Source organism: Rhodococcus sp. OS5 (genome assembly GCF_056837585.1).
On record NZ_CM166368.1, the window covers coordinates 615001 to 845686 of the forward strand.

The following is a 230686-nucleotide window of genomic DNA, read 5'->3' on the forward strand; positions in this document are numbered from 1 at the left end:
ACACAGGTGGTCAGGTAGAGAATACTAAGGCGATCGAGATAACTATGGTTAAGGAACTCGGCAAAATGCCCCCGTAACTTCGGGAGAAGGGGGGCCCTGTCTGGTGACGACATTTACTGTCTGAGCTGGGTGGGGCCGCAGAGACCAGTGAGAAGCGACTGTTTACTAAAAACACAGGTCCGTGCGAAGTCGTAAGACGATGTATACGGACTGACGCCTGCCCGGTGCTGGAAGGTTAAGAGGACCGGTTAGTTCTTCGGAGCGAAGCTGAGAATTTAAGCCCCAGTAAACGGCGGTGGTAACTATAACCATCCTAAGGTAGCGAAATTCCTTGTCGGGTAAGTTCCGACCTGCACGAATGGCGTAACGACTTCTCAGCTGTCTCAACCGTAGACTCGGCGAAATTGCATTACGAGTAAAGATGCTCGTTACGCGCGGCAGGACGAAAAGACCCCGGGACCTTCACTACAGCTTGGTATTGGTGTTCGGTTCGGTTTGTGTAGGATAGGTGGGAGACTGTGAAGCGGTGACGCCAGTTATCGTGGAGTCGTTGTTGAAATACCACTCTGATCGAATTGGACCTCTAACCTCGGACCATGATCTGGTTCAGGGACAGTGCCTGGTGGGTAGTTTAACTGGGGCGGTTGCCTCCCAAAATGTAACGGAGGCGCCCAAAGGTTCCCTCAGCCTGGTTGGCAATCAGGTGTCGAGTGCAAGTGCACAAGGGAGCTTGACTGTGAGACTGACAGGTCGAGCAGGGACGAAAGTCGGGACTAGTGATCCGGCACCGGCAAGTGGAAGCGGTGTCGCTCAACGGATAAAAGGTACCCCGGGGATAACAGGCTGATCTTCCCCAAGAGTCCATATCGACGGGATGGTTTGGCACCTCGATGTCGGCTCGTCGCATCCTGGGGCTGGAGTAGGTCCCAAGGGTTGGGCTGTTCGCCCATTAAAGCGGCACGCGAGCTGGGTTTAGAACGTCGTGAGACAGTTCGGTCTCTATCCGCCGCGCGCGTTAGAAACTTGAGGAAGGCTGTCCCTAGTACGAGAGGACCGGGACGGACGAACCTCTGGTGTGCCAGTTGTTCCGCCAGGAGCACCGCTGGTTAGCTACGTTCGGAAGGGATAACCGCTGAAAGCATCTAAGCGGGAAGCCTGTTCCAAGATGAGGTTTCTCACCCCCTCGAGGGGGTAAGGCCCCCGGCAGACCACCGGGTTGATAGGCCAGAACTGGAAGTGCAGTAATGCATGTAGGTGACTGGTACTAATAGGCCGAGGACTTACCACAAAGAAGCTACGCGTCCACTGTGCGGTATCTGAAACAACACACAGATACTGATGAGAAACCCTGTTTTCTCCATCCCCCAACACCAGAAACTGGTGTTGACGGGTGGTGAAACCAGGTGATCAGAAGAAGGTTACTGTGACAGTTTCATAGAGTTACGGCGGTCATAGCGAAGGGGAAACGCCCGGTCCCATTCCGAACCCGGAAGCTAAGCCCTTCAGCGCCGATGGTACTGCACTCGACAGGGTGTGGGAGAGTAGGACACCGCCGAACACACATTAGAGAAGCCCCCCAACCAGTACTGGTTGGGGGGCTTTCTCGTACCCAAAACACCCCACCCCGCCAACACCCGAAAGCACCCCCGCCGGCACCCCCGACTTCGAGCGAACGGCACTTTCGTCGCCTCAGATCGACCCAACGTACCGTTCACACCATCAAGGGCGGGCACGCCGCCGGCACCCCGGCATGGAGTGAACGACACGCTCACCCTCTTAGACGAGGGGAACGGTACGTTCACTCCATCAGGGCAGGGCAGGGCAGGGCAGGGCAGGGCAGGGCAGGTGAGCGGATGCGCAGGGCCGGCAGGCGTTATCGCAGAGCCGCCTGCAGCACCTCGCAGAGCACGTCCAGCGTCTTCGAGTACTGCGACTGCGTCGGCGTGCTGTAGCCGACGACGATGCCGTCACCGCCGACTGACGACACGTCGGGATGTCGGAAGACCGACAGCCCTTCGAGCCCGAGATCGCGCGCCCGGGCCGCTGCAAGAACAGATTGTTCGGTGCCGGAGGGCAGACGGATCACAGCGTGAAGTCCCGCGGAGATCCCCTCGACCCTGACCTGGGGTACTTGCTGCGCAAGTGTCGCGACCAGTTGATCGCGTCGTCGTCGGTACGAGGTGCGCATCTTTCGAATATGGCTGTCGAATCTTCCGGATTCGATGAAGTCCGCCAAGGTCAATTGATCCGTTGAACTTACCCAGCGTTCGTAGGGTCCCTTTGTTGCGAGGACAGGTTCGATCAGCCTGTCCGGCAACACCATCCATCCGATGCGAATTGCCGGCGACAGTGTCTTGCTGACAGTGCCCAGGTACGCAACGTGCTGCGGTGCGATTCCTTGGAGTGCACCGACAGGTTTTCTGTCGTAACGGAATTCGCCGTCGTAGTCGTCCTCGATGATGACGCCGCCCGTAGTCGTGGCCCATTCGAGAGCGGTCGCGCGCCTCGCCGGTGTGAGGGGACCGCCGAGAGGGAACTGATGGGTCGGCGTCAGCAGAACACTCTCAGCAGAAGTAGACGCCAATTCGTCTGTGCAAGTGCCTGATTGGTCAACCGATATGGGAACTGTCAGCAGCCCTTCGTCGGCGAGCAACTGCCGGTGCAGGTGAAGGCAGAAAGCGTCGACCGCAATCGTTCCTCCGAGTGCGCGGGCAAGGAGGGAGATCCCGTGACCCGAGCTGGCACTGATCACAATGCAGTTCGGATCGACGCGAACGCCTCTGGTGCGGCTCAGGTATGTGGTGAGGGCGTTTCGGAGTTCGACTCGGCCTCTGGGATCAGTAGTCGCGAACGCGTCGGTCGGCGCGGTGGTCAAAGCACGTCTGGCGGACGAAATCCATGCAGTGCGGGGAAACGCCGACGCGTCGGGCGATCCAGGGAGAAGGCTGTAGGTCCAGCGTCGTCGAGTCGGTGATGGCTCGACCTCGCGGGTGTGTGTGCTGGCGAGCGTGGCGACCAGGGTCCCGGAACCAGGCCGTGTGACAAGCCACCCAGCTGCGGCGAGCTCGGCATAGCAGTCCGCAACGGTGTTTCGGGCAACTCCGAGGTCGAGCGCGAGGGTGCGGGAAGGTGGGAGTCTGGTGCCGGGCTTCAGCAGTCCACTGTCGATCGCGTCGCGAAGGGTCTGAAGCAGTGCAGCGCGAACCCCGATTCCCTGTGGCAGCTCGATATGTAGATCGAACCCAAGATTGGCCCACGAATTCACCACCGGATTGAACCATGTTTCCGGGTCTTTCCGGGATTACCGTTTGAGTTATGACTACAGCAACAGGACAAAGACTGGATATCGCAAAGCTGGCGCCCGAGGTCTACAAGGCGATGATTGCGTTGGATGCCGCTGCACGCAAGGGGCTGGAGCCGACGCTCGTCGAGCTGGTCCTCACGCGTGCGTCGCAGCTGAATCATTGCGCATGGTGCCTGGACATGCACACTCGCGACGCACGAAAGGTCGGCGTGACGGAGCAGAAGCTCTACCTACTGAACGCGTGGGAAGAAGCGCGAGGGATGTACTCCGATCGTGAACGTGCCGCGCTCGCCTTGACCGAGGCCGTGACAGTCCTCACCGACGGTTTCGTTCCGGACGAGGTGTACAGCGAGGCTGCCGGCGAATTCTCGGACGTGGAACTGGCTCAGCTCATCAGCGTCATTTTGACGATCAATGCGTGGAATCGCATTGCGGTTACCACGAGGAAGGCGCCTCCGGTCCGAGACTGATCCGAGGCTCGTGCTCCGCTCTCCGGCAGGGCAGGGTTCCGCCGTCGGAGATCTGGGTAATCGGCGCAAAGAGGACCAAAAGATTGGTTCAGGGTGTGAACAAAACCAACAGATTCTTTGAATGTGAGGCAAATCACATAATGTGAGTGGAGATTGTTCTGGGTCATCTACAAGTTGCCCGAATCCCGACAAAGCAGTCTCGGTCGGAAGTTTCCGGCGAAGGGGTCCGCATAGCGGGCCCCTTCTTTTGCGCGCGAGCTGAAAACGCCCCTTCCTGTGAGTTTCCCCAGAATGTCCAAGTTACCGACTGGCTAGCGTTGGCGAAATGTCGGGAACGTCGCGGTTGGATGAGCAGATTTTGGGGGGATCGCGATTGTTGTGCGGTTGGACAAAGGTTCAGTCACCTTCATGGCTAACTCGTCATCCGAATGTCCAAGCTGCGCCCTGGGTGCTCGACGATTGGGTGATCTTTCTTGAAACATGCACTACATTGCCATTCAGTAACTGGCTGATTGCCAAAAGTGATCGGCTGATCCTCTCGGAAGTGAGCGCTGGGTGGCGTGGTATTGGGAATCCAGGCAACCGTCTCGCTACCGAAATGTCTTGAAAGGGAAGCTTTGATGACTGTGTCTGGTTCACGGCGTAGGCCGCTTGTTCTCCGGCTCTCGCTAACTGCAGCTATTGCCGTAACGGTCGCCGGTAGTAGCGTTGCTTTTGCTTCGCCAGCTGTGTCCGCGCCGATGCCGGTGCGAACCGCGGCCGCTCCGGCGTTCACCGCCGGGTTGTGTGAGGGCACCGAGTACACGCCCTCGGAGCAGATGCTCGACATCTCCGGCATTCGGCTGGATCACTACAACGACGGCAACATCGTGCCGATGTACGGCACCACCGATCGGGGTACCTCGGCCGCGGTGGATGCTCCGGTCTGCGGTGTCCGCGATGTCGACGGAATTGCGAAGTCGGAATGGATGTACTGCACGGACTTCGATCTCGATCCGTGTGCCGGTGTCGACGAGAACGGTTTGCCGGTTGACAAGCACAACGACGAGATGGGTGCGACGGTGCCGTCTTCGGGCAATCCCGATCTGTCAGCCGACGATCTCGCTGTCATCAGTTGGTTGCTGCAGAATCCCGCCAAACTCGACGGTGTCGTTTCGGGAAATGGCAGCGAGGATGCACGTTCGGCGCGGCAGACGCTTGTGTGGTGTGTCTCGGACTACGACAATCCGCTGATGGCCGATTTCAAAAGCCTGTGCGACAGGAACATCGGCGACGACGAGCGAGCTCGCATCGTCGAGATCATGAACGTCACGCAGACGCTCGACCTCGTTCGCAAGACACCCGCGACGGGGACTCTGAAGGCCGGCGAGACTGCCGTTTTCACCCTGAATACGAATATGTACCGGAAGCCGATCACTGTTCAGTCCTCGGCGGGCACCGAACTGACCGTCTGTGGTGACAACGCCAAGGCGACGTTGTCTGCAAATCAACTGACGGTCGACGGCCGCGGCGACGCACCGACTGCTGTTGATCTTTGCCTCACCGCTGCGGCCGGCGGGGACTACTCGGTGACTGCAAGCGTCATTCCGGATTCGGTCGAGAACCTGCACTGGAACACGGCAGGCGCACAGTGCCAGATCTTCGCGTCGTTCGACACCGTTCGGCCGGCTTCGATGAATGCATCTGCCAGCGTCGGATATGCAGCAGCACCCACGACGACACCGGCAACGAGCACGCCGGCAACGACCACACCGGCAACGACCACACCGGCCACCACGACGCCTGCAACCCCGGTCGTTCCGATCGTGCCGATTGTTCCGATCGTGCCCATCGTGCCGATTGTGCCGATTGTGCCGATCGTGCCTGTAGTTCCGGGTGCACCTGTTCCGTCGCAGCCGGTTGCAACTCCCGCAACTCCGGCGCCGTCGGCTCCGAAGCCGGCCACTGGCCCCCGCCCGGTTGCCATCGACGGTGGTGCTGCTGAACAGAATTCAGGCCGCAACGTCGCCGTCGCAGTGACGGGCCTCGGGCTTGTCGGAATGGCTGCTGCCGGAGCAGTTGCTCTCCGCCGCAAGCGATCCTGACACCAGGCACGTGTAGTAGACGTCGGCACCGATCACGCTTCGTGTGATCGGTGCCGACATTGATCAGACGCAGGGGGCGTCAATTCGCACGAGGTGCCGGGGGCGCCTCATCCCGCAGGAGACAGTTCGATGACCATGTACGAGTCGGATCCCAATCCATCCAATCCATACGACGATCCCAACCACGATCAGCCCGCGAGTCCAGGCAAAGGGCGTCGTGTCGCGTTCATTCTGGCTCTCATCGCGGTGTTGGTCGCCGGTGCTTCCATGGCCTTCGTCGGCCTGCGATCCTCCGATGACGATGCTGCGATCCCGCCGAGTCCGGGAGTTGTCATGTCGCACTCCGCGAATCCGGCAACGCCTACGGATGCGTTGATGACTCCCAACACCCTTTCGCTCGACCCGGTCGGTGTTCAGGCGCCGATCGTGGACGCCACCGTGCCGGAAGGAGTTCTCACTCCGCCGGAGAACGTCAAGAACGTCGGAATCTGGCTCGACGGTGCATCTCTCGATTCCGCCACCGGCACGACCTTGATTGCCGGACACGTCAATCTGACCGGCCAGGGTAACGGCGCGCTGTTCGACCTGGGCACGATCGAGCCGGGTGAAGTGATCCGTACATCCGACGCGACGGGTAAGAGCACGTCGTGGAAGGTGACTGCGGTGACGACGCGCCCGAAGGCCGATGGTGTGGAGGAAAGCGTGCTGGCCGGCCCGGAGGGCCCTCGTAAGTTGGCAGTCGTAACCTGCGGCGGCGAACTGCAATTCGCGGACGGTGTGGGCAACTACGCCGACAACGTCTACCTGTACGCGGATCTGATGCTCTGAGACACAGGAATGATTCCGACGGTCCCCGATCCCTCTTCGTAGCGATCGGGGATCGCCTGTTGGATAGTGTCGCAGGTATGGATCTTCACTTGTCTGGAAAGCGTGCGATCGTTGCCGGTGGTAGCAAGGGGATCGGTCTGGCAATCGCCAGAGGTCTGGCCGCTGAAGGGGTCGACATCGCGATACTCGCGCGCACTGAGCGAACCGTCGTAAGCGTTGCACGAGATTTGGTTTCGGAGTTCGGAATTCGTGCGATCGGAGTCGTGACGGATACGCGAGACGACGACGCGGTTCAGGCGTCGGTGCGGCAAGTGGTAGAGGAGTTCGGCGGTGTCGACATTCTTGTCAATTCGGCAGCGACGCCGTTCAGCGCCGGAAAGCCGACGGATTTCGAGGCGACCACCGACGACGTCGTGCGAGACGAAGTCGAAGTGAAAGTGCTGGGGTACCTGCGAACTGCGCGCGCTGTAGCGCCGTATCTGATCGATCAGGGTTGGGGTCGGATCATCAACATCAGCGGTTTGGGTGCCAGACAGGCAACTTCGATCGCCCACACGATCCGCAACGTCAGTGTGTCTGCACTGACCAAGAATCTTGCAGACGAGCTGGGCCCCAAGGGAATCAACGTCACCGTCGTCCATCCGGGCGTGACGAGGACCGAGAGGTTGACCGCACGGATTACCCGCGAGTCGGAAGAATCCGGCCGCTCGCAGGCAGAGGTGGAGCGTGGTATCGCGACGAACTCGATACATCGGATCATCGATGCCGAAGAAGTAGCCGACGTCGTGACCTTCCTGGCATCGCCGCGAAGCATCGCGATCACCGGTGACGCAGTGGCAGCGGGTGGAGGAGTGCCAGGGCCGGTCTACTACTGAAATTGTGCGTACTGCTACCTGCCGGCGGTGGTGACGATCGTGTGAACGCGTCCGCCGCCGAGTCTCTTGCTTTCGTACATCGCCGAATCGGCGACTTTCTGCATGTCCGTGAACGCTGCTGCGCGGTCTTCTCCGGCGACGAATTTGTGGGTACGCACGGCGATTCCGATGCTCGAAGTCGACGGTATCTCGTCGGTATTCGAGTGCATTGCCGGTCCGATCGAGTTGAGCATCGGTCCGATGGCTGGCACGGAAAGTCTTTGGACGAGGATGAATTCGTCGCCACCGACCCGCGCGACGACAGCATCGGCGTGTGCCCAGGCGGATAACCGCTGCGATACCCGGAGAATGATGCGATCGCCGACGTCGTGGCCGTGCACGTCGTTGATCGTCTTGAACCGGTCGATGTCGATCGCGATCACGAGTAGTGCCGCAGATTCTTGACGCTGGAACCCCTCGAGTACCTTCTCGACGTGGCGGTCGAGGCCACGACGGTTCAAGAGGCCGGTGAGAGGATCGAGGTCGGAACTGGAAGCATCCATGCTGAGCATCGTCAGCACGATCTGCGAGATGAATGCGCAGACCACCAACGCGGTGATGACGACCAGTACTTTCGAAACACCAAGGGCTGGATCGCGATCCGGCCCGAACAGAATTGGCTGCGCAGCCACCGCGATCACAAGAAGCGAAAAAGCTATGTGCGCGATCTGCAACTTCGGGTTGTGGAAGTAGGCGATGTAGATGCCGACCAGAGCAAAAATGACACAGGTGAGCAATCGTGCGAGCTGGGAGGAATCTCCAACGACGGAGATCGTGACCGCGATGTCGCAGAAGACCACGAAACCGAACGAGCGACGCTTTGTGGGGCCGAAGACCCACCATGAGACTCCGACTACGAAGCACGAGATCACGACAACAGTATTGAAGAACAGCGCAATCGTGCTTGTCGGACCGGCAGGGCTGAATCTGTTCAGTAGTGCGCACACTCCCAGTCCGATGACAATGATGCCAAGTAATAGCCGGGTGGCGGTCGTGAGGCCGTTGTCGCGGAGATAGCGAGTGAAGCGGTCGTATTGATCGGGAAGAATCAACCACTCGCGGGTCAGCGTCCTCATCGACTTCATCTGCGATGTCATGAGTGCATCAGTCTTCGAAGGCTGGAGCGTGCGCCATTCATCGCGAACTGATTCCTCTTCTGTCTGGCACCTTGCAATGCTAACTGGATCGATGCCGCATCGGACCGAGATGTTCGGATCGGTGACCCGGATGTCTGCGTTGCGCCAGCGTGGAGTATAAATACATCTTGTGTCTATGTTGTATTCCGCTTCCGAAACCGTCTTCCGCGAAGTCAAGGAGCTGATCCTTTCCGGCGAGCTCGCCGGCGGGGAGCTGATCAGTGAGGGTGACATCGCTGCACGGACCAATGTGAGCCGAACGCCGGTGCGTGAGGCGTTTCTGCGTCTCGAATCGGAAGGTTGGATGCGCCTCTATCCGAAGAAGGGGGCGCTGATCGTCCCGGTCGCGGATGGGGAAGCGGAACACGTAGTCAGTGCCAGACAGCTCGTCGAGACTCAGAGCGTTCGAGTGGTGTCGGTCCGACCGCACGCACGGGAAGCGCTTGTCGCAGCGTTGCGCGCGAATCTGATCGAGCAACGTGAGATTGCTGATCGCGGGGACGTGGCCGCGTTCAGCGCAATCGATGCAGACTTCCACAAGATGATCGTTGCCGCCGGTGGGAACCCTTTGCTCGACTCGTTCTACGCGAGTCTGCGCGACAGGCAACGACGGATGACAGCCCGGTCGATCTCACGCGACCCTGGCCAACTCTCGCGCATCCTTGCCGATCACACCGCGCTTACCGACCTCGTCGACACAGGCGATGCCGACGGATACAACACTGCCGTCCTCACACACATGCGCCAGGTCCACGGCCTCGGCTTCGAAGGAACTCTGTGATGAGCACCCAAACGATCGGCGCTGGGACCGCGGCCGAAACTCGTCTCGAGGGTGAACGCCTCTCCGGCGGAAAGTGGCTGTGGCTGACCGTTGCCGCCAGTATGTTCGCCGCTGCCTGGGGCGGAAACGAATTCACCCCACTGCTGGTGATGTACCGACTCGACCACGGCTATTCGCCGGTGATGGTCGATTTCTTCCTCTTCGCCTACGTCGTCGGAATTGTGCCGGCCCTGCTGCTCGGCGGCCCGCTGTCCGATCGATTGGGTCGACGCCCGATCATGCTCCCCGCGCCGATCATCGCGATCGCCGGTTCGACGCTGCTCGCTTTCGGGGCGGACTCCGCCGCTGCTCTCATCCTGGGAAGAATCCTCTGTGGCATCGCCTTGGGGATCGGTATGGCCGTCGGCGGCTCCTGGGTCAAGGAGTTGTCCACGCAACCTTGGGACCCGACGGCGTCGGAAGGCGCAGGTGCTCGGCGAGCAGCGATGAGTCTGACCGCGGGCTTCGCCTTGGGAGCGGGTGCTGCGGGAATCTTGGCGCAGTGGGCGCCCATGCCGAGTGTGTTGGCGTACGTGCTGCACATCGCGATCACCGTCCTCGCCGCCATGGCGCTGTGGCGTGCGCCCGAAACACGACCGGCACAGGCGAAATCCGACCGTCGCAGGTTGATCGACGACCTCAAGATCCCCTTGGCAGGTCACCGCAGATTCCTCTACGTCGTCGTTCCGTTGGCGCCGTGGGTGTTCGGTGCCGCCAGTGTCGCGTATGCAGTTATTCCGGCGCTCATGACCGGGCACAGTGGCGATGCGCCCGTGGCCTTTTCGGCTCTGCTGTGCATGGTCGCGCTGACATGCGGATTCGCGATTCAGTCGTTGGGGCGCAAGATCGACACCGACCGCAGTGCTCGTGGCGCCGTTGTGGCTCTGGTGTTTCTGGTGGTCGGCATGGCCGGTGCTGCTCTGGTTGCGTCGACGCTGACCGTGGCGATCGCGATCGTGGCTGCAGCGATCCTCGGTTGCGGGTACGGCATGGCACTGGTGTCCGGGTTGCTGGAGATCCAGCGAATCGCGGGGCCGGACGATCTGGCAGGATTGACCGCGGTGTTCTACTCGATCACCTACATCGGGTTCGCGGTGCCTGCGTTGCTGGCGATGCTGTCGGAAAGCATTCCGGCACTGAGCTACACGGTGACTCTGCTGTTCGGATCAGCCGCCGCCGCTGCCTGCTTGATTCTGATTCTCTTCAAGTCGCGTTCACATCTTCCGAGCGCGTGAAGCCGGCCCGCCGACTCCTGCGAGAGTCGGCGGACCGGGGCGAAATCACGCGTCTACGGTTGCGGAACCGTTTTCCGAATTGTGGACCGAATTGTGTACCGAACCAGCCGGAACCGATGCGGTCTTGTTCAGGCCGTTGAGCAAACCGGTGATATCGACGCCTGAGCTTTCGAGAGTTTCGATGACACCGGCAATCACCTGGGGACTGATGCCCAGGATCGAGCCGATCGAACCCTGCGCCCCGTCGCTTCCGCCGACGATGGAGATCCGATCGATGTCGCCGACCGGCTTCGCTGCTGCTGCGGTGGCGTCGACCAGTGCTGCCAGAACGTCAGGCAGAGTGAGCAACTGCGCGGCCTGCGGGGTGTAGGAATTGAGCGCCTCGGCGATCTGACGCTTACCGGCAGCCTCGGCTTCGAGCTTGGCGCGCAAACCATCCGCTTCGGCCTGCTGTTCGGCGCGAACGGCGTCGGCCGCTACCTTGCGGCCGTCAGCTTCGGCTTCCAGACGTGCTCGAAGGCCGTCGGCATCAGCCTGCTGCTCGGAGCGAACAGCGTCGGCGACGAGCTTTCGTGCATCGGCCTGAGCCCCGCCGGCCTGCCTTGCTGACTCGGCCTGTGCCTGGGCGCGGAGGATCGCGGCCTGTCGCTCACCCTCTGCGCGTGCGATGGAGGCTTGGCGTTCGGCCTCGGCCGGTGCAATGACATCTGCCTGCAATGCCGCTTCCGATTGCTGGGCGCGACGACGCTCGACCTCGGTGCGAGCTTCGACGCGGGCCGCCTCGGCCTGCTCACGTGCGATGCCGACGGCCTTCTCGGCCGTTGCCTGCGCGAGTGGTCCGGCCTGGTCGGCTTCGGCGTTCTCGGCTTCGGTCTGTGCTCGAAGGCGAGCGAGTTCGACGTCGCGCTTCTGATTTGCACTCGCGATCGCAGTGTCGGCCTCGGCCTGTGCGACGGAGCCTGCCTGTCGCGCCTTTGCCGACTGGATCTGCGAATCACGCTCTGCTTCAGCAGTTCCGATCGCGGCATCACGTTTGACTTCGGCGATGCGGCGCTGACCGAGCGATTCGAGGTAGCCGTTGAAGTCGGAGATTCCCGCGATCTTGATGACATCGACTTCCATGCCGATGCGTGCGAGGTCGCCACCTGCCTCCTCGACCACGCTGCGTGCGAGCGAATCGCGGTTGGAGTTCAGATCCTCGACCGTCATGGTCGCGGTGATTCCGCGCAGACTGCCGGCGAGGATTTCGTTGATCTGCTGCTGGAGTTCGTCCAGGTCGGAGGTCAGGAATCGTTGCACCGCTGTCTGAACCGCTTCGTCGGCGGAACCGATTCGTACCAGGCCGACTGCCTCGACGTTGACCGGAACACCGTCGTTGGAGAGTGCATTCTTGAGATTGATGCTGACGTTGAACGGCTCGAGCGACATGATGTCGACGCGTTCGATTCCCGGAATCTTGAACCGGGCTCCGCCGCGGACGACTTTCGGCTTGCCTCGTCCGGTGAAAACCGCCACTTCGTTCGGCGGGACCTTCACGTAGTTCTTCACGTAGATCGCGGGGAGAACGATGAAGATGATTACTGCGACTACAACCGCAATGATGATGATTGGCAGCATGTATCGAGTCCTTAGATCGCGTCGTCAACCGTGACGACGTGAAGGTATTGATCGTCTACATCGGCGATGTAGACGGTGGTGCCGGTGGTGAGCGCCATCGGCTGTGCACTGACGGCCTTGGCCTGCACGCGATTGCCTTCGGCGTCGACGAACGAGACTTCTCCCCAACCTTCGGCTGCAATGGTGAGGGTGACCGTGCCCAATAGCCCGGAGTACGAAGCTCGTCCGATGTGCGAATTATCTTGTTGCTTAATGAGATAGGGGAGAAGTAGGCCGCGCGTGACGACAACGAGAACGGCGGCGAGTGCGAGTGCTGCAATCGCCGCTACCAATGTCGGAGCGTCCGCGAGAGTGGCAGCTACGCCGCCGGCGCCGAAGCCGAAAAGTGCTGTGGCCAAGGTTGTCAGGCTCAGAAATGGCAGCCCGTCTGCGTGGCCGCCGCCCAGATCTGCAACCTCGCCGACGGCAAAGGCTCCGACCAGGGCCACGACCCCGATCACGAAACATATTGTGAATACAACGAACATCGATCCCCCGATCTACCTGTCGAGGAAGCGTGCCCTGAGAATTGTGTTGTCGGGGTCGTCCCTCGGCCCACCTCTATAGTAAAGGTAAGACAAAAATAATCGGCGCATTCGGAATGTTTCGGCGTGGTGATATCGCGGTGAGAGAGCGTCAGAGACGAGGCAGGGAGCGCTGATTCAGCCATGCATCCCACAGTGGGCGCAATGGAGTGTCGGTGAAACGTGAAGCGAGATCGGTGAATTGCTCGGTACTGACCGTGCTGTGTCGATGCTTCGTGGTCCACTGACGGATCAGTTCGAAGAACTTCTCGTCTCCGAGAACGCCGCGCAGGGCGTGCAGAGTCAATGCGCCCCGCTTGTAGATTCGATCGTCGAACATCAGGGCAGGACCGGGATTGGCGACGATCAAGTCCTGAGATTTACGCCCGAGCCCTTGATAGGCGTTGGTCGCGAGTTGGTTCGAGGACGGGCCACCGGAATTCTCGGACCAGATCCACTCCGCGTAACAGGCAAAGCCTTCGTGCAGCCAGATGTCGCACCACTGCCCGAGAGTGAGGCTGTTGCCGAACCATTGATGGGCAAGCTCGTGTGCGACAAGACGTTCGGAACCGCGCCTGCCCGTGCAATGGTTGGCTCCGAAGATCGAGAGTCCCTGCGCTTCGATGGGGATTTCGAGTTCGTCGTCGGTGACCACAGCGGTGTAGTCGGCAAAGGGATACGGTCCGAACAGCTTTCCGAAGACCTCCAACATCTGGGGTTGGCGCCCGAAGTCGACGTCGAACGCTGCTCGCAGCCGAGGTGGGTGAACGGCGAAGACCGGTACCGGCCCGGCGCTCACTTGTCGGTGCTCGTACTGACCGATCTGAATGGTTGCCAGGTAGGTTGCCATCGGTTCGGTCTGCTCGTAGACCCACGTCGTCTGACTCGCACGGGTCTGCTTGCGGATCAGCTTGCCGTTGGCGAGGGCATAGAACGGGGAATCGGTGGTGATCGAGATGCGGTACGACGCTTTGGAAATCGGATGGTCGTCGCACGGGAACCAGGACGCCGCGCCGTTGGGCTGACTTGCGACCAAAGTTCCTTCGTCGAGTTCCTCCCATCCGACTTCGCCCCACAGGCTCTTGATCGGCTCGGGGTTGCCGCTGTACGCGATGGTGACCGACAGGGCACCGCCCGCGGGGATCTTGGTAGACGGCGTGAGGATCAGCTTGTTGTTCAAGTGCGCGTACTTGGTGCCGCGGGCACCGTTGACGGACACCTTGGACACCTGCAGGTTCTGCGCGAGGTCGAAGCTGAACTTGGATCGACTCTCGGTGGTGACAGCGGTGATGACAGCTTTGCCGGCGAGACGGTTGCTGAAGACCTTGTACGTCAGTTCCAGTTCGTACCGGGACACGCGGTACCCGCGGTTGCCGTTGAGCGGCAGGTACGGATCGATCGGCTCCTCGAGCATTCGGTTCGGCTTCACGACGCCACCCACGGTGCAATCGGGTTGCCCTGCCAGCGGGTGGAGGGCGGAACGGTGTCACCTCGCATCACCAGAGATGCAGGCCCTACCGTCGCTCCCGCGCCGATGCCGGCTGCGGGTAGCGCGACACAGTGCGGTCCCAGCGTTGCTCCTGCTCCCAAAGTGACGGTGTCCATGGACATGATCCGATCATGGAAGAGATGAGTTTGCACGACGCACCCCCGTTCCACTGTCGCTCCGTCGCCCAAAGTCACAAGATCTGCCTCGGGTAGCCAGTACGACTCACACCAAACGCCCTTACCGATCTTGGCCCCGAGTCCACGCAAGAAGATGTTCAGTACGGCCGTACCAGTCGCTGCGCGAGCGAACCACGGCGCCGCGACGGTTTCGACGAACGCGTCGGCTACCTCGTTGCGCCAGACGAACGAACTCCACAGCGGATGCTCGACCTTGGCGATGCGCCCGACGACGATCCACTTGGCGGCGATGGTGATCGCGCCCGCCACTGCTCCGGCGACGAGCAGAATTACGCCGCTCAACAGAGCCGCGAACCAGAATCCGACGGCGCCGACCAGTGCTTCGAGTGCAAACAGAACACCGAGACCGATGCCGAACGTGACCATCACGGGGATCAGTCGGCAGGTTTCGACCACTCCGCGGGCGATCTTGAGTCGCATCGGCGGATTGAACGTGCGGGCGGCGTCGGTGTCCCCGGCAGCCCTTCTCAGACGTACCGGTGGACTACCCAGCCACGATGATCCGGACTTGGCCTTGGACGGGGTAGCCGACAGAACCGCCACGAGACCGTTCTTGGGGACGCGTCGACCGGGGGCGGTCATACCGGAGTTGCCGAGGAACGCACGCTTGCCGATCTTGGCCTGTTCGATGTGCATCCAGCCGCCGCCGAGGCCGTAGCTCGCAACCATGGTGTCGTCGGCGAGGAATGCGCCGTCGGCGACCGTCGTGAACTTGGGAAGGAGGAGCACGGTGGATGCTTCGACGTTCTTGCCGATCTTGGCGCCGAGGAGGCGGAGCCATCCCGGCGTCAGCAGGCTCGCGTAGAGCGGGAAGAGGAAGGTTCTGGCCGAGTCGAGCAGGCGTTCGGTCGCCCACACCTGCCAGCCGATGCGGCTGCGGACAGGGTGGTAACCGGGGGTCAGCCCGATCGAGAGAAGACGAACGGCCACCAGTGTGACGACTGCGAAGACGAGCAAACTCAGGATGGTCGCGACGGGAAGCATGATCAGCGATTGGAGCACTGCACTCGCGAGCGTGTCGGTGTCGCGGATCCACCAACCGATCAAGGCGATTCCGGCCATCAGCGCGAAGATCGGCATACCGGCCAGGAAGACCGAGGTGACGCCGTATACCGGCACCCAGCCGGGTGCGCGCTTCGGATGTTCGGCCGGCCAAGGATGATTCGCTTTCCCGACCTTGGTGGCGGGGGAGCCGGCCCACTGCTGGTTTGCCTTCACTCGGCCGAACACCGCAGATCCGGGTTCGACGACGGCGTCCCGACCGATACGCGCGCCGGGCAGAAGCGTCGAGCGTGAACCGACGGAGGCGCCGTCGCCGATCTTGATCTCACCGATGTGGATGACGTCGCCGTCGATCCAGTGGCCCGAGAGGTCGACTTCGGGTTCGACGGAGCAGCCGTTACCGAGTTCGAGCATGCCGGTGATGGGAGGAAGGGTGTGGAGATCGACGCCGCTGCCGATGTCGGCGCCGAGGGCGCGGGCGTAGTAGAGCATCCACGGTGCGCCCGAAAGGTTGGCTGCGCCACTGGCTTCGGTGAGTCGCAGCGCTATCCACAGACGCAGGTGTTCACTACCGCCTCGGGGATACGTGCCCGGTTCCAGCTTGCGCAGGAGCAGGCGCGCTCCGACGACAGCGATGGTCATGCGCCCGATCGGCGTGATGAACACGATGAATGCCAACAGGATCCACCACCACGAGACCGTGGGCGCCCAGCTGACGTCGACGAACCAGCCGAGGACGTTGTTCGCGATCGCCAGCCACGTCACCCACTGCAGTCCGGTGAGCGTCGTGAGGGGAACGGTGACTGCGATCTGCGCGAGCTGAGTTTTCAAGGGTGTCGGAGCGACGATGCGCGGCTCCACAGTTTCGGTGGGTGCCAATTCGTCGAGATATTCGGCGAGCGATCCCAACCGTGGATGGTCGTAGAGCTGTGCGACGGTCACTTCGGGGAACCGCTCGCGCAGGGCGGTCACCAACTGAGCCGCAGAGAGGGATCCGCCGCCCACTTCGAAGAAGTCGTCGTCGAGTCCGGTGATCTGCGCGCCCAGGATCGAACCCCACAGGCCGGCAACCCAGGCAGCGGTGCCGTCGAGGCCCAACGCGGCCCCCGCATCTTCACCGGCGCCGGGCAACGGCCACGGCAGCGCATTGCGGTCGACCTTGCCTGACGTACGCGTCGGAAGTTCGTCCATCAACGCCAGACGCGGCACGAGGGCTGCTGGGAGCTGTTCGCTGAGCAGTGCATGAGCGGCCTTGAGATCGAAGTCGGGATCCGTGCTGGCGATGTATCCGACGAGGAGTTGATTGCCGGCTGCAGTCTTCTTCACGGCTGCGGCAGCGCCGCTCACGCCCGGCAGGTTCTGCAAGGCGTTGTCGACCTCACCGAGTTCGATGCGCCTGCCGCCGAGCTTGACCTGATCGTCCGCGCGGCCCTGGAACATCAGGCCGGTGGTCTCGAGCCGGACCAGGTCGCCGCTTCGGTAGGCGCGTTCCCACCCGAGCGAGGGCATCGACGCGTACTTCTCGGCGTCCTTCGCGGGATCGAGGTAGCGGGCGAGGCCGACGCCGCCGATCACCAGCTCGCCCACCTCACCGACCGCGACGGGATTGCTCTGGGCGTCCACGACGGCGAGGTCCCAGCCGTCGAGGGGGAGGCCGATGCTGACGGGGCTCTTGCCGTCCATCAGTGCGCCGCAGGCGACGACGGTTGCCTCGGTGGGGCCGTAAGTGTTCCAGACCTCGCGGCCCTCGACGGCCAGGCGTTCGGCCAGTTCGGGTGGGCAGGCTTCGCCGCCGAAGATCAGCAGTCGAACGGCTTCGAGGGCCTCGGCCGGCCACAGAGACGCAAGCGTCGGCACAGTGGAGACGATGCTGACGTCACGCGAGACCAGCCACGGGCCGAGGTCCATGCCGCTGCGAACCAGTGAACGAGGCGCCGGGACGAGGCAGGCGCCGTGACGCCACGCGAGCCACATCTCCTCGCAGGACGCGTCGAATGCCACGGACAGCCCCGCGAGGACGCGGTCACCAGGCCCGATGGGCTCGTCCTGGAGGAACATGCGCGCCTCGGCGTCGACGAACGCCGCGGCATTGAGGTGAGTGACCGCGACGCCTTTGGGGGTGCCGGTGGATCCTGAGGTGAAGATGATCCAGGCGTCGTCCTCGGGTTCGGGTTCGCGAACCGGTGGATGTTCGAGCCGCTTCGGCGCCGTCCCCGGCTGGATTCCGTCGCCGGTGATGATTGCCGCTACCTGCGCCTCGCCGAACACCAACTCGGCGCGCTCTTCCGGATCGTCGGCGTCGACGGGAACGTAGGCGGCGCCCGCCGCGAGGATCGACAGGATCGCCACGTACAGCGAACGCGAACCTGACGGCATCCTGATTCCGACGCGGTCACCTGCGCCGACGCCGGCATCACCGAGCCAGCGCGCACCGAGCTCGATCTCGTCGAGCAACTCCGAGTACGACAGTGTGGTGTCGCCGTCGTCGATGGCAGGTGCTTCCGGGTTGGCCTCGGCTGAGGCCCGCACGATGTCGATGAGCGTGCGCGGCGCAGGTGCATGCGCCGACCGTAGGAATACGGACGGAATCCCGAAAGATTGTTCCGTCTCCGACTGCGACTGGAGTGGCAAACCCGTTGGTCCTGTTCTACTCACGAAACTTAGAGTCCTGCGAACTGTCGAGTTGAAAGTCTCATGACAAGTTTGCGAGTTGGTGAACAGATATGCCTAATGCAACATGCCGAACGTGCCGGTCAGTCCGTACTGGCAGCTTGCGCGTGGCCTTCTGCCGAGTCGGCGAACTCGGGTGTGTCGAACACCTCTCCGCCCAGCGGATCGACGACCTTCGATTCCTCGGAGAAGTCGACGGCGCCGGTATCCGGGTCGATGTTGACCGCATGGGCGGGAACTTCGTGGACCGCGACGAGCATGTGGGCGTCGGAGGGATCCGTCATGATTCCGCTTTGTGACGGGGTCAGCCCGGCGAAGGTCGACGAGATCTTCAGATCGCGGAGCCGCTTTTCGGTGGGTTGCGGAACGTCGGTCGATGCCGAGGCATTTGTAGAAACCCGCAGGTAGCGTGGTGCCGACGCGACCTCGTATCGGAATGCCTTCAGCATCGACAGACATGCCAGCACCATGATGACCGAGAACGGTACCGCCGTGGCGATGGCAACGGTTTGCAGCGCCGTGAGCGATCCACTGCCACCCACGATGAGGAGAACTGCGGCCGCGGCACCGGAGAGGAACGTCCAGTAGACACGCGTGATCTTGGAGGTCTCCAAGCTGCCACCGGTCGCGAGGATGTCGATGACGATCGAGCCGGAGTCCGCGGACGTGACGAAGAAGAACACGATCACGACGATCGCGAGAACACTCGAAATCGTTCCGAGCGGAAGTCCGTCGAGAAGCGTGAACAACGACGTGTTGGTGTCCACTGCGCCGGATGCGTCGAGCATCGTGCCCTCGTTGCGCTGACGCAGAATGCCGGAGTTACCGAAGATCGTGAACCACAACGAACCGACCAGCGTCGGGGCCAGCAGCACACCGAAGACGAATTCGCGGATGGTGCGGCCGCGTGAGATGCGCGCGATGAACATGCCGACGAACGGTGCCCAGCTCATCCACCAACCCCAGTAGAAGATGGTCCATGCGCCCTGCCAGCCGTCTTCGGCGAACGGGGACGTACGCAGCATCAGTTCGGGCAAGGCCTGGACGTATCCGCCGAGGTTCTGCACCCACGACTGCATGAGGAACAGCGTCGGTCCCAGAATCAGGACGAACAGTGCCAGCGCGGCAGCGAGCATCATGTTGATGTTGGAGAGCCACTTGAGGCCCTTCGTGACACCGGAGACGACCGAGAAGGTCGCCATGCCCGTCACGATGACGATGATGGTGATGACCAACCAGTTGTCGGTCTCCACCCAGCCGAGGTAGTCGAGGCCGGCCGAGATCTGCTGGACACCGAAGCCCAGCGACGTCGCGACACCGAACAGCGTGCCGACGATGGCGACGACGTCGATGGCGTGGCCGATCTTTCCTTCGATGCGAGCCCGTCCGAGGAGCGGCTCGAGCAACCAACGGATCGAGAGCGGACGACCCTTGCGGTAGGTCATGTACGCCAGACCGAGGCCGACGACGACGTAGATCGCCCATGCATGAAGGCCCCAGTGGAACAGCGTCAGTTCCATTGCTTGATTGGCTGCGGCGTCCGTGGATCCGGCGATCTGCCCGGCGACGGGTGGGGTCACGTAGTGCGAAAGTGGTTCGGCTACTCCGTAGAACACGAGCCCGATGCCCATGCCGGCGCTGAAGAGCATCGCGAACCACGAGAGCATCCCGAACTCGGGCTGCTCGTCGTCACGTCCCAATCGGATGTTGCCGATGCGGCTGATTCCGCAGTACAGCGCAAAGATCACGAAACCGGTGGCCGAGAGGATGTACCACCAGCCGACGCCGTCGCTGATCACGTTGTTGAGTGTTTCGAAAGCGTCCGCGGCTGTTCCCGCATAGATCACGGCAAAGGCGATCAGGGCAAAGATCACTATCGACGCGGGGATGAACACGGGTTTCCGTAGTTCACGCCACGCAGTTTTGGCCGCAGTCATTCCACTCCTCGAACGTTCAGGCATTCACAGCGCCCATACGGGCAGCCACGTGTCACGCGTAGGTGGGCGTTGCGCTCACACCATCGCAGGTCAAGACCGGGCTATTGCTTTGAAATTCAACGTAACGTCAAGTTTCGGTCAACTCAACTGGACGAAAGATGCTGCACTGTCGCGAAAGTTCTCACTGGATACCGTAGTTCCGGTTGTAAATCGTTGGGTAATAGTGGCATTGGGCCATGAGTGGAATGCTGAACGGCGAATTCGATTGGTACGGTGAGTTGAATCGGTCGAGTCGACGCTCACCGATTGACCACATTTGTCAAACTCGGCGAAACAGCCTGTCTGTCAGGTGGTTAACTCCTGGTGTGCTTGCCCGATCGTGGCGGTCAGGTGTCGATACCTAACTGTGATTGTGATGGTCGCAACTATCAGTGATGCGGGCCCTGTTCGCCCCGCTGAGCGTCGATCAGATCCATCGCATCCTTCAGACCCAAGCCCGGATGCAGTTCGCGTAGTGCCTTGATTGCCGGAATGCGGTCGTCTGTCGACGCGAGTGCGCTACGGACGTCGTCGGCGGGTATTTCGGTGGGGGCAGTCGTCCCTTCCCACCACACCGACTGAGGTTTGTTCCTGTTTCGCCAGGCTTGGACGGTGCCGTAGGCAAATCCGGCCGTCGCGAAAAGCCAGATTGCCAGGCGAACCCAATTACCGGTTGTCGGTTCCGTGGTCACTGTATGGATGGTGCTCGGACCGATTACGACTACGAGCAGGACGAGGCCAATCGTCTGCCACCATCGCTCGACGCGCCTGCTCGGATTCCACCACTCGGCCATCGATCGATACTCGCACAGGGCTGCTGTTTCGGTGCGACGATGGAGATCATGGAGATTCGTGATGCGGTGGAGCGACTTCGGGCGGATTCCGGGACCTCGATGATCTTCGGAGAACCGCACCAGACCAGCGACGGATCGACGATCATCACGGTTTCGCGTCTACACCGGCGGTGGCGCCGCGACCCGATACCGGTGCCAGTGGGAGTGTTCTCGATCCACGAGGGTGAGCCGTCGTGGTCACCGGCCGTCGATCACACCAGGGCGGCTTTGATGGGGGAGTTCATCGGGTTGGCGGCCGCAGTGATCGCAACTCTGGCCGTTCTACGTCGTCCGCCCTGGCCTGATGTGACGATTCAGAAGGGGTGACCCAGAATTACGCCGATCAGTTGGAACGGCATCGCGAGGAACATCGATCCGACGTAGAGCGGATAGCGAATCGGATCGCCGGCGAGGTAACCCTCGGCGAGCCAGGCCATGACGTCTGCTGATCCCATAGTCGTTACTTCCCTTCGCTGTTGTGGTTCACCGACGTTTTCGGTCGTGGGAGTTGTTTTGTTACAAGCGAACTCGAAGGAGGAGTACAGGTGAAGGCAGTTTCGACGCAGCAAACGTCGTCAAGCGAGATCCCCGGGGGCGGTGTCCTCTAACAGCTAAGTCTCGATACTTGGCACTGTGCCGTATTGAAATCTGTGCATTCTGCACATGTCGGGACAATTCGGTGAGCCCTACAGTCGCTGCATGACAACGACACCTTCTCCTCTCTCAGGCAAGACCGTCGTACTGATCGGCGGCGGAACTGGCATCGGGCTGCGAGTGGCGCAGCTCGCCGTCGACGCCGGCGCGCAGGTAGTTCTCGGTGGCCGAACCGCATCCAAGCTCGAAGCAGCGGCCGCGCAGCTGGGTGAGGCTGCGCACTGGTTCACCGTCGACACCTCCGACGACGACTCGGTGAATGAGTTCTTCACCAACATCCCCAGCGTCGATGCTCTCTTCACCACGGCTGCCGATTACCAGGTCGGCTCGTTCCGTGACCAGAGCGTCGAGGAAGCGGCGTCGCCGTTCACCTCCAAGTTCTGGGGGCAGTACCGCGTCGTGCACGCTGCGCTCGACAAGCTGACACCCACCGCATCGGTGGTCCTCATGTCCGGCGCTGCCAGTGTGCGGCCACCCGCAGCTGCCGCGGCATACGTTGCAGCCAACGCGGCAATCGAGGGGCTCGGGCGGGGGCTGGCGGTCGAACTGTCGCCGATCCGCGTCAACACTGTCGCTCCCGGAACCATCGACGGGCATCTGTGGGAGCGCCCGGCGGAGGTTCGGGAGGCCGCGTTCACCTGGAGTGCCGAGAACAACGTGCTCGGCCGCGTCGGGAACGAAGACGAGATTGCACAAGCGGTGTTCTATCTCTTCACCAACACGTACACAACGGGTTCCACGCTGTACCCCGACGGCGGATACGCGTTGCGTTAGACCCGTGCCATTTGGCGACTGTGTGAAATGACGCCTGTGCGAAATGCATTGTCGTAACACGAAGAAACGCCAATTCGCCCATAGGCGTGACCCTGGCCACATTCGTACCGTCTTCTCCGAGAACACTTCCCAACTATTCGAGGAGTCCGTCATGAAAAACAGTTCAACGACCGCCGCCGGCGGTGAAGTGTCCGACGGTGACGACTACGCGCTCACCCGCGTTCCCGACGAAGCACGATATTCGTGGTTCTCGGTGGCAGTACAGCGATTCGGTCAGGTATCGGCACTCGCACAGTTCTTGCTCGGTGCGACGCTCGGCTACGGTATGACGTTCTGGAATGCCTTCTGGGCATTGACAGTCGGGGCGGTGATTCTCGAGGTCGTCTGTATTTTCATCGGCATCATCGGGGTTCGTGAAGGGCTCAACACATCGGTGGTCGCACGCTGGTGTGGATTCGGGCACGCAGGTTCCGCGGTGATCGGTTTGGTGATCGGGGTCAGCCTGATCGGTTGGTTCGGCATTCAATCTGCTGTCTCTGCATCAGGTTTGCACGGAATCATGCCGTTTCTGCCGCAGTGGGCGTGGGCTTTGGCCTTCGGTCTCCTGATCACCGCGATAGTCCTTCGCGGGTTCGGATCCATGCAACTGATCGCCAATATCACCGTTCCGCTGTTCCTGATCCTGGTCGGTTGGGCCGTCATCGCCGAACTGCGTAATCACTCGCTGTCAGATCTGATGACATCTGCTCCAGCCGGGCCGGAGCTCAGCTTCCTCGCCGGAACTACCATCGTCGCAGGCGGTTTCATTGCCGGAGCAGTGATCACACCTGACATGACGCGCTTCAACCGCACGGCAGGCGATGTCGTGAAGCAGACGCTCGTCGGAATAACGTTGGGCGAATACGTGATCGGGCTGACCGGTGTTCTCCTTGCCCATGCCGTTCGCAGTTCCGACATCGCCACGATCATTCTCTCGTCGGTCGGTTGGGTCGGCGTTCTGATCATCGTTCTCGGCACCTTCAAGATCAACGACTGGAACCTGTACAGCTCGGGGCTCGGCGTCGTGAACTTCATCGACGTCGTGTTCGGTCGACGGATCAATCGCGCAGTTGTCACAGCAGTTGTCGGCATCACCGGTTCGGTCCTCGCGGCTGCCGGAATCCTGAACTCGTTCACCGACTTCCTGATCCTGTTGGGCGTCGGATTCCCGCCGATCGCCGGGATCATGGTGGCGGAATACTTCATCGTCAAGACATGGCGCAAGGATCTGGAGGAGAGTCGAGCTGCGGGTACCCTCCCGAACTCGGCACCCACTTGGGTACCGGCCACGCTGGTGATCTGGATCGTCTCGGCGCTGATCGGTCATTACAGCACCTTCGGCCTGCCGTCGATCAACGCGGTGGCCTCGGCCTTCGTTCTCTACGTCGTCGCGGGTCGACTCGGCCTGATTCGCGGAGTCGGACGCACCGCAACCGAAGCGCCGCAAGAGACTTCGGGAAAATCTGCGCTCACGCACTAGCACGGCACACACTGTAGAAGGGAGTTCGCGATGCGAATCGGAATCGACGTCGGTGGTACGAACACCGATGCGGTCCTGATGGACGGGACCACCGTCATCGGGCATGTCAAACACTCGACCAGCAAGGACATCACCGGCGGAATCGGCGGAGCTCTGGCGGCGCTGCAGCAGCAGTACTCGTTCTCTCCCAGCGCTGTTCAAGCAGTGATGATCGGCACGACGCACTTTCTCAACGCTCTCATCGAGCAACGCGGACTTGCACCGACAGCGGCTCTGCGATTGGGGCTTCCGGCGACCGCCGCGCTTCCGCCGATGGTGGGGTGGCCGCGAGACCTGGTCTCCGCTGTGCAAGGAAGGCACTACCTCGCTCACGGTGGGCACGAGTTCGACGGTCGTCGTATCTCGCCGCTGGACCCCGACGAGATTCGCCGCCATGCCGCCGATATGGCTCGCAGCGGTACTCGTTCGGTCGCAATATCTTCGGTGTTCTCTCCGGTCAATCTCGAATGCGAAGCGGCCGCCGCGGAGATCGTGCGTGAGGAACTCGGCCCGGACGTCGCAATTTCGCTCTCGCACGAGATCGGTCGAGTGGGTCTACTCCAGCGGGAGAACGCGACCATCATCAATGCTGCGCTGCGCGAGCTCGCCGATCACATCGTCGACGGTCTTGCCCGATCTTTGGTCGAGCACGGCATTGTCGCGCCGCTGTACCTGAGCCAGAACGACGGAACCTTGATGGACATCGAGTACGCGAGGCGTTATCCGGTGGCGACTTTCGCTTCGGGGCCGACCAACTCCATGCGAGGCGCCGCTGTTCTGTCCGGTCTGGCCAGCTGTGCGGTGATCGACATCGGGGGCACCACTACCGACGTGGGCGTATTGACCAACGGTTTCCCCAGAGAAGCCACCACGGAGGTGACGGTCGCGGGGGTACGGACCAATTTCCGTATGCCGGACGTCTTCTCGATCGGTATCGGTGGTGGTTCGGTGGTGGATGCAGACGGACTCACAGTCGGACCCGAATCTGTGGGATACGAATTGGGTTTACGGGCACTCGTATTCGGCGGTGACACGTTGACGGCCACCGACATAGCCGTCGCGGCAGGCTTGGTCGACGTCGGAGATCGCAGTGCGGTGGCGCACCTCGACCGCGGCCTGGTGTCGACGGCACTCGACCGGATCTCGCGCCGAGTCGCCGACGCCGTGGAACAGATGCGGACCACGTCGGATCCACTTCCCGTTGTGGCGGTTGGCGGGGGATCGGTACTGCTGGAGCGTGAACTCCCGGGCCTGGGAACGGTGATTCGTCCTGAGCGCTTCGATGTTGCCAATGCGATCGGCGCTGCGATCGCGCAGGTCAGTGGTGAGGTAGATCGAGTCGAAGCGGTGCGGGACGGGCACCGGCAGGTTTTTGCCGACGATGCTCGCCAGGAGGCGATCGATCGGGCAGTCGCCGCAGGCGCACGGCCCGAGTCGGTGCAGATCGTGGAGTTCGACGAGGTCCCGATTCCGTATCTGCCGGGCAACGCAACACGTATTCGAGTGAAGGCAGTCGGTGACTTGGCACTGCACAGTGGTTTGGTCTCCACCGGTCAGGAGGGCTCACGATGAGTTGGACACTACGAACGGCGGATCTCGACGACCTCGCCAGGGGCGCAGCCTTGTTGGGCACCGGCGGCGGGGGAGATCCGTTCGTCGGCAAGATGTTGGTCACGCAGGCGCTCGGTGAGGCCGGTGAAATCACAATTCTCGATCCGGAGGAGCTTGACGACGACGCGTGGGTGATTCCCGTCGCGCAGATGGGTGCCCCGACCGTCGTGGTCGAAAAGATGCCGCGCGGAACCGAACCCGAGCTGGCGCTGATCACGTTGGAGAAGCACACGGGTCGAACTGCAGATGCCACGATGCCGATGGAGTGCGGCGGAATCAATTCGATGATTCCGTTGCTGGTGGCCGCACGGCGCGGCCTGCCGGTTGTCGACGCCGACGGGATGGGACGAGCCTTTCCTCAGCTCGAGATGGAAACCTTCTCGGTGTACGGGATTTCGGCGAGTCCGCTCGCCATGGCGAACGAGCACGACGAGGTGGCGATCTTCGACACCGGAAGTGACAACAGCAGATTGGAGGGCCTCGCCCGCGGGGTGACGTCGAGGTTCGGTGGGATGGCGCACATCGCGCAGTACTCGATGACGGGTGCAGATGTGAAGCGGACGGCGATCCCACGGACTCTGTCGTTGGCCATGACCATCGGCCGGTCCATCAGACTTTCACGTGAGCAGCGGGTGGACCCGGTGCAGGCGCTTGTCGACAGTCTCGCCGACACGCTCTACGGATACGGGCGAGTTCTCTTTCACGGCAAGGTGATCGATGTCGACCGGCGAACCGATGAGGGGTTCGCTCGGGGTTCGGTGCGGATCGCCGGCGTCGGAGACGAAGAGCTGGAAGTTCAGTTCCAGAACGAAAATCTGATCGCCGTCCAATCCGGAGTGATGGTGGCGATCGTGCCAGACCTGATCTGCATCGTCGAGGCCGATACCGCCGAACCCGTCACCACCGAGGGCTTGCGGTACGGGCAGCGCGTTGCGGTCATCGGGATCGCGACCCCACCCATCATGAGAACCCCGGAGGCACTGGCGGTCTTCGGCCCGGCTAGCTTCGGGCTCGATCGCCCGTTCCTGCCGGTGGAGACACTCGAGCAACCTGTACTGGCAGAATAGCGAGCCGTGAGCAGGCTGCACGCGGTCCGGGAGGCCGACCTCGACGCGATCGCAGCGGGGGCGGTGGTCCTGGGCTGCGGCGGGGGCGGCGATCCACGCTTGTTCGTGGAATTGCTGCGTCCACTGATGACGTCTACTTCGGTGGAGGTCATCGCGCCGGACCAGTTGCCGGAGGAGGCATTGGTGATGCCGGTGGGAATCGTCGGATCGGCCCTGGCCTTGGAGGAGCAATTGCCCTCCGGGCGTGAGTTTGCAGATACTGCAGCAGCTTTGACGCGCTGGACCGGGAAGCGTCCGACCGCGGTGATGACTTTCGAAGGCGGTGGACTCAACGCTCTCTCCGGCATTGCTGCGGCGTTGGCGTTGGGAATTCCCGTGGTCGACGCGGACCTGCTGGGTCGAGCGATGCCGCGGCTCGATCACTTCTCTCTCGCCGCAGCCGGGTTGGAATTGTGCCCGGTCACACTCGCCCAGCCCGGCGGCCTCATTACCGTCGTCGACGGAGTGGATGTGCTCGGCGCCGAGGTAGCAGTGCGGTCGTTGATCGGGAGAACCAGCGGTTGGGGTGCTCTGGCGATCGCGTCGATCGATGCGCGGACGGTGCAGGAGGCGTGCATTCCGGGAACTCTGTCTCGGGCGCACGAACTGGGTCAGCACATCGGGGCACTGGGCAGTTGGCGGCAGATCGCGGAAAGCTCCGGGGCTCGAGTACTGGGGGCAGGCCGGGTGCGTGCGGTGCGTCGTAGTCGTCCGGACACCGGAGATCGTCGGGGCAGCGTGATTCTCGAGCACGGTTCTGCGGTGATACGAGTCGAATTCGAGAGTGAGTTCCTGACCGTCGCGTTGGACGGCGAGATGATTGCAACGTGCCCGGACATCGTGACGTTGCTCGACGTGCGGACCGGCGCCTTCGTCTCGTGTGAATCCGTGCACCAGGGGCACGATGTGGCCGTGTTGGTTCTTCCCGGTCCACAGTGGTGGGCGGAAGAAGTGGGCAGATTGAAAGTTGTCGGCCCGCGGGCATTCGGGATCGACCACGACGCAGTGCTGATGGAGGCGCGATGAGCGCGAGTGTTTCGGCGTTGCTGAACAACCCGGCCTTTGTCGGGCTGTATCGACTGGCCGGGGAGGGTGATCCCGTCGTGACGACAGTGGGAGCACTCACCGGGGAATCGGCACAGTCGGCCGAGGCCGTGTCGGATGCGGCGAGTTCAGGATCAGTTCTGGTGATTCTCGATCGAATCGACATCGGGGAGTGGAGATTCGACGCTCTCCTTCGGCGCACAGCGGCGACCGGCTGCCAGGTGGTCGCTGTGCACAGCACTGCGGCGGAGGATGCGAATCTCTCGTTGCTTGCCGATCGGCTCGGACTGGTGGTGCTCGGAGTATCCGACCCGTGGCAGTTCAGCGTGGATCTTCGTGATCTTCTCTCGAATTCGCGGGCGGTGATGGCCGACGCAGTACTGCGGGCGACACACGCGGGCCAACGAGCCGGAGGAAGCGTCGAGAATCTTCTGTCGGTGCTACTGAACACCTTTCAGCGTTCATTCTTTCTCCTGGACACGTCCGGACGTCCGATGACCGGCGCCGACCTGTTGTCAGACGCTGATCGAGCAGCTGCCGGTATGTTGTCGGGTCGCGGGGCGCCCACCACGGTCGAATTGGGCTCCGGCGGGGTCCTGATTGCGTGCCCGGTGATGTCCGGCGCAGCCCGAGAGCCCTGGCTGGCGGTGCTGCTCCCGGTGCGTCAAAGCGTCGAAGAGGCTTCTCTCTCAGTGGTTCTCGACGTGGCCTCGTTGGCTGCCGGGCACCGACTGGCCGTTGCGCGCATGGTCGACGAGCGTGAAGCGCGCCGGCGTAGCGCGTTGCTCGGTGAACTGATCGACACGTCAGCAGACGCCACACCCGGACTGCTCCGGCGCGCACTCGACGCGGGTTGGATGCTGGACGGATGGCACATCGGCATCAAAGTCCTGGCGGTCGGTGAGGTCGACCTGGTGGCAAGACGCAGCGAGGTTGCAGATGCTCTCGCTGCCGAGGGAATCGACGCCAATGTCGTGGAACAGGCTGACGGCTGGGCGGCGTGGACGACTCTGCCAGGTGAGCCGCGACCGGAGGCGATCACCAGGATCGCCGAGTGCATCCGTGCAGCTCAGGCCAGGTTGGAACCCACGATGGAGACCTGGGTAGGTGTGGGACGCGCACACGACGGTCCGGCCGGAATCGGTTCGTCCCTGTCGGAGGCCGGGGATGCCGCTCGGCTCGCCGGTGCCCGATCTCAAACAGGTCGATTCCTGCACGTGGACCGCCTCGGGCTGGCGCAGTTGCTGCTGGCGTGGACGCGAACCGACACCTTCCAGCCTGCGGCCGCAGCATTGCTCGCACCGCTACGCGATTCCAATGGAGAGTTGCTCGAGACTCTGTCGACGTACCTCGACGAAGAATCGTCTCTGGCTCACACCGCAACCCGAATGGGGTTGCACCGCAACACCGTATCGAGTCGGATCGATAGAATTCAGCGCCTTCTCTCGGTGGATCTCGCAGATCCGGAAACGAGACTCGCGCTCCACCTTGCTTGCCGGACCATCGCGCCCTGACGGAGATCTTCGCGGCTTCGTCTTGACAAGCACGGGAGGTTCCTGCCATCCTCGTTGCCAGGTCACGAGTACCAGTGTTCAGCCCCGGCTTGCTGGTCGGCAACCCTCCTCCGCGGTGGGGTGCTCCGGGTGACGACCCGGCTGCGTTCGAAAACGAATGCGGCAAGCGCGGACTCTTCCGGGGCCATCTCCCGACGAACGAGTCCTTGAACGTGAGGATTGTCTTCGATGACTGCTGTATTGAGTGCCGACACCTGCTGCACCACCGCGATTGCCAAGGTTTCGGGTGCCGACCTGCAGGTTCCATTGGTTCAGGGTGGCGAATGCTCCTACGCCAACTTCGACTACGCCGCGAGTGCGCCGGCATTGGCCCAGGTCACCGACCGTATCGCCGAGTTGCTGCCGACATACGCCAGCGTCCACCGCGGTGCCGGCTACGCGTCCCGGATCTCCACGCTCACCTACGAGAACGCTCGTGAATCCGTTGCTCGTTTCGTGAACTGTGCCGACGATCAGGTTGTCGTCTTCACCCGGAACACCACCGATTCGCTGAACCTGCTTGCGCAGTGCGTCCCCGGCAGCACCGTCGTCCTCGACGTCGAGCATCACGCAAACCTGTTGCCGTGGAACGACGCTCGTATCGTCACCGCCGCAGACACCATCGAAGAAACGATCGAGCGTCTGATCGGTGAACTGTGCACCAAGCCTGCCGCGCTGCTCGCAATCACCGGGGCCTCCAACGTGACCGGTGAGATCCTGCCGATTGCACGTTTGGCTGACATCGCTCACCGTTGCGGCGCACGTATCCTCGTCGACGCTGCTCAGTTGGCTCCCCACCGTCGCATCGACCTGCAGGAATGCGGCGTCGACTACGTAGCGTTCTCGGGCCACAAGCTGTACGCGCCCTTCGGCGCCGGCGTTCTCGTCGGCCGCCGTGACTGGCTCGACGAAGCTCAGCCGTACCTCGCCGGCGGCGGCGCCGTGCGTGAGGTGACCATCGAATCCACCGAGTGGGCTTGCGCGCCCGCACGCCACGAGGCGGGTTCCCCCAACGTGCTCGGTGCGGCTGCCATCGCGACCGCCTGCGAAACCCTGCACGCCCTGGACTTCGACGTGATCGCCGAGCATGAGAAGGCGCTCACCGCCCAGCTCACTGACGGCTTGTCCGCCATCGAGGGCGTCTCACTCGTGCGACTGTGGAACGACGCTCCTGACGCCGTCGGAATCGTCACCTTCACCGTTGACGGATTCGAAGCGGGCGAGATCGCCGCATTCCTCTCCGCCGAGCACGGCATCGGAGTTCGCGACGGTCGCTTCTGCGCACATCCGGTTCTCGCGCGCCTCGGCCTCTCCGGCGGTGCAGTTCGCGCCAGCCTCGGCCTCGGTAGCAGCTCGGACGACGTGACGCGGTTGGTCGACGCCGTGAACATCCTGGTTTCGAATCAGCGTGATTGGAAGTACGCGAAGACGGCAGGTGCGTGGAACCCTGTGCCCGAGACCCGCCCCTTCCTCGGAGCCGCAGACGACAATGCCGGCGCAGCCGAGTGCGTCTGAGCTGAGCTCGGTCCCCGAAAACTCGAACGGACAACTAGCATGGCAGCCATGGCACCAGCGGATTTTCCCGCCACCCCTTCGAGAGTGAGCATCACTCTCGGTCAGTGGTGCCGTCGCCATGTCGATCTGTGCCGCACCTCTTCAGGAATGTGTTCGAGCTGACGATTCGTCTCGCTCATCCCATACTTTTCTGATTTTCGGAGGTCTCACATGTCTTCACTCGCTTCGCATTCTCTGCACGTAGCGGTCGAGTTGACCGGATTCGGTCACCATCCGGCCGCTGAGGGCGCACCCGGCAACCTGCCCATCATCGGCGGCGACTACTGGGTGGACCTCACCGAGGGTGAAAAGGCTCTCGATTTGGCTTCATTCCCTACCAATGTGGTTCGGATTCGCGCTGCGGATCTGCGTGAGGCACAGCTCGAACGCGCACGTATACGCGCTGCCGTCGCCGAAGAAGGACGCGATCCCGACAGCGTCGCAGTGCTGGTCGATCTCGAGATTCTGATCGCGCCGGAGGCTCGCTCCGCTCGTAAGGAGCTTGCGCAGTTGGACAGCGCGTTGACCTCGCCGCGGGTTCCCGTTTCGCTTCATTACGTCGGAACGCCTTCCGGTCTCGGCAGTTTGATCGCCGATATCCGAGCTGCGGAGGTCGCCGACGGCGTTACGTTGCTGCCTCTCGCATTGCCTCGAACGCTCGAGCATCTGGTGGACAGCACCATTCCGTGGCTTCAGGATCGCGGACTTGTCACACCGTCCACCGCAGTCGACGAGGTTCTCGGGCGTTTCGGACTGCCGCCCCGTCAGCGCACGCTTGCATCCTGATCGTCACCGATTGCATCTGCGTACAGGTGGAACAGCGACGGTAATTCGTCGGCACCGTCCACCTGTGCCAGAAGCGTCCAGCACTGTGCAGTGATCGACCGAGCCCTCGTGCCGATCCAGTTGGTGGGCAGTAGTTCCGGCGGCAACAGCGGATCCGGTTCCATGGCTCGCGTGAATTCCGCCGCGAGTTCGATGGTCATCGTGACAGCATCGGTACCCGGACTGTTCTGCAGTTTGTGCAGGCGTGCGGTCGCTACGTCGAGTAGCCGTTCGTATCCGTCAGCGATCTGGTCCAGTGGCCACAACTGCGCGGCAATCTTCACGGGGTCTTCGAGAGTGCCCACTTTCAGATCTCGAGTGGTGAGAGAAGACAGGTGCTGTTCGACGTCGAGTTCGGCGGCCGCATCGCGAATATACGGTTCCCAGGCGTGCGGCGAGACGTACAGACCGCCCTGGACGAGCGCGCCGCCGAGATAAACGACCCTGGTGCGCAGCGCATCTCGCGCTTTCCGTGACGACTCCGGAATTGCGAATCCGGCCAGGTGCCAATACCCGTCCCACGGCGTCACAGTGTCGCGGTCTTGTCGATAGGCCAGCCGAACGAATTCGACGTCGGGTTCCATCTCGCGCAGGGCTTTCGGCGTTGCTCGTAGCGTGGCCTGCCGCCCGCGACCTTCCTGAGTGAACTTCCCCTCGGTGACCAACCGCTTGATGCACAGCCGAACCTGTTGATCAGTTTTGCCGAGGGCGTCGGCGGTGGCATAAAGGGTGCGTCCGTCGACAGTTCCGTCCGTGCGCAGTAGTCCCTCGATCAAGATCCTCGTGGGTACATCGACGTCCCTGTCGGTCATCGCCATGTCCTTTCCTCACTTCTCGACATCTTCGCCCACAACTGTACTATCGAATGCAATACGATCGTTTCAAATTCGTACGTTAGGGCGGGAAGATGGCAGCGGAATCGATGAGCGAGGGCAAGAGTAAGCCTCGTTTACGCAGGTGGATGGTTACTTCCCTGGCGGTGGTCGTTGTTCTGATCGCGACTCTGGTGGGTTGGACGCTGTACCAGAACACCTATGACATCCGTGAGGAAAAAGTGACGATCACCGGGGGATCGGTGCCGCTCCAGGGAGTCCTTGCACTGCCCGAACACGGTGACGGTCCCTTCGGGCTCGTGGTTTTCGTCCACGGAGACGGCCCGGTCGATGCAACACATGAGACGTTCTATCGACCGGTGTGGGAGGCGTTCGCAAAGGCGGGGTACGCGTCACTCTCCTGGGACAAGCCGGGGGTGAATGGGGCACCGGGCAATTGGCTCGATCAGAGCATGGACGATCGCGCGGCAGAAACGGAAGCGGCAATCGAGTGGGCGCGGGGACGTTCGGATATCGATCCGTCTCGGATCGGTCTGTGGGGTGCAAGCCAGGCAGGGTGGGTGATGCCCAAGGTGGTGAACCTCGACCCGGACGTAGCGTTCGTCATTGCCGTGGGTCCGGCGATCAACTGGCTCCAACAAGGTGAATTCAATACCCTAGCCGAACTTTCCGAGAGAAATGCGTCGGCCGACGAGTTCGAGAAAGCGCGGGTCGATCGTGCGAAGAACTTGGATCAGTTGGCCCGTGATGCATCGTTCGACGATCTCGTGGCCTCCGGCGAGGCCGACGGTCTCACCGAAGACCGGTGGAACTTCATCCGAAAGAACTACCTCTCGGATGCGCGAGCCGATCTCGAAACCGTGAAGGTTCCGGTGCTCTTGATCATCGGCGGACAAGACGTCAACGTCGACGTGGCTGATACCGAAAGGGTGTACCGCGAATTACTCGACTCGCCAGGGCAACTGGTGGTCAAGAAGTACCCCGACGCCACTCACTCGATTGTGGAGAAGGACCTCGAACACTCGGAATTGATGTCGGCTCTGGTGGCCGTTCTTGCTCCCCGTTCGATCTTCGCTCCCGGCTATCTAGCGGATCAGACTGCATTTTTGGAGGGAATTCATGGCTGACGGAATCACGGTTGTCGCACTGGGCGGTGCCGGCGCCATGGGCTCGGCAGCAGTTCGTCTGGCCGCAACATTGCCGGGAATCGGCAAGGTAGTAGTCGCGGATCGCGATATCGATGCTGCGAAGCGTCTTTCAGTTGAACTGGCGCAGGCGTCAGCGGAAGTCGAGGCGCGCCGCATCGACGTCACGGACGGTCGCACGCTACGTGAATTGCTTGACGGCGCAGACGTGGTCGTCAATACGGTCGGACCGTTCTTCCGTTTCGGCGTCGGCATTCTCCAGGCAGCGATCGAGACCGGGACTCACTATCTCGACATCTGCGACGACTGGGAGCCGGCCGTCGACATGCTGGAATTGGACTGTGCCGCGAGGGGAGCCGGAATCTGTGCGGTAGTCGGCATGGGCGCAAGTCCCGGGATGAGTAACCTCCTGGCCGCGATGGCAGTCTCGCGATTGGACGTGGTCGACGATCTGTATACAGCCTGGCCGGTTGATGTCGAGGGCGAGGACGAGTCGGTGGACACATTGAGTGCAGCCGCCGTTCACTGGATACAACAGATCAGCGGCCAGGTTCCGGTGGTTCGTGCGGGGCGAATCGTCAACGAAGAACCGTTGCGTTCCATCGCACTCGAACTGCCCGGCGGACGTCGGGGGAACGCTTACGTGGTCGGGCATCCGGAGCCGGTGATGTTTCATCGGACCATCAATCCTGCGGGGCATTCGGCAAATCTGATGGTCATCACACCGGAAACCGTGGCGTTTCTCGACGTTCTCCGCGCCGACATCGACAAGGGGAGAATCGATCTCGACTCGGCCGCCGAAGAATTGGGCAAGCCTTCGCTCGGACGGATGATCCGTGCTGCGCCTCGAATGCTCACGCGCGCCGGCCACGGATCCTTGCCGTTGTTCTTCGCCTCGGCGACAGGGGCGCTCGAAGGTCGAGAGATGCGCGTCGTGGCCCGGATTGCAGACGATTCACCGGTGTCGGAGTTGCTGTCGGACATGGCCGGTGCAACCGGAATCCCCTTGGCGCTCGGCCTTGCTCAGGTGGTGTCCCGGCTCGCCGACGGAACGATTTCGGATCGGATCGGTGTGCACTCACCCGAGAGCGTCGTCGATCCGGAAGTTCTGTTCACAGCGCTGGCGCGGTTGTTCGATCGAACCGATTGGAGGGAGATCGTTACCGTCGAATCCGAGTTCCGCTAGTCAGTCCGCGGCGTGCGATCCGATGCGACTGCGGATTTCGGCGTCGACTCGGTCTGCGTCTTTGGGACTGAACGAAGGCGATCCGTGGCCGGCGAGAGTGAGTACCACCGCGGTCTCCTTCCGCGGGCGTGAAAGATCCAGGCTGTACCACGAGCTGAAATCTGTTGTTCCCCAGATTCGTAGGCGTCCGCTCAGCCATGACATGACTCCGAGGTCGACGGATTCGATCTGCGAGTACGGGACGAACTTGCTGACAAACGGAAAGTAGTAGTGGCGGATCGTGACGCCCTGATCGTCGATCCGGACGGTCCTGTCCTCGTAGATCGTTGATGTCCCTGTACTCACAGTGAAAACCCGGTCCCTGCTGTTCGACGCTCTCGGCAGATGCCGAAAACCAACCATACAGTCTCTACTGGGGCGGGTGGCCCGCCCGAGTGTCAGGCGCTGGTAGTCCTCGCGACGACGAGATCGCTCACCGCGATCTGAGCGTTGCCGATTGCCGCCTGAACCGGTTCGCAACTACTCGATGCTCTGGCGAGCGCAAGAACTGCGGTGAGTAGGGCGGCGTCGGGCTCTCCTTCGAACGGTCCGCTCTCGACATCGAACTTTCCAGCTCGCAACTGCTTTCGGGCGTTGATTCCCAGTTGTGAAATGACCTCGTCCATCGCGGTCAGGCATTGGGCGAGCGCTCCGATCGACCAGTAGAGATCGGCTGCAACGACGGGTGTCCCCGACGCCACGGTGCCGGCGCGGCGTAATCGGTTGTGGGTGTCGAGGAGTATCTCGGGCAGTCCGTGGTCTGCGCAGTGTTCCATCCCGCCGCCTCCGTAAGGTGTAAAGTTAGGTTATTCAATTACGGTAAAGCAGGGAGGTAAGGGATGCAAGTAGTTTTAGACGATTACGTATCCGGTGCGTCGTTTGCGACGGACCTGGTCAACACCTCACCCCGAGTGTGGGTGGAGGCTGGTGACGCGTTGCCAGACTCCCAGACGCTTCAGGATCTACTGAGTGAACACGGACTCTCGCCGGACGCACTCCGCAACGGACGCGGGCCGACCAGCGGTGAACTTGCGGACGTTCAGGGGCTCAGAGAGGAAATTCGTTCGGTTCTCGATGCTCCGACTGCCGGCGAACTAGTCGATCGCACTCATCAACTTCTCCAGGCCGTCCCGCATCACGTTCGACTTACGCCAGATTCCCAGAACGGCTATCGGTGGAATGCAGTACCGGACAACACAATCGATCTCGCGGGTGAACTCACGTTGTTGATCGGATACTCGTTGCTGGGGACTCTGCGCACATTGGGGTACGAACGATTCCGTCCATGCGCATCGCCGACGTGCAACGGGGTGTTCGTCGATACGAGCAGGGGAGGGCGACGCCGCTACTGCATGCCGGCGTTGTGCGGCAACCGAATCAACGTCGCGAATCACCGTCAACGGCAGCGTCGTACTTAGCGTCTGCGCTTGCCCGGTCGATAGTGACAATCGAACAGAGTACGGCCGACTGTATGGGGAACTTCAACGAGATACAGACCACGTCAGTCCCGCACGATTGTCGCCATGGCAACTCCTAGTAGATGGCGGCTCGTATGAAAGCCCGTTCTGTCTCCGCGACAGCAGCTATCAGCGTTGGCGTTTTCACCCTGGCCGGGTGTGGCGGCGCATCCAGTCCCGAAGGTTCGGTCGGTGAGTATGCAAAGGACGGCAGTTTCACGACTGTCATCAACGCCGATCCCGGAAATCTGCACCCTCTGATCACCAACCTCACGTCGACTCAGATCGTGAACGCGTACTCGTACGATTCGTTGATCGACATCGACGCGCAAACACGCACTGTGCGTCCCTATCTGGCGGAGAGCTGGAGTGAAGAAGGGAACACGCTGAAGTTCGTGCTCAAGAAGGGCATCACTTGTGCCGACGGCACTTCCTTCACCGCACAGACCGCGGCCGATGACATCAACTGGGTCATGGATCCTGAAAACGCTTCACCGCTACGCGGATCCACTGTGCCGATGTCGACTTCGGCCTCAGCGGACGGTGACGAACTGATGGTGACTACCGCCGAGCCAGCGCCCTTCCTGCTCTCTCGAATCGGCGCGTTGCGGCTTCCGTGCGCTGCGACGCTCGAAGACCCGGCCAGCATCCGTTCGAGTAGCAACGGAACGGGTCTGTTCAAGGTCACCGAAGTTGTTCCGAACGATCACATCACGATGGAACGACGCGACGGTTACACCTGGAGTCCGAACGGCGAGACCACTTCCGACACTCTCGGAGTGCCGAAGACAGTGACGATCAAGATTGTCACCGATCCCAGTACGACGGCGAATCTTGTTCTCACCGGCGGAGTGAATGCCGCAGCGGTCACCGGTTCGGACGAGGAACGAGTCTTGGCCGCGGGTCTGGATTCGAAGACCTACACCACGTTGTCCGGCGAGTTCATCTTCAATCATTTCGCGGCCCTACCCACGGCAGACCGTGCTGTACGGCAGGCCCTCGTGCAGGCAGTAGACCTGGACGACTACACCGAGATCACCACCGGCGGTATAGGAACCCGCGCACGCGCCCTCGCGGTTTCGGAACCCCTTGCCTGCGACTACAACAGTGTCGAAGGGACGATCCCCGATTTCGACGTCGATGCAGCAAAGAAAACGCTGTCCGACGCAGGTTGGAAGGCGGGGTCCGACGGCATCCTGACGAAGGACGGTCGACCGCTTGCCCTCAACGTGATTTTCAACAACTCACGCGATACGAACTCTGCCGCCGCGGAATACGTGGCAACACAGTGGGAAGGACTGGGCGCGAAGGTGAAACTGACCGGCGGCGACTACAGTTTTGTCATCGCCAACACATTCAGCACCACCGACCTGTCGTCGTGGGACGTTTCCATCGGTTTGACGCTGGGGAGTGATACGCCGAGCATCTTTGCCAAGTACTTCACCGGCCCGCCCAAACCTGAAGGAGTGAACTTCGCTTCCCTCGACAACAAGAAGTACATCGAATTGTCCACTGAGGCTTCGCTTCTTCCCGGTGACGAGTCCTGCAAGGTCTGGGAGGAAAGTGAGCGGGCATTGTTCAAGGACGTCGACCTGCTGCCGGTATCCACGACTCCCGCTCACATGTTCTTCAACGGGGCAACGTCGATCTATCCGCCATCGAGCGGAATCCTTCCGGGCTCGGCGATCCGTGTCCTGAAGTAGGACCCTCGGCAAACGCTCACTTTCGGGTATTGATCATCCGAAGAGCAAACCGAAATACCACTGCAGCACCCGCACCTGCAGCCAGGCCGGCGACGACATCGGCAAGAAGGACACCGACGCCTATGCCCAGGACGGCAGCGGCGGCGACAGCAAGGGCTACGTCAGCACGAGGAGCGGCGATCGCGGCATCCTTTCCCCGAGTATCGAACGAGCACCCATCTCAACGGAGCATGTCACGAAACTGTCGTCCGCAGGTGTATCAACAGCAAAATGTGTGAAACGCGTCGGCCCCGACGGAGTTGGACTCCGCCGGGGCCGGGCTGTGTGTACAGCGCAGTGTGTATTGCGCGCTGGCTCAGTGTGTCGGAACGGATTCCTTCGACGTGGTCGGGGACGTATCGGTGTGCTGGCTACCAATCTCCTTGCGGGAGTTGGAGCTGTTGAACCGAGGGAGGAAACCGGCCAGGACGAGTGCGACGACGGCGGATCCGGCAGCGAGGGCCATGACGACGCGGAAAGCGTTCTCCGACGGCAGCGTTGCCCCACCGATGGACATGGTCATCTGGGCGATGACGACACCCGCGATGGCGCTGGCGAATGATGTACCGAGGGAGCGCATCAGGGTGTTGAAGCTGTTGGCTGCACCGGTCTCGGACGGAGGAACAGCCCCCATGATGAGAGCGGGCATCGCGCCGTAAGCCATACCGGTACCGGCGCCGATGATCACTGCGATCACGATCAGTTCCCAAATCGAGTGCATGGCGAAAATGCCGATGCCGTAACCGATTGCGACGACAACGGCGCCGAGCATGAGCGTCACCTTGGGGCCGTGCGAATTGGTGATGCGTGAGGACAGCGGAGAGATCAGCATCATGATGATGCCGGAGGGAGCCATGACCAGACCTGCGGTGAGCATCGAACCGCCTAGGCCGTAACCAGTGACTTCAGGCAACTGGACTACCTGGGGAAAGACCATGCTGGCGGCGAACATCGCGAATCCGAACACGATCGATGCGAGGTTGGTGAAGAGCACCTGGCGGCGGATGGATACGCGTAGATCCACCAGCGGCTTGGGGGTGCGTAGTTCCCACCAAGCCCAGAATCCGAATATCAGGATCGCGGCGCCGAACAAGGAAAGCGTGAGCGTGCTCGTCCAACCCCAGTCGCCACCCTTGGAAATGGCCAGTAGTAGAGCGATGAGGGCGGCTGAGAGCGAGATTGCCCCACCGAAGTCGAACGTGCCACCTGTGCGAACCGCCGATTCGGGGACCAGGACGACAACAAGAACGGCCGCAAGAGCGCCGAGCACGGCTGACGCCCAGAACAGGACGTGCCAGTCGGCGTACTCGGCGATCAAAGCCGCGATCGGAAGCCCCAGAGCGCCACCGACTCCCAGCGAAGCGCTCATCATCGCAACAGCGCCGGCGAGCTTCTTGGGCGGAAGTACATCGCGCATCACACTGATACCCAGCGGAATGACGCCGGCAGCAAGGCCTTGCAGGATTCGGCCGGCAACGAGGGGGATAACGCTCGAACTGAGGGCTCCGACCACCGAACCGGTGACCAACAGCGCCATGCTGATCAGGAGTAGACGCCGTTTGCCGAACATGTCGCCCAAGCGGCCCATGGTCGGGACGGCGACGGCGGCGGCGAGCAGCGTGGCGGTCACAGCCCACGCGGTATCGGACGCCGGCGCGTTCAGGTACTCGGGCAGATGCGGGATGATCGGGATGACCAGCGTCTGCATGAGCGAGACGACGATGCCGGAAAACGCCAGAACAGCCACCACTGCGGTGGTGGCTGGCGACTTCGTTGTCTGTGGCGGCGTTGTCGGTGGTGGAGAAGTGGTTGACGACATTGCGGTAACTCCATCGGAGGAAGAACGAATAATGGTTTAAGTCAGTTGATTGAACTAAAGTTAAATCAAGCGACTGACTTAACGGAAGGGTGCGCCTCCGATCGTGACGAATATCTCCGGTGCCGAGCAGCTTCGGATGGTCGAGGATGATGGTGCCCATGACTACGAGGACTGAGGACGCGTCGGCCGACGTCGGCGGCGCCGCAAATTCCGCGCGCTCTGCTGCAACCCGAGACCGCATTCTCGCCGTCGCCGAGCAGTTGTTCGCCGAGCACGGTGTCTTCGCGGTTTCGAACCGCCAGGTGAGTGAAGCGGCGGGTCAGGGCAACAATGCAGCCGTCGGATACCACTTCGGGACCAAGACCGATCTGGTCCGCGCGATCGTGAACAAGCATTCCCAGCAGGTCGAGAAGAAGCGTGGCGAACTGCTGTGTGAGATCGAAGGGTCCACAAACGTTCGTGACTGGATTTCGTGTCTGGTTCGGGCGTCGACCGATCACTACGCCGAAATGGGTGGCCCGACTTGGTACGCGCGGTTCAGTGCACAGATTCTCACCGACCCGGTCCTGCGGAAAATCGTCTACGACGAGGTACTGGCCTCGCCCACCCTGCAGGAGACGCTTCGGGGACTCTCTGACTGTCTGGCCGACATGCCGATGAGTGTTCGACGCGCCCGCGCGGACATCGGACGCAATGCGATCGTGCACATTTTCGCCGAACGTGAGCGCACGCTTGCCGAAGAGGGGCCGGACGCGGTCACGTCATGGGAGGACTTCACGACCGACCTCGTCGACGCGCTGGTCGGACTTTGGACGGCTCCGATCAGCCGCTGACCGGCCGTTTGTCCGCGCTAGCCGCCCGCCCCGGGGCAACCCTGCGCAATGGATCTCGCGTCGGCGGAAGATCCAGGAGCAAGCCGACTCCGGCAAGAATGATGACAAGACCGCCAACGAGCGCGAAGGTAACAGGCTCGTTCAACCACAGCACTCCGATGGCTGATGCCGAAATCGGAACGAGAAGAGTGACGGCCGATGCCGCGACTGGACCCGCCTGACGAATTATCCAGAAGTAGACCAGGTAGCCACCGGCGGTAGCCCCCAGCCCCAGGGCTACCACGGCGATGAGTGGGCCGACGGTTATGGGCCCCGGAGGGGGAGCGACGGCGGACACCGGCACCAAGAGGGCGACCGCGGCAAGTTGTTGGCCGAGGGCCAGCGTCAGGGGTGGAGTGTCCTGGAACGACTTTCGTGCGTAGACACCTCCGACTGCGTACAGCAGCGCCGCGGTCAAAGATGCGCCAATGGCCAGCATTGCGCGACTGTCGATCGCTGACGGAATTCCGCCGACAAGCACCGAGACGCCGACGATGCCGATCGCGACCCCCGAGAGTTTTCGCCAGGTGATCTTTTGTCGAAGCCAGAAAGCGGCGACGAATACGGTGAACATCGGAGTCGTGGCGTTCAGGATCGACGCCGTCGACGAGTTGAGGCCGACGATCGCAGTTGCGACAAGTGTCAGGGGCCCAGCGACGTTGAGGGCAGCCAGCAGTAGGAATGCAGGAAACCGATGACCGACCGCGCGCCAGGTCGATCTGCTGGAAGCAGTTATCAGCGCGAGAACCAACGCTGCAACAATGAAGCGGCCGTGCGTCGTGCCGACGGCGCCGAGAGTTGGTGCTGCCACAGCAACCAGGGGGAACGAGCTTCCCCAGAGCATGCCGACCAACAGCAAAGCTCCAACTACGGCGAATCGGCTGCTGCCGATTGCTTTCCAGTTCTTCATTGCTCCTCTTCGTCGACGACCTCGCGGACATGGCTGGTTGATGCCAGACCTACCCTATACCCCCAGTAGGTATAAGGTTGACTGTGTCGTGATGCTGCAGGTGATCCGAGACTGGTGACGCATTATTCTTTCTCCCGCAATGGTTTATACGGCGAGATGTCAACTGAACGCACCCTTAGGCTCAGTCAAAGATACCTATAGGGGGTATATTGGCGGTTGTATCGGGCTCGCTTTGCGGGCCGCATCCGTCCCGCAAAAGAACAGGAATCCCAATGAGCAGTTGTGGCTGTGGCAACACCCCGAAGTCTGACGCCAAAGGCGATGTCGGCGCTGTCGGTTCGGCGATGCCGACCGGTGTGAAAGACCTACTCACCGCTGGCAGTAGTGAACTTGTCGAATGTCGGGTCATGCCCGGCAGCGTGATCGAGAAGGTGCGTGCCGAAGCGGAAGGCCTGTTCCGTGACTTCGAAGGTAATCGGTACTGGTTCTGCTGCAAGGGATGTGGTCCTCGATTCGACGCAAATCCGAGGAAGTACGCCGACGTGAGTTGAGCCAAGAGTGGTGGTGCAGGCGATGGCTGCACCACCACTTTCGTTGTAGCGCTGTCGGGGTTCAGTCGGACCGTCGACGTCAGACGGTGCGAGCGCACGCGCACTGGGCAGCCGCCAAGGTGCATTCGCCTCGGGTGGTTTCGTACGTCGCCTGTCCGGGCAATTCAACAACCGTCTCCCGAGGCCAAAGTGCAAATCCTGCAACGGCTCCCACTGCGGCAAGCGCTGCAAGGATGCTCCAGGTGACCGCAAATCCCGCGCTCGAACCAACCCATCCGGCGATCGGATAGGTGACAAGCCAGGCAAGGTGCGACAGGGAGAACTGGGCTGCGAACACCTCCGGTATACCTGCGGGTTCGACGGAGCGCCGAAGTACTTTTCCGGTCGGAGTGACGATCATGGCCATGCCGGCGCCGACGAGCGCCCACACTGCGGCAGTGAGCATCCACGTCAATACACCGGCCACGGCGAGGGCTGCTGCCGCGCCGGCGCTGACGACCAGGACAACGGAACCTGCTGTCATCACAGTTCGTTCAGCGGTTCTGTCGAGAACGCGTGGAAGAAGAAGCGCGGTCACCAACGTGCCGGTGCCTGACGCGGCAAGCATCCACGCCACGTCGGATTGGGTTCCACCGAGCTCGTCGCGGACGTAGTTGACGGTGTTGACCACCACGATCGATCCGGCTGCTGCCACCACGAGATTGAGTGCCATGATGCCGCGCAGTCGCGGCGTGGTCACGAAGATCCGCACCCCCGACGCGATCCGATCCCACGCTTTGCGGTGAGTACTTCGGCGAGCGTTGGGGATTCGGGTGGCCAGCACGAGCAGTGCCGAGACCGCAAAGCCCACGGAGGTGGCGACGAACAACAGGTTGAATGTCATGAAGGACAGTGCGACTGCGGCAAGAACAGGGCTGAGCAGGCTTTCCATCGTGTAAGCGACCTGCGATGCCGACAGTGCGCGGGTGAAATCGGCCTCGTCGGTCACGATGTCAGGGATGACCGCTTGGAACGTGGGAGTGAACGCTGCCGACGCAGCTTGGAGAACGCCCACCAGCACGTAGATGTGCCAGATCTCGCTGACGAAGGGCAATGCGATCACGACTGCTGCACGAATGGCGTCGAGGGCAACGAGGAAAGCCCGTCTCGGCAACCGGTCTACGTACGCCGCCGCGAGTGGAGCGATCACGACGTACAGGGACATCTTGATCGTCAGCGCGGTGGCCAGCACGGCTCCGGCGCTCGGTCCGGCGAGTTCGTAGGCGAGTAGACCCAGCGCAACCGTCGCCAACCCGGTGCCGAACAGCGCGATGATCTGGGCGCTGAAGAGCAGGCGATAGTCGCGAATCAAGAACAGACGCAGGATGTTCCGTTCCGGTGCGGACTTAGCGATCCGGTTCATTTGGTTTCACTCCCGCGACAAGATTGAAAGCTCCGGTCAGGACATTGAGGGCGACGATTCCGACTACGTCGGCGATCTCGCGATCACCGTAGCCGTGCGCTCGAAGGCCCGTGATGTGTTCGTCTGAAATCGAGGCAGGCTCCCGATAGACGCGAAGCCCGAGGTCGATCATTGCCGCGATGGCGGGATCGGCCGAGGTGCCCGCGCGGGCACGCTCGATCTCGTCCGCCTCGACGCCGTTGGCGTGCGCGGCGGCCACGTGGGCTTCGAGGCAAACAGCGCAACCTTGCTGGACCTGCACAGCGATAGAGATTCGCTCGGTGATCTTGCGGCTCAGTTTCGCTCGCTTCATTGCTCGGCTGAGTTGCAGATAGCCGCCCAGCACAGCGGGCGAATGAGCCATCGCCGCGACCATGTCACCGACCTGTCCGTGACGGTTGACGAGTTCGGCGAGAAGGTCTTTCGATGCACCGACAGCGGTGGTGGGCGTGAGAGAAGCAAGGCGCGACATAACGAGTCCTAAGTGGTTCCGCCGGTGGTGGGTTCGGCTGGTGACAGCCGGCCGAACCCACCACCGGAGTTGGTCAAGAATTGACGGTGGATTGAACGGTTCGAGGATCGTCGACCTTGGTCGACCGCATCACGATCGCGGTGATTGCTGCGCCAACCACTGCGATGGCGGCTGCTCCGAGGAACACGGCGGAGAAACCGTTCGTCAACTCCGTCAGGCCGCCGAGTTGATCAGCGCCGAACACTGCTGCGATCGCGGTCATCACCGCGAGGCCGACAGCCGAGCCGACCTGGTAGCTGACGTTGACGATGCCGGAAGCCAATCCGCCCTCTTCCGGGCGTGCAGCCGAAATCGCCGTACCGAGTGAGGGAATGAACGCCAGCGTCATACCTGCCGCAGCCACGAGCGACGCCGGCAGTACGTCGACCCAGAAGTTGCCGGTGGGCCGGATCAACGACATCCAACCCAAACCGATTCCCAGTATAAGCAATCCGGTCACGATCATTGCTTTTGCGCCGAAGCGCGCCATGGCCCGTGGTGCCACGACGACCATGCCGAGCATGACGAAGATCGTCATCGGCAGCAGCGCCGCACCGGCCGGGAAGGCGCTGTATCCGAGCACTTGCTGCAGGTACAGGTTCAGGAAGAACCACATCGGTATCCAGGCGGCGCCGAGCACGAGCTGAGCGATGTTCGCGGCACCGAGGTTGGGCGCCTTGAAGATTCCCAGACGCACCAGAGGTTCCCGACGCTTGGACTGGATCAACACGAATGCACCCAACAGAGCGGCCGAAACGGCGAGCGCCAGCCACGTCTGCCCGGATCCCCATCCGACATCAGGTGCTCTGACGATGCCGAAGACTCCGACAGCAAGACCTGCGGTGACAGCGAGTGCGCCGAGGAAGTCGATCGACCCGGTACGTGCCGGTGCGTTCGGCATCAGGAGGGGAGTAGCGATCAGCGCGATGACAGCGATGGGAATGTTGAGGTAAAACACCCAAGGCCAGCTGGTGTATTCGGTGATGACGCCGCCGAGGAACACGCCGGCCGTACCGCCGGCCGGAGCGGCAGCGCCGTAGATGGACAGCGCCTTGGTCATTTCCTTTTGTGTGCTGCCGAACAGCATCATCAGCAAGGTGAGCGCGGAGGGCGCGATGAGTGCGGCGCCTGCGCCCTGGACTGCACGGCCCGCAAGTTCGACGGCGACGTTACCGGCGGCACCGGCGACAACGGAACCGATCAGCAGGATCAGCCAACCAGCGGAGAACACTCTGCGGGCGCCGAACAGGTCGGACAGGCGGCCGCCGAGGAGAAGTAGCCCGCCGAACGCGATGACGTACGCATTGAAGACCCAGGTCAGGCCTTCTTGGGAAAAGCCGAGATCGCTCTGCATCTGGGGGAGAGCGACGCCGATGATGGAGGTGTCCATGATGACCATGAACTGAGCGGCGGCGATCAACGCCAACGCCCACCACTTACGGGTGGATTTCGGTTGTGTGGACATTCTGAGTTCCTTACCTGTACGGGGTATAGGTGATGCTTGTGTGGTCAAGGGGTGTCGTAAGCGGGCCTGGGTGACATCGGCGCAGCGCTTCGTTGGGGTGCACGGGGAAATGCTGGTCTTGGAACTCATTCGGCCGGCGCTCTGCGTAGATGCGCATCGGATCTCCTTCGAGTGAATTCAGGGTGTTCGAGTAGTTCGTTGCATACCCTAGGGGGGTATGGTACAAATTGCAACAGGTTCGATGTCAAGGAGTGCAGAACCTGACGCAGACGGCAACGAAAGTGCTGCCGACCCAAACTTTGGAGGGCAAGATGTTCAGCGACAACGGCTACACACTGGAATTGGCAACGTCGGAGGCGGCCGTCGGCAGCCATGTCCCCTTGCAGTTCCGGATCCTGGATCCGGTTGGAACTCCGTTGACCCGGTACACGGACACCCACGACAAGCAGTTGCATCTGATCGTGGTCGGTCTGGACCTGACCGGATTCCAGCACGTGCATCCCGAATTGGACGAGAACGGAAACTGGCATGTGTCAGTCGATTTCGATCATGCGGGAGACTATCGAGTATTCGCTGATTTCACTCCGGACGGCGGTGACGGAATCACGCTCAGTGCGGATGTGCGCGTCGCCGGATCCTATGATCCTCGGCCGTTGCCCGCCGCTACTGCCGCCACGACGGTCGACGGCTACGCAGTCTCTCTCGAAGGCGCGGCCCACGCAGGGCAGACATCGAAGCTCACACTCTCGGTCAGTCGTGACGGAATCCCGGTCACAGACTTGCAGCCCTACCTTGCCGCATACGGGCATCTGGTCGCGTTGCGTGCCTCCGACCTCGCCTATCTCCATGTCCATCCGGACGGCTACCCCGGTGACGGTCTCACGCCGGCCGGACCGGCAATCACCTTCTACGCCAACATGCCGAGCGCCGAGGATTACCGGTTGTTTTTGGACTTCAAGCACGGCGGAGTGGTGCGTACGGCGGAATTCACGCTGACGGCCGACAATGCGACCACGCCTGGGGCCGAACACTCGAGCCACGCGCACCACGGGCACTGAAACCGAATGCGTTTCGCAGCAACGGGAAAACGGGCATGGGCAATCGCCATGCATCCATCTGTTCGTGCAGTAGCGAAATGCGTGGCGATGTGCGCAGTGATTGCTCTGCAAGACAACGGAAGTCGAAGAGTCGCCGCACATCGCCCCGGTAACGAGAATTGTTGCGAAGTCACGCGTTGACGAACAGGAGGACATCGAATGTCGGAAGCGACAGAAGTGGGCAACGCTCCAAGCAGTGCCCCAAACAGTGTCCAGGGCAATGATACGACCGGCGATGTGTGCTGCACGGGAGATTCGCACGGCTACATCACCGCCAAGGGCGACTACCTGGCGCGTCTGCGTCGCATTGAAGGTCAAGCTCGCGGCCTGCAGCGCATGGTCGACGAGGACAAGTACTGTATCGACATCCTGACGCAGGTGTCGGCGATGACCAAGGGCCTCCAGGCGGTGGCCATGGGCCTGCTCGAGGACCACATCGGCCACTGCGTCGTCAAAGCCGCTGTTGCCGGTGGGCCCGAGGCGGACGCGAAGATCAAAGAAGCGAACGACGCGATTGCGCGATTGGTCCGCTCATAGAATTGTGATGAACATTGATACCTTTGTGCGCATGTTCAGTATCGAGATCCGTCGTACATTCGCTGTGAGGCAAGGGCTTCCGGCACCGGTGCGGGACGCGAAGAACTTGCCGCCGCTGATGCCCGCCGAGGGATTTCGCGTGACGATGCGAGTGGCGTTCTCGTTCGAGGACGACCAACTCGGAGAACGTGGATGGTTTGTCGACACGGACGCTCTGGACGAGTCCGTCATTCGAGAATGTCGCGAAGTGGGCTTTCAGTGAACTTGCGTCCAGCATTCCTCAGCTGACCTACGTCGAACTCGACAACGAGACGATCGGTGTGGCAACAAGATACGTCAGATCACAATGATCTGACGTATCTCGTTGACGCACCGCGTTCGGTCGACCGGCCTACTGGTAGAGGCGCAACGCAGAACCGATGAAGGTCTTACCGAATGCGAGTCCGGCCTTGTTGAAGTAGAAGCTCAAGACCGTATCTGCAAACGGGACTGCGGACACCGTTTTGGTGATCTGTGACTCGGCGTCTGCCCACTCCGCGCACGCTGCTTCGCCGGTCAAGCCGGATGCCTTGGCAACGGCTGCTTCGTAGGCGGGGTTGTTGATCGAAGAGAAGTTCTTACCTGCTGCCGGAGCAGGACCGGAGAAGAACGGGACGAACCCGCTGGGTACCGAATTGTTGATCTGGATCCACGCGATGTCCCACTGGTTGTTGTCCTTGCCACTGAGCATGACGTCGACAACCTTGGTCTGGTCGGCTCCTGTCACCTCGACGGTCGCACCGAGGTCGGACCATGCCGACTGGGTGAGCTCGGCTGCCGCGCTGCGCGCATCTTCGCCAGCAGCGTAGAAGAGGCGGAGGGTCAGCGGCTTTCCGTCCTTGCTTCGTTTGCCGTCGGAGCCGGCGGTCCAACCTGCAGCGTCCAGTGTTGCCTTTGCTGCGCTGAGGTCGAAGTCCGGAATGTTGCCTGTGACAGAGTCGTACACACAGGCTCGGGGCTCGACGGAGACAAGACTTGTTGCACGGGTGCCCTGGCCGCCCGTGATGACTTCAGCGAGATCGTCGAGATTGACAGCCTGGACGAGAGCTTTTCGAACGGCGGGATCGCTGGTCGGATTGTCCGCAATCTGATTGAAGTACATCTGACCGGCGGGAAGTGGGCGCTGGACCGAGTCGAAATTGGCGGCATCGATGCGATCCTTGTCCGGACCGGCGATCGGAGATGCGCTCAGTTCGCCTGAGAGAAGCTGGTTTGCTGCGGTGCTGACATTGGGTGCCATGACAGCAATGACTGTCTTGGGGACACCCGGTGTGTCGGAGGTGGTGTCGTCGGGCCCCCAGCTGTAACCGTCACGACGCTCGAACGTGTAGTGGTCATTGGCCGAGACTTCGGTGACTTTGAACATGCCGGAGCCCAGCGACTTGTTGTTCGAGGCGGTCGGATCTTCGAGACCGGCATCGCACATGATCGGGAGGCGACTGATGGTGAGGAGGAGGAACGGGGTCGGCGCCGGAGTGGTTACCGTGATGGTGCGGGTGGCGAGATCGGCAGTGGCCGAAGCGCCGATGGGAACTGTGGTGCCGCGTTGTTGTGAACCCTTGGCTGGATCGGCTACGAAGTTGATGTTGTTCGCGACGGTCTGCGCAGTCAGCGTCGACCCGTCGGTACAGGTCACGCCTTCACGAATGGTGAAGGACGCGGAGGTCGGCGTTTCTTCCCACTTCTCGGCCAACCATGGTTTGAATTCACTGGTTTCAGGATCCTGGTAGACCAAGGAGTCGTACGCCAGCTTCGAAATTTCCGCGGTTGCCGCAGAGCCGGACATGATCGGGTTGAGTGCACCCGGATCGCCTTGCAATGCGTACCGGAAGGTTCCGTCAGTCAGAGGCTCACCGCCGCCGGAGCCCGAGGACGTGCCTCCCGAGCTGCAAGCCGACAATACGAGCGCGAGCCCCGCGGTCGCGGCAAGCGTCGAATAGGAGCGGTGTTTCATTGTGCCTCCGTGAAGGAGCCGGGGCCCGGGAGTGAATCGTGAGGGCGCAGTCGAGTGTGACCGCTAAATCTTGGCGTAGGACGTGACGGGCATCTCGGTCGATCCTCACGAAAATCGGGCGGATTTTTGTTCGATTTCACGAAGGTTGGAGTTCTGGTTCAGTTCACGGGGAGTCGAGGTCACTTCGGCGTGGCCACCCGGTCTCCGTGAGCACGGTTGCTGGAACTGACCTCAACGGGGAGGTGGGGCCGGGACCGTGGAGGTCTGCGTCGTCGTCGATTTCGGACCAGAATTCGTCCGCCGAAACATCAAGGCCGAGAACGATCCACGGCGGTCCGGCTTCTTGGAACGCGTATGAGACGGTTCCGGTACGCGGAACTGTCGTATCGAACAGTCGGTCTCCGACGGGATAGCCCTGCTGCTCGCCGACCAAAGTCAAGGTAGTCGGTTCGAAGGATGCATCGCGCAGAATCTTCTCGACTGCGCGGTCGAAGCTCTGCCGGACGCTGAACTCTTCGTCCGAGTTCGAACCGGTGAACTCGGGGAAATGCGCACAACACAAAACGTATGGGCCTGCTGAGTTGCAGTAGAGACGAAACACGGGAAATCCACCGGCCACGACGTGACGTTAGCAGGGCGTCGAAATGGAGAAGTTGCTGTTTCAGCAAAGATGGTTGCGTGAGTTGTGGAAGGTCGTTCATCCTGGGTGCATGAGCCACGAACACCACAATCACCACGAAAACTCCGATACCACCGAGAATCCGTACGCCAAGGCGGACGCACAGTTCTGGAACTCGCTGTACGAGGAACGCCCCGCGCGCTGGAGCGGAAATCCCAACCCACAGTTGATTGCCGAAGCCTCCGACCTGGAACCGGGCACGGCACTCGACGTCGGTTGCGGCGAAGGTGCCGACGCTTTGTGGTTGGCGCGTCGCGGGTGGAAGGTCACCGGCACCGACATCTCGTCGGTTGCGCTCGGCCGCGCCCAGGCTCATGTCGAGGGCGAGGGCGTCGACATCGAATGGCTGGAAGCCGACCTGACGAAGTGGGATCCGCAGGGGCGCTCGTTCGATCTGGTGTCCGCGCAGTACTTCCACATGCTCGAACCCGCGCGCGGGGAATTGTTCCGTGCTCTCGGAGATCTGGTCGCGCCCGGCGGGCATTTGCTGATCGTGGGCCACTCACCTCACGAGTCGCCGACCGAGCACCATCGGGCCATGCTCCATACACCCGAATACGTGGAGTCGCTGTTCACCGATGGTTGGAAGGTGTTGGTCTCGGAGTCGCGGGAACGTGATCTTCCCGCGAACCCCGAGATGCATCACACGACGGATACCGTTGTGCTGCTTCAGCGATTGAGTGCGAGTACCGACAGCAACTCGTAAGCGACGTGAGCCGCTGCGATACCGGTGATCTCGGCGTGGTCGTACGCCGGCGCTACCTCGACGATGTCGGCGCCGACCACGTTGAGTCCCACCAACCCACGCAGTGTGTTCAACAATTCGCGAGAGGTCATGCCGCCCGCTTCGGGTGTTCCGGTGCCCGGAGCGTGGGCGGGATCGAGTACGTCGATGTCGACGGAGACGTACACCGGGCCACCGTCGAGGCGCTTACGCATGCGCTCGACGATGCTGGCGACGCCGTCGACCTCGTAGTCGTCACTGCGGATTACCTGGAAACCGAGGACGCGGTCGTCTTCGAGGTCTTTCTCGCTGTAGAGCGGTCCACGGATGCCGATGTGCTGCGAGCGCTCCATGTCGATCAGGCCCTCTTCGCTGGCGCGGCGGAAGGGGGTGCCGTGGGTGAAAGGCTGACCGAAGTAGGTGTCCCAGGTGTCGAGATGAGCGTCGAAGTGCAGGACGGCGATCGGGCCGTGATCGCGGGCCAGTGAGCGCAGGATCGGCAGTGCGATGGTGTGGTCGCCGCCGAGCGTGAGCACGGAGGAACCGTCGGCGCGCAGGTCGGTAAGGGCGGACTGAACCGTCGTGAGAGCTTCCTGGATGTCGAAGGGGTTGACGCCGATGTCGCCGAAATCGGCTACCTGCTGGTTGGCGAAGGGCGAGACCTTCAGCGCTGGGTTGTACGGACGCAGCAGCTTCGACGCAGCGCGGATGTGGCCCGGACCGAACCGGGCACCGGGGCGGTAGCTGACACCCGAATCGAAGGGGATGCCGAGGATCGTCACGTCGGCGCGCGAGACCTCGTCCAGGCGCGGGAGACGCGCAAAGGTGGTCGGCTCGGCGTAGCGGGGGACGCGCGTGGCGTCGACGGGTCCGATGAACGATCCGGGGTTGTTGGTAGCCATGTGCAGAGGTCCCTGCTCTCGATTCGGCGCACACCGGGCGCCCTTCAGTGATGTAGCTCTCTGAGCAAGTATGGTTTCTTCAAGAGGCTCGGTTGTCAACCCCTGTTTCCTGAAAGGGACACGGCGGTCGTGAAGGAGTGGGTTCAGTGGCCAAGGCGAAGGAAGCGGTCGAGCCGGTCGGACCGCGCATCGGGGCGAGGCTCAAGGCGGCACGTCAATCGAAGCGGTTGACCCTCGACGACCTGGCCGAGGCCTGTGGTGTGACCAAGGGGTATCTCTCGAAACTCGAGCGCGATCACGTCAACGCGTCGGTGGCGACCCTGATAAAGGTGTGCGCGGTGCTCGAGATCCCCGTCGGATCCCTGTTCGAGAATGCGTCCGCCGGTGAAGTAGTCCGCGCCGACGCCATGCCGCAAATCAGCTTCGGTGGCGAAAAGATGACGGAGTACCTGCTCACGCCTACCAACGAGCGTCGAATTCAGGTGCTGCTCGGCGAGCTGGAACCAGGCGGCGGAAGTGGTCGGGAGTTCTACAGTCTGCCGATCGACGTGAACTTCGTACACGTGCTCGAGGGCGGCTTGCGGGTTTCGTTCGAGGGTGGTCGGACGGATCCGAACGGTGAGGCCGTCGATGCCGAGGACGTCGTGCTTGCGGCGGGCGATTCCTTCACGTTCACGCCGACGCACAACCATAGTTTTCAGGCCGAAGGCTCGGTTCCGGCGAAGGTTCTGTGGGTCTTGAATCCGGCATTGCCGGAAGGGCCCCGCGCGTCGCCTTCGTGAGACTCGAATCCGTGAATGTTGATTCTTAGGAAACAAGAGTTGACATGATTGGCGGCACCCGTCACGCTGGTAGTTGTCCCCGTCACACACATCGTCGAAAATTGGCGTCACGGAACTCCTGAAGGAGCGCACCATGCATGTCGATTCAGTTCGAGTTGGCCTGTTCCAAGGTCCGCTCACCACCCCGGACACCTTTGCGTCGGTGGAGTTCAACCTCGCTGCAATCGACACTGCTGCCCGCGAGGCTGCAGCATCCGGTGCGAAGATCCTGCTGACGCCGGAGATGTCCGCAACCGGCTACGACATCGGCGAACTGGTGTCGCTACGCGCGGAACCGGCCGACGGCCCGATCTTCGATTCCGTCGCCGCGATTGCTCGAAGTGCAGGCATCGCAGTCGTCTACGGCTACCCCGAACTCGACGGGGGAGATGTCTACAACAGTGTGCAGGTGGTGGACCGCGACGGCACTTCGCTTGCGCACTACCGCAAGACGCACCTGTTCGGCACGCTCGACCGCGAACATTTCCGGCCAGGTGAGACCCTGGTGGTCGGGTTCGATTTCGAGGGCATCCGCTGCGGGTTGTTGATCTGCTACGACGTGGAATTTCCCGAAGCGGTTCGGGCCCATGCCGACGCCGGTACCGAATGGCTCATCGTGCCGACAGGGTTGATGACTCCGTACGAACACATTGCGCAGCAAGTGGTTCCGGCCCGCGCATACGAGAGTCAGATGTTCGTCACCTACGTCAATCGCTGCGGCGCCGAAACCGAGCTGACCTACTGCGGTCTCTCGTGCGCCATCGCGCCCGACGGTGCCGAGTTGGCGAGGGCCGGGGTCGGCCAGGAATTGCTCCTCGCCGATATCGCCGCCGCCACCGTCTCGCAATCGCGCACCCTCAACACGCATCTCGACGATCGACGCCTCGATCTGTATCCAGACCTTTCTGTCACGACTGTCTCCAAGGAGAACCGTAGATGACCATCCCAGTAGCTCCGGACAGTTCCTCGGAACCCGGCAAGCAGCCGCCCCTCACGATGTTCGGGCCGGATTTTCCGTTCCCGTACGACGACTACGTTTCCAGTCCGGCGGGACTCGGCTCGGTGCCCGATCTGGCACTGGGTACAGAAGTTGCCGTGATCGGTGGCGGACTCTCCGGCATGATCGCGGCCTACGAGTTGCTCAAGGTCGGTCTCAAACCGATTGTCTACGAAGCTGATCAGATCGGTGGCCGGATGCGGTCGGTCGAGTTCGACGGGCACCCCGGGGTGGTCGCCGAGATGGGCGCAATGCGTTTCCCACCGTCGTCGACGACGTTGTTCCACTACCTGAACGAACTGGGTCTGCAGACCGAAGAGTTCCCCAATCCCCTTGCCGAGGTCACGCCGAGCACCGTCATCGATCTCAAGGGCGAGAGCCACTACGCGCACACTCTCGAGGATCTGCCGCCGATCTACACCGAGGTGGCGCAGGCCTGGCAGCGCACTCTCGAAGAGCATGCCGATCTGATTCCGTTGCAGCAGGCCATTCGTGACCGCGACACCGCAGAAATCAAGCGGATCTGGAACGACCTCGTGGTGCGCTACGACGACCAGACGTTCTACGGATTCCTCGCCGCGTCGAAGCACTTCAAGTCCTTCCACATGCGGGAAGTGTTCGGACAGGTCGGATTCGGTACGGGCGGTTGGGATACCGACTACCCCAATTCGATCCTCGAAATCCTTCGTGTGGTCATCACGGCCGCCGACGACGACCACCGCGGCATCGTCGGTGGATCGCAGCAGCTGCCGATGCGGTTGTGGAACCGCGCCCCGGCGCACATGGCGCATTGGCCTGCCGGTACTACGGTCGCTTCGCTCAACGACGGTGAGACGCGTCCCCGCGTCACCGAACTCCGGCGTACCGAGCCCGGCAACATCACGGTCACCGACTCCGAAGGTTTCATTCGCACCTATGCGAGTGCCGTTGTGACAGTGCAGAGTTGGATGCTGCTGAACAATATCAGGTGTGACGACGATCTGTTCCCGATCGACCACTGGACTGCGATCGAGCGAACTCACTACATGGGTTCGACCAAGGTGTTCGTTCTCGTCGACCGCCCGTTCTGGAAGGACAAGGACCCCGTGACCGGCCGTGATTCGGTGTCGATGACACTGACCGACCGTATGAGTCGCGGCACCTACCTGCTCGATCAAGGCGAGGGCAAGCCAGGCCTGATCTGCTTGTCGTACACCTGGTCGGACGATTCGCTGAAGCTGCTGGCGCTCGACGCCACCGAGCGCATGAACATCATGCTGCGCTCTCTCGAAGAGATCTACCCCGGCGTTGACTTCCGCAGCCACATCATCTCGAGCCCGGTGACGCTGTCGTGGGAAACCGAGCGCGACTTCATGGGCGCATTCAAGGCGAACCTTCCGGGGCACTACCGCTACCAGGAGCGCCTGTTCTCCCACTTCGTGCAGAATGATCTCGAACCGCGTCATCGGGGAATCTTCCTCGCCGGTGACGACGTGTCGTGGACCGCCGGCTGGGCTGAGGGCGCGATCCAGACCGCGATCAACGCGGTATGGGGCGTCGTCAACCATCTCGGCGGCGCTGCGCCTGCCGAGAATCCCGGACCCGGCGACGTGTTCGAGGAGCTTGCTCCGATCAGGTTGGGCGACTGAGCTCACCGCAACTGCCGAAATGTCGTGCCCGATGGGGGTTGGTACTCCTATCGGGCACGACCTCTTTCCGGTGATCCACGCAACACTGGAAAGTGTTCGGATCCAATAATTTCCAGGAGGGTGTTCAATGGCGAGCACATCATCGGCGACCAAGACCGCAGCTGCAGAATCGAGACCGGCAGGCGGTGATCGATCCGGTGACCCGGCGCTCGAACTGGTCGCCGAATTGGCAGCAGCGGGCCAGCGACTCGTCTTCCGTCAGGGCGACGACTTGAACAGCGATGCCCTGAGCAGTGACGATCTGACCTGTGTGGTGCTGTGGCCGTCCGGAGAGCCCTCCCTCTCCGATCTGTGCGAGAACTTCGAGTCCCTCGGACTCCGAGTTTCGACGCACCGCCCCCTTCCGACCGTTCTGGGTTCGGCGCACTACTTCACCTTCGAGCCGAGCACCTTCGACGGCAGTGCGCTGGAGAAGATGGCGGACGCCTTCGAAGCCGTCATCGCCGGACAGACCCGGATGGACGCATTCTCCAGTCTGATCGGACGAGCAGACATCACGTGGCGCGACGCAGAGTTGCTGCGCGCTGCGTGCCGTTTCCTCGCTCAGGCTCGTATCGGGCTGTCCGAGAGCTACATCGTCGGAGTGTTGGCAGCGAAGCCACTCTTCGTACGGCAGGCAATCGAACTCTTCACCGCGCGTTTCGATCCCGCCGTAGCAGGATTGCGGGAGACAGCAGTGGCCACCGCGGCGGCGGCCATCGACGAATCAGTCGACGGTGCAGACACTCTCGACGAGGATCGCGTCTTGCGCGGCGTTCGTTCGTTCCTGCAGGCGACTCTGCGCACCAACTGGTACCTGCGTGGTGAGTCCGGCGACCCGCTGCCGTACGCGTCGTTCAAGATCGACTCGCAGTTGCTCTCCACCCCGCAGAAGACCGTTCCCTTCCGCGAGATCTACGTCAGCGCACCTAATGTCGAAGGCGTTCATCTGCGTAGTTCCTCCGTCGCCCGTGGCGGCCTGCGTTGGTCGGATCGATACGAGGACTACCGCACCGAGGCCCTGAGCCTCATGAAGACCCAGAGCGTGAAGAATTCCCCGATCGTTCCTTCGGGTGCCAAGGGCGCGTTCGTGGTTCGGGGCACGTCGTCACCAACCCCGGCGCAGGTGCAGGAGTCGTACAGCACCTTCATTCGCGGCTTGCTGGACGTGGTGGACAACATCGTCGACGGCGCTGCGGTACACCCGGCAGAAGTAATCGAGTACGACGGTGAAGACTCCTATCTCGTCGTGGCAGCAGACAAGGGGACCGCACGGTTCTCGGACGTCGCGAACGGCATCGCCGTCGAGCGTGGTTTCTGGCTCGGCGACGCTTTTGCTTCCGGCGGTTCGGCCGGCTACGACCACAAGGCGATGGGCATCACCGCTCGCGGCGCCTGGGTGGCGGTACGACGGCACTTCGCCGAGCGCGACCTCGATGTCGACACCGATCCGTTCACCGTCGCGGGTATCGGGGACATGTCCGGCGACGTGTTCGGCAACGGAATGTTGCTCTCGCACAAGATCCGTCTGGTCGCGGCATTCGATCACCGCCACATCTTCATCGACCCGAACCCCGACACCGAGACGAGCTTTGCCGAACGCGCTCGCCTCTTCACCGTGCCGCGCTCGTCCTGGGACGACTTCGATCGCACCGTGATGTCGCCGGGCGGTGGCGTCTGGCCGCGGAGCGCGAAGTCGATCCGCCTTCCGCTCGAGGCGCGTGCGGCCCTCGGAATCACCGAGGAGAAGCTGACCCCGCAGGAACTGATCCGAGCGATCCTGTGTGCTCCGGTGGACCTGTTGTGGAACGGCGGCGTCGGTACCTACGTGAAAGCGTCGACCGAAAGCAACGTCGACGCGGCCGATCCCTCCAACGACGCAGTTCGCGTCAGCGCTGACGAGTTGCGTGCAACCGTGGTGGGTGAGGGCGGCAACCTCGGCTTCACCCAGCGTGCCCGCATCGAATATGCCGCTGGCGGTGGCCGAATCAACGCCGACTTCATCGACAACGCGGCCGGCGTGGCTACCTCGGACCGTGAGGTCAACATCAAGATCGCACTCGCGGCGTTGGACTCGACCTCGCGCAATGAACTACTCGCGGCGGCCCAGGACGAGGTGGCCGGATCGGTGCTCGAGGCCAGTGAAGATCAGACCCTCGCGATCAGCCTGGCCGAGCACCGCGCACCGGCCCTGCTCGATCAGCACGAGCGGTTGATCGAGAACCTCGTCTCGGCGGGCGCCATGAAGCGACTGGAAGAATCTCTGCCCGACGCCAAGGCGCTGGCGGTCAGGGCGCGTGCCGGGCAGGGTCTCCTGCGGCCGGAACTTGCTGTGCTGGTGGCGCAGTCGAAGAACGTACTGACGGCGGAACTGGGCGCATCGACGGTCCCGGACAATCAGATCTTCGCCGATCGTCTCCCGCAGTACTTCCCGCTCTCCGTCGTCGAGGCCGCACCGGACGCAGTCCGCGCACATCGGTTGGGCCGCGACATCATCATCACCTCGGTTGTCGACGAACTGGTCAACCGCGTCGGCCCCGGCGTGCTGTTCCGGCTCGAGGAACACCTCGGAGTTCGCAGTCCGGAAGCGGCTCTGGCCTACGCAGTAGTCAGCGAAGTGCTCGGCACCGAGGAACTTCGGCGTGAAATCCTGAACTCCGATCTCAGTGCCACCGAGCAGTTGCAGGCTCTCGATCGCTTGCAGCAGTTGTTGGAATCCGAGATGAGCTGGGTGTTGCGCCGCCCGGGTGCTGCCGGCCGGTTCACCGTGAACCCGCGAGCCGACATCGATCGGTGGGCAGCCCCGGTGCGGGAACTCACCGACGGTTTGTCGGCAAGCGAGCGCATCGAGGCGTCTTTCGGGGCGCTCGCCCTGGCTGACATTGCACTGCAGGAGAATACGACGGCCGCGGCCGCGGCTGCGATCTACCGGGAACTCTCCGACGCTCTCGACCTGGGTGATGTTCTCGGGGGCGTCGACGTTGCCGTCGGTGCCTCGCATTGGGAGGTCATGGGCAGCGCTGCCGTCCACGCCAGGTTGACGGCGCGTTTCGCAGACCTCGTGTCCGGAGCACTCGGAGAAGGTATTCCGGAGGTCGTCGAGCTGTGGACCGCCGCCAATCCGCAAGCGGTGCGCCGGTTCACGGCTTTGATGTCGAGTGTGAGCCGCAGTGGAGCGCTGGACACCGCCCGTCTCTGCACGGTCGACGCCGAACTCGAACTACTCGTTCGCGGTGCGTCCAGTTTCGCTTCGGTACACGCCGCGGAGCGTTCAGCGACCCTCCCAGGCGAGTAGCGATAGCAGCAGTTCGGCTCTGACCCTGGCCTGTCCGAGGTCGCATTGCAGCAGTTCCTCGATGCGTGCGATGCGGCCTCGGAGGGTGTGCCGATGAACACCGAGTTCGGCTGCGGCCGATTCCCATTGGCCGTTTGCCTCGAGATAGGCGCGCAAAGACGCGGCCAGTGCGGTTCCGTGTGCCTGGTCGTGTTCCGTCAGCACCGGGATGGTGTCCGCTGCCATGGCGATCAATGCCTCACGGGCAGGCTCGGATGCCAGAATCGTCGAACCACTCAGAGCGTCGAACTCGAGAATGCGGGCAGTGGCCGTCGTGAGATTGGCCGCGGCGCGGGCCTGGACGAGTGCGCGCGGTGCGTCCAGAAGACGGTGAGGGGTGCTGATTCCGGCACGCACGGCTTTCGCTTCGGTGGGGGAGAGCTGCGCCAGTAGTGTTTTGGCGGTGTCGATTGTGTCGGTTCCGCGGAGGAGGACGGTCAGCGAACCGTCCTCGGATTGCGCGAACAACGGCCGGCCTGCTCGCGCGAGAGCGTTGTCGAGTTCGCGAAGAACGGGGCCGAGTCCGGATCCGCGAACGTGGACGACACGAATGTTGCCGTGCGTGTCGCTTGCCTCGTCCAAGTACGACGGCACACTGTCTTCGGGGATTCGGCCGTCGAGTAAGAGCCCGAAAGCCATGGCGTTGAGTCGAGTTCGCTCGGCCCGTAGTCGAACCGGTTTCTCGAGTTCGAGAGTGAGCAGCGAGACCGCATGCCCGAGTAACACTCTGTCGATATTGCTCAGGGGCCCGGCGCCCGCCATGGCGAGGTAGCCGTGCCAGCTGTCGGTGACGCCGACGGGGGACAGTGTCAGCGTCCGTTCGGGTGTGCTCTGCGAGATCGACGCCGGAGCGTTGGGATCGCGGGTGGTCGCCGCGACCGCGCGAACCTCGGTGATCAACGACTTCTGGTTTGCCGGATGCACCGCGGTGATCCGATCTCCGACAAACGCCACCGAAGTTTTTGTGGCCGTGGCCAGTTCGCGCACGATGGCAGACACGCCACCGCGCAGTGCAACGCGGGTGATGCGCGTCTGTACTTCTGCCGCGCGGAGTACCGATTCGTATTCCTGCTGGCTCAGACGGGTCATCACCGCGCGCGTGACTGCCGCGAACGGGGTCGTGAACGGCACTTCCAGCAGGGGGAGTCCGCGGCTGCGGGCGGCGGCAATCAGGTCTGTGGGCACACTCTCGTGGGAAAGGCCGGTCCCGAAACCCAGAGCCGATACTTCTGCGGCGGCCAGACGGTCGATGTACTCGCTGTAGTCGGTGGCGTCCGCGCCCACCAGTGCCAGCCCGGTGGTGAGCACCAATTCGCCGCCGGAAAGCCACGGGGTGGGGTCCGTCAGCTCTGTGGCCTGCGCAAACGTGACGGGGTGGGTGGCAGCTGCTCGGTCGGTGAGCAGAGCCAGCGAGAGGTGTTTCTGGCGCAAGAGCCACGAGATCGGAACCGTCACCTGATCAAGGCTAGCTGTCGTTGCCGATATGGAGTAGCCCTGGAGCTCCGGGTATCCATTTCGGCAGTGCTTGCGATGCTTCGCGCGTCGCATACTCGAATGCAATACACAACCGAGAGGGTGGTCACATGAGTGCAATCGAATACCGGCTTCCGCAGGAGCGTCGCATCGTCACGGAGTTCCCGGGCCCGCGCTCGGCTGCGCTCGCCGAACGCCGTAAGAAGGTCGTCGGCGCCGGCGTCGCATCCACCCTCCCGGTCTACGTCGCCGACGCAGACGGCGGAGTCATCGTCGACGTCGACGGCAACTCGCTGATCGACCTCGGTGCCGGTATCGCGGTGACCAGCGTCGGCGCTTCCAACCCGGCCGTCGTGTCCGCCGTTCAGGAACAGGTCGCGCACTTCACCCACACCTGTTTCATGGTCGCTCCGTACGAGGGCTACGTCGAGGTCGCCGAGCGTCTCGCCGAGCTCACCCCCGGTGACCACGAGAAGCGTTCCGTGCTGTTCAACTCCGGCGCAGAAGCCGTCGAGAACGCAGTCAAGATCGCCCGTCACGCGACCGGTCGCGACGCAGTCGTCGTCTTCGACCACGCGTACCACGGCCGCACCAACCTCACGATGGCACTGACGTCGAAGTCCATGCCGTACAAGAGCGGCTTCGGTCCGTTCGCCCCCGAGGTCTACCGCGTCCCGATGTCCTACCCGTACCGCGAGGGCCTCAATGTCGACGGCTCCAAGATCACCGGTGAGCAGGCCGCACAGCGCGCCATCACGATGATCGAGAAGCAGGTCGGCGCTGCCAACACGGCCGCCATCCTCATCGAGCCCATTCAGGGTGAGGGTGGATTCATCGTTCCCGCAGAAGGATTCCTCCCGACGCTCGTCGCGTGGGCCAAGGAGAACGGCGTCGTCTTCATCGCCGACGAGGTTCAGGCAGGCTTCGCTCGTACCGGCGCCTGGTTCGCCAGCGATCACGAGGGCATCGTGCCCGACCTGGTCACGCTCGCCAAGGGCATCGCAGGCGGCATGCCGCTCGCCGCTGTCACGGGCCGCGCCGAGCTCATCGACGCCGTCCACCCCGGCGGCCTCGGCGGCACCTACGGCGGTAACCCCGTCGCCTGCGCCGCTGCATTGGCGTCCATCGACCAGATGCGTGAGCTCGACCTCTGTGGCCGCGCACGCACCATCGAGTCGACCGTCGTCGGCCGAATGAACGCACTGGCAAAGGAACTCGACGTCATCGGTGACGTTCGCGGTCGCGGCGCGATGCTCGCCATCGAGCTGGTCAAGCCCGGTGGGCAGGAGCCGGACGCCGACATCACCAAGAAGATCGCCGCCGAATGCCTCGCTGCCGGCGTCGTGATCCTCACCTGCGGTACCTACGGCAACGTCATCCGTCTGCTCCCGCCGCTGGTCATCTCCGAAGAGCTGCTCGACGACGCGTTGACCGTCCTCGAGACCGCTATCCGCACTGCAGCACAGGGGAACTGACATGTCCAACGTCTCGGATCTTCTCGACTCGGTACCCAAGGGTCTCTGGCTCGGCGGCAAGCTCGTCCCGGCCGAGAAGACCTTTGCGGTCTACAACCCGGCAACGGGTGAGGAACTCGCCCAGGTAGCCGACGCCACCGCTGCCGACGGTATCCGTGCGCTCGACCTCGCCGCTGCGGCGCAGGAAGACTGGGCGGCCACTCCGGCACGTGTACGCGGCGAGATTCTGCGCACCGCCTTCGAATTGCTGCACGCCCGCGCCGAGGACTTCGCGCTGATGATGACCCTGGAAATGGGTAAGTCGTTGGCAGAGAGCCGCGGTGAGGTCAACTACGGCGGCGAATTCCTGCGCTGGTTCAGCGAGGAAGCAGTACGCATCGGCGGACGTTTCACGCAGGCTCCGGCCGGCAACGGTCGCATCCTGGTCACCAAGGAAGCCGTCGGACCGGTCCTCGCGATCACCCCGTGGAACTTCCCGCTCGCCATGGGCACACGCAAGATCGGACCGGCGCTGGCTGCCGGTTGCACCATCATCGTCAAGCCCGCCGAGGACACGCCGCTGACCATGCAGCTCCTCGGTCAGGTGTTCGCCGATGCCGGTCTGCCCGACGGTGTGCTCTCGATCCTCCCGACGTCCGACGCGGCCTCCATCAGTGGACCGCTGATGGAAGATGCGCGTCTGCGCAAGGTCACCTTCACCGGCTCCACTGGCGTCGGAAAGTTGTTGGTGCGCAATGCTGCTGACAAGCTGCTCCGCACGTCGATGGAACTCGGTGGCAATGCGCCGTTCATCGTCTTCGACGACGCCGACATCGACGCAGCTGTCGACGGCGCAATGCTCGCGAAGATGCGTAACGGCGGCGAGGCCTGCACCGCGGCCAACCGCATCTACGTCGCCAACTCGGTGCGCGAAGAGTTCACCGACAAGTTCACCGCCAAGGTTGCGGCCTTGAAGGTGGGCGCCGGTGACGCCGAGGGCACCAACATCGGACCGCTGATCAACACCAAGCAGCTCGCAACCGTCACCGGACTCGTCGACGACGCCGTGTCCAAGGGTGCTCGCGTTCGCACCGGTGGATCGGCACCCGAAGGCCCCGGGTTCTTCTTCACCCCGACGGTCCTCGACCAGGTGCCCGCCGACGCGCGCCTGCTGAAGGAAGAGATCTTCGGACCCGTTGCGGCAGTGGTCGGTTTCGACACCGAAGACGAAGCGATCGCGGCTGCGAACAACACCGAGTACGGTCTCGTGGCGTACTTCTACACCCGCGACATCGACCGTGCGATGCGCGTCTCGGCCAAGCTGGACACCGGCATGGTCGGCGTCAATCGCGGCGCGATCTCCGATGCTGCCGCGCCGTTCGGTGGGGTGAAGGAATCGGGCTTCGGCCGTGAAGGCGGAACCGAGGGTATCGACGAGTATCTCGATACCAAGTACGTAGCGCTCTAACTTGCTGTGCGCCTTTATTAACCGCGGGCGGTTAATAAAGGCGCACAGTTGTCTATTGACCCAACGGAGTCGGGCGGTAGTACTTGCCCTCGTGGTAGAGCAGCGGTGCGGCAGCGGATTCGTCGTCTTCTTCGGCGTGAACCCGCGTGACGAGTCCGATGACCAGCGTGTGGTCGCCGACAGGGATCAACTGGTCGACCTTGACGCGCATCCAGCTGGGGGTGCCGTGCAGCACCGGCTCCCCGGTGTCGAGCACTGCCCACAGTGACTCGTCTGCAAAACGCTGATCGGCACTACGCGCAAAGCGCTGGGCCAGATGCTGCTGATGTTCGCCGAGAAGGTGGATCACCAAGGACTCGGCTGCCTTGAGCGCATTGATGCTCGACGACGTCTCCGCGATGTTGAACGAGACGAGCGGCGGCTCGAGGGAGACGGACGAGAACGAAGTGGCGGTGAAACCCACCGGGCCGGTACCCGAATCGAGGGTCACGACGGTGACACCGGCGGGGTGGCGGCGAAGCGCAGCGCGGTAGTCACCGGCGCAGATGCCGGTGGACAACTCGGGCGTCGCTGCTACTTCGGGGACGTCGGGGGTGGTGTGGCTGGAAACGGCATTCGGCTTGTCAGACAACGGGAACTCTCCGGCTGGAACTCGAGGTGTGCGGTGTGGTCGAGGTGACTGCGCTCGGCATACACAGACATGCGTCGGTGCGGCACAGATCTACGTGCCGTCGACGCCAGTGGTTGCCGGCCGGGGTCCTGGTTGCAGTGCACATGGTGCGTCCAACTATAGGTGGACGCACGTCTGAGTGGTTTCGGACCGGGTTGGCTGAAGTGCTTCAGTCCATGTCGACGGCGAGGCCGGCGGTGATTCGGAGGAGTTCGGAGTACGTCGTGCGAAAGACCGTGTTGGGGTGCCCGGCGGCTGCCCACAACTCGGGGTACTGCTCGAGGGCGGTATCGACGTACGTCGGCAGGTTGGTGGGATGCCCGAGCGGAGCGACCCCACCGATCGGCTGGCCCGTCGCGGACTTCGCCATCTCCAGCGGCGCCCGCGTGAGCTTGCCTTCGAGGCGTTCGCCGGTGGCCTTCAGATTCACCTGATGCGCGCCGGAGACCAGCAGCAGGACCGGATCGTCGTCGAGAAGGAACACCAGTGACTTGGTGATCGCGCCTACCTCCACCCCGACGGCCGCCGCTGCCTCGGCCGCGGTGTGCGTGGCTTCGGGCTGCGTGACGATGACGCCGTGGTGACCCCGTGAGATCAGTGTTTCGGCGACGTGCGAGGCGTTGGGGTGGAGGAGGCTCGTCATGAGTTCAGACTAGGACTAGTCGGCGTTCGCCACAGCTGGAGTCGGCGTCGTGTCGGTGGACTTTCGGTTGCGACGGATCGTAAAGCCGAACAGCATGACCGCACCGATCAGTGCGTACAGGAAAAGCGTCAGAGCAGGCTGGCCGACGCCGACGTTGTTGAAGTAGACGATGCTCCGCACGCCTTCGGTGCCGGCGCCAGGTGTGATCCATCGGCCGATGGCGGCATAGAACGAGGGAATCACGTTGGAGCCGAATGCGCCTCCTGCACTGGGATTGCCGAGAATCACGAAGACGGCGATAGCCAGCGGGACTGCCAGAACGCCGATGGCAGCGCGCAATCCGAGTGTGAACATGGCGGTGCCGAACACCACGGCTGTTCCCAGGATCCACAGCGGGAACCAGTGGCCCGCGAAAGTTCCGAGTACGTGTGAGGTAATGAGGGCGCCGAGAGCTCCCGAGATGATCGAGTAGATCGCGATCACGCCCGTGTGTGCGCTTGCCTGGCGGAGAGTCTTCGGCGCACCGATGAACAGTCCGATGGCTGCCGCGAGGAGATAGCCGCCGACGACCCAGCCGACCGAGAGGTAGAAGCCCGAGAGGCCGCGGTTGTCGTGGGCTCCGACGGGGATCTCGTCGCGGACGACGAACTGTCGGTCCTGTGTCGCCTCGACCTTCGTGAACACCGCTTCGAGTGACGTCGCGATAGAGCTGCCGCCCGCGCTCGCGGTGATCAGGGTGTCCGGCCCGGCCGGGTTGATGACAAACGCGCCCTGGATCTCTCGGTCGTTGATCATGCGGCGAGCGGTCGCCGTGCTGTCGACCACCTGAGCGTCGAGCGGGCTGCCGTCGATGGCGTTGAGTTTGTCGGCGATCTGCTGATCCATGCCGTCGGGTGTGCCCTGATCGGCGATGACCGCGATTTCGATGTCTCGCGGAGTCGGCTGATGGAAGGCGGCGACGTAGCTGAGGATGAAGCCCATCTGCAGCAGGAGCACGCCGACGAACAACGCGGCCATCACCTTGGGTGCGCCGTACTTCACGAGCAGATTGTCGTGGTGGTGTTCGTCGTGGGTGGAGCTGTTGTCTGGTGCGGCGTGTGCCGGATGCGTAGTGGTCACGAAAGAGTCCTGATCTTGTCGAAAGTAAAGAGCTTGTCAATACCCGAGGTATTGAATACTCTAGGTATCGTGACTGAATCTCGTCAACCGGACTGGACTCCGGTAACCCGCCCCGGACGTGACGTGGTGCGGCAAAGACTGCTCGACGCTGCGGCGGAAGAGTTTGCGGAGCGCGGATTCAGTGCTGCACGTCTCACTGAAGTTGCTCGCCGAGCGGGCTTCACCAAGGGGGCTGTCTACTCCAACTTCGAGTCGAAACAAGATCTGTTCGCCGAACTGTTCGCGCAACGGTCTCTCGAACTGGCCGGCCGGGTGCTCGCCGAGATCGCCGGGATGAACCCCGCCGACGCGGCGGGCAAAGGTGGCGAGGCCATTGCAACGTGGATGGTCGACGACCCGGGGTGGTCGCTTCTCGTCCTCGAATTCGGAGTGCTCGCCGGGCGTGATCCGCAGATCGCTCAGGCGTACTTACGTGAGCGTCGCCACTTGCGCAGCCAACTCGTGGAGTTGATCGGCGAACGTGCCCGTGAATGGGGAGTGGACGATTCCTTTGACGTGCGGACAACCGCAATCTCGTTGATGGCGTTGATATCCGGGCTCGTTCTCGAACACTCCGTGGATCCGGAAGAGGTTGATCAGAGTGTCATGGGTGCCGCCGTGACGGCACTCTTCGCCGGCGCCGTCGCACGTGCAGGATTGTCCGCCGTCTGAGTTGCTCGGTTGACAGGCAACAGATTTGAGAACTACCCTCTGGGTGCAGTACCTCGTTAGGTGAGGCTTCTGCACGAACACAGGCCACTGATCTCACGACGTCGAGAGACGCCCAAGGTTAGGACAGATCTCCCCGGCTTAAGGGGTGATCCAAAGTGGCTTCCCGTTCTTGATCGGGACACGTCGTGCAGTGCCAAAACTCGGACGTGGAGGTGTTTTCGCAGCTTGATGCCGGTTTCTTCCGGCGAAGGCGAGAGTACGTCGATATTCGGTTCTCCTGGCGTGTGCTGTGCGCATGTACTTGTGTGGCGTCATCGGACGCCCCGAACTTTCAGGAGGTGACCATCGTGGACGACCCGCCGAGTCGATATTCGACCCATCCTTCTGTTCTTGCCGACGATGCTCACCCCGGTCTTTTGCTCTTCAGTCACTGACTCTTTGCATCCTCGGCTTCATCTGCGCGGCTTTGCCGCGACCGCTGACGACTTCCATTGTCGCTCAGCGCATTCTGCTGCCCTCATGCACTGGCATGGTCCGGCGTGTTCGGGCAGCCGAGGAGATTCGTCATGTCATTTTCCGTTCTCGCATTGCGGCCACGGCCCACGAGAAACAGTGCACAACAAACACATTCAACAGTCCTGGCAAAGGAAAGCGCACAGGAATTGGTCGACTTCTCGGCCTCGGACACGCGCACCGTTCTCGCGGATCTGACCACGACGGCCAACGGCCTTCGTGACGATCAGATCGACGATCTTCGTCGGCAATACGGGCGCAACGATGTCCGCCACGACCGCCCGGCGCCGGCAATCGTGCAGTTCGCGGAAGCCTTCAAGAACCCGTTCATCCTGATCCTGGTATTCCTCGCCCTGATCATGGTCGGGACCGACGTGGTCTGGGCGGACCCCGAGGACGGTCCTTCCTACGAGGGCATCATCACTCTCGGGTTGATGATCTTTGTCAGTGTCTCACTGAGGTTCTGGCAGGAATACCGTTCGAGTCGCGCCGCCGAGGCGCTCAAGGCGATGGTTACGACGACCGTCGCGGCCACCCGCAAGATCAACAACACCGTGGTCACGGCTGAGATTCCGATCGAGCAGTTACTGCCGGGGGATGTAGTCCAGCTTGCCGCCGGCGACATGATCCCGGCCGATGTCCGCATCATCCGGGCCAAGGATCTACAGGTCAATCAGTCCATGCTCAGCGGTGAATCGATGCCGGCCGAGAAGTCGGCGGACCCGTCGTCGGGGATCGACGTCGATCGGCTGCTCGAAGCCGAGAACATCGGGTTCATGGGTACTTCCGTCGTGTCGGGCAGTGGCACCGCCGTTGCGGTACACACCGGCAAGCGGACCTACTTCGGTGCCATGACAGCACAATTGGCGTCCAAGCGACCCGAAACCAGCTTCGACGTCGGGGTGCGCAGCGTCAGCTATCTGCTGATCAAGTTCATGCTGATCATGGTTCCCGCGGTGTTCATCATCAACGGACTGACCAAGGACTGGAGCCAAGCACTACTCTTCGGCGTCGCCACCGCCGTGGGGTTGACTCCGGAAATGTTGCCGCTCATCGTGACGGCGAACCTGGCCAAGGGTGCGCTCCACATGTCGCGCAAGAAGGTGATCGTCAAGCAGATCAACGCGATTCAGAACTTCGGTGCCATGGACGTTCTGTGCACGGACAAGACCGGAACTCTCACCGAGGACCGCATCGTTCTCGGTGAGCATCTCGATACTGCCGGACGTAAGTCCGAGGACGTATTGCGGCTAGCGGCGGTCAATTCCGTGAATCAGACCGGATTGCGCAGTCTTCTCGACGACGCGGTGATCGAGGCCGCCGGTCCCGAAGTGGTCGAGGAGATCTCGCGTCGGCACGGGTTGGTGGACGAGATTCCCTTCGACTTCAAGCGCCGTCGACTCTCCGTGGTGGTCGACCACGGAGACGCCGATCTGATCGTAACCAAAGGTGCAGTGGAAGAGCTCCTTTCGGTCTGTGAATCGGTGGAACTGGACGGGGTGACCCACCAATTGACACCGGGATGGCTGGCCCGAGTCGACCGTCTGGTCGCGGAGCTGAACGGTCAAGGTAAGCGAGTGCTTGCGGTGGCAACCAAGACAGTCGTCGAAGAGCAGCGCCGCGAGTACTCGACGGCCGACGAAGAGGGCATGACCCTGGTTGGACTGCTGGCCTTCCTCGACCCGCCGAAGGAATCTGCGGCCGGGGCGATCGAAGCCCTCGCGAGCCACGGAGTCGCGGTCAAGGTAGTGACGGGTGACAACGAACTGGTCGCCGAAACCGTCTGCGGCAAAGTCGGTATCGACGTGGGAACTGTTGTATCCGGCGCCGAGATCGAAGCGTTGAGCGACGACGCCCTCGACGAGTTGGTGCAGCGGACAACCGTATTCGCGAAGACGGATCCGATGCAGAAGGCACGCATTGTCGAATCGCTGCGCCGGGTCGGCCACACGGTTGGTTTCCTCGGTGACGGTGTCAACGACGCACCCGCACTGCGGGCTGCGGACGTCGGCATCTCCGTTGACACAGCGGCGGACATCGCCCGCGAATCCGCGGACATCATCTTGCTGGAGAAGGACCTCGGTGTACTCGAACAAGGAGTCATCGAAGGGCGTCGTACCTTCGGAAACATCCAGAAGTACATCAAGATGACTGCGTCGTCGAACTTCGGGAACGTCTTCTCGGTGCTCGTCGCCAGTGCCCTGCTGCCGTTCATCCCCATGATTCCCGTAGTTCTGTTGTTGCAGAACCTGATCTACGATCTCTCGATGCTCACGATCCCGTGGGACCGTGTCGACGACGACTTCCTCGCGAAGCCCCGCAAGTGGGAGACCAAGAGCCTTCGCCGGTTCATGGTGTTCATCGGCCCGATCAGTTCGATCTTCGATATCTCGACGTTCGCGCTGATGTGGTTCGTGTTCGCCGCCAACTCTCCCGAGCATGCAGCGCTGTTCCAATCGGGTTGGTTCATCGAGTCATTGATCTCGCAGACGCTGATCGTTCACATGATCCGCACCCGCAAGATCCCGTTCATCCAGTCGCGTGCATCGCTGCCGGTACTGCTCAGCACGGGCGCTGCCTGCGTCTTCGCGCTGGTGTTCCCGTTCACGTCCTGGGGTCATTCCCTCGGGTTGGTTTCACTGCCGTGGAACTACTTCCCGTGGCTGGTCCTCACCCTCGGGGCATACTGCGTCGTCACGCAGGTGGCCAAGGGAATGTTCATTCGTCGATTCGCGACCTGGCTCTAGGAGTTCACCGTGGAAATCCACGTCATCCTTGTGCGGATAGCGCTCGGGCTCGTCCTCGGCGCTGCCGTCGGGATCGAAAGGCAATGGCGCGCAAGGATGGCGGGTCTGCGAACCAACGCGTTGGTGAGCTTGGGTGCGACGCTCTTCGTCATCATGGGCGCGTACGGGTTTCAGGGCCCGGACGCCGATCCGACGCGCGTCGCAGCGCAGATCGTCTCGGGGATCGGTTTCCTCGGTGCTGGAGTGATCATGAAGCAGGGTGCGTCGGTCACCGGCCTGAACACTGCCGCCACTCTGTGGGCCACTGCCGCCGTCGGCGCACTGGCAGGCGGCGGAATGTACTGGGTCGCGGTGTTCGGTGCCGGCGCAATCATGTTGGCGAACACGCTGTTGAGGCCGTTGGGCCGGATGATGGATCACCAGCCTGCCCGAACCGGACGCGAAGAACCACCCGCGGACTACACCTTCGAGGTGACCTGTCACGGCGACGCCGAAGCTCACATCAGAGGTCTTACCGTGCAGTCCATTTCGAGGCCCGAGTTTCAGCTCCGGTCAGTGCAGTCCTTCGACATCCCGGACAGCGACCGCGTGCGGGTGGTGGCCGAACTGGCCGCCGCGGAGCGTGACGACGGACTCCTGGAATCCGCCGTCAGCCGACTTAGCCTTGAACCGTTGGTGACTCACGTTCGGTGGGAGGTGGAACCGTCGAAGTAGATTCGGGGTCGCTGTCAGTCAGCGCGCATGTTCCTGCGGCGCAAGTGAGTTCCCCGGTGCAATGTTCGCGCAGTTGGACGGTGCAGGCTTGCCGTTCAAGCGGTCGTCGACCCAGGCGAGCGCACCGGGCAGCCAGAGCATGGCGCCGAGGAAGTGGCTGATGGTGTCGTACTGGTCGTACTGAATCGCCAGGCCGGCGTCGCAGTACTTGCGTGCGAGGGTGCGGACGTCGCCCGTGATCATCACGCCGTCTCCCGCTCCGACACCGGGGCCGCCGGGTTGGGTGCCCTCGATGGTGCCGTTGGCCGCCTGCGCGATGAACATCGGAATGGTCGGTGTCGCCGCGGTGCCCATGTTGATCTTGTTCACGACATCGACGTACTCGGGAACCGTATTGGGATCGGCGTACTCGGGTCTGACCAGATCCTGCCAGGTCAGTCCGGGATACTGTGCCAGCACATTGCCGATGGACGCGTCTTCGAGTCGAGCCATGACGTCGCGTCCACGGTCACTGAGATACTTTCCGAAATCGATGTCGTACGAACGCGCAACGCCGACGATGGCCATGCCGACGACGCCGCCCCACCCGATGCTTCCGCTCGCGTAGCGAAGGTTGTTGGCCGGATTGACCAGCACGCCGCCTTGCGCGGCACCGATCAAGTTATCGTTGATCTCCGGTGCGTACGCGGGAGCGAGGATCGAAGCCCAGTTGGTGGCGATGGCTCCGCCGGAGTACCCCATGAGCGCGATCTCTGCGTTGTCGGTGATTCCGGTTTCCGGGACATCTTTGGCCGCACGCAGAGCATCGAGCGTCATCATCCCGTATTCGGGTCCGGCAGCGAAGTTGGCGTCCGGGCCCTCGGTGTCCGGGACGACGATCGTGTAGCCCAATGCGAAGAGCGGCCCGAACAAGGCTGCCTCGATGGACGTGAAGGTACCGCCGATGTTGAAGTTGCGTCCGCTGGGAGTCCAGTCGCCGATCGGGGTGTTACCCGCGATGGCTCGCGACGGGCTGTCGTCGGGGTTCAGCGAATCGTAAAAGGACTGGTACGAAACAACTTTGTTCGGTTGGGCGTTGGCCGGGCGCAGGATCGAGGTGACGTTGGCGGACGGCTGTCCCAGGGCGTCGGTTGATCGGTAGAGAACCTGGACTGCCTGTATCGGGGTCGGGATGTTGAGCACGGTGTACGGCACGGTGCGAGTCTCGAGTACCGCACCCGGGGCGTACGACGAGAGGGGTGCCGCGCCGTCGTAGCTGTAGAAACCGTCATCGGGGGACTTGGCAAGGACTGGCTGCGCGAGCGCTACCGGTGCGCCGACGCCTGTCAGTGCAAGCGCGAGTACTCCGACAACTGCGCGAGATAAGACCCTTGACGACATACTCGTCCTCCACATTGGTGTGCCACGCCCCACCCTGAGATCGTGGTGTGACGACCACCATATATTACTCGTGGGTAATGTGGGGATCGGTCAGATCGGTCGTCGTATCGAGGTCTCGACGTAGGAAGATTTCGGAGGACTCGCCTGGGAGTAACAGAACTCCCGCGTCGGTATATCCCATTGCGCGATAGAAGTTCTGGGCTGATTCGTCGGCGAGTGTCGAGGTGAGGACCTGCGAGTGTCCCGCGCGGCTCATGCGTTTTTCCCAATCTGTGACCAAAGCGCGCCCGATGCCTTGGCCGCGGTTCGAAGACAGGACGGTCAGCATGTTCATGAACGGAATCTCGTCCCAGAACAAGCCCCAGCGGAGCCATCCGATTGGTTTCCCGCTGTCCTCGGCGACGAGTATCCGGCCGCGTTGGATCACTGACGCGAGTTCCTCGGCAGCGACGTGCGAGTCGTGCTCACGTAAGAACGGCAAGTCTGTCTGTGCTGCGACGCGAATGTTCACCACAGAAGTCAGTATCGCCGTTCAGTCGGAGTTGATGGCGTTCGGCTTGGACAGGTAGACGACTCCGGGGATGTGGCTGGGGTCCGGCGGCAATTGGGAGTAGCCCGCTCGGGTGTACAGGCGAATGTTCCGCAGGCTCCTGCTTCCGGTGAACAGCTCGAAACGTGTGATGTGCTCCGGAGCGTTCTGTTCCACGTGCTGCAAGAGGCGTCGGCCGAGGCCGTTGCCCGCCAAGTCCGGTGCCACCATGAGGCGACCGATCTGCCATGCGGTTCCGTCCGCGGTTCCTCGCACGGCCCCGACGAGCCGGCCGCCGCGTCGTGCGGTCCAGACAGTCGACTCCTGAACCCAGGCTCGGACCGTGGGTAGGTCCTCGTGGAGCGGGGGTATGTCCATGCTGTTGTTGGAGATTGCTTCCGAAACCCAGCAACAGCGTTGTAGAACAAGGATTTCCGCGGCGTCCTCGTCCGTTGCGCGCTCTATGGCTATCTCGTTCATGGTTTCCCTTACGAATAGGTTCTTCGCACCCGCAGGGCAATTGTTCACCCGCAGGCTGAATTTGGCGCGCGGCTGAACAATTGGCGCGCGGCTGTGAATGCAGAGGGTTTCAATTCAGGCAGAACAAACAAAACGCCCGCGACCAATTGGTCGCGGGCGTTTCGTGAAAAAGAACGTCAGACAGTTGCCGGAGTGTTCTCGTCCAACTTCGGATCTGCATTCGCGATTCGCTTGTTGCGAATGAGGCTGCTGATGAAAGCAGCGCCGATCAAGAAGACACCGACCAGGCCGGTGATGATCTCGTTGATGTGAACGCCGATGGACACCATCAAGATCACGGCCAGAGCGCCGATGGCCCAGTGCGCACCGTGCTCGAGGTAGACGTAATCGGAGAGCGTGCCCTTGCGGACCAGGAAGACCGTGATGGAACGGACGAACATCGCGCCGACGAAGCCGAGGCCGAGGGCGATGATGATCGGGTCTGCTGTGATGGCGAATGCGCCGATGACGCCGTCGAAGGAGAAGGACGCGTCGAGGACCTCGAGGTAGAGGAACAGGAAGAAGCCGGCCTTACCGGTCGCTTTCGCGAGCTGCGTGGGGCCGCCGGACTTGGTGGTTTCTTCCTCTTCGCCTTCTTCCGGCAGATTGAACAGTTCACCCAATCCGTTGACCGCGATGTAGGTGATCATGCCCAGAACGCCCGAGATCATGACGGTGGAGACCTTGTCGTCAGCAGCGAGGAAAGAACCACTGAGAACCAGGACGATGCCGGCCACGACGACGGAGAGCTGATCGAGCTTGCCGATGCGAGCGAGCGGCTTCTCCAGCCAGGACAGCCAGGTGATCTCACGCTCTTCGAAGATGAATCCGAGGAAGAGCATCAGCAGGAACATGCCACCGAAGGCAGCGATCTGCGGGTGAGCGTCGGTGAGGATGGTTTCGTAGCTCGGCTCGCCGTTGGCGAAGTACGCGGCGTCGTCCGCAGGCGGGTTCAGTGCGAGGTCGAGTGCAGCTACGGGTCCGAGACCGGATGCAGCCCAGACGATCACGAGCGGGAACACCAGACGCATACCGAAGACGGCGATGATGACGCCGATGGTGAGGAAGATCTTCTGCCAGAATTCACTCATTCTTTGCAGAACAGTGGCGTTGATGACGGCGTTGTCGAAGGAAAGCGAGATTTCCAGAATCGACAGGATGATGACGAGGAACAGTGCCTCGGGTCCGCCGTAGATGAACGCAACGATCATCGCGAGGATCGAAATTGCGATGGATAAACCGAATATTCGCAGTACCACGGAGCGTGGCCCTTTCTAGTTGGTCAATGCAGAGTGGTTACTGCAAGCGGTCTCTCACCGCATCCGAACGTGAAAACGGGGAGGGTTCCACAGACTACTGCGGAACCTTCCCCGAGTCAGCTCGTCGAGAGCGAAGATCAGACGTTGACGCCGTAATCGCGCGCGATGCCCGCGAGGCCGGACGCGTAGCCCTGGCCGATTGCGCGGAACTTCCACTCTGCACCGTTGCGGTACAGCTCACCGAAGACCATGGCGGTCTCGGTGGAAGCGTCCTCGGAGAGGTCGTAACGAGCGAGCTCGTTGCCGTTCGACTTGTCGACGACGCGGATGTACGCGTTGCGGACCTGGCCGAAGGACTGCGAGCGAGCTTCTGCGTCGTAGATCGAGACGGGGAAGACAACGCTCTCGACCTCGGCGGGAACCGCTGCGAGGTTCACGTCGATCTGCTCGTCGTCGCCTTCGCCTTCGCCGTCCGTGTTGTCACCCTTGTGCTCGATCGAGCCGTCGGGCGAACGGAGGTTGTTGAAGAAGATGAAGTGCTGGTCGGAGAGGACCTTCTTGTTCGAGCCTGCGCCGATTGCGCTGGCGTCGAGGTCGAAAGCAGCTCCGGTGGTGGAACGTGCGTCCCAGCCCAGGCCGACGACCACTGCAGTCAGGTTCGGGGCCTCCTTCGTGAGAGAGACATTGCCGCCTTTGGTCAAGCTGACGCCCATTCAGGGGTCCTTTCAAGAGGAGAGACAAGGCCCACTACGACGCGAAGTCGTCTTGGGAGTGTGTTTACCTCCACCACCCTAACCGCAGTTCCGGTGTGTTCGCCGTAACAGCAGAATTACGAACCGAGAAGCGAAGTGCTGGACCCGTAGGATTCAATCGTGGTGGGAAGATGGTCGGAGCGCTTCAATCGGGGGGCAAGAGTGGGGGAGTCGGTCAGTCGTGCGCGGGAGGCGCAGACGGCCATGGTTTCGGCGTTCCTCGACATGGACAAGCGGCAGACCATCGCGTCGGCAGCAGTCGACGCTTCCGCCGAGCTGTACCCCGAGCGAGGGCTGCGCGCTGCGTGGGAACCCGTTCGGGATCGGTGCTTCCAGGCTGCGTCGGACTACCTCGACACATCCGAGCGCTATGGCAACGATCAGGTACTTCACCAGAACCCGAACGGTGCTCGGGCGGCGTTCGAAAAGTCGGTAGCCGAACTCGTCGAGGCGGCGAAGGGCGTCGACGCCTTCTACAACGGGCATCGTGCGCACCTCGAGCAGGCGACGGTCACGATGTCCGCCATTCCCGTCCTCGGCCAGCAGGCCCGAACCCTGGCGAACGCCGTCCGGGAAAAACTGGCTGCCACCGATCAGCGCTATCGCGAGTACCCGTCGGTGGTGACGGCCTCCGAACACCTCGACGACGCGGTTGCAGCGCTCGACAATGCGCGCTCATCCGGTCGCGCCGACGCAGTCCGCACGCGGGCCGAGAGTGTCCGCGAAGCGGTATCGGCGCTCGAGGAAGCATTGGCAGAAGCCCCGTCGACCCAGCACCGTGCCGAGATGACGATTTCCTCGGTCTCGACCAGGTTGTCGGCAGTGCGCACTCGAGTGGACCGCCTGGATCCGGCGTACTCCGCATTGCTGCGCGAGTTCAACGCCGCGAGTTCTGCTGACCTCGTCGACAACAGCAGTCGCAGCCGAGCGCATATCGATCAGGCCGACATCGATCTCAAGGAAGCGAAGCAGTCGCTGGCTGCGGGAAACCCCGAACATGCACTGGCTTTGATGGCCGAAGCCCGCGTGCACCTCGCCGACGCCGAAGCGTGTGCCGACGCCGTGACGGACCGTCTCGCTACTCTGCGTGCAGTCCGGGCAGATCCGAGCCAAAAGGAACGTGAGGTTCGTTTCCGGCTGAAAGACGCCCAGATGTTCGCTGTTAACCAAGGGTTGGTGGCGGAGTGGGGCTCCGTACTCGATGCTCAACTAGCAAGGATCGAGCGAGCGAGTGCGTCACTGTCGGGAACTCATCCGGACTACTGGTCGTATGTATTACAGCTGGACTCGGTATCGACGTTCATCACCGAAGTTGTCGAGAAGATGCGGGCGCGAGCCGGCAAAAACTGAATGGTCGGGCCGATCGGGGGATCGGAGTTGCTCGACGCGTTGTCACAGGGGGTCGTTTCATGGACTTGATTGCGGTTACAGAGAGAAGAGAAATGCAGCACTTTCAACATCTCGAGGATGACGTGCGGGAGCAACTGTTCCTGCATGCGCCTCGATCGTTCGCGGATTCCGACGAGAGGGATCTGCTCGCGATTGCTCTGGGTGCAACTCTCTACGTTCCTGCCACCCGGGCCGGGTTGGCCGACATCGTGGTCAAGCGTGCGTCCGAGGGCGTCAGCTCGATGGTGCTTGATCTCGAGGACGCCGTCGCGGATCACGAGGTGGAGTCAGCGCGAGCGAACGCGGTTGACGCTCTCGACAAGATCGCGTCCACCGACGCCGTCGGCATGCTGCTGTTCGTGCGGGTTCGTGAAGTCGCGGACATCCACAAGGTCGCCGCGTCGTTGACCGAGGGGCGCGCCGCGCTCACCGGGTTCGTCATCCCGAAGTTCGGCAGCGAGTCCGGCCCTGTGTTCCTCGACGCCGTCGCGGACGCATCCGAGTTGCTGGGCAAGCATCTCTACGCGATGCCGGTACTCGAATCACCCGCGCTTGTGCACCGCGATACTCGCGATCTCGAATTGCGCACCATCAGTGGGATTCTCGCGCAACACCGCGATCGAATCCTTGCCGTCCGCATCGGCGCCACCGACATGTGCAGCACTTTCGGCATCCGTCGTGACCGCGATCTGACCATCTACGACGTGCGCGTGGTGGTCGACGTCATCGCCGACATCGTCAACTATCTCGGGCGCGCGGACGGTTCGGGTTTTGTCATCACCGGGCCCGTGTGGGAGTACTTCGCCGATCACGAACGCATGTTCCGGCCGATGCTGCGCGCCACCCCGTTCGAGGAACACGACGCCGTCCGGTTCCGTCAGCATCTCGTCAGCCGCGACCTCGACGGTCTGCTCCGTGAGATCGCGCTGGACCGAGCCAACGGAATCCAGGGCAAGACGGTCATCCACCCGTCGCACGTCGCAGCGGTCAATGCACTGTCCGCTGTCACGCACGAGGAATATCACGATGCCCTCGACATTCTCGGTGCCGACGCCGGGGGAGTTCAGGCGTCCGGCTACCGGAACAAGATGAACGAGATGAAGCCGCACCGCAATTGGGCCCATCAGACTGCGCTCCGAGCTCACGTGTTCGGTGTGACCAACAAGGGAATCACGTTCGTCGAGTTGCTGACGGCGTTGGTCGATCGATGACAGAGCTTGTCCAGTCCAAGGACGTTCCCTGGGCTACAGCAGAATTCGGCTTGGACCTCGTTCACGGTGATTCGTCACTCGGGCATTCGGTGCCCGATCTGGTGATCCCGGGACTTCGGCGGAATCCGCGTCGCGCTCATCTGCTGGTGTCCACTGTGCTGGGAAAGCACGTGCCCACCGAGCCGTCCGTGGTCATCGGTGCTGCCGACGACCTCGGCGATCTGGTGCGGACAACCCTCGGTGAGGGTGTCGACGTCGTCGTGCTCGGGTTTGCCGAAACCGCAACAGGTTTGGGTCATTGCGTTGCGGCCCGTCTGCGCGCTCACTGCTACCTGCACTCGACTCGTCGCGACGTACCAGGTGCTACGACGCTCGCCGGGTTCGAGGAGGGGCACTCGCACGCCACGAGCCATCTGATGCAGCCGACGTCCGCCGAACTGTTCGAGAACGACCTGCCTCTGGTCCTCGTCGACGACGAGATCTCCACCGGCGCCACCGCGATCGATGCCATCCGGGCGCTGCACGGGCAATGCCCGCGAAGCCGCTACGTCGTGGCCTCGCTGGTGGACATGAGAACCGAGGAACACCGAGTCGCCGGCGAAGCCGCGGCGGCAGAGTTGAATGTACGAATCGACTACGTCTCTCTCGCTTCGGGTTCGACGGTCCTGCCCGACGGCCTGACCGAGCGCGTCACGGCGCTGGATGCTCCGGATCTGAATCCGATCGGTGATCGCCGCGGCACGCTGTCTCAGATGGATCTGCCGTGGCCGGCACATGTCCCCGACGGTGGCAGGCACGGCTTTCTCGACGGCGACACCGCGGCATTCGAGTCAGCCGTCGAGGCAGCGGTGTTCATTCTCAAATCGTCGATCGACGCGTCGCGTGCTGTGATCGTGATCGGTCACGAGGAGTTGATGTACCTGCCACTGCGCATCGCTGCAGGCTTGGAAAGCTCTGGGCGAGCAGTTCGTTACCAGACCACGACGCGTTCACCCGCCTACGTCGTTGACGTGCCGGGATACCCGCTGCGTCGCGGGTTCACCTTTCCGGCGCCCGAACTGGGCGAGAACGAACCCCGATACGTCTACAACGCGCAGTGGCCTGATGCGGCGGTCGACGCCCTTGCGTTGCTGGTCATCGACGAGCCCGCCGACACCGATCGGTTGACGGCGATGGACGGAGTGGTCGAGGTGTTGCGGAACTCCGGCACCGACGTCCTGGTCGCCACCGTTCGCGGGGCCGATCCGTCGGCGCTGCGAGATTCCAGAGCAGGGAGCTCGTCATGAACGAACCATTGGTCGGGCCCGAATTCGGTTCGTACGCGCCGGGCGAAGTGAAGTGGCTGCTCAAGGATCTCTCGCACGTGGATCTCGAAGCGGATGTATCCGTGCGCGAGAAGCGTATTCAGTCGGGTGAGGCGCACTATGCCGAGTCTCTCCCCATCGAGTACCAACCCGATCAGGCATACCGGGATCTTTTCGAGACGGTGCTCGCCGAGAGCGCTCCACGGTTGGCGCGCGCTGTCGGGACCGTGATGGACCTGGTCTTGGCCGAGCGGGGGAGTGACATCACGCTGGTCTCACTCGCCCGGGCCGGAACACCGATCGGGATTCTGATGCGGCGCTGGGCCCAGCAGACCCGCGGGTTGACGTTGCCGCACTATGCGGTGTCCATCGTCCGTGGCAAAGGAATCGATTCCGTCGCACTCGATTATCTTGCGCACCATCACGACTCGGAGAACGTCGTCTTCGTCGACGGCTGGACGGGCAAGGGCGCCATCGCCCGCGAACTCGACGCAGCGTTGACGGAGTACCACGAGGCAGGCGGAGCGAAGTTCGACTCCGATCTGGCTGTTCTCGCCGACCCCGGACACTGCGTGCGAACGTACGGGACCCGTGACGACTTCCTGATCGCGTCGGCGTGTCTCAATTCGACGGTGTCCGGCTTGGTCTCACGAACTGTCCTCAACGACACCCTCATCGGGCCCGGCGATTTCCACGGCGCCAAGTTCTACGCCGACCTCGCCGACGTCGACGTTTCCAACAGGTTGCTCGACGTGGTCTCGGCCGAGTTCGATTCGGTTCGCGGCGACGCAGCGGATTCTCTTGCTGCAGTGCTCGATTCCGATCGGACGCCGACCTGGGCCGGTTGGGAGTCGGTGGAGAAGGTGCAGGCCGAGTACGGGATCTCGACGGTCAACTTCGTCAAACCCGGTGTCGGAGAAACAACCAGGGTGCTGCTGCGCCGGCTTCCCTGGAAGGTTCTGGTGCGCGAACTCGAAGCCCCGGAGCACGCACACATCCGGTTGTTGGCACAGGCCCGTGGGGTCCCGGTCGAGGTCGTCCCGGATCTCGCCTACTCGTGTGTCGGCCTGATCAAGGACATCACGTGAGCCGTGTGGACACCGCTGCGTCCCAGGTCCTGATCGCCACGGATCTGGATCGCACGATGATCTATTCGCAGGCCGCGATCGGCGGCGATCCCAGTGGCTCCGACCTGGATTCGGCACCGAGCCCGCTGTGCGTCGAGTACTACAACGGCGGTCCGCTCTCGCACATGAGCGTCGAATCGATCGAACTGCTGACCGCGCTCAGCTCGCGGGTTCCGGTAATTCCGACGACGACCAGGACCATTGCGCAGTTCCAGCGGATCGATCTTCCCGGCGGACCGTGGAAGTACGCGATCACGAGCAACGGCGGAAACATCCTCGTAGACGGCGAAGCCGATCGCGACTGGCGAAACGAGATCGACCGTTCGACCCGTAAGTCCGGCGCCGAGTTGCCGCAGGTTCAGGCGGAACTGGAATCGCGGATCGACTCGAGCTGGGTCAGCTCCATTCGTGTTGCCGACGACCTGTTTCCATACCTGGTCGTCGATCTGGCCGTGATGCCGAGTGAATTCGAAACCGAATGGAATGGGTGGTGCGTGACGCGGGGCTGGAACGTCTCGCGTCAAGGCCGCAAGATCTACACGATGCCCGACGCGGTCTCGAAGTCACGAGCGCTGGCAGAGGTGCGCCGCAGACTGGTCGAGTCGGGTGATCTGGATCAGTCCGCCGTCGTGATCTCGGCTGGTGACGGCGCATTGGATGCGGACATGCTCGAATACTCCGATTTCGCGATCCGGCCCAGGCACGGTGAGCTGGAAGAACTGAATTGGCAACGGCCGACCGTTACTGTGACAGAAAGGTCCGGTATCGCAGCGAGCGCGGAGATCTTGCGGTGGTTCTCTTCCGCGCTCGGGTAATACACGCTCTCTATGAAGGGGATTTAGTTGTCTGTATCGCTTGCCAAAGGGCAGAACGGCCCGCTGGACGTCTCGGATGTAGTTGTCTCGGTTCAGCTGGCTGCGGCCGCTGACCTGTCTGCACTCCTCGTGACGAGCAACGGAAAAGTTCGTTCCGACGCCGACTTCGTCTTCTTCAACCAGCCGACCGGACCCGGCGTGCAATTGGTACCCAACCCGGGTGGCATTGCCTCACTCCGAGTCTCACTCGCCGGCGTACCCGCCGATATCGAGCAGGTTCGCGCCGTCATCACGCTCGACGACGCTTCGTCGAACTTCGGGCGCACTGCTGCACCGACCGCTCGGGTCTCCGATGCGGCCGGGAACGTGTTGTACGAGTACGTGATCGACGGCCTCACCACCGAGTCCATCGTCATCGCGCTCGAGGTGTACCGACGCCAGGGTGCGTGGAAGGTGCGCGCCGTCGGCCAGGGGTACGCGGGTGGATTTGCCGCGCTGGTCACCGATCACGGTGTGTCCGTCGACGATGCACCACCGCCGCCTCCCACTCCGGTCGCGGCTCCGGCGCCGATCACCCCGCCCTCGTCCGTCGCTCCTACACCGCCGGCGTACAACCAGCCGCAGCAGCAGCCTTCGTACAACGCGCCGCCGGTTCCGCCGGCCCCGCCCGCGTACAACCAGCCGCCTGCCTACAACCAGGGACCGACGCCGCCGGCCTACCCGCCGGCGCAGCAGCCTGCGTACAACCAGCAGCCGACGTACAACCAGCAGCCGACGTACAACCAGGCACCCCCGGCGCCTCCCGTGCAGAACCAGCCGCCGGCGCAGCAGCCCGAGGTGAGCCTGGTCAAGGGACGCCCCGTCAGCCTGACCAAGGGCCAGAAGGTCACACTCCGCAAGGAGGGCGGCGTCGCGCTCACCATGATCCAGATGGGTCTGGGTTGGGATCCGATCAAGAAGAGCGGCCTGTTCGGAAGCCGTACCGCCGACGTCGACCTCGACGCTTCGGCACTCCTGTACGCCGACGGCAACCTCGTCGACGTCTGCTACTACGGTCAGTTGACGTCCAAGGACGGCTCGGTCCGTCACATGGGTGACAACCTGACCGGCGACGGAGACGGCGACGACGAGGTCATGCTCGTCGATCTGCAGCGGGTCCCGGCTCACGTGACCACCGTGATCTTCACCGTGACCTCGTACCGCGGACACACGTTCGAGCAGGTCTCCAACGCTTTCTGCCGTCTCGTGGACAGCACCACCAACTCCGAGCTCGCTCGATACACGCTCCAGGGCGGCATGGCTTTCACCGGAATGGTGATGGCAAAGGTGTACCGCGTGAACGGTGAATGGAAGCTGCAGGCCATCGGTGAAGGTATCCAGGCCAAGCACGCAGGAGAAGCTGCGCCGCAGCTGGGCCGTTTCCTCACTGCTTGAGTCGAGACTGCATAGTCGAGATGAATCCGGTTCGGCGGTAGGTGATTTCGATCGCCGTCCGTCGAACCGGACATCGTTTCACCCTCTGTGCGTTAACCTCATGCGGCATGTCGAGCCGTCAGTCGAGCGGCCGTGCGCGAGAGGACTTGGCACAGTAGATGATCATTCGAGGGAAACTTCTCGGTCGGGCGGCGGCCGTCGCAGGCGTTGTGCTGGCGCTCGTGAGCACCGGAATCGCGCAGGCTTCGGTGCCGCAGTCGGAAACGCTGTCAGGTGTATCCGGCACCGGGATCAAGTACGTCGCCCTCGGTGACTCCCGCGCCTCCGGTCCAAGGCTGGAACCGATGTACCCCGACGCCTGTTCGCGTTCGTACGAGAACTTCGCGGGCAAGATCTCTCGGGCACTCGAGGTCGCGGAGTTCGCCGACGTCTCTTGCAGCGCGGCACGCGCCGAGAACATCATCGACACTCCACAGCTGATTCCGAACTACTGGCCTGTCCAACTCGATGCCGTTCACCCGGACACCGACCTGATCACCATCTCGATCGGCGGCAACGACTCCAACAGCATCTTCCTCGGTCCCCTGTGCGTCGCTCCGGGGCCAGGAACCGATCGTGGATGCCGGTACGACCCGCTCGCGAATTCCGTAGCCCAATCCGGAATCGACCGGGCTGCCGGAGAATTGGATCGCATCCTGACTGCGGTCACGCAGCGCGCGCCTGACGCTCGCATCTACCTGATCGGTGAGGGCGGCATGATCTCCTCTCGCGGATGCTGGCCGAACATTCCGTTCTCAGACGCCGACGCATCCTGGTTCATGGACTACTTCGCTCGCTACAACACGAAGTTCGACGAGGTCGCCCACGCCCACGGTGTGCGCACTGTCGACATTGCGGCGGCGAGCATCGCCGGCGGGCACGACGCATGTGCGAGTGCAGATCAGCGTTGGTTCGAAGGCCTGTTCTCGGAGTCGACGGCGCAGCGCTTGCACTTCACGGACGCCGGGATGACCGCGGTCGCCGATCTAGTGGTGGCGGATCTGCAAGGCTGACCGAGAGAGCCCGGTCATGGCATAGTTCGCTGCTGTGGGTATGACTTTTGTTCCCGGACAGAACGCGCCGCTGCAGGCGCCCGTGGTGACGTTTCGAGCCGAGAGCCAGACGCCGTTCGACGTGTCGGCGCTGGTAGCGGACGCGAACCTGCGGGCATTGACGTCCGCGGACTTCGTGTTCTACAACCAACCATCCACCGCTGGAGTGCAACTCGACCAGAGCGGCATCCGGGTGGAACTCGATCGACTTCACCCCGATGCCGCGGCCGTGTTGTGCATCGTCAGCGTGGATCCGGCAGCGACGGCCGCGGGCGCCTTTCGCACGGCCGGGCTCTCCGCCACCCTGAGCGATCAATCCGGTTCGGTCCTGGCCGAATTCGCGATCCCCACCGCAGGTACCGAGACAGCGGTCATCTGCTGGGAGCTGTACCGAAAGTCCAGTGCCTGGAAGATTCGGGCCGTAGGGCAGGGCTATGCGGGTGGTCTGGCGGAACTGATCTCGGTGCACGGCGTCGAGGTGGACGACGAGCCGGCACAACCAGGCCCGACAGCTGCGCCCGAGTGGGACTCCGCCGTGGAGCCGTTGGAGGTGGGCCGCGGCCTCGAGCGTGCGTGGATGATCTTCGAGGACGCCTCGCGTTCTGCCGCTTCCTTCGTCTCCAGCAGCGAGTACGCGCTTGCCCGTTTGGACGAGGATCTGACCGCAGCCGTCGCAGATCCGTCGTTGCGGAACTCGGCAGCGGGAGTGGCGGCGCGCGATGCCGCACAGAAGCGTCACGACGACCTCGTCTCACTCGCGCGGGACAATCACGCCCGCGACAGCGCTCAGCTTGCGCACGAACTCGGCGTGATCGACGGCGTGCTCCCACGGTCGATGGCGTCGTGGAAGTCGGTGTCCTGGGCGGGTACAACCGATCCGGCTCAGATCACGGCCGTCAGCGACGGAATGCGTCTTGGCGAGCTGTCGGCTCCGGACCGCGGCACACTCACCGTTCCCTACTGCGTCCCGTTGCCACTGCGCCGGCCGATCTGGGTGGACAGCACGTCGAGCAAAGCAGCGCTCGGTCTGATCAGTGCCGTCACCGTGCGCGTCATGGCCGCCGGCCCGATGCCGCTACTCGACGTCGTCGACCTGACCGGCTCGCTCACGCCACTGACCGACCGACTGGCACCGATGCTCGCGGGGCCGGTCATCACCGCTCACACCGAGATCTCGGCGCGCTTGCGGGCACTGGCCGAGGCCGTCGACATGGGCGAACTCGCGCGAATGAGTGGTGTCGCAGATGGCCCGAGTTCCCTGCGCCTGTTGATCCTCAGCGATTTCCCGCACGGATATTCCGCCGAAGACGCACAGACCATCATGTTCCTCGCCGAACGCGGACCGGCAATCGGTTTGTCGATACTGATTGTCGGAGAGGACGAGTCGAACTTCGCGGAAGAATCCGTCGCCGCGCTGTCCGAGGGGTGCCAACATCTTTCGGCAGCAGGGCAGACGGAGGTTCACGATCCGTGGACCCGCACGCAATGGCACTTCACCCCGGACGTGCTCGACCCGATCTCCGAGTCGCGAATTCTGGCAGTGTTCGACCGCACCTAGCGGCCGATGGCGGATTGCCGAGCGCACAGGCAGAGTGGTGGTACGACCACGCGCGGTGTGTGGCGGCAATACTCGAGGAGACTCATGGCATTCTGGGATCAGTTGAAGGCTAAGGCTCAGGAGATGAACGGCCAGCTCAAGACAAAGACCAGCCAGTTCCAGAACAAGGAATTCAAGAACGCGAGCATGGCAATGTGCGCGTTGATCGCCGCCGCAGACGGTTCGATCGATCCGTCGGAGCGTCAGAAGACCGCCGCGCTGATCATGAGCAACGAGTCGCTCGCGGTCTTCCCGCCGGACGAGCTTCGTGAGCAGTTCGACTGGTACTGCAGCAAGCTGTCCTCGGACTACGAGTTCGGCAAGGTCGAGGCAACCGCGACCATCGCCAAGCTCAAGTCGAAGCAGGATCAGGCCCGCGCAGTCATCCAGATCGGCATCATCATCGGCGGCGCGGACGGCAACTTCGACGAGCACGAGCGCGGCGTCGTACGCGACATGTGTTTTGCAGTCGGAATCTCTCCGGCCGAGTTCGATCTCTGATCGATTCAGAGCATGAAAGCGGGTGCGGCGCGAAAGCGCTGCACCCGCTCTTCTTTTCAGTACTCGGGATAACCGTCCTCGGGTCCCAGCATGCGCTCGATCCTCGTCCGCGTGATCTTGGCGAGCTCGTCGACGCAGACCTTGCGCTCGACGGACCGTTCGTTGGACATGCGCTGGCCGATGTTCTCGAGCAGGTCGTCGGCGTCGTGGCCGTGCGAACACCACAGATACCGGAAGCCGAAGTTCCGCTCGTACTCCTCGCCGGCGCGATAGATGGTTGCCATGACGGCGTCGTCCGGAACCCAGATCGAGCATTGCTCGAGGTGGGACGGCACGCTGTTCCTACGGACGCCGACCGGTGGATGGCATTGCAGGGCGCGTTCGACGTCGACGTCCGAGAGGTTGAGAATCGCGTCCTCGGCGCGCGAGAGGATCTCCGCGTGATCGGCGAACGGACGTCCGTCGCTGACCCACCCGGCCCACGTCAGCGAGCAGCAGCACTCGAACAATGCGTGAACTGCCTTCTGCCGCGGTAGTTCGTTGAAGCGCTCCAACCCGATCGATTGATGTAGCAGCATGTGACCTCCCGGCCCGTTGTGCCTTCAGGCGCGCTCGACATGCCGCGCGGTAACCAGATGCGCGGCCATATCGATAATCCGCCGCTTCACCTGGGAAAGGAAGGTTTGCTCCCCGAGTTTTCAGGTTCTTAACGCGGCGTAACGAGCTGACCGACACGGTCTCCACCCGACAAGGTTCGCTGACGAAGCCGACTCAACCGGGCGCCGATGACCACAGGAGATGGCGAGCAATCTGTCCCGAAAAGAGGCCAATCAACGTTGCGTCTGATGCAACTTCACGGAGATCGGTTGGCGATCCCGCCGTCTCCGAAAGGCGACCAGCGGCTTGACAGGGTCGGCTCTCGTTTGAGGCTCTCGGCGTCGGCCCCTGCAATGGGCAGGGAGTGTGTCTCGTTCGCTGGCAGTCGTGGAGGCTCCGCGCGAGTTCGCGGTTGGCTCGATTTTGTATCGGGCCGTAGATGTCATATCAAGAATCTATGAGGTCGAGGGTGGATACGGTGGGCGAGCGGAGGGGGATGTGGATCGTCGCCGCATTGTCGATACTTGCTCTGGCAGCACTCATCTGCGCGGTGGTGACGTTCAGCATTGCTGTGCAGTCGATCTCCGGTGGTATGGGTCCTGCTGTCGAAGCGAGGGTGCTGGACGTGGAGGACGGTGCCACGCTGGGCCGTTGTGTGCATCCGCGCACCTATACGGTGGGATGGGCGCAGGACGAGGTGGACCACATCGAATCGTTCGTCGAGTGCTCCAGCGCGCACGAATACGCTGTGGGGCAGACGGTCAGGTTGTGGCGGGGTTCGAGTGGTCACTTGGTCGGATCGAGTCCGACGCTGATCGTGGCTTTGAGCAGTTCGCTGTCATTGGCGACGGGAGCGTTGGCGGTTTTCTCCGGGCGGAAGGCAGTTCGGGCGTGGCCGGCTCGACGGAAGGGGCGTAGTGATGTGGGGACGTTGAACATGTGAGTCCGTATGGCGGCGGCGGTGGCAGGGAAACCGGAATTTCACGTAACCGTCCTCGCGGCTACGCCATTCGAACGCAAGTAGCTCGGCGATTCTTTTTGTGGGGCGACGCAAGCGCTCGCTGCCTCGGAAGTAGCTCGTAGACGTCACGATCTTCCACGGTTTATCTGCGCCGTTGGTGTGTGAACGGCGAACTCTCCATGAGGTGCCGTGACTCACTCAGAGGTTTTCGTCCTGGACGACGGGTATTGATTGTTCGATGTAGTCGGCGTCGGGCGTCGCGTCGACGGCTGCGGGTACGCGGTCGTTTTCCATGGCGGTGGTCCTTACTGTGCGGTGTGTCCTTCTGGCTGTGCGGATTTCAGTGTTGTTTGCGCGTTGTCGCGGCGTAGTGCTGCGGTGCTGTCCTCGAGTTCGAGGACCCGCCTGATGCCGACGAGGTTGATGCCGCCGGCGATGGGGTGTTGCTCACCAGGCTCGCGGCGGGCACCCTCGAAGCTGCAGCGCCGGCCCCGCCGATCATGTTGCCTCGCTACTCGTATCGGGTTCCGGTGATGCGGCCTCGAGCCACTCAACGCTCCCCTCCGTTGCAATTGAAGTGAAGGAACACTGCGCGATTCGAATACTGCACGGCCCGTCGACCTCCCCGGTTGTCACTGATCCGGAGCAACAACGCATTCGAGGAGGCTTCAGATGATTGCTGGGGTGGGATTCGGTGGCTTCCATTGCCGTGGGAATGGCGGATAGCGCTCTCCTAGGTGACTCCATGCGAGCTCAAGCGGAACGCAGTTTTACTGACGCCCTGGTGAACACTTCGGCGGCCATGAAGCTCTTACGTCGACTGCTCAAAGGACTGGAGTTGTGCTGAGTGTGATGGTCACCGACAGACTGGCCAGCTACAGATTGGATGCCCGTATCTCTGTCAGCTGCTGAAACCGCAGGCGTCTATGTCACGCGAGCGATCCCTCGAGCAGATCGACGAGAGCATCGGTATGGGTTAGTTGCGGATGGTGCCCGGCACCCGGCAGCGAGATCAGCTTGATGTTCGGAAGTGACTCGAGCTGCGCAACCGCGGCCGGGTCGATTGGGTCTTTGCTTCCTGTGATGATGCGGACCTGGCCACTGAATCGCCTAAGCGCTTCTTGGAGTTCAGCACGCCACCGCTTCGATCCCGCACGGGCGAGATGCTCGGCCACGCTCTTGGAACTGCTTCGCTCGAGGTCACTGAGACTGGAAACGAGAGAATCCGCGCTCGCTTCTGATCCGGTCAGTTTGCGTGAGAGCCGTGCCGGGTCTGCGTGTCGCAAGTAGGCGCGTACGAGCGGCTTCAGTCTGGCCGAGGCACCCATCGGGGCCTGGAGGAAGAACGGTGCGATCAACGTGAGGGACTTCACCTGCGCCGGGAACCGGTCAGCCGCAACTACTGCAGCAGCCGCACCGATGGAGTGGCCGACGAGGTCAGCAGGTTCACCAGCTACTACCGCCGGCAGCCACTCATCCCAGTCCTGAACGCCGGCCCCGCTACTGAGGCCGAGGCCGGGCAAGTCGACGACCCGCCCCTCGATGCCGGCAGCTACCTCTGCCCACGTGTCCGCGTTCACGGGCATGCCGGGAAGAATCACCCGACTCGATCCTCGTACGCCGAGCTCAAATGTCCTCAGGCCGCCGACGTCGACGAATCGACGGTCGGCGGACATGACGGCACCAAACCGATGCGCTGCCAGGTAGTCGGCCCACCGTTCGAGGGACACCAGCACGTCGGGCATCAGGATCCCGTGTCTGTCGGCGAACTCGACGGCGGACTCTGTCGGATAGCGGTCGGCGGACATGAAGGTGAGGGTCTCGGGATCGGCCTTGGTGATCTGCTGCGGGAGCCGTTTGATGACGCCGATCGGAATCCTGACCCGCGGGACCTTCGCACCGAGATGCCGACCGACGTGTGTGAGCAGGTCCGCTAGCGGTGGGGTGTCGTCGTGGAGAACCCAGTAGGCCATGCCCTCAGCAGCGGGATCGACCGCAGCTGCCGTCATGAAGGCCGCCAGATAGTCGACCGTGACGATCGGGAGAAACGTCGATTCGTTTCCAGGCAACGCTGCTGCGGTGCCGTTCCAAATCTGCTCGACTGTGCTGGCCAGCCCGATGTGCTGGTCGGATTCCCCGGTGGCGCTGTCGCCGATCACGCTGGACGGATTGACAATGGTCCAGGGAACTCCGTGCTTGAGGGCTCGGGCCTGGAAGATTGCGTCGGATTCCACTTTTGACGCTTCGTAGGCGCCAAGGTCCTTGTAAACCGCGGTGCGGTGATCGTCGGGCCATGGAACCGTTGTGGGGTCTTGTCCGCCGACGCGGTAGCCCGACACGTGGATCACGCGCTGCAGGTTGGGGAGGTCCTTGGCGAAGTCGATCAGCTTCTCGACGATGCCGACGTTCGCGCTGCGTGCCTCCTGGGCGGTCATTCCGAATCGGTAGGACCCGGCGCAGTTGTGGATCTCTGTGATGAAAGGGAACGCCGATGGGCCACCCGCGACGATTTCAGGAGCGTCGAAGTCGACGATCGTCGTGCTGATGCTCCGCGTCAGGCCATGCTCTCTGACCCATCGCTCGACACGGGCCCCGGACTCGGCGGTCCGAACTGCCGCCGTGACGTTCGTACCAGCCTCGGCGAGAGTCAGGACGAGGTGCCGACCGACCAGACCTGAGGCCCCGAAGACCAGGGCGTGACGGGAGACGTCGCGTGGAGTCATCGCGTTCCGCCAACGGTCTGGCAGCGCTGGTTGATGAGCTCCGCAACGATGTCAGCGGCCGAAATCAGGGGTTGCGTGTTCTGCGTAGCGCGAGAGACGATGACCGCCCCCTCGATCGTCGACACAACAACGGTCGCCAGGGATCGGGCCTCGTCGGGGAGAACGCCGCTGGCCTCGAGAAACGCGGTTGTCAGGGCGATCCACGACTCAAAGGCAGCGGCGCACGCCTGCCGCAGACGCTCGTTCTCCGCGCCCATCTCCAGGGTGACGACAGAGACCGGGCAACCCCGCCGGAAGTTGCTCTCGCTGACGATGGTCGTCAGGGCCTCGATCGCGGCGCGTGCGGCCTCGGCCGCATCGACCCGGGAAATCGCGGCCTCTGCAATCAGCGTCCCGAATGCCTTCGTGGCGAGCTCAATCGCTGCGACGCCCAGGCCTTCCTTCCCGTCGGGGAAGTGGAAGTAGATCGACCCTTTCGGCGCTGCGGCGTGTTCGATCACGGCGTTCAGGCCCGTGCCGCTGTAGCCGCTGGTCTGGATGAGCTCGAGCATGGATTCTGCGAGCCGTGCCCTTGTCAGGTCTCCTTTGGATGCCATGAGTCAACAATAGACCGGTCTACATATTATTTTCAACCGAGAGAATGCATCTACCAACCAGTCTCGTCGTGATCGACATGCGTGTGACCGCCGACGCCATCATCGGAGTGCCGGCGACCTAGGATCCGGCCAAGGCTTCGGGTCAGGTCCGCTTGCGGGTCGCGATCTCGTCGGAGAGCTGCTGAACGTGGGCGGCGTCCGCGTCCCGGGCAAGGGCGACGTAGTGGTCCATGACGGCCGGCCGGTAGCGCACGGGCAACGTCTGTCCTGGGGCGAGTCGTGTCAGCTCGGTGATCGTGAGGTCTTCGTCTGCGATACCGCGGAACAAGATGCCGTCGGAGGTCTCCACGTCGAACATCAGGACCACGCGTGGATTGCTGTTGACCTCCCGCCAGTCGACGAGAACGCCGAGCGCAAGCACCCCCGTCCGCAGTTCCGCATTGCGCTTGCGTGCATCACTGCTCATGAGCGGGTTCGGGGCGACGCCCGGAAAGTCGGGTCCGACGCCGAGTGATTCCCGACTCAGGTCAGGCCTGAGCTTCGACATCACATCGTCGAGCGTCATCTTTGAATCGTTGCGCTTCTTTTTCCAACCGAACATCCTGACCCCTCCATCACAGCGGCGCCGGAATCTCGGCCTGGAGCTTCGCTCTGATCGCGATTGTATGTCGCGGTCATTCTCGATCTCCGTCGCATCGTCCCGTCCACCTGCGGGTCGAAAGGCCTTTCAATCTGCACTCGCGCGTGCGGACAGACTTTTCGCTCACCAGTTGCACGCCAGTCCCTCTTGCCGGTGCAATTTCCGTTGTCAGAAGGCGAAATCCATGAAGGGGACCGAGATTGGCCCCCAGACGCGAATGGAAGGTCGCCATGACGAACGACGCCCCTCACCATCGCGCCCGCATTGGTCGCCCGCCACCTCGGCCACCACAGCCCTGGATGCAGCGATGTTCGACAGCAATCGCGAGCGGGCTTGTGAGCGGTTGTGGGAGTGGGCGTCAACCGACGTGGACGTGTGGCCGGCGGGACTGGTCGGGTTCGGCGCGGCGGAGGACCTCACGGGTCACGGGAGCTGTTTCGCCTTCACCGATGAACAGGAAGCGGAGCAGGTACATGATCGGGTTTCCCTCCGTCCACTCGAAGTAGACGTCGGGAATCACGCCGGTGATGTCCCTCGTCCGCAGGAGAACCGCCGCAATGGTGTTGGGGACGGCCGGGCTGTCGACCCACAGAATCCGGTGCTCACCGCGCTGTCGGCCGTGGACGAGGAGGTCGGTGCTGAATTCGGAGGAGTCCGTGACGTTTACCTCGATGAAGATGATCGACTCGCCTTCGGGGATGTTGCTTTCGGCGCGCTGCTGCGATTCCTTCTGCCGATACTCGTCCTCGTCGAGACGGTCGACGTCGTGCGCCACCATCGCGAGGTAACCCTTCTCGGCTGCCTCGGCGATGAATTGCAGCGCAGTCTCGTCGAGTTCGACGGAGGTTGCCCGAAGTTCGAAGGCTCGCGAGATCCGGGAAAGGAAGGACACCACCATGATCGCGGCGATGAAGAACGACGCCACTTTCACACCGTCTGGACGTTCGAAGATGTTCGCGATCGTCGTGTAGACGAACAAAACTGCAACAAAACTGAACCCTACGAACAGTTTTCGCTGACCGTGCTTACGAGCGGACAGGGCAACGGCGACGGTCGCCGACGAGATGAGCACGAGGACACCGGTTGCGTACGCGGAACTCTGAGCGTCGACACCGGCGTCGAAGTAGATCGTGACAGTGATGGCGATGACGCTGAACACGAGGACCAGCGGACGCACGGCGCGGGCCCACGACGGCGCCATGCCGTAGCGGGGGAGATACCTCGGAACAAGATTGAGCAACCCTGCCATTGCCGACGCACCGGCAAACCAAAGGATCAGGATCGTGCTGAGATCGTAGACGGTTCCGAAGATCTCACCCAGATAGTCGTGCGCGAGGAAGGCAAGCGCGCGACCGTTGGCAGCGCCTCCGGGCTGGAACTCGTTTTCTGGGATCAGGATGGTGGTGACCAGGCTCGACGTCAGCAGGAATCCGCTCATGATCAGCGCCGCCGTGGTGAGCAGGCGCCGTGCGCCTTTGATGCGGCCGCGCGGATTCTGTTCGGTGTCGTGCGGCTCGCCCTTGATCTGCGGCATGACCGCGACCCCGGTTTCGAAGCCGGACAAGCCGAGCGCCAACTTCGGGAAGACGATCAGCGCGATCAGGATCATCATCGCCGGGTTTCCGTGCTCGGTGGTCATGGCGCGCGTCCAGTCGGTGACCAACGACGGCGCGGTCGCGATGTGCCACAGACCTACGGAGATGACCACCACGTTCAAGGCGAGATAGACGGCGACCAATCCGACCGCGATACCGATCGCTTCGGTGAATCCGCGGAGGAAGACCGCAGCGAGGAGCGCGAGCAGAACCAGGGTGACGGCGACGGTGTGTCCGGAGAGAAAGGTTGGAGCAAAAGGGTTCTCGACGAGGTGCGACGTGGCATCGGCAGCCGAGAGCGTCATGGTGATGAGGAAATCGGTGGCCGCGAAGCCGAGAAGCACGAGAACGAAGATCTTGCCGCGCCACTTGGGCAGCAGCTTCTCGAGCATGGCGATCGAACCCTCGCCGTGCGGACTCTCGCGAGCCACTCGCCGGTAGACCGGTAGAGCGCCGAAGAGTGTCAGCAGGATCAATACGACTGTCGCGATGGGAGCCAACGTGCCGGCCGCCAGTGCCGCGATACCGGGTTGGTAACCGAGAGTGGAGAAGTAATCGACACCCGTCAGGCACATCACCTTCCACCACGGGTGGCGCTTCTCCTTCTTCGGCGCCATCCGGTGGGGCCCCAGATGTCCGGCGGGTTCCTCGGTGATGTCCGCGAGCAGCCAGGCCTCGGTGCGTTGTTTCACGGACGGAGCCGTGTTTTCGGCCGGGACCTCGTTGTCGGCTGCGGTCACCACGGCGTCACGGCTTCAGATAAACATCGTTGAGCGTGACAGTCCGCAGGTTTCGGCTCCGGATGATGTCCACCAGTTGCGGATACACGTGGGTCACGGGCAGATAGTTGAGGTGCCCGATCACGATGGCCCCCGGATTGAAGTACTGGTTCGCCATTTGGAGGATGTACTCCTCGGTGATCAACGAAGAATCCGACAGTGATCCGTACCAGAGGGTGGGCACGGTGTAGTCGACGCTCGCGGCCACGGAATCGACTGTCGCGTTGTGCCTTCCGTACGGCGGCCGAAAGTACGGCGCCGCGTCCACGCCGTAGGTGTTGCGCAGGAACGTGCCGTTTTTCGTCAGCTCGTCTGCGATCTGCTGCTTCGACACGGACGTCAGATCCGGGTGCGAGTAGGTGTGATTGCCGAGCTGAATTTGTCCGCTCTCGACCAGCGGTCTGAGAAGTCCGGCGTTTTCGGTCCACGAGTTGTATTGCCCGTTGACGAAGTACGTCAAACGGATGCCGGTGTCTTTTGCGAACTGTGTGTAGAGGCGCACGACTTCGGAGCTGGCTCCGTCGTCAACCGTCAGGGCAAACAGATCCCCACCGCCGGGTAACGCGGTCAACGATCCGCCGGCGGGCAGCGGCACCCGGGCAGACGGCGGTGGAGGCGGCAACAAGGCAGGCGGGAGATCCGGGACAGGGACGGGGTCGGTTGGTTCGTCGGCTGCAGCGATTGCCGTCCCGACCGAACGTGACGAACAAGCGGTTCCCATGGTCACCGCGGCGGTTCCGGTCAGAGTTGCTGCTGCGAGGGCACTGAGGAAGCGTCGGCGGTCCACAGGGCGGAGCCTAGAGCAGATTTGCCCTATTCGGACTTCATTCTCAGCGTTTTTTCAGCCAATGACCAGCCGTGTCCGGTATCGACAGGTTCTACTCAGGAACGGTGGATAGCGTGTCGGCCGTGGAACCGCGACCTCGACACTCGGCAACCAGGCACAGGCGTAGGCGTCAACCGCAGCGGTCGACGCTCTCGGTAGGGCGCAAGCTGGCGGCGGCGTCCCTGTCGACGACGATTCTGGTGGGCGTCGGAATCGGCTGGTACGTGCAGTCGGATCTCACGTCGGGGCTGTATCGATCGGACGCGCTCTCCGCCCTCGGTGACGACGCCGGCAGTTCGCTCGACGGGGATACCAACATCTTGTTGATCGGGCTCGACAGTCGTAAAGCGATGGACGGCAGCGACCTGCCGGCTGAGTTCGTCACCGACAAGCTGCATGCGGGGGACAGTGATGTGGGTGGATACAACACGAACACGCTTATCCTGCTCCATGTTCCGGGCGATGGCGGCAAGGCCAGTGCAGTGGCGATCCCACGCGACGACTACGTCGCGGTACCCGGCTACGGAATGGCCAAGATCAAGGAAGCGTACGGAATGGCGAAGGCTGATGCGGACGCCAAACTCATAGCGGACGGTGTGACGGATCCTGCTGCACGAGAGCAACAAGCGCGTGAAGTCGGAAGACGGTCGACACTGACCACCGTGCAGAATCTGCTCAAGGTTCCGATCGATCACTTTGCCGAAGTGAACCTGATGGGCTTCTACGACGTCGTCTCGGCTATCGGCCCCGTTCAGGTGTGCCTTAACAATCCGGTGCAGGATGACTTCTCGGGCGCCAACTTCCCGGCCGGAGTTCAGACTCTCGATGCGTCACAGGCACTTTCGTTTGTCCGTCAACGCCACGGCCTGGACAACGGGGACTTGGATCGCACCCACCGGCAGCAGGCTTTCATCAGCGCGGTGATCGCCAACTTGAAGGGCTCCGGCGTCATCGGAAACATTCCGAAGATGACGGCACTGGCCGACGTGGTGAAGAAGGACGTGGTGATCGATTCTGCCATGGATCCCGTCCGATTCGCTTCTCAGGCAAGCGCTCTCGCAGGTGGGAACATTGACTTCTACACCCTGCCCATCGAGGGATACGAGACCGTCGACGGCCAGGACGTCAACATGGTCGATCCGGCGCGTCTGCGTAGTGAAGTGTCGCGGATCTTCGCGGGAGGTGACTCGGCATCTGCACCTGCGATGGACACTGCTGTCTCGACCGGGAACGAAGTTGTGGACATCCGCAACGGAACCGCGACGGACGGGTTGGGTGCCGCGTTGGCAGCGGCGATGAAAGCGTCGGGAGTCGAAGTCGGAGAGGTGAGCACCGCAGCTGCGACGGCAAAGTCGGTGGTCAGCTATGGAGTCGGCGCCAAAGCCGTCGCAGAGGCGCTGGCCGAGCAGTTGGGCGTGGCCGCAGTGCCTAACGAGCAGGCAGCGGCCGAATCAGTGTCTGTACTGATCGGTGAGGACAATGCGCAGACCGTGTTCTCGGCCGCTCCGGCGCAGTCGGACTCGTCGGTATCCGCCGGCACCGTTCCCGATACGGGAGCGCAGGGATCACCCATCCGGGCCGACGCGAATGGCGGCATTCCCTGTGTGGACTGACTCTCAGGTAATTCGCACCAAACTCACGCTGACTTCTTCGATCTGCGGGTCTACATTGGAGAAGTCGAACTCAGTCGGGTACTTCACCTTTGGGGTACCTGACTGAGATTGCGTAGTTGAAAGGATCACCGACATGGCTACAACAGCAGCGGTACAGAATCCGACACGCTCACGTGCCAGGACCATGTCCTTGTCCGAGTACGTGGCCGAGCATCCGGCGCAGCGCGTTTTCCCACCGACCAGTGAGCGGGCGGCCAGGATGGCGATGCTCATCATGTTCGCCCTGATGGCCGTCACCCTCGTCGTACTGGTACTTGACGAGGCAGGAATCTTCGGATGAAGGCAGCGGTCTTCGGCTGAGCCCGACCTTTAGTTACTCTTGAGTAATGACTGAACAGAAGAGCTGGAATGCGTTCACCGTCGAGCGCGAAGACAACATCGCCCAGGTGACGCTGATCGGGCCGAGCAAGGGCAACGCGATGGGGCCGGATTTCTGGAGTGAACTCCCCGAAATCTTCGCCGACCTCGACGCCGACCCCGAGGTGCGTGCAATCGTCATCGCCGGTTCCGGCAAGCACTTCTCGTTCGGACTGGACCTGCCGGCGATGAGCGGTGAATTCGGTGCCGTCCTCGCGGACAAGGCTCAGGCAGGCCCGCGCACCAAGTTCCACGACATGATCAAGCGCATGCAGTCGGGCATCAATGCCGTCGCAGATTGCCGCAAGCCCGTCGTCGCAGCTGTGCAGGGCTGGTGCATCGGCGGCGGCGTCGACCTGATCACGGCGGCGGACATCCGCTACGCAAGTGCCGATGCCAAGTTCAGCATCCGCGAGGTCAAGGTCGCGATCGTCGCAGACATGGGCAGCCTCGCGCGTCTGCCCGCGATCATCGGCGACGGACACCTGCGTGAGTTGGCTCTGACCGGCAAGGACATCGACGCAGCGCGCGCCGAGAAGATCGGCCTCGTCAACGACGTTTTCGAAGATGCCGACGCGGTACTGGCAGCGGCGCGCGCGACCGCCAAGGAGATTGCGCTCAACCCGCCGCTCGTCGTCCACGGGATCAAGGACGTGCTCGATCACACCCGCAGCGCGAGCGTGAACGACAGCCTTCGCTACGTCGCAGCCTGGAACGCGGCGTTCCTGCCTTCGCAGGATCTGACCGAGGCCATCACCGCCGTCTTCCAGAAGCGCCCGCCAGTCTTCCAGGGTGAGTAGGAACTGCAAGGGTGAGTAGGAACTGCAAGAGCGAGTAAAAACAGCACAAAAATCCCCGCACATCTTCCGATGTGCGGGGATTTTCGTTAGGCCTGAGAACTCGAGCTCAGTGACCGCCGTTGGCAGCGAGACGCTTGATCGAAGCCTCGATCTCGGCCTCTGCCTCGGCGCGGCCGACCCAGTTGGCTGCCTCGACGTGCTTGTTCGGCTCGAGGTCCTTGTAGTGGACGAAAAAGTGCTTGATCGCATCGAGCTCGAACTGTGAGATGTCACCCAGATCCTGGATGTGATCCCAGCGGGGGTCACCGGCCGGAACGCAGAGGACCTTGTCGTCTCCGCCGGCCTCGTCGACCATCTTGAACATCGCGACTGCGCGAGCCTCGACGATGACGCCGGGGAAGACCGACTCGGGGAGCAGGACCATGGCGTCGAGCGGATCGCCGTCCTCACCCAGGGTGTTTTCGATGAAGCCGTAGTCGGCCGGGTAGCCGAAAGCTGTGTAGAGGTAGCGATCGAGTTTGACGCGACCGGTTACGTGGTCGACCTCGTACTTGTTGCGCTGACCCTTGGGGATCTCGATGGTGACGTCGAACTCCACGCCGATTCCTCGCTGTCGTGTCGGTAATGATTCGTCGGAAGGATATCGGGTCAAGGATAAGGTTGCCTGACCACCCAGTAGGCAGAGCACAGACGGAGGGGCGTTGGCGGGCCAAGGAAAGAAGAAGATCGGCTCGTTGGAAGAGAGTCGACGGCGTAACTTCCGCATCCTTCTGGCGGTCGGTGCAGTGGTTGTACTGGCCGTCGCCGGAGTTGTCGTCGTGAAACTCGGTACGTCGAACGACACCGCGGGCAGCGCGACCGTGACTACGTCGCCTCAGCCTGCGCTCGTGACGCCGTCACCCCAGGTGGTGCCCGTCCCGACGGACGCACCGATCCCGAGCGCGTCGGGAATCGCAGCGGCGATCGGCCCGGCCGTGGCCAACCCGGATCTGGGGAAGTTCACCGGAGTAGTCGCTGATGCGCTCACCGGAAACATTCTCTGGAGCACGGACCCGTCGACGCCGATGACGCCCGCGTCCACGACGAAGGTGCTGACCGCATCGGCGGCACTGCTGAAGTTGCCGCTCGACCACCGGCTGTCCACGACTGTGGTGCCCGGAACGAGCCCCGGGCAGGTCGTTCTGGTCGGCGGCGGTGACCCGACGCTGACGGCGACGCCGAAGGGGCAGAGCGGGTACTACGCCAACGCAGCGCACATCGCGGATCTCGTCGACCAGATCAAGGCTGCCGGTACGCCGGTGAACAGCGTCGTGGTGGACTCGAGCTTGTTCAAGGGCGACAACATGGCCACCGGCTGGTTCCCCGCTGACATCGCGGCGGGCTACATCACCCCGATCGAATCGGTGATGATCGAAGGCGGTCGGTACGACGGCACTCAAGACGAGTCACCGCGTTCGGAAACTCCCGCGTTGGACGCGGGCAAGGTTCTCGCTCAGGCGCTCGGTGTCGATCCCGCCAACGTGAGTCTCGGCGCCGCACCTGCCGGTGCCAAGCCGATCGCGACCGTGCAGTCGGCACCGCTGAGCGACCGGTTGCTGCAGATGATGGAACATTCCGACAACGTGCTCGCCGAGACCATCGGGCGTGAGGTCGCGATTGCCTCCGGAATCGAAGCCTCGTTCACCGGAGCCGTCGACGCGACCGGCAAGACCCTGCAGGCGGCCGCGTTCGACTACACCGGAGTTTCGCTGCACGATTCCAGCGGACTGTCCGTCGACGATCTCATTCCCGCTCAGGTACTCGATCGCGTCATGACGGCTGCGGCCGGTGACGGTGATCCGAAACTGCGTCCCCTGCTGGACTACCTTCCGGTGGCCGGCGGAACAGGAAGTTTGTCCGACCGCTACGCGTCCGGAAACCGAACCGGTGCGGGTTGGGTACGGGCCAAGACGGGAACTCTCTCGACGGCCAGCGCGTTGTCAGGGTTCGTGGTCGATCAGAACGGGCGAGTGCTCACCTTCGCACTGATGTCCAATGACCGGCCGCCAGAAGTGAGCCGTCCTGCCCTGGACGCGATTGCCGGAGCATTGAGGAATTGCGGGTGCCAATAGTGGCCGAAAAGACTCCACAAGATGATGAAGCCTCGGCTCCGCTCGGTGGTGCCGTCGACTGGAGTCTTGCCGCCAAAGCCGGGATAAAACTGGCGCGCGGCGGCCCCGCGATGTCTCGCTACACGGCCGAGACGGCAACCGCAGAACTCGCCGAAGCGTCCAAGCGCGCAGAACTGCCGGTTCGTGAAGTGACCGGGCTGGCCGACGGTCTACCGGTCCCGGCCGCTGACGTGCTTGACCGGGCCGGGTGGATCACGGCGGCCTCGCGGTCGATGGCGCATCTCACCGGCGCCGACCCTGACGGCAGTGGCAATCTCATCGTCGGAAAGCCGGCGGGCTTGCAGGCCGGCGCCATGCTGGCGTACCTGTCTTCTGCGATCCTCGGGCAGTACGACCCGTTCACCGGCGAGCACGGCACCCTGCTTCTGGTCACACCGAACATCGTCTCCGTCGAACGGTCCCTTCGGCTGAACCCGAGTGACTTCCGGTTGTGGGTCTGCCTGCACGAGGTCACTCACCGGGTTCAGTTCTCGTCCTCGCCGTGGCTAGCGGAGTACATGAAGGAATCCGTCGAAACGCTTGGTGCGACGGTGGACGAGTCGATGACCGACGTTGTCGGGCGCCTTGCTGCAGAGCTGCGCTCGCGGAAGGAACCCGACTCCAGTGACGGTGCGACGGCGGGCGGCATCATCGGACTGCTGCGCGCCTCGCAGGCGGAACCTCAGCGTGACGCGCTGGATCGGATGCTTGTACTCGGCACTCTCCTGGAAGGGCATGCAGACCATGTGATGGACGCCGTCGGTCCCGCCGTGGTGCCGTCGGTGGCAACTATCCGCGCGGCCTTCGACAAGCGTCGGCAGCGCAAGTCCAACCCCGTGCAGCGGATCATCAAGATGCTTCTCGGCATGGACGCCAAGATGGCGCAGTACGTGCGCGGCAAGGCCTTCGTCGACGCGGTGGTTCTCAAGGTCGGCATGGAGCAGTTCAACACCATCTGGACCGGGCCCGAGACCTTGCCGTTGCTCGACGAGATCGACAATCCCGACGCGTGGGTAAAGCGCGTTCTCGGCTAGATGCTGCTGCCTGAGACGCCTGCCCTACTGGCGCTGCGACAGGCCGTGCGGGCGTGGACGCTCGCATTCGAGCCACGACGCCGTGTGGTCGTCGCCCTGTCCGGGGGAGCCGATTCGTTGGCCCTGACAGCAGCAGCGGTGGCGGAAACCGATTCGGTCGACGCGTTGATCGTGGACCATCGCCTACAAGATGGTTCGGATGCCGTCGCGCGCTCGGCCGCAGACCAGGCGCTGGCGCTGGGTTGCCGGACCGCGACGGTGCTGACAGTCGACGTAGCCGATGGTGGGAGTCTCGAAGCCGCTGCGCGTGAGGCTCGGTATAACGCCCTACGCGACGCGAGGGCTGACCTCCCGGTTCTGCTCGGACACACGCTCGACGATCAGGCCGAGACCGTGCTTCTCGGACTCTCGCGCGGGTCCGGTGGGCGATCGATTCAAGGTATGGCTGCATTCGACGCTCCCTGGGGACGGCCGCTCCTCGGCCTCCGGCGATCGGTGACCAGGGCGGCCTGCGTCGACCTGGGAATCACGCCGTGGGAGGACCCGCACAACAACAATCCCGAGTTCACTCGCGTACGTCTGCGGCACGAGGCGTTGCCGCTGCTCGAAGAAATTCTCGGCGGGGGAGTTCCCGAAGCATTGGCCCGAACCGCGACGCAGTTGCGTGAGGACGGTGAGGCGCTCGACGAGTACGCCGAGGCCCTACTCCTACGGGTTGTCGTCGACGGGGAAGTGGAAGTGGACACACTTGCCGAAGCGCCCACCGCAATCCGTCGACGCGCTCTGCGCGCCTGGCTGCTGCAGGGCGGCGCAAAAGCATTGACGGACAAACAGTTACGCGCAGTCGACGCCCTGGTGACCGACTGGCGGGGGCAAGGCGGCGTCGCGATCGGCGGCGGAACACCGGAGGCGAGGTTGGTGGCGGCCCGGCGACGTGGCAGGCTGATCCTCGGATTCGAAGACCGACGAAGGGTTTGACGCGTGTACGAGGGCGACATCGCATCGGTACTGATCTCCGAAGAACAGATCCGTGCACGAACGGCGGAACTGGCTGAGGACATCGCCAAGCGTTACCCGGCAGGCGCCCCCGAAGGGGATCTCCTGCTGATCGGCGTCCTCAAGGGAGCGGTCTTCTTCATGACCGACTTCGCCCGCGCCCTGCCGATCCCGTCGCAGATGGAATTCATGGCCGTGAGCTCCTACGGATCCTCGACCTCGTCTTCGGGTGTCGTCCGCATCCTCAAGGACCTCGACAAGGACATTGCCGGTCGCCACGTGCTGATCGTCGAAGACATCATCGACTCCGGTCTCACGCTGTCGTGGCTGATGCGCAACCTCAAGACACGTAATCCCGCTTCGCTCGAGGTCGTCACCCTGCTCCGCAAGCCGGATGCGGTCAAGATCGACGTCGACGTCCGCGACGTGGGCTTCGACATCCCCAACGAGTTCGTCGTAGGTTACGGCCTCGACTACGCCGAGCGGTACCGCGATCTGCCGTACATCGGCACCCTGGACCCCGAGGTCTACGGCGGCTGAGCCTGCTCGCCGGTTAGAACTCTTCACATTTCGGCACCTCTGCATCAATCCGCCAAACGGACTACAGACAGGTCTCCGAGGCGTCGCTAGATTCACGGAATGCGCTACCGACGGCTTATTCGGTGACCCTTCCGCCGCCACCGCCACCGCCACCACCGCCCCCGCCTGATGGGGAGCAGCAGTACTGGAGTGCCCAACCGCAGGGCGTTCTGTACCAACCTCCGACCATGAACGGCCTCGCAATTGCCGCCCTGGTCGGGGCGCTCGTGCTGGCGCCGGTCGGCATTGTGCTCGGCCACATTTCGCTGGCGCAGATCAAACGAACCGGTGAGCAGGGGCGAGGACTTGCAATCGCCGGTCTGGTCATCGGCTACATCTTCACCGCGCTTCTGGTGCTGTCGATCGTGTGGATGTTTCTCATTGCCAATGCAGTCACCCGCGCGTTCGACGACTACGACAGCGCGTCTTCTCTCTACTACACATCTGAATCGTCGAGTACGACTTATCCGACGTATGCGACCACCACATCCCGGACGGTGGCGCCGATGTACAGCGGAAGCGACACGGCGTCGGTCATCGCCAATGCCTCGGTAGGTGACTGCGTCGTACGAAGGCTCGGGGCAGACAAGGGCGACGGGACCAGCGAGACATACGTCAGTCCGGTCTCATGCAGCTCGAGCAGCGCCACTCACCGGGTAGTCAGCCGCGGCACGTCCACATCTTCGTGCACCGCCGATTGGGTTCGCAAAGAGAGTCCTGTCGTAGTGCTTTGCCTAGCGGACGAATGATCGACAGAGGGAGACACAACCGATGACGTTGCCGCCCCCGCCCCCACCTCCCCCACCTTCACCACCGCAGGCTCTGGTTGCCGGACATCCTCCGCCCTCTCGATCTCGTGGCCGAGGATGGATTGTTGCCGTTGCAGCCCTTACCGCCGTCGCGGCCCTCGCCGCAGGCGCCGTCACCGTTGTCACGATTCTCCGGTCGGGAGACACCGATGGACCGGTGGCAGGCCAGCTGGTCAACACTTACCCGACGCAGCCGACGCCAGGGTGGTCGTTGGACGTTGACGAGGTTCTGCCGGGCGGAAGATTTCTGTGGCCGGATTCGCTCGGTGCGAGCTATGGAACGGCGAGATTCATCGACGTGGGACAGACTCTGATCACTACGGTCGGTCCACAGCAGGGCCAGCAGTCCCAACTTGTTGCAGTCGACGCCGAGAGCGGATCCATTCGATGGCAAACGCCGGTCGCCGGCACGGTGTCGTGTGCGACCACCGCGATCGATGCAGCCCTACCTTGTGTCGTCAGGAACCCTGGTGGAACAGCTCGAGTCGTTTCCTTCTCGCTCGACTCGGGGGCGATTCGTTCGAGTGTCGACACCGATACGGCCACCTTGGTCGAGGTCTCCGACGGAGCGGTCTTCACTGTCGGCGGTAGCCAGTCCGGGCTGGTGATTTCGCGCGGAACCCCCACCGACCTCGATGCGGCGTGGACAACGACAACTCCACCGGAAACCGACTGCGTCGGATCCGGCGATTCGCATTCGTTCGAGATCGTCGACGGCATCGTCTATTACTCGAGCATCGGATCTACGGCGCTCAACGCGGTCGATGGCGCACTGCTTTCGAATCCGAATCTGGGTGGCTACGAGGCACTTCCAGGACAAGGTTTTGCCGGCGTCCTCTGTGCGATGCCATTTGCGTCGGACGGATACTCCAGCATCGTGTCCGACCGTGACGGTGCCGAGAGATTTAGAGTTGACGAAGACGCACCGGCATCACCGTGGCTTGTCTCGGCATCGAAATCTCGTCCGTACATCGGCTCGCACGGTGCCTACGACATGAACGACGGCACCGAGCTGTGGTCGGTCATCGGCGGAGACCACTTCTCGCTACGCCGGATCGTCGGCGACATCGTGTTGGGCAACGACTCGGACACGCTCTCGGCCTACCGAATCGACACCGGGGAACAGTTGTGGTCGACCAAGATCGGCGACTACTTCTCTTACTCGGTCTCGGACGGTGAGCGAATTCTCGTCCATCCTAACGACGGCAGGGTACTCGCCGTCGAACTCGACGACGGCTCTGTCAGTTGGTCCCTCGATTCCCACACCAACCACTGGTCTTGGTCGAAGGCCCACGACGGACTCGCCTCGATCTCCAATGACAGATTCCTCTACTACCCACCGACCGGCGGACCGTCAGGAGCACCGGGCAGGCTGCCCGCTGTCCCTGAATTCGACGGAGGCAACGAGTACGTCACGAAATGCGGCCGGACACCGACCCTGACGCCGGTTGAATACCGCACGCAGGCAGAGGGTCTCGTCGTTCTAATGGAAATGAAAGCATCATGTCCCGGCGGAGACATCGTCTCCACCGACGCGCTTCGTGTATCGATCACCGACACCGGCCAGAGCGTTGCATCGGCGGTGTTCGACTTCTCCGATGCGCCGATCTATCTTCCCCGAACCGATGGGACGAACACGACGAACTCGATCCAGCGCGAGTTCCTGTACGACCTCGGTAGCTTCTGGAGGCTGCCGAACACTCTCGGTGAGTCTTCGAGTCTGACCAATTCGAGAGCGTCAGGTGCTCAACTCGTCGAATGCGAGGACGACGGGACGAGTAATACCAGCCTGACATCCGGGCCGGCATCGCGAAGTGACACCAATACGCCGATCCGACCCACACGTAGCGCGCAGCCGACAACGGGCGACGTCGAATCTGCGAGTCTCGACGCCCTCCGGGCTCAGGCCGACGCCGATCGCCCCTTTGTGATCGGTGACCTCGCGAACAGGTGGGTGGCTCAGATCTCCTCCAAGCGGGTCGGACTCGATGCGGCGGATATCAATGGCGCTCAGGTGCATTGGACTGCTGCCCAGATCCTGCGACAGCATCTCGAACTTCGTCTCATGTATCCGGAGGTGCGTCTGCTCTGGAGTGACGAATGGCGGACCTTCGATCTCCGGGGTTGGTGGATAACCGTCGCAGGCTTGACGTTTGCGGATGCGGATGCGGCCAACGGGTGGTGCGATTCGAAGCGGATTGCCAACGATCAATGCTTCGCCAAGATCGTCAGCAACGATCGCGATTCGTCGGGGACCACCAAATATCGGCGATAGTACCTGACCCGTTCGGCGCACTTCCCACATCTGAGGAGCTTGGCGAATGACCGAAGACAACTCGCGTCAACCCGGTGAACCATCAATAAGCAGTTCGCCCCAGTCGCACGGCATGTATCCACCGCCACAGAGCTATTCACCGACGCGATCTGCGTTCGTGGATATTCGGATCGGTGACTACACCCGCGACGGGACAGCCGCGGCACTGCTGTTCGTGTCGCTCTTCTTACCGTGGAGTGCGACCGTCGGAATAGCCCGCGTCGGTTCGAGTGCTCTTGTGCTGCTTCTGGTTCTGCCGACACTGCTGTCGCTGGCGTCGCTGTTACTGCCGTACGTGGCGCGACTCGGAATGCTCGGGCCGAATTGGAATGTCGGGCAGATACGTGTGCTGCGTCTGGTGGCCAACGGACCCCTCATTGCCACTGTTGTGGGTCTTGTCGTCTACGACGTCATTCGTGGAATGTTCCGATTCAGTGAGAGTTCGAGTATTTTCACCGGCAACGGGGTTGGCGCTGGAGCGTGGTTCGGGCTTGCCGGCGCCCTGCTCGCAGCTCAACCGCGCGCGGCCGAAATTCGCATCGACCCTCGAACCGCGCCGCGATGGTTGGCGTTGGTGAAGCCGCTTGTGTTTGTGGCTTGGGGGTCGTCAGTGGCCTCGGCGCTACTCGCGCTGATCTACATCCTGGTCTCCGTCAGTCGCTACCGATATTACGACGGGCCGCAGACATTCGAGAGCCTGATCGTTCTCTTCGTGTCGTCGGCCGTTCCGATCGTCGTGGTGGGTGTTGCGGCAGTCGGTCTCGCCAGACGGTTTGCGTCCTGGCGCCTCACCATCGCCGCGCTCGGCATCGCTCTCCTCGCAGCCGGATTACTCCACTCGATCAGCGAGGGCACAAGTGTCGAGCTGTTCCACACGGTCACGGCTAGTCCCTACTACGGCATCACGTTCTTGATTGCCGCAGCCGCAATTACATTCATTCCATTCGGTGTTGCGTCCGTCGGCGACGGGACGCACCCCGGATACGTCTGGCTCGCAGCGGCACGAAACGGCATGCTGTTGATCGCGGTGTGGAGCTTCGGTGTTGGATTCTCTCAGATCGCAATGGCAGCAACGCAATTTGGCATCGTGCCGTGGGGAGATGCGTTAGTGCTCGCTGTTCTCGCGATACTCTTCGGGATTCTTGCCGTTGTCGGAGTCAGATCACTGTCGCTTCGGTATTTTTCGCTCGACCCTCGCCCGTCACGCGAGGTCGGTCTCGGAGTCTGTCTCGGCTTGCTCGTCCTGATGATCGCTCGTCTCGTGGTGCAGTCGGCCATGTATGGCGAAATATATTACAGTGCATGGATATTCGATCTCGCCATGGCGATGCTGGTGGTTCTGGTTGCTCTCGCTCTCACAGTCTCACCGGCTGTTCGGAATTTGTATGCGGGGGTGCAACTGTTCGCGTCGGCCACCACGGTTACAGCTGCGATACCGAATCTCGGACAGCCCGTTCGGCCTTCGGGGCGTGCTCTCGAGGCTGCGGATCCGCGGACTCCGGCGGCGGTGCTGTTCGAGATTGCGTCGAGTTCGCCGGAGTTGCGGCCGGCGATTGCTGCGAATCCGTCGACGTACGACGATCTTGTGACGTGGCTCGAAGCGCTGGGTGATCCTGCTGTGGATGCAGCGTTGGACCGAAGGGCTGCTGGGCAATTCGGTCTACCTGAACCTGAACCTGAACCTGGACCTGGACCTGGCCGTGTGCCCGTGCCTGCGCCGGTGCCCGTTCAGTCTTCGAGACGTGCTCTCGAGGCTGCGGATCCGCGGACTCCGGCGGCGGTGCTGTTCGAGATCGCGTCGAGTTCGCCGGAGTTGCGGCCGGCGATTGCTGCGAATCCGTCGACGTACGACGATCTTGTGACGTGGCTCGAAGCGCTGGGTGATCCTGCTGTGGATGCAGCGTTGGACCGAAGGGCTGCCGGGCAATTCGGTCTACTCGGACCCGAACCCGAACCTGCGACCGAGACGTTCATTTCGAGCGGACCGGAGTCCAGCTCCAGCGGCGAAATTGTGCAACCGTTCGCACCGCGATCGGCCGTGCCGCAATTTGCCGTGCCGCCACCGGACCCGGGGTATGGGCCGACCGGCGTTCCACTCCGGCCTGGTGGGTTTCGGCCGGCCGGAGCCGGGATACGAGTTGCCGCGCGGTTCATCGATTTTGCCATTCTCGCAGTTGTGTCGGTCGTCGGCGGAATGATCTCCACCGCGACGCTCGGAAACGGATTCGACTTCGATTCCTACCGGACAAGTTCGGGTCTGATTGGCCTGCTGATCGGGATCGGTTCGATCGTGTACTTCGTATGGGGAGAGTCGGCATTCGGGGTAACCCTGGGCAAACTCGCCCTCGGAATAGGCGTTCGCTCGGTAGGAGGTGCGCGTCCGGCCCTGGCGCAGTCCTTCAAACGGAATGCATTCGTGATCCCCATGTACCTCGGATCGGCTGTTTCGGCGTTGGCCATGCTCGGTAGTGGTGACGAGCTCGTCGGCATGCTGAATTCGATGTCGTTGGGCAGTGTCGCGAGCATTCTCGGTTCTCTGGTAACAGTCGCTATTTCGATCGCGATCATCGTTTCGATCAGTAGCGCACCGGACGTCCGCGGCTTCCATGATCGGATGGCTGATGCCGTCGTCGTGGTCACCAGGCAGTGAGCGAGCACGCTTCGAGTGAAACAAGCACACCTTCAGGGCGTCAGCAGCTTCTTCTGGACCTTGCCCATAGCGTTGCGCGGCAAGCTGTCCACCAGACAAACCTGGCGTGGGCGCTTGTGGATCGACAGTGATTCGGCGACGAAGTCCGAAACCACAGCGCAGTCGGCTACGTCCCCGACGATGAAGGCGACTATGCGCTGGCCGAGATCGTCGTCCGGCATACCGACGACGGCGGCCTCGCGAACGCCGGGGTATGCCAGAAGTGCCTGTTCCACCTCGCCTGCACCGATGCGGTATCCACCGGACTTGATCATGTCGACCGACTCGCGACCTACGATGCGGTGGAATCCGCTGTCGTCGATCACCGCGATGTCGCCGGTGCGGAACCAGCCGTCTTCGGTCATGGATTCCGCTGTCTTCGAGGGGTTCCCGAGGTACTCGTCGAAGAGAACGGCGCCCGCAACTTCCAGTTGCCCAAGCTGCTCTCCGTCGTGCGCCGACAGTTCGCCGTTCTCGCCGCGCAACCTCGTCCTGACTCCCGGAACGGCGTGCCCGACCCAACCCGGGCGACGTTCGCCGTCGTGCGTCGTGCTGACGGTGATGAGGGTTTCACTCATTCCGTAGCGCTCGACGGGAGCCAACCCGGTCAGCGATTTCATCCGCTCGAACAATGGAACCGGAAGTGGTGCACTTCCGGACACGAGCAAGCGCGCGGATCGCAATGCTGCTGCCGCCGAGGGCTCACCGCACACGCGTGACCAGACGGTCGGAACACCGAAGTACAACGAGCCACCCGCTGCGGCATACGAATCCGGAGTTGGTCTGAAGGTATGAATCAGCGGCGAACCCACGCGCAAGGCGCCCAACACGCCGAGAATCAACCCGTGGACGTGGAAGAGGGGCAGTCCGTGGACGAGTGTGTCCTCTGGCGTCCAATTCCACACATGAGCGAGCGCGTCGAGATCCACTGCGATCGATGCTCGCGAGAGGACAACGCCTTTCGGAGCTCCGGTGGTTCCCGAGGTGTACATGATCAGTGCGGTAGCTGACGCGCTCGGTTCGGGATAGGACGTCGCAGATCGCGCGTGAATATCGATGGGAATCAACGGGATACTCGAATCCGACGGTCCTTCTCCGAGTATCAGTTCGGCCTGGGAATCGGCGATGATGTGCTGACGTTCGAGCAGGCCGGAGTCCGGCGGGATCGGGACCACGGCAACACCGGCGATCAGCGCGCCGGCGACGGCGACCACTGTCTCGAGGCCGGCGGCGGCTTGTACTGCCACTCGCTGTGCACCATGGATTCGATCGGCGACCGCGGTGGCGGCGGCAAACAAGTCGGCGCGAGAGAGGGTCGCGCCTTCGCCGAAACTGACCGCCGCTCCGTGATCGTCGAAGATGCGGGGGTCGAGGGAGCGCAGAAGTGTGGATTCGCTGTTCATCGCGAGTTCCCTTTCTTTGAGCGAAGATTCAGACGGACCAGGGAACAACGAACATCAGCCAGGCGAGAATCGGCGTCACCACCATGATGGTCATGCCCCACCGCATCGTCAGGCCGAACACCACGTCGCGTTCTTCCGGAGCGGCGTTCGCGACCACCAGCGCGCCGTTGGTCGAGAACGGACTGCAATCGACCAGAGACGAGGAGATTGCCAGCGCGATGACCAGACCGGTTGCATTGACCTGACCGGTCATGAGGAATGGAATTGCCAAAGGGATGAGTGCGCCGAGGATTCCCGTGGTGGATGCAAACGCCGACACGATCGCGCCGATCAGACAGATCAAGAACGCCGCGAGAAGTGGAATCCCCACGTGTGCAACAGAATCCCCGAGCCACTGGACGGTGTTCTGGTTCTGCAGAAGAGCGACGTACGTGACGATTCCGCCGATGAGGAGCACGGTGCCCCAGCTGATCTTGTCGACGGCGCCGCGGGCGGAGGCCGGGAAGATCAGGGTGAGAAGTACCGCGACAGTCAGTGCGGTGAAGCCGACGTCAAGGTCGAAGACCAAGGCGCCGAGTGCAAGCGACGCCAGTCCGAGCAGGGTGAGTCGCCGCTCGAGGTTGAGTGCTCCCTCGTGCGGAGCGGTCCCACCCGAGGACTTGCCGCCACCCTTCGAGCTGTCGCCGGAACCCGAACCGGTGATGGTGTCGCCACCGCCAGACGCGTTGCCGACTGCGCTGACGAGCACGCGTTCGGAGGCGCCGCGTGCAATCAATGCGCGACCGCCGAACGAGATGTACGCGATTGCGGCAACAACGGCCGCGGCTGCGAAGGTCGAGACGAACAGCAAGGCCGGGCTCGACGGGAGGCCGTTCTGACGCATGACGTCGTTGGTGATCACACCGAAGATTCCGATAGGGGAGAAGCTGCCCGCCGTTGCGCCCTGGACGACCATGAAGCCCATCAGCATGGGGTGGATCCGGTAGCGGGTGGCGAAGCCCATTGCCACGGGCGCGATGATGGCGACGGCAGCGGGACTGACCGCGCCCATGGCGGTGACGGCCGCGCACACCGCGAACATCGCCCACGGCACGAGGGCCACTCGTCCTCTGACCGCGCGGACTGCCGCGTGAATGATCCAGTCGACCGTGCCGTTGTTTCTGGCCAGCGCGAACAGGTAGGTGACGCCGACCAGGATGACGAAGAGGCTGGCCGGGAAGCCGTCGAGGATCTCGCTGGTATCGACGGTGAAGACCAGTGTTCCGACGACGAAGGCAGCCACCAGGGCGAGCGCACCCATGTTCACCGACCTCACGGTGGATATGACGAACACCAGGACAAGTACTGACAGGGCTATGACATTTGCCATCGAACTCTCAATCCGTTCGCGACCAGCTTGTGGTCTGCATCACTTGGAATTGGCCTAGCCTCTCTGCCACTGCTCCATTTGTCAAGTACACTCCGAGGCATGAATTCGACGTCATCGCCCGGCTCGCGCTCGGGCCTGCCCGGACGATTGAAGCGTCCGCGCCTGTACGAGCAGTTGGCCGAGCACATTTCGAATTTCATCGAGGCTCAAGGTCTTTCGCCCGGCGATCGGCTTCCTCCCGAACGCAGCCTGGCTGCCGAACTCGGCGTGAGTCGCGCGTCGCTGGCTCAAGCGCTCGTGGCCCTCGAGATTCGGGGCAGAGTCGAAATTCAGCACGGTAACGGAGCGGTGATTCGCGAAGCTCCCACGCCCGACGCGGGTAGGTCTGCGGATTCGGGAGTGCGGTTGCAAGACCGAACCGTCGACGAACTGACTGCCGCCAGGGAAGCGATCATGGCCGGCCTGGCTCGGGCGGCGGCGTCGAATCCCAACGCTGCGCTTCGGGTCGCGATGTTGACCGACGACGGGACCGCGAGAAACTTCGCCGAGACATGGCGCTGCGTCAGGCACCTGGCCGGTGGCGGCTTATTGGCTGATCTCGACGACACCATCGCCAAGCAGGCGGACGTGCCCGAGTCCTCGGCGCGACTGTCTGCGCGACTCGATCATCTCGCTCACCGCATCATCGACGGTGACCAATCGGGCGCCGCTGACGCTGTTGCGGGAATCCTCTCCGACACGGCCTGACGAATAACGGCGGACAAGCGTCGGAAAAACGCACGATAACCACTATGAGCATGTTCGCTCACAGGAAACTGTGCTGCGACGTAGCCCGGGAACCTGATCGGCAATGCGCACGTTGAACACAGTGACGACCGTTCCAACCAGGCGGCACGGCCGCTGGCGGGCATCGATGGGGCCGATCGCGGTAACCTGCAGGTGTCCGGTTGGCAGCCGGAAGGCGACCTGGCAGACCCGCACTCTCGAAAGGACCGGCCACATCGGCCGACCTGTATGAACCGTAAGACTGTGTTCCGTAACGTGCTACTCGTAGCCGTCGTGCTGTTGGTGATCTATGCCTTCAGCTACTTCAGCAACGACACCCGCGACTTCAAGACCGTCGACACCTCGGTCGCGATCTCCCAACTCGACGCCAAGAACGTTGAGTCGGCGCAGATCGACGACCGTGAGCAGCAGGTTCGTCTGTGGCTCAAGAACGGCAACGACGCCACCGATGGTAAGACGCAGATCCTGGCGAAGTACCCCGCGAGTGCGTCGGAGCAGATCTTCGACAAGGTCGAAGGCGCCGGTGCGGACAAGTTCAACACGACGGTCACTCAGGAGAGCTGGCTGACGTCGATCCTTCTGTTCGTGCTGCCGATGATCATTCTGTTCGGCATCTTCTTCTTCGTCATGAACCGGATGCAGGGCGGCGGTGGTCGCGGCGGAGTCATGGGATTCGGTAAGTCGAAGGCCAAGCAGCTCACCAAGGACATGCCGAAAACCACGTTCGCCGACGTCGCCGGTGCGGACGAGGCTGTCGAAGAGCTGTACGAGATCAAGGACTTCCTGCAGAACCCGGCCCGCTACCAGGCGCTCGGCGCCAAGATTCCGCGCGGTGTCCTGCTGTACGGCCCTCCCGGAACCGGTAAGACGCTGCTCGCACGCGCTGTCGCAGGCGAGGCCGGCGTCCCGTTCTTCACCATCTCCGGTTCTGACTTCGTCGAGATGTTCGTCGGTGTCGGTGCTTCGCGTGTTCGCGACATGTTCGAGCAGGCCAAGCAGAACAGCCCCTGCATCATCTTCGTCGACGAGATCGACGCCGTCGGTCGTCAGCGCGGCGCAGGCCTGGGCGGCGGACACGACGAGCGCGAGCAGACACTCAACCAGTTGCTCGTCGAGATGGACGGCTTCGGTGATCGCACCGGCATCATCTTGATCGCCGCAACCAACCGCCCCGACATCCTCGACCCCGCACTGCTGCGTCCGGGACGCTTCGATCGCCAGATTCCGGTCGGCGCCCCCGACCTCGCCGGTCGCCGCGCGATCCTGCGCGTGCACTCGCAGGGCAAGCCGATCGATCCCAACGCCGACCTCGAAGGTCTCGCCAAGCGGACCGTCGGAATGTCGGGTGCTGATCTCGCCAACGTCATCAACGAGGCTGCGCTGCTCACCGCACGCGAAAACGGAACCGTCATCACCGAAGCCTCGCTCGAGGAATCGGTGGATCGTGTTGTCGGTGGACCGCGGCGTAAGAGTCGCATCATCAGCGAGCACGAGAAGAAGATCACGGCGTACCACGAGGGCGGTCACACTCTGGCTGCTTGGGCAATGCCTGACATCGAGCCGGTCTACAAGGTCACGATCCTCGCTCGCGGTCGCACGGGTGGCCACGCGATGACCGTGCCCGAGGACGACAAGGGTTTGATGACGCGTTCGGAGATGATCGCTCGTCTCGTCATGGCGATGGGTGGACGCGCCGCCGAGGAGTTGGTGTTCCACGAGCCCACCACCGGAGCGTCGTCCGATATCGACATGGCGACCAAGATCGCCCGCGCGATGGTCACCGAATACGGCATGAGTGCCAAGCTCGGCGCGGTTCGCTACGGACAGGAGGGCGGGGATCCGTTCCTCGGCCGTTCGATGGGCGTTCAGTCCGACTACTCACACGAGATCGCCCGTGAAATCGACGAAGAGGTGCGCAACCTCATCGAGGCAGCGCACACCGAAGCGTGGGCAATCCTCAACGAGTACCGCGATGCGCTCGACCTCATCGCTACCGAACTGCTCGAGCGTGAGACGTTGACTCGCAAGGACCTCGAGAAGATCCTTGCCGGCGTCGAAAAGCGTCCGCGCATCACGGCTTTCAACGATTTCGGTGGGCGTACGCCTTCGGATCGTCCGCCGGTGAAGACTCCTCGCGAACTCGCGATCGAGCGCGGCGAAACCTGGCCGGAGCCCGCTGCGGCACCTGTTCTCGTCAAGGCAGGTGCACCCAACAGCGGTGCCCCCAACGGTGGTCTCCCCAACAACGGTGGTCTCCCCAACAACGGTGGTCTCCCCAACAACGGCAACCAGGGACCCTCGAACGGCTACGCACAGCCTTCGTACCCGCAGCCGAGTGCTCCGCAGCAGACTCCGCAACCGGGAACACCCGACTACGGAGCGCCCGCCGGATGGTCGGCACCGGGTTGGCCTCCGCGTGAGAACCCGTCGCCGACGTACCCCGGACAGCAGTCGGGTGGGTACACCGGTGGACAGAATCCGACCCCGCCGAACCAGTCGCAGGGCCAGTACGGTCAGCCCCAACACGGTCAGCCCCAGCCCGATCAGGGGCAGTACGGCCAGCCGCACCCGGGACAGCAGGCGTACCCGGAGCAGCCGCATCCCGGCCGCCGTTACCCCGCGCAGCCCGATTACCCGGTGCAGTACCCGGACAGTGGACCCTTCGCCGATCCGAACCGGGGAAACCCGACCGGTGAAAACCAGTGGCAGAGCCCCGCACCGGAACAGCCGCAAACTCCTCCGCCGCACCATTCGGCTGAGGACGAGGGACCGAGCACCGTTCGCTGGGACGGACCGGACGGATCTCGCTGACCTTGCGCCACTAGGCTCTGCGGCGGGGGACCTGTGAACAATTCTCGAGGAGAGTTCGGTTGTCGGTGAATGATGTGGCCAGTGAACTGGTGTCGCTCGGAACGGGCCGCCCGTTCGATCAGGCGCGGGCAGAGGCTGCCGTACGGGAATTGTTGATCGCGGTCGGTGAAGATCCGGAGCGCCCAGGCCTGCTCGATACGCCGGCCCGGGTTGCGCGCTCGTACAAGGAGATCTTCGCGGGTCTGTACTCCGAACCTGACGACGCGTTGAACACGACTTTCGACGAGGGTCACCAGGAGTTGGTGCTCGTGCGAGACATTCCGATGTTCTCGACGTGCGAGCACCACCTGGTGTCCTTCCACGGTGTTGCTCACGTTGGCTACATCCCGGGAAAGTCGGGCAAGGTCACCGGTTTGTCGAAGCTCGCGCGCGTCGTCGACCTGTACGCCAAGCGTCCGCAGGTTCAAGAACGCCTGACCAGTCAGATCGCGGATGCTTTGATGCGCAAGCTCGACCCGCGTGGAGCCATCGTCGTCATCGAAGCCGAGCATCTGTGCATGGCGATGCGCGGTATCCGCAAGCCCGGAGCCAGCACGACCACGTCTGCGGTTCGTGGGCTCCTGCAATCCAGCGCGGCCTCGCGGTCCGAAGCGCTGGACCTCATCCTGCGTAAGTGAGCAAGATGTCCGCGGCTCCCGTTGCAGGCAGCGATCCGGCCCGGATGGTCGTGATGGGGATTCTGAACGTCACCGCCGATTCGTTTTCCGACGGTGGTCAATTTCTCGATCGTGACGCGGCGATCGCTCGCGGACTCGAACTGCAACGCATCGGCGTCGACATCGTCGACGTCGGCGGCGAGTCGACGCGCCCCGGAGCCACCCGCGTCGATCCGAAACTCGAGGCGGACCGAATTGCCCCGGTGATCGAAGAACTCGTGGCAGCCGGAATTCGCGTCAGCGTCGACACGATGCGTGCTTCCGTCGCCGCCGCCGCGATCGAAGCGGGCGCAGGCATCGTCAACGACGTATCGGGTGGTCGCGCAGACCCCGACATGGCCTCCGTTGTGGCCGACGCCGGAGTGCCCTGGATCCTCATGCATTGGCGCTCGGCCGGCGACTACGTCCATCGTGGCAGCGCCGATCACTACGACGACGTGGTCCGCGACGTCCGTGACGAACTGCTGTCGCAGGTCGATCTGGCGTTGAAAGCAGGGGTCGATTCGTCGTCGATCATCCTCGACCCCGGCCTCGGGTTCGCTAAGAACGCCGACCACAACTGGGCACTGTTGCGAGCACTACCCGAGTTCAACGCGACCGGATTCCCGGTACTGGTCGGCGCTTCCCGAAAGCGGTTCCTCGGGTCTCTGCTCAGCGATCCCGACGGCAATCCGCGTCCACCCGGTGGCCGCGAGACTGCGACGGCCGTGGTCTCCGCCCTTGCAGCGCGCGAAGGCGCCTGGGGAGTTCGGGTGCACGACGCACAAGCCTCGCTCGACGCCATTGCCGTGGTCGACGCCTGGAACCGTGGACGAGAAAGGGCCTGACATGGGGGACCGAATCGAATTGCGCGGACTGAAGGTTCGCGGCAATCACGGAGTGTTCGACCACGAGAAGCGTGACGGTCAGGACTTCTTCATCGACATCACCGTGTGGATGGACTTGGCTCCCGCCGCGGCGTCGGACGACCTGACGCAGACCCTGCACTACGGCGAGTTGGCGGAAGCCGCCGCAGCGATAGTCGCCGGCCCGTCGCGCGATCTCATCGAGACCGTCGCCGCGGAGATCGCCGACGACGTCATGAAAGATTCGCGAGTCGAGAGCGTCGAGGTTGTTGTCCACAAACCGTCGGCACCGATTCCGCTGGTTTTTGCGGACGTCGCCGTCGTCGCACATCGGACCAGATCGGCATGACGCGCGCTGTTCTGTCGATCGGTTCCAACATCGGCGACAGCGTGGCTCACCTGCAGTCCGTTGTCGACGGGTTGGGCAGCGCCGTCGTTGCTGTCTCACCGGTCTACTCGACCGCGCCGTGGGGTGGCGTCGAGCAGCAGGATTTCTACAACGCGGTGGTGGTGGTCGACGATCCCGAAGCCGATGCCGCTGAATGGCTTCGCCGCTCGCAAGCTCTCGAGGAAGCCGCAGACCGGGTGCGCGAACAGCGGTGGGGGCCACGGAGCCTGGACGTGGACGTAGTCGACTGCGAAGGCGTCGTCAGTTCCGATCCCGTGCTCACACTTCCGCATCCGCGCGCGCATCTTCGGGCATTCGTTCTCGTTCCCTGGCTGGACGTCGAGCCTGACGCGACGCTGATCGTCGACGGCCAGGAGTTGCCGGTGGCACAAATTCTCGACGGCCTCGATCGCACTGAGCGCGAAGGTGTCCGCACTACCGATGTGGTGCTTGCGCGGTGACCGAAAACGACAAGGGTTTGAAGCCGACCCGGATCAGTGAACTCGCGGTACTCGCCGCAGTGGCGGCCGTGGCCACCTGGATTCTGATTCGCGTGTTCTACGGTTCGATGCCGCCCATCCCTGTTTATGCGGGAGCGTCGCTGTACTTCGTGGCCGTTGCCGAGGCCGTCTTCGCTTTTGTCATTCGTTCACGCGTCAAAAACCGGCAGGTCGGCGACGGGCTCAGACAGCTTCATCCGATCACCGCCGCCCGAGCGCTGGCATTGGCCAAAGCATCCGCTTTGGTCGGTTCAGCTACCGTCGGTGTCTGGGTCGGAGTGCTGGTGTATCTCATCCCACAGCGCTCGGTTCTGCAGGCTGCAGCCTCCGACACGCCGGGCGCGTGGGTGGGGTTGGGCGCCGCAATTGCGCTGGTAGCGGCAGCTCTGTGGCTCGAACATTGTTGCAAGACGCCGGAAGATACACCTGACGAGCCTGCGCACTGACAGCCTGGTCGGCAAATCACCCACCGAGGTACGTGGCGACCCCGGTCTCGGCAAGTACCCTGGCAACCATGACAAATTCTGGTCGATCGAAGTCTGCGCGCCGAAGCAAGCGCAGCGCGAGCCAGATGATCATTGCTGCTCTTCTGGCACTTGCTGTCATTGCTTCGCTGTTTCTGATTTTCAGTAACAGCGTTCAGCTTCTTCGGGTGGGTCTGGTCGTCGCTCTGTGGGCAGCCACCCTCGGCGCTATCGCCATGACCAAGTATCGGCGTGAGTCGGCACTGGACAAAGCCAAGGTTGCCGATCTGCAGACCGTGTACGAACTGCAGCTCGAACGTGAAATTTCTGCTCGACGCGAGTACGAACTGAGCGTCGAAGGTCGCGTGCGACGTGAGGTGACCGCGGACGCGGAGGAGCTGGCCGGGTTGCGCGCCGAATTGGTGGCGCTGCGCCGAAACCTCGAAGCACTGTTCGAAGGTGGGCTGCTGCCCGAACAGACCGCGCTCAAGACCGATTCGACGCGAGTGCCGGAACTTGGCGGTAGTTCGTACGGCGCGTACCAGCCGGCACCGTCGGGGTTGTACGTTCCCGGCGCCGGCCAGAGCGGGCCCAGCCAACCGGCACCGAACGTCGGCGGCTTGGCTTCGCCCAACGACGATCCGGTGACTGCTGAGACAACCGTCGTGTTCGCGGAGACGTCGTGGCGTGACAGCAGCTTCGTGGCGCCGCGCGTCATCCCGACCCAGAAGTCTCGAGAGACGCAGAAGCCACAAGAGACGCAGAAGCCCCAGAGCGGGAACCAAGTACCGAGTTCTCCGGTGAGTTCCTCGCCGACACGAACGGTGAAAGACGTTCCGGTGAAGAAGGATTCGGAGCCGGTCGCGCCGGTCGAGCCTGAAGTCAAGGCTCCCGCCCAGGCCCCGAACATCGAAGATGCCGTCATCGAAGACGCTGTCGTCGAAGAGGTGCCCGAGGTTGTTCGCGCGGTTGTTCCCGAAGCTGTCGCGGAAGCTGAACCCGAATCCGCTGCGGAGCCTGACGCGGAGCCGCGACGTCGTCGCCGTGCCGCTCCGGAAGATGCCGCCAGTGGTGCTCATTCCAACGGATTGACCGTCGCCGAAATCATGGCAAACCTGAGTTCGAACAACCCGCCCGAAGGCTCCGGCCGACGCCGTCGCCGAGAGGACTGAGTCGCAGATCACTCGCCCGGCCATGGCATGACGGTTCGGGCGAAGGATATCCTCGGACGCAGAACGTCTGGTACCCGCCGAGCGGGACTGGAACGAACGAGAGGAATCCGGTGACTTCCTTCGGGATCACTAATGGACCTGCACCTGCGCGATTGACGGTAGGAATTGTCTCCGCAGGCAGGGTCGGAACAGCTGTCGGTGCCGCATTGGAGCGAGCCGGTCATGTTGTCAGCGCTTGCTCCGCCGTCTCCAGCGCCTCGGTTGCCCGCGCTGTGAAGCGGCTTCCCGATACCGAAATTCTTCCGGCCGCCGACGTCGCAGCTCGTTCCGAGTTGCTGATTCTCGCCGTTCCTGACGATCAACTTGCGGACCTTGTTCGAGGTCTGGCGGCCACCCATGCCGTCAAGCCGGGCACGCTCGTCGCCCATACGTCCGGTGCCAACGGGATCGCGATCCTGACTCCACTCACCGAACTGGGCGCACTACCCCTGGCTATCCATCCGGCGATGACGTTCACCGGTCACGACGAGGACACCGCACGGCTGTCGTCGGCATGCTTCGGAATCACCGCTGCCGACGACATCGGTTACGCAATCGCGCAGTCACTGGTCCTCGAGATCGGCGGCGAGCCCGTCCGAGTGCGCGAGGAGAACCGCGCGCTCTACCACGCCGCACTGGCTCACGGCAGTAATCACCTGGTCACGCTCGTGGTCGACGCCGTCGAGGCCCTGCGAGCGTCGTTGCAAGGTGACGAGCTGCTCGGTCAACAGTTGGTCGACGGAGATCCGGGTGGAGTGGCCGAGCGTGTCCTGCAGCCGCTGCTGTCGGCAGCCTTGGACAACGCGCTACGACGCGGTCCCTCGGCGTTGACCGGCCCGGTGGCACGCGGCGACGCTGCTGCCGTCGACACACATTTGCGCGTACTGACAGACCTGGATCCGGAGCTCGCTGCCGGCTATCGGGCGATGTCCTTGCGATCGGCCCAGCGGGTGGGCGCCCCCACCGAATTGTTCGACATCTTGACTGAAACGGGAGGTGACCGTCGTGAGTGATCTGCAGGGCGGATACAAGCGCGGCGAACTGACGGTGCACCACGATCCGGACAAGCTTCGGCGCGTCTCGCGGGCGCTGCGAGGTGTCGGGCGTCAGGTGGCGCTCGTTCCGACGATGGGTGCGCTGCATGCCGGCCACATCGAACTGGTTCGTCAGGCCAAGGTCACCGGCGCCGTCGTGATCGTTTCCATCTTCGTGAACCCGCTCCAGTTCGGTGCCGGCGAAGATCTGGACGCGTACCCGCGCACTCTCGATGCGGATCTCGACCTGTTGCGCGCCGAGGGCGTCGAATTGGTGTTCGCGCCGAGCGCCAAGACGATGTACCCGCGGGGCCAGCGCACCACCATCGTGCCGGGCCCGTTGGGTAGCGAACTCGAAGGCGGAGCGCGCCCCACTCACTTCGCGGGAATGCTGACGGTAGTGGCGAAGTTGCTGCAGATCGCGGCACCCAATCACGCGTACTTCGGTGAGAAGGACTACCAGCAGCTGACGCTCATCCGTCAGATGGTGTGGGATCTCAACTTCGATGTACAGATCATCGGAGTTCCGACGGTTCGCGAGTTCGACGGTCTCGCGTTGTCCTCTCGCAATCGCTACCTCGACGAGAACCAGCGCGCGGCAGCGGTCGCGCTGTCCGCCGCTCTGATCGCCGGTGCACACGCGGCGGCTGGGGGAGCGGAAGCAATCCTGGAAACCGCACGCGCTGTTCTGGCAGCTGTTCCGGAAATCGAGGTCGACTACCTCGAGGTTCGGGGCGTCGATCTGGGCCCCGCGCCCGAGCGAGGTGACGGTCGACTGTTGGTGGCCGCCAAGCTCGGAACCACCCGTTTGATCGACAACGTCGGTGTCGCGGTGGGAACCGGCTTCCTCGAGCGTGACACCGACCCATCCGCCGACGCCATCGACGACCTGCTGTCTCACTGAGCACTTTTCACGAGTAAGGACCTGGATATGTTTCGCACGATGATGAAGTCGAAGATCCACCGCGCCACCGTGACTCACGCCGACCTGCATTACGTCGGCTCCGTCACCGTCGACCAGGATCTGATGGACGCCGCAGACCTCCTCGAAGGCGAACAGGTGTGCATCGTCGACATCGACAACGGTGCGCGTCTCGAGACGTACGTCATTGCCGGCGAGCGCGGAACCGGTGTCATCGGAATCAATGGTGCGGCAGCGCATCTGGTAAAGCCAGGCGACCTGGTCATCCTCATCGCCTACGGCGTGATGAACGAGCAGGAAGTCAAGGAGTACTCCCCGCGCGTCGTCTTCGTCGATGCCGACAACAAGCAGATCGAACTCGGTTCCGACCCGGCTCACGCGCCGGAGGGTTCGGGTCTGATCACCCCACGCATGCTGTCGACGCTCGAGGCCTCGCGCGAATCCAGCCTGGTGTAATCCATGCTGCTCACGGTCGACGTCCGGAACACCAACATCGTTCTCGGTCTGTTCTCCGGGACTGGTGAGTATTCGAAGCTGTTGCAGGACTGGCGAATGCGAACCGATCCTCGGATGACTGCCGACGAGTTGGCGTTGACCTTCCGTGGGCTGTTGGGTTCTCATGTCGATCAGATCACCGGCGTTGCGGCGCTGTCGACAGTGCCGTCCGTCTTGCGTGAAATCCGTGTGATGCTCGAGCGGTACTGGGGTCACGTTCCCCATGTGGTGGTCGAACCGGGTATTCGCACCGGTGTGCCACTGCTGGTGGACAACCCCAAAGAGGTGGGAGCCGACCGGATCGTCAACAGCCTTGCCGCTCACCATCTTTACGAGGGGCCATGCATTGTCGTGGACTTCGGTACGTCGACCTGTGTCGACGTCGTTTCCGCCAAGGGTGAGTTTCTGGGCGGCTGCATCGCGCCCGGACTCGAGATCTCGACCGATGCCTTGGCGTCGCAGTCCGCTGCGCTGCGCAAGGTCGAATTGGTGCGCCCGCGTTCGGTGGTCGGCAAGAATACCGTCGAATGCATGCAGTCCGGTGCGGTATTCGGCTTTGCGGGCCTCGTCGACGGATTGGTCAACCGCGTCCGCGACGAACTACCGGAGTTCGGTGGTGACGACGTCTCCGTGATCGCGACCGGGGACAGCGCACCGCTGATCATTCCCGAGTCCGACACCATCGATCACCTCGAACGGGACCTCACTCTCGAGGGGCTGAGGTTGGTCTTCGAGCGCAATCAGGCGCGTCGTGGATCCGGTCGACGACCCGTCGCCTGATCGATGGTTTCGTTCCAGCGGTTTCGCGATTGCAAAAGTTATGCCACAATGGTGCTCGTGAATCGCTGCATGGGTGCTCAGGAGTGTTGTCGAGGCTGACCGCTGCCTTGACCAATTCACATTCCTTGGAGCTAGCTCGTGCTATCCACATATTCTGCAGATCTCTCTGTTTTGGCCCCGACTCTTACTGCTGACCGTGCTGTTTCCGCAGGTCGTAGCGCTAACCGTGGGGCGTCCGGACGTCGCCCGAGTGGTGCGTCGTTGCCTACCCGCCTTCGCCCGGCCGATCTGCTGCGTCTGACCGACGAGGGAGCAAACGGCGTGCTCGACGGCCGTTTCGATCACCTCATCCCCGACACCTTCCCGACGCTCGACCGTTGGTCCACCCGCTTGCACGCGGACGACGACGTCGATGTGTGGCTCATCAGTTGGGTGCCCGAACGCAACACCGAATTGCACGACCACGCAGGCTCGTTCGGTGCCTTGACCGTCCTCAGTGGTTCGCTCACCGAATTCCGTTGGGCCGGTGACTCCCTGGTGGAACGCCAGCTCGACGCCGGCGATCAGGCTTCGTTCCCGCTCGGATGGGTTCACGATGTCGTGCGTTCGACGGATGCTCCCGGTGCTCCGATCGAAATCAGCTCTGATGCACCGACTCTGAGTGTTCACGCCTACTCGCCGCCGCTGACGGCAATGTCCTTCTACGAAGTGACGGATCACCGGACACTTCGCCGCACCCGTACCGAGCTGACCGACCTGCCCGAGGGGGGCACCAAATGACCATCGACCAAATGCTCGACGACGCTCGCGCACAGATCGATCGTATGTACGTCTTCCAGCTCACCGAAGCCTTCCACCGCGGCGCGATCTTCGTCGACATTCGCCCGCAGGCGCAGCGCGCCATCGAGGGAACTCTTCCCGGTGCACTCGCGATCGAGCGGAACGTGCTCGAATGGCGCCTCGACCCCACCAGCAGCGCGCACCTCGCGTTGGCCACCGACCACGACGTCGAGTGGGTGATCGTCTGCTCCGAGGGTTACACCTCGAGCCTGGCCGCAGCGTCGTTGCAGCAGTTGGGTCTGCACAAGGCCACCGATCTCGTGGGTGGATACCAGGCGATCAAGGCCGCCGGCCTGCTCGGTGCGCTCAGCGGAGTGCGTCATTGCTCCCGCGAGTTGGCGGCGGTTTCGGCTCATTGAGGTATTTGCTGTGCGCCTTTATTAACCGCGGGCGGTTAATAAAGGCGCACAGCGGGTCTGGCGGTACATCTTCGGGCTCATTCCGTGATGACGGGTGAACGCGGTTGTGAGGGCGAAGGGGCTCGAGTAACCCACTTCTCGCGCGATCGACGACACCGTTCGCGCCGGGTCTGCGAGCAGATCTGCCGCCACGGACAGTCGCCACTCGGTCAGATAGCCGACAGGTCCGAGCCCCATGAGGCTGGTGAACCGGCGCGCGAAGGCCGCTCGCGAGCTGCCGGACTCCTGGGCCAGGCTCGCGACCGTCCAGGGGTGTTCCGGCCGATTGTGTATGAGCCGCAAGGCATGCCCAATGATGGGATCCTCGTAGGCCTTGATCCATCGCGGTGATCGATTCGGGTTCTCGGCGAACCACGTACGGACCGCCGATATCAGGACAAGGTCCAGGAGCCTGTCCAGCAACACCTCCTGCCCTGGCCCGTCGGCGGCGATCTGTTGTTCCAGAAGGTTTGTCATCGGCGCGGTTTCGATGCTGCGTCGTACTACCGCGACGGGTGTCAGGCTGTCGAGGATCTGACGGCTGACATAGGAGTCCAAACGGTATGTGCCCGTGAGCATGACGGTCTGACCACTGGTCGAGTTGCCCCAGGTGCGAATGCCGTGAACTGACATGTCCTCGAGTGGTGATCCGTCGACCGCAGCGCAATTCTGTGCTTCGTCGATCAGTACGTGGACTGGTGTGTCCGGGTGATCGGCGACCGTATACGGATCGGGGCCGCGCAGGAGTGCAACGTCGCCGGCCTCGAGATCTTCTGTCTGTCCGGTGTCGGAGACGACGACCGCGCTGCCTCGAACCAGAACCAGCACGGTGATCGGTGCGTGGTCCTCGATACGTAATGACCACGGTGGATCGAGCAGCGAGCGCAGTAGAAAAGCGCCCTCCGCCCGCGATCCGGCCAGCATCATCGACAATGCATCCATGCTTCGACGGTAGACACTGGCGTATGTTTTTGCGATCTTCGGCTATGGATCGTATTGATGCTCCGCGGTCGAATGAGTGCATGACGACAACAAGCGACATTCAATCGGCAGTAGTGATCGGTGGTACCGGTAAGACCGGTGCGCGCGTTGCGCAGAGGCTGACTGCGGTGGGAATCCGTACCCGAATCGCGTCGAGAACATCCGGGACGCGTTTCGACTGGAACGATCAGGCGACGTGGCAGCCAGCAGTGTCCGGCGTCGACGTGGCATATGTGACGTATGCGCCAGATCTGGCTGTTCCGGAATCGAGCACCCACATCGAGGAGTTCGCGGAGCTTGCGTACCGCGAAGGGGTTCGTCGCATGGTGCTCTTGTCCGGGCGCGGTGAACCGGCGGCGCAGAAAGCCGAGCAGGTTCTCGCCGACAGCGGTCTGGAATGGGCTGTGGTGCGGGCCAGTTGGTTTGCCCAGAACTTCAGTGAGGGGTACCTACTCGATCCGATTCGGGAAGGCCACCTGGCACTTCCGGTCGGTGAGGTGGGGGAGCCGTTCATCGACGTCGACGATCTCGCCGACGTGGCGGTGGCCGCATTGACTCGAACCGACCTCCTCGGCCGAGTTCTCGAGGTGACAGGTCCGGAGTTGCTCACTTTCGCGGCGGCGGTGGATGCGATTTCGACGGCGTCGGGTCGTCTCGTGACATTCGAAAGAATTGGACTCAAACAGTTTTCCGACGGCATGGCGGAGGTCGGCGTCCCGAGTGACGTCGTGGAGTTACTCAGGTACCTGTTTGCCGAGGTTCTCGACGGACGAAATCAAAGTGTGACCGGCGTCGTCGAAGAGGTCCTGGAACGACCCGCTCGAGATTTCACCACTTTTGCCGCCGAGGCTGCCCGAACGGGGGTCTGGTCGTGAAGAAATCCGAGATTTTCTTGGAGCTGCTGCTCGGGGTGACTGCGCTCGGCGCGCTCGTCGCCGGTGGTGCGTTGTTTGCCTTCTCGTCCTTCGTGATGCCCGCTCTGCGGTCGGTCGATGCACATACCGCGATCACGTCGATGCAGGCGATCAACGTCGAAGCGCCGCGTAGTGCGTTGATGCTGCCGCTGGTCGGATCGGCGCTCACCGCGATCGCCGCTGGAATCTGGGCAGCGATCTCCAGACCGGACGGCTGGGTCCTTGCTGTCGTCGGTTGCGTCGGGGTGCTCGCGTCCTTCGCGGTGACCGCGATCTACCACGTCCCTCGCAACGACGCGTTTGCCTCGGTCAGCACTACCGACGCGGCCGCATGGGCGTCGTACGAGGCGGGTTGGACTATGTGGAATCACGTTCGGGTCGGGCTGTACCTGCTGTCGGGAATCGTGCTCGCGGTGGCCGCGGTGCTACCAGCAACAAACGCGGTGGACACGGCCCAGTAGTCTTGTACCCCGTGAGTGATGTAGAAGCCCAGCCAGTCGACGACACCCCCGAGCAGCTCCGTATCCGGCGCGAGAAGCGTGAACGGATCCTGGCGCAGGGGCAGGAGGCGTACCCGGTTTCGGTCGATCGCACCCACACGCTCGCGCAGATCCGCGCGGAGTACCCGGAACTCGAGCCGGACACGGCGACTGGTGTGCTGGTCGGCGTCGTCGGCCGCGTCATCTTCATGCGCAACACCGGCAAGTTGTGCTTCGCGACTCTGCAGGAAGGCGACGGTACCCAGCTGCAGGCCATGATCAGCCTCGCCGGCGTCGGCGAAGAGGCACTGGCTGCCTGGAAGTCCGACGTCGACCTCGGCGACTTCGTCTTCATCCACGGTGAGGTCATCAGCTCCCGTCGCGGCGAGCTCAGCGTGATGGCCGACGCGTGGCAGATCGCGTCCAAGTCGCTGCGCCCCCTGCCGGTTGCTCACAAGGAAATGAGCGAAGAGTCCCGGGTGCGTCAGCGCTACGCGGATCTGATCGTTCGCCCCGAGGCTCGGGACAACGCCCGCAAGCGCGTCGCAGTTGTCCGTGCGCTGCGCAATGCACTCGAGAGCCGCGGCTTCCTCGAGGTCGAGACGCCGATGCTGCAGACGCTGCACGGCGGCGCGGCAGCTCGCCCGTTCGTCACGCACTCGAACGCCCTCGACATCGACCTGTACCTGCGTATCGCGCCGGAACTGTTCCTCAAGCGTTGCGTCGTCGGCGGTATCGAGAAGGTCTTCGAGATCAACCGCAACTTCCGCAACGAGGGCGTCGACTCCACTCACTCGCCCGAGTTCGCGATGCTCGAGACGTACGAGGCCTACGGCACGTACGACGATTCCGCGAAGATGATTCGTGAACTCGTCCAGGAAGTTGCGCAGGAAGCATTCGGCACGCAGGTCCTCACCCTCGCCGACGGTTCCGAGTACGACGTCAGTGGCGAGTGGCAGGTTCTCGAGATGTACCCGTCGCTGTCGGCTGCCATCGGCACCGAGGTCACGCCGGATACGACGGTCGACGAGCTTCTCGCTCTGGCGGAGAAGGTCGGCCTCGAGGTTCCCAAGGACAAGGGTTACGGCCACGGCAAGCTCGTCGAGGAGCTGTGGGAGCACCAGTGCGGCGATCAGCTGTACGTGCCGACGTTCGTCCGTGACTTCCCGGTCGAGACATCGCCCCTGACCCGTGATCACCGCAGCAAGAAGGGTGTCACCGAGAAGTGGGACCTGTACATCCGCGGATTCGAGTTGGCGACCGGCTACTCCGAACTGGTCGACCCGGTCATCCAGCGTGAGCGCTTTGTCGACCAGGCGCGCCTCGCGTCGGCAGGCGACGACGAAGCGATGGTGCTGGACGAGGAGTTCCTCGCCGCGATGGAACAGGGCATGCCGCCGACCACCGGCACCGGCATGGGAATCGATCGACTGCTGATGGCTTTGACTGGTCTCGGTATTCGCGAGACGATCCTCTTCCCGATCGTTCGTCCGTCCGCTCGCTAGCTTTACTTCGATCAAGGTTCGGCCGCACATGTTGCGGCCGAACCTTTTTCAGTTGAGGCGCTCCCAAGGTATTTGATAGTTCCCAACGACATTCGCCTGCGGCAAAGGATTCATCCATGCGCGGTCGCCCGAGTTTCGGACTTACGAATTGTTGCGATGATTTGGTCGATCGTGCCCTGGTTGAGTGCGTCAGGTAGTCCCTGATCCGACTGGACAAGGAAGACCATGACCTCGGCTGTGGAGTATCCGGGTGTGGTGACGACATCGAATTGTGCTGAGGGCGGATCGCATTCGTTGTCCGCCGGGATATTTGTGACGGTTGCGGTGTACCGGATCGCAGGGCGTCCGGAGATGGTGAAATTCGTGGGTCCGCCGTAAGCGATACTGGCGAGAGTGCTGTTCTTGGAGGCGAAGATTGCGCTCGGTAGAGGTCTTTTCTCGAGCCGTCGTCTGTCATGATTCCCCCGTCTGGATGCATCCCCCGATGCGTCGCGAGGAGTGTATCGGCACTGTCCTTGTCGCAAGACAAGTCGACCGGCATACCCGGCGGCGAGAAGTCCCAATCATCCTGACGAGCCAAGACAGGACGTTTGTCCAGGTGCTATTGTCGCTGCTTATCGAAGGATCTGGGGAGGAATGGTCGTGGTGAAAAAGGTTGTTGTCACGATGGTTGACGATCTGGACAAAAAATCGCCCGCGGACGAAACTGTGGAGTTTTCCGTCGACGGAGTTGCTTACGAAATCGATCTCACCGCCGCCCACGCCGCGGAACTGCGCGATGCACTGAAAAAGTGGATTCCTCATGCGAGAAAGTCGAATTCCGCCAAATCAGTCAACGGAGCGGTGACCAAATCCCGTCCCGTTGCGGACCGCGATCAGAGTGCCGCCATCCGCGAATGGGCCAAGGGTGCAGGCTTCGAGATTTCGGCCCGCGGTCGTATTTCCACCGAGGTGCGCCGAGCCTACGAAAAGGCCGTCTGAAATGGATCGCGAATGGATTCGGGCGCATTTTGCCGAAACGGATTGATAACGCGTTCTAGTTTGTTAGCGTCTGCACGGTTCGCATCTCTCGTAGAGGAGTCGGTCGTGCACAGAAACAGGTTGTTCGGGGGCGTGGTTCTTGCCGCTCTGATGCTCGTCGGGTTCACCTCCGTGGCTTCGGCTCAGGCCCCGTTGCCCGTGCCCAATGCCTTCCTTGCCGGTGTTCCTCAGGAGTTGGGAAATCCTGGCGGTTCAGCTCCTGGATCCAATGACTTTTCGTGTAAACCGACTGCCGAACATCCCAATCCGGTTGTGCTCGTTCACGGAACGGGTGGAAACAGGCAGACCAACTGGGCCACCTATGCGCCGTTGCTCGCCAACGAGGGCTACTGCGTCTTCGCGCTGACATACGGCAACTTCCCCGAGCAGCCGTGGCCGTTGTCGGCCATCGGTGGAATGCAGGAAATTCCTTCCAGCGCAGCGCAATTGTCGAATTTTGTCGATCAAGTACTTGATGCCACGGGTGCTACATCGGTAGATCTGATCGGACATTCCCAGGGCACCATCATCAACGGGTACTACGCGAAGTTCCTCGGTGGTGCCGACAAAGTGGACAACATCGTCTCGGTGGCGTCGCTGTGGAAGGGAACGCTCGGAAACGAGCAGGCAAGTGTCGGCCGCAGCCTTCGCGAACTCGGGGTATCCGAGGCAGCGCAGGCCGGATTCCCGATCTGCAAGGCATGTCTGAACATGGGGGCAGGCTCGGAGTTCATCGAAAATCTCCGTGCGGGAGGCGTTTACGCGCCGGGTGTTCACTACACGAACATCACGACCCGCTACGACGAACTGGTGCTGCCGTATACGAATGGGCTGGAGCCTGGGCCGAACGCCACCAACATCGTCGTCCAGGACGGTTGTGAGCAAGACATCTCCGATCACCTGGCAATCGCGGCATCGCTGCGCGCCGCGACTTTTGCGCTCAATGCACTCGACCCCGCGCATCAGCGGCCGGTACCGTGCAACTCGGTATTGCCCGTCGTGGGTTGATCACTATGCGGAGGCCTTCGGTGGGGATTCGAACATGCGTGGGCGCTCTCGCTGTGGCGGGAGCCGTGGCCGCGTCCGCGCCGTCTCTTGCGTCGGCGAACGAACCTCTTCCCGTTCCGTCCGGTTTCCTCAGTGGAATCGCCCTCGAAGCGACCAACCCGGGCGGATCGGCCCCTGGCACCAACGACTTCTCGTGCACGCCTTCCGCTGCTCATCCTGATCCAGTCGTCCTGGTGCACGGGACGGCGGCCAACCGTCAGACCAATTGGGGCGTACTCGCACCCGTACTGGCCAACGAGGGATACTGCGTTTTTGCGCTCACCTTCGGGAATCGAACGGACCAGCCGTGGCCGATTTCCGCAGCCGGCGGTCTCGCACCACTCGGAGACAGCGCAGGGCAACTGTCGGACTTCGTCGACGACGTTCTCTCTGCGACGGGTGCCTCGAAGGTCGACCTGATCGGACACTCTCAGGGGACGACGGTCAGTGCCTACTACGCCAAGTTCCTCGGCGGTGACACGCACGTTTCCAAGATCGTCTCCATCGCTCCGTTGTGGGACGGCTCGGAGGTCGGCCCGCCGGAAGGCGTCGGGGGACCGGATTTCGACAACGCCAGCTTCGTCACCGAACTGCGCGACGCGGGCGTCTACTCCGATGACGTCGAGTACACCAACATCGTGACTCGATTCGATCAAGTGGTCGTTCCGTACAGCAGCGGAATACTGGCCGCGTCGAACGCGTCGAACATAGTTGTTCAGGACGGTTGCGAGCAGGACCTGTCGGATCACATCGCGCTGGTGGCGTCGCAGCGAACGGCGACTCTGACGCTCAACGCGCTGGATCCGTCGAATCCGCGTGAGGTGCCGTGCGCTCGGGTACTCCCGATATTCGGCTGATCAGGCGTCGAAAATCGCTGTTCGCTTCAGGCGTACAGGAACCGGGAAACGATTCCCTCAGCTGCGACGTTGTGAACGGTAAGCAGTCCGGCTTCCGCCGCCAATCGGGTGGAGGAGCAGCAGGTGGACTTCGCGCCCTCTAGAGTAATAAGTGGGGTCGTGCAACCTTTGTCGATTCGTGGACGTCAGTCCGCTGACCGGCGAGGCGATCAGTCTGTAGTGCCGGAGCGAAACGCGGCGACCAGGGACGAGACATCCGGTCTCGAACCTGCCCGCCGGAGAGTGTGAGGGAGAGCGATGTTCGAGAGGTTCACCGATCGCGCGCGGCGCGTTGTTGTCCTGGCTCAAGAAGAAGCCAGGATGCTCAACCACAACTACATCGGCACGGAGCACATCCTTCTCGGCCTCATTCACGAGGGCGAAGGTGTCGCAGCCAAGTCGTTGGAGTCGTTGGGTATCTCCCTCGAGGGAGTCCGCAGCCAGGTCGAGGAGATCATCGGCCAGGGCCAGCAGGCTCCGTCCGGTCACATCCCCTTCACACCGCGCGCCAAGAAAGTCCTCGAGCTGAGTCTGCGCGAAGCGCTGCAGCTCGGACACAACTACATCGGTACGGAGCACATCCTGCTCGGTCTCATCCGTGAGGGTGAGGGCGTAGCAGCCCAGGTTCTGGTCAAGCTCGGTGCCGATCTCAACCGCGTCCGCCAGCAGGTCATCCAGCTGCTGTCGGGCTACCAGGGCAAGGAGCCCACCGAAACCGGTGGCACCCGCGGAGAGGCCGGCACGCCGTCCACCTCGCTCGTGCTCGACCAGTTCGGTCGCAACCTGACGCAAGCTGCCCTCGAAGGCAAGCTGGACCCGGTCATCGGCCGCTCGAAGGAAATCGAGCGCGTCATGCAGGTTCTCTCGCGTCGTACCAAGAACAACCCGGTTCTCATCGGTGAACCCGGTGTCGGTAAGACCGCTGTGGTCGAGGGCCTGGCTCAGGCAATCGTCAACGGCGAGGTCCCCGAGACCCTCAAGGACAAGCAGCTGTACACGCTCGACCTCGGGTCGCTCGTGGCCGGCAGCCGTTACCGCGGTGACTTCGAAGAGCGCCTGAAGAAGGTTCTCAAGGAGATCAACACCCGCGGCGACATCATCCTGTTCATCGACGAGCTGCACACCCTCGTGGGTGCGGGCGCGGCCGAAGGCGCTATCGACGCGGCCTCCATCCTCAAGCCCAAGCTTGCTCGCGGTGAGCTGCAGACCATCGGTGCCACCACGCTCGACGAGTACCGCAAGTACATCGAGAAGGATGCTGCCCTCGAGCGTCGTTTCCAGCCCGTTCAGGTGGGCGAGCCGACCGTCGAGCACACCATCGAGATCCTCAAGGGTCTTCGTGACCGCTACGAGGCTCACCACCGTGTCTCCATCACGGACGGTGCTCTCGTGGCAGCGGCGACGCTGGCCGACCGCTACATCAACGACCGCTTCTTGCCGGACAAGGCGATCGACCTCATCGACGAGGCGGGCGCGCGAATGCGCATCCGTCGGATGACTGCACCGCCGGACCTGCGCGAATTCGACGATCGCATCGCCGACGCGCGTCGCGAGAAGGAGTCCGCGATCGACGCGCAGGACTTCGAGAAGGCTGCGAACCTGCGTGACAAGGAGAAGACCCTCGTTGCTCAGCGCGCTGAGCGTGAGAAGCAGTGGCGTGCGGGCGACCTGGACGTCATTGCCGAGGTCGACGACGAGCAGATCGCCGAGGTTCTGGGCAACTGGACCGGTATCCCCGTCTTCAAGCTCACCGAGGAGGAGACCACTCGTCTGCTCCGCATGGAAGAGGAACTGCACAAGCGGATCATCGGCCAGGAAGAGGCGGTCAAGTCCGTCTCGAAGGCGATCCGTCGTACGCGTGCAGGTCTGAAGGATCCCAAGCGTCCCTCGGGCTCGTTCATCTTCGCCGGCCCGTCCGGTGTCGGTAAGACGGAGCTCGCGAAGTCGCTCGCCAACTTCCTGTTCGGCGACGACGACGCCTTGATCCAGATCGACATGGGCGAGTTCCACGACCGCTTCACCGCTTCGCGTCTGTTCGGTGCCCCTCCCGGGTACGTCGGATACGAAGAGGGTGGCCAGCTCACCGAGAAGGTGCGCCGCAAGCCGTTCAGCGTTGTCCTGTTCGACGAGATCGAGAAGGCACACCAGGAGATCTACAACACCCTCCTGCAGGTGCTCGAGGACGGCCGTCTCACCGACGGTCAGGGACGTACCGTCGACTTCAAGAACACGGTGCTGATCTTCACGTCCAACCTCGGTACGTCGGACATCTCCAAGGCAGTCGGCCTGGGCTTCAGCTCGGGAACGGGCACGGAGTCGAACTACGAGCGCATGAAGCTCAAGGTTCACGACGAGCTGAAGAAGCACTTCCGTCCCGAGTTCTTGAACCGTATCGACGACATCGTCGTCTTCCATCAGCTCACGAACGAGCAGATCGTTCAGATGGTCGACCTGATGCTCGCTCGCGTCGAGGCGGCACTCAAGAACAAGGACATGGCCATGGAGGTCACCGACAAGGCCAAGTCGCTTCTGGCCAAGCGCGGATTCGATCCGGTACTGGGTGCACGACCGCTGCGTCGCACCATCCAGCGCGAGATCGAGGACCAGATGTCCGAGAAGATCCTCTTCGGAGAGATCGGACCCGGCCACATCGTGCTCGTCGACGTCGAGAACTGGGACGGCGAAGGCTCGGGTGAGGACGCGAAGTTCACGTTCACGCCCACCAAGAAGCCGATCGACGTGCCGGACGCACCGCCGATCGAGCTGACCAAGGCCGGCGAAAGCGAAAGCGCAGCAGAGTAGTACAGCAGAGTAGGTAACGAACGGGCGGCACCTCACCGGTGCCGCCCGTTTCGTGTATCACGGGAGAGGGCGTACACATGAACGACATCGAACTGGGTCACCTGCGCCGTTGCGTCGAATTGGCAACGGAAGCATTGGATGCCGGCGACGAACCTTTCGGATCCGTCCTGGCAGCGGCCGACGGAACATTTCTGGCGGAAGATCGAAACCGGATCGCGGGCGGCGACAACACTCGCCACCCCGAGTTCGAGCTGGCTCGGTGGGCGGCCCAGTATCTGACGCCGGACGAGCGTTCGACGGCAACGGTGTTCACCTCGGGAGAGCACTGCGCGATGTGTTCGGCCGCGCACGCGTGGGTGGGCCTCGGACGGATCGTCTACATCTGCTCTTCGGCCCAACTCGGCGACTGGCTCGCGGAGTGGGGTGTGGCTCCGTCGCCGGTGAAGTCTCTGTCCGTCAACGAGGTTGCGCCGAACGTCCCGGTCGAAGGCCCGGTGCCGGAGTTGGTTCCGCTGGTGCGAGAACTGCATCGGAAGTTGCATTCGCAGAGCGCTTGACGGGCACACACAAACGGGCGGCACCTCGCTGGAGGTGCCGCCCGTTTGCGTGTGAAGTCAGGAGACTGCGTCGACCGCTCGAACCTTCTCTCGCAGTTCACCCTTGACGACCTTGCCGCTTGCATTGCGCGGCAGTGCTTCCACGACGACGATGTCCTTCGGGTGCTTGTAGCGCGCGAGACGATCGTTGAGGAAGCTGCTCAGCTCCTCGATGGTCAGGTCCACGGCTGAACCTGGCGCCATCGCGACGATCGCTACGGGCACCTCGCCCCACTTGGCGTCGGGGCGGCCGACGACGGCCGCTTCGACGATCAATTCGTGTTCGTAGAGGACGTTTTCCACCTCCGCGCAGTAGATGTTCTCTCCGCCGGAGATGATCATGTCCTTCTTGCGATCCACGACGTAGACGAAGCCTTCGTCGTCGACTCGAACGAGATCGCCGGAGTGGAACCATCCACCGTGGAAGGCGTCAGCGGTGGCGGTGGGATTGTTCCAGTATTCGCTCATCATCGTGGGCCCGCGGTAGACGATTTCACCGATTTCACCGGGTGCCACGTCGTCCATGTTCTCGTCGACGACCCTGGCCGAGATGGTCGGGATGACCCGACCGACGGATCCGAGCTTACGAATCGCATCCTCGCCGTCGAGAACGCAAGTGATGGGCGACATCTCGGTCTGACCGAAGACCGCGACATTGAATGCGTCCGGGAAGGTTTCGGCCATTGCCCGCAGGATCGTATCGGACGACGGTGCGGCGCCCCACGAAATGTTCTTCAGCGACAGTGCTCGAGGTTGCGCCTTCTGTACTGCGCACACGGCCTGCCATTGCACGGGCACGAGGAACAAGCTGGTGACCTTCTCGGCTTCGAGGATGTCGAGTAGTTGACCAGGGTCGAATGCGCCGACCGGATGGATCACCGTGGTCGTGCCGAGTTGCAGGCTCGGCGCTATGGAGCCTAGGGCTGCGATGTGGAACATGGGCGACGCGCAGAAGCCGATGGAATCGGCATTGAACAGGTGGAAGGCCCTGATACAGGTCAATGCTTGCGAAGACAGGTTGGAGTGAGAGAGCACCGAGCCCTTGGGGCGACCGGTGGTTCCCGAGGTGTACATGATGAGTGCAGGCGTGTCGTCCGGGATGTCGACGAACGCGTGCGGCTCGCCCTCCTCGCTGATCAAGTCCTCGTAGTTCAGGCTGTCACCCTCGGCGGGGGCGCCTACGGTGATGGAGATGTCGATACCCTCGGACGCGGCTCGCGCAGCTCCGGCCAACGGAGCCAACGGTCCTTCGGCGACAATGACTTTGGAGCCGGAGTCGTTTACCAGATAAGCGACCTCGGGTGGTGTCAGACGGAAGTTCACCGGAACAGCGATGGCGCCCAGTGCGTTGGTCGCGAGCACGACCTCGAGGTATTCGGGGCGGTTGAGCATCAGGATGAGCACGCGGTCGCCGAAGCTGACGCCGCGTCGGGCAAGAGCGTCCGCCAGCTTCTCGACGCGTGCGTCGAGGGTGCTCCAGGTGATGGAATCGCCCAGGAATCGCAGTGCGGTGCGATCGGGAATCATCTGCGCATGCCTGGCGATCTGATTGTTCCAGTTGGTGCGGCGTGAACGCTGCGCCTCGGAGACTGCATCGGTGGAGGCCATCGATGGGTTCCTCTCATGCGTGGGTGATTGTGTGACTCAGGCTACAGTGAGCCGTCGATTCGTACAGTGGTTTTGTTAACGAAAATTCGCAGTGATTACTTGAAGTGGGGTGCGCGTTTCTGCAGCATCGCCATCGCGCCTTCTTTGAAGTCCTCGCCAGTGAGAAGTTCTGCCTGACCGGTATTTTCGAGCTCCAGCGCAGCATCGAGGCGGTCCAGTGTCGCCGCATTGAGTGCGCGCTTGGTGAGTTCGAGGGCGCGTCGGGGAGCCTTCGACGTGCGATCGACGACGGAGTCGACGAGTGCGTCGAACGCGTCGTCGGCGACGGTGCGGGACACGAGCCCGAACCGCTCTGCGTCCTCGGCGGAAACTCGCTCGCCCAGCAATGCCATCTCGGCCGCTCGGGCGCGTCCGATCGCTGCCGGTACCAACGCACTGGCGCCGCCGTCGGGCATCAGACCGATGTTGACGAAGGAGAGGAGGAAATAGGCGCTCGATGCGGCGTACGTCAGGTCCGCGGCTAGAGCGATGGACACTCCGACGCCGGCGGCCGGGCCGTTGACCGCGGCGATCACCGGGACCGGGGCGCTGGTGATGGCGCGAATCAGCGAAGTCGCCGCATCCATGACGACTTTCGGGTCTGCGGGGTTGACGGCCGCTGCGGCGAGGTCGGCTCCGGTGCAGAACGCTCGACCGGATCCGGTGATGACGATGGTGCGAACGGCCGGGTCTGCGCCGCCGTCGTGGACGGCAGCTGCGAAAGCAGTCATCGTGGGCAGATCGATCGCGTTCATCCGCTTCGGGCGGTCGAAGGTCAATCGCAGTACACCGTCGGTGATTTCGGAGCGAAAGCCCGTCTCGGCGGTGGCGGTCATGCCGCGCTCACAGCCGTGACGAATCCGGAAAGCCGTGAGGTGATGAGGTGTTCGGCCTCCGAGACCATGCGGTCGATCATGTCTGCGACGGTCGGGATGTCGTTGATCAATCCTTGGCTCTGTCCGGCGGACCAGATGCCTGCATCGAGGTCGCCGTCCTCGAAGACCTTGCGTCCGCGGGCTCCGGCTACCAGATGCTGAATGTCGCTGAACTGCGCGTCGCCACGTGCTTCGATGTCGACGACCTCGGCACTGATCGCATTCGCGGCTACGCGCGCGGTGTTGTGAAGCGTCCGGAAGATCAGCTTGGTGTCGCGTTCGGTGTTTGCGACAATCTGCTCTTTAACCGATTGTGCGACAGGGGATTCCGCGGTACACATGAAGCGAGTTCCCATGTTGACGCCGTCTGCTCCGAGCGCAAGCGCCGCGACGAGTCCACGTGAATCTGCGATTCCGCCTGAAGCGATCACCGGAATCGTGAGTTGCTGCGTGGCCGCCGGAATCAGAATGAGCCCTGGTATGTCGTCCTCGCCTGGGTGCCCGGCGCATTCGAAGCCGTCGATGCTGACGGCGTCGACGCCCAGTCTCTCGGCTTTGACCGCATGTCGAACTGCAGTGCACTTGTGGATAACCTTCACGCCCGCGTCCTTGAAATGCGGAAGATGATCGATCGGATTGGAACCGGCGGTTTCGACGATCTTGATCCCGGATTCGATGATCGCCTGGCGGTATTCGGCGTACGGCGGCGGCGTGATCGACGGCAGAATAGTGAGATTGACGCCGAAAGGCTTGTCGGTGAGATCGCGGGTTCGAGCAATTTCCTTGACGAGGTCTTCCGGTGTGGGTTGAGTGAGGCCCGTCAAGAACCCGAGGGCGCCGGAATTTGCCGTGGCCGCAACAAGTTCTGCCCGTCCCACCCACATCATGCCCCCTTGCACGATGGGATGGTCAACGCCGAACATTTCGGTGAAGCGAGTGCGAATCATCTGCTCACAACTACTTTCTTACGGTCGGTCATTCGGCATCGAACCCTCTTGCGGGCGAAGAAAACTTCACGCCGCAGGGAACGAGCCCGCCAGCGGACTACGTGCGAGGTTGTGCGAATCGTGACTAACATAACACCGCTGAGAGAGCGGGTGTCAAGACTCTTTTTCCGGAATCCGTCCGCCGCTACAACTGCGTTGTAGGGTTTCGGGTGAAGCAGTACCGGGCGCGAATTGCGACCTTCGCGACGGTTAACATGATCCGTTCGGACTCGCGCCCGTGGAAGTGCGGTGCAGCGGACGAAGGCAGTGCAAGAGAAAGCAACGGAAGTGGAGGGTCAGGTGCCCGGACAGACACGCGTCTCCGTGCGTGGCGGCGACCCTGCACCACGGACGCGTCCGAAGAATCGGAAGGCGCAAATCGCGGCCGCTGCTGCGGAAGCATTCAGCGAACGTGGCTACCACGCGGTGGGCATCGACGAGATCGCCGCGAAGGTCGGAATTTCCGGTCCGGCCCTCTATCGTCATTTCCCCACGAAATACGCCCTGTTCGTCTACACCGTGAACAACCTGACGCAGGCGTTGTTGGATGCCAGCGATCCAGCTGTGCACGGAAACGAAAATCCACGCGAGCAGTTGAACTCCACGATGGTGGGTGTCATCCGCGCGACGATCGAGAATCGGCGCCGGGGAGGGCTCTACCGATGGGAGGGCAGGTACCTGGTCGACGAGGATCGTGAGCAATTGCGGGTGGGAATGCGCACGCTCAATCTTCGGATCGCCGAGCCGCTGGCAGCGGTTCGTCCGGAACTCGACCCGGCGGATGTAGAACTCATCGCGCCCGCCGTGCTCAGTGTGATCGCCAGTATCACCGGTCATCGATCCGCGTTGTCCGCCAAGCAGATCGAAGCGCTGATTCTTGCGGCATGCTGGTCCGTCATCGGCGTCGAATTGCCCGCTGCCGAGGAGGACGGCGCGAGGGCAGGGGCGTCCGAACGCAAAACAGGCCTCGTACGGACGTCGAAACGCGAAGTGCTGCTTCAGGAAGCAGTGTTGCTGTTCTATCAGCGCGGCTACCACGACGTGAGCATCGAGGAGATCGGTGCCGCGGCGGGTATCAACGCGTCGAGTGTGTATCGGCACTTCGCGAGCAAGGCTGACCTTCTTGCTGCGGCCTTCCACCGTGCGTCCGATCGTCTGACTATGACGTTGGGCTCGGCGTTGGCTGAGTCGGAGACTCCTCTCGCGGCCGTCGAGACGTTGGCGAAGATGTACGTCGAGGTTTCGTTCGGAACCAGCGAACTGTTGGCCGTGTACTTTGCCGAGATCGGCAGTTTGCCGGATCGATCACGGACCGAGTTGCGCAACATTCAGCGTTTGAACGTCGAGGAGTGGGCGCACTTGTGTGTCGAGGCGCGTCCGGAGTTGACGATCGTCCAAGCGCGGTTCCTCGTCCACGCGGCGCTCGGACTGGTCTTCGACATCGGCCGAATCGTGCACTTTTCCTCGGAGAACTCCGCGCAGGCCCGCGTCGAGAAACTGCTGTCCGCGACGCTCCTCGGGTAGTCCCGCCCGAAACAGTAGGTGTGACTTCACGTATCGCGGGTAGGTTCGTGATCGCAAGGCGTTCACCGAATCATGTGAAGACGGAAGTAGGGACAGCAATGCCAACTCGTACCGCACGCACCGCCTGGAACGGCACCCTCGAGGCCGGATCGGGACAGGTGGAACTCACCAGCTCGGGCGTCGCCACCTTCGACGTGTCGTTCCCCAAGCGCGCAGCTGAGGAGGCCGGCGGAACCACCAGCCCCGAGGAACTCATCGCCGCGGCGCATTCGTCCTGCTATGCGATGCAGTTGTCGGCCCTGATCGCCGAGGCCGGCGGGACCCCGCAGAGCCTCGACATCACCGCGGACGTGTCACTCGGCCCCGACACGGTCGGATTCAAGCTCACCGGAATCAAGCTCACCGTTCGCGCCGAGGTCGACGGCCTCGACGCCGACGGTTTTGCCAAGGTTGCCCAGGCGGCCAAGGAAACATGCCCGGTCAGCAAGGCACTGACCGGCGTCGACATCACGTTGGATGCGGCCCTGGACTGATCATCTCGCGCTCGGGCGCCCCCTCCGGCGCCCGAGTGCGGTTGTGTGTGACGACCAGGTAGCTCGCGAACAGGATCGGGAGCACCCACAGGTCCGAGGGATCGCGATAGACCAGGATCGGCAAGAGATCTCCGCGGAATCCTCCTGCGGTCAGGCGGAGAAACCCGATCACCCACTCGTATGCGTCGCCGATCGGCGGTATCACCTTCACGGCGGCGAAGCCGATCCCCGTGACCGCGATGGACCAGGCGATCGCTGCTCGCCCCACCAGACTTCGCCTGAGCACCTCGAGAACCGAGATCAGAAGCAGGGGAAGCAGGAACACACCGGCGACGTCGGACAGCTTGCCCGTCATCGTGTTCCCGAATGCCCCTTTGAGTACGTGGTCGTTGATCAAGATGACGGCCACCGAGACCAGTGCCCACGGATTCAGCAGCAGATCGCCCGGACGATTCACGACAGGTTGATGGTTGCCGAGCCGGACGAGAACAAATCGCACTTGAACTGAAGGCGCAGACCGGTGGCGGCTTCGGGGACCTCGTACGCCAATTCGCCTCGTTTGGCAGCGCCCGGCGCGAGCTCTCCGTCGACACTCGACGTGCTGCTGTCGGTGAACGTGATGTTGTACGACTTGTTTGCCGAGTCCTGCAGTTCGAAGCACATCATCGACGAGACCGTCGACGGCTTGTCACTGTTGTTGGTGACCTCGGTGTCGACCACGACGTAGCGGTTTCCGGGATCAGCGGTGATGAACTGATTGGTCGAGACGTAGGGATCGACGACGCCGTGTACCTGGACGCGCCAGTCGCCCAGTTCGACGACGTCACCGATTCCGAAGGCGGCCGCAGGTGCGGCGGAAGAACCGTTGTCGTCGACCTTCTTCGCTTCGTCGGTCTCGCCCGAGGCGATGGTTGCGAACAGGGCTGCGCCGACGGCGAGGAGGGCGAGGGGAGTGCGGAGTGATCGCATGATGTGCGCCTTTCGAGAGTTGGTATGGCACAAGTCAACGATGTGAGGACTGCTCACCGCTTCGGTCGAAAGATCGGTCCGCCTCATCCTTTCGGTCGGAGCCTGGCGGTTCGTCCACCCGTTCGGCTGATTCGAGGCGTCGGTGGCGGTGGATACGCTTGCTCGGTGATCACCACCAAAGGAACCGTTGTGCGACGACGCGTATGGACTACCGCCGCTGTCGCGTTCAGCCTTTTCTGTTCCTTCATGACGGTGGGCATCGCAGGCGCGTCGGGAAATATGCCACCGGTATTGGTCGGTATCGGGTTCGTCCTGGGCGTGGCCGGTGGGATATCGCTTGTGTGGCGCCATCAGTATCCCTGGGTGGTTCTGGCGATCACGCTGGTCGGCCCGTTGTTCTTCCCCACCGATGCGACGGCGGCGCTCATCGCATTGTTCGCCGTTGCTCGGATCGCGCGTGGGCCTCGGCTTGCTGCCGCTGCGGCAGCTGTCTTCGTCGCGTGCGGAATTTCGTTGACCTACGACGCTTTTCGCAATCGTGAGTACTCCGTTCTCACGATGGGAACGATGAAACCCAAGGACGGTTCGGCGGTTGTTCAATACGACGTCGCCATCTGGATCCCGTGGCTCGTCGCAGCCGTCATGGTCGGCATCGTCGTGGCGCTCTCGCTCCTGATTCGGACCAGAACCGAACTCGTCGAGGCCGAACACGTACGGGATCTTGCCACCGAGAAAACAGACGTGATGCGCGACGAGATGATTCGCACCGAGGAACGAACGCGGATCGCGCGCGACATGCACGACACGATCGCGGCCAGTCTGAGCCGGATTTCGTTGTTCGCCGGTGGGTTACAGGTCAGCGCGGCAGACAATCCCGAGAAGGTCGTCAACACCGCTGCGATGATCAGAACCACCGCGCACGAGGCTTTGGACGAATTGAAGGGAATCGTCGGAGTGCTCAGGGGAAGCGGTGATCGCCGCGAACACGGCGGGCACCAGGGGATCGACGCGATCGGCGATCTGGTCAACGGTGCACGCGCCGCGGGCATTCACTGCCGTCTCGAATCGGAGTTGCTCCCGGGTGATGTCGGAATGCTGGCGGGCCACGTCTGTTATCGCGTCGTTCAGGAATCGTTGACCAACGTCCAGAAGTACGCGAGCGACCAGATGCTCGTCATTTCGGTGACCGGGTCGCCGCACGACGGAATTCGTATCCTCGCACGCAACAAGCTGAGCGAGCTTGCACCCATGACGTCGATCGGTTCGCGGTCCGGCTTACGCGGGTTGGCCGAACAGGCAAGAGAAATCGGCGGCAAGGTGGAGGCAGGCGCGCTGGGGGACGATTTCCTCGTCAGTTGCTGGGTGCCCTGGTCGTCGTAACCCTCCCACCCTCCGACTGTCGGGGGCTCTGGGTAATCTGAGCGCACTATGGACGCTGACTCGCGCATCACAGTTTTGATCGTCGACAACGACGCCTGGGTTCGGCGCGGAATGAAGGACATCCTGGAAGCAGCGCCGGACATCGTGGTGGTTGCCGAGGCCGAGGACGGCGATCAGGTCGCAGCCAAAGTCACTCGGTTTCGTCCGCACGTGGTGCTGATGGATCTGAAGATGGCACGGGTCGGTGGCTTGGAGGCCACCCGAGAGTTGATGACCATGAGCAATCCGCCGAAGGTCATCGCGATGACCGCCTTCGACGTCGACGACATGGTCGTGCAAGCGGTCGAGGCGGGCGCGCACAGTTTTCTGAGCAAGGACGCGGCCCCACAGGCGTTCCAGCAGGCAGTACGGGTGGTGGCGTCGGACCACTCGTTGTTCAGCTCCGATTCTCTACGTGCCATCGTGGCCTCGGCGCCGCGTCGGCAAGCACCCGACCTGACTCCCCTCGCTTCGCTCACCGAGCGTGAGCGCGAAGTGCTGACAATCCTGGCGACAGGCGCGGCCAACAGCGTCATCGCGGAGCGACTGTACCTCGGTGAGACCACCGTCAAGACGCATATCTCCTCGTTGTTCGCCAAGCTCGGTGTGCCCAACCGGGTGAGTGCGTCGTTGATCGCGTTCCGGTGTGGTCTGGTCACGTGATTCTGTGACCTCGTGACGCGAGCCGGGACTAATCCCGGCCCTGTTCGTTGTTGCACCGTCGGTGACTGATCAAATCGTGATTGACCAAGACGTGACCATCGAAGTGTGGTCTGACGTCGCTTGTCCGTGGTGCTACATCGGAAAGACCAGGTTCCTTTCGGCTCTGGATCGTTTCGAGAACAAGGACCGCGTCAACGTCATCTGGCGCTCGTACCAGCTCGCTCCGGAGACCCCGGTGGGAGAGGGACGAACCGAACTCGACGCCTTGGTCGAGATGAAGGGGATGGCGCCTGAACAGGTACGTCAGATGTTCGCCCACGTCAGCGCGACGGCAGCCGAGGTCGGCTTGACCTTGGACTTCGACACCGTGATCGCCGCCAACACCTTTGATGCGCACAGGTTGCTGCATCTCGCGGGTGAGCGGCAGAACGAACTCCTCGAAGCGCTGTTCAAAGCGCACTTCAGCGACGGCAAGGTGATCGACGACCGTGAGGTGCTGGTCGAGCTGGCCGTGAGCGTCGGCCTCGACGCCGACGTCGTGCGCGAGCAACTGGGCTCCGATGCCGCAGCCGAGGCTGTTCGCGAAGATCTGTCCATGGCCCGCCAACTGCAGGTCAGCGGCGTTCCGTTCTTCGTCGCCAACCGTGCGGTCGCAGTATCCGGCGCTCAACCCGAAGAGGTGTTTCTGCAGTTGCTTACTCAGGCCTCCGAACCGGCCTGAGTAAGGCGAGCGGCACGAACTGCCGGGGCGTTCGAGAACGGCAACAGATGTGCACCGTCGTCGGGGCAGGAAAGCGTGACGTGCGCTGCATCGACGAACCGGTACGGCTGCGCTGCAACAACTCCGGCAAGGTTCTTGCGCAGACGCGACATCTCGGCCCGCGCGGTCACCGTGCGGGCCGGGTCACCGAAAAGATCCTGCGCCAACCGCGATGCGGTCAGTCCACGCCTCTCGGATCCGAGGAGAAACAGAATCTCCGCATGCCGCTGGGTCGGGGAGTAGGCCCATTCGCCCAACCCCGACGTGACGGTCACCGACATGTTCTCGGAATCGCGCAGATCGATATGCACCGTGGGCGCACTGATTTTCTCGCCGGTGGCGATCGGCCGGACCACCCACCCGCCGGGAAGTGGATCCAGTTCGCACAGACCCAAAGCGGGGAACCACGTCCTGCCGGGAGCCAAAGCCGCGGGGAGCAGCACGCGCGAGCGATGAGGTAGCGCATCGACCGCCGCTACCCAGCCATGAGTATCGATCACCAATGCCGGTGATCCGCTACGAGCAAGCATCGGCCCTGCAACAGAACGCAATTGATCGAGATTGTCCCGATGCTTGTCGCGCAGGTGTGATTGCGCGAGGCGTGCGACGGCGTCGACCAGAGCGAGTGTGGTGGGGTGGACGGTCTTGGCGGGACCACTGATGTCGACGACGCCGATGACACGGTCGTCCCGCGGATCGCGGATGGGTGCCCCCGCGCAGGTCCACGGATGGTGGCTGCGCGCATAGTGTTCCGCCGAGAAGATCTGAACCGCCTGTCGTGACACCAATGCCGTTCCGATGGCGTTGGTGCCGACGCTGTCCTCGGCCCAGTTCGCACCCTCGACAAATCCCAGACGCGCAGCTTGGTCCAGTACTCGATGGGACCCGCTGCGCCACAGAACAGTTCCGCGAAGATCTGCGACGACCATGATGTTCTCACCGCTCGCGGTAACCGATTCGAGTCCACGCGTCACGTCGTCGAGCACGTCGTACAGTCCGGACTCACGACGACGGAGATCGAGTTCGGCGACGTCCATGGACGGTTCGACCCGGTTGTGTTCGGGGTCGATACCTAACTCGCGCAGGCGTTGCCACGATTGGCGGACCACGTCCCTGGGGCGGGCCGGTGCGCGGTCTCCGGCCATCGTCGCGTCGTACACCGCGGCGAGGGTCCTCGCGTAGTCGCGAGGATCCTCACCGGGCGGCATCGCGGGCTCGGGCAACCGCTTTTTCAGCGAAGACACCGCTTTCAGTGAAGACACCGCTTTCAGTGAAGACACCGCGGTCAGCGGTAGACGAGGCCGCCGTCGATGAGACCGGCCTGACCGGTCATGTAGTCGGAATCGGGCCCGGCAAGGTACGAGACGAAACCGGCGACATCGTCGGGGGTTTCAGCTCGACCCAGCGCAATTCCGCCGACGAACTTCTCGTACGTGGCGCCCTCTGGTGCACCGGTCAATTCGGCGAACCTCTTGTCGATCGTCACCCACATGTCGGTGCCCACGACGCCGGGGCAGTACGCGTTGACGGTGATTCCGTCGGACGCGTATTCCTTGGCTGCAGCCTGAGTGAGGGCCCTGACCGCGAATTTTGTTGCGCTGTAAACACCTAACATGGCGAACCCGTCGTGGCCGGCGATGGATGACGCGTTGATGATCTTTCCGCGCTGACCCAGAGCTTGGAACTTTGCTGCTGCAGCTTGAATTCCCCACAGGACGCCGTCGACGTTGACGCTCCAGATCTTGGAGACCTCTTCCGGCGTCGCGTCGGAGATCGGGCCGACGAGAGCGATTCCCGCGTTGTTGACGATGACGTCGAATCCGCTCAACTCACTGTGCGCGTGTTCGACTGCGGCGTGAACCTGCGCGCGATCGCTGACATCGGCGACAAACGTCGTTGCACGACGGCCGATCCGTCTGATCTCGTCGGCAACCGCATCCAGCTTGGTCTGGTCGAGGTCGACCAACGCGATGTCGGCGCCGTCGTGGGCGAGGCGGAGAGCGATTCCGCGTCCGATGCCTTGGCCGGCGCCGGTGACCAGTACTACCTTGCCCGTGATGCTCATGCAGATCTCCTCGTAAGCAGTGAACCAGTCGGTTGTGAACCGGTGAGTGATTTGTATGTGACGGCGACCACAATGCGGAAGGGTTGCACCGTGTTGCAATTCCGCAGAATGGGGCAGCGGTTGCAACCCTCGGCAACCCTCCCGATGTCCCGCGCGACGGCTCCATAGTTGCGCAACCACTTCGCGAATCATCTTGCGAGACAATCTGGGAGAGGGAACATGACCGCTACAGTCGACACACCCACGGAACCGGCCACGCCGAGCCGACAACCGTCACGCCGCTGGATCGGGTTCGGGATCGCGAACCTCGTGATCGTTCTCGTGCTGGCGGTTGCGAGTTGGTACCTGCTCGCCGATCCGACCACCAGTCCCTGGAGTTTCTATCCTCTGCCGTTCAACGCGGCGCTTTTCTGGGCAATCCTTTTTGTGGTGTTCATCGGCTTCAATTGCGAGTTCGCCGGCTTCGACCGACTCCCGCAGCCGGCGAAAGGCCTGGCGATCATGGTCGCGACCGCGGTCTTCGCCGTCGTGGTGACGTGGCTCCTGGCAAACGGCTTGGGGAGTTTGTACCCGGATTTCGCGGCCGATCGTGAGGGCGGCCTCGGATATTTCGCGGGTGCGCTGTTCGTGCTCTTCGGCTTCGGGACCTGGGTGATGGTGGTCCTGAACTGGCAGCATTGGCCGTGGACTTCCCTAGGGATGAAGCAGCCGTTGGTGGGTTTGTGTGAGATCGCGTTTGTCGCCGTTCCGACGCTGGCGCTGTACTTCGTGTTCGGTCTGCCGTCCGTGTCGCTGTCCGCCACGGATCCGTTGATGACCGTCGACACCGTACTCGGGTGGTTCTACTGCGTCGTGGTGGTCGTGATCCTGACTGGCCAGACGCTCGACAACTGGCCGTGGCGACTGTTCGGCGGCGGGGGTAAGACGGCGCTCGCAGCCACGATCGGTAACTTCGCCGTCGGAACCGGCTTGTACTTCGTGGCACTTCCGGTCGTGAAGGCGCTGGTGGGAAGCGATGCCGTTGCCGAGTTGGGCGGTGTGATCCATCAATTCCCGGCGCAGCTCGGGGTGTGCTGGGCTTTCTGGATGATCTTCTGGGCCAACGCCTTCGGTAACAAGCCCACGGGCTTTGCGGACGGGGTCAACCTGGCGATCCGCGCGCTGCTCACGTTTGCGCTCGCGGTGGTCACATTCTTGTTCTATTACCGCTTTGCGGCAGAGTACATTCTTCACGAGCCGGCAGTTGTCGACGGATTGCACGGCAATGCACTGGGTTTCGTGGATTGGGCCGTGTTGTGGACGCTGTTCTACGTCGTGGGATTTCAGTCGCTGGGACTCGGCAGATTCAAGCCTGCTGAGGGGTGAGTCGGTTGCCCGCACCTCGGTGCGGGTAACCGGTATCGGACGCCGGCACCGCGTCCACTGATTGCAACAGACTGCAACGCTTGTGACCGGGGCCACTTATGGGATGTGCTGTGTGTCACATTCACAAACAAGGAGAAGTGATGACGCAAACCATCGATTCCGCAGTCACCCCCGAGGTGAAGTTGACGGCGGTGACACCTCAGGAGCGCGTCGACGCCTGGCTGGCGGATTTCGAGTCGGCCCTCGCGGCTCGTGACATCGAGCGTGTGGCAGGCAAATTCGCACTCGACAGCTTCTGGCGAGACCTGGTGTCGTTCACCTGGAACATCAAGACCGTCGAAGGTCGCGAGCAGATCGCCGACATGCTCTCCGCGCGACTCGACGACACCGATCCTTCGGGATTCCGGACGACCGAGACGCCCGACGAGGCCGACGGCGTCACGTCAGCCTGGATCGAGTTCGAGACTGCAACCGGGCGTGCGCACGGGCACCTTCGTTTGAAGGGAGATGAAGGTTGGACCCTGCTGACGTCGCTGCAGGAGTTGAAGGGGTACGAAGAAGGTAAGGGCACTCGTCGTCCGCGCGGCGCCAAGCATGGGGCAGACCCGAACCGCATCACGTGGGCCGAGCAGAAGGAGATCGAAGACCGCGAACTCGGTTACACCACACAGCCTTACGTCGTGATCGTCGGCGGCGGCCAGGGCGGCATCGCGCTCGGCGCCCGGATGCGTCAGCTCGGAGTACCGGCCATCGTGATCGACAGCCATGAGCGACCCGGCGATCAGTGGCGCGGACGCTACAAGTCCCTGTGCCTGCACGATCCGGTTTGGTACGACCACCTGCCATACATGCCGTTCCCCGACAACTGGCCGGTGTTCGCGCCCAAGGACAAGATCGGCGACTGGCTCGAGATGTACACCAAGGTCATGGAGGTTCCGTACTGGAGTTCCACGACCTGCACCTCGGCGTCGTTCGACGAGAAGACCCAGGAATGGACCGTCGAGGTCAACCGCAACGGCGAGAAGCTGACGTTGCGTCCCAAGCAGTTGGTGATGGCGACGGGTATGTCCGGCAAGGCCAACGTTCCGACGTTCCCCGGGCAGGACAAGTTCCTCGGCGATCAGCACCACTCGAGCAAGCACCCCGGCCCGGATCAGTACGTGGGCAAGAAGGTCGTCGTGATCGGGGCCAACAACTCCTCGCACGACATCTGCGGTGCACTGTGGGAGAACGGCATCGACGTCACGATGGTGCAGCGCAGCTCGACGCACATCGTGAAGTCGGATTCGCTGATGGATTTGGGCTTGGGCGATCTGTACTCGGAGCGAGCACTGGCCGCCGGCATGACGACACACAAGGCGGACCTCACGTTCGGTTCGCTGCCGTACCGGATCATGCACGAGTTCCAGATCCCGGTGTACGACGCAATCCGTGAGCGCGACAAGGATTTCTACGATCGCCTCGAGAAGGCGGGCTTCGAGCACGACTGGGGCGACGACGGTTCGGGCCTGTTCATGAAGTACCTACGCCGTGGCTCGGGCTACTACATCGATGTCGGCGCTGCCGAACTGGTTGCCAATGGAGACATCAAGCTCGCGCACGGCAACATTCGTGAGCTGACCGAGAACAGCGTGATCCTCGAAGACGGTACGGAATTGCCTGCCGACGTGGTGGTCTACGCGACCGGCTACGGCTCGATGAATGGCTGGGTGGCGGATCTGATCGGTCAGGACACCGCCGACAAGGTCGGCAAGGTGTGGGGCCTGGGCTCGAATACCACCAAGGATCCGGGACCGTGGGAAGGCGAGCAGCGCAACATGTGGAAGCCGACGCAGCAGGAAGCGCTGTGGTTCCACGGAGGCAATCTGCACCAGTCGCGCCACTACTCGCTGTACTTGGCGTTGCAATTGAAGGCGCGTTACGAGGGCATCCCGACACCGGTGTACGGACTGCAGGAAGTGCATCATCTGAGCTGAAACAGAACTGCTGTGCGCCTTTATTAACCGCGGGAGGTTAATAAAGGCGCACAGCAGGTTCAGCGAAGGGCGTACTTCTTTGCTACTTCGGTGTCCTTGGTCGCGCGCTCGGTGAGGAAGGCGAATGCCAACCCGAGCACGAGCCAGAGCGTCGCCTGCGTAGCGAGCGAGGAAAGTCGGAACTCCCACAGCAGAGTTGCCGGGAAGTCCTCGCCCACCTCGTTGATGCCGGGAAGCGAGACGTAACCGATCGCGACGATCACCAGGAACGCAGCCACCGGAGCAGCGATGCGCACGCTGAGGAACTCGTGCCCGGAAACTGCCTTTGCCGCCGCTGCTGCCGCGGTGACGGACAGCAGCCCGAGAATCACGGCGGCCAGCCACAGCAGTGTGCGCTGGTTGATGGTGTCGGGATCTCCGACGGCCGGCGGATTGGCCGGGTACTTGAAAAAGGGGACGGCCTCGATAGCCAGCCAACCACCGACGGCGATGGCGATCGCCAACAACGGCCCGGACATTCCGGTGAGTCGTCGAGCGTAATTGGCAACGACCGAGAAGATCGCCCCGAGTGCCAGTCCGGCAAGCGCTGTGGCCAGGAACAGCCCGGCGCGCTGCCCGTCGCGGCTCACCAGTGGTTCTTCTTCGTCACCGTGCGAATGCCCAGCGGCTTCGCCGGAAACCTCACCGGTGGCGCTGTTGGCTTCTTCGATCGCAATGGCAGCGTTGACGTGCGGTTCACCCAGCACGAATGCAACTCCGCCGGCAAGGATGCCTGCGATCAGACCAGCCAACAAACCACGAATGAGAAGCTTCGTGAAATTGTCGGCTAGTGGCACGGCAGGCCCATCAAGTGTCGACCGTCGTGCATCAATTCATGCATGTACATGCCGGTGCGAGAGATAGCGCCCTGGTCGAATCCGACCAGGTAGAGAGCCAGCATCGCGAACAGAACTACTGCAGCGGCGAGGAAAGCAAGACGAGTCGAATCGATCGACGTATCGGGAGAATAGGCGAGAGCCATCGAAGCCTCCTGGGATTTTCGCGTCCCCTAGGTCCATGCGATGGCCGAAGTGTCTGGCTGTCGAAATTGTCGTGCCGAAAAAGGCACTTCACCTCGAATTACAGTGGCGCGACCGCTCCGGGCTTTCACCGGATTCCTGTCGGACCATCGCGTTTACATGCGAACTTTTGCACTACAGCCCGCACCGTGTCAACGCGTGAAGCCGAGATGACCGTCGATTGTGCCCGCCAAGGCAGGCACAATCGCTCGAGATCAGCTCTTTGCGGCGACGTCCAGGACAACTTCGAATTCGAGCAACGACGCACCCGAAGCGACGGGCTTCGCGCGCTCGCCGGAATGGGCTTCACGGGCGGGGCCGTCACGCCAATCGGCGAACGCCTGCTCGGACTCCCATTGGGTCACCACGAAGTAGCGGCTCTCACCGGCGGTGGGGCGGAGGAGTTGGAATCCGAGAAAGCCCGGGGAGTTCTCGACTGCGTGAGCGCGTGCTGCGAAGCGCTTCTCCAGTTCGGGGCCGGCGCCCTCGGGGACCTCGATTGCATTGATCTTCACGACTGCCATGCAAGCGACATTACCCGCGCACCTTCACCGCGTACCGTGACACTCGTGTTGCATGACGAAGGTGGAACGGGACAACCGATTCTGTTGTTGCACGGCCTCATGGGCAGCTCCCGAACGTGGCGACGCCAGGTGCCGTGGATCCGCGAGTTCGGCCACGTCTACACCTTCGACGCTGCCGGTCACGGCAGGCCGGCGCCAGCGGCACTGACTACCGAGGCATTCGTCGAGGACCTGACATCGGCGGTTGCGTCCATCGAGGAGCCGATGATCGTGATCGGTCATTCGATGGGGGCTCTGCATGCGTGGTGCTTCGCCGCCGCGCATCCCGAAAAGGTTTGTGCGCTGGTCCTCGAAGACATGGCCCCGGACTTTCGTGGACGCACCGCTGCGGACTGGGCGCAGATGATCTCGGCGTGGCCGCAGCCGTTTGCTTCCGAGGAGGCGATGAAGGAATTCTTCGGCCCCGTCGCCGGCCAGTACTTTCTCGATTCTTTCGACCGCCGCGACGACGGGTGGTACCTGCACGGCGACGTGTCGACCTTCCGCGACATCTCGGAGGAGTGGGGCACGAGGCATTTCTGGGATCAGTGGAAGGCGATCGAGGTGCCGACCTTGCTGATCGAGGGAGAGTTCACCATCACCCCTGAGGGACAGATGCGAGAGATGGCCGAGAGGCCGGGAACTCGGTACGTACGTATTGCCGATGCAGGCCACCTGGTCCACGACGATCAACCGCAGCGCTATCGCGAAGTGGTGACGGAATTCCTTCAGACCGTGAGCTGACTTCGGATCGACGCGCCCACCTGCTCCAGCTCGACGGCTCGCCTGGCGAGGAGTCCAGCAGCGAACTTCGCCTTGTCGCCGCGATGGCGGGGGACGACGTGCAGGTGCGAGTGGAACACGGTTTGGCCCGCGGCACGCCCGTCGTTGACGAGAAAGTTGACTCCGTCAGCGGCGATGTCGCAGCGGCGTAGAGCTCCGGCGATGAGCGTGCCGACGCGGAACATCTCTGCGCCTTCGTGACTTTCGAGAGCATCGAGGTTCTCTGCATGACGCTTGGGGACCACCAGGGTGTGTCCGCGACTCACCGGCCGTGCATCGAGGAATGCGAGAGTTGTCTCGCTCTCGTGAACGAGAATCGCCGGCTCGGTCAGCGCGACGATCTTGCAGAAGACGCAGGAATCGGTGCTCATGCCTACAGAATGTAGTCCGAAATCAGATCCGACCCCGACTACAGCAAGCGCAGTTGGCGTGCCCTCGTGATCGCTTCGTTTCGATTGTGTACGTCGAGCTTCTTGTAGAGAGTGCGCAGTTGAGTCTTGACGGTGTTGACGGACACGTACAGTTTGTCGGCCATCGCAGCCGACCCCATGCCGAGCGCCAGGAGTGAGAGGACTTTCTGTTCGCGTTCGGTCAGCTCCACGATATGTACGAATTCCGGAAAAGATTCCGCAGGAGCCCTTTTCGAGAATTCGGCCAGTGCACGCGATTTCGTTTCGGCCATCGATTCGAGTTTCTCGACGTCCGACGATGCGATGGTCGCGAACGAACGTAGAAGTCCGGTCTGATCCGCGATGCTGCACGCTCTGGACCACTCCTGAGAGGCGAGGCGTGGCTCACCCAGCTCGGAGTGGGCAACCGCTTGCACCAGAAGCGATTCCATCTGTGCCCGCGGATAGGATACGCCAGACCAGTCGAACTGGTGACACAGCGCCACCGCGGCCTCGTTCTGGCCGATCCGCTGACGTAAACGCGCCACCGACGTGAGCGTCCACGGGTTGGCTGCAGGATCGATGATCTCCTTGGCCAGTGCTACGGCATTGTTCCCCTGTCCGAGAGCGAGCAAGAGATCGATCTCTGCGGATTGCAACAGAGGAAGCGCGAAAGATGTAGCCGTGTACTGCTTGGAATGTGCTTCGATCGCATTGTGGAGCAACAGTAGTGCCGCAGTGTGGTCGCCGGAGGTCAAGGCGAATTGGCAATGCGCATAGACGACGAATGCCCACAGTTCCTCGGTGTCGGACGGAAGACCGAGTTCGGTCAATGCGAGACGTGCGTCGTCGAAGTCGAGTGTGTCGAGAGCAGTGAGCGCCCGTGCTGTCAGGCCGGCGATCTTGACCACAGGTTCGAGCCAACCGCCGGGGTCCGGATGCTTCTGTTCGAGTTCGGACCAGTGTGTGGCCTGCCGCGGCTCACCAGCCAGCGCCCAATTCAGGGCGGCACTTCCCGCAGAGTTACGAGCGATGAAGTCGACTCCATGAGACAGGGCGCCGTGGTACGCCATTCGAGCCTTGATCGTGGATTCTGTGAACCTGCCGCTCAATTGAAAATTGATCGCCCATTGAAGTCGCATGAGAGGGAGCTGTGCGCTGACCGCTTCCGGGTTGTTCTCCAGCGCACTGCGACTGAGATGAGACAGGCGCCTGGTGGTTTCTGCTGCGAGCCCGTACTCGCCTGCCATCCTGAGCATGATCGATTGAACGCAGGCAATGCTCAAGGCGTCCTTCGCGCCGGCTTCAGCGCCGAGAGCCCACAGTTCTGCCGGCGATTCGGGTAGCAAGTCGACTACCGTCGAGCGCTCGCTAGGATGCATCGTGAACAGTGCGCGCCCTGCCTCCACGGCAGAGTGTTTGTCCGCTGCTTCCGCCGGAATCCGTTGGAGAGCAGAGCGAACCGAGTCCAGATTGTGGACGATCATCGTCACCCAGTGTTGCTCGACGATGTCTACTGCCAGGGTCCAGTTCTGTGCCTCGACCGCGTAGTCCAGCGCCGACGCGTGATGACCGTGGTCGAGTCGGTTGTGTGCGAGGAACGAAAGACGTTGCGCCGGATCGACTCCAGCGCGCTTTTGGTGCGCGAGTATCGATCGACGAATGGCGGGAGGCAGCTCCCAGGTTTCTTCGGCTTCGGTCTCGACCCGTGACAACAACCCGGCTGTCTCCAGTATCGCCAGGCGCACGCGAATCTGATGAACGGTCTCGCCATCCTCAGGGTGTTGGGACTCGAACAGCATGGCGGCGATGTCGACGGTGATCGATCGCGCAAAGGCCGTCGCGAGCAGGAACTCGAGTTGTTCCACATGATCAGCGGTCATGAGAACGGATTTGTTCACGTAGTCGTCGATCGCCTGCGCGATGTTCTTCCTGATCATCTGCTCGCGGTTGCGGCTACCCGATGTCTGGACGGCGGGAACGGCGACACGAACCAGCGCTGGCAGCCCACCTGTCAGGGATGTGATTTGTTCGGCATCACCGTCAGTCGTGTGTACGTCAGCTTGTGCGAGCAAATGGGCGGTATCGGCTCTCGTGAACAACAGCTCACTCGCGCTTATCACCTCGTGGTCCGTGTCGAGCAGGTACGGCTCGGAGAACATGCCGAAGCCCGAGAGCGTGACCACGAGGTCCAGGTTGTGGCAGAGGGCGAGGAGTTCGATCAACTGATCGTCCAACTCTGGTTCCGATATCAGATCCGGCCTGATCAGCACGAGCAGCACGGGGCGGCTGAGGGCGTTCAGGGATTTGGCGACAGCGGTGAAAGGATCGGCGAGATCGTCGACGTCGGGCAGTGCGATTCCGGCAGCGTGGATTCGATCGAGGACAACGGCCCAGAAATCTTCGAGTGTCGACGAGGGCCGTGGGGCCGAGACCCAGACGAGTATTCGTTCGGATGCCAAATGGGCGCGCAGCCACGATGCGATCAACGACGATTTCCCGTGGCCGTTCGGTGCACGGACGATGGTCAGCGCGGCACGTCGGTCAAGTTTGTCGAAGAGCGCTTGCCGGGGAATCGACGTCGCGAGGGTGCGCCTTTCGGGAATAGCTGCCCAGTCGTGGCCGTCCATCCCGAACATCAACGCGGACCCTTTCTGCTTTCGCGCCCCGCAATGATTGAAGAGTTTGGGCGGATTGTCTCGATCCATCTATCTACAGGGAGGAGCGTAGCTGGTGCGAATCCAGAGCGTGCCATCCCGGGCAATTCACCCGGGAATTCACCCCGGCTGAGAGAAGTTCACCCACACAATCACGCCGTCACCATTGGCTTTCGAGTCCCTCGAGCGACTTCTATTGAACGTAGCTCGGGATTCGCCAAATGTGGCCGCGAGCGCCTGTCGGAGGCCCGAGAGTCAGACATCGAAGGAGCGTCGTGAGAACTCGTCTGTCAGAGGTGCGGTCGAAGGCCGTTGTCGTCGGACTCCGGCCGAGAGCGTGGCGCCGAGGAGTGCGAGGTATCGGCATAGTTGTCGTGACCGGAGCTCTGGTGGTCGGCGCTGCTGCGCTCGGCTTGCTGCCGATGCAGTCGGATGTTCGATTGGCGGCCGAGGGAGAGTTCGTGCCTCCCTTCGCCGTCGAGCTGACGGTGATTGACGGTGCACCGCCCTTCGATCCCGCTGACGGTCCAGGGCTCGATTCGGGACCGTCCAACGGCATTGTCCGAGAGGGTGATCCGGTGACGTATGTCATCGACATCGGTGTCCGGGGCAACCCGCTCTCCGACGTGGTCGTGCAACTTCCGGTGCCTCGAGGTTTCGTTCTGCCGTCCGTGCCTGATTACTGCGGAGACGGCTCGGGTGTCGACGAGGTCGGATTACATTGCCTGATAGGCAATCTGGAAGCGGACCGGTACTTCACCCGAACGGCGACGATGACTGCGGGAAAGCGGGAAGACGCCGACGGTCTACCGATCGCTGCACTGGTCACCGCAGATCGGGGGGCGGTTCGCGTGCGGTCGGGCGATGTCACGGTGCGGGTGGCGACCACCCCGGGAGTGTGTGATCCGTACGGGATTTCTGTTGGTGGTCAGAGAAGCCAGTGGGCTGCTGTCTCGGCAGATGGACGAATCTCAGGTCTGGTGACATCGGGCATCTCGGAGGCGGTGGTGATCGACGGCGTCGATCAATGCGGGCACGCGACAGCGCGGACGGTGAAACCGTTCGAGGGTCACTTCTCGTTTGTCGGACTGCTACCGGGGACGTATCGCGTCACGGTCGACGGCCGAGCGCCGGTGGATGTGGTGCTGGAACCAGGTGCAATGGCGGTCGGTGGCCTGACGTTCTGATACAGCTTCGCAGGAATGGCAACACTCGTAACAGTCAGTAGCAGTCAATGGAGGATCCAGTGCGTGAAAGCCTGGGCGTTGTATTCGAAAATCAGTCAATTTCAACAGCTCTCGTAGATGCGGACACACCCCTTCTTGGCTCGATCGACGAGTTCCGTCACCCCTGGGGTGCAGACGGGACTGTTCCCTCTCCGCAAGCGTCGGCGCGCGCACTCGCCTCCGCGGCCGAGGTCGCCACCGGTCGAGCCCTGCGCTCGAATCTGTGCCCCACCGTCGTCGGAGTGATGTGCGAGCGTGCGGACGTGCGCGAACATGTCTCGGATTCGTTGTCCTCCAGTCCTTTCGAGAACATCGAGTTGGTCAACGGTCTCGACGCACGGCTTGCCTACCTGCGGACGGTCGACGCTCTCATTGGTGTTTCGCCGATTCTCGCGTTCTGGCCGGACGGCAGTGAGACCGTGATCGCGGCCGTCGACCCGAGAGCAGGCGTCGTGGACTCGGCGCATCGTTACGACACGGCCGAGTTGCTTGCGGACAGCTCGACATTTGCTGCGACATTGGACCTCCTCGTCGCCGAACGAGACCCTGTGCCCAAGATGCTCGTCGCGATGCTCGTGAAGGAAGACTCTCGGCAGCCGTCCGCGGAAGCCGCTGAACTGGCAGGTCTCGGCTTCCTGTTTCTCGGCGAGCGGACCCAACTGGCGATAGGGGCTGCGCTGGTAGCGGCCGATCGCGGAAGCGAAGTTCGGTCCGGTGGCGGCATGGCTGTCCGGCCCGTCAACAGGGTCCGGTGGGCGGCGGCAATAGTACTGCCGCTTCTACTCATGTTGACGGGGTTGCTGATCGCGCTGTCCCCAGACGGGTCGCGCGCGGTGTCCACGGATAGCCCGAACATCGGCGCCGAGTCGGCGACCTCCACCAGCGGGCCCCCGCCCGGCGCTGCCCTACAGATTCCGACACTTGCGCCTTGCGATCCAGTGGTGCCTGCCGTTCCTGCAGTACTTCGGCGTTCTGATCCGGAAGTCGCACCGCTCCAGACCGACGAACCCACAGCCGAAGAATGCACCCCGCTGCGAGTCGGCTAAGCCGTACCCTCTCCGGCCAGCGCAAACAGGCCGTCGTCGGTCTGCTCGACCAGTCCGTCGACCAGCAGTGAATGCAACGCACGGTCACGCTGACCCGGATCGGCCGGCCAGACGATGTCGAGTTGCGCGCGCTCGACCGGACGGTGACTCTCGCGAAGAACGGCCATCAATTTTCCACGAACCTGGCGATCTGTGCCCGCGAACTTCTGCACCTTCTTGGGTGGTCCGGTGTGTGCCGGTTTGCCCGAAGCGACCCACGCGCAGTTCGGCAAAGGGCAGTTCTCGCAGTTCGGGTTCCGCGCCGTGCAGATCAGTGCACCGAGTTCCATGAGAGCTGCGCTGTAGGTGGCGGCGCGCGCACGCGTCCTCGGCAGCAGCGCCGCGACGTCGGCGAGGTCTCGCGTGTTGGACGGGTTCCCGGGTTCCGCATTGCCGTGGACGGCTCGCGCAACTACGCGTCGTACGTTGGTGTCCACCACAGGCACTCGCTGTCCGTAGGCGAAACACGCGACGGCGCGGGCGGTGTACGAACCGATTCCCGGTAGCGAGAGCAAGGTATCGACGTCTTCCGGGACCACGTCACCGTGCTCGGCAGCCAGGACGCCCGCGCATTCGTGTAACCGCAGCGCGCGTCGTGGATAACCGAGTTTGCCCCACGCGCGAAGCACCTCTGCCTGGCTCGACGCTGCCATCGCCGACGGCACCGGCCAGCGCTCGACCCACTCTTCCCAGATTGGCGCAACGCGCACCACCGGCGTCTGCTGGAGCATGATCTCGCTCATCAGGATCTGCCAGGCACTGACGCCCTCGCGTCGCCACGGCAGGTCGCGAGCCGTCTCGGAGTACCACTTCAGCAGCACCGAAGATTCCACTGCCACTGCTACCGACACACTCCTCGAACCTGCGCTCCCGGTCGACGAAGGAGACGTCGACTTGTGGGGGCCACTTTATCGGCAGTCGCCGACACGGCTGTCTTTGACGCCCGACCGCCGGGTCACAACAACTGCACGTTGCTCAGTTTCCACTCGCCGTCCTCGCGGACCAGAGAAAGTTGCATCCGGTTGCGGTCGATTCTCGGATCGGGGGAGTTGGTGTTCGTGATCGTCTGATCGAGGAACACGAGAACCTCGGCGTTGTCGCGATCACTGCTCGCCAGCCCGGCTGAAATGATCTGAGCGGACGAGGTCGCCTGATACTGCACGATCATATTCTGAAGGTTGGCTGCCACATGGGCGTACTGACCGGCGAATTCGCCGACAGAATTGTCACGGACCACGGAGAGATTCTGATCGAGGTTCTGGAAGTTGTACGTCGCAAGATCAGTGGCGAATTGCCGTCCGCTGTCCAGGGCGCTGATACGCGCGTTTTCGTCGACCGATTTCTGCCAGGTCGCGAATGCGCCCCATCCGAGCGCCGCGACCACGACCAGGGCGCCGGCAACGATCGCTACGGTCTGCTTGCGAAGCCGCTTGGGCTTGTCGACGATTGTGGGCGTCTGGGGTTCGGTTGTCTCGGTCATTGCGTTCCTTGTACTAGTAGTGCGGCAAACGAGTTGTCACCGAGAACGGTGTTCTGACCACCGTTGAGGCCCAGACGAATCGACGTTCCGTCACCGGCTGCGACCGTTCCGAGGGCAGGATCGTATTCAGCAACCCCGTCGATCGTTCCAGTTCCGGTGGGGACGTTCTGCGATCCGCGATTCTGAATCCGGCCCGACTGGTCCGCGCAGTGTTGGTTCTTGTCGAGCGTGGTCGGTGAGGTGTCCTGTACCGATCGCCGGGGCGTGTCGTAGATACAGACCGGGCCGAGTGCTGTGATCAGATCAAGCTGTGCCCGTCCGTCTTTGACGATACTTCCGAACTTCTCGAATCCTTTGGGCACCACCACCAACAAGGCATCGACGGCGGGCATCCGTGCAGTGACGATCTGAGTGGAGACGAGAGAATTGGCCAACAGCAGACTGAACGGCTCACGACTCTGTTCGATGAGAGGCAGTATCTGATTGTCGAGAACACTCGGGCTTCGATCGAGGAGTGTGCGCAGTTGCGGATCGGAGTTTCGTACCTGATCTGTCAATTGGCGAAGTGTGAGTGCAACTTCGGGAAGAGCGTCAACATTTTCCTCGTTCGCAGTGAACAGTGAGCGCGAGTTCTCGACGAGTGTGTTGACACGCGGTTGATCGGATTGGACAGTGCGCGCGAGCACGTCGAAGTTGTCGACGAGCGCCTGCAGATCCGGACCCAATCCGTTCAATCCCTCGCCGAGTTCGTGCGAGAGGGTTCGCAGGTCTGCCGGATCGACGGTGTCGGCAGCAGCGTTGAAATTCGCAATCACGGTTCCCAACGCGACCGGGATCGAAGTGCGCTCAGTCGGAACGACGGAACCTTCAACCAGATACGGGCCGCCGTCGGTCTGCGAGGACAACTGAACTTTCAATACCGGAACGGCGGTGTCCTGGCTGATGGCCACATGCGAATCGTTGGGGATCTGTTTGTCGGCGGCGATGCTCAACGTCATCACGACGAGGTCCTGGGCAGAGTCCACCTCCACCGACTCGACGTCGCCGACGGTGACTCCGCGATAGGCCACTTCCGAACCGGGAGCGATTCCGGCCGCGTTCTCCAATTCGACGATGACCGAGAAGGTTCCGGTGAACGGATCTCCGGCACCGACTTGCCGGAGTACGTACGTCGTGCTGACCACCGCGATGAGGAGAAAGGCGGCGATCTCGAAATAGACGGTTCGGTTCTTCATCGCGTTCCTCCTTGCAGGGGTGTCGTGATCGGCAGTTCCCGATCGGAGGCGGGCAGAGGTGGCAGTGGCGGTGCGGCGCCCGGGATTATCTCGTTGAGCACTCCGGTCACGGTGCCCTCGACATCGACGTCGAGGTCGATGTTCACGTAATCGCCTGGGCTGGCACGCTCGAGGAGCACTCTTGCGTTGTCCAGGTTGGCCATCGTCTCACCCAGTGTCGGGCCCATTGCCGAGAACTGGTCGAGGATGGGTGACAGTCGTCCGGTGATCTCGGAAATCTGGTCGGCCGACTGGTCGAGTACGGAATTGGTTGCGGTACTGAGCCGATCGGTTTCGTCGAGTAGATCGAGGAGCGGTTGTCGTTGGTCGGCGATCACGCCCAATGCGGGTGTGAGTGTGCGCAAGCCTTCGTCGATGGTGGCGCTCTCGTCTCCGATCAGAGCGCTGAGCCGGTTCAGTGAATCCAGTGCCGAATTGATCGATTCCTTTCGGTCGTCAAGTGTTCCGAGAAAAGTGTCAAGGCGTGCAAGCAGATCGCGGATCGTCTCCTCCCTGCCGTCGAGAATCTGATCAGCCTCACTGACGATGTTCTTGACCTGCGCCAACCCACTGCCGTTCAACAGAGTTCCGACGGCGCCGAGCAGTTGTGCGACATCGGGTCCGCGCACGGTCTCCGATCGCTCGATGGTGGAACCCGGTTCGAGAATGGGGCCCGCTGGATCGACCGGAACTTCGAGGTTGACGAACGCATCGCCGATCGGGGTCGACAGTTCGATCCGAGCGCGGGTGCCGACAGGTAGTTCGATGTCCGACGCGATTTCGGTATGTACCACGGCTGCAAAGGTTTGCGCGCTCATCGACATGACTCTGCCGACCACTGCCTGGCCGATCCGCACCTCACCGCCGACGGGAAGTAACGACGCGTCGACGAATTCCATGTTCAGCGGGTACGACTCTCCTGGCAGACCGCGTCCGAGGGGGAGGTGCTGGAAGTTGAGACTGCAGCCGGTCAATGGCGCCGCGATGACAAGTGCCACGACAACGCTCACTACGGACTTGTTCGACGCCATCAGTTGCCCCCACCGAGGATGCGTGCCAGGTCGGAGCTGCCTGCCGAAGGAAATTCGATGGGATTGACGATTCCCGGCCCTGTGCACAGCGGTATCGGCATCTTCTCGCACAGTTCTCGCGTCGTGTCGAACTGTGAGAGATCGGTGGCGACGTTCAATCGTGCTCTGGCTCGGCCTTCTTCGGTGACGAGGTTGGCGACGTTCTCGAATCCCGTTGGTGCCGTTTCGATGATCTCGCGCAGTTGATCCTGTTTGGTCGCGACTGCACCGGCCAACTGTGCGAGCGTACCCAGATCGGCGGTGACCGCCTCGCCGTGTTCGGCGAGTAGCGCTGAGACCTGTCCGAGCAACGTGGTCAGGGAATCGAGCGCCCCGCTGATGTCTTCTCGCTGGGCGCTGAACGTGCGGGCGGTGACTGTCACCGAGTTCGACAGGGAGTCGACCTTGGTCTGGTTGTCCGCGATCAACTGCACGAGGGTGTTCAGGTTCTTCACCAGTTCGGAGATGTCGGGACTTGCACCCGCCAGTACCGAACTGGCCTGTGAGATGGACCGAACGGCATCGTTGAATGCTTGCCCGTTGCCGTCCAACGCGTGGGCGCCTTCTCCGATGAGGTCACCGATCCCGCCGCCGTCGGCGCCAGGGCCGAGCGCCACCGTCAATTCGTTCACCGATGCGGTGAGTTGGTCCCACGTCAGCGGGGAGTGAGTGCGTTCGAGAGGGATCACCGCGCCGTCGGTGAGGAACTCACCGTCCTCGTAGCCGGGCCCGAGTTCGATCGTGCGGTCACTGATGACCGAGGGAGACAGGACCCAGGCCTGCGCGTCGGCGGGTATACGTGTTCCGGATGGCAGGCTCAGCGCCACTCGTACCCGGGACCCTTCCGGCGTGACGCTCTCGACCCTCCCGCTGGGAACTCCCAGAATCGTCACTGTGTTCCCGGTGAAGATAGCGTCGGTCGAGGTGAATTCGGCGGTGAGAGTGAGTCTGTGTTCGTCACGCGTGACGAACAGGACGGCACCGATCGCGCAGATCACAATCGCTGCCAGCACGGCGAGTTTCTTGACGGTCGTGGTCATCGACACCCCTGAACGAGCCCGACGACGCACAACCAGTTGTCCGGGATGAGGGTGGAGGGCGAGTTGAGGTCGAGCCAGTTGCCGTTACCGGTCGCGTTGGTGACGTAGCGGACGCTGGGGGCGAAGTTGTCGAGCAGTGTGGTCAGTGATTGTTCGTTTTCGGACAGAACTCCCGTCACCACGTGGATGTCTCCCATGACCGAGTCGATCAAAGCCTGGTTGTCGCCCAGGAACTGGGCAAGTGTGGTGCTCAACTGATTCAGGTCTTGTACAAGCGCATTCAGCACATCTCGCCGGTCGGCGATCGTGGACATCACCAGATCCGCATTCCCCAGAAGGGTTTCCAGAGTGTCCTTCTGCTCGATCAGTGTTGCGGTCGTCTGCTGCGCTCCGGTGAGAAGGGAACGGAGCGCAACGTCGTTGTCGTTGACTACTCCGGAGAGTGCGTCGATTCCCTCGAGTGAGCGGCGAATGAGTTCGGGATCGTCCGGTGAGTTGTCGGACACCACGGTCAGCATGTTTCGCAGTTGTTGCAGATCAAGGTTTTCCGACGTGGATTGTGCTCCTCGACCGAGATCGTCGAGAGTGAACGGAACGCTCGTGTTCTCGATGGGGATGGTCGAACCTGCGGGTAACGAGCGCGATCCGTTCGGAGTGACGTCGAGCGAGCGTCGGCCGAGCAGAGTCGAGATCTTGATGTCCGCACGGGAGTCTTCGCCGAGAGTGACGCCGTCGTCGAGTCGGAAGGTGACTTCAACCGAGTTGCCGCTGACCGCCAACGAGGTGACCACCCCGCTCGGGACTCCCGCGACGTTGACCGGATCGTCCTGCGTCAACCCGGTGGCGTTGGCAAAGACGGCGTGGTACTCGTTGGTCTTGACCTTCAAGATCAGTTGAGGGACAACGAGTGCGGCCAGAACCACACCGACTCCGACGAGGATGCAGATAATTCCGTTGCGGACCGGGTTCTTGACGGTGAGCCAGTTCATCGGCACACCGCCGAACGCTCGGGGCCGCCGAGGGTCACCGATTGGTCCAGCGCGCTGAGCCGGAAGTTGCAGATGTAGATGTTCGCCCAGCTTCCGTAGCTCATCGCGATCCCCAACTGGGTGAACAGTTGATCGAAAGCGGTGATACCGGTCGCCAGCGACTCACGATTGTCGACGACGACGCGAGCCGACTGATCGATCGAAGTCAGCGCGCCAGCCAAGTCCGGTTCCACGCGCGTCACCAAGTCCTGAAGTGAAGAAGTCAGGGCGCCTGCGGAATCCACTGCGGCCGAGATCTGTTGGCGGTCCTGTGCCAAACCGCCGACCAGTGTGTCGAGCGTGTTGATCATCTCGACGAAGTTGGGTCGATTCGTCGTGGTCACGGTAAGGACCCGGTCGAGGTTGTTCAGTAGTTGGTCCAAGATCGCGTCCCGGGACGTCAAGTTCTCGGTGACGGCAACAGTGCGCTCCAGCAGGCTTTCGATGGTGGAACCTTGTCCTTGGAATACCTGGACGACCTGTGCGGCAAGTTCGTTGACTTCTGCGGGGTCAAGTGCGTCGAACAGGGGACGGAATCCGCCGAGGATGTCGGTGAGGTCGATCGCCGGCTGAGTCTGTTCCACGGGAATTGTGGCCCCGGGGGAGAGGTAGTTGCCTGTTGCGCGTTCGGCCTGTCCGGGTTCGATCGAAATTGTTCGCGCTCCCAACAGGTCTGCGTACCTCACCACAGCGCGACCGTCGGACGGAATACGTTGTGCAGATTCGAGTTCGAAGCCGACGACGGCTTGGTTGTTCACCAACTCGACGCTGTCGACGCGCCCTACTCGCACCCCGGCGATCTGAACATCGCTGCCGGTGACCAGGCCGGAGGCATTGACGAAGACGGCCCGGTACTGCGAACTCGACCCGGAGACTGGGTTGATCAGGGTGCTCACCACAACCACGGTGGCGAGAATCGACAGTGCAGCAAACAGTCCGAACCTGATCAGAGATTTCTTCACGCTCATCCGCCCACCACCGTCGTGCCGCGAAATACCGGCCCCGCCACGAGAGTGTCCAAAGCTGTACCGCCCTGGGTGAGAGCCAAGATCAGGGACTGTTCGGCAGGGCTGCCGACCGGGCCGACGGTTCCGCCGAACGCGGTCGCGGCGGCAGGACAGTTGGGTCCGCGTGTTCCGTCGTACCGTGGGCAGTCGGTCTTTCCGTACGGATACAGATCTGTGACGGACAGCCGTAGATCGGTGCTGAGCCACGGACCATGCGCCAACGCGGGCGGGAGCTTGATCGTGAGATTGCGCAGGCCGTTGTAGAAGGTGGTGATGTGGTCCGGCCGCGAAGTGATTGCGCCGGTCAGGGAATCGGCGTCGTCGACCAAGGTGATCATGCGGTCGCGATTGTCACCGATCAGACTCGTGGCAGCAGCTCCCGTGCTGGTGCCGGCACGCAGAAGCCCCGCCAACCCGTCGGATTTCTCGACGACGGTCTTGGATGTGGTGATGGAGTTCTCGAATGCGGCGAGCATGTCCGGCGCACTCGTCGAGAGACTGTCGGCGAGGGTGGCTATGTCGTCGAGGTCGTCACCGAGTCCGTCGATGACGGGCTGCGCACCGACCAACGCTTGGTGGACTGAATCGAGCGATTCGCCGATCTGGTTTCCCTTGCCGCTCAACGCGTCCGAGACTGCCGTGAGTGCGACGTTGATGTCGGCGGGGTCGAGGGAAGAAACGAGCGAGTAGATCCGTGAGATCGATTGGTAGAGCTGGACCGCGACTTCGGACTGATCGGATACCAATTCGGTACCCGGCACGAGAGCAGGACCACGCGAGAGTCCGTCAGGTTGAATCAAGTCTACGAAGAAGTCACCGAAGATGTTGCGGGGCATCAGTCGCACCTGACTTGTCGACGGTATGTCCTCGAACGCTCCCTCGTCGATCGCGAGTGAGACAGTCGAAGCGGTGGTGCCCGGCTCGATCTCGGCCACAGCGCCGACGACGACGCCGCGGTACTGTACCGAGGATCCGACTCGCAGCGCACCGGCACTGGCGGGGACGACAGCACTGACCTGCGGTGTGGAACCGGTGGAGTCCGTACCTCTGCTGAACAAGAAGACGTAGGCGAGGATCAGGATGACCACGGCGAGTAAACCCCGCAGTGCCAGGGTGATTCGGCTGGAATTCGTGACGATCATCCGGTCAGCCCGGGTACGTGAGGTTTGAGTCCCCACAGCGCAATGGTCATCGCGACGTCGGTGAATGCAAGGAAGACGATGCTGGTGCGCAACGCTCGTCCGGCGGCTCGTCCGACGCCTTCGGGTCCACCCGTCGCGGTGTAACCGTAGTAGCAGTGCACGAGGGTCACGACGACCGCGAACACCATGACTTTTATCAAGGACAACCAGATGTCGTTGGGAGAGAGGAAAAGACTGAAGTAGTAGCCGTACGTTCCCTCCGACTGGCCTTTGACCCGGATCACCGCAAGCGCCGTTGCCATGTACGAAGCAAACAGGCCGACCAGGTACAGCGGGACCACCGCGATGAGCGCCGCGATCATTCGGGTGGTGACCAGGTACCGCAGCGAGGGAATCGCCATGACTTCGAGCGCGTCGATTTCCTCGGAGATCCGCATCGCTCCGAGCTGCGCGGTGAATCCGGTTCCGACCTTGGCTGCCAGGGTGATTGCGGCAACGAGTGGTGCCACCTCGCGAGTATTCGCGATGGCGGACATCACGCCGGACAGCGGTGCGAGGCCGACGAGGTTGAGTCCGCGGTAGCCCTCGAGTCCGATCTGGGAACCGGCGAAGAACGAGATCGCGAAGATCACGACGACGCTGCCGCCTCCGGCGAGCAGGGTGCCCGAACCGAATGCCACCTGGGCGACGAGACGGGCGACTTCACGCCAATAGCGCTTGAGGGTTGCGGGAATCGAGGTGATGACACGCGCGTGGAACGTGAACTGATCGCCGAGTCGACTCAGGCCGTCGACGGTCCGCGAACTGACCCGCTTGGCACGAATTGCGATGGGCAGGTGCATCAATAGGCACCTTTCACCGAGACGAACAGTGGGTAGAACTGAGTAATTGCGAGGTTGGCGACAAACACGAGGACAAACGAGAGCACGACGGTCTCGTTGACTGCGTCGCCGACGCCTTGAGCTCCGCGCTTGACGGTCAGGCCCTTGTAGCAGGCCACGATTCCCGAGATGAGAGCAAAGGCAACGGCTTTGATGCCGGAGACGACGAAGTCGCTGGGTTGACTGAATTGAACGAGATTGCGCAGGAAACTCTGTGCGTTGCCGTCGAGTATCAGGACGTGAACGAAGAGGCTTGCGCCCAAACCGATTACGAGAACTATCGAGTTCAGTAGGAGGCAGACGACGGCAATGGCGATCATCCGGGGTACGACCAGGCGTTCGAGCACGGGTAGACCGAGCACTTCGAGTGCATCGATTTCCTCGCGTATCGTTCGCGCTCCCAAATCTGCGCAGATTGCGGAACCGCCGACACCGGCGATGATCAGGGCGCACACCAGGGGGCCGGCCTGTCCGATGATGAGGAACGCGACGACGGCACCGCTGTACGCACCCGCGCCGATTTGATCTGCGAGCGCACCGATCTGCAGTGCTACCCCGACACCGAGGGGAATCATCACCAGAGCGGATGCGACCGAGGTGACGTTGGCGAGAAACCACATCTGGTCGAGCGCCTCACGCCAGGCGAGGCGCTTGTGTCGAAGAGATGTGAACGCCGCAACGCACACGCGAACGGTGAAGGTGAAGAGCAGTCCGATCTCGGAGAGCAGGTTCGAGAACATGTTCGTCTTGGCGGGGGAGACAGCAGTTGTTTCCCCGGTTGTTCCATTCCCGGTCGTCGTAGCTTCGGTGCTCACGCCATCCCCCTCTCCGGCCGAATCGTTCTGGTCGGGTTTCTTCGATCACACTCGGGAGCTCGAAGTGCTCCAGGTCACGTTCGGAGACGGTATCAGGAAACTGACTCTGAAGTAAGTTCCATTTCGGCCACTTCATCACCGGGCGCGAATGTCGACGCGGAACTTTCGTTTGCGTCCACGCAACCTTCCCGGCGAGAGCCCGAAATGCGGCGGGTGCACAATGAGTGAATGCCACGATCAAGCCCCATTTCCGCTTGGAAGTCCCTTCGCGAAGGCAACGAGCGATTTGTCAACGACGCGTCCATTCACCCCAGCCAGGGAATCGCGGACCGCGCGAAACTCGTCGATGGGCAGCACCCCACAGCGGTGCTGTTCGGTTGCGGTGATTCGCGCGTAGCCGCCGAGATCATCTTCGACCAGGGTCTCGGCGACATGTTCGTCGTGCGCACTGCAGGTCACGTGCTCGACGATTCGGTGCTCGGTTCCATCGAGTACGCGGTTCACGTGCTCAACGTGCCGCTCATCGTCGTCCTCGGGCACGACGGTTGCGGTGCCGTGAAGGCAACGCTCGACGCCCTGGACAAGGGCGCAGTTCCCGACGGATTCATCCGCAGTGTGGTCGAGCGTGTTGCTCCGTCCATCCTGATGGGCCGCAACGAGGGCTTGTCCACCGTGGACGAACTCGAAGGCCGTCACGTCGTGGAGACCGGCTCGCTGATCATGCAGAGGTCCCGGATCATCGCCGACAAGGTGGACAAGGGTGCGTGCGCGATCGTCGGCGTCACGTACACGTTGTCCGACGGTCACATGCGAGTTCAGGGCGCGGTCGGCGACATCGGCGAGAGCGTCGAGGCCGTCGAGGGTTAGATCTTCCGGGGCAGTGGTACCTGGCAGCAGACAATGGGTACCGACACGCCGCCTCAGCTGACGGTTAGTGGACCCTGCGCCAACTACCGTTGAGTCCGTGTTGGAACCTAATGGACCACTGCCCCCCGAGATCTACTGGCGTCGCCGGGCGCTGGCCATTGGTGCCGCCGTCATTGCACTGGCGTTGATCATCTGGGCGGCGTCCGCCCTCTTCGGCGGTGGAAGTGATACCCCGGAGGCCGATTCGGCCGCTGCGAGTTCCTCGCTGACGACGGACGTCTCCTTCACCCCCAACCCTTCCGGTTCCAACGCGCCGGAGGGTGGCGGTGGCTCGGGTGGCGGCGCTGCCGGTGGATCAGGTGGCTCGGGCACGCAGGCTTCGGGATCGTCTTCGTCTTCTTCCTCTTCGTCGACCACCGGGGCTCCGGTCCCGGCCGGTCAGTGCGCCGACTCGTCGCTGGCAGTCAAGGCCACCGCAGACAAGGCGACCTTCGCTCCCGGCGAAGAGCCGTCGTTCACGATCGTCATCACCAACATCGGTTCGGCACCCTGTGATCGAGATCTGGCGGGCGGCCTTCAGCAGGTGCTCGTCTACAGCATCGACGGCAAGACCCGGTTGTGGTCCAACGTCGACTGCTACCCACAGCCCGCAGCCGACGTACGCAATCTCGCGCCCGGCGAGCAAGCTGCGTTCAAGGTCGCCTGGTCGGCCACGACGTCGACCCCCGAGTGCGCGACCGCGCAGAACCCCGAGCGCAATCCGGTGGGCGCAGGCGCTTACACGGTTGTCGGGCAGCTCGGTGCACTGCGAAGCTCCCCGGAGCCGTTCAACATCGCATGAGCGCGGGCAAGCCTGAACAGGCCCGCTAGTTGAAGGATCCGGTGATCGACGTTTCCGCGAGCCGGGAAAGTCCCTCACGGATGTGACGGGCCCACAGCCCGCCGATGCCCTCGACCGACTGCAGATCGGCAGCCGTAGCGGCCAGCAGCGACTGGAGAGTGCCGAAGGATCCGACCAACCGGTGGATCTGATGGAACTGCAATCGAGGTACACGCATCAGCACGCGATATCCGCGAGGAGTCATCGGAGTGTCGAGGGCTTCGATCGTGCCCGGATAACCGAGAACACGCGCAAGAGTCGTGAGATCGAGTAGATCGGCGTCGGTGACGCGATCGAGTGCGACGAGGACGTTGTCCATCGCCGCGGTGCCGATGGGTTCGGGACCGGCAAGATAGTCCCGAACGATGAGTTGACGTGCAATGTCGTTGTCGCCGACCAGTTCTTCGAGCTGCAGTGCCAACTGGCGACCGTCGGTGCCGAGTTCGAGGACATCCTGTTCGATTTCGATCGACACGCGGCGAACCATTTCGAGGCGCTGTACGACGGTCAACGCGTCGCGCAGAGTCACGAAATCCTCGATCTCGACGACCGACAGTTGCCGTGTCACTTCGTCGAGTCGCGCTTTGTATCGTTCGAGCGTCGCGACGGCCTGGTTGGCACGCGAAAGTATGGTGGCCGAGCCGTCGATGACGTGCCGAATGCCGCCGACGTACACACTGACGATCGACATCGACTGACTGACCGAGACCACGGGATAGCCGGTCTGAATTGCCGTGCGCTCGGCAGCGCGGTGCCTCGTGCCGGATTCGACGGTGGGAATCTTGTGATCGGGAACCAGCTGGACGTTGGCACGCACGATGCGTGTGCCGTCCGTCGAGAGGACAACCGCGCCGTCCATCTTCGACAGCTCGCGCAATCGGGTCGGTGCGAACTCCACGTCGAGGTTGAATCCGCCGTCACACAGCGCTTCCATTTCCTCGTCGTATCCGAGGACGATCAGCGCGCCGGTACGGCCGCGCAGAATTCGTTCGAGCCCGTCTCGCAAAGCGGTACCCGGCGCCAACCTGGCGATGGTCTCTCGCAATGCCGACGACGACTGTGTGTCCGCCATCGCACTGATCATTGAGAAACTCCCTGCTGAGGTCGATGTCACTTCGGTCGGGTCCGATGCCTGCGCCGGACGGATCCCCGTTTAGATTACCTATCCATGAGTAGTACCTGGACCCTGCCTGATGACCTGACTGTCCCGGAGCCGGTCGAATTCTTTCCGGCCGCCGGCGAGAAGCTGCCTCAGCACTGGTCGAAATGCTTCGGCTGCGGCGACGACCAGCCTGCGGGAATGGCGATGAGTTTCAGGGCTGGTAACGGACTGGAAGTGACCGGTCGTCTGGAGGTCGCCAAGAAGTATCAGGGCGGTCCAGGTGTCATTCACGGCGGCATTCTGTCGACGGCATTCGACGAGGCTCAAGGTATGGCATGTATGGCTCTCGGCTCGCCGGTGGTGACCGGGCACCTCGAGATCGACTTCGCCCGGCCGATCCCGTTGGGATCGGTGCTCGAATTCCGGGCTCGCATCGACGGTGTTGTACGCCGCAAGGTCTACACCAGTGCAGAAGCGGTGATCGTCGAAGGTCCGACAGCGGATCCGGACACGGTGGTGGGAACCTCCCGCGGACTGTTTCTGACCATCACCTCGGAACACTTCGCCAAGACCAAGGAGTTCGTGGACGGCGAACCGACGTCCCCGTTCGGCACCTCGTCGGTCTGACGAGGTAGTCGGCCGAACGACGATCACTTCACCGGCGTGAGCTTGGGGCGAGACGGGGCTTGTTTGCCGCCCATCAATCCGGCGTAGGCCAGTGCCTCGGCCAGATTCGCCACTTCGTTGACGCGCATGCCGGGAATGTTCGGGCCGGAATCGACCGGCACGATGGCGCTGGTGAATCCCAGTCGGGCAGCTTCGATCAGCCGTCGGTTCACCCCGGCAACCCGTCGAACCTCCCCGGCGAGTCCGACCTCGCCGAGGATGACGAGCCCCTTGGGGACGGGTTTGGCTTTCACGGCGGAAGCGACCGCAATGGCGAGAGCCAGATCGGCACCCGGCTCGGTCATCCGCATACCGCCGACGGTCGCGGCGTAGACGTCGGCCTTCGAGATCGACACTCCGACGCGGCGTTCCAACACGGCCAGAACCATGGCCACACGGGCGGTGTCGAGCCCGCTGACGGCTCGGCGAGGTGTCGGTAGCGGCGTGGCGGCGACGAGCGCCTGAACTTCACCGAGTAGAGGTCGCTTACCGTCCATCATCACGGTGACGGCAGTGCCTTCCACAGCTTCTTCACGGTGATGCAGGAACAGGCCGGACGGATCGCTGATCTCGTTGATGCCCTGCTCGCTCAGCTCGAAGCATCCGACCTCGTCGGCCGCACCGAATCTGTTCTTCACGCCGCGGACCATGCGCAGGGTGGAGTGCTTGTCACCTTCGAAGTGCAGAACCACGTCCACGAGATGCTCGAGCGAGCGCGGACCGGCGACGGCGCCGTCCTTGGTGACGTGGCCGATCAGAAGCACCGGGATTCCACTGGCCTTTGCCAGGGAGGTCAGGGCGCTGGTGACGGCCTTGACCTGAGTCACGCCGCCGACGACCCCGTCGACGTCGGCAGCAAGCATGGTCTGCACCGAGTCGACGATGACCAGTGTCGGTTTGACCTGCTCGATGTGGCCGAGGATGGTCGCGAGATCGGATTCGGCCGCCAGATACATCCGTTCGTGGACAGAGTTGGTGCGATCTGCCCGAAGCCGAACCTGACCGGCGGACTCCTCGCCCGTGACGTACAACGCTCGATCATCCGCGCTGCGCATCGCCCAGCGGTAGACGACCTCGAGAAGTAGCGTCGATTTTCCGACGCCGGGCTCGCCCGCGAGCAGCACCACCGAACCCGGTACGACGCCACCGCCGAGGACGCGGTCCAACTCGCCGATCCCCGTGGGTTTGGCCTGCGTCGAGGTGCTGTCGATCTGTGTCAGCGGCGTGGCCGGCGTCGTAGGCAGCACGGCGCTTGATCCTGCTTTGGCGAGTGAGGCGCCGGCGCGACTGGCGACGGGTGCCACTACGGCGACCTCGGTCATCGAGCCCCACGAATCGCAGTCCGGACATCTACCGACCCACTTGGGCACTACCGACTGGCATTCGGAGCAGCGGTAGTTCGATTTCACTTTGGCCACCGGGACAGACTAGAGGCGGGGTCCGACATGGACCCCGCCTCTAGTGTGATTCTGAAGTTGTTCTGCGAGGCGCATTGTGCGCCTTGGTGATTCGAGGCTCAGTGCCCAGCTTCTGCAACGTCGGGTGACTTGTCCGACTCGTTGCGCTCGAGCTGCGGGCCCGCGTCGACAGGCACGTCGACGGTGACCGATCCGGCCTTCTCGAACTTGAAGGTGATCGGGACGGTCAAGCCGGGGCGAACGCCTGCCTTGATGTCCTGCAGAACGACGAGAGAGAGCGCAGCGGGTGCGTCGTCGTTCTCTTCGTTGTTCTTGATCTGGGTCTCGGCCTCGGTCGCGGCGCCTTCGCCTGCGGGCAACTGACCGGCCTGCAGCGACGTCTGCGGCTTGATCGTCAAGCCACCTACCTCTTCACCTGCGATGACGCGTGCTGCGTAATCGGTGGTGATGCTGACGAGCTTGTCCGTGGTCTCGGCGCTGTCGTTCACGACGGTGAACGCGAGCACGGCGTTGCCGCCCGGCTCGATGCTGTACTCCTCGGACGAGGGGTAAGCGATGTGCACGTTGCGCAGTGCGATCTCACCGAGGTCGGCGCTGTTGCCGTTCACGGCGGCCTGCTGGACGGCGGTCTGGCTCACCTGTCCGGAACCGCAAGCGGACAGCGCGATGGCTGCGCCTGCAGCCAGTGCAATGGCGGTAGCGACTCGACGAGTCGGCTTACGGATAGCAGTCACGATTTGTCCTCCACGGCGTCAGGTTCGCACTCCACTAGGCAGAGTAGTAGATAAGGTCCCGCGGGCTGGCCGTCGGGTCGCCACAACGGTTGTCTGCGTGGGCTTTCAGTCCGTTACGCAGGGGTGCTCCAGACCAGTTGAATGCACGTACAACAAGCCCTGTCAACCCCTACGCTCGAGCAAGGATGCCCCTGACCTGCACAGTTGATGAGTGGTCGGTTCTTTCACGTGTTAAACTAGTGGAATCGAAAGGGGCACGGGACACATGATTTTCAAGGTCGGAGACACCGTCGTATACCCCCATCACGGTGCGGCGCTGATCGAAGCTATCGAAACCCGCACCATCAAGGGTGAGCAGAAGGAGTACCTGGTTCTGAAGGTCGCTCAAGGCGATCTCACAGTACGGGTTCCTGCAGACAACGCAGAGTACGTCGGAGTTCGTGACGTGGTCGGCCAAGAAGGCCTCGACAAGGTTTTCCAGGTTCTGCGAGCACCGCACACCGAAGAGCCCACCAACTGGTCTCGTCGATACAAGGCAAATCTCGAGAAGCTTGCCTCAGGTGACGTGAACAAGGTTGCAGAAGTTGTTCGTGACCTGTGGCGTCGTGAACAGGACCGCGGACTTTCCGCTGGTGAGAAGCGCATGCTCGCCAAGGCTCGTCAGATTCTCGTCGGAGAGCTCGCGCTCGCCGAGGGCACTGACACCGAGAAGGCAGAGACCATTCTCGACGAGGTCCTCGCGGCCGCGTCCTGACTGCAACACAACAAAGCTGACAGTGGCAGTAGTAGCCCTGGTACCTGCCGCAGGTCGGGGAGTGCGATTGGGCGAGAAATTGCCCAAGGCATTTGTCGAACTCGGTGGGTGCACCATGCTTGCACGCGCGGTCGATGGACTCCGGAAATCCGGAGCGATCGACCGCGTTGTTGTCATTGTGCCGCCTGAACTGGTCGAATCCGTCGTAGCCGACCTCGGTCGTGCAGCGGACGTCGACGTCGTCGGCGGTGGTGCCGAAAGAACCGATTCGGTTCGAGCCGGCCTCAGTGCTGCCGTCGACGCAGATTTTGTACTCGTGCACGATGCCGCACGGGCATTGACACCGCCGGCGTTGATCGCGCGCGTCGTCGACACTCTCCGAGCCGGCAGCTCCGCTGTCATCCCGGTACTTCCGGTTACCGACACGATCAAGTCGGTCGACGTACTCGGCGCAGTCACCGGTACGCCTCTGCGTTCGGAGTTGCGTGCGGTTCAAACTCCCCAAGGATTCTCCACCGACGTCCTGCGCAGTGCGTACGACGCCGGTGACGTCGCCGCGACCGACGACGCCGCTCTGGTCGAGCGTCTCGGTGTTTCGGTGCAGACGATTCCCGGCGACGCCCTCGCCTTCAAGATCACCACTCCGCTCGACCTGGTCCTTGCACGGGCGCTCCTGAGCTCGGAGACAGCGTTGAGTGCGGATTCACAGGACGGAAATTAGATGCGCGTCGGTCTCGGCACGGATGTTCATCCCATCGAGGTCGGTCGTCCTTGCTGGATGGCCGGGTTGCTGTTCGAGGAAGCAGACGGGTGCTCGGGCCATTCGGACGGCGACGTCGCCGTCCACGCGCTCTGTGACGCGTTGCTCTCTGCGGCGGGCCTCGGTGACCTCGGTTCGGTTTTCGGCACCGGCAGGCCCGAATGGGACGGCGTGAGCGGCGCTCGAATGCTTGCCGAGGTTCGTCGACTGCTCGAAGTGAACCAGTTCACCGTCGGCAACGCCGCGGTGCAGGTCATCGGCAACCGACCGAAGATCGGGCCGCGTCGCGACGAGGCGCAGAAGGTGCTTTCCGAGATACTGGGCGCGCCTGTTTCTGTGTCCGCGACCACCACGGACGGCCTCGGCTTGACCGGTCGAGGCGAGGGGATCGCCGCCATGGCCACCGCGTTGGTCATGACAACCGAACACGACAGGTAAGATCGCTGGTCGTGACCCTGCGCCTATACGACACCGGTACGCGGGCCCTTCGGGATTTTGTTCCGTTGGCCCCCGGACATGCATCGGTGTACCTGTGTGGGGCGACAGTTCAGGGTGATCCTCACATCGGACACGTTCGCAGCGGCGTCGCTTTCGACGTGCTGCGTCGCTGGCTGTTGGCGCACGGCAACGACGTTGCCTTCGTGCGCAACGTGACGGACATCGACGACAAGATTCTCAACAAGGCCGCCGGCGCCGGTCGACCTTGGTGGGAGTGGGCGGCGACGTTCGAGCGGTCGTTCACGTGGGCCTACGACCAACTGGGTGTGCTGCCACCGTCCATCGAGCCACGGGCCACCGGCCACGTGACGCAGATGGTCGAGATGATGGAACGTCTGATCGAGAACGGCCACGCGTACGCGGCGGGCGGTGACGTCTACTTCGACGTGCAGAGCTACCCCGAGTACGGCGCACTGTCCGGCCACAAACTCGACGACGTTCATCAGGGCGAGAGCGCTGCCGAGGGAAAGCGTGATCCTCGCGACTTCACCCTCTGGAAGGCCGTCAAGCCCGGTGAGCCCTCGTGGCCGACACCGTGGGGACCCGGCCGTCCGGGCTGGCACCTCGAGTGCTCGGCCATGGCGGAGTTCTATCTCGGGGCGGCATTCGACATCCATTGTGGTGGACGCGATCTCGTCTTCCCGCACCACGAGAACGAAATTGCGCAGGCCAAGTGCGCCGGCGACGATTTCGCTCAGTACTGGTTGCACAACGGCTGGGTCACGATGAGTGGCGAGAAGATGTCCAAGTCGTTGGGCAACGTTCTCTCGGTGCCGAACGTGCTCAAGAAGGTTCGTCCGCAAGAACTTCGGTACTACCTCGGTAGTGCGCACTACCGTTCCAATCTCGAGTACTCGGACGAGGCGTTGGACGAAAGTGCGAAGTCCTACCAGGGGCTCGAGTCGTTCGTCCTGCGCACACACAAGCGTGCGGGCGGCGTCGAACTCGGTACGTGGACCGAAGGTTTCGCGGCGGCTCTCGACAACGACTTGTCGGTGCCGATCGCGTTGGCCGAGATTCACGGCAAGGCGAGCGAGGGTAATTCCGCGCTCGCTGCCGGTGATCTCGACGCGGCTCGGGTGGCTGCCGGCCAGGTGCGGGCCATGCTCGCGATCCTGGGCGTCGACCCACTCGACGAGCATTGGACGCAGTCCGGTGGCGACACCGAGACGGCAATGGAAGCTTTGGACGTGTTGGTGCGGGCCGATCTCGATCGTCGGCAGCAGGCACGTACGGAAAAGAACTGGGCGGTGGCGGACGAGGTCCGCGATCGCCTCATCAAGGCGGGTATCGAAGTAACCGATACTCCCGACGGACCCGAATGGTCCCTTAAGGCAGGGCAGTAACAATGGCTGGAAACTCGAGCAGGCGCGGCGCAGTCCGTAAGGGCGGCACCAAGAAGGGCCAGGTTGCCGGTTCCGGCGGTAAGCACCGTCGCGGTCTCGAAGGGCGTGGCGCTACGCCGCCCGCCGAGGCACGCACCAAGCATCCCGCGGCAAAGCGTGCAGCGCGCGCCGCACGTGCCGACGAGAAGCAGGGCCGCGGTGGCCGTCCGGGTCCGGGCCGCAAGGTTCTCGACGGTCCCGAGACAGTGCTCGGACGCAACCCGGTGGTCGAGTGCCTACGCGCCGGCGTTCCGGCGACTGCACTGTGGGTCGCCGTCGGCACCGAGAGCGACGATCGACTGAAGGAATCCGTTCAGCTCGCTGCGGATGCCGGCATCTCGATCCTCGAGGTCCCCCGCACCGATCTGGATCGCCTCAGCGCCAACGGTCTTCACCAGGGCATCGCCCTGCAGGTTCCGCCGTACCGCTACGCGCACCCGGACGATCTTCTCTCGGAGGCACGCAAGCATGCCGAGCCGCCGCTGCTCGTCGCGCTGGACAACATCACCGATCCCCGCAACCTGGGTGCCGTCGTGCGCTCGGTCGCAGCTTTCGGTGGACACGGCGTCGTGATTCCGGAGCGTCGTAGCGCGAGCGTGAGTGCTGTCGCTTGGCGTACCAGCGCCGGCGCTGCCGCTCGTTTGCCGATTGCTCGGGCAACCAACCTCACCCGCACGCTCAAGGACTGGGCATCGAAGGGTGTTCAGGTCGTCGGTCTCGACGCCGAGGGCGACACCACTCTCGACGATTTCGACGGCAGCGGTCCCGTTGTGATCGTGGTCGGTTCCGAGGGCAAGGGCCTTTCGCGCCTCGTCCGCGAGAACTGCGACGCGATCCTGTCGATTCCGATGGCCGGTCCGGTCGAGTCGCTCAACGCCTCGGTTGCCGCCGGAGTCGTCCTGGCGGACATCGCCCGCAGGCGTCGTAGCAGCTGAGTTGTAACGGCTTTCGGGTGAGTCTGGCGGGGTTCTAGCTCCGCACCGACCAGGCTTCCCACAGTGCAGCGTAGGAACCGTCCGCGCCGATCAGTTCGTCATGTGTCCCGCTCTCGACTACGCGGCCACCGCTCATGACGAGTATGCGATCGGCGCGGACTGCTTGGCTCAGCCGGTGTGCGATCACCACGGCGGTCCTGCCGGTGACTGCGAGCTCGGCTGCCTGATCGAGTAGACCGGCTGCGGTGGTTCCGGCTTCGGCAGTCGCCTCGTCGAGGATGACGACGGGAGGATCGAGCAGAGCCAGTCGGACGAGGGCTATGTGCTGTGCCTGCGCTGCCGTCAACTGGTACCCACCGGCCCCGACCCTGGTCTCGAGTCCGTCCGGAAGTTCATGAATCCATTGAGCTTTCATCGTGTCGACGGCTTCGGCGATCTTCGCATCGTCCGAATCTGGTGCACACAACCGGAGATCGTCGGCGATCGTCCCGACGAACACGTGAATTTCCTGGCTGACGAGGACGACTTCGTGCCGAAGTTCGGCATCACTCAGGTCGTCAATCAGTTTGCCGTCGACGGTGATTCGCCCGTCCCCGACGGGAATGATGCCGGCAATCAGTTTGGCGAGCGTGGTCTTTCCGGCGCCGCTGCTTCCGACGACGGCGATTCGTTCCCCCGGTGCGATCGAGATCGAGATCGAATCGATCACCGGGGTGGAGTTGTCGTACGAGTAGGAAACCCGGTCCACCTCGACGCCGATGGGTTCGGACCGAGCCGAGGCAGGAATGCTCGTGGGCCGCCCGGGCATCGCGGTGACTCCGATCAGGCGAGCCAGGCTGGCACCCGCATCCTGCAATTCGTCGATGTTCGAGAGAAATACCGCGATGGGGCTGAACAGACTGTGGAAGTAGAGGGCGGCGGCGGTAGCGGCCCCGATGGACACCGAGCCTGTGGTCACGAGCCAGTAGCCGACGCTCAGGACGGCGGCCAGTCCGAGCAGTTCGGCGCCGTTGAGTTGGGCGAAGAAGTTGGTGCGCAGGCGAACTGCCTGCATGTCGAAGCTGATGGCATGCTCGGAGGTCTCGGCGATTCGGTCGATGTGCTCGTCTGTTCGCCGCAGGGCAGTGACAGTGCCTGCGCCTCCGAGAGTTTCGATGAGCTGTTGTCCCCGCCTGGCCTGCGCAGCGCGAGAGCGTCGGTAGACGGGTCCGGAGCGTCGGAGGAAATGACGAAGAGCGAAATAGTGAATCGGCGCAACGGCAACGATTGCCACGGTGAAGCGCCAATCGATCACTCCCACACCGACAAGCGTCAGTGAAATCATGAACAGGGCAGACACGGTGGCGGGTAGTACTCGCGCGATGACGGTGTTTACCGCTTCGACGTCGCCCGAGACCCGGGAAATCAGATCACCGGTTCCGGCATCCTCGACCAGTGACGACGGCTGCGCGAGGGTGGCGGCGAACACGTCCTCACGAAGATCGGCCAGCACGTTCTGCGCGACGTTCGCCAGAAGCTGTGTGCTCCACCAGGTCAGCGCAACCCCTGCTGCCGCTGCGCCGAGCATGAACGCGGTGATACGCAGGAGTGAGGCAAACGGTTTGCCCTCCGTGACCGCATCGACCATGAGTCCGAGCAGTGCCGGGGTGGACAGGCCGCAGGCCGTAGCAGAGAGAAGCACGACGGTCGTGAGTGCGAGCGCTCGCTTGCGTGGCCGAAGCAGTGCGATCAATGCGCGGACGGTCTGCTTGGTCGACGCGATCGGCAGGGCAGATACAACCGGAACAGCAGATGCATCCGGAAGGGTATCGGTCACAGCGACTCTCCCTCCCGAACGCCGTGGTCGATCGTGACGACACGGTCACACGAATGGAGCAGGGTCGGGCTCGAGGTGATCACCAGAATGGCCTTGTCGGGGAAGTTTCTCAGCGAGTGTGCAATCCGATGCTCGGTGACAGAGTCCACGGAAGTGGTGGGTTCGTGGAGGACCAGGATCGGCTGGGGTTGATGGAGAGCGCGGGCGAGGAGAAGGCGTTGGCGTTGACCTCCGGAGAGTTTCTTTCCTTGCTCGCCTACCTCGGAGAGGTGGCCGTCGGGCAGATGCGTCAACACGTCGTCGAGCGCAGATGACGTCATTGCCGACGAGTCGACGTTCGGTGCAGCCAGATTGTCGAAGACGGTGCCGGTGAACACGGTTCCTTCATGGGCGGAGACGAACACCTGATCACGAACTCCGTCCGGGCCGAGGTCGGTTGCATCGGTGCCGAATACGAAGTAAGAGTCGGGGGCGAGCGGGGTCTGATAGGCGAGTTGTCGTGCCAGTCGGTCGGCGGAATCGTCAGCGCGCACACCCACCACTTCTCCGCGGCGAGCTGAGACGACGGTTCCGTTGTCCGCCGAAATCAATAGGGCGTCTTCAGTTCTGGCAGGTTCGGTCGCGGCCGTGGGGGCCAGCGATTCGATCAGGTGTGGCTCGGCCAACAGTTCGGACAGTCTGCGCGCGGAACCTCGCTTGGCAGCGAGTTCGGCACCGAAGAACCCCAGCGTTTCCATCGGACCGGCAATCACTCTGCTCAAGCCGACAACGGTGACGAAGTTGCCCACGGTGATCGTGCCTTGATGCGCCATCCACGCGGCTCCAAGCGCAACCGAAGCCAGCACCAACGCGGAGACCCCGGAATTGAGCGCGGTCAGGCTGGACATTGCTCTGACCGTCCGGATCGCTGCCTTCATCGACTCCCGGCTCGCGTTGACGTATCGCGACAGGGCGGTGGGTTCAGCCCCGAAACCCTTCAGTACCCGCAGTCCCAGCGTGAAATCCGTTGCAAGCATGCCTGCCTCGGCTGCCTTCTTCTGCTCTGCATACACGCGCTCGTCCAACGGACCGCTGATCTTGTGGATGAATATGAGCTGCGCAGCGGTGATGAGTACGACGATCAGTGCGAGCGGCCACGAAACGAAGGCAAGCGAAATCACTGCCGCGGCGAGCCCCGCAAATGCCGAGCCCTGTTCGGCGACAACCCAGGAGAAGCCCGAGACGTGTGAGGCATCCGAGGTAGAGATGGTGAGAACTTCACCGGTCGAACGCTGAGCTTTCATCCCCCTGGCATCGAGTACTCGTCTGGCAGCATTCAGTCGTAGGTCGTGTTCGCCGTAGACGAAGACCTGCGTGTTCAGGCGAACTGCGATGCGCCACGACAGAGCGAGTCCCACGAACAGAGCACACAGCACCGCAAGCCACACGAGAAGTGCTGTGCTGTCGGACTTTCCGATTGCCCGGTCGACGACGGTGCCGATCAGCACCGGGATGAGGGCTTGAGCTACCTGATACGACGCCTGCCCGGTGACGGCTGCAACCAGTCGCGGGCCGCGTCCGGAGGAGAATGATCCGACTCGGATCATCTCCATCGGACCGGAACGAGTTTCGGGCAGCGCTGACACTCGTGAAACTCCTCGCCCAGATCTGAACACTCGTTGTGCAGTTCTACGGTAGAGCCGGTGCGAGTGCGGAAAGTGCTCGCAGATGCCAAGGGCTACGCGGCAGCGGCCAGATGGAGTATCGACACCCCATTACCGGGATCGGGTCTCGATATACCTGGCTGGTCGAAACAAAGTACGTTTGCGAAGAGAGCTGACAGAAGATGAAGAGCACTACCCGAATAGTGGCTGCGTTGGCCGCGACTGCCCTGCTCGCAGGCTGCCAGAGCAGCACCGAGTCAACAGCGTCGGAGGGCACGACGCAGTTGGCCGAGGCCGGCGCGCTGCCGGTCACCGTTGATCACGCGTACGGGTCGACCACCATCGAGACCGAACCTCAGCGGATCGTGACGATCGGCTGGAACAGCCAGGATTCGGTCCTCGCACTGGGCAAGACACCCGTCGCCATGGAGTCGTTCAGTGGGGCAGGCTTGGAGAACGGCATCCTGCCGTGGGACGAAGAATTGTTGGGCGATATCGAACCCACGTTGCTCGACAGCACGTCCGGTGTGCCGTTCGAGCAGATCCTGGCGTTGGAGCCGGACGTGATCATCGCAGTGGTCTCGGGAATCACCGAAGACGACTATGCACGTCTTTCCCAGATCGCACCCACCATTCCGTTCAAGGAGACCGCATGGGCGACCACGTGGCAGGAACAGTTGTCGACCATCGGATCAGTACTCGGCCAACCGAAGCGGGCTGCCGAGCTGATCGAGGAAACTGACGATTCCATAGCCGACCTGGCTGCCGGATCCCCGAATCTGAACGGGAAAACCTTGACCTTCCTCTCGGGAAACATCGACGGCCTCACCAATTACTGCGCTGACGACGGCCGAGTCATCCTGATGTCCCAGCTCGGACTGAAGCAGTCGGCCGGAAGCGCAGAGCTGTGCGGCGACACCCAGGGGTCGGTGACTGCATCGCGCGAACAGTACAACGAACTGGACGCGGACGTGATCGTGCTCAACGACGCGAGTGGGCAGGGGCTCCCCGGATTGATGGGGGACAAGTTGTTTGCCGACCTGCCGGCAGTCAAGGACGGCAGGCTGATTCAGCAGCTCGGTCTGGCACGAGTCATGGCCTTGGCGTCACCCACGTCGCTGAGCGTCAAATATGCTTTCGCGGAACTGGTCTCGAAGATGAACGGGTTCTGACCAGTTAGGCCGACAACTCGCACGCGTCCGAGTAGTAGTTCTTCGGTGTGCGTCCGGTGACCTTGCGGAACACGCTGGTGAAGGCGCTGGGGGTTTCGTATCCGACGCGACGGCTTACCGTCGAAACAGGAACGCCCGCAGCGAGATAGGACATCGCAGCGCGGACGCGAACTTGAATTCGCCACTCGGTGAAGGACATCCCCGTGCCTTGAGAGAACACACGGCTCAGGGTACGGGGGCTTCCGCCGACCACGTAGGCCCAATCGGCAAGCCCGCGTTGATCGGCGGGGTCGGCGATCAAGCGGCGTGCAACGGCGAGGGCCCGGGGATCGGCGGGCATCGGCACTGCGACATCAGCCGCCTCGATGGGCGCGAGCGTGTCGAAGACTACGGATTCCGCCCGCAAGCGAGCCTCGGTAGGCATGTTTCGCTGGTGCAGATGGATGAGCATCGTCTTGACGACGTCGTCGATGCCGATGATCGCGGGTTTTGTCCACGGGTGGGGGAACGACTCGGGCCGGAAATAGGTGAAACGAGCCTCGGTGGATGCGCCGAGCGTGATGCGCCGTGGAGTTCCAGCCGGAATCCACATGCCGACCGTCGGTGGTATCTGCCAACGAACGTCGTCGATGTACGCGCTCATCTCGCCGGAAGCGCCCCAGAGGAGTTCGTGTTCGGGATGGCGGATCTCACGCCACGCGCGCTTCTGATCACGCCCGATGGTCGACGTCGTCATCGAGAAGGGGAGCGGAACGTACCGGCCTGCCGGCACAGCCCAGTACGGAAATCCTGTGGAACTCATCGGTGGATCATACCGCGAATGACTTAGGTAATGCTTTCCTATTTGGTTCTTTGATGCAGGCGCGACGGAGTGTGATCGCCACAAAAGATCGAGGGTGGCACCGAGTCCGAAGACTCGATGCCACCCTCGAACACATTCCCCGACGGAGTGTTTACAGGTGGAGCAGGTGGAGCGAGTGAATCAGCTGCCGTTGGCCAGGACACCGCTGATGATGTCGGAGATGAAGCCGGCCGGGTTGTCCAGGATGGAGGATCCGGCCGAACCGGTTCCGCCCTCGCCGTCAGAAGAGCCGAAGCCCAGATCTGCCGAGCCCGATGCGGCCGCCTCGCCGGGGTTCTTGGCGCGGATCTTGGCGTAGACGCCGCTGATGTTCTGCTCGGTATTGAACGTCGAGATACCGATCGAGCTCGACATTTCCTGGTACGAACCGATCGGTGCATCGTCGGCGACGAGGTACTGCGCCTCGATCGTCACGGTCTTGCTTCCGGTGGGTGAGATCAGCCAGCCGGTGCTGGGTACATTCACGGTTCGGGCGGCAGTGTCAACCGAAGGCGTGACGGATTCGGTCTTCTGACCGCCGATCAAGTGCCACGCGTTGACCGTCGCCGTGCCCTGGATGTACTTGAACGTGGCGGGGTAGCGGTCGACGAACTGGTCGACGTAACGCTCGGGGTGGCCTGTTGTGGAAATGACCGTGCGCACGGTGACTTTGCCGCCGGGTGCAACTTCGCCGTCGCCCACGATGCTCTTGGTGATTCGGACGTTGGAGGAGTTGACCGTTGCCGCGGACGGGTGGGTGGCATCGGCGCTCGCGGTGCCTGCGGTCATCACGAGTCCGCTGGTGGCAAGCGCAGCGATTGCGATTCCGGTGAGTGTTTTGCGCATTGAAAAACGTGACATGAAATTCTCCGTTCGAGGGGTTCACGCTGACGGCGATGGGATGACTCTTCAAAGGTTGCGCCGCGGTAACCATTGAAACCTATCGGACGCTTGCCTATGTATCAGTTCGGCAAAATTTACGGAAAAGTCCGAATTGAGAGGACTTTTTCGGTGTCGATTGCCTGCCGTTAACTGATTGTCGACTATTTCGACGAAAAGCTGGGCGAATGTCCAGGTCGACTGTATCGTACTTCGAGAGTCGGGTTGCAACAAGTTCCAGTAATCAATGAATTCGGTTGTCCTGGAACCACACAGAGTGGAGATTGTTCGTGGCAAAGTTTGGATCCAGGAATCGTAGTCTGTCCACCGTTGGAGCTGGTTTGGGGGTGATCGCTCTTGCTGTGGGCGCAAGCGCGCTGGGTGCGGGAGTCGCGACTGCCGAGACAGCAACTTCCGGTGCCTACACATTTACTCGCACCGTGGACAATGCGTCGCCGAAGATCGGTGACACGATCACCTACACGACAGTGTCGAAGAAGAGCGGAATCGACGGGTATATCAGCAGGTTCACCGAGACGCATGCCGCATGCTTGACCTTTGTCCCGGGCTCGGCGAAGGTCACGAAGTTTCACGTTGGCGGGACGATGACCGAAACCACTGAAACGCCGGAACTGACAGCCACGACGCTCGAGGTGACCAGTGCCGGCTGGATCAACAACGGCAGCAAACCGGTGACCATGAAGACCAGCTACACGGTTACTGCTTCGTGTGCGCCGGGAACCGTGTACGGAAGTGGATTGGCGGTAGGTGCCACGGTGATGGGCAACGGATTCCAGTCGAGTGCGAATTTCGCCAACTTGGGCCCGTCCATCACTGTCCGCGCCGCGGATGTGGTCGATCCGGTTGACCCGGTCGATCCCGTTGATCCGGTTGATCCCACTGCCCCCGGAACCGGTGGCGGAACCGGATCGCTCGGCTCGTTGAGTGGTGGCCTCGGTTCCCTCAGCGGCCTGTTCGGTTCGAGCTAGGCGAGAGTTGTGAAACGGCGGGCCGAGACTGTCGTGGTCTCGGCCCGCCGCGGTTGTTCGGAGATCGGGTATTCAAACCATCAGGTGCTCAGCCGAATTCGATCGAGGTGTTGATTTCTTCCACCTGGTTGGAGGTCTGCATGTTCGTCGTGTCGGTGAACTGGTTTGCAAAGCTGACCAGGTAGACCGGCGAGTTGTCGTCGGCTTGGTAAGCGACGACCGTCATGACGGCGTAGAGCGGAACGTCCAGGTTTGGGGCGGTCCAGGTTCCGGAGAGGCGGAAACCCTGCTGTCCGTCGACGTCGATCTCGGTGTACTTCACCTCGGTCCACCCGTCGAGAGTGGCGATCGTTTCACGCGCAGCGGCAAGAACCTCGTCTTTTGTTGCGGTGCCCTGGTTTTCGACCGTCACCGTGGTGTTCGGCATGAAACCGCTGGGTTCCTGGCTGTTGCTGGACAACGCGTCCGTAACGCCGACAGGGATGTTCTCGCCGTGAGTCCAGCTCGGCGGGAGGCTGACGCTGATGCTCGGCGCTTCGGGGTCGTCGCCGGTTTCGATCGTCGTCCGCTCACCGATGAACGGTGTTCCGTCCCGCAAGGTCGGCGTCGCGGCAGCGGCAGACGGCGAGGATGCAGAACTTTCGGAAGCAGTGGTCTCACTGGTGTTGGTATCACTGGAGACGGCGTCGCCGCTTTCCGAACTGCTGCATCCGGACAAGACGAGTGCAGCAGTGATCAGTGACGCTATTCCGAGAGCAAGTGTGCTGCTCTTAGGGCTCATAGTGTGACAGTCCTTCAGGTTCTGGCGACGGCCGAGCGCCGCCGGCAGCATTGCTGGCGCGGCTGAGACTATCAGCGCTACGACGGCCGAGTAGTGGCCTTGAAGGTAATGGTGCTGCCGGGCCGCAGCTGTGCCAGCGACGCAATCCCGGCGTCGGAAACGACGGCGATGACCGGGTATCCGCCGGTCACGGGATGGTCGGCGAGGAACACGACGGGCTGGCCGCCTGGCGGCACCTGGATGGATCCCGTCACGACGCCTTCGCTCGGCAATTCCCCGGTGCGTGAGCGATGCAAAGGCCCTTGGCCCTGTAGCCGGACCCCGACTCGGTTGGTGTGTTCGGTGACTTTCCACGTGGTGTGAAGGAGCGCGTGAACGGATGCGGCGGTGAACCAGGAATTTCGGGGGCCGAGCGTGATCTCGATCGGAACCGCGCCGAGTGCAGGTGCGGGCGGTGGAATCAACTCTTCGGTGGGCCACGTCCCTTCCTCGGCCCCGAGGAGGACTAGATCGCCGGCGGCGAGCGGCGGCGGCCCGAGTCCGGAGAGCGTGTCGGTGGATCTGCTTCCGAGTACCTGCGGGACGTCGACGCCACCGCGTGCAGAGATATACGTTCTCAACCCGGTTGTGCTGTAACCCAATTCGAGAATGCTGCCACTACCCAGATGGATGCTCGCGTAGTCAGGTGCCGGCCGTCCGTCGACGGCCAGCGGCACCCGCGCGCCTGTCGCTGCCACCGTCATCGAACCGACGGCCCGCATAGCGAAACCCCCAGCGGTGACTTCGATGGTTGCTGCTCGAAAAGTGTTGCCTACGAGTCTGTTGGCGCTGTCATGCGAGATCATGTCGACGGCGCCGGATCTTCCGACCCCGAGGGCGCCGTAGCCTCTCCGCCCGCGGTCCTGAACTGTGGCGAGCGGGCCGGTACGCACAACCTCGAGCCAGGCCATGAATCCATTGTCCCGCAACAGCGCGGTGAAGACACCAAAATCATGCTTGCACCAAAATCATGCACGGACAAAGGTGACTGTGGTGCCGGGTAGAAGCAGCGCCGGCGGGCGGCGCTCGGCATCCCACACCGACAGTTCAGTCGTTCCGATCAACTGCCACCCGCCTGGGGAACTACGCGGGTAGACGCCCGAGAACGGTCCGGCCAACCCGACTGCACCGGCCGGGACCTGCCTGCGCGGGTCCGATCGACGTGGAACTTCGAGCTTTCTCTCGTTGCTGGTCAGATACGCGAAGCCGGGGGCGAAACCGATGAACGCGACGGTCCACGACGCAGACGTGTGAGCATCGATCACACCGTCGACCCCGAGGCCGGTCAGCTTGCCCACCTCTACGAGATCGGGGCCGTCGTAGCGGACCGGAATCTCGACAGCAGACCCGCTCTCGTCTGCTGTGAGTTCGATCGGTACGGCCCCACGTACCCATTTCTCCACCAGTTGGTGCGCGGTGATCGTGTTGTCGTACTCGATCAAGATGGTTCGCGCCGCGGGAATCAGGTCGATCACTCCGGGGATCCGACTGGCGTCGAGAGCCCTGAAGTTGCCCAGCACACTCGGCAGTTCGTCGTACTCGACGAGGACTGCGGATTCACCGGCGGGCAGGATCGCGATCATGTGAACGGCGTGATCTCGACATCGGAAGATTCGAGGAGAGCGCGGATTGCCACGGCCATGTCGACGGCTGCCGGACTGTCACCGTGCACGCACACCGATGCGGCAGCGACTTTCAACGTGCTCCCGTCGACTGCGTCCAACTCGCCGTCGACGACCATTCGCCGAACCCGCTCTGCAACAAGTGTCGGGTCCTGCAGAACGGCGCCCGACTCGGTGCGGGGGACCAGGGTGCCTTCCGCCGTGTACGCACGATCGGCAAAAGCCTCGGCGACCACGTCGAGACCGGCCTCGCGCGCCTCTTCCAGAAACACCGAACCCGGTAGTCCGAGAACAGGTAGCGAACTGTCATAGGCAACGACGGCGGCGACCACGGCCCGCGCCTGCCGTCGGTGATGGACTATTGCGTTGTAGAGCGCGCCGTGGGGTTTGACGTACGTGACCCGCGATCCGGCGACACGAGCCAAACCGTCGAGTGCCCCTATTTGATAAATGACGTCGGCGGTGAGGTCCTTCGGGGAGACGTCGATGAAGCGTCTGCCGAAACCGGCGAGGTCTCGGTACCCCACCTGCGCGCCGATCCGGACGCCGCGGGCGGCGGCGGATTCGCAAGTCGCCAACAGCGTTGTCGGGTCGCCGGCATGGAATCCGCAGGCGATGTTCGCGCTGGTGACAAGTTCGAGCATGGCGTCGTCGTCGCCCAGGGTCCAGGCTCCGAAGCCCTCGCCGAGGTCGCTGTTCAGATCAACGCTGTAGCCCATACCTCGATTCTAGGTAGGTATGGGCTCTCGGTGTTCAGGCGTGCGCCGGAATCCGTCCGGCATTCTTGCGACGTGCGGATCCGAAGAGTCGGCATATCAGGTAGATCACGAACGAGACCGAGGTGACGAAACTCGAGACGGGAACGCCGGGGGCCAGCGAGAGAAGGATGCCGCCGACGGCTGCCAGTTCGGCGAACACGACGGAGAGGATCGTGGCCTTGAGTGGGCTTGCCGTGACGTACGCGGCGGCCGCTGCGGGGGTGATCAGCAGCGACATCACCAGCAGAGCACCGACGATCTGTACGCCGAGTGCTGCGGTGATGCCGACCAACACTGCGAACACGATCGACAGTGCCCGAACCGGAACACCGCGAGCTGCAGCAACTTCGGGGTCGGTGCTTGCGAACAGCAAAGGGCGGTAGATGAATCCGAGTGTGCCGATCACGATGACCGCGCACAGCAGCAGAAGTTCGAGACCACTGTTTCCCGGCGCCACGATCTGTCCGACCAACAACGAGAAGCTGGTTCCCGTGCGACCGTCGTACGCCCAGAGGAACAACACCGACAGGCCGAGACCGAAAGCCATGATCACGCCGATCACCGAATCTCGGTCGCGCGCTTTGGCTCCGAGCAGTCCGAACAGCACTGCCGCGACCACGGATCCGACGATGGCACCGAAGCCGACGCCCACACCGACGAGAAGTGCGGCGGATGCGCCCGTCAGTGACAGCTCACTCGTTCCGTGCACCGAGAACGACATCTGACGGCTCACGATCAGCGGCCCGATGATGCCGGCCAACAATCCGAGGATGGCACCGGCAATCAACGCCTGTTGGACGAAGTCGTACTGCAGTAGGTCGACGGTGGCGGACACGTCGAACATCCGCGACATCGCGTCGGTGAACTTGTTACTCACTGGTGGTGATCCTCATCAGAATGGTGAACGCCTTCTCCCGGGCGTAGTCCGCCGGCGCTGCCGAGCGCGTCGATGGCGTCGCCGGTGCCGATCACGACGAGGCGGCCACGAACCTGCAACACTTCGACGTCGGTGTTGTACAGATCCGAGAGAACTTCGGACGTCATCACTTCGGCCGGCGTCCCGATCCGGAATTTGCCGTCCACCAGATAGAGCACTCGATCCACCAACGGCAGGATCGGATTGATCTCGTGCGTCACGAACAGCACCGCGGTGTCATGGCTGCGCCGCCGCTTGTCGATCAGCGTCGAGACCAGGTGCTGGTTGGCGAGGTCGAGGCTGAGCAGCGGCTCGTCGCACAACAGGATCCGCGGGTCGCCGACCAAAGCCTGTGCGATCCGCAGTCGCTGCTGCTCACCGCCGGACATGGAACCGATGGGAGCGTCGGCGAACGACTGGGCGCTGACCTGTGCGATGGCGTCGTCGACGATCTTGCGGCGACGACCCCGACGCAGTAGGCCCGTACCCCACTGGTGACCGTCGACGCCGAGGCCGACCAGGTCGCGGCCGCGGAGCGGGAGGCCGTCGTCGATCGATTTCTGCTGCGGGATGTACCCGACGTGTGAGTTCCCGGCCCGTGCCGGCGTGCCGACGATCTGTGCACTACCGCCGCTGAGTTGTAGTTGGCCCAGCAGAATCTTCAGGAGCGAGGTCTTGCCCGACCCGTTCGGCCCGAGTACGGCGATGAACTCACCTGGCTGTACCTCGAGATCGAGCCCGTCCCACAATGTGCGGGCGCCGAAGGACAATCGAGCGTCCTTCAGCGTCACAGCGGGCACGGAGGCCGCTGAAGGCGCGGTGTTACCAGAAGGCACGGTGTTACCAGGGGGCACAGGAGTATTCGCGGAAGTTTCTGTCACAAGCCGATCGGTTCTTCTCGGAAATGGTGGGGCAAATAATTACTGGGCAGAGAGGGCGTTTGCGAGCGACTCCGCGGTCTGCGTCTGCCACTGAATGTAGTCCAGGCCCTCGGGGAGAGTCTCCGTAACCTCGACGACGGGCACTCCGGCGGTTTCGGCTGTGGTGCGCATGTCCTGGGTCACTTTGTCCTGCGTCTGGATGTTGTAGACCAGTGCGCGGGCCTGCTTCTCCGAGAGGAGCTGGCGCGTTGCGGCGATTGCGGCCGGTGAAGGATCGTTGCCGTCTTCGATGGCACTGGTGAACTCTTCGGGAGTTGCGTCCTTCAGTTCAGCTGCGACCAGGAGGTAGTGCGCGATCGGCTCGGTCTGCGCCACCGGTGCGCCTGCGTGGGCAGCGGCGATGGAATCGGTGATCGCTGTGACGCCGGCGAGCTTCTGGCTGTATGCCTTCGCGTTGTCCTCGTAGGTCGCCGCGTTGTCCGGATCGAGAGCGCTCAGCTGATCGGCCACCGAATGTGCGACGGCGTCGACGGTCGGGATGTCGAACCAGACGTGTTCGTTGACTGCGCCGTGGGTGTGACCGTCATGCGATTCGCCCGCGGTTTCGCCGGCGTGGATGCCGCCGTCGAGCAGGTTGTAGGCGTTGACCGTCTTCTGCTCGCCCTTGCCTGCGTCGAGGACGTCGGTGATGAACTGGTCGTAGCCGCCGCCGTTGTAGACGACGAGCGATGCGTCGGTGATCTTGGCGGCATCGGCGGGAGTCGCTTCGAACGAGTGCGGGTCCGCGGACGGCTCGTTGATGATCGACGTCACGGTCAGCTTGTCGCCGGCGACTGCCTGCGCGACGTCGCCCCACACGTTCGTCGATGCGACGACGGTGATGCCGTCGTCCTTCGAGGAGGTTGAGCTGCACGCGGTGAGCGCGAATGCTGCGGCGACCGAGACGGCCGCGAGGGCGGTGGCGGTGCGGAATTTCGACGACGAACGCACGTGCTTTTCTCCTGAACAAAGGCTGGGCTAAATGCTATTGGAAACCGTTACCGTTACACATTAGCGCATAGTCGCTGGTAGTTCACCTTCGGTTCAGCCCCAACGCGCCGTCTGCGGGCACTACGGCTAACGTCCGTTTATGCCCCGGTCCCGTCAGCCACGCCGTCAAGCCACTTTGGCGTCGCTTGCCGCCGAGCTCAATGTGTCGAGAACTACAGTCTCGAACGCGTACAACCGACCCGATCAGCTCTCCGTCGAGCTGCGGGATCGAGTGCTCCAAGCGGCCAAGCGACGCGGATACCCCGGACCTGATCCGGTCGCCCGCTCCTTGCGAACTCGCAAAGCCGGCGCCGTCGGTCTCCTGCTCACCGAAGCACTCAGTTATTCGTTCCGCGACCCGGCCGCCATGAGCTTCCTTGCCGGTCTCTCGGAATCATGTGAGGACGCCGGCCAGGGCTTGCTGCTCATCCCGGCCGGGCCCGGCCGCGACGAGGTGGATGCTGCAGCCGTGGTCCAGCAGGCGGGCGTCGACGGCTTTGTCGTCTACTCCGTGGCCGACGACGACCCGTATCTCGCTGCCGTGCTCGAGCGTCACATTCCGATCGTCGTCTGCGACCAGCCCCGCGAGATTCCCGGTGCATCCCTCGTGGGCATCGACGACCGCGCTGCCATGCGCAAGGTCGCCGACTACCTCATCGGGCTCGGCCACCGCGACATCGGCGTGCTCTGCATGAGGCTGGGGCGCGACCGGATGGACGGCGTCGTCAGCCAGGAACGACTCAAGTCCCCACACTTCCACGTCCAGCGTGAGCGGATCGAAGGAGTGCGCGACGCGATGGTGGCGTCCGACATGGACCCACTCTCACTCACCGTGATCGAGCGGTACGTCCACACATCGCAGTCCGGGCACTCGGCGGCGGCGGAAGCTCTCGCGACCAACCCCGAGATCACCGCACTGGTCTGCACCACCGACGTGCTGGCTCTCGGCGCCTTGGACTGGGCGCGCTGGCAGGGCATAGATGTACCTGGCCAACTGTCGATCACCGGATTCGACGGCGTCGACGAGGCGCTGCGCGAATCACTGACAACGGTGCGCCAGCCCCAGGAAGAGAAGGGCCGGCGTGCCGGTGCGCTCCTGATGTCGCCGTCCGGATCCGGCGTTCCGATAGTCGAGATGCTCGACACCGAACTACTGGCCGGGCGAACATCAGGTCGGATCAAGGGGTAGCGCTCACGCCAGGAGTTGGGCGCAGCGCAACAAGCCCAGATGGCTGTACGCCTGGGGGTGGTTGCCCAGTGAGCGTTCCGCGATGGGGTCGTACTCCTCCGCGAGCAGTCCGGTGGGACCCGCTGCCGCGACCAACTGGTCGAACAGTGCCTCTGCTTGCAGGCGTTGCCCGATCAGTAGGTATGCCTCGACGAGCCAGGCGGCACAGAGATGGAATCCACCTTCGATGCCGGGCAGGCCGTCGTCGTGATGGTAGCGGTATACCGTTGAGCCGCTGCGTAGTTCGGCCTCGGTGGCTACGACGGTCGCTGCAAAGCGCGGATCCGTCGGATCGATCAGCCCCGACAGCCCGATGTGCAGAGTCGCCGCGTCGAGATCGGTACCGTCGTAGGCTGCGGTGTACGACTGGACGTCGTCCTTCCAGCCCTTGTGTCGTACTTCGTCGGCGATCTGGTCACGCAGTTCCACCCACTCGGGCAGGGCCTCGCGAGAAAAGCGGGTCGCAAGATCGACGGCGCGGTCGACGGTGACCCAGCCCATAACCTTGGAATAGACGTGGTGGCGCGGGTTGTCGCGAATTTCCCAGATGCCGTGATCGGGTTCGAACCAGCGCCGCTGCACTGCTTCGACCATGGCGCACACCAGTTCCCAGTCGCGGTCGCTCAAAGGATCGGGATCACCGGCCTTTTCGCGTGCATTCGCCAGTTCGACGATGAGCTCGACGATCGGGCCGAACACGTCCAGTTGAACCTGCTGATTCGCGGCGTTTCCGACGCGGACCGGCCGGGAGCCGGCGTATCCGGGGAGTGAATCGATGACGGCCTCTGGCGGTAGCGAAGTCCCGTGGAGCGTGTAGAGGGGGTGCAGGCGCTCGGGTCCCGGCAGTGTTTCGAGCACGCGGTGGACCCAGTCCAGGTAGTTCTCGGCCTCGTCGGTGGATCCGACGCTCACGAGAGCTGTTGCGGTGAGGGCGGCGTCGCGCAACCAGCAATAGCGGTAGTCCCAGTTGCGGACTCCGCCGATCTCTTCCGGCAGGGACGTCGTCGCGGCAGCCATGATGGAACCGGAATCGGCGTGGACCAGCCCGCGCAAGGTCAGTGCAGAGCGTTTCATCAAGTCCGGCTTCAGCTTCGGGAGTTCGAGCGTCTTGGCCCAATCGGACCAGTAGGCCTCCGAGGTCGCTCGACGCTCGAGCTCCGGAACGTCGGACGGGCCGATTTCTTCTGTTCCGCAGCGCAATTCGAGGACGACGTCACCCTTGGACGGCTCGACGATGGCGTGGGCGGTCTGCTGGTTTCCGTCGGTGGCGATGTTCCACAGCACACCGGGGGAGCGGAGCACGTACGGCTCGTTGGTGCCGAGGACCCGAATGCCCTCGTCGACGACCTCGAGCGTGACCTGACCCTGGCCGAACTCGGGACGGGGTGCAAACGAGACGATCGCGTCGGCCTGACCGGAAATGATGCGGGTCAGGTCGGTTCGTCCCTGTGGGACGTCGTGGGGGAGGTAGTCGGTGACGGACAGGCTCGCCCAGCGGGTCTGAACTGTCATCGTGCTGTCGATGTACTTCTGGCTCAGCGGCAAGGCTGTGCGTCGAGGCCCGACCGAGAAGTGGCCGGCCCCGGTTCCGCCGAGAAGGTGTGCGAAGACGGCCGCTGAATCCGGTTCCGGGTGACACAACCAGGTCAGCGTCGCATCCGGGGTCACCAAAGCGACGGTGCGCGGACTGGCGAGCATCGAGAGCCGCTCGATGGGCGGAGCGTCGGCGCCGGAAAGCCACGTACGACGCTCGTCGAGCAGGAACGCCAGAGCAGCAGCGACGTCCTCGGTGCTGTCGACGCGATAGTCGGCGACGGTGTCCCCGCTGCCGACCTTGATTCCGATGTCCGGCCCCTGAAGCCTGCTGAACGCCTTTTCGTCGGTCACGTCGTCGCCGATGAAGACGGCAGCGGTTGCGCCGTCCTGATGGCGAATCAAGTCGAGTGCGTGCCCCTTGTCGGTGGCGATGACAGCCAACTCGACCACCGATTTGCCCTCGGTGACCTGAACGCCTGGCCAGAGTGCCGATTCGGTGCGGACGGCGATGAGCGCCTTCTCGGCGTCGTCGGCACTGGTGTTGCGTACGTGCAGTGCAACGCTGGCGGGCTTCTTCTCCACCGTTGCCCCAGGGGTGTCGGCGGCGATTCGGCCCAACTCGGTGACGATCTCGTCGAGCAGTTTCCTGGCGTCGGCGTCGATCGCGTGAACGAATCCGATGTCGAACTCGGAGCCGTGGCTGCCGACCAATTGCACTTCGGCGGGAAGTCGGGACAGCGCAGCCAGATCCTTGAGGGCGCGGCCCGAGATCACGGCAGCCGTCGTCGACGCGAGGCTGGCGAGAGAGCGAAGCGCACGCACCGTTTCCGCCCGGGGATACGCCTTGTCCGGGTTGGCGACGATGGGTGCCATCGTCCCGTCGTAGTCGGAGGCTACGAGCAGACGCGGCGTGCGTGCCACGCCTGACAGCGCTCGGCGGAGTTCGATGGACAGATCTTGTGCGCTCACCTCTTCAAATCTAGGTGATGCAGCGACTCCTGGCTCGATACGTTTCCGGCCGATCAGTGCAAAAATGACAGATGCGACAAAGGATGTCTATTCGGGTTTCCGAGTTCCGTCACCGAGCAGCAGTTCAACCGTCAATTCCAGTCGATTGGCGACATCGGTAGCCGAAGAGCGTCGCGTGAGCCATGCCACCAAATTGGACAGCCACACATCGGAGATCACGCGCGCGATCGCCAACTGCTCTTCGGTTGGCTCCTCTTCGGTCATCGCTCGTGCGAAGAGGCGGTCCATCAACTGGCCCACCTGATCGACCTCGGCCGCTGCGGAGGCGTCGGCGAACATGAACGCGCGAGTCATCGCTTCGGTGAGGAGCGGATCGCGCTGCATCGCGCGGGTGATGAGGCTGAGGATCAGCTGCATCCGCTCGAGCGGACTGGTTCCAGGCGGGATCTTGCCCTTGGAATCGATCTTCTCGAATTCGCGTGCCAGGGCGGACACCAGTAGGTGAACCTTGGACGGGAAGTAGCGATAGAGCGTTCCGACTGCGACGTCGGCACGCTCGGCCACGGCGCGCATCTGAACAGCCTCGTAGCCGCCCTTGGACGCCAAGGCGAGTGTTGCGTCGAGAATCCGCTTGCGGCGTTCGCGTTGCGCGTTGGAGCTGAGATCGTCGTCCCCGAGCGTTGCAGAAGCAACCGCGTTGGAGCGGGATCGGGATGTTGTGGTCATCGACAAATTCCTTCGCGCCTTGACTCTTGGCCAGGTGTCATATTAGAACACGTTCTAAACAATTGTGTCACTTATCGAGAGGCGGGAACCAGTTGTGACAATCGCCACGACCGATGAACAGCGGGCGGTCCAGGAATCGATAGAGGCCTGGGCTCGCTCGGCCACGCCGATGGACATGGTACGCCGTGGACCAGCAGTTTCGTGGCGGGAGAAATGGTCCGAGTTCGCGTCTCTCGGGATATTTTCGGTCGCCGTTCCCGAAGCGGTAGGCGGAGCCGGGGCCGAAATCGTCGATCTCGCAGCAATGCTCGAGCAGGCGGCAATCGAACTCGTGCCGGGTCCTGTTCTCACGACTGCACTCGCAGCTCTGGTGGTGGGGCGTAGTTCGTCGCCCGCTGCCAAGCGATGGTCCGAAACGCTCGCCGACGGTGCGCTGCCGTGTGCCGTCGTATTGGACGAAAGTCCAGTTGCGGCAACGGCGAATGCGTCCGGCGGCATCGAGCTTCATGGCGAAGGAGGTTACGCCTGGGGCGGCGATTCGGGCGTATCGGTACTCGTGTCGGCGGGCGTGGTGTCCGAAGACGAAGGCTCGCGTGTCGTCTGGGCTCTCGTCGACGGAGACAGTGAAGGCGTGACCTACGAAGCGGTCGACACGATCGACAAGTCGCGACCACTCGCGCGAGTCTCCTTCGATCGAGTGACGGTCGACGCCGACCGAATCCTCGATGACATTGCGCCAGGATCGGTTTCCGACCTAGCGGCGGTACTTGGGGCTGCCGAAGCTGCCGGAATTGCGGCGTGGAGCCTGCGTACTGCGGTGGAGTACGCGAAGATTCGCGAACAATTCGGAAAGCCCATCGGCTCGTTCCAGGCGATCAAACATATCTGCGCCGAAATGCTGTGTCGCGTAGAGAATGCCGGGGCCGTCGCTTGGGATGGTGCGGTCGCTGCCGAGTCGGGCGACGAACTTCCGATCGCCGCAGCAGTGGCCGCCGCGGTGTCGCTGGATGCCGCTGTCGACACGGCAAAGGACTGCATTCAAGTGCTCGGCGGCATCGGATTCACCTGGGAGCACGAGGCGCACTTCTACCTTCGTCGAGCACTGTCGCTCCGGCAGATTCTGGGCGGATCGTCTCATTGGCGCGCACGCGTCGTGGAATTGACGATCGGCGGCGCACGGCGTCACCTTCAGATCGACTTGAGTGAGCTCGAATCCGACCGGTCCGAAATTCGCGAAGAGGTAGCGCAATTGGTGGCGCTGCCCGAATCCGAGCAGCGCAACGCATTGGCCGAATCGGGCTACCTTGCGCCGCACTGGCCCAAGCCGTACGGCCGGGGCGCCAAGGCCGCGCAACAGATTCTGATCGAAGAAGAGTTGGCGGCCGTCGGTATCGGCCGACCCGATCTGGTGATCGGCTGGTGGGCAGTGCCGACCATCCTCGAGCATGGCAGTGCGGAGCAGATCGAAAGATTTGCGACTCCGACGCTCAAGGGCGAGATCACCTGGTGCCAGCTCTTCAGTGAACCCGGCGCAGGTTCGGATCTTGCGGCACTGCGCACGACCGCGGAAAAGGTCGACGGCGGTTGGAAGCTGAACGGCCAGAAAGTCTGGACTTCGCTTGCGCGTGAAGCTGACTGGGCCATCTGCCTCGCCAGGACCGATCGCGAGGTTCCCAAACACAAGGGCATCACGTACTTCCTTCTCGACATGAAGACGGCTGGGATTCGAATCTCGCCGCTGCGCGAGATCACCGGAGATGCCCTGTTCAACGAAGTCTTCCTCGACGACGTCTTCGTCCCGGACGAGTGCGTCGTCGGCCAGCTCGGTGGAGGCTGGAAACTGGCCCGAACGACCCTCGCCAACGAGCGGGTCGCAATGAGCGGTGGCTCTTCGCTCGGCGGTGCGATGGAGGAATTGCTCGAGCTGGCCGGCGACCCCGATCCTGTGGTGGCAGACAAGCTCGGTGGGCTGATCGGAACCGCCATGGTGGGCTCACTGCTGGAATTGCGCACGACACTGCGGCAATTGGACGGTCAGGATCCGGGTCCGGCGTCGAGCGTCCGCAAGCTGGTGGGCGTGCGCCAGCGTCAGAATGTCGCAGAGTTCGCCATGGAATTGGGTGGCCCGGCCGGATGGGTGGAGGGTCCGCTCTCGCGTGAGTTCCTCAACACGCGATGCCTGTCGATTGCCGGCGGAACCACGCAGATTCTGTTGACCGTCGCCGCGGAGAGAATTCTGGGCCTGCCCCGTGATTAGACGGCGTGAGTAGAGGCCTTTAGAAATGTCCACGTTGGTGATACAACTAGAACACGTTCTACATCAGAGACAGGATTGCCAGCGTGGACTTCACTCCCGATGAAACCCAGGAAGCGGTAGCCGAGGTGGCTACCGCGCTCCTTGCCCGCGAACTGGAGCCGGACGCGCTCTGGGCGGCATTCGCCGATGCCGACCTGCTCACGTTGGCCCTGCCCGAGCGTCTGGGCGGCGAGGGACTCTCCGTCGCCGACGTCGGTTCCCTCCTCGTCGAGGTCGGCCGGGCCGCCGCTCCAATTCCGGCTCTCGCAACCCTCGGCTTCGGTGTACTCCCCATAGTCGCACTGGGGACCGACGCTCAACAGGACGAATTGCTCACCGGAGTCGGCGCCGGACGGGTGTTCACCGCGGCGCTCGGTGAGCCGGGTCAGCAGTTCCCGGCACAGCCGTCGACCACCGCCCATCAGTCGGGCGACTGGTATCGCGTCAGCGGGACGGTGCTTGCCGTGCCTTTCGCGGCGAGCGCACACAGAATTCTTGTGCCCACCGACGCCGGAGTCGTTCTCGTCGATCCGACCGCCGCCGGCGTCGCATTGACGCCGACTCCCAGTGCGTCCGGCAGTCCCGAGTTCGCAGTCACCATGGACGAGGCAGTCGGTGAACTTCTCGGTGCCGGCGAGGAAGCCGTCCAGACGCTGTACCGGATCGCCACGGCAAGCATCGGAGCCGTTGCAGATGGTTTGGTGTCCGGTGCCGTCGATCTCACTGCGGCGCATGTCGGCTCGCGTGAGCAATTCGGTAAGCCGCTCGCCACGTTCCAGGCAGTCTCACAACAGATAGCCGACGCGTACGTCACCTCCCGGACCCTTCATGTCGCGGCGTTGTCGGCGTCCTGGCGCGTGTCGGAGGGCCTGGACGCCCAGTCGGACCTCGACGTCATGGCGTACTGGATCGCCCAAGAAGTGCCTGCCACGATGCAGGTGCTTCACCACCTGCACGGCGGTCTGGGCGTCGACGTCACGTATCCACTTCATCGTTACTACTCGACTGCAAAAGACCTGGCACGCCTGCTCGGCGGTGCTTCGCAGCGACTCGACCTCGTGGGGGCCCGGTGTTCATCGATCTGACCGACAGTCAGCGCGCATTGCAAGCTGAACTTCGACGCTACTTCTCGACGCTGATCTCGCCCGAAGAGGCCAAGATCATGCGCGTGGAGCGGCATGGCCCTACCTATCGCGAGGTCATCCGTCGTATGGGCAAGGACGGCTGGCTCGGCGTCGGCTGGCCGGTGGAGTTCGGCGGACGTGGGTTCGGTGAAGTCGAGCAGCAGATTTTTGTCAACGAGGCTGTGCGGGCGGATGTCCCACTGCCTTCGGTGACGTTGCAGACCGTCGGTCCGACCCTGCAGAAGTACGGCAGCGAGGAGCAGAAGCAGAAATTCCTGCCCGCGATCCTCGCCGGTGAAGTGCACTTCGCGATCGGCTACACCGAACCGGAAGCCGGCACCGACCTTGCAGCACTGCGCACTTCGGCGGCACGAAATGGTGACGAGTACGTCGTCAACGGCCAGAAGATTTTCACCACCGGCGGGCATGACGCCGATTACGTGTGGCTTGCCGTGCGGACAGGGTCTGCCGATTCAAGGCACCGCGGCATCTCCATCCTGATCATGGACACCAAAGATCCCGGCTACACCTGGACCCCGATCATCACCTGCGACGGTGCACATCACGTCAACGCCACCTACTACGAGGACGTTCGCGTTCCGGCGAACATGCTTGTGGGTGAGGAGAATCAGGGCTGGCGCTTGATCACGACGCAGCTCAACCACGAACGCGTCATGCTCGGTCCGGCAGGTCGTGTCGCAGGGATTTACGACCACGTCTTCGATTGGGCCAAGCGTGAAAACCTGCTCGATCACGTTGACGTACGGCGCGCGCTCGGCGAAATTCATGCGACGTACCGCCTCAACGAACTGCTCAACTGGCAAGTGGCGTCTAGTGATTCGGAGTCGGTGGATATCGCCGACGCTTCGGCAACCAAAGTGTTTGCGACCGAGCGTATCCAGCGGGTCGGTCGACTCGCGGAAGAGATCGTCGGGCGGTACGGAAATCCGATCGATCCCGAAACTGCTGATCTCATGGAGTGGCTGGACATGCAGATCAAGCGCAACCTGGTGATCACCTTCGGCGGTGGAGTCAACGAGGTGATGCGCGAACTGATTGCGACCGCCGGCCTGAAGCTTCCTCGCGTTCCGAGATAGGAAACAAATCGTGTCAGATCCCATTCTCACTGCTGCCGAGCGGGTTCGAGAGGACGGGCCAAGCGCTCCTCGCGCCGGCCGGGACCCCGTGAACCTGCCGATGATCCGCAACTGGGTCGAGGCGATAGGTGACGAGAACCCGATCTATGTCGACGAATCGGCCGCCCGCGCCGCCGGACACGACGGAATAGTCGCACCGCCGGCGATGGCGCAGGTATGGACGATGCGCGGTCTGGGGGCAATTCGAGAAGCCGACGATCCGTTGGGCCGGATGACGGACATCCTCGACGAGGCCGGATTCACCTCCGTCGTCGCGACCAACTGCGATCAGATCTACCACCGCTACTTGAAGCCGGGTGAAGAAGTCACCATCTCCTCGGTGTTGGAAGACGTTGTGGGACCCAAGAAGACAGGTCTTGGTGAAGGATGGTTCTTCACTACTCGCAGCTTCTGGCGGGTCGGCGAAGAACTGGTCTCGGAGATGATGTTCCGGATCTTGAAGTTCGCGCCGCCAGTCAGCGAGAGTTCCTCCACTGACGTGCCTGCGGACCTGGACGCATCTCGAATGCTGCGTCCGACAGCATCCCTCGACACGCAGTTCTTCTGGGACGGTGTCGCCGCACATGAGTTGCGTATTCAACTGCGTGCGGACGGTTCGGTACAGCACCCGCCGGTGCCCGCGATCTGGAAACACAAGTCGGAGCAGACCGACTACGTGGTGGCGTCAGGTCGGGGAACGGTCTTCAGCTTTGTCGTTCACCACGCCCCCAAGGTTCCTGGTCGGTCGTTGCCGTTCGTCGTTGCCCTGGTCGAACTGCCTGAGGGTGTGCGGATGCTCGGCGAATTGCGCGGTATCGATCCATCGAGTGTGTCGATCGGGATGGAGGTGGAGGCGGTCTACCTCGACTTCCCCGGAGACGAAGAGACCGGGGGAACTCCCTGGACTCTGTACGCCTGGCAGCCGGTTTCTGTGTCTGCGGTGTCTGCGGTGTCTGCGGTTTCTGCGGTGAAGGAGTGACGATGACTTTGACGACGGATATCACTGTGGGAGAGGTTCTTCCGCAGCTCTCGATTTACGGCGACCCGACGTTTGTGGTCTCGGCGGCGCTCGCTACCCGCGATTTTCAAGATGTTCACCACGACCGCGATCTCGCACAGAAACGCGGCTCGAAAGACATTTTCGTCAACATCCTCACCGACACCGGCTTGGTGCAGCGATTCGTGACCGATTGGGCCGGACCGCGGGCTGTACTCACGTCGATCAAACTCCGCCTCGGAGTCCCCTGGTACGCCTACGACACCTTGACGCTCTCCGGAACGGTGACCTCCTACGACGAGGATCTCGTGTCGCTCGCGGTGGTCGGCAAGAACAGCCTGGGAGATCACATCACCGCACAGGTCACACTGGCATTTCCGGCGTCGGGCTCGAATGGAGACATTGAAAACGGAGACATTGAATGAGCGCATTGTCCGGCAAGGCAGCGATCGTCGGAATCGGAGCCACGGATTTCTCGAAGGACTCCGGTCGCAGTGAACTGCGACTGGCCGCCGAGGCTGTTCAAGCCGCGTTGGACGACGCCGGTCTGACACCCGCCGACGTCGACGGTCTTACCTCGTTCACCATGGACACCAACACCGAAGTGGCAGTAGCTCGTTCGGTGGGGATTCCGAACCTCAAGTTCTTCAGCCGCATTCACTACGGAGGCGGTGCCGCTGCGGCGACGATTCAGCAGGCCGCCATGGCTGTTGCCACCGGCGTCGCAGACGTCGTCGTCGCTTACCGCGCGTTCAACGAGCGATCGGGTGCGCGTTTCGGGCAGGTGAACTCCGGCCTTGTGGCGCAGGTCAATTCGTCGGGTACGGACAACGCTTTTTCCTATCCTCACGGATTGGGTACTCCTGCATCGTTTGTCGCGATGGTCGCGCAGCGATACATGCACGTATACGGAGCGTCCAGCGAGGACTTCGGTCGAATCGCCGTCGCGGACCGTAAGCATGCAGCCACCAATCCGAAGGCGTTCTTCTACGGAAAACCGATTACCCTCGAGGACCATCAGAACTCGCGATTCATCGCTGAACCTTTGCATCTTCTCGATTGCTGCCAGGAATCCGACGGCGGCATCGCCATCGTCGTCACCTCGGCAGAACGAGCCAAAGATCTGAAGAACACCCCTGCCGTTATCGCTGCCGCCGCACAGGGCAGCGGGGCAGATCAATACATCATGACCAGCTATTACCGCGACGGTTTGACCGGCCTACCGGAGATGGGCCTTGTCGGCGATCAGCTCTGGTCACAAAGTGGGCTGCGCCCGTCGGACATGCAGACGGCGATCTTCTACGACCACTTCACGCCCTATGTTCTGATGCAGCTCGAGGAACTCGGTTTCTGTGGCAGGGGAGAGGCAAAGGACTTCATCGCCGGTGGCGCAATCGAACTCGGCGGCAAGCTTCCGATCAACACCCATGGTGGACAGCTCGGCGAGGCATACATTCACGGGATGAACGGTATCGCCGAGGGTGTTCGGCAGATCCGCGGTACTTCGGTCAACCAGGTCGACTCCGTCGAGAATGTACTGGTGACTGCGGGAACGGGCGTTCCGACATCGGGGCTTGTGCTGACTCGCTGATTATCGTGGGCACAGCTTCATCAAGCGTCACGGCCTGTTGGCACCGCATCGGGGTCTCCTTCGATGCGGTGCTCGGTCCGTGTTCTGTTGTCGCCAAAGAGGTTTGACCTCTCAGGTTTTGAAGGTGGTGTTCGCCGGCCGCGGGTGCTGCTGCGGGTCGATCGAGGGCGGCGGAATGAACCACGGTTTGTTGTCGACACCGATCCGAATCGCCCATTTCCCGACGAACGCGGCTTTGCGGTGCATCAACCGATGATGTGAACGGCACAGCAGGACCAGGTTGTTCATCACCGTCGGGCCACCGTTCGCCCAGTGCTTAATGTGGTGCGCATCCGTCCAGGCCGGTACACATGTGCAGCCGGGGAACGCGCAGCCCTTGTCCCGGGCGATCAACGCCACTCGCTGTTCGGCGGTGACCAATCGTTTACCTGGTTGCGCATCCAAGGGCGCGCCGTGATCATCGAGCAGCACCGTGGACAGGAAACAATCGCACCCAAGGAGTCTGGTCTGCGAGACCGAGAGCGGCCCCAGCCACGGCATGTGCCCGACATCAAGATCAGACACAGCCACTCCACCACCATCAGTTGGTGTGGCGGCGCAGTCCCGATACTCCGTCAAATCACGGGCGTTGATGTGCACGTTCACATGCGGACGCTGACCACCATCGGTACCAGTCTTGGCGCAATCGAGATAACGCCGGATCAGTTCGGTGAACCCGTCCGCCGTGCGTTTCGCCGTCGACCGAGCATCCGGGGTTCCATCGGGTGCCGGGGTGGGCATCGTCAGATTCGACAACGCCGACAACAGCATTTCACCGGTCAGGGCATCGAAATCCCCACGCACCACCACCCGACCGTTGAGCGTCGAAGCAATCCGCAACTCATTGAGATCGACATCCTCGGCGGGCGGGATCTCATCCGATTCGAACAACCGCTCCAAGGTCGCGATCACGTTCCGCACCTTCGTCGTCGTCGCCTCCACACCCGACGCAGCAGCGAGCAACAAATCGATACAACGAGGGAGCGCCTCCTCCGGCATGCCCTTCGGCGGTGACTCACAGAACGCCACGATCAACACAGCATGATCGAACGAACAATCCCCGCCATCGAACCGAGCCGCCACCGCCGGAAACGGCCGCAACGCTGCACCCAACGCGGCGATCTTCTTCCCGTCCCGAACCTGCAGCATGGTGTTCGCCGCCAACCACGAACCGACACCGCGGCTGGCGATCACCTGATCATCGGAACGCAACGAGAGTTCGTCGACCACGGCCACTCGAACGGCTTCCAGGCGCAGAATCTCCGCGCTCGCCGACACCGCAGCCGCACGTAACTCAGCAGCCGACAACTGCCACAGACGTCCACGTAACCCCACCGCAGAACCCGACACCACGTCCGACAACAAGACACTCATTGAATCCCCCGATCCCCTCCCCAAATCATACTCGAACAGGTGTTCGAGTCAAGAGGTGCTTTTGGGCTCGCTCTAGGATCGCTGGATGTTCACGTTGACTACGGAACGCCTTGTTCTTCGAGATTTCACTGCCGCGGATGAAGGTGCCGTCCATCAGTACGCGTCCGACCCTGCCGTCTGTAGATATGTTGATTGGGGGCCGAACACCCCCGCGGTGACCAGGGCATTCCTGGCGGACGCGGCACTCGAAGCTGCGCTCGTCGAACGTCGCACGTTCACCCTGGCCATCACGTCGAAGGCCGATGGAGCGGTCATCGGTTCGGTAGCTGTGTGGGAAGTATCCGCCGCGCACCGGCGGGCGGAACTCGGTTTTGTCGTGAACCCGAAGTTCCAAGGGCGAGGCTATGCGTCGGAGGCGGGGCGCGCGGTTCTGGAATTCGCCTTTGCTCGCTTCGGAGCGCAGCGAGTGCAAGCAACGTGTCGTCCCGAGAACTCGGCGTCGGCGTCGGTGCTCACCAAAATCGGAATGGAGGAGGAGGGGCGAATGAGGGCACACATGGTGATCCGGGGGACCGCGGTGGACTCGCTGCTTTTTGCTGCAACACGACCCGCCGCCGTACAGCCAGAGATCACGTCAGCTCACTTCGCGTGACCTTCCCGGGCCCTGGTGCGATACTCGAACCATGTTCGAGGATGCCTTGCTCATCGACGCGGCCGGCCGGCCCACTATGCAGCATCACCAGGCCTTTTCTCGGGACTGGGACCGCATCAAGGAGTGGTCCGACAACATCTACATGCCGTATACGGTCACGCCGATCGGAAGTCGGTTGAAGCCGGCTTCGGACATGTACTCCGCGGCAGTCGGCAAGATCGACGTCACCAGATTCTGTTACGGGATTCCGGTCTCCGTCGGTGAATGTTCGCCTGAGGCCGGAAACATTCTGGTTCTGACGACTATCAGAGGCAACGGTCGACATGCCCTCGGCGGAGGAACTGCGGTGAATACTGCCGTGGGGGAGACCTTTGTCGCCGACTGTAGCCGGACCGACTACTTCGTCGAATTCGACGAAGATCATCTGCAGCTGAATCTCACTGTGCCGCATCAGCTTGTCGCCGATCACGCCATGCAATGGTTCGGGTCGGTTCCCGACGACCGTCTGTGGCGGCACAAGTGTACCATTGGCGGGCGGGGCTCGAGTTGGCTGGCATTGATGGACTACGTCTTTCGCGCAATTGCAGAGTCGCCTGAGGCGATGTCGAGCGAAAGGCTGGGTGCCAGAGTTCAAGAACTCATCGCGGCTCAGCTTCTCGACGAGTGGGCGACGCAGGCCGGGCTGCAACTCGGCGTCGACGTCGCCTCCGCCGAACCTGCCTACGTGCGATCTGCAGAGGAGTACATCGATACGTTTGCTCGCTCGGTGCCGACGGCATCGGAGATCGCGGCTGCGGTGGGTGTCAGTGTCCGGGCGCTCACTGCGGGATTTCGACGGTACCGAGACACCACGCCGGGGCAACGATTGCGCGCGCGTCGGTTGGAGGGAGTACGCGGCGAACTGTTGCGTTCCGACGGGAGAACCGTCTCCGAAATCGCCAACGCCTGGGGCTACGTCAATCTGGGCATGTTTGCGGCCACATACCGGAAACGGTTCGGAGAGTTGCCTTCCGAGACCCGGAATCGACTCTGAGGACAGTTGTTTGAACGGTCATGACGATCGTTTTACGCACTCGATGAACTGCCGTGATCCGTTGTTTCGTATCGGAGCGTTCTGCAAGGATTGAAATCGAACGTGACAGCAATCCCACGAGCTAGGAGTACGTCATGGCAACTCGACTCAATCCGTACATCAGCTTCAACGGCAATGCCCGTGAGGCGTTGGAGTTCTACAAAGAAATCTTTGGTGGCACGCTGGCGCTGAGCACGTTCGGTGAGTTCGGCAATCCCGGTGAAGGCGGCGACAAGATCATGCACGGAATGCTCGAAACCGATCAGGGATACACCCTGATGGGTGCCGACACTCCGCCCGGCATGCCGTACAACCCCGGCGACAACATCACGGTCAGCCTCAGCGGCGACGACGGCGATGTGCTGCGCGGGTACTGGGAGCAGTTGTCGGGAACGGGAACGGTGAGCGTTCCACTCGAGAAGCAGATGTGGGGCGACGAATTCGGCGCCTGTACAGACAAATTCGGCATTTCCTGGCTGGTGAATATCGGAGCGCCCCAGAGCTGACTCCAATCTCTGCCCGGTTCTGCCGAAACGAGACAGTTTTCCTGCCGTTTCGAGGCAGAGCCGGGTGTGTGATCGCCGTTACATTCTGTTCGACAAGACAAGTTGCAAGTCGGATGGAGAAATGCAGTGACGATCGAAGATATTGCGCGGAAGCCCCTTTCGAAGCAGCGCCTCGACGACGTGCTGGCGCGAGCAACTCAGGGGGCTGATCGCGTCCCGGGTGTGGTCGCGATGATCACGGATCGAGAAGGCAACATCTACGAGGGTGCTGCGGGCGAGCGGACTCTCGGTCACGGCGAACCGATGACCCTCGATACAACCTTTGCGCTCTTCTCCACCACCAAGGCGATCACCGGTACCGCTGTCCTGCAATGTGTGGAGGAGGGATTGCTCGATCTCGATGCACCTGCAGCGACCTATGTTCCCGACATCGGTGAGCTGAAGGTCCTGGACGGTTTCGATGCCGGCGGAAACCCCGTTCTTCGGGAACCCAAGCGTGACATCACCACTCGCATGCTGCTCCTTCACACTGCAGGGTTCGGCTACGACTTCTTCAACGAGTCGTACAACCGGCTCTCGCAGGAACATGGGCAGCCCAGCGTGATCACGTGTAGCAAAGCGGCGCTCACGACACCGCTGCTCTTCGACCCGGGTGAGAAGTGGGAGTACGGCACCAACATCGACTGGGCCGGACAGGTCGTCGAGTCGATTCGAGGTCAGCGACTCGGCGATGTCATGCGTCAGCGCATCTTCGAACCTCTCGAGATGGCCGATACGGCATTCACGATGAGCCCGTCGATGAAGGATCGACTTGCGCCGATCCATCAGCGTGAGAGCGACGGAAGCCTCACTCCGCTCATCGGATTCGAGCTTCCGGCCGAACCCGAGGTGCACATGGGTGGTCACGGTTTGCACGGCACTGTCGGCGACTACATGAAGTTCATCCGTATGTGGCTCAACGACGGCGCGGGCACTTCGGGTCGCGTGTTGTCGTCGGAGACGGTAGCTGCAGCCGTTCAGAACGGGCTCGAAGGCCAGCACGTGGGGTTGTTGCCCGGAGTTCTCCCGACGCTGTCCAACGATGCGGAATTCTTCCCCGGCGTCCCCAAAGGATGGGCGTACTCCTTCATGACAAATGAAGAGGTGGCGCCCACTGGTAGGCCGGCCGGATCGCTGGCTTGGGCGGGTCTGGCCAACCTCTATTACTGGATCGACCGGCAGACCGGCGTCGGCGGGTTCTGGGCAACGCAGATTCTGCCGTTCGCGGACGCTGGATCCATCAACGGATACCTGGAATTCGAGACCGCCGTTTACCAGTAACCGGCTGGATTCCCGCTGTCCGGGATCGACTGTTTCTTTCGGGCGGGTTCGGAGTACGCATGCAGTACAGCGCATGCTGGCATACGACGAACTAGGAGACGGCATGAACAGCCTCGAAGGCAGCTTCGAAGGAAAAGTTGCACTGATCACCGGCGCCGCACGCGGTCAGGGGCGCGCCCACGCTGTCGCATTCGCGGAGCGTGGCGCGGACATCGTGATCTGCGACCGGTGCGAGAACAGTGATGTCGTCGCCTACCCCCTCGCAAACGAGGAGGATCTGAAGGAAACCGTTCGTTTGGTGGAAGCCACCGGTCGTCGGTGCATTGCCGTCAAGGCAGACACTGCTGATCGCGACGCAATGGACGCGCTCGTTGCCCGCGCTGAAGCCGAGTTCGGCCGTGTCGATATCGCCGTCGCGAATGCCGGTGTGTCCGTGCCCGCTCCGATCACGTCGATGACGTCGGCGCAGTGGAACGAAGTCATCTCGTCGAACCTGACCGGTGTGTTCAACACCGTTGCGGCCGTGTCAGGTGGAATGGCGGAACGTGGTTACGGTCGCATCATCACGATTTCCTCGATGATGGGTCGCTCCGGTGGCACCCAGATGGCTGCGTACGGCGCCTCCAAGTGGGGCGTCATCGGTTTGACGAAGAGTGTGTCGCTCGAACTGGCAAACTCGGGTGTGACCGTGAATGCTATTGCACCGGGGAATATCTCGACGCCGATGATTCACAACGACATGATGTACGCGATGATGCGGCCTGACCTCGAATCGCCGACGGCAGACGACGTCGAACCCGTGTACGCGACTCTGCATGCGCAGCCGGTCGGTTGGCTGGATCCCTTCGAGATCACGCGAGTAGTCCTGTTCCTCGCCGCCGACGCGAGTGCCCACATGAGTGGCATCGTGGTTCCTGTCGACGCCGGAGTAGCCGCTCGCTCGAACGCTTGACGGACAAGACTGTTCGCGCGAAAGCGCGGACCGGGTGGGTCGTCGGCGTCCTGAGTCTGAGCGGTGTGGTGGTCGCGCTGCAACAGACCTTGGTGGTGCCGGTCCTGCCTGCGTTCGCGACGGCATCGGGAGTATCGTCCTCCACCGCTTCCTGGCTGGTGACCTCGACGTTGCTGACCGGTGCCGTCGCAACCCCTCTCATCGGCAGACTCGCCGACATGTTCGGTAAGCGCGCGATGATGCTCGTCTGTCTTGCCGTGATGATCGTCGGCTGCATGGTTGCGGCGCTCAGCCAGAGTTTCTGGTTACTGATCCTCGGGCGCTCGTTGCAGGGGTTCGCGACGGCACTTCTGCCCGTCGGAATCAGCATCATGCGCGATGTCCTTCCTCCGGAAAAGCTCAGTGGTGCAGTAGCTCTCATGAGTGCGACGTTGGGGATCGGTGGCATGTTCGGTATGCCGATGGCTGGGGTGATCTCGGCGCACTGGGGACTACCCGCGCTTTTCTGGGTCACCGGTGGATTCGGGGTAGTACTGATAGTCGTCTTGCCGCTGGTGGTGCCGGAATCGGCTGTGAAGAGTCGCGGACGCTTCGACTTTCTGGGGGCCACGGTCCTCACACTCGCTATGACTGCACTGCTGCTGGCCGTTTCGAAAGGAACCGAATGGGGCTGGGCAAGCCCCGAGGTTCTGGTTCTGATCGCGTCCGGCGTGGTCTTGCTCTGTGGATGGATTCCGTGGGAACTGCACACGCCGGCACCGCTGGTCGATCTGCGGACTTCACTTCGCGCTCCGATTCTGGTTTCGAACGTCTGCGCAGTATTACTCGGTTTTGCCATGTTCATCAGCGCGTTGGCGGCAACGCAGGAACTTCAGTTGCCCCTGGCGTCGGCGGACGGTCTCGGACTCTCGGCTGCCGAAGCCGGACTGGCGATGATGCCGGGCGGAGTCCTGATGATCGGATTGGCGCCGGTGTCGTCGAAGGTGACGAGGCGATGGGGAGCGAAGGCCACGTTGGCCTCAGGAGCGATCGTCATCGCAATCGGATACGTCTTGCGTGTGCTGTTGACGCCGACGCTGGTCAATATCGTGATCGGCGCTGCCGTGGTATCGGCCGGTGTGGCATTTTCCCTGGCAGCCATGCCGACTCTGATCACCGAATCTGCGCCGATCCATCAGACTGCCTCGGCCAACGGATTCAACAGCCTGCTCCGTTCGGTCGGTACCTCCACCGGAAGCGCCGTTGCGGCAGCGGTATTGGCCGGTTCGACGGTGGTGATCGGTGCGAGCACTGTGCCGACCCTGCATTCGTTCGCGGTTTTGTACTGGATCGGAGCGGGCGTATCGGCACTGGCGGCCGCGGTGACCTTGGCAGTGAGGGTGGAGCGGACGGGGGCGGTATCGCGGCCCGAGTTACCAATTGCAGCCGAAACCGATGGCGCAACGAAGATCGGGTGAGTCGACGGACTCACCCGATCTTCGTCACCGTTATCTCCGACTGGAATCGACCAGGTACTCGAGATTCTGGTTGTACGGTGTGGCCGTCACCGCCGCGTGTGAACTCACCCGAGATACCTCGGTAGTGCCGCGAACGACAGAGGCCTTGATGGAACCTACTTTCAACGGGGCGATGCAGCTGCTCATCCCGGCCGGGGCATTTCAGGTGGTAATCGTGGTTCCCACCGTCACTTTGACGACTGCGGGAGCGGTCAAGAAGGTGAGAACCTCGACGGTATCGCGAGCGGGGGATGACCATTGGCGCAGTGTCATAGGGGCAGCAGAGCGATTGACGGGGACCGCGGAGACCGACTGATTGCGATAGACGAGATACGCGGTGTCGCGAACAATCGCGGGTGAGGCGCCGGAGCGGAAGCTGTACAGCCCGTAGGAACTCATGTCGAGTAACGCGCGCCCATGACCGGCGCTGGGTGCGAACGACGTTCCCTCGCTGTAGTCGTTCCAGGTGACGAGCTGTACCCATTCACTGTTGGACGCAATCGCAATCTGCCACATGTTCTGCAGATTCTGTGAATTCTGTGCCTCGTCGTAGATCGACTGACTCGGACGAACATCTTGGAAGGCGACTGGCTGCATCCATATCTTTCCCAAGGAGTGAGCGGCAGCAGCAAGCCCCATCGGAGAGTTCGGGTTCGATCCCGAGAGCGGATTTCCTGCCGGATTTCGGTTACCCCAATTCGACATCCCGTAGCTGATCGATGCAAAAGAATTCCGGTTGGCTGCTGCGTCGAGGAAAACCGGAACAAATGCCACATTTATTCCGTAAGAATTTTTCATAATAGTGATGAACTCCGACCACCAGCCCGCAGTCTTGTTTTCGGCAAGAAATGGCGAGATCACTAGTCGTCCGTCGCTCAATTTGAACGATGATGCCATGGTCGAATACGGTTTCATCTCTGCTGCCATTTGAGCTGCGGTCATGTTTTTGAACGCGCCGTTCATATCAGGCATGAGCATGATCTTGAAATTCGGATCGACTGCTGCGGCCGCTTTGATCAGGGCTGTGGGCACGGTGGAACCCCACCAACTGGTGTCGGTTGCCTTGGCGATGATGTCGACGGAGAATCCGTCGATGCCCGCGGCGATTGCCGAACGAACTTCGTTTTCGAGGTCGCGTTGGCGCCACTGCGTATCGGCGATGGGTTGCCGCGGTGTCGGCCGATCGCGGAGGAATCCTCCGTAGCGAACGTGTTTGTTGTTCTCGCCGTTGACCGTAAGATATTGTGTCGCATAGTAATCGCCAGACGGATTCGCATTGTCGATCGAAATCGGATAGGGCGGGAAGTAGTGAGCGAAAACCAACTTTCCGTTCAGTGCCGACTTGGGTGGAATGTCGAAGGGCAGCGCTGCAGATTCAGGATTCGCCGAGAACGAGGCCGGCGTGTACGTCGAGGCGGAGCGTGGTTGTGTGTTGTACGCGGCGATCAGTGCGGCCGCGACAATCACGGCCAGGGTGAAGCAGATGGTCTCGAAGGAATATTTCGCCGTTTTTCGGATCCACGGAGTTCGGATGTATCGAGTTCTGATACTCATGGCACAGTCAGCCTTTCTCGATCCCCCGAAGTGTGAGTCTTCCCCGCGTGCACTGAATCGGTGATTCAATTCTTTTCGGCCTCTGTCTGATTTGTAATTCGAGATTCGACACCATAAGTCAACCGTCACCGGCCCGAGTGTCACTTGCTGAACGAGTGTAACGCTGCCGCGTTCATCATGAATACCTGAAAGCGGTCTTTGTTCAAGAATTTCGGGTTTTTCTTTCCGGTATATATCCGTCGAAAGGTCGGTGAAATTTATCGGCTGTATTGGACAGGACTGGGACGTGTGGTCTGTTCCGTACCTCGTGGCCGAAAGGCACCGGCGAAACCAGGGAGGTGATTGCAGCCGGGCAACTGACGAAATTTCCTGGAATGTGTCGGCCTCCTGGGTCACACTGGGGAACGGACTACCGACGGATTACCGACGCGGGAGGGCTCATGACCGAAGCGATTGTGGCCGAGGGGCTGGTCAAGAAGTACGGCGACGTCACGGCATTGGACGGCATCGACCTGGAAGTGCGCGAGGGTTCGGTGATGGCTCTGTTGGGTCCCAACGGCGCCGGAAAAACCACTGCGGTAAGGATATTCACGACGCTGCTCATTCCGGACGGTGGACGCGCCAAGGTTGCCGGGCTGGACGTGGTCGAGGATGCGCGGGCGTTGCGATCCAAGATCGGTGCTTCGGGTCAGTACGCCGCGGTCGACGAGTACCTGACGGGCTACGAGAATCTGGACATGGTCGGGAGGCTGTATCACCTCGGCGCCCGAAGCAGTAAGGCCCGAGCGCGTGAATTGCTCGAGCAGTTCGATCTCGTCGAGGCTGGAGATCGGCCGGTCAAGGGCTATTCCGGCGGAATGCGGCGACGTCTCGATCTCGCCGGCGCATTGGTTGCTCGGCCACAGGTGTTGTTTCTCGACGAGCCGACCACCGGCCTCGATCCTCGGGCGCGACTCGGTCTCTGGGACGTCATCGAAGGGTTGGTGGCTCAGGGGACCACGCTGTTGCTCACGACGCAATACATGGAGGAAGCCGAGAGGTTGGCCGACCAGATCGCCGTCATCGACCGCGGCTCGGTCATCGCGCGCGGTACTGCAGATCAGTTGAAGGCGCGGGTCGGGGGTGAGCGCATCGAACTGAGTGTGCACGAGGTCGAACATCTCGACATCGTCCGCGAGGAATTGCGCTCGCTTGCCGTGGGGGACATTCAGGTTCAAGAGAACGTCCGTCGCGTCACCGTTCCTGTCGACGACGGCACCGACGCGTTGGTGGCGGCGCTGAATCTTCTGTCGGTACGAGGCATCCGCGTATTCGACGTCGGCCTGCGCCGACCCACTCTCGACGATGTCTTCCTCACACTGACCGGGCACCAGGCTGAATTGGAGGATCAGAAATGACCGTGCAGATGGCGCTCGAAGACGGTTTGACCATCGCCAGGCGAAACTTGATCAAGATCAAGCGCGTTCCGGATCTGCTGGTGTTCACCACTTTGTCGCCGATCATGTTCGTGCTCTTGTTCGCGTATGTGTTCGGCAGTGCGATCTCGGTCCCGGGCACGTCGTATCGAGAATTCCTGATCGCCGGAATCTTCACGCAGACGGTCATATTCGGTGCTACCTGGACTGGTTTGGGGATGGTCGAAGACATTCAGAAAGGAATCATCGACAGATTTCGATCGCTGCCCATGGCTCCGTCTGCCGTGCTGACCGGCAGAACGTCGAGTGACGTGTTGATCAACGTCATCAGTTTGGTGGTCATGTCGTTGACCGGTCTTCTGGTCGGGTGGCGGATTCACTCCAGTTTCCTCGAAGCGGTGGCGGGTTATGCGCTGCTTCTGTTCTTCGCGTACGCGTTGTCGTGGGTCATGGCTGTTGTCGGGCTTTGGATCCGGACACCGGAGGTATTCAACAACGCGAGCTTCATCGTCATCTTTCCGCTGTCGTTCATCGCGAACACTTTTGTCGAGACCACCAATCTTCCCGGCCCGCTCAAAGTGATCGCCGAATGGAATCCGGTGTCGGCGGTGACTCAGGCGGTGCGTGAATTGTTCGGCAATACCAATCCTGCGATGACGGTTCCGGATGCGTGGCCATTGCAGAATCCGGTCATCGCGTCGTTGTTGTGGACTTTCGGTTTGCTGATCGTCTTCGTGCCGTTCGCTATTCGTCGGTATCAGAAGGCAGTCAGCCGCTGACCTGGTGATTCCGGCCGGTAGGGTGGATATGTGCCGGAGCCCGAACGCATCGACAAACGCAGCCTGAGATACGCCGGGCGACGTGAGGAGTTGCTCGACGCGCTGACCCGCTACGTCATCGACAACGGTGTCGGGGAATTGACGGTGAGGCAGCTCGCCAAGGCCGTGGGTGTGTCGCATGCGTCGTTGCTCAACCATTTCGAGAGCAAGGAGAATCTGCTCTCCGAGGTCATCGAGAACATGCGTGGTGAGTCCATTCCGATTGCGGTGCCGATGAAACCGGGGGTCGATCCGGCGACAGTGCTGACTGCGTGGTGGACCGAACGTACGACGCCGGAGGTCCTGCCGCGGTTCCGGGTGATGGTCGAGATCTACGCCCTCGCGCTCGGCGACCGCGACCGCTACGGACGGTTCCTGGACCGTTTTGTGGGCGATTGGATCGAGGCACTGGAAGCCGGTCTACGACAAGCGGGTTGCCCCGAGGACGATGTTGCCTCTGTCGCTACTCTGTTGCTCTCGCAAATGCGGGGTCTGTCGATGGATCTTCTGGCCACCGGCGACCGGGCCCGCGTCGATCGCGCGTTCGGGCTTTTTGTCGACGGCTTTGCCGCCCGCGCTCGGGAGTGGTCCACGCCAAGATCCGATCGCCTTCAACGCTGACCGATCACCACGGTCGACGCGGTCTCGCTGTAGGTTGCCACCCGAGTGAGAAACCCTCCCCGAGTGAATGTTTCAACAGTCATTTCGACCTGCTCCGTACTCGTCTCGACGAGAAGACAGCCACCCGGTCGTAGCCACGGCGCGGCGTCCGCGATGATGCGACGCTGCAGGTCCAGTCCGTCGGTACCGCCGTCCAACGAGACCAGCGGTTCGTGAAGACGGGCTTCGGGCGGCATCAGCCTGATCGATTCGGTGGGGACGTAAGGTGCATTGGCGACGACGACATCCACGCGACCGAGTAATTTCGTCGGCAGTGGTTCGAACAAATCGCCTTCGAGTACGCGCTCGGGCGGTGTGATGTTTCGGCGAGCGCACCGCACTGCGGCCGGTTCCACGTCTACCGCGTACAAATCGACAGGGTCGAGCGTCGACTGCAGGACAACACCGACAGCTCCTGAGCCGCAACACATGTCGACGACGACGCTTCCTGGGGTGACAAGTGAGCAGGCCTGCCAGGCGAGAAACTCGGTGCGCCGGCGTGGGACGAAGACTCCGGAGTCGATGTGAATGCGCAAGCCGCAGAACTCGGCCCATCCGAGGACGGGCTCGAGTGGTTCGCCGGCAACTCGTCGGTCGACCATCGCGTCGAGTTCATCGCGAGAGCGTGCGGTGTGAAGAAGTAGGCGAGCCTCGTCTTCGGCGAAGACGCAACCTGCTGCTCGGAGGATCGCGGCCACCGACTTCTGCTGCGAAGCAGGGAAGGTCGGGAGATCAGGTGCTGACATGAGAGAGCCTTTCGGCCTCCTGATCTCGCGGGGGACCTGCACGTATCGAACACCGCCACCCTACCCGAGCAGGCGTGTCACGACGGTCGATGCGGAGCGGAAATTTAGGTTGACCAAATGGTAAGGCTGTTCTATGGTCTGAACTCGATCAGCTGATGTGGGGCCGATCACCACATATGCACCGTCACCGCAATCGGTAGGAGAAGTACGTGAGTAAGCGACTGTGTAGGACGCTCGTCGGACTGAGTGCGAGTGCGTTGGTGGCGTTGACAGTTGCGGCGCCGGCCGGAGCGGAACCGAACGATGCTCCGGGTGCTGTCGTGAGTCAGGAGTTGCTCGGTCCCGACCGGGTGATCCCGGGTGCCGTGAGCGCAACGAAGGTGACGTACTGGTCGACGGGCCCGAAGGATGCGCCGATGTCGAGTACCGGTGTGGTGTATCGCCCAGAGGGAGCTCCGCCCGAGGGTGGTTGGCCGGTCATCTCCTACGCGCACGGGACGGTGGGTGTCGCGGATCAGTGTGCGCCGAGCAGCAGTGTTCCACTCGAACGGACCGCGACGCATCTGGGTCACTGGCTGGAGCAGGGATACGCGGTCGTGACCACCGACTACGTGGGGCTCGGAACACCCGGTGTTCACCCGTATCTCGACGGTCGTTCCGCTGCACACAGCGTTGTGGACATGGTGCGTGCCGCTCGTGCGGTCGACGACGACCTGTCGAGCGCATGGGTTGCGATGGGGCAGTCGCAGGGCGGGCAGGCGACTATGTTCACCGCTTCGCTTGCCACTGATTACGCGCCGGAGTTGGACTACCGCGGCGCTGTCGCCACTGGTGTCCCCTCGAACATCGAGAATCTTCTACCGCTCGGTGGTCCGGCTTTCCCGGCGCTTCCGCTCAAGGGTACTACGGTCTACATCGCGAACGTTCTTGACGGACTGCGTGCTTCGCGGCCGGATATCGACATCGACTCGTATCTGACCCCGCTCGGCAAGACCATCCTCGACGACGTCGAGAACAACATGTGCTACACCGAGGCGCGCACGAAGTACGGAACCGTCACACTCGGGCAGGTGCTGACGAAGTCGCTGGACAATCCAGTATTCATGGAGGCTGCGCGTGACCTGCTCACTGTGCCGACCGCAGGATACGACCGCCCGTTCTTCATCGGTCAGGGGTTGTCGGACATCGATGTTCCGGCACCGCTGACACTGAAGTTCGCGGCCGACCTTACTGCCAACGGTGTCGACTTTGCATTCCATACCTATCCCACTGATCATCTGGGAACCGTTCCGGCTTCGGTTCCAGACAGTACCCCGTTTGTCGCGGCACTGTTCTCTGGTCAACGGCCATGCACCGGAAGCCTCTGCTGACCAACATCTTTCAGGCGGAACCAACTCCGCGCAGATAGATGTCGATCGGGATCCGAAGTTGCCGAACGGTTTCGGAGGAGCGGGGATCTCGGCTACGCGCTCCGAGGCAGTAGTCGAAGATCAAGCCCTCCAGAAGGCTCAGAAAACTTGCGGCGGCGACGTCAGGATCGTCAACGCCAACGATGTCGAAGACAGGCCTTGCCTTCTCCCGTGAAAACAGGCTGTCTTCGAGGAGTTGGTGCAATGCCGAATCTCGGGGAGTTTCCAAGAGCAGTGCATATCTCGCGATCAATTCGTGTCTGCGGTGCGAGAGAAGATCATCGAGATACTCGGCCGTCAGGGCAGCAGGATCGCTGGGCCTCTCGCGGAGTTCGTCGAATATCGAACGTGACCGGTGCACGATGTGCAATGCGGTTGCTTCGAGTAGTGCCTCGCGAGTGCGGAAATAGTACGACGTCGAACCGGCAGGAAGTTCCAGGGACTGATCAACCGCCCGATGGGTGAGTGCACGCGGGCCCTGCTCGGCGATGATCGTAACGGCGGATGCCGCGATGAGGGCTCTGCGATCAGGCTTCATGTCGTTCCTTGTTGTCGATGTTGCATGCTGCCGGAGTTGAATGTTGCAGATGGTGCGTCGTGAGGGTCACATTGACTCGATTTGCCTTCGATCACTAGCCTCGACTCTACAGACGTAGAGGAGTCTTATGCTACTGGACGAAGAGCAGTTGGCGGCACGCGAAGCCCTCGACGCACTGCAGGCCCGGATCTCGGGCGGTGAGGTCGGGGGTGGGATCTATCTCTGGGGTAGCGTCGGCCGCGGGAAGACGATGCTCATGGACGAGTTCTACGACAGGCTCCCGGTCGGCAAGCGGCGCATTCACTTTCATCGGTTCTTTGCAGATCTGCACTCTCGGGCGCATGAACTCGGCTCGATGGGCGTGGCACTGGATCACGTCGTCGATGGAATCCGCGTGCTCTGTTTCGACGAGTTCCACATCGACGACGTCGCCGACGCCATGTTCATGGCAAGGGTTCTCGACACAATCGTCGCGAAAGGCGTGACTGTTGTCGTCACGTCCAATGTTCCGCCGACCGATCTTCTTCCCAATCCGCTTTTTCACGAGCAGTTCGTTCCGTCGATCGAGTTGATCGAACGGACTCTCGAGGTGATCGAGTTGGGTGGCTCCGTCGACTATCGGACGGCGGGACAGCCAGGTGCCGGGGACTACCGTTTTGCGACAGGGGAATTCCTCGTCGGCTCGGGAATTACGCGGCCTTCGGGCGAAAGTGTCGAATTGACGATAGGCACACGCACATTGGAGTGCTCGGCGATTCGAGACGGTGTCGTCTGGTTCGATTTCGAGGTGCTGTGCGCTGGTTCGACCGCGGCTGCCGATTATCTCGCGCTCGCCGCCCGCTTCGACGACTGGGTGATCTTCGGAGTGCCGGTGCTCGCCGAGGCGTCGGAATTTGCCCTTCGCCGTTTCGCGAATGTCGTCGATGTTCTCTATGACGTCGATGCGCGGCTGACGATCTACGCCGACGCTTACGTCGAAGAAGTGGCAGGCAGCCTCCGGGACGTGCCGGGGTTGGCGCGCCTCTACAGTCGTCTGTCGCTACTGGCGAGGTCGGCGGTGGGCAGCATCAGTTGAGGAGCAGCGTCAATTCCAGGTGAGATCGCCGGTCGCGGCGCTGGGCGTGAGTCCGAACATGCTGTGGCAGATCCGGTTGAGATGGGCGCTGTCGGTGAAGCCGGCCTCGTGGGCACTGGTTGTCAGGCTTGCGCCACCGCTCATCACTTCCATGGCGCGTCGTAGCCGCAACCAACGAATGTAGGTCGAAAAACTCATCTGCAGTTGATCGTTGAAGATTCTTCCCAATCGGCCGGGCGAGATGGAGACCAGCGCGGCGGTGTCCGTCATCGTTATCGGCCCCGAAAGTCGCTCGGGCAGTATCGTCAGAGCATGCTCGAGTGCAGGGTGAAGAGCGCGTACGCTCGACGGCTGTCTACTTTCGGACAGTGAATCGATCAGCCTCGCTGCGTATTCCAGATCCGAATCAGCGCCACGGTCCGTCATCGCTACTGCGGTCCGCCCACGGTCCGACCAGTCGGCCACACCACCGTGCTCGGATACAGGCGGCCTGATGCGCCGGCCCATCCCCGTGGTGGAGTCCACGTAGATCGCTCGTCCCCGCGCACCCTCGGAGGCGGATAACGCGTGGACCGCCCCGGATGGAATGACCACGGACCGCACGACTTCACTGTGGCCGTCCCCGTCCGTGACCGTGACGTCCCCGTCGTCGACGATCATGATCTGAACAGCGGCATGCGAATGCATGTGCGCGGATCCCACTGCGCCGGTGAACATGAGAATTCCGGGCTCCATGTGGACGGCGCCGGACCAGGTCATGTCGGAAATCATAGTGACGACCCTGACAGAGCTCGGGGTCCGGTCATCCTCCGGTAGGACCGCACTCGGTTCGAAGATCGTGCGCTGGGCCGATGTGCTGGCGAGGGGGTTCACGAGAAGGTGGAATCATGAACAACGCACAAGCACCCGCAGTCCTGTCGGTCCACGCGCTGGGCAAGTCGTACGGCGACGTTCCAGTGCTCCGAGGTGTATCGCTGGAAGTGCGCGCCGGTACTGCTACGGCCATCATGGGTCCTTCAGGGTCGGGCAAGTCGACTCTGCTGCATTGCATGTCAGGAATCGTCAAGCCCGACTCGGGAGCAATCCTGCTGAGCGGCAGGCATATCGAGAACCTCGGTGAGAACGACCGCAGCCGCCTCCGACGCGAGTCGTACGGATTCGTTTTTCAATCGGGCCAACTGTTGCCGGAGCTTCCGGCGATCGAGAACGTCGCTTTGCCCTTGGTGCTCAACGGGTTGTCCATCGCCGAAGCCAAGCGGACGGCGCACGGCTTCTTTGCGCCATTGGGACTGGACGGGCTGCAGGACCGTCGCCCGGGTCAGATGTCGGGTGGGCAGTCGCAACGTGTGGCGATTGCGCGAGCGTTGGTGACCAAACCCGCCGTTCTCTTCGCAGACGAGCCGACCGGTGCCCTCGACGCGCAGACGAGTTGGGAAGTGATGAGGGTGTTGCGTGATTCGGCTCAACAGATCGGTTCTGCGTTGGTCGTCGTCACTCACGATGCCGAAGTCGCTCGGTGGTGTGATCGCACGATGATGATGCAGGCCGGTTCGCTCGTCGGGACACAGGTGGCGGCATGAAGGCCACAGCGCGCGTTGCATTGATGACGGTGCGAGGTGAAGGCCGAAAGGCCTTGAGTACCTTCGCGCTTCCCGTAACGGCCTTTGCCGCCTCGACGACGTTGTTGCTGACGGTGCTCGGCGGCTACGGTGCATTTGCGGGCAGATCGAGCGAACCCGAAGCCGAGGCGTACCTAGCACTCGCAGGGGTTGCTTCGGTGTTGATGATCGTTCCAGCCGTCACTCTCGGCCTGGCGGCGGCCCGCTTGGGCGCGCGCCGTCGCGACGAACGACTTGCCTCGCTGCGACTCATCGGATCCACCCCTCGCCAGATCGTTGCGCTGTGCGCTGCGGAATCGGGTATCCAGGGCTTGGCCGGTGCGTTGATCGGTGTGGTGGGATACCTCCTCGCGTTGCCGCTCGTAGCTCTCTTGAGATTTCAAGGTCGGACATTCGAGTGGAGTGAGCTTTGGGTAGGCGCACTTCCGCTGGTGGGCATCGTATTCGGAATGACCATCCTGGCTGCTTTGACGTCGATGCTCGGGATGCGCCAGGTGTTCGTGAGCCCGTTGGGCGTCACGGCGGGCAATCCCAGCGCCGCACCGAAGATGATCTTCGCGGTGGCTGGGGTGGGGGTTCTTGTGGGATGGAGTGCATTCGGGGGCTCCGCGGCAAGCATCGCGGCAATCCTGGTGGGCCTTGGTCTCTGCTTCGGCGTTGTTGCGTTGGTCGGTCCGTTCGTCATTTCGCTGCTTGGGCGGATCATGCTCAAATGCGCCAAAGACGGTGCTTCGCTGATTGCGGCGCGTCGGGTCTTGGACAATCCGAAGGCTGTGTGGCGCACGGTCAGCGGTGTGACGATGGCCAGCTTTGTTGCCGCAGGCACATCTCTCCTCGCCGCGATAGGCAACGGGGAAGGGCAGGATTTGCAGCCAGGGCAGGAGTTCCTGTTCGCGGACATGAGAACCGGCGTGTTGTTCACTCTCGGAGCAACATTCACGTTGGCGGCAATCTCGTCTGCGCTCACCCAGGTATCCGGGATCCTCGACAACCGTGAGCTGTATCGGAGTCTGACTCTGGCCGGTACACCTGTCGAGGTGATGGACAGCGCCCGCATGCGGCACGTTCGCACTCCCGTGGTGGTGATGGCACTGGCCGGTGCCGGCGCTGCACTGCTGTTCCTCTTCCCACTGGCAGGGGCAGCCGTATTGACCACTCCGATGGCGCTGGTTCAGTTGGGCGTCACCCTGGCTGTGGGGATCGCGTTGGTGTTGGCCAGTGCGTTTGCAGCCAAGCCCGTCATGCGACGGGTACTCGCGGGCTGAATCTCCGCCCCTCGTCCGTCAGTTCTGTCTCCGGAACGGTTCGGCCAACTGGCCGAGGTAGTCGTCCGGGTAGTCGGGCTTGGCCGCCATTCCGAGATCGTCACTGCTGAAGCGCTTTTCCGGATCGAAAGAATAAGTGCGGAACAGGTGATCCCAGATCAGAGTGAACAAACCGAAATTGACGTCACCGATTCCCGCCCACTTCAGGTGATGGAATCGGTGGCCGGCGTTGAGGGCGAGTATCGGACGCAGGGGGCCGATGCGGTAGTCGGCATTCGAATGCTGAAGCAGGAGTTGGACAGCGACACAAACCGCGAGCGCCGAGGCAACTGGAGCGGGCATCCCGAGGAGGATCAGTGGCAGGACGCCACCGGCGGTTTCGAAAGTCTGATGCACGGGGTGCTTCATCAGTCCGTTCATACCGTAGAACCGTTCGAGGCTGTGATGAACCGCGTGGAAACGCCACAACCATCCAACCTTGTGGCTGATCAAATGCACCACGGTGATGCCGAAATCGGCAACCAACACTGCGAAGACGACCTGAAGGACAAACGGAAGACCGCTCGGCCACAGCCCGTCGAACGGAATCACCGCGGCCATCAACGGGATTACCGCGACGCTGACCAAGATGAGGGATTCGTTGACAAACGCATGGACAGCGTCGCGAAACCTGTCCGGTCCCGGGGCATTCCACGAAGATTCGTAGGGAAGCGCCCGTTCGGCCGCGAAAGAGCAGACCACTGCGAAGAGAATCAATGCCACCAGTGACCATTTCGGCGCACCGGATGCCGCCAGCGCGATTGCGGCTCCGTTGATTCCCAAGAGCATGAACGGGACGTACCCGTATCTTACGATGAGGGTGAGCATGTATTCGATGGTGCACGGCGCGGGTGGTCCTCGACTTGTACGAATCGGTCGACTTTCAGTCAGCCGAACAAGCGGTGTCGCGTTACTTCGTCAGCACGGTGGCGAGTGCAGCGCTCAGATACGGAGTGATGTTCTCGACGACCCGTGTCACGATCGCAGTGGCGACGTCAGCCGGTTGCAGTGGCACCGACGGTGTCTGCGGCAGCGCCGGGGGAGCAGGCGGAGCGGGCTCGGACATCATCGGCGTGTAGGTGTTGTGCTTCGTGAAGTAGCCGAAGACCGAATCCACGAACACCTCGGGCGCATCACGCGGCTTGGGCATGTTGCAGATGCCGTCACCCTCGATGCAGACTTCCTGCACTGCGATGTCTCCGAATCCGCCGCGTGCTCCGGACATCGTCGCTCCCGGAACGACATTGGGCACTACGGTTTCGATGCCCCCGGCCGAGTTGCGAGGGTCGGCGTAGAGGACGCCTTCGACTTGCGATTGGGGAATGGATCCGTCACGTGCGATGTCACCGAGAACGTCGCCGGCAATCCGTGCTCCCTGTGAGTATCCGGTGACGACGATCTCGCTGCCCGGGCACTGAGCGTGGAAAGCGTTGACTTCGGTGCGAAGCGTCTGGGCGCCGGCGGCAACGCTCTGGTCGTATGTCTGTTCGCCGAGCGGCCAGAAGCTGGCGGGGTAGGTCACCGGCTTGGAGGCGTAACCCTGGGCGACGTAGCGGTCGGTGACGGGTTGCGTCGTTTGTCCCGTCGGATCCCACGTTCCGCCGACCGCGAATACCGCACCGGCCGGGCACGACCCACCGTCATTCGGGTCCGCTCCGGCAGGTACCGACATCACAAGAGTCACCCCCGCTGTGACTGCAACCGTGCATGCCACTGACATCGCGTATTTCCTCATCGGGCCTGTCCCCATCTATCTACGTTCTCGTTCACTGGCGAGACAACCCGCGGTCCGACGCGTTTCGTTCGGTACTGAAGAGAATGGTGATGGGGCGATAAGTCCTGGAGGTAATCCGTGCGTAAACAGGAAGTTGCCGACCGGCGCTGTTTACTACCAGCGTGTGTGGGGCGTCACGGCGTCGGTACCTGCGGCGGGTGATCCGGCTCGAGGAGGGTTCCGATCTCCTTCCCCATCGACACGGTGTTGTTGAGGTCCGCGTTGGTTGTCGGCCCGAGTGTGGCGTAGACGACGATCGTCGTCTTCGAATCGGGGTAGTAGAGCGCGAGACCGTTGTAACCGCCGTACGACGGGTTCATCACCAGCCAGCCGTCGAGGTGCCCGGTCCCGAAGGAAAAGAACTTGTCCGCCGTCATACTTCCCAAGCCCGCAGTCGTCGGCGCCATCTGCTGCTCGAAAGCCTTGTCGGAGAGTAACTCTCCCGTTCCCAGCGCGCGCACCCACTTTCCGACGTCGGCGACAGGCGCGTTCATGTTTCCGCTGTGCAGGAACGCCGTCGGATTCCAGAAAGTGGAGTCTTCGAATACTCCACGTTCATTGGTGTAACCGTGCAGGATCGGTTCGTCCATCTGCGACGTGAGTACAACGCTGCTGTGATCCATCCCGAGTGGATCGAAGACGCGCTGCTGAAGTAGTTCGCCCAGCGGTTTTCCAGTCGCTTTCTCCATGACGTCGCCGAGCAGCGTCAGGTCGCTGTGCGCGTACGCCCAACTGGTGCCGGGTTCGAACAACGGCGGGCGGGAGTTGGCAAGATCCAGGATCTCTCGAGAAGTCCAGCCCTTCATCGGGTTGTCCGTGAAGAGTTTGAGGAACTGTGGATCGGTCACGTAGTCGGAGATGCCCGACGTGCTGTTGGCCAGCATTCGCGGAGTGATGGTGTCTGCGCGTGGAAAGTTCGGTTCCCACTTCGCGATCGGTTGATCGAGGGGAAGCGTTCCCTCTTCGTCGAGTTGCAGCAGGACTGTCGAGAGCATCGGTTCCATCGGTTGGCCGACGCGCAACAGCATGTCGGTTGTCGCCGGAACTCCGACAGGGGACTCTCCGACGGCGCCGAGAGCAACTTCGTCGTCGCCTCGCCACACCCCGAACACAGCGGCACTGAGGCCCAAGTCGGCCACTTGGCGGCGGACGATGTCCGTGATCTCGGTGGATTCCCGACTGCTCGAGGTGCTGCGAGAGGCGCTGCCCGTGTTTGTTGCGGAGTCATCGTCGGAACTGCACGCAGCGGTTGCAATGGCAACGGTCAAGGCGATCGACAGAGCAGACAGCCGCACCCGAGCGCGGTGGTGGGAGGAAGTCATGCCTGCGATCCCTTCGATGTGGAAATCGAGCAACCGACGCCGAGCAATGTCCCAATTGGCCGAATTTACCGCAGTTGGAAGGAGGAGGGGTCAGATCGACCGTGTAGGCGCAACTGCTGTTCCAGTGCAGTCCTCATTCGGGTGCCGCGTCCGGTTCCTCTCGCAGGTCCTGCGCTTGCTGAAGCTCGGCGTTGATGCGACGGGCTTCGGTGAGTTGGTCTTCGAGGATGATGATGCGGCAAGCCGCGTCGAGCGCCGTGCCGTTGGCTACGAGTTCGTGCGCGCGGGCTGCGATGCGCAGCTGGTAGCGGGAGTAGCGGCGATGTCCGCCCTCAGAGCGTTGTGGGGTAAGCAGTTTCGCGGCATCGAGGCTACGAAGGAAAGCTTGCCTGACACCGAGGATCTCGGCCGCATGTCCCATGCTGTACGCAGGATAGTTCTCGTCGTCGAATCTGCCGGAGGGGTCCCCCGGTGGTGTATCTGCCGGAATGGCTCGCTTCTTTCGCTGAACGGACGGGGCCCCCGGCGCGAGGAGCGCCGGGGGCCGGATGGGGTTGAACTTACTTACATAACTGCATTCTTTCGAACTTCCGGACTCGCACAAGACATCCGGTAGCCGCTTTGAAGGGGGGTGCCGGGTCCGACTACACACTCACACACGAATTCGGCCCCGGCACGTCCCTGCCCTGCGGTACTGCTTGCGGGTAGTTCATCTCTCCCGCATCTCTTGACTCGTTCCTTGCTACGAGAAAAAAGATACAACAGCCTCGCGAGAATGTCTACCCTGACCGCTGTAGATATTTTGTTGCGAACATTCTAGGTGTTGATATTCAGGAACGGCCTGGTCGCCGGGGGTGAGAGCGCTCAATGTGAGTCATAGGAGATGGATCTGGGACAATGCTCCGATGCGAAATACCCCGAAGTCCGAGTCGTTGTTGCGCGCCCGCGCGGAGAGGGAAGAGCGCACCGGCTCCTCCGAGCATCCAGCTGATGGCGCGCCGAACCCCGGAGAGGACTCGTCGTCGTCCGAGCCGGGGGCACGCAGCGACAGCGCCACGATTCGGTCGGCTCGGTCCGAGCTCTCAACTCACGCCAGGGCAGTGGAAAGTATGCACGAGGCGATCCATCCTGATCGCGATTGAGGCAGCTGCCTCGTCGGGATGCGGGGGGGACTCCTTCATCCCGCTCACTGCAACGCACGACGGCCGCCGCACTCCCGAAAGTAAGGGGAGTGGCGACGACCGTCGAGTTGTCAGAGTGTGCGCTCAGTACTTGAACCTCAAGGCAGCAACTGGTCCAGGAAGGTGTTGCTGAAGACCTTGTGCGGATCCAACGCGTTGAATGCGGCGTTGGCGGTGTCCCAGTTGTCGCTCGATGGGACGCCGTCGCGGTAGGTCTGGGGGAGGCCCTGGGTGATGATCGGGGTGTCGGTGTACGGCTTGTCGGGGCCGAACGCCCAGCCCTTGGACCACTCGGGGCGGAAGGTGGCGTCGTTGTTGTTGTAGTGATTACGCATCCACTGTTCCATTTCGCGGTAGAACGCGAACATGCCGGGGGTTCCGGGGACGCCGAGGACGTTGAGCCAGATGGCGGTGTCCCATTCCGGATGGTCGGGCCGAGGGCGCATGGCCGAGATGGTGGGGGCGCCTGCCGAGTCGACCTCGACATCCGACGGTTGATCGAGGCCGCAGCAACGGATTTCGACGGGGCCGTTGAGGGGGAACTGTCCGATAGAGCGGTAGTACTCCATGCGACCGTTGAACCACTGGGTGAAGTCGTGGATGACCTGGCCGATGTTGGCGCGCGAGGTGATGACGGCTCCGCCGCCCTCGGTCAGACGAAGGGTGGTGGCCCGGATGTAGAACTGGACGTCCTTGGACCATCCCCACAGGTCGTTGGAGAACGTCGCGGCGAGTCCGGCAACGGTGGTGGCGTACATGATCTGCCCGAATGCCGGTGCGATGCCCGGGTTTCCGGAGTTGATCTGGCCGATCATGTCGGTGACCGGCTCCGGGAGGTTGTCGGAGAAGATGTAGTTGTACGGTCCGGTCACCTCACGCGAGAACGGCGGCTTGGTGGGGGCAAGTGACCACACCTTCATCCACGGGCGTTCGGTGAAGGGGTACCAGATTGCTTCTGCGCGACCGTTTTCGCGGACGAACTTCTCGAAGGTGCGTCCGGACGCTCCGCGGGCGCCGAAGAGTTCCTGCCAACCGATGTCGGTGTGGCTGACGCAGCGCATGCGGTAATTGGGGGCGGCCTGCAAGGTGACGGAGGTGAGGAAGGTGCGTCCGAGGTGAGTCAGCAGCGGCTTGATCGCCGCGTCGCTACGTGCATACGTCTTCAGCGCGTACTCGCTGCCGTTCCAGACCACTGCGGTCAGCGACGTGACGAGGTTGGAGAGTGAGCCGAAAGTCTGTCCGGGAACGTGTGCTTCGCCTTCGGCGGGAAGAGCTGCGCCGTGAGCGTCGACGGCGAGGCAGCCGGCAATGGTCAACACACCCGGCGCCGGCAGGTTCGCGAACCCGAGGCCCTGTGCCTGCAGTGCGGTCGTGATGGCGTCGAGGGTCGCGCCGGGTCCTGCGGTGACGGTGGCTGGGCTGCCACCGGCGTTGACGGAGACTCCGGTGAGGTGGACCGTGGTGTCGGCGAGGATGACCTTGTCGACCGGCGCACCGTTGACGATGGTCAGCGGCGTCCAGCCGTGCATGGCACCGCGGGGACGAATGGTGTAGCCGTTGGCATGGCCCCAGTTCGCGAGGCGGACTACGTCTTCGGGCGTCTTGGGCGAACAGGTCCAGATCGCGTCGAGCATGATCTCCTTGGACCAGTTCTGATATGCCTGCTGGTACAGCGCGATGCCTTCGGGGAAGGCAGGCGGCGGCGTGAGGGTGGAGACAGGACCACCCGCGGAGCCGGAAGAGCCGGCGGGGACGGCGTAGGCCGGCGTCCAGCCGGCGAATGCGGTCGCTGCCACGGCGCCGGCTCCAGCGGCCATGAAACCTCGTCGGGACAGTCGGAACTTTTCGTCTTGTGCCGTCATCTTCGGGCTACTCCATCGGGTTCGAGAACTACGGTGAGTTCTAACAGGTGGGTATCAGACAGGTTGGTATCAGACAAGAGTGAGAACTACGTCAGCCAGGGCAGGAGCTTCGCGCTCCAATACAGAAGCTGAGATCAGGAGTCGCCCATTGTCTTTCCAGATCTGGATACTCAAGTTCTCGCCGGGAAATACGACCCCGGCAAAGCGGGCCCGAAATCCGGCTACCCGACTGCTGTCGCCGTCGAGCATGGTATCCACTGCGGTCTTGCAGACCATTCCGTAAGTACACAGTCCATGCAGGATAGGCGCTGGAAAGCCTGCCGCGGAGGCGAATTGCGGATCCGAGTGCAACGGATTCCGATCACCACACATCCGGTACAGCAAAGCCTGCTGTGGAAGCACAGGCGTCACCACTGTCTCATCTGCTTCGCGATCCGGAAGCGTAATCGACTCCGACGGACCACGTTCACCCCCGAAACCACCCTCGCCGCGGGCGAAAATGGACGAGCGAGCTGTCCACAGCGGGTTGCCCTCGGCGTCAACCGTGACGGATTCCTGCACGATCACCGCGGCCTTGCCCTTGTCCCAGACCTCGGCGATTCGAGTTGTAGTGCGGCCACTTCCACTTGCCGGGATCGGCTGATGGACAGTGACTTCCTGGCTCCCGTGGACTACCTTCGCCAGATCGATTTCGACGCCGGGGAACGACACCTTCGGTGCTTCGGTGGCGTGGAAGTTGGCGGCGACGGTGGCAAAGGTGGGTAGTACCTGAGGCTTTTCGTCGTCGAGGTATCGAAGCTCGTTCGGATCAAGCGGACGAGCACCTGCCCCCAATGCCAAGTGGTAGTGCTGCACGTCCGACGGGGTCCACGAGAACTCTTGTGGCGCAAGCTCGGCGCCGAGTGCGATCTTCGGATCAATTGGCATGGTCGACCGCCGTCTTTTCAGCTGCAGGTGCTTCGGTTGTCTCGGCCTTCTTCGCACGCTCGACGATGTCGAGTACGGCCAAGTAACCGAAAGTCATTGCGGGACCGATGGTCGCGCCTGGTCCGGCGTAGGTGTGGCCCATGACCGGAGCGCTCGCGTTGCCAGCCGCGTAGAGGCCGTCGATGACGCTTCCGTCTTCGCGTAGTGCTCGGCCGTTGACGTCGGTGCAGATACCACCCTTGGTGCCGAGGTCACCCGGAACCATCTTGATGGCGTAGAACGGAGCCTTGCTGATTTCGGCGAGGCTGGGGTTCTTCAGTCGGGGATCGCCGTAGTACGCGTCGTAACCACTGTCACCGCGTCCGAAGTCCTCGTCCTTGCCGTTGCGCGCGAAGCCGTTGAACCGATCGACGGTTTCGGTCAGCGATGCGACGGGAAGCCCTGTCTTCTCTGCCAATTCGGCGATGGTTCCCGCCTTGACCACGATGCCGGCCTTGAGCCAGCGGCCGGGGAAGGGGGAGCGGGGAGTGATACCGGCAAACGTGTAGCGGTTGCGGTAGCGCTGATCGAGAATCATCCACGTCGGGATGTTCTCGCCGGGGCCCTCGCCCTGACCGTACTCACCGCCGTACATCGCATGGGTCGCCTCGACGTACGGAGCAGCCTCGTTGCCGAAGCGCTTGCCCGACATGTTGACCATCATGCAGCCCGGGAGGGTGCGCTCGGAGAGAGCGAACCACGGTCCGCCGGTCAACGGAATGGACGGGCCCCACCAGGCGTCGTCCATGAAATCGACTGCAGCGCCCACTTCTTGGCCTGCGCGGATACCGTCGCCGGTGTTTGCCTTCGCGCCGACGGTCCATTCGGTGCCGATAGGTGCGCGCTGGTACTTCTCACGCATTTCCTTGTTGTGCTCGAATCCGCCGGATCCCAACACGACTCCGTGGCGAGCGCGGATGACCTGCTCCTCGCCGTCGACGATGACGTTGACGCCGCGAACTGCGCCGTCTTCGGTGTACAGGGAGGTCAGCGGGGTGTTCAGCAGGATGGGTACTCCGGCGGACTGAAGTCCGAGTCGAATACCGGCGACCAGTGCCTGGCCGCGAACCAGCAGATCCTTCTTGGTGGCCTTCGCTGCGAGGAATCGCATGCCGACCTTCATGGCGCGCAGGGGTCCGCGAGGATTGCGCATCAGCAGGTTGAGCCACTTGTAGTCGGCCTGGGTGATGACGAAGTTCTTGGGGGCCTTGACGTAGTCGGGCTCGAGGTTCTTGCGGTCGGCGCCCAACTTGTTGCCGTCGAACGGGGTGGGCTCGACACTGCGGCCACCGAGGCGTCCGCCGGGTGCTTCCGGGTAGTAGTCGGAGTAGCCGGGAACCCACTGCAGCTCGAGCGGGCTGTTCTTCAACACGAACGAGAGCATCTCGGGACCGCGCTCGAGATAGGTGTCGATGCGTTCGGGAGCGACAACGTCGCCGATGATGCTGTGCAGGTAGGAACGTGCGGCCTCCGGTGTATCGGTGACACCGTCCGCTTGAAGTGCCTCGTTGTTGGGGATCCAGACCCCACCACCGGAACGGGCGGTCGATCCGCCGTAGTGGGCGGCTTTCTCCACGATGACCACACTCAAGCCCTGGTGGGCTGCGGTCAAGGCCGCTGTCATACCTGCTGCACCACTGCCGACGACGACGATGTCGTATTCCTGCTTGCTCATGTAGAACACGTTATAGAATGATGGGGGTGTCAGTCCATGCTTTCTGCCAGGAAGTATTTCCGGACGTTGTCATTGATAACGAAACACGTTGCAGTGAGATTGAGGATGGTGCGGTGTGACCTGGGATACTTCGGTTGACGTCCTTGTGGTCGGGTTCGGTGTGGCGGGCGCCAGTGCGGCGCTCGAAGCGGTAGCGGCCGGTTCGTCGGTTTTGGCGATCGACCGAGCGCTCGGCGGTGGGGCCAGCACGATTTCCGGAGGAATCTACTACGCCGGCGGCGGCACCGTGATTCAAAAGGAAGCCGGTGTCGAGGACAGTCCCGAAGCCATGCTCGCCTACCTGAACCGCGAGGTCGGTGACGCGGTGACGCCGCAGACTCTGCGCCGGTTCGTCGACGAGAGCCCGGCGTCGATCGACTGGCTGCGCAGTCACGGCGTGCCGTTCGAGGCCTCACTCTGTCCGTACAAGACGTCGTACCCGAGCAACAAGCACTACCTCTACTTCTCGGGTAGCGAATCGGCCGGCGGGTTCCGTGACATCGCAAAACCTGCTCCGCGTGGTCATCGCGCCAAGGGGCGTGGCACGTCGGGAAAGATGCTGTACGGCCCGCTCGCGAAGTCCGCGGAGGCGAAGGGCGTCCAGTTGCTCGGCCAGACGCGAGCGGACCGGCTGATCATCGAGGACGGCCGGGTGCTCGGCGTCGAAGCACTGACGCTGCGTGACGCACCTGCCGGAGTTCGTCGCCGTCACGCGACGCTCGGGTCCTTGTCCTCCAAGCCCGGCGTCTACGCACCGCAGTTGCGCACGATTCTCGACGCACTGATCGCGAAGATCGAGAAGAAGCACGCCAAGCGGATTCGTATCCAGGCACGCGGCGGCGTGATCCTCAGCGCCGGCGGCTTCGTGTCCAATCGCGAGATGATGCGCACCCATGCCCCCGCGTACAAGGGCGGTATCCCGCTCGGCACCTCCGGGGACGACGGCAAAGGCATCAACCTCGGTATCGAAGCCGGGGGAGCCACCGACAAGCTCGGCAATGTGTCCGCCTGGCGATTCATCGTCCCGCCGAGTGCTTTTCTCGGTTCCATTTTGGTGGGTGAATCCGGTGCGCGAATCGTCGACGAGTCCCGTTACGGTGCCGCTCTCGGTCAGGCGATGGCGGAGAAGAGCAGCGGAATCGGTTGGCTGCTGGCAGATTCCGAACTCGTTCGCGAAGCGAAATCGCAGATAAGTGACCAGTCGATGTGGTTCCAGCGGGTACAGACCACCGGAATGATGCGTACTGCAGTGCGTGGCAACACCATTGCCGAGGTCGCCCGCAAAGCGGGGATAGACGTCGCCGGCCTTCAAGCCACCGTCGACGCGCACAACTCCGCTGCCGCTGCCGGACAACCTGATCCGATGGGTAAACCGTCAGACTTCGTCAGGCCGATACTGTCTGCGCCGTTCACGATGTACGACGTCTCGATCAAGCCCAACATGATGAATCCGTGCCCGATGCTCACGCTCGGTGGATTGGTGGTCGACGAATCGTCCGGCATGGTGAAAAACGAGGCCGGGGAGGGTATCCCTGGTCTGTATGCCGCCGGCCGTACCGCGGTCGGTATCTGTTCCAACTCGTATGTGAGCGGCTTGTCGCTCGCCGACTGCGTGTTCTCCGGACGACGAGCCGGTCAGCACGCAGCCGCATTCTCCACAGTCGGAAAGGCCTGAACGATGCTCTCGACGCAGATCCGCGGCGAACTTGCCGACCATCTTGATTCGGCGGAACGGGATCGCGCTCCGATCAGCCCGCTGATCGCCACGTATCCGGACATCGACGTCGTCGACGCCTACGAGATCCAGCTCATCAACATCCGGCGTCGTGTTGCCGGTGGCGCAAAGGTGGTCGGACACAAGGTCGGACTCTCGTCACTGGCGATGCAGCAGATGATGGGCGTAGACGAGCCAGATTACGGTCACCTGCTCGCCGAGATGGAAGAGTTCGAGAACCGTCCGGTCGACACGTCGCGCTTCTGCTTCCCGCGCGTCGAGGTGGAGGTCGCCTTCATTCTGGGAGCAGATCTGCCGGGCGCCGGGTGCACCGAACAAGACGTCATCGACGCTACTGTCGCCTATGCGCCGTCCATCGAGTTGATCGACAGCCGGATCAAGGACTGGAAGATCGGCCTCTCGGACACCATCGCGGACAACGCGTCCTCCGCCGGGTTCATCCTCGGCAAGGAACGAGTTCGCCCGTCGGACATCGACATCAAGGCCATCGACGCGGTGCTGACCTGCAACGGGGAGCGGATTGCGGAGGGGCGCAGCGATGCGGTTCTCGGTAACCCGGTCACCGCTGTCGCGTGGTTGGCGCAGAAGGTCGACACGTTCGGAGTTCGGCTCAAGGCCGGCGACATCGTTCTGCCGGGTTCGTGCACGCGAGCGATCGACGCTCATCCAGGCGACAACTTCCGAGCCGAGTTCAGCGGCCTCGGTTCCGTCTCTCTTCAGTTCACGTAGGAGTAGTCATGACCAAGGCAAGTGTGGCGATCGTCGGATCGGGAAACATCAGTACCGATCTGTTGTACAAACTGCAGCGTTCCGAGTGGCTCGAACCGCGATGGATGATCGGAATCGATCCCGAGAGTGAAGGATTGGCGCGCGCCCGCAAGATGGGACTCGAGACCTCCGCCGAGGGCGTCGACTGGTTGCTCAGCCAGGCGGAGAAACCGGACCTGGTCTTCGAGGCGACGTCGGCATACGTGCACCGCGAGGCAGCACCACGCTACGAGGCCGCCGGTATCCGTGCCGTCGACCTGACTCCGGCCGCGGTCGGCCCGGCTGTGGTTCCGCCCGCGAACCTGCGTGAGCACCTGGACGCACCCAACGTCAACATGATCACTTGCGGTGGGCAGGCAACCATTCCGATCGTCTACGCGGTGTCGCGTGTCGTCGACGTGGCGTACGCCGAGATCGTCGCCTCCGTTGCATCATTGTCCGCCGGCCCGGGAACTCGCGCGAACATCGATGAGTTCACCAAGACCACCAGCCGCGGTATCGAGACCATCGGCGGCGCACAGCGCGGCAAGGCGATCATCATCCTCAACCCCGCGGACCCGCCGATGATCATGCGCGACACAATCTTCTGCGCTATCCCCGAAGACGCCGACCAGGCCGCGATCACCGACTCCATTCACCGCGTCGTCAAGGACATCCAGCAGTACGTGCCCGGCTACCGGTTGCTCAACGAACCGCAGTTCGACGAACCGAGCGTCGTTTCCGGTGGCTATGCAACGGTCACCACGTTCGTCGAGGTCGAAGGCGCAGGCGATTTCCTGCCGCCGTACGCGGGCAACCTCGACATCATGACGGCAGCAGCCACCAAGGTGGGCGAGGAAATCGCCCAGAAGCTTCTGAGTGTGAAGGCATGAGCGACATGATTCATTTCGATTCGAGCTGGGACATCCGCGTCACCGACACGTCGCTGCGCGACGGCTCCCACCATAAGCGTCATCAGTTCACCGTCGACGAAGTACGAGCCATCGTCGGTGCCCTCGACGGAGCCGGAGTGCCGGTCATCGAGGTCACTCACGGCGACGGTCTCGGCGGATCCTCCTTCAACTACGGCTTCTCGAAGACTCCCGAGCAGGAACTGATCAAAGCTGCAGTCGAGACGGCGACCAACGCGAAGATCGCCTTCCTGATGCTGCCCGGGTTGGGCATCAAGGACGACATCGTCATCGCACAGGACAACGGTGCGTCCATCTGCCGCATTGCAACTCACTGCACCGAGGCAGACGTATCCATCCAGCACTTCGGCCTCGCGCGTGAGCGTGGACTCGAAACA

General features: G+C 62.4%; 211 protein-coding genes, 2 rRNA genes and 3 riboswitches (2 of these 216 running past the window's edge). Of the genes, 123 read left to right on the forward strand and 90 right to left on the reverse strand.

The genetic code is table 11. The features are described from left to right. Positions 1-1288, forward strand: a 23S ribosomal RNA gene (locus ACVZUB_RS02890) (it extends 1846 nt beyond the left edge of the window). Positions 1289-1441: 153 nt separating this feature from the next. Next, positions 1442-1558, forward strand: a 5S ribosomal RNA gene (rrf, locus tag ACVZUB_RS02895). A gap of 315 nt (positions 1559-1873) precedes the next feature. Here rrf and pdxR read toward each other — a convergent pair. Next, positions 1874-3268, reverse strand: coding sequence for a MocR-like pyridoxine biosynthesis transcription factor PdxR (gene pdxR / locus ACVZUB_RS02900; protein ID WP_081305463.1), 1395 nt, complete (start codon positions 3266-3268; stop codon positions 1874-1876). A 47-nt stretch (positions 3269-3315) separates the two neighbouring features. On the opposite strand from pdxR, the gene ACVZUB_RS02905 reads away from it, so the two are divergent. The 4 genes from ACVZUB_RS02905 (at position 3316) to ACVZUB_RS02920 (ending at position 7561) form a co-directional block, all read left to right on the forward strand. Further along, entirely contained in the window at positions 3316-3774 is a 459-nt protein-coding gene (locus ACVZUB_RS02905; protein ID WP_007727180.1) for a carboxymuconolactone decarboxylase family protein, read from the forward strand. A 620-nt stretch (positions 3775-4394) separates the two neighbouring features. After that, positions 4395-5858, forward strand: coding sequence for a hypothetical protein (locus tag ACVZUB_RS02910; RefSeq protein WP_231915070.1), 1464 nt, complete (start codon positions 4395-4397; stop codon positions 5856-5858). Positions 5859-5987: 129 nt separating this feature from the next. Then, the gene (locus ACVZUB_RS02915; RefSeq protein WP_058039293.1) at positions 5988-6686 is read left to right on the forward strand and encodes a class F sortase; all 699 of its coding nucleotides are present in this window, start codon (positions 5988-5990) and stop codon (positions 6684-6686) included. A 77-nt stretch (positions 6687-6763) separates the two neighbouring features. Then, on the forward strand, positions 6764-7561 hold the full coding sequence (locus tag ACVZUB_RS02920) for an SDR family NAD(P)-dependent oxidoreductase (RefSeq protein WP_007727170.1): 798 nt from the start codon (positions 6764-6766) through the stop codon (positions 7559-7561). A gap of 14 nt (positions 7562-7575) precedes the next feature. On the opposite strand, the gene ACVZUB_RS02925 is transcribed toward ACVZUB_RS02920, so the two are convergent. Continuing rightward, on the reverse strand, positions 7576-8697 hold the full coding sequence (locus ACVZUB_RS02925; protein WP_042450505.1) for a GGDEF domain-containing protein: 1122 nt from the start codon (positions 8695-8697) through the stop codon (positions 7576-7578). Between the two features lie 175 nt (positions 8698-8872). Here ACVZUB_RS02925 and ACVZUB_RS02930 point away from each other — a divergent pair, with 175 nt between their 5' ends. Then, on the forward strand, positions 8873-9517 hold the full coding sequence (locus tag ACVZUB_RS02930; protein WP_007727164.1) for a GntR family transcriptional regulator: 645 nt from the start codon (positions 8873-8875) through the stop codon (positions 9515-9517). Further along, positions 9517-10791: an MFS transporter gene (locus ACVZUB_RS02935; protein ID WP_064074546.1), complete on the forward strand. Its 1275-nt coding sequence runs from the start codon at positions 9517-9519 to the stop codon at positions 10789-10791. Before ACVZUB_RS02930 ends, ACVZUB_RS02935 begins: the two co-directional genes overlap by 1 nt. A 45-nt stretch (positions 10792-10836) precedes the next feature. Here the strand turns inward: ACVZUB_RS02935 and ACVZUB_RS02940 are convergent, their stop codons facing one another. From ACVZUB_RS02940 to ACVZUB_RS02965, 6 genes are all read right to left on the reverse strand, one after another. Beyond that, entirely contained in the window at positions 10837-12408 is a 1572-nt protein-coding gene (locus ACVZUB_RS02940) for a flotillin family protein (protein ID WP_050655914.1), read from the reverse strand. Between the two features lie 11 nt (positions 12409-12419). Beyond that, positions 12420-12935, reverse strand: coding sequence for a DUF1449 family protein (locus ACVZUB_RS02945; RefSeq protein WP_073512086.1), 516 nt, complete (start codon positions 12933-12935; stop codon positions 12420-12422). Between the two features lie 148 nt (positions 12936-13083). After that, complete coding sequence (locus ACVZUB_RS02950; RefSeq protein WP_050655931.1) at positions 13084-14385, reverse strand: M1 family metallopeptidase; 1302 nt, start codon at positions 14383-14385, stop codon at positions 13084-13086. Positions 14386-14396: 11 nt separating this feature from the next. Further along, entirely contained in the window at positions 14397-18290 is a 3894-nt protein-coding gene (locus ACVZUB_RS02955) for a Pls/PosA family non-ribosomal peptide synthetase (RefSeq protein ID WP_482628521.1), read from the reverse strand. Between the two features lie 122 nt (positions 18291-18412). After that, positions 18413-20266 (reverse strand): BCCT family transporter, encoded by a 1854-nt coding sequence (locus ACVZUB_RS02960; RefSeq protein WP_064688676.1) that lies wholly within the window; start codon positions 20264-20266, stop codon positions 18413-18415. Between the two features lie 428 nt (positions 20267-20694). Next, positions 20695-20997, reverse strand: a complete 303-nt coding sequence (locus ACVZUB_RS02965; protein WP_232329970.1) for a ribosomal protein L7/L12 — start codon at positions 20995-20997, stop codon at positions 20695-20697. A gap of 3 nt (positions 20998-21000) precedes the next feature. Here ACVZUB_RS02965 and ACVZUB_RS02970 point away from each other — a divergent pair, with 3 nt between their 5' ends. Then, the gene (locus ACVZUB_RS02970) at positions 21001-21465 is read left to right on the forward strand and encodes a hypothetical protein (protein ID WP_425328784.1); all 465 of its coding nucleotides are present in this window, start codon (positions 21001-21003) and stop codon (positions 21463-21465) included. Here the strand turns inward: ACVZUB_RS02970 and ACVZUB_RS02975 are convergent. Then, positions 21453-21593: a hypothetical protein gene (locus tag ACVZUB_RS02975; protein ID WP_003941170.1), complete on the reverse strand. Its 141-nt coding sequence runs from the start codon at positions 21591-21593 to the stop codon at positions 21453-21455. The two genes, ACVZUB_RS02970 and ACVZUB_RS02975, sit on opposite strands and share 13 nt — an antisense overlap. Positions 21594-21837: 244 nt before the next feature. Between ACVZUB_RS02975 and ACVZUB_RS02980 the strand changes: the two genes are divergently transcribed. The 8 genes from ACVZUB_RS02980 to ACVZUB_RS03015 all read left to right on the forward strand — a co-directional run bounded on the left by ACVZUB_RS02980 (position 21838) and on the right by ACVZUB_RS03015 (position 31778). Beyond that, positions 21838-22566 (forward strand): SDR family oxidoreductase, encoded by a 729-nt coding sequence (locus ACVZUB_RS02980; RefSeq protein ID WP_482628124.1) that lies wholly within the window; start codon positions 21838-21840, stop codon positions 22564-22566. 151 nt (positions 22567-22717) lie between these two features. Continuing rightward, a complete protein-coding gene (locus tag ACVZUB_RS02985; protein WP_064688673.1) occupies positions 22718-24085 on the forward strand; it encodes a purine-cytosine permease family protein in 1368 nt (455 codons plus the stop codon). Positions 24086-24115: 30 nt separating this feature from the next. Beyond that, complete coding sequence (locus tag ACVZUB_RS02990; RefSeq protein ID WP_083055910.1) at positions 24116-25696, forward strand: hydantoinase/oxoprolinase N-terminal domain-containing protein; 1581 nt, start codon at positions 24116-24118, stop codon at positions 25694-25696. Next, positions 25693-26802, forward strand: coding sequence for a DUF917 domain-containing protein (locus ACVZUB_RS02995; protein WP_058039287.1), 1110 nt, complete (start codon positions 25693-25695; stop codon positions 26800-26802). Before ACVZUB_RS02990 ends, ACVZUB_RS02995 begins: the two co-directional genes overlap by 4 nt. A gap of 6 nt (positions 26803-26808) precedes the next feature. After that, positions 26809-27867 carry a DUF917 domain-containing protein gene (locus tag ACVZUB_RS03000; protein WP_058039286.1) on the forward strand — a complete coding sequence of 353 codons (1059 nt, stop codon included), beginning with the start codon at positions 26809-26811 and terminating at the stop codon, positions 27865-27867. Beyond that, positions 27864-29399: a PucR family transcriptional regulator gene (locus tag ACVZUB_RS03005; protein WP_482628125.1), complete on the forward strand. Its 1536-nt coding sequence runs from the start codon at positions 27864-27866 to the stop codon at positions 29397-29399. The genes ACVZUB_RS03000 and ACVZUB_RS03005 overlap by 4 nt, the downstream gene beginning before the upstream one ends. A 60-nt stretch (positions 29400-29459) precedes the next feature. Further along, positions 29460-29574, forward strand: a riboswitch (SAM riboswitch). A 53-nt stretch (positions 29575-29627) separates the two neighbouring features. Then, entirely contained in the window at positions 29628-30953 is a 1326-nt protein-coding gene (locus ACVZUB_RS03010) for an aminotransferase class V-fold PLP-dependent enzyme (protein ID WP_003941108.1), read from the forward strand. Between the two features lie 210 nt (positions 30954-31163). Beyond that, positions 31164-31778, forward strand: coding sequence for an LLM class oxidoreductase (locus tag ACVZUB_RS03015; RefSeq protein WP_042922755.1), 615 nt, complete (start codon positions 31164-31166; stop codon positions 31776-31778). On the opposite strand, the gene ACVZUB_RS03020 is transcribed toward ACVZUB_RS03015, so the two are convergent. After that, positions 31757-32635, reverse strand: coding sequence for a DNA-binding transcriptional regulator (locus ACVZUB_RS03020; RefSeq protein ID WP_054827727.1), 879 nt, complete (start codon positions 32633-32635; stop codon positions 31757-31759). The two genes, ACVZUB_RS03015 and ACVZUB_RS03020, sit on opposite strands and share 22 nt — an antisense overlap. A 143-nt stretch (positions 32636-32778) precedes the next feature. On the opposite strand from ACVZUB_RS03020, the gene ACVZUB_RS03025 reads away from it, so the two are divergent. Together ACVZUB_RS03025 and ACVZUB_RS03030 are read left to right on the forward strand one after the other, a co-directional pair. After that, a complete protein-coding gene (locus ACVZUB_RS03025; protein ID WP_042922753.1) occupies positions 32779-33777 on the forward strand; it encodes an alpha/beta hydrolase family protein in 999 nt (332 codons plus the stop codon). Then, the gene (locus tag ACVZUB_RS03030) at positions 33770-34981 is read left to right on the forward strand and encodes a saccharopine dehydrogenase family protein (protein ID WP_482628126.1); all 1212 of its coding nucleotides are present in this window, start codon (positions 33770-33772) and stop codon (positions 34979-34981) included. The genes ACVZUB_RS03025 and ACVZUB_RS03030 overlap by 8 nt, the downstream gene beginning before the upstream one ends. Here ACVZUB_RS03030 and ACVZUB_RS03035 read toward each other — a convergent pair whose 3' ends face one another. Continuing rightward, the gene (locus ACVZUB_RS03035; protein ID WP_482628127.1) at positions 34982-35326 is read right to left on the reverse strand and encodes a PH domain-containing protein; all 345 of its coding nucleotides are present in this window, start codon (positions 35324-35326) and stop codon (positions 34982-34984) included. Positions 35327-35418: 92 nt separating this feature from the next. Next, the gene (locus ACVZUB_RS03040; protein ID WP_256520308.1) at positions 35419-35796 is read right to left on the reverse strand and encodes a hypothetical protein; all 378 of its coding nucleotides are present in this window, start codon (positions 35794-35796) and stop codon (positions 35419-35421) included. Between the two features lie 63 nt (positions 35797-35859). On the opposite strand from ACVZUB_RS03040, the gene ACVZUB_RS03045 reads away from it, so the two are divergent. Beyond that, on the forward strand, positions 35860-36438 hold the full coding sequence (locus ACVZUB_RS03045) for a CGNR zinc finger domain-containing protein (RefSeq protein WP_064111452.1): 579 nt from the start codon (positions 35860-35862) through the stop codon (positions 36436-36438). Between the two features lie 134 nt (positions 36439-36572). After that, on the forward strand, positions 36573-38180 hold the full coding sequence (locus ACVZUB_RS03050) for an ABC transporter substrate-binding protein (RefSeq protein ID WP_482628128.1): 1608 nt from the start codon (positions 36573-36575) through the stop codon (positions 38178-38180). 355 nt (positions 38181-38535) lie between these two features. Here the strand turns inward: ACVZUB_RS03050 and ACVZUB_RS03055 are convergent, their stop codons facing one another. Then, a complete protein-coding gene (locus tag ACVZUB_RS03055; RefSeq protein WP_064074541.1) occupies positions 38536-40038 on the reverse strand; it encodes an MFS transporter in 1503 nt (500 codons plus the stop codon). A gap of 158 nt (positions 40039-40196) precedes the next feature. Between ACVZUB_RS03055 and ACVZUB_RS03060 the strand changes: the two genes are divergently transcribed. Next, the gene (locus tag ACVZUB_RS03060; protein ID WP_482628129.1) at positions 40197-40871 is read left to right on the forward strand and encodes a TetR/AcrR family transcriptional regulator; all 675 of its coding nucleotides are present in this window, start codon (positions 40197-40199) and stop codon (positions 40869-40871) included. Here the strand turns inward: ACVZUB_RS03060 and ACVZUB_RS03065 are convergent. After that, positions 40861-41820 carry a DMT family transporter gene (locus ACVZUB_RS03065; RefSeq protein WP_054781974.1) on the reverse strand — a complete coding sequence of 320 codons (960 nt, stop codon included), beginning with the start codon at positions 41818-41820 and terminating at the stop codon, positions 40861-40863. The genes ACVZUB_RS03060 and ACVZUB_RS03065 overlap by 11 nt on opposite strands. Before the next feature lie 272 nt (positions 41821-42092). On the opposite strand from ACVZUB_RS03065, the gene ACVZUB_RS03070 reads away from it, so the two are divergent. Then, the gene (locus ACVZUB_RS03070; protein ID WP_041814605.1) at positions 42093-42371 is read left to right on the forward strand and encodes a YHS domain-containing protein; all 279 of its coding nucleotides are present in this window, start codon (positions 42093-42095) and stop codon (positions 42369-42371) included. 79 nt (positions 42372-42450) lie between these two features. Here ACVZUB_RS03070 and ACVZUB_RS03075 read toward each other — a convergent pair whose 3' ends face one another. The 3 genes from ACVZUB_RS03075 to ACVZUB_RS03085 all read right to left on the reverse strand — a co-directional run bounded on the left by ACVZUB_RS03075 (position 42451) and on the right by ACVZUB_RS03085 (position 45788). Next, complete coding sequence (locus ACVZUB_RS03075; protein ID WP_482628130.1) at positions 42451-43773, reverse strand: MFS transporter; 1323 nt, start codon at positions 43771-43773, stop codon at positions 42451-42453. Next, positions 43757-44284: a carboxymuconolactone decarboxylase family protein gene (locus ACVZUB_RS03080; RefSeq protein ID WP_020906029.1), complete on the reverse strand. Its 528-nt coding sequence runs from the start codon at positions 44282-44284 to the stop codon at positions 43757-43759. The genes ACVZUB_RS03075 and ACVZUB_RS03080 overlap by 17 nt, the downstream gene beginning before the upstream one ends. A 73-nt stretch (positions 44285-44357) precedes the next feature. Further along, positions 44358-45788: an MFS transporter gene (locus ACVZUB_RS03085; protein ID WP_482628131.1), complete on the reverse strand. Its 1431-nt coding sequence runs from the start codon at positions 45786-45788 to the stop codon at positions 44358-44360. A 311-nt stretch (positions 45789-46099) separates the two neighbouring features. Here ACVZUB_RS03085 and ACVZUB_RS03090 point away from each other — a divergent pair, with 311 nt between their 5' ends. From ACVZUB_RS03090 to ACVZUB_RS03100, 3 genes are all read left to right on the forward strand, one after another. Further along, a complete protein-coding gene (locus ACVZUB_RS03090) occupies positions 46100-46846 on the forward strand; it encodes a hypothetical protein (protein ID WP_482628132.1) in 747 nt (248 codons plus the stop codon). A 198-nt stretch (positions 46847-47044) separates the two neighbouring features. Further along, positions 47045-47422, forward strand: coding sequence for a metal-sensitive transcriptional regulator (locus tag ACVZUB_RS03095; protein WP_029537469.1), 378 nt, complete (start codon positions 47045-47047; stop codon positions 47420-47422). 7 nt (positions 47423-47429) lie between these two features. Beyond that, positions 47430-47684, forward strand: coding sequence for a hypothetical protein (locus ACVZUB_RS03100; protein ID WP_482628133.1), 255 nt, complete (start codon positions 47430-47432; stop codon positions 47682-47684). Positions 47685-47813: 129 nt separating this feature from the next. Here the strand turns inward: ACVZUB_RS03100 and ACVZUB_RS03105 are convergent, their stop codons facing one another. Together ACVZUB_RS03105 and ACVZUB_RS03110 are read right to left on the reverse strand one after the other, a co-directional pair. Then, on the reverse strand, positions 47814-49415 hold the full coding sequence (locus ACVZUB_RS03105; RefSeq protein WP_165638572.1) for an ABC transporter substrate-binding protein: 1602 nt from the start codon (positions 49413-49415) through the stop codon (positions 47814-47816). Positions 49416-49578: 163 nt separating this feature from the next. Then, the gene (locus tag ACVZUB_RS03110) at positions 49579-50034 is read right to left on the reverse strand and encodes a hypothetical protein (RefSeq protein WP_482628134.1); all 456 of its coding nucleotides are present in this window, start codon (positions 50032-50034) and stop codon (positions 49579-49581) included. 91 nt (positions 50035-50125) lie between these two features. Here ACVZUB_RS03110 and ACVZUB_RS03115 point away from each other — a divergent pair, with 91 nt between their 5' ends. Continuing rightward, a complete protein-coding gene (locus tag ACVZUB_RS03115) occupies positions 50126-50800 on the forward strand; it encodes a class I SAM-dependent methyltransferase (protein ID WP_065352843.1) in 675 nt (224 codons plus the stop codon). Here ACVZUB_RS03115 and speB read toward each other — a convergent pair. After that, positions 50764-51720 (reverse strand): agmatinase, encoded by a 957-nt coding sequence (speB, locus tag ACVZUB_RS03120; RefSeq protein WP_165638573.1) that lies wholly within the window; start codon positions 51718-51720, stop codon positions 50764-50766. The genes ACVZUB_RS03115 and speB overlap by 37 nt on opposite strands. A gap of 146 nt (positions 51721-51866) precedes the next feature. Between speB and ACVZUB_RS03125 the strand changes: the two genes are divergently transcribed. The 4 genes from ACVZUB_RS03125 to ACVZUB_RS03140 all read left to right on the forward strand — a co-directional run bounded on the left by ACVZUB_RS03125 (position 51867) and on the right by ACVZUB_RS03140 (position 58500). Further along, positions 51867-52502, forward strand: a complete 636-nt coding sequence (locus ACVZUB_RS03125) for a helix-turn-helix domain-containing protein (RefSeq protein ID WP_003941130.1) — start codon at positions 51867-51869, stop codon at positions 52500-52502. Between the two features lie 133 nt (positions 52503-52635). Then, positions 52636-53481: a carbon-nitrogen hydrolase family protein gene (locus tag ACVZUB_RS03130; protein WP_065456200.1), complete on the forward strand. Its 846-nt coding sequence runs from the start codon at positions 52636-52638 to the stop codon at positions 53479-53481. After that, positions 53478-55166, forward strand: coding sequence for a flavin monoamine oxidase family protein (locus ACVZUB_RS03135; RefSeq protein WP_042452042.1), 1689 nt, complete (start codon positions 53478-53480; stop codon positions 55164-55166). Before ACVZUB_RS03130 ends, ACVZUB_RS03135 begins: the two co-directional genes overlap by 4 nt. Before the next feature lie 127 nt (positions 55167-55293). Continuing rightward, positions 55294-58500 carry an NAD-glutamate dehydrogenase domain-containing protein gene (locus ACVZUB_RS03140; RefSeq protein ID WP_165638574.1) on the forward strand — a complete coding sequence of 1069 codons (3207 nt, stop codon included), beginning with the start codon at positions 55294-55296 and terminating at the stop codon, positions 58498-58500. On the opposite strand, the gene ACVZUB_RS03145 is transcribed toward ACVZUB_RS03140, so the two are convergent. Next, on the reverse strand, positions 58477-59994 hold the full coding sequence (locus ACVZUB_RS03145) for a PucR family transcriptional regulator (RefSeq protein WP_058039276.1): 1518 nt from the start codon (positions 59992-59994) through the stop codon (positions 58477-58479). The genes ACVZUB_RS03140 and ACVZUB_RS03145 overlap by 24 nt on opposite strands. A gap of 128 nt (positions 59995-60122) precedes the next feature. Between ACVZUB_RS03145 and gabT the strand changes: the two genes are divergently transcribed. Continuing rightward, positions 60123-61487, forward strand: coding sequence for a 4-aminobutyrate--2-oxoglutarate transaminase (gene gabT, locus ACVZUB_RS03150; protein WP_125050266.1), 1365 nt, complete (start codon positions 60123-60125; stop codon positions 61485-61487). A gap of 1 nt (position 61488) precedes the next feature. Then, positions 61489-62934, forward strand: coding sequence for an NAD-dependent succinate-semialdehyde dehydrogenase (locus tag ACVZUB_RS03155; protein WP_042922728.1), 1446 nt, complete (start codon positions 61489-61491; stop codon positions 62932-62934). Positions 62935-62986: 52 nt separating this feature from the next. On the opposite strand, the gene dszD is transcribed toward ACVZUB_RS03155, so the two are convergent. The 3 genes from dszD to ACVZUB_RS03170 form a co-directional block, all read right to left on the reverse strand. Next, positions 62987-63565, reverse strand: a complete 579-nt coding sequence (gene dszD / locus ACVZUB_RS03160) for an NADH:FMN oxidoreductase DszD (protein WP_003941189.1) — start codon at positions 63563-63565, stop codon at positions 62987-62989. 208 nt (positions 63566-63773) lie between these two features. Next, positions 63774-64247, reverse strand: coding sequence for a YbaK/EbsC family protein (locus ACVZUB_RS03165; protein ID WP_065351875.1), 474 nt, complete (start codon positions 64245-64247; stop codon positions 63774-63776). Positions 64248-64262: 15 nt separating this feature from the next. Continuing rightward, positions 64263-65366 carry a membrane protein gene (locus ACVZUB_RS03170; RefSeq protein ID WP_003941129.1) on the reverse strand — a complete coding sequence of 368 codons (1104 nt, stop codon included), beginning with the start codon at positions 65364-65366 and terminating at the stop codon, positions 64263-64265. Positions 65367-65492: 126 nt separating this feature from the next. Between ACVZUB_RS03170 and ACVZUB_RS03175 the strand changes: the two genes are divergently transcribed. The 3 genes from ACVZUB_RS03175 (at position 65493) to ACVZUB_RS03185 (ending at position 70051) form a co-directional block, all read left to right on the forward strand. After that, positions 65493-66077 (forward strand): TetR/AcrR family transcriptional regulator, encoded by a 585-nt coding sequence (locus ACVZUB_RS03175; protein WP_039972784.1) that lies wholly within the window; start codon positions 65493-65495, stop codon positions 66075-66077. A 45-nt stretch (positions 66078-66122) separates the two neighbouring features. Beyond that, positions 66123-66296: riboswitch (M-box (ykoK) riboswitch) on the forward strand. Positions 66297-66643: 347 nt separating this feature from the next. Next, positions 66644-69337: a magnesium-translocating P-type ATPase gene (gene mgtA, locus ACVZUB_RS03180; RefSeq protein WP_064111423.1), complete on the forward strand. Its 2694-nt coding sequence runs from the start codon at positions 66644-66646 to the stop codon at positions 69335-69337. Positions 69338-69346: 9 nt separating this feature from the next. Beyond that, entirely contained in the window at positions 69347-70051 is a 705-nt protein-coding gene (locus ACVZUB_RS03185; RefSeq protein ID WP_003941187.1) for an MgtC/SapB family protein, read from the forward strand. Between the two features lie 18 nt (positions 70052-70069). Here ACVZUB_RS03185 and ACVZUB_RS03190 read toward each other — a convergent pair whose 3' ends face one another. The 5 genes from ACVZUB_RS03190 to ACVZUB_RS03210 all read right to left on the reverse strand — a co-directional run bounded on the left by ACVZUB_RS03190 (position 70070) and on the right by ACVZUB_RS03210 (position 74451). Then, entirely contained in the window at positions 70070-71431 is a 1362-nt protein-coding gene (locus ACVZUB_RS03190; RefSeq protein ID WP_482628135.1) for a lipase family protein, read from the reverse strand. Between the two features lie 64 nt (positions 71432-71495). Next, positions 71496-71945: a GNAT family N-acetyltransferase gene (locus ACVZUB_RS03195; RefSeq protein ID WP_482628136.1), complete on the reverse strand. Its 450-nt coding sequence runs from the start codon at positions 71943-71945 to the stop codon at positions 71496-71498. Between the two features lie 18 nt (positions 71946-71963). Further along, positions 71964-72440 carry a GNAT family N-acetyltransferase gene (locus ACVZUB_RS03200; protein WP_042452031.1) on the reverse strand — a complete coding sequence of 159 codons (477 nt, stop codon included), beginning with the start codon at positions 72438-72440 and terminating at the stop codon, positions 71964-71966. Positions 72441-72616: 176 nt separating this feature from the next. After that, complete coding sequence (locus ACVZUB_RS03205; RefSeq protein WP_054187878.1) at positions 72617-73738, reverse strand: DUF475 domain-containing protein; 1122 nt, start codon at positions 73736-73738, stop codon at positions 72617-72619. Between the two features lie 137 nt (positions 73739-73875). After that, positions 73876-74451, reverse strand: a complete 576-nt coding sequence (locus ACVZUB_RS03210) for a TerD family protein (RefSeq protein ID WP_003941199.1) — start codon at positions 74449-74451, stop codon at positions 73876-73878. Positions 74452-74694: 243 nt separating this feature from the next. On the opposite strand from ACVZUB_RS03210, the gene ACVZUB_RS03215 reads away from it, so the two are divergent. From ACVZUB_RS03215 to ACVZUB_RS03255, 9 genes are all read left to right on the forward strand, one after another. Beyond that, on the forward strand, positions 74695-75840 hold the full coding sequence (locus tag ACVZUB_RS03215; protein WP_007727045.1) for a hypothetical protein: 1146 nt from the start codon (positions 74695-74697) through the stop codon (positions 75838-75840). A gap of 92 nt (positions 75841-75932) precedes the next feature. Then, on the forward strand, positions 75933-77090 hold the full coding sequence (locus tag ACVZUB_RS03220) for an HpcH/HpaI aldolase/citrate lyase family protein (RefSeq protein WP_042950575.1): 1158 nt from the start codon (positions 75933-75935) through the stop codon (positions 77088-77090). After that, positions 77087-78376 (forward strand): phosphoribosyltransferase family protein, encoded by a 1290-nt coding sequence (locus ACVZUB_RS03225; RefSeq protein WP_482628137.1) that lies wholly within the window; start codon positions 77087-77089, stop codon positions 78374-78376. The genes ACVZUB_RS03220 and ACVZUB_RS03225 overlap by 4 nt, the downstream gene beginning before the upstream one ends. Next, positions 78373-79482 (forward strand): cysteine protease StiP family protein, encoded by a 1110-nt coding sequence (locus tag ACVZUB_RS03230; protein WP_003941082.1) that lies wholly within the window; start codon positions 78373-78375, stop codon positions 79480-79482. Before ACVZUB_RS03225 ends, ACVZUB_RS03230 begins: the two co-directional genes overlap by 4 nt. Then, entirely contained in the window at positions 79479-80336 is an 858-nt protein-coding gene (locus ACVZUB_RS03235) for an HAD family hydrolase (RefSeq protein ID WP_482628138.1), read from the forward strand. The genes ACVZUB_RS03230 and ACVZUB_RS03235 overlap by 4 nt, the downstream gene beginning before the upstream one ends. Positions 80337-80363: 27 nt before the next feature. Next, a complete protein-coding gene (locus tag ACVZUB_RS03240) occupies positions 80364-81770 on the forward strand; it encodes a TerD family protein (protein WP_475843702.1) in 1407 nt (468 codons plus the stop codon). A 158-nt stretch (positions 81771-81928) separates the two neighbouring features. Then, positions 81929-82822, forward strand: coding sequence for an SGNH/GDSL hydrolase family protein (locus tag ACVZUB_RS03245; protein WP_482628139.1), 894 nt, complete (start codon positions 81929-81931; stop codon positions 82820-82822). Between the two features lie 40 nt (positions 82823-82862). Further along, entirely contained in the window at positions 82863-84419 is a 1557-nt protein-coding gene (locus tag ACVZUB_RS03250; RefSeq protein ID WP_052417026.1) for a TerD family protein, read from the forward strand. An 84-nt stretch (positions 84420-84503) separates the two neighbouring features. After that, positions 84504-84959: a tellurite resistance TerB family protein gene (locus ACVZUB_RS03255; protein ID WP_003941110.1), complete on the forward strand. Its 456-nt coding sequence runs from the start codon at positions 84504-84506 to the stop codon at positions 84957-84959. Between the two features lie 56 nt (positions 84960-85015). Here the strand turns inward: ACVZUB_RS03255 and ACVZUB_RS03260 are convergent, their stop codons facing one another. Continuing rightward, a complete protein-coding gene (locus tag ACVZUB_RS03260; protein ID WP_003941084.1) occupies positions 85016-85537 on the reverse strand; it encodes a 2-oxo-4-hydroxy-4-carboxy-5-ureidoimidazoline decarboxylase in 522 nt (173 codons plus the stop codon). 497 nt (positions 85538-86034) lie between these two features. On the opposite strand from ACVZUB_RS03260, the gene ACVZUB_RS03265 reads away from it, so the two are divergent. Beyond that, complete coding sequence (locus tag ACVZUB_RS03265) at positions 86035-86499, forward strand: hypothetical protein (RefSeq protein WP_136472130.1); 465 nt, start codon at positions 86035-86037, stop codon at positions 86497-86499. 947 nt (positions 86500-87446) lie between these two features. Here ACVZUB_RS03265 and ACVZUB_RS03270 read toward each other — a convergent pair. The 5 genes from ACVZUB_RS03270 to ACVZUB_RS03290 all read right to left on the reverse strand — a co-directional run bounded on the left by ACVZUB_RS03270 (position 87447) and on the right by ACVZUB_RS03290 (position 93637). After that, positions 87447-89240 carry an alpha/beta fold hydrolase gene (locus ACVZUB_RS03270; protein ID WP_482628140.1) on the reverse strand — a complete coding sequence of 598 codons (1794 nt, stop codon included), beginning with the start codon at positions 89238-89240 and terminating at the stop codon, positions 87447-87449. Continuing rightward, positions 89237-89836 (reverse strand): TetR/AcrR family transcriptional regulator, encoded by a 600-nt coding sequence (locus tag ACVZUB_RS03275; protein ID WP_064075730.1) that lies wholly within the window; start codon positions 89834-89836, stop codon positions 89237-89239. The genes ACVZUB_RS03270 and ACVZUB_RS03275 overlap by 4 nt, the downstream gene beginning before the upstream one ends. 142 nt (positions 89837-89978) lie before the next feature. After that, positions 89979-90401: a hypothetical protein gene (locus ACVZUB_RS03280; RefSeq protein WP_228232423.1), complete on the reverse strand. Its 423-nt coding sequence runs from the start codon at positions 90399-90401 to the stop codon at positions 89979-89981. 433 nt (positions 90402-90834) lie between these two features. Next, a complete protein-coding gene (locus tag ACVZUB_RS03285) occupies positions 90835-92814 on the reverse strand; it encodes an amino acid permease (RefSeq protein WP_482628141.1) in 1980 nt (659 codons plus the stop codon). A gap of 4 nt (positions 92815-92818) precedes the next feature. Further along, positions 92819-93637 (reverse strand): polysaccharide deacetylase family protein, encoded by an 819-nt coding sequence (locus tag ACVZUB_RS03290; RefSeq protein ID WP_058227231.1) that lies wholly within the window; start codon positions 93635-93637, stop codon positions 92819-92821. A 122-nt stretch (positions 93638-93759) separates the two neighbouring features. Between ACVZUB_RS03290 and ACVZUB_RS03295 the strand changes: the two genes are divergently transcribed. The 3 genes from ACVZUB_RS03295 to ACVZUB_RS03305 all read left to right on the forward strand — a co-directional run bounded on the left by ACVZUB_RS03295 (position 93760) and on the right by ACVZUB_RS03305 (position 96506). Continuing rightward, a complete protein-coding gene (locus tag ACVZUB_RS03295) occupies positions 93760-95289 on the forward strand; it encodes an LCP family protein (RefSeq protein WP_307850468.1) in 1530 nt (509 codons plus the stop codon). A 133-nt stretch (positions 95290-95422) separates the two neighbouring features. Beyond that, positions 95423-95629 carry a hypothetical protein gene (locus tag ACVZUB_RS03300; RefSeq protein WP_124568973.1) on the forward strand — a complete coding sequence of 69 codons (207 nt, stop codon included), beginning with the start codon at positions 95423-95425 and terminating at the stop codon, positions 95627-95629. A gap of 46 nt (positions 95630-95675) precedes the next feature. Then, positions 95676-96506, forward strand: coding sequence for a crotonase/enoyl-CoA hydratase family protein (locus tag ACVZUB_RS03305; RefSeq protein ID WP_007727023.1), 831 nt, complete (start codon positions 95676-95678; stop codon positions 96504-96506). Between the two features lie 106 nt (positions 96507-96612). Here the strand turns inward: ACVZUB_RS03305 and ACVZUB_RS03310 are convergent, their stop codons facing one another. Then, positions 96613-97104, reverse strand: coding sequence for an inorganic diphosphatase (locus tag ACVZUB_RS03310; RefSeq protein WP_003941181.1), 492 nt, complete (start codon positions 97102-97104; stop codon positions 96613-96615). A 103-nt stretch (positions 97105-97207) separates the two neighbouring features. On the opposite strand from ACVZUB_RS03310, the gene dacB reads away from it, so the two are divergent. The 7 genes from dacB (at position 97208) to ACVZUB_RS03345 (ending at position 107038) form a co-directional block, all read left to right on the forward strand. Then, entirely contained in the window at positions 97208-98617 is a 1410-nt protein-coding gene (dacB, locus tag ACVZUB_RS03315) for a D-alanyl-D-alanine carboxypeptidase/D-alanyl-D-alanine endopeptidase (RefSeq protein WP_482628142.1), read from the forward strand. Next, complete coding sequence (locus ACVZUB_RS03320; RefSeq protein ID WP_019746776.1) at positions 98617-99690, forward strand: zinc-dependent metalloprotease; 1074 nt, start codon at positions 98617-98619, stop codon at positions 99688-99690. Before dacB ends, ACVZUB_RS03320 begins: the two co-directional genes overlap by 1 nt. Next, the gene (gene tilS / locus ACVZUB_RS03325; RefSeq protein ID WP_007727016.1) at positions 99691-100668 is read left to right on the forward strand and encodes a tRNA lysidine(34) synthetase TilS; all 978 of its coding nucleotides are present in this window, start codon (positions 99691-99693) and stop codon (positions 100666-100668) included. A 3-nt stretch (positions 100669-100671) separates the two neighbouring features. Further along, positions 100672-101226, forward strand: coding sequence for a hypoxanthine phosphoribosyltransferase (hpt, locus tag ACVZUB_RS03330; RefSeq protein ID WP_003941159.1), 555 nt, complete (start codon positions 100672-100674; stop codon positions 101224-101226). A gap of 227 nt (positions 101227-101453) precedes the next feature. Next, on the forward strand, positions 101454-102014 hold the full coding sequence (locus ACVZUB_RS03335) for a DUF4190 domain-containing protein (protein ID WP_482628143.1): 561 nt from the start codon (positions 101454-101456) through the stop codon (positions 102012-102014). Positions 102015-102036: 22 nt separating this feature from the next. Beyond that, positions 102037-104349, forward strand: a complete 2313-nt coding sequence (locus ACVZUB_RS03340) for an outer membrane protein assembly factor BamB family protein (RefSeq protein ID WP_223304573.1) — start codon at positions 102037-102039, stop codon at positions 104347-104349. Between the two features lie 46 nt (positions 104350-104395). Beyond that, positions 104396-107038 (forward strand): DUF7937 domain-containing protein, encoded by a 2643-nt coding sequence (locus tag ACVZUB_RS03345; protein ID WP_256082544.1) that lies wholly within the window; start codon positions 104396-104398, stop codon positions 107036-107038. Between the two features lie 32 nt (positions 107039-107070). On the opposite strand, the gene ACVZUB_RS03350 is transcribed toward ACVZUB_RS03345, so the two are convergent. Both ACVZUB_RS03350 and ACVZUB_RS03355 read right to left on the reverse strand, forming a co-directional pair. After that, positions 107071-108480: an acyl-CoA synthetase gene (locus ACVZUB_RS03350; RefSeq protein ID WP_482628144.1), complete on the reverse strand. Its 1410-nt coding sequence runs from the start codon at positions 108478-108480 to the stop codon at positions 107071-107073. A gap of 28 nt (positions 108481-108508) precedes the next feature. After that, a complete protein-coding gene (locus ACVZUB_RS03355; protein ID WP_482628145.1) occupies positions 108509-109849 on the reverse strand; it encodes an SLC13 family permease in 1341 nt (446 codons plus the stop codon). Positions 109850-109948: 99 nt separating this feature from the next. On the opposite strand from ACVZUB_RS03355, the gene ACVZUB_RS03360 reads away from it, so the two are divergent. From ACVZUB_RS03360 to ACVZUB_RS03425, 14 genes are all read left to right on the forward strand, one after another. Beyond that, on the forward strand, positions 109949-110596 hold the full coding sequence (locus ACVZUB_RS03360) for a FadR/GntR family transcriptional regulator (RefSeq protein WP_054187899.1): 648 nt from the start codon (positions 109949-109951) through the stop codon (positions 110594-110596). A gap of 267 nt (positions 110597-110863) precedes the next feature. Beyond that, complete coding sequence (gene ftsH / locus ACVZUB_RS03365) at positions 110864-113446, forward strand: ATP-dependent zinc metalloprotease FtsH (protein ID WP_063315065.1); 2583 nt, start codon at positions 110864-110866, stop codon at positions 113444-113446. A gap of 59 nt (positions 113447-113505) precedes the next feature. Then, the gene (gene folE, locus ACVZUB_RS03370; RefSeq protein WP_019746783.1) at positions 113506-114123 is read left to right on the forward strand and encodes a GTP cyclohydrolase I FolE; all 618 of its coding nucleotides are present in this window, start codon (positions 113506-113508) and stop codon (positions 114121-114123) included. 5 nt (positions 114124-114128) lie between these two features. Further along, complete coding sequence (gene folP, locus ACVZUB_RS03375) at positions 114129-114989, forward strand: dihydropteroate synthase (protein WP_020968349.1); 861 nt, start codon at positions 114129-114131, stop codon at positions 114987-114989. Position 114990: 1 nt separating this feature from the next. Beyond that, entirely contained in the window at positions 114991-115356 is a 366-nt protein-coding gene (gene folB / locus ACVZUB_RS03380) for a dihydroneopterin aldolase (protein ID WP_003945780.1), read from the forward strand. Continuing rightward, complete coding sequence (folK, locus tag ACVZUB_RS03385) at positions 115353-115856, forward strand: 2-amino-4-hydroxy-6-hydroxymethyldihydropteridine diphosphokinase (RefSeq protein WP_064075118.1); 504 nt, start codon at positions 115353-115355, stop codon at positions 115854-115856. Before folB ends, folK begins: the two co-directional genes overlap by 4 nt. A 17-nt stretch (positions 115857-115873) precedes the next feature. Beyond that, entirely contained in the window at positions 115874-116341 is a 468-nt protein-coding gene (locus tag ACVZUB_RS03390) for a DUF3180 domain-containing protein (RefSeq protein ID WP_153213529.1), read from the forward strand. A 68-nt stretch (positions 116342-116409) separates the two neighbouring features. Beyond that, complete coding sequence (locus ACVZUB_RS03395) at positions 116410-117531, forward strand: DUF6779 domain-containing protein (RefSeq protein WP_482628146.1); 1122 nt, start codon at positions 116410-116412, stop codon at positions 117529-117531. Positions 117532-117641: 110 nt separating this feature from the next. Next, positions 117642-118583, forward strand: coding sequence for a Rossmann-like and DUF2520 domain-containing protein (locus ACVZUB_RS03400; RefSeq protein ID WP_003945822.1), 942 nt, complete (start codon positions 117642-117644; stop codon positions 118581-118583). Beyond that, positions 118576-119508 carry a pantoate--beta-alanine ligase gene (gene panC, locus ACVZUB_RS03405; RefSeq protein WP_003945953.1) on the forward strand — a complete coding sequence of 311 codons (933 nt, stop codon included), beginning with the start codon at positions 118576-118578 and terminating at the stop codon, positions 119506-119508. The genes ACVZUB_RS03400 and panC overlap by 8 nt, the downstream gene beginning before the upstream one ends. A 27-nt stretch (positions 119509-119535) precedes the next feature. After that, positions 119536-119982 (forward strand): aspartate 1-decarboxylase, encoded by a 447-nt coding sequence (gene panD / locus ACVZUB_RS03410; protein WP_003945761.1) that lies wholly within the window; start codon positions 119536-119538, stop codon positions 119980-119982. 3 nt (positions 119983-119985) lie between these two features. Beyond that, complete coding sequence (locus tag ACVZUB_RS03415; RefSeq protein WP_007726991.1) at positions 119986-120801, forward strand: type III pantothenate kinase; 816 nt, start codon at positions 119986-119988, stop codon at positions 120799-120801. 261 nt (positions 120802-121062) lie between these two features. After that, a complete protein-coding gene (locus ACVZUB_RS03420; protein ID WP_058039264.1) occupies positions 121063-121581 on the forward strand; it encodes a cysteine dioxygenase in 519 nt (172 codons plus the stop codon). Continuing rightward, positions 121578-122000, forward strand: a complete 423-nt coding sequence (locus ACVZUB_RS03425; RefSeq protein ID WP_003945445.1) for a rhodanese-like domain-containing protein — start codon at positions 121578-121580, stop codon at positions 121998-122000. Before ACVZUB_RS03420 ends, ACVZUB_RS03425 begins: the two co-directional genes overlap by 4 nt. A gap of 21 nt (positions 122001-122021) precedes the next feature. Here the strand turns inward: ACVZUB_RS03425 and ACVZUB_RS03430 are convergent, their stop codons facing one another. Beyond that, on the reverse strand, positions 122022-122981 hold the full coding sequence (locus ACVZUB_RS03430) for an AraC family transcriptional regulator (RefSeq protein ID WP_054781983.1): 960 nt from the start codon (positions 122979-122981) through the stop codon (positions 122022-122024). 80 nt (positions 122982-123061) lie between these two features. Here ACVZUB_RS03430 and ACVZUB_RS03435 point away from each other — a divergent pair, with 80 nt between their 5' ends. The 3 genes from ACVZUB_RS03435 to lysS are packed head-to-tail and all read left to right on the forward strand — an operon-like array spanning position 123062 to position 125918. Beyond that, a complete protein-coding gene (locus ACVZUB_RS03435; RefSeq protein ID WP_042451954.1) occupies positions 123062-123895 on the forward strand; it encodes an NAD(P)H-binding protein in 834 nt (277 codons plus the stop codon). After that, positions 123892-124395, forward strand: coding sequence for an anthrone oxygenase family protein (locus ACVZUB_RS03440; RefSeq protein ID WP_054826783.1), 504 nt, complete (start codon positions 123892-123894; stop codon positions 124393-124395). The genes ACVZUB_RS03435 and ACVZUB_RS03440 overlap by 4 nt, the downstream gene beginning before the upstream one ends. A gap of 11 nt (positions 124396-124406) precedes the next feature. Further along, positions 124407-125918: a lysine--tRNA ligase gene (gene lysS / locus ACVZUB_RS03445; protein ID WP_003945834.1), complete on the forward strand. Its 1512-nt coding sequence runs from the start codon at positions 124407-124409 to the stop codon at positions 125916-125918. Positions 125919-126028: 110 nt separating this feature from the next. Here lysS and ACVZUB_RS03450 read toward each other — a convergent pair whose 3' ends face one another. Next, positions 126029-126481, reverse strand: a complete 453-nt coding sequence (locus ACVZUB_RS03450) for a DUF8017 domain-containing protein (RefSeq protein ID WP_064075122.1) — start codon at positions 126479-126481, stop codon at positions 126029-126031. Positions 126482-126560: 79 nt separating this feature from the next. Here ACVZUB_RS03450 and ACVZUB_RS03455 point away from each other — a divergent pair, with 79 nt between their 5' ends. The 5 genes from ACVZUB_RS03455 to ACVZUB_RS03475 all read left to right on the forward strand — a co-directional run bounded on the left by ACVZUB_RS03455 (position 126561) and on the right by ACVZUB_RS03475 (position 132240). Next, complete coding sequence (locus tag ACVZUB_RS03455) at positions 126561-126899, forward strand: histone-like nucleoid-structuring protein Lsr2 (protein ID WP_003945673.1); 339 nt, start codon at positions 126561-126563, stop codon at positions 126897-126899. 150 nt (positions 126900-127049) lie between these two features. Continuing rightward, positions 127050-127946, forward strand: coding sequence for an esterase/lipase family protein (locus tag ACVZUB_RS03460; protein ID WP_047269726.1), 897 nt, complete (start codon positions 127050-127052; stop codon positions 127944-127946). A 38-nt stretch (positions 127947-127984) separates the two neighbouring features. After that, positions 127985-128842: an esterase/lipase family protein gene (locus ACVZUB_RS03465; RefSeq protein WP_054187905.1), complete on the forward strand. Its 858-nt coding sequence runs from the start codon at positions 127985-127987 to the stop codon at positions 128840-128842. 297 nt (positions 128843-129139) lie between these two features. Then, positions 129140-131683, forward strand: a complete 2544-nt coding sequence (locus tag ACVZUB_RS03470; protein WP_003945604.1) for an ATP-dependent Clp protease ATP-binding subunit — start codon at positions 129140-129142, stop codon at positions 131681-131683. 77 nt (positions 131684-131760) lie between these two features. Next, entirely contained in the window at positions 131761-132240 is a 480-nt protein-coding gene (locus ACVZUB_RS03475; RefSeq protein WP_042923578.1) for a nucleoside deaminase, read from the forward strand. A 57-nt stretch (positions 132241-132297) separates the two neighbouring features. Here the strand turns inward: ACVZUB_RS03475 and fadD5 are convergent, their stop codons facing one another. The 3 genes from fadD5 to ACVZUB_RS03490 all read right to left on the reverse strand — a co-directional run bounded on the left by fadD5 (position 132298) and on the right by ACVZUB_RS03490 (position 135748). Beyond that, the gene (gene fadD5 / locus ACVZUB_RS03480) at positions 132298-133887 is read right to left on the reverse strand and encodes a fatty-acid--CoA ligase FadD5 (protein ID WP_064688644.1); all 1590 of its coding nucleotides are present in this window, start codon (positions 133885-133887) and stop codon (positions 132298-132300) included. Between the two features lie 95 nt (positions 133888-133982). Beyond that, positions 133983-134762 carry an enoyl-CoA hydratase gene (locus ACVZUB_RS03485; RefSeq protein ID WP_003945899.1) on the reverse strand — a complete coding sequence of 260 codons (780 nt, stop codon included), beginning with the start codon at positions 134760-134762 and terminating at the stop codon, positions 133983-133985. Next, positions 134759-135748, reverse strand: a complete 990-nt coding sequence (locus ACVZUB_RS03490; protein ID WP_064075123.1) for an NAD(P)H-dependent flavin oxidoreductase — start codon at positions 135746-135748, stop codon at positions 134759-134761. The genes ACVZUB_RS03485 and ACVZUB_RS03490 overlap by 4 nt, the downstream gene beginning before the upstream one ends. A 339-nt stretch (positions 135749-136087) precedes the next feature. Between ACVZUB_RS03490 and ACVZUB_RS03495 the strand changes: the two genes are divergently transcribed. Together ACVZUB_RS03495 and ACVZUB_RS03500 are read left to right on the forward strand one after the other, a co-directional pair. Then, a complete protein-coding gene (locus ACVZUB_RS03495) occupies positions 136088-137311 on the forward strand; it encodes a TetR/AcrR family transcriptional regulator (RefSeq protein WP_039972781.1) in 1224 nt (407 codons plus the stop codon). Between the two features lie 98 nt (positions 137312-137409). After that, complete coding sequence (locus ACVZUB_RS03500) at positions 137410-137844, forward strand: OsmC family protein (protein ID WP_007726950.1); 435 nt, start codon at positions 137410-137412, stop codon at positions 137842-137844. Here the strand turns inward: ACVZUB_RS03500 and ACVZUB_RS03505 are convergent. Both ACVZUB_RS03505 and ACVZUB_RS03510 read right to left on the reverse strand, forming a co-directional pair. Continuing rightward, positions 137819-138301 (reverse strand): hypothetical protein, encoded by a 483-nt coding sequence (locus ACVZUB_RS03505; RefSeq protein ID WP_064075124.1) that lies wholly within the window; start codon positions 138299-138301, stop codon positions 137819-137821. The genes ACVZUB_RS03500 and ACVZUB_RS03505 overlap by 26 nt on opposite strands. Then, entirely contained in the window at positions 138298-138813 is a 516-nt protein-coding gene (locus ACVZUB_RS03510; protein WP_003945701.1) for a DUF4352 domain-containing protein, read from the reverse strand. The genes ACVZUB_RS03505 and ACVZUB_RS03510 overlap by 4 nt, the downstream gene beginning before the upstream one ends. Positions 138814-138837: 24 nt before the next feature. On the opposite strand from ACVZUB_RS03510, the gene ACVZUB_RS03515 reads away from it, so the two are divergent. The 3 genes from ACVZUB_RS03515 (at position 138838) to ACVZUB_RS03525 (ending at position 141616) form a co-directional block, all read left to right on the forward strand. Beyond that, the gene (locus tag ACVZUB_RS03515; RefSeq protein WP_054781748.1) at positions 138838-140193 is read left to right on the forward strand and encodes a sensor histidine kinase; all 1356 of its coding nucleotides are present in this window, start codon (positions 138838-138840) and stop codon (positions 140191-140193) included. A 48-nt stretch (positions 140194-140241) separates the two neighbouring features. Continuing rightward, complete coding sequence (locus ACVZUB_RS03520; protein WP_042451934.1) at positions 140242-140895, forward strand: response regulator; 654 nt, start codon at positions 140242-140244, stop codon at positions 140893-140895. A gap of 91 nt (positions 140896-140986) precedes the next feature. Continuing rightward, the gene (locus tag ACVZUB_RS03525) at positions 140987-141616 is read left to right on the forward strand and encodes a DsbA family oxidoreductase (RefSeq protein ID WP_228232432.1); all 630 of its coding nucleotides are present in this window, start codon (positions 140987-140989) and stop codon (positions 141614-141616) included. Here the strand turns inward: ACVZUB_RS03525 and ACVZUB_RS03530 are convergent. Both ACVZUB_RS03530 and ACVZUB_RS03535 read right to left on the reverse strand, forming a co-directional pair. Next, positions 141595-142863 (reverse strand): GAF domain-containing protein, encoded by a 1269-nt coding sequence (locus tag ACVZUB_RS03530; protein ID WP_020968367.1) that lies wholly within the window; start codon positions 142861-142863, stop codon positions 141595-141597. The two genes, ACVZUB_RS03525 and ACVZUB_RS03530, sit on opposite strands and share 22 nt — an antisense overlap. 77 nt (positions 142864-142940) lie before the next feature. Continuing rightward, on the reverse strand, positions 142941-143720 hold the full coding sequence (locus ACVZUB_RS03535) for an acetoin reductase (protein WP_042451932.1): 780 nt from the start codon (positions 143718-143720) through the stop codon (positions 142941-142943). A gap of 219 nt (positions 143721-143939) precedes the next feature. Between ACVZUB_RS03535 and ACVZUB_RS03540 the strand changes: the two genes are divergently transcribed. Beyond that, positions 143940-145085: a hypothetical protein gene (locus ACVZUB_RS03540; RefSeq protein ID WP_058039258.1), complete on the forward strand. Its 1146-nt coding sequence runs from the start codon at positions 143940-143942 to the stop codon at positions 145083-145085. A 140-nt stretch (positions 145086-145225) separates the two neighbouring features. Beyond that, entirely contained in the window at positions 145226-147061 is a 1836-nt protein-coding gene (locus ACVZUB_RS03545; protein WP_058039316.1) for a flavin-containing monooxygenase, read from the forward strand. A gap of 59 nt (positions 147062-147120) precedes the next feature. On the opposite strand, the gene ACVZUB_RS03550 is transcribed toward ACVZUB_RS03545, so the two are convergent. From ACVZUB_RS03550 to mhuD, 3 genes are all read right to left on the reverse strand, one after another. Then, a complete protein-coding gene (locus ACVZUB_RS03550) occupies positions 147121-147897 on the reverse strand; it encodes a CbtA family protein (RefSeq protein ID WP_054801320.1) in 777 nt (258 codons plus the stop codon). Further along, positions 147888-148082 (reverse strand): CbtB domain-containing protein, encoded by a 195-nt coding sequence (locus ACVZUB_RS03555; protein ID WP_003945915.1) that lies wholly within the window; start codon positions 148080-148082, stop codon positions 147888-147890. The genes ACVZUB_RS03550 and ACVZUB_RS03555 overlap by 10 nt, the downstream gene beginning before the upstream one ends. Positions 148083-148107: 25 nt before the next feature. Then, a riboswitch (cobalamin riboswitch) is annotated at positions 148108-148246 on the reverse strand. An 88-nt stretch (positions 148247-148334) separates the two neighbouring features. Further along, the gene (gene mhuD / locus ACVZUB_RS03560) at positions 148335-148643 is read right to left on the reverse strand and encodes a mycobilin-forming heme oxygenase MhuD (RefSeq protein ID WP_007726927.1); all 309 of its coding nucleotides are present in this window, start codon (positions 148641-148643) and stop codon (positions 148335-148337) included. A 45-nt stretch (positions 148644-148688) separates the two neighbouring features. Here mhuD and ACVZUB_RS03565 point away from each other — a divergent pair, with 45 nt between their 5' ends. Continuing rightward, positions 148689-149426 (forward strand): alpha/beta fold hydrolase, encoded by a 738-nt coding sequence (locus ACVZUB_RS03565; RefSeq protein WP_042453393.1) that lies wholly within the window; start codon positions 148689-148691, stop codon positions 149424-149426. On the opposite strand, the gene ACVZUB_RS03570 is transcribed toward ACVZUB_RS03565, so the two are convergent. Both ACVZUB_RS03570 and ACVZUB_RS03575 read right to left on the reverse strand, forming a co-directional pair. Continuing rightward, a complete protein-coding gene (locus ACVZUB_RS03570; protein ID WP_003945905.1) occupies positions 149411-149836 on the reverse strand; it encodes an HIT family protein in 426 nt (141 codons plus the stop codon). The two genes, ACVZUB_RS03565 and ACVZUB_RS03570, sit on opposite strands and share 16 nt — an antisense overlap. Before the next feature lie 38 nt (positions 149837-149874). Then, complete coding sequence (locus ACVZUB_RS03575) at positions 149875-152562, reverse strand: helix-turn-helix transcriptional regulator (protein ID WP_082893266.1); 2688 nt, start codon at positions 152560-152562, stop codon at positions 149875-149877. 224 nt (positions 152563-152786) lie between these two features. Here ACVZUB_RS03575 and ACVZUB_RS03580 point away from each other — a divergent pair, with 224 nt between their 5' ends. Both ACVZUB_RS03580 and ACVZUB_RS03585 read left to right on the forward strand, forming a co-directional pair. Then, positions 152787-153698 (forward strand): hypothetical protein, encoded by a 912-nt coding sequence (locus ACVZUB_RS03580; protein WP_063315057.1) that lies wholly within the window; start codon positions 152787-152789, stop codon positions 153696-153698. Between the two features lie 59 nt (positions 153699-153757). Beyond that, entirely contained in the window at positions 153758-154783 is a 1026-nt protein-coding gene (locus tag ACVZUB_RS03585) for a hypothetical protein (RefSeq protein WP_230691625.1), read from the forward strand. Here the strand turns inward: ACVZUB_RS03585 and ACVZUB_RS03590 are convergent. From ACVZUB_RS03590 to ACVZUB_RS03635, 10 genes are all read right to left on the reverse strand, one after another. Continuing rightward, positions 154780-155661, reverse strand: a complete 882-nt coding sequence (locus tag ACVZUB_RS03590; protein WP_007726916.1) for an HhH-GPD family protein — start codon at positions 155659-155661, stop codon at positions 154780-154782. The two genes, ACVZUB_RS03585 and ACVZUB_RS03590, sit on opposite strands and share 4 nt — an antisense overlap. Positions 155662-155777: 116 nt before the next feature. Next, positions 155778-156302, reverse strand: coding sequence for a hypothetical protein (locus ACVZUB_RS03595; protein ID WP_064075125.1), 525 nt, complete (start codon positions 156300-156302; stop codon positions 155778-155780). Further along, positions 156299-157537 (reverse strand): MlaD family protein, encoded by a 1239-nt coding sequence (locus ACVZUB_RS03600; RefSeq protein ID WP_042923604.1) that lies wholly within the window; start codon positions 157535-157537, stop codon positions 156299-156301. Before ACVZUB_RS03600 ends, ACVZUB_RS03595 begins: the two co-directional genes overlap by 4 nt. After that, positions 157534-158607 (reverse strand): MCE family protein, encoded by a 1074-nt coding sequence (locus ACVZUB_RS03605; protein WP_058227253.1) that lies wholly within the window; start codon positions 158605-158607, stop codon positions 157534-157536. Before ACVZUB_RS03605 ends, ACVZUB_RS03600 begins: the two co-directional genes overlap by 4 nt. Continuing rightward, positions 158607-159686: an MCE family protein gene (locus ACVZUB_RS03610; RefSeq protein ID WP_037132219.1), complete on the reverse strand. Its 1080-nt coding sequence runs from the start codon at positions 159684-159686 to the stop codon at positions 158607-158609. The genes ACVZUB_RS03605 and ACVZUB_RS03610 overlap by 1 nt, the downstream gene beginning before the upstream one ends. Further along, positions 159683-160675 carry an MCE family protein gene (locus ACVZUB_RS03615; RefSeq protein WP_063892124.1) on the reverse strand — a complete coding sequence of 331 codons (993 nt, stop codon included), beginning with the start codon at positions 160673-160675 and terminating at the stop codon, positions 159683-159685. Before ACVZUB_RS03615 ends, ACVZUB_RS03610 begins: the two co-directional genes overlap by 4 nt. Next, a complete protein-coding gene (locus tag ACVZUB_RS03620; RefSeq protein ID WP_064075126.1) occupies positions 160672-161682 on the reverse strand; it encodes an MCE family protein in 1011 nt (336 codons plus the stop codon). Before ACVZUB_RS03620 ends, ACVZUB_RS03615 begins: the two co-directional genes overlap by 4 nt. After that, positions 161679-162863 carry an MCE family protein gene (locus ACVZUB_RS03625; protein WP_064075127.1) on the reverse strand — a complete coding sequence of 395 codons (1185 nt, stop codon included), beginning with the start codon at positions 162861-162863 and terminating at the stop codon, positions 161679-161681. The genes ACVZUB_RS03620 and ACVZUB_RS03625 overlap by 4 nt, the downstream gene beginning before the upstream one ends. Then, positions 162860-163705 (reverse strand): MlaE family ABC transporter permease, encoded by an 846-nt coding sequence (locus tag ACVZUB_RS03630; RefSeq protein ID WP_003945610.1) that lies wholly within the window; start codon positions 163703-163705, stop codon positions 162860-162862. Before ACVZUB_RS03630 ends, ACVZUB_RS03625 begins: the two co-directional genes overlap by 4 nt. Continuing rightward, positions 163705-164559 (reverse strand): MlaE family ABC transporter permease, encoded by an 855-nt coding sequence (locus ACVZUB_RS03635; RefSeq protein ID WP_231915117.1) that lies wholly within the window; start codon positions 164557-164559, stop codon positions 163705-163707. Before ACVZUB_RS03635 ends, ACVZUB_RS03630 begins: the two co-directional genes overlap by 1 nt. Before the next feature lie 228 nt (positions 164560-164787). On the opposite strand from ACVZUB_RS03635, the gene ACVZUB_RS03640 reads away from it, so the two are divergent. Together ACVZUB_RS03640 and ACVZUB_RS03645 are read left to right on the forward strand one after the other, a co-directional pair. After that, positions 164788-165426 carry a carbonic anhydrase gene (locus ACVZUB_RS03640; protein ID WP_482628147.1) on the forward strand — a complete coding sequence of 213 codons (639 nt, stop codon included), beginning with the start codon at positions 164788-164790 and terminating at the stop codon, positions 165424-165426. A 97-nt stretch (positions 165427-165523) separates the two neighbouring features. After that, positions 165524-166267, forward strand: coding sequence for a DUF4232 domain-containing protein (locus tag ACVZUB_RS03645; protein ID WP_003945615.1), 744 nt, complete (start codon positions 165524-165526; stop codon positions 166265-166267). A 25-nt stretch (positions 166268-166292) separates the two neighbouring features. Here the strand turns inward: ACVZUB_RS03645 and disA are convergent, their stop codons facing one another. Further along, a complete protein-coding gene (gene disA, locus ACVZUB_RS03650) occupies positions 166293-167378 on the reverse strand; it encodes a DNA integrity scanning diadenylate cyclase DisA (RefSeq protein ID WP_024487741.1) in 1086 nt (361 codons plus the stop codon). A 96-nt stretch (positions 167379-167474) separates the two neighbouring features. Here disA and ACVZUB_RS03655 point away from each other — a divergent pair, with 96 nt between their 5' ends. Then, positions 167475-168035 carry a PaaI family thioesterase gene (locus ACVZUB_RS03655; RefSeq protein WP_003945494.1) on the forward strand — a complete coding sequence of 187 codons (561 nt, stop codon included), beginning with the start codon at positions 167475-167477 and terminating at the stop codon, positions 168033-168035. A gap of 23 nt (positions 168036-168058) precedes the next feature. On the opposite strand, the gene radA is transcribed toward ACVZUB_RS03655, so the two are convergent. Both radA and ACVZUB_RS03665 read right to left on the reverse strand, forming a co-directional pair. After that, positions 168059-169492 carry a DNA repair protein RadA gene (gene radA / locus ACVZUB_RS03660; RefSeq protein ID WP_003945739.1) on the reverse strand — a complete coding sequence of 478 codons (1434 nt, stop codon included), beginning with the start codon at positions 169490-169492 and terminating at the stop codon, positions 168059-168061. Positions 169493-169590: 98 nt separating this feature from the next. Continuing rightward, on the reverse strand, positions 169591-170226 hold the full coding sequence (locus tag ACVZUB_RS03665) for a copper chaperone PCu(A)C domain-containing protein (RefSeq protein ID WP_007726888.1): 636 nt from the start codon (positions 170224-170226) through the stop codon (positions 169591-169593). A gap of 265 nt (positions 170227-170491) precedes the next feature. Here ACVZUB_RS03665 and carD point away from each other — a divergent pair, with 265 nt between their 5' ends. The 5 genes from carD to rlmB are packed head-to-tail and all read left to right on the forward strand — an operon-like array spanning position 170492 to position 174558. Further along, positions 170492-170980, forward strand: a complete 489-nt coding sequence (carD, locus tag ACVZUB_RS03670; protein WP_003945666.1) for an RNA polymerase-binding transcription factor CarD — start codon at positions 170492-170494, stop codon at positions 170978-170980. Between the two features lie 22 nt (positions 170981-171002). Further along, positions 171003-171701, forward strand: a complete 699-nt coding sequence (ispD, locus tag ACVZUB_RS03675; protein WP_217018341.1) for a 2-C-methyl-D-erythritol 4-phosphate cytidylyltransferase — start codon at positions 171003-171005, stop codon at positions 171699-171701. Then, a complete protein-coding gene (gene ispF, locus ACVZUB_RS03680; protein ID WP_064075129.1) occupies positions 171702-172178 on the forward strand; it encodes a 2-C-methyl-D-erythritol 2,4-cyclodiphosphate synthase in 477 nt (158 codons plus the stop codon). It abuts the gene before it with no gap. Between the two features lie 11 nt (positions 172179-172189). After that, entirely contained in the window at positions 172190-173584 is a 1395-nt protein-coding gene (cysS, locus tag ACVZUB_RS03685; RefSeq protein ID WP_003945830.1) for a cysteine--tRNA ligase, read from the forward strand. Positions 173585-173586: 2 nt separating this feature from the next. Then, on the forward strand, positions 173587-174558 hold the full coding sequence (gene rlmB, locus ACVZUB_RS03690) for a 23S rRNA (guanosine(2251)-2'-O)-methyltransferase RlmB (protein ID WP_003945749.1): 972 nt from the start codon (positions 173587-173589) through the stop codon (positions 174556-174558). A 34-nt stretch (positions 174559-174592) separates the two neighbouring features. On the opposite strand, the gene ACVZUB_RS03695 is transcribed toward rlmB, so the two are convergent. Together ACVZUB_RS03695 and ACVZUB_RS03700 are read right to left on the reverse strand one after the other, a co-directional pair. After that, positions 174593-176374: an ABC transporter ATP-binding protein gene (locus ACVZUB_RS03695; protein ID WP_217018342.1), complete on the reverse strand. Its 1782-nt coding sequence runs from the start codon at positions 176372-176374 to the stop codon at positions 174593-174595. After that, the gene (locus ACVZUB_RS03700; RefSeq protein WP_007726874.1) at positions 176371-177999 is read right to left on the reverse strand and encodes an ABC transporter transmembrane domain-containing protein; all 1629 of its coding nucleotides are present in this window, start codon (positions 177997-177999) and stop codon (positions 176371-176373) included. The genes ACVZUB_RS03695 and ACVZUB_RS03700 overlap by 4 nt, the downstream gene beginning before the upstream one ends. 200 nt (positions 178000-178199) lie before the next feature. Here ACVZUB_RS03700 and ACVZUB_RS03705 point away from each other — a divergent pair, with 200 nt between their 5' ends. Then, complete coding sequence (locus ACVZUB_RS03705; protein WP_256932190.1) at positions 178200-179189, forward strand: iron-siderophore ABC transporter substrate-binding protein; 990 nt, start codon at positions 178200-178202, stop codon at positions 179187-179189. Positions 179190-179193: 4 nt separating this feature from the next. Here ACVZUB_RS03705 and ACVZUB_RS03710 read toward each other — a convergent pair whose 3' ends face one another. After that, positions 179194-179991 carry a helix-turn-helix domain-containing protein gene (locus ACVZUB_RS03710; RefSeq protein ID WP_031332820.1) on the reverse strand — a complete coding sequence of 266 codons (798 nt, stop codon included), beginning with the start codon at positions 179989-179991 and terminating at the stop codon, positions 179194-179196. A 180-nt stretch (positions 179992-180171) separates the two neighbouring features. Continuing rightward, entirely contained in the window at positions 180172-180891 is a 720-nt protein-coding gene (locus tag ACVZUB_RS03715; RefSeq protein ID WP_003945935.1) for a hypothetical protein, read from the reverse strand. A gap of 365 nt (positions 180892-181256) precedes the next feature. Between ACVZUB_RS03715 and ACVZUB_RS03720 the strand changes: the two genes are divergently transcribed. Further along, positions 181257-181898, forward strand: a complete 642-nt coding sequence (locus ACVZUB_RS03720) for a hypothetical protein (RefSeq protein WP_217018344.1) — start codon at positions 181257-181259, stop codon at positions 181896-181898. An 88-nt stretch (positions 181899-181986) separates the two neighbouring features. Here the strand turns inward: ACVZUB_RS03720 and ACVZUB_RS03725 are convergent, their stop codons facing one another. The 7 genes from ACVZUB_RS03725 to ACVZUB_RS03755 form a co-directional block, all read right to left on the reverse strand. Further along, positions 181987-182679, reverse strand: a complete 693-nt coding sequence (locus ACVZUB_RS03725; RefSeq protein WP_217018345.1) for an LpqN/LpqT family lipoprotein — start codon at positions 182677-182679, stop codon at positions 181987-181989. 77 nt (positions 182680-182756) lie between these two features. Further along, entirely contained in the window at positions 182757-183629 is an 873-nt protein-coding gene (locus tag ACVZUB_RS03730) for a 5-oxoprolinase subunit C family protein (RefSeq protein ID WP_007733989.1), read from the reverse strand. Between the two features lie 57 nt (positions 183630-183686). Further along, complete coding sequence (pxpB, locus tag ACVZUB_RS03735; protein WP_082845682.1) at positions 183687-184301, reverse strand: 5-oxoprolinase subunit PxpB; 615 nt, start codon at positions 184299-184301, stop codon at positions 183687-183689. Continuing rightward, positions 184298-185059, reverse strand: a complete 762-nt coding sequence (locus ACVZUB_RS03740) for a LamB/YcsF family protein (protein WP_482628148.1) — start codon at positions 185057-185059, stop codon at positions 184298-184300. The genes pxpB and ACVZUB_RS03740 overlap by 4 nt, the downstream gene beginning before the upstream one ends. A 34-nt stretch (positions 185060-185093) precedes the next feature. After that, positions 185094-185975: a metal ABC transporter permease gene (locus ACVZUB_RS03745; protein ID WP_003945811.1), complete on the reverse strand. Its 882-nt coding sequence runs from the start codon at positions 185973-185975 to the stop codon at positions 185094-185096. Continuing rightward, a complete protein-coding gene (locus ACVZUB_RS03750; protein ID WP_047269722.1) occupies positions 185972-186850 on the reverse strand; it encodes a metal ABC transporter ATP-binding protein in 879 nt (292 codons plus the stop codon). Before ACVZUB_RS03750 ends, ACVZUB_RS03745 begins: the two co-directional genes overlap by 4 nt. An 84-nt stretch (positions 186851-186934) precedes the next feature. After that, the gene (locus ACVZUB_RS03755) at positions 186935-187885 is read right to left on the reverse strand and encodes a metal ABC transporter solute-binding protein, Zn/Mn family (protein ID WP_042920537.1); all 951 of its coding nucleotides are present in this window, start codon (positions 187883-187885) and stop codon (positions 186935-186937) included. A gap of 139 nt (positions 187886-188024) precedes the next feature. Here ACVZUB_RS03755 and ACVZUB_RS03760 point away from each other — a divergent pair, with 139 nt between their 5' ends. Beyond that, entirely contained in the window at positions 188025-189113 is a 1089-nt protein-coding gene (locus ACVZUB_RS03760) for a LacI family DNA-binding transcriptional regulator (RefSeq protein WP_007733995.1), read from the forward strand. 3 nt (positions 189114-189116) lie between these two features. Here ACVZUB_RS03760 and otsB read toward each other — a convergent pair whose 3' ends face one another. Continuing rightward, positions 189117-191657, reverse strand: coding sequence for a trehalose-phosphatase (otsB, locus tag ACVZUB_RS03765; protein WP_007733998.1), 2541 nt, complete (start codon positions 191655-191657; stop codon positions 189117-189119). 87 nt (positions 191658-191744) lie between these two features. Continuing rightward, positions 191745-192383, reverse strand: coding sequence for a cholesterol catabolism transcriptional regulator KstR (gene kstR, locus ACVZUB_RS03770; RefSeq protein ID WP_003945752.1), 639 nt, complete (start codon positions 192381-192383; stop codon positions 191745-191747). 94 nt (positions 192384-192477) lie between these two features. Between kstR and ACVZUB_RS03775 the strand changes: the two genes are divergently transcribed. The 6 genes from ACVZUB_RS03775 to ACVZUB_RS03800 all read left to right on the forward strand — a co-directional run bounded on the left by ACVZUB_RS03775 (position 192478) and on the right by ACVZUB_RS03800 (position 199527). Next, on the forward strand, positions 192478-194640 hold the full coding sequence (locus ACVZUB_RS03775) for an acyl-CoA dehydrogenase family protein (protein ID WP_217018352.1): 2163 nt from the start codon (positions 192478-192480) through the stop codon (positions 194638-194640). An 83-nt stretch (positions 194641-194723) separates the two neighbouring features. Beyond that, positions 194724-195764 carry an acyl-CoA dehydrogenase family protein gene (locus tag ACVZUB_RS03780; protein WP_050657065.1) on the forward strand — a complete coding sequence of 347 codons (1041 nt, stop codon included), beginning with the start codon at positions 194724-194726 and terminating at the stop codon, positions 195762-195764. Next, positions 195749-196900: an acyl-CoA dehydrogenase family protein gene (locus ACVZUB_RS03785; protein ID WP_058227266.1), complete on the forward strand. Its 1152-nt coding sequence runs from the start codon at positions 195749-195751 to the stop codon at positions 196898-196900. The genes ACVZUB_RS03780 and ACVZUB_RS03785 overlap by 16 nt, the downstream gene beginning before the upstream one ends. A gap of 7 nt (positions 196901-196907) precedes the next feature. Next, the gene (locus ACVZUB_RS03790) at positions 196908-197918 is read left to right on the forward strand and encodes a bifunctional MaoC family dehydratase N-terminal/OB-fold nucleic acid binding domain-containing protein (RefSeq protein ID WP_269614276.1); all 1011 of its coding nucleotides are present in this window, start codon (positions 196908-196910) and stop codon (positions 197916-197918) included. A 2-nt stretch (positions 197919-197920) separates the two neighbouring features. Then, complete coding sequence (locus ACVZUB_RS03795) at positions 197921-198361, forward strand: MaoC family dehydratase (protein ID WP_020968404.1); 441 nt, start codon at positions 197921-197923, stop codon at positions 198359-198361. Continuing rightward, on the forward strand, positions 198358-199527 hold the full coding sequence (locus ACVZUB_RS03800; protein WP_003945661.1) for a lipid-transfer protein: 1170 nt from the start codon (positions 198358-198360) through the stop codon (positions 199525-199527). The genes ACVZUB_RS03795 and ACVZUB_RS03800 overlap by 4 nt, the downstream gene beginning before the upstream one ends. A gap of 111 nt (positions 199528-199638) precedes the next feature. On the opposite strand, the gene ACVZUB_RS03805 is transcribed toward ACVZUB_RS03800, so the two are convergent. Then, positions 199639-200940, reverse strand: a complete 1302-nt coding sequence (locus tag ACVZUB_RS03805; RefSeq protein WP_482628149.1) for an HNH endonuclease signature motif containing protein — start codon at positions 200938-200940, stop codon at positions 199639-199641. An 85-nt stretch (positions 200941-201025) separates the two neighbouring features. Between ACVZUB_RS03805 and ACVZUB_RS03810 the strand changes: the two genes are divergently transcribed. The 6 genes from ACVZUB_RS03810 to ACVZUB_RS03835 all read left to right on the forward strand — a co-directional run bounded on the left by ACVZUB_RS03810 (position 201026) and on the right by ACVZUB_RS03835 (position 206899). Beyond that, a complete protein-coding gene (locus ACVZUB_RS03810; RefSeq protein WP_047269633.1) occupies positions 201026-201592 on the forward strand; it encodes a GNAT family N-acetyltransferase in 567 nt (188 codons plus the stop codon). Positions 201593-201623: 31 nt separating this feature from the next. Next, positions 201624-202625: an AraC family transcriptional regulator gene (locus ACVZUB_RS03815; protein ID WP_482628150.1), complete on the forward strand. Its 1002-nt coding sequence runs from the start codon at positions 201624-201626 to the stop codon at positions 202623-202625. A gap of 134 nt (positions 202626-202759) precedes the next feature. Next, positions 202760-203170, forward strand: a complete 411-nt coding sequence (locus tag ACVZUB_RS03820; protein ID WP_047269632.1) for a VOC family protein — start codon at positions 202760-202762, stop codon at positions 203168-203170. 126 nt (positions 203171-203296) lie between these two features. Then, entirely contained in the window at positions 203297-204490 is a 1194-nt protein-coding gene (acmB, locus tag ACVZUB_RS03825) for a methyl acetate hydrolase AcmB (protein WP_042449369.1), read from the forward strand. A 103-nt stretch (positions 204491-204593) separates the two neighbouring features. Beyond that, positions 204594-205442: a mycofactocin-coupled SDR family oxidoreductase gene (locus ACVZUB_RS03830; protein ID WP_003945658.1), complete on the forward strand. Its 849-nt coding sequence runs from the start codon at positions 204594-204596 to the stop codon at positions 205440-205442. Beyond that, the gene (locus ACVZUB_RS03835) at positions 205439-206899 is read left to right on the forward strand and encodes an MFS transporter (protein ID WP_047269629.1); all 1461 of its coding nucleotides are present in this window, start codon (positions 205439-205441) and stop codon (positions 206897-206899) included. The genes ACVZUB_RS03830 and ACVZUB_RS03835 overlap by 4 nt, the downstream gene beginning before the upstream one ends. Before the next feature lie 201 nt (positions 206900-207100). Here ACVZUB_RS03835 and ACVZUB_RS03840 read toward each other — a convergent pair whose 3' ends face one another. After that, complete coding sequence (locus ACVZUB_RS03840) at positions 207101-208888, reverse strand: glycoside hydrolase family 71 protein (RefSeq protein ID WP_482628151.1); 1788 nt, start codon at positions 208886-208888, stop codon at positions 207101-207103. Between the two features lie 44 nt (positions 208889-208932). On the opposite strand from ACVZUB_RS03840, the gene ACVZUB_RS03845 reads away from it, so the two are divergent. Genes ACVZUB_RS03845 through ACVZUB_RS03855 form a run of 3 tightly spaced genes read left to right on the forward strand, consistent with a single transcriptional unit; the run spans position 208933 to position 211346 of the window. Next, positions 208933-209889 (forward strand): daunorubicin resistance protein DrrA family ABC transporter ATP-binding protein, encoded by a 957-nt coding sequence (locus ACVZUB_RS03845; protein WP_019746865.1) that lies wholly within the window; start codon positions 208933-208935, stop codon positions 209887-209889. Next, the gene (locus ACVZUB_RS03850; RefSeq protein WP_003945537.1) at positions 209886-210686 is read left to right on the forward strand and encodes an ABC transporter permease; all 801 of its coding nucleotides are present in this window, start codon (positions 209886-209888) and stop codon (positions 210684-210686) included. The genes ACVZUB_RS03845 and ACVZUB_RS03850 overlap by 4 nt, the downstream gene beginning before the upstream one ends. 30 nt (positions 210687-210716) lie before the next feature. Beyond that, positions 210717-211346 (forward strand): TetR/AcrR family transcriptional regulator, encoded by a 630-nt coding sequence (locus ACVZUB_RS03855; RefSeq protein WP_064688618.1) that lies wholly within the window; start codon positions 210717-210719, stop codon positions 211344-211346. Here ACVZUB_RS03855 and ACVZUB_RS03860 read toward each other — a convergent pair. Then, positions 211337-212131 carry a putative protein N(5)-glutamine methyltransferase gene (locus tag ACVZUB_RS03860; protein ID WP_482628152.1) on the reverse strand — a complete coding sequence of 265 codons (795 nt, stop codon included), beginning with the start codon at positions 212129-212131 and terminating at the stop codon, positions 211337-211339. The genes ACVZUB_RS03855 and ACVZUB_RS03860 overlap by 10 nt on opposite strands. A gap of 209 nt (positions 212132-212340) precedes the next feature. Here ACVZUB_RS03860 and ACVZUB_RS03865 point away from each other — a divergent pair, with 209 nt between their 5' ends. Then, complete coding sequence (locus tag ACVZUB_RS03865; protein WP_482628153.1) at positions 212341-213501, forward strand: lipase family protein; 1161 nt, start codon at positions 212341-212343, stop codon at positions 213499-213501. A 10-nt stretch (positions 213502-213511) separates the two neighbouring features. Here ACVZUB_RS03865 and ACVZUB_RS03870 read toward each other — a convergent pair whose 3' ends face one another. Then, entirely contained in the window at positions 213512-214078 is a 567-nt protein-coding gene (locus ACVZUB_RS03870; RefSeq protein ID WP_482628154.1) for a TetR/AcrR family transcriptional regulator, read from the reverse strand. A gap of 127 nt (positions 214079-214205) precedes the next feature. Here ACVZUB_RS03870 and zapE point away from each other — a divergent pair, with 127 nt between their 5' ends. After that, positions 214206-215153 carry a cell division protein ZapE gene (gene zapE, locus ACVZUB_RS03875; protein ID WP_063315040.1) on the forward strand — a complete coding sequence of 316 codons (948 nt, stop codon included), beginning with the start codon at positions 214206-214208 and terminating at the stop codon, positions 215151-215153. Between the two features lie 9 nt (positions 215154-215162). Here the strand turns inward: zapE and ACVZUB_RS03880 are convergent, their stop codons facing one another. Continuing rightward, positions 215163-215912 carry a helix-turn-helix transcriptional regulator gene (locus ACVZUB_RS03880; RefSeq protein WP_063315161.1) on the reverse strand — a complete coding sequence of 250 codons (750 nt, stop codon included), beginning with the start codon at positions 215910-215912 and terminating at the stop codon, positions 215163-215165. 128 nt (positions 215913-216040) lie between these two features. Here ACVZUB_RS03880 and ACVZUB_RS03885 point away from each other — a divergent pair, with 128 nt between their 5' ends. Further along, positions 216041-216733, forward strand: a complete 693-nt coding sequence (locus tag ACVZUB_RS03885; protein ID WP_020906134.1) for an ABC transporter ATP-binding protein — start codon at positions 216041-216043, stop codon at positions 216731-216733. After that, positions 216730-218037, forward strand: a complete 1308-nt coding sequence (locus ACVZUB_RS03890) for an FtsX-like permease family protein (protein ID WP_054188044.1) — start codon at positions 216730-216732, stop codon at positions 218035-218037. The genes ACVZUB_RS03885 and ACVZUB_RS03890 overlap by 4 nt, the downstream gene beginning before the upstream one ends. 18 nt (positions 218038-218055) lie before the next feature. Here ACVZUB_RS03890 and ACVZUB_RS03895 read toward each other — a convergent pair whose 3' ends face one another. From ACVZUB_RS03895 to ACVZUB_RS03910, 4 genes are all read right to left on the reverse strand, one after another. After that, a complete protein-coding gene (locus tag ACVZUB_RS03895; protein ID WP_482628155.1) occupies positions 218056-218904 on the reverse strand; it encodes a sterol desaturase family protein in 849 nt (282 codons plus the stop codon). Positions 218905-218986: 82 nt separating this feature from the next. Further along, positions 218987-219796 carry a PE-PPE domain-containing protein gene (locus tag ACVZUB_RS03900; protein WP_003945630.1) on the reverse strand — a complete coding sequence of 270 codons (810 nt, stop codon included), beginning with the start codon at positions 219794-219796 and terminating at the stop codon, positions 218987-218989. A 188-nt stretch (positions 219797-219984) separates the two neighbouring features. Then, entirely contained in the window at positions 219985-221172 is a 1188-nt protein-coding gene (locus tag ACVZUB_RS03905; RefSeq protein WP_063315160.1) for a serine hydrolase domain-containing protein, read from the reverse strand. Positions 221173-221305: 133 nt separating this feature from the next. Further along, positions 221306-221593, reverse strand: coding sequence for a MerR family transcriptional regulator (locus tag ACVZUB_RS03910; protein WP_003945791.1), 288 nt, complete (start codon positions 221591-221593; stop codon positions 221306-221308). 484 nt (positions 221594-222077) lie between these two features. Here ACVZUB_RS03910 and ACVZUB_RS03915 point away from each other — a divergent pair, with 484 nt between their 5' ends. Beyond that, complete coding sequence (locus tag ACVZUB_RS03915) at positions 222078-222314, forward strand: hypothetical protein (RefSeq protein WP_125050305.1); 237 nt, start codon at positions 222078-222080, stop codon at positions 222312-222314. Between the two features lie 137 nt (positions 222315-222451). On the opposite strand, the gene ACVZUB_RS03920 is transcribed toward ACVZUB_RS03915, so the two are convergent. From ACVZUB_RS03920 to kstD, 3 genes are all read right to left on the reverse strand, one after another. Continuing rightward, the gene (locus tag ACVZUB_RS03920) at positions 222452-224215 is read right to left on the reverse strand and encodes a cholesterol oxidase substrate-binding domain-containing protein (protein ID WP_007734073.1); all 1764 of its coding nucleotides are present in this window, start codon (positions 224213-224215) and stop codon (positions 222452-222454) included. A 69-nt stretch (positions 224216-224284) separates the two neighbouring features. Then, positions 224285-225142, reverse strand: a complete 858-nt coding sequence (locus tag ACVZUB_RS03925) for a MaoC/PaaZ C-terminal domain-containing protein (protein ID WP_003945880.1) — start codon at positions 225140-225142, stop codon at positions 224285-224287. Further along, entirely contained in the window at positions 225132-226856 is a 1725-nt protein-coding gene (gene kstD / locus ACVZUB_RS03930) for a 3-oxosteroid 1-dehydrogenase (RefSeq protein ID WP_007734077.1), read from the reverse strand. The genes ACVZUB_RS03925 and kstD overlap by 11 nt, the downstream gene beginning before the upstream one ends. A 115-nt stretch (positions 226857-226971) precedes the next feature. On the opposite strand from kstD, the gene ACVZUB_RS03935 reads away from it, so the two are divergent. The 4 genes in view from ACVZUB_RS03935 to dmpG are tightly spaced (at most 8 nt apart) and all read left to right on the forward strand, a layout consistent with a single transcriptional unit that may run on beyond the window. Further along, the gene (locus ACVZUB_RS03935; RefSeq protein WP_063315039.1) at positions 226972-228570 is read left to right on the forward strand and encodes an FAD-binding protein; all 1599 of its coding nucleotides are present in this window, start codon (positions 226972-226974) and stop codon (positions 228568-228570) included. A gap of 3 nt (positions 228571-228573) precedes the next feature. Further along, a complete protein-coding gene (locus ACVZUB_RS03940) occupies positions 228574-229359 on the forward strand; it encodes a 2-keto-4-pentenoate hydratase (protein ID WP_042449395.1) in 786 nt (261 codons plus the stop codon). Between the two features lie 8 nt (positions 229360-229367). Continuing rightward, the gene (locus ACVZUB_RS03945; RefSeq protein ID WP_054826815.1) at positions 229368-230270 is read left to right on the forward strand and encodes an acetaldehyde dehydrogenase (acetylating); all 903 of its coding nucleotides are present in this window, start codon (positions 229368-229370) and stop codon (positions 230268-230270) included. Further along, positions 230267-230686 carry the 5' portion of a 4-hydroxy-2-oxovalerate aldolase gene (dmpG, locus tag ACVZUB_RS03950; RefSeq protein WP_007734084.1) on the forward strand. The gene runs 624 nt beyond the window's last position, so only the first 420 of its 1044 coding nucleotides appear in the window; the start codon lies at positions 230267-230269; its stop codon lies off the right edge, out of view. The genes ACVZUB_RS03945 and dmpG overlap by 4 nt, the downstream gene beginning before the upstream one ends.

Excerpts from the sequence above, each read along its gene's own strand:
- ACVZUB_RS03135 (WP_042452042.1), top strand. The coding sequence starts at position 53,478 with ATGACCATCCCAGTAGCTCCGGACAGTTCCTCGGAACCCGGCAAGCAG.
- rlmB (WP_003945749.1), top strand. The coding sequence starts at position 173,587 with ATGGCTGGAAACTCGAGCAGGCGCGGCGCAGTCCGTAAGGGCGGCACC.
- ACVZUB_RS03820 (WP_047269632.1), top strand. The coding sequence starts at position 202,760 with ATGGCAACTCGACTCAATCCGTACATCAGCTTCAACGGCAATGCCCGT.
- ACVZUB_RS03305 (WP_007727023.1), top strand. The coding sequence starts at position 95,676 with ATGACTGAACAGAAGAGCTGGAATGCGTTCACCGTCGAGCGCGAAGAC.
- ACVZUB_RS03225 (WP_482628137.1), top strand. The coding sequence starts at position 77,087 with ATGACAGAGCTTGTCCAGTCCAAGGACGTTCCCTGGGCTACAGCAGAA.
- ACVZUB_RS03540 (WP_058039258.1), top strand. The coding sequence starts at position 143,940 with ATGACCGCTACAGTCGACACACCCACGGAACCGGCCACGCCGAGCCGA.
- ACVZUB_RS03355 (WP_482628145.1), bottom strand. The coding sequence starts at position 109,849 with ATGGCAAATGTCATAGCCCTGTCAGTACTTGTCCTGGTGTTCGTCATA.
- ACVZUB_RS03080 (WP_020906029.1), bottom strand. The coding sequence starts at position 44,284 with ATGTCGCGCCTTGCTTCTCTCACGCCCACCACCGCTGTCGGTGCATCG.
- ACVZUB_RS03870 (WP_482628154.1), bottom strand. The coding sequence starts at position 214,078 with ATGAAGCCTGATCGCAGAGCCCTCATCGCGGCATCCGCCGTTACGATC.
- ACVZUB_RS03215 (WP_007727045.1), top strand. The coding sequence starts at position 74,695 with ATGGTTTCGGCGTTCCTCGACATGGACAAGCGGCAGACCATCGCGTCG.
- mgtA (WP_064111423.1), top strand. The coding sequence starts at position 66,644 with ATGTCATTTTCCGTTCTCGCATTGCGGCCACGGCCCACGAGAAACAGT.
- ACVZUB_RS03025 (WP_042922753.1), top strand. The coding sequence starts at position 32,779 with ATGGTTACTTCCCTGGCGGTGGTCGTTGTTCTGATCGCGACTCTGGTG.
- ACVZUB_RS03830 (WP_003945658.1), top strand. The coding sequence starts at position 204,594 with ATGAACAGCCTCGAAGGCAGCTTCGAAGGAAAAGTTGCACTGATCACC.
- ACVZUB_RS03910 (WP_003945791.1), bottom strand. The coding sequence starts at position 221,593 with ATGGGACATGCGGCCGAGATCCTCGGTGTCAGGCAAGCTTTCCTTCGT.
- ACVZUB_RS03010 (WP_003941108.1), top strand. The coding sequence starts at position 29,628 with ATGACTGCTGTATTGAGTGCCGACACCTGCTGCACCACCGCGATTGCC.
- ACVZUB_RS02910 (WP_231915070.1), top strand. The coding sequence starts at position 4,395 with ATGACTGTGTCTGGTTCACGGCGTAGGCCGCTTGTTCTCCGGCTCTCG.
- fadD5 (WP_064688644.1), bottom strand. The coding sequence starts at position 133,887 with ATGGCCTCCACCGATGCAGTCTCCGAGGCGCAGCGTTCACGCCGCACC.
- ACVZUB_RS02915 (WP_058039293.1), top strand. The coding sequence starts at position 5,988 with ATGACCATGTACGAGTCGGATCCCAATCCATCCAATCCATACGACGAT.
- ACVZUB_RS03530 (WP_020968367.1), bottom strand. The coding sequence starts at position 142,863 with ATGCCGCCCGGTGAGGATCCTCGCGACTACGCGAGGACCCTCGCCGCG.
- ACVZUB_RS03915 (WP_125050305.1), top strand. The coding sequence starts at position 222,078 with ATGCGAAATACCCCGAAGTCCGAGTCGTTGTTGCGCGCCCGCGCGGAG.
- ACVZUB_RS03275 (WP_064075730.1), bottom strand. The coding sequence starts at position 89,836 with ATGGCATCCAAAGGAGACCTGACAAGGGCACGGCTCGCAGAATCCATG.
- ACVZUB_RS03555 (WP_003945915.1), bottom strand. The coding sequence starts at position 148,082 with ATGGCTCTCGCCTATTCTCCCGATACGTCGATCGATTCGACTCGTCTT.
- ACVZUB_RS03425 (WP_003945445.1), top strand. The coding sequence starts at position 121,578 with ATGACCATCGACCAAATGCTCGACGACGCTCGCGCACAGATCGATCGT.
- ACVZUB_RS03795 (WP_020968404.1), top strand. The coding sequence starts at position 197,921 with ATGACTTTGACGACGGATATCACTGTGGGAGAGGTTCTTCCGCAGCTC.
- ACVZUB_RS03155 (WP_042922728.1), top strand. The coding sequence starts at position 61,489 with ATGTCCAACGTCTCGGATCTTCTCGACTCGGTACCCAAGGGTCTCTGG.
- ACVZUB_RS03655 (WP_003945494.1), top strand. The coding sequence starts at position 167,475 with ATGAGTAGTACCTGGACCCTGCCTGATGACCTGACTGTCCCGGAGCCG.
- ACVZUB_RS03040 (WP_256520308.1), bottom strand. The coding sequence starts at position 35,796 with ATGGAACACTGCGCAGACCACGGACTGCCCGAGATACTCCTCGACACC.
- ACVZUB_RS02995 (WP_058039287.1), top strand. The coding sequence starts at position 25,693 with ATGAGTTGGACACTACGAACGGCGGATCTCGACGACCTCGCCAGGGGC.
- speB (WP_165638573.1), bottom strand. The coding sequence starts at position 51,720 with ATGGCTACCAACAACCCCGGATCGTTCATCGGACCCGTCGACGCCACG.
- ACVZUB_RS02985 (WP_064688673.1), top strand. The coding sequence starts at position 22,718 with ATGAAAAACAGTTCAACGACCGCCGCCGGCGGTGAAGTGTCCGACGGT.
- ACVZUB_RS03730 (WP_007733989.1), bottom strand. The coding sequence starts at position 183,629 with ATGGCCTGGCTCGAGGTTGTGCGTACCGGCCCGCTCGCCACAGTTCAG.
- ACVZUB_RS03005 (WP_482628125.1), top strand. The coding sequence starts at position 27,864 with ATGAGCGCGAGTGTTTCGGCGTTGCTGAACAACCCGGCCTTTGTCGGG.
- ACVZUB_RS03545 (WP_058039316.1), top strand. The coding sequence starts at position 145,226 with ATGACGCAAACCATCGATTCCGCAGTCACCCCCGAGGTGAAGTTGACG.
- ACVZUB_RS03890 (WP_054188044.1), top strand. The coding sequence starts at position 216,730 with ATGAAGGCCACAGCGCGCGTTGCATTGATGACGGTGCGAGGTGAAGGC.
- ACVZUB_RS03095 (WP_029537469.1), top strand. The coding sequence starts at position 47,045 with ATGTCGGAAGCGACAGAAGTGGGCAACGCTCCAAGCAGTGCCCCAAAC.
- ACVZUB_RS03245 (WP_482628139.1), top strand. The coding sequence starts at position 81,929 with ATGATCATTCGAGGGAAACTTCTCGGTCGGGCGGCGGCCGTCGCAGGC.
- tilS (WP_007727016.1), top strand. The coding sequence starts at position 99,691 with ATGCTGCTGCCTGAGACGCCTGCCCTACTGGCGCTGCGACAGGCCGTG.
- ACVZUB_RS03490 (WP_064075123.1), bottom strand. The coding sequence starts at position 135,748 with ATGATTCGCACTCGCTTCACCGAAATGTTCGGCGTTGACCATCCCATC.
- ACVZUB_RS03705 (WP_256932190.1), top strand. The coding sequence starts at position 178,200 with ATGAAGAGCACTACCCGAATAGTGGCTGCGTTGGCCGCGACTGCCCTG.
- ACVZUB_RS03335 (WP_482628143.1), top strand. The coding sequence starts at position 101,454 with ATGAACGGCCTCGCAATTGCCGCCCTGGTCGGGGCGCTCGTGCTGGCG.
- ACVZUB_RS03725 (WP_217018345.1), bottom strand. The coding sequence starts at position 182,679 with ATGAGCCCTAAGAGCAGCACACTTGCTCTCGGAATAGCGTCACTGATC.
- ACVZUB_RS03340 (WP_223304573.1), top strand. The coding sequence starts at position 102,037 with ATGACGTTGCCGCCCCCGCCCCCACCTCCCCCACCTTCACCACCGCAG.
- ACVZUB_RS03045 (WP_064111452.1), top strand. The coding sequence starts at position 35,860 with ATGCAAGTAGTTTTAGACGATTACGTATCCGGTGCGTCGTTTGCGACG.
- ACVZUB_RS03640 (WP_482628147.1), top strand. The coding sequence starts at position 164,788 with ATGCCACGATCAAGCCCCATTTCCGCTTGGAAGTCCCTTCGCGAAGGC.
- ACVZUB_RS03360 (WP_054187899.1), top strand. The coding sequence starts at position 109,949 with ATGAATTCGACGTCATCGCCCGGCTCGCGCTCGGGCCTGCCCGGACGA.
- ACVZUB_RS03610 (WP_037132219.1), bottom strand. The coding sequence starts at position 159,686 with ATGACCACGACCGTCAAGAAACTCGCCGTGCTGGCAGCGATTGTGATC.
- ACVZUB_RS03140 (WP_165638574.1), top strand. The coding sequence starts at position 55,294 with ATGGCGAGCACATCATCGGCGACCAAGACCGCAGCTGCAGAATCGAGA.
- ACVZUB_RS03030 (WP_482628126.1), top strand. The coding sequence starts at position 33,770 with ATGGCTGACGGAATCACGGTTGTCGCACTGGGCGGTGCCGGCGCCATG.
- ACVZUB_RS03510 (WP_003945701.1), bottom strand. The coding sequence starts at position 138,813 with ATGCGATCACTCCGCACTCCCCTCGCCCTCCTCGCCGTCGGCGCAGCC.
- ACVZUB_RS02935 (WP_064074546.1), top strand. The coding sequence starts at position 9,517 with ATGAGCACCCAAACGATCGGCGCTGGGACCGCGGCCGAAACTCGTCTC.
- ACVZUB_RS03515 (WP_054781748.1), top strand. The coding sequence starts at position 138,838 with ATGGCACAAGTCAACGATGTGAGGACTGCTCACCGCTTCGGTCGAAAG.
- ACVZUB_RS03595 (WP_064075125.1), bottom strand. The coding sequence starts at position 156,302 with ATGACCGAGACAACCGAACCCCAGACGCCCACAATCGTCGACAAGCCC.
- folB (WP_003945780.1), top strand. The coding sequence starts at position 114,991 with ATGGGGGACCGAATCGAATTGCGCGGACTGAAGGTTCGCGGCAATCAC.
- ACVZUB_RS03895 (WP_482628155.1), bottom strand. The coding sequence starts at position 218,904 with ATGCTCACCCTCATCGTAAGATACGGGTACGTCCCGTTCATGCTCTTG.
- ftsH (WP_063315065.1), top strand. The coding sequence starts at position 110,864 with ATGAACCGTAAGACTGTGTTCCGTAACGTGCTACTCGTAGCCGTCGTG.
- ACVZUB_RS03500 (WP_007726950.1), top strand. The coding sequence starts at position 137,410 with ATGCCAACTCGTACCGCACGCACCGCCTGGAACGGCACCCTCGAGGCC.
- ispF (WP_064075129.1), top strand. The coding sequence starts at position 171,702 with ATGCGCGTCGGTCTCGGCACGGATGTTCATCCCATCGAGGTCGGTCGT.
- ACVZUB_RS03600 (WP_042923604.1), bottom strand. The coding sequence starts at position 157,537 with ATGAAGAACCGAACCGTCTATTTCGAGATCGCCGCCTTTCTCCTCATC.
- ACVZUB_RS03485 (WP_003945899.1), bottom strand. The coding sequence starts at position 134,762 with ATGACCGCCACCGCCGAGACGGGCTTTCGCTCCGAAATCACCGACGGT.
- ACVZUB_RS03570 (WP_003945905.1), bottom strand. The coding sequence starts at position 149,836 with ATGAGCACCGATTCCTGCGTCTTCTGCAAGATCGTCGCGCTGACCGAG.
- ACVZUB_RS03520 (WP_042451934.1), top strand. The coding sequence starts at position 140,242 with ATGGACGCTGACTCGCGCATCACAGTTTTGATCGTCGACAACGACGCC.
- folP (WP_020968349.1), top strand. The coding sequence starts at position 114,129 with ATGTCCGCGGCTCCCGTTGCAGGCAGCGATCCGGCCCGGATGGTCGTG.
- ACVZUB_RS03115 (WP_065352843.1), top strand. The coding sequence starts at position 50,126 with ATGAGCCACGAACACCACAATCACCACGAAAACTCCGATACCACCGAG.
- ACVZUB_RS03270 (WP_482628140.1), bottom strand. The coding sequence starts at position 89,240 with ATGACTCCACGCGACGTCTCCCGTCACGCCCTGGTCTTCGGGGCCTCA.
- ACVZUB_RS03250 (WP_052417026.1), top strand. The coding sequence starts at position 82,863 with ATGACTTTTGTTCCCGGACAGAACGCGCCGCTGCAGGCGCCCGTGGTG.
- panD (WP_003945761.1), top strand. The coding sequence starts at position 119,536 with ATGTTTCGCACGATGATGAAGTCGAAGATCCACCGCGCCACCGTGACT.
- gabT (WP_125050266.1), top strand. The coding sequence starts at position 60,123 with ATGAGTGCAATCGAATACCGGCTTCCGCAGGAGCGTCGCATCGTCACG.
- ACVZUB_RS03220 (WP_042950575.1), top strand. The coding sequence starts at position 75,933 with ATGCAGCACTTTCAACATCTCGAGGATGACGTGCGGGAGCAACTGTTC.
- ACVZUB_RS03260 (WP_003941084.1), bottom strand. The coding sequence starts at position 85,537 with ATGCTGCTACATCAATCGATCGGGTTGGAGCGCTTCAACGAACTACCG.
- ACVZUB_RS03050 (WP_482628128.1), top strand. The coding sequence starts at position 36,573 with ATGAAAGCCCGTTCTGTCTCCGCGACAGCAGCTATCAGCGTTGGCGTT.
- ACVZUB_RS02945 (WP_073512086.1), bottom strand. The coding sequence starts at position 12,935 with ATGTTCGTTGTATTCACAATATGTTTCGTGATCGGGGTCGTGGCCCTG.
- ACVZUB_RS03630 (WP_003945610.1), bottom strand. The coding sequence starts at position 163,705 with ATGCACCTGCCCATCGCAATTCGTGCCAAGCGGGTCAGTTCGCGGACC.
- ACVZUB_RS03880 (WP_063315161.1), bottom strand. The coding sequence starts at position 215,912 with ATGACCTGGTCCGGCGCCGTCCACATGGAGCCCGGAATTCTCATGTTC.
- zapE (WP_063315040.1), top strand. The coding sequence starts at position 214,206 with ATGCTACTGGACGAAGAGCAGTTGGCGGCACGCGAAGCCCTCGACGCA.
- ACVZUB_RS02970 (WP_425328784.1), top strand. The coding sequence starts at position 21,001 with ATGGATGGTGCTCGGACCGATTACGACTACGAGCAGGACGAGGCCAAT.
- ACVZUB_RS03605 (WP_058227253.1), bottom strand. The coding sequence starts at position 158,607 with ATGGCGTCGAACAAGTCCGTAGTGAGCGTTGTCGTGGCACTTGTCATC.
- ACVZUB_RS03740 (WP_482628148.1), bottom strand. The coding sequence starts at position 185,059 with ATGGGCTACAGCGTTGATCTGAACAGCGACCTCGGCGAGGGCTTCGGA.
- ACVZUB_RS03210 (WP_003941199.1), bottom strand. The coding sequence starts at position 74,451 with ATGGGCGTCAGCTTGACCAAAGGCGGCAATGTCTCTCTCACGAAGGAG.
- ACVZUB_RS03280 (WP_228232423.1), bottom strand. The coding sequence starts at position 90,401 with ATGACGCTCGACGATGTGATGTCGAAGCTCAGGCCTGACCTGAGTCGG.
- carD (WP_003945666.1), top strand. The coding sequence starts at position 170,492 with ATGATTTTCAAGGTCGGAGACACCGTCGTATACCCCCATCACGGTGCG.
- ACVZUB_RS03395 (WP_482628146.1), top strand. The coding sequence starts at position 116,410 with ATGACAAATTCTGGTCGATCGAAGTCTGCGCGCCGAAGCAAGCGCAGC.
- ACVZUB_RS03055 (WP_064074541.1), bottom strand. The coding sequence starts at position 40,038 with ATGTCGTCAACCACTTCTCCACCACCGACAACGCCGCCACAGACAACG.
- folK (WP_064075118.1), top strand. The coding sequence starts at position 115,353 with ATGACGCGCGCTGTTCTGTCGATCGGTTCCAACATCGGCGACAGCGTG.
- ACVZUB_RS03715 (WP_003945935.1), bottom strand. The coding sequence starts at position 180,891 with ATGTCACGTTTTTCAATGCGCAAAACACTCACCGGAATCGCAATCGCT.
- ACVZUB_RS03430 (WP_054781983.1), bottom strand. The coding sequence starts at position 122,981 with ATGGATGCATTGTCGATGATGCTGGCCGGATCGCGGGCGGAGGGCGCT.
- ACVZUB_RS03065 (WP_054781974.1), bottom strand. The coding sequence starts at position 41,820 with ATGAAGAACTGGAAAGCAATCGGCAGCAGCCGATTCGCCGTAGTTGGA.
- ACVZUB_RS03800 (WP_003945661.1), top strand. The coding sequence starts at position 198,358 with ATGAGCGCATTGTCCGGCAAGGCAGCGATCGTCGGAATCGGAGCCACG.
- ACVZUB_RS03535 (WP_042451932.1), bottom strand. The coding sequence starts at position 143,720 with ATGAGCATCACGGGCAAGGTAGTACTGGTCACCGGCGCCGGCCAAGGC.
- pxpB (WP_082845682.1), bottom strand. The coding sequence starts at position 184,301 with ATGATCGCGATCCTGCCCGCCGGTGAATCCGCAGTCCTCGTCGAGTAC.
- ACVZUB_RS02975 (WP_003941170.1), bottom strand. The coding sequence starts at position 21,593 with ATGGGATCAGCAGACGTCATGGCCTGGCTCGCCGAGGGTTACCTCGCC.
- ACVZUB_RS03885 (WP_020906134.1), top strand. The coding sequence starts at position 216,041 with ATGAACAACGCACAAGCACCCGCAGTCCTGTCGGTCCACGCGCTGGGC.
- ACVZUB_RS03130 (WP_065456200.1), top strand. The coding sequence starts at position 52,636 with ATGCATGTCGATTCAGTTCGAGTTGGCCTGTTCCAAGGTCCGCTCACC.
- ACVZUB_RS02920 (WP_007727170.1), top strand. The coding sequence starts at position 6,764 with ATGGATCTTCACTTGTCTGGAAAGCGTGCGATCGTTGCCGGTGGTAGC.
- ACVZUB_RS03190 (WP_482628135.1), bottom strand. The coding sequence starts at position 71,431 with ATGTCGTCAAGGGTCTTATCTCGCGCAGTTGTCGGAGTACTCGCGCTT.
- ACVZUB_RS03415 (WP_007726991.1), top strand. The coding sequence starts at position 119,986 with ATGCTGCTCACGGTCGACGTCCGGAACACCAACATCGTTCTCGGTCTG.
- ACVZUB_RS03805 (WP_482628149.1), bottom strand. The coding sequence starts at position 200,940 with ATGAGTGTCTTGTTGTCGGACGTGGTGTCGGGTTCTGCGGTGGGGTTA.
- kstD (WP_007734077.1), bottom strand. The coding sequence starts at position 226,856 with ATGAGCAAGCAGGAATACGACATCGTCGTCGTCGGCAGTGGTGCAGCA.
- ACVZUB_RS03015 (WP_042922755.1), top strand. The coding sequence starts at position 31,164 with ATGTCTTCACTCGCTTCGCATTCTCTGCACGTAGCGGTCGAGTTGACC.
- ACVZUB_RS03815 (WP_482628150.1), top strand. The coding sequence starts at position 201,624 with ATGTTCGAGGATGCCTTGCTCATCGACGCGGCCGGCCGGCCCACTATG.
- ACVZUB_RS03860 (WP_482628152.1), bottom strand. The coding sequence starts at position 212,131 with ATGTCAGCACCTGATCTCCCGACCTTCCCTGCTTCGCAGCAGAAGTCG.
- kstR (WP_003945752.1), bottom strand. The coding sequence starts at position 192,383 with ATGACCACAACATCCCGATCCCGCTCCAACGCGGTTGCTTCTGCAACG.
- ACVZUB_RS03615 (WP_063892124.1), bottom strand. The coding sequence starts at position 160,675 with ATGAACTGGCTCACCGTCAAGAACCCGGTCCGCAACGGAATTATCTGC.
- ACVZUB_RS03165 (WP_065351875.1), bottom strand. The coding sequence starts at position 64,247 with ATGACGAGCCTCCTCCACCCCAACGCCTCGCACGTCGCCGAAACACTG.
- ACVZUB_RS03345 (WP_256082544.1), top strand. The coding sequence starts at position 104,396 with ATGACCGAAGACAACTCGCGTCAACCCGGTGAACCATCAATAAGCAGT.
- ACVZUB_RS03070 (WP_041814605.1), top strand. The coding sequence starts at position 42,093 with ATGAGCAGTTGTGGCTGTGGCAACACCCCGAAGTCTGACGCCAAAGGC.
- ACVZUB_RS03905 (WP_063315160.1), bottom strand. The coding sequence starts at position 221,172 with ATGACTTCCTCCCACCACCGCGCTCGGGTGCGGCTGTCTGCTCTGTCG.
- ACVZUB_RS02990 (WP_083055910.1), top strand. The coding sequence starts at position 24,116 with ATGCGAATCGGAATCGACGTCGGTGGTACGAACACCGATGCGGTCCTG.
- ACVZUB_RS03575 (WP_082893266.1), bottom strand. The coding sequence starts at position 152,562 with ATGGATCGAGACAATCCGCCCAAACTCTTCAATCATTGCGGGGCGCGA.
- ACVZUB_RS03090 (WP_482628132.1), top strand. The coding sequence starts at position 46,100 with ATGTTCAGCGACAACGGCTACACACTGGAATTGGCAACGTCGGAGGCG.
- ACVZUB_RS03085 (WP_482628131.1), bottom strand. The coding sequence starts at position 45,788 with ATGTCCACACAACCGAAATCCACCCGTAAGTGGTGGGCGTTGGCGTTG.
- ACVZUB_RS03625 (WP_064075127.1), bottom strand. The coding sequence starts at position 162,863 with ATGATCGTCACGAATTCCAGCCGAATCACCCTGGCACTGCGGGGTTTA.
- ACVZUB_RS03920 (WP_007734073.1), bottom strand. The coding sequence starts at position 224,215 with ATGACGGCACAAGACGAAAAGTTCCGACTGTCCCGACGAGGTTTCATG.
- ACVZUB_RS02980 (WP_482628124.1), top strand. The coding sequence starts at position 21,838 with ATGACAACGACACCTTCTCCTCTCTCAGGCAAGACCGTCGTACTGATC.
- ACVZUB_RS02930 (WP_007727164.1), top strand. The coding sequence starts at position 8,873 with ATGTTGTATTCCGCTTCCGAAACCGTCTTCCGCGAAGTCAAGGAGCTG.
- ACVZUB_RS03900 (WP_003945630.1), bottom strand. The coding sequence starts at position 219,796 with ATGTCAGTGGCATGCACGGTTGCAGTCACAGCGGGGGTGACTCTTGTG.
- ACVZUB_RS02950 (WP_050655931.1), bottom strand. The coding sequence starts at position 14,385 with ATGCTCGAGGAGCCGATCGATCCGTACCTGCCGCTCAACGGCAACCGC.
- disA (WP_024487741.1), bottom strand. The coding sequence starts at position 167,378 with ATGGCGGACACACAGTCGTCGTCGGCATTGCGAGAGACCATCGCCAGG.
- mhuD (WP_007726927.1), bottom strand. The coding sequence starts at position 148,643 with ATGGCAGTCGTGAAGATCAATGCAATCGAGGTCCCCGAGGGCGCCGGC.
- ACVZUB_RS02925 (WP_042450505.1), bottom strand. The coding sequence starts at position 8,697 with ATGACATCGCAGATGAAGTCGATGAGGACGCTGACCCGCGAGTGGTTG.
- ACVZUB_RS02960 (WP_064688676.1), bottom strand. The coding sequence starts at position 20,266 with ATGACTGCGGCCAAAACTGCGTGGCGTGAACTACGGAAACCCGTGTTC.
- ACVZUB_RS03940 (WP_042449395.1), top strand. The coding sequence starts at position 228,574 with ATGCTCTCGACGCAGATCCGCGGCGAACTTGCCGACCATCTTGATTCG.
- ACVZUB_RS03060 (WP_482628129.1), top strand. The coding sequence starts at position 40,197 with ATGACTACGAGGACTGAGGACGCGTCGGCCGACGTCGGCGGCGCCGCA.
- ACVZUB_RS03435 (WP_042451954.1), top strand. The coding sequence starts at position 123,062 with ATGACGACAACAAGCGACATTCAATCGGCAGTAGTGATCGGTGGTACC.
- ACVZUB_RS03945 (WP_054826815.1), top strand. The coding sequence starts at position 229,368 with ATGACCAAGGCAAGTGTGGCGATCGTCGGATCGGGAAACATCAGTACC.
- ACVZUB_RS03460 (WP_047269726.1), top strand. The coding sequence starts at position 127,050 with ATGCTCGTCGGGTTCACCTCCGTGGCTTCGGCTCAGGCCCCGTTGCCC.
- ACVZUB_RS03105 (WP_165638572.1), bottom strand. The coding sequence starts at position 49,415 with ATGAAACACCGCTCCTATTCGACGCTTGCCGCGACCGCGGGGCTCGCG.
- ACVZUB_RS03710 (WP_031332820.1), bottom strand. The coding sequence starts at position 179,991 with ATGAGTTCCACAGGATTTCCGTACTGGGCTGTGCCGGCAGGCCGGTAC.
- ACVZUB_RS03230 (WP_003941082.1), top strand. The coding sequence starts at position 78,373 with ATGAACGAACCATTGGTCGGGCCCGAATTCGGTTCGTACGCGCCGGGC.
- ACVZUB_RS03255 (WP_003941110.1), top strand. The coding sequence starts at position 84,504 with ATGGCATTCTGGGATCAGTTGAAGGCTAAGGCTCAGGAGATGAACGGC.
- ACVZUB_RS03350 (WP_482628144.1), bottom strand. The coding sequence starts at position 108,480 with ATGAACAGCGAATCCACACTTCTGCGCTCCCTCGACCCCCGCATCTTC.
- ACVZUB_RS03620 (WP_064075126.1), bottom strand. The coding sequence starts at position 161,682 with ATGAGCGTGAAGAAATCTCTGATCAGGTTCGGACTGTTTGCTGCACTG.
- ACVZUB_RS03475 (WP_042923578.1), top strand. The coding sequence starts at position 131,761 with ATGAACGACATCGAACTGGGTCACCTGCGCCGTTGCGTCGAATTGGCA.
- ACVZUB_RS03300 (WP_124568973.1), top strand. The coding sequence starts at position 95,423 with ATGGCTACAACAGCAGCGGTACAGAATCCGACACGCTCACGTGCCAGG.
- ACVZUB_RS02905 (WP_007727180.1), top strand. The coding sequence starts at position 3,316 with ATGACTACAGCAACAGGACAAAGACTGGATATCGCAAAGCTGGCGCCC.
- ACVZUB_RS03020 (WP_054827727.1), bottom strand. The coding sequence starts at position 32,635 with ATGGCGATGACCGACAGGGACGTCGATGTACCCACGAGGATCTTGATC.
- ACVZUB_RS03925 (WP_003945880.1), bottom strand. The coding sequence starts at position 225,142 with ATGCCAATTGATCCGAAGATCGCACTCGGCGCCGAGCTTGCGCCACAA.
- ACVZUB_RS03075 (WP_482628130.1), bottom strand. The coding sequence starts at position 43,773 with ATGAACCGGATCGCTAAGTCCGCACCGGAACGGAACATCCTGCGTCTG.
- ACVZUB_RS03850 (WP_003945537.1), top strand. The coding sequence starts at position 209,886 with ATGACCGTGCAGATGGCGCTCGAAGACGGTTTGACCATCGCCAGGCGA.
- ACVZUB_RS03760 (WP_007733995.1), top strand. The coding sequence starts at position 188,025 with ATGCCCCGGTCCCGTCAGCCACGCCGTCAAGCCACTTTGGCGTCGCTT.
- ACVZUB_RS03100 (WP_482628133.1), top strand. The coding sequence starts at position 47,430 with ATGAACATTGATACCTTTGTGCGCATGTTCAGTATCGAGATCCGTCGT.
- ACVZUB_RS03470 (WP_003945604.1), top strand. The coding sequence starts at position 129,140 with ATGTTCGAGAGGTTCACCGATCGCGCGCGGCGCGTTGTTGTCCTGGCT.
- ACVZUB_RS03200 (WP_042452031.1), bottom strand. The coding sequence starts at position 72,440 with ATGAACGAGATAGCCATAGAGCGCGCAACGGACGAGGACGCCGCGGAA.
- ACVZUB_RS03810 (WP_047269633.1), top strand. The coding sequence starts at position 201,026 with ATGTTCACGTTGACTACGGAACGCCTTGTTCTTCGAGATTTCACTGCC.
- ACVZUB_RS02940 (WP_050655914.1), bottom strand. The coding sequence starts at position 12,408 with ATGCTGCCAATCATCATCATTGCGGTTGTAGTCGCAGTAATCATCTTC.
- ACVZUB_RS03845 (WP_019746865.1), top strand. The coding sequence starts at position 208,933 with ATGACCGAAGCGATTGTGGCCGAGGGGCTGGTCAAGAAGTACGGCGAC.